Genomic DNA, 230,686 nt, shown 5'->3' with positions numbered 1-230,686 from the left:
GTCGTCGTCGGTGAGGCAGCGGCCGGCGCCGGTGAAGTTCGGGTCGAGGGGGGCGGGGTGCTGGTCGCGTTCGTGGGCGTAGCGGCCGGCGGCGTTGGCCTGCCAGAGCTCCACCAGCGTGCCGCGGACCGGTTTTCCGGCGGAGTCCAGGATGCGGCCCGTGACGGAGATGCGCTCACCGAGCGGCTCCCCGGCGTGCTGCCTGGTCAGGTCGGAGTCGAGCGAGCCGACCTCGTCGTGGCCGAAGACCGGGCCGGTCAGCTCGATCGCGTCGGGATCGCTCTTGAACGCCACCGGTGGCCGCGCGGGCGCGCGCAGGATCGTGCTGCGGTAGCCGGGGCTCAGGTAAGGAGGATGGGTCATGGCCGTCCTTCGGAGTTGATCATGGCAGTCCCACGTAGTTCTCCGCCAGCGTCGTCGCGGCCGACTCGGAGGAGGTCACGTAGTCCAGGTAGGACAGCTGCAGCCGCCGCCCGTAGTCGTCGTCGGAGTCGAACGTGTGCAGCAGGGTCGTCATCCACCACGAGAAGTGCTGGGCCCGCCAGACCCGCTTCAGGCAGGACTCGGAGTAGGCGTCGAGGAGGTCGGCCGAGCCGGTGGAGAAGAACCGGTCCAGGGCCTCGGTCAGGACGCGTACGTCGGCCACGGCGAGGTTCAGCCCCTTCGCGCCGGTGGGCGGCACGATGTGGGCGGCGTCGCCGGCGAGGTAGAGGCGGCCGTACTGCATGGGCTCGGCGACGAAGGCGCGCATCGGGGTGACGCCCTTGTCGAAGATCTCTCCGGTGTCGAGGGTGAAGCCGGGTACGGTCTCCAGCCGCGCCTTCAGCTCGGCCCAGATCCGCTCGTCCGGCCACTCCGCCACGGTGGCCTCGGGCGGGACCTGGAGGTAGAAGCGGCTGACCGTGGGCGAGCGCATGCTGTGCAAGGCGAAGCCGCGCTCGGTCCTGGCGTAGATGAGCTCCTCGGACGAGGGCGCCACCCGGGCCAGGATGCCGAGCCAGGCGAAGGGATACTCCCTCTCGAACAGCCGCAGAACGCCCGGCGGGATGGACGGCCTGGACACGCCGTGGAAGCCGTCGCAACCGGCGATCACGTCGCAGTCGAGCCGCTCGCCGCCGAACGTCAGGTACGGCTCGGCCGCCAGCGCGTGCACGGCCACGTCCTCGATCTCGAACCGCACGTCGCCGCCCGCCGCCAGCCTGGCGGCGATCAGGTCCTTGACCACCTCCTGCTGGCCGTACACGGTGATGGACCGGCCGGGCACCAGCTTCTCGAAGGCGATGCGGTGGCCCTGCCCCCCGTATCTGAGCTCGATGCCCCGGTGCGGCAGGCCCTCACGCAGCAGCCGCGCGCCGACGCCCGCCTCGACCAGCGTGTCCACCGTCCCTTGCTCCAGCACGCCGGCGCGCACGCGGCGCTCCACGTACTCGCGGCTCCGCTTCTCCAGCACCACGGAGGAGATGCCGCGTAGGTGGAGCAGGTGGGACAGCAGCAGACCGGCGGGCCCCGCCCCGATGATCCCTACCTGAGTACGCATGAGGGAAGCATCCTGCTTCGGCGGCCGATTGTTCGAGGCGCCTCTTCCACTGAGCGGAAGAATTGTGCAGGATTTACGATATGTCAGGCGGATCCCAGGGACGCACGGTGACCTCCAAGGTCCTCGCCATCCTGGGCGCGTTCGACTCCGGGCACCCGCAGCTCACGCTGAGCGACCTGACCAGGCGCAGCGGCGTGCCGCTGAGCACGGTGCACCGGCTGGTCGGCGAGCTGGAGGAGTGGCAGGCGCTGAGCCGCGCGCCCGACGGCCGGCTCCGCATCGGACTGCGCCTGTGGGAGCTCGGCCAGCTCGCGCCCGCCAAGCTCCAGGACCTGGCCCATCCGTGGCTGCAGGAGCTGTTCGCGAGCACCGGCGAGAACGTGCACCTGGCCGTCCGCGACGGCCTGGAGGTCCTGTACGTGGACAAGGTGGCCGGGCGGCGGGCCGTGCCGATCGTGTCCAGGACGGGCGGGCGGCTGCCCATGCACCCGACGGGCGTCGGCAAGGCCCTGCTCGCCTACGAGCCCGAGTGGTTCGTCCGGTCGTACCTGGACCGCGTTCTCGAACGGCCGACCCCGCACACGATCACCGAGCCGGGGCGGCTGGCCCGCGAGCTGGCCACCGTACGCGGCCAGGGGTACGCGCTGACGTACGAGGAGATGACGCTCGGCTCCTGCTCGGCCGCGGCCCCGGTCCTGGTCGACGGCCGGGCCATCGCCGCGCTCGGCATGGTGCTGTCCTCCAGGCGCGCCCGCGAGCTCCCCCGGCTGGTCGAGCCCCTGCTGAGCGCCGCGAACGGGATCGCCAGAGCGTGCGCCGCCGCGCCGTAGCCCTCGCCCAAGAACGCCCGCGGCCTGTGCCCAAGAGTGCCCACGGCCCTCGCCCCAGAGTGCCCCCTGCCCTTGCCCAAGAGTGCTCGCGCACCGTAACGTGCTCCGGTAAGCGCTTTCCAAAGGTCTCCAAAGGAGGTCGCCCGTGCCGTCCCCCCTGCGCGTCGCCGTCGTCGGCGGCGGCGCGATCGCGAGCTTCGCGCACATGCCCGCGTTCCAGGAGCTGCCTGACGACATCGAGGTGGTCGCCGTCGTGGACGCGACCACCGAGCTGGCCCAGGCGTTCGCCGACCGGTTCGGTGTGCCGTACGCCTCGGACGACCTCGAAGGCATGCTCGCCGAGGTCCGCCCCGACCTGGTCGACGTCTGCAGCCCGCCCTCGCTGCACGCGGTCCAGGTGGCGGCCGCGCTGCGCGCGGGCGCGTGGGTGTGGTGCGAGAAACCGCCGTGCCTGTCGCTGGCCGAGTACGACGCCATGGTCGCGGCCGAGCGGGAGGGCGGGCCGTACGCGGCGATCGTGTTCCAGCAGCGGTTCGGCTCCGGCGCGCAACACCTGCGGCGGCTGATCGAGAAGGGCGCGCTCGGCACGCCGTACGTCGCCCACTGCCAGACCACCTGGTACCGCGACGACGCCTACTACGCGGTGCCGTGGCGCGGGCGCTGGGAGAGCGAGGGCGGCGGCCCCGCGATGGGCCACGGCATCCACCAGCTCGACCTGCTGCTGGAGCTGCTCGGCGAGTGGAGCGAGGTACGCGCCATGGCGGCCAGGCTGGCGCGTGACGTCGAGACCGACGACGTCACGACCGCGCTGGTCCGCTTCGAATCCGGCGCCCTGGCCACGGTGGTCAACAGCGTGCTGTCGCCGCGGCAGGTCAGCCACCTGCGCATCGACCTCGCCGACGCCACGCTGGAGCTGACCCACCTGTACGGCTACGCCAACGACGACTGGACCTGCACCCCGGCCGAGCACGCCGGCCAGATCGACTGGCCGCCCGCCGAGGACGAGCCCACCTCCCACCTGAAGCAGCTGCGGGTCCTGGTGACGGACCTGCGCGCGGGCCGCCGGCCCCGGGCCAGCGGGCGGGACGGGCGCCGGTCGCTGGAGCTGATCACCGCCATGTACAAGGCCGCGCTGACCGGCGGCACGGTCCGCGCGGGCGAGGTGGGCCCCGGCGATCCCTTCTACCGCAGCCTGCACGGCGAAACCCCCGGATGGAGCCCCTCATGAGCGCGATCGTCTTCGAGGCGCACGGCGTGGAGCTGATGCGCTACGTCCACGAGCCCGACCCGCAGCCGTTCGAGGCGCCCAAGCCGTACGTCCACCCGCTGCGCACGCTGGCCGGTGACGTGGTGACCTCCTACCGGCCGCACGACCACCGCTGGCACAAGGGCCTGCAGCTGACCGCCTCGCACGTGTCCGGCCAGAACTTCTGGGGCGGCGGCACCTTCGTCCGCGAGGAGAAGCGCTACATCGACCTGGACAACAACGGCACGATGCGCCACGACACCCTCGACGTACGCGAGGACGGCCTGTCGGGGCAGCTGACCTGGCGCAACTCGCACGGCGAGCCCTGGGTGGAGGAGCGGCGCGAGCTCACCATCGAGGCGGTCGATCCGGCGAACGGCTCCTGGGAGCTGGTCTGGCACACGACGCTCACCGGCCTGCGCGAGGAGCCGCTGCGTTTCGGCAGCCCCACCACGCACGGCCGCCCGCTGGCCGGATACAGCGGCCTGTTCTGGCGCGGCCCGCGCTCGTTCACCGGCGGCGAGGTGCTCGGCCCCGACGGGCAGGGCGGCGAGGAGATGATGGGGCAGCGGGCCCGCTGGCTGGCCTTCCAGGGGCGGCACGACGAGGTGGACCGGTCGTCCACGCTGGTGTTCGTGCCCGAGCCGGGGCCGGAGTCGCACTGGTTCGTGCGCAGTGGCCCGTTCGCCGCCGTCAACCCCTCATGGGCCTTCCACCAGGAGTTCGAGCTGGCGCGCGGGCAGACGATCTCCCGCCGCTACCGGATCGTGCTGGCCACCGGCTGGTGGGGCACCGAGCGGATCGAGGAGCACCTGGCCAGTCGCCGAGCGGCCGACTAGTCGCCGAGCCGCTGGATCCGGTCCTTGAACAGGGTGGTGGCGATGGCGGCGCGGTGCGGCTGGCCCTTGATGAACGCCTGGGCGAAGCTCTTGGCCTGGTCGTAGGAGACCTTGGCGGGCAGGGGCGGCTCGTTCGGGTTCACCTCCACGTCCACCAGCGCGGGCCCGTCGTAGGCCAGCGCCTGCTGGACCGCGGACACCAGGTCGCCTGCCTTGGTGACCTTGACCCCGAACCCGCCGCAGCCCTGGGCCCACCCGGCGAAGTCGCCGGCCGGCTCGGGGAAGCGCACGCCGTGCTCGGGGTAGCCGAGGACCATCTGCTCCCACAGGATCTGGCCGAGCGAGCGGTTGTTGTTGATGACGACCTTGACCGGCAGCCGCTGCTGGGCGGCGGTGAGGAACTCGGCCATGAGCATGGCGAACCCGCCGTCGCCGACGTACGCGATCACCTGCCGGCCCGGGTAGGCGTGCTGCATGGCGTTCGCGTACGGCAGGCCGGGCGCCATCGAGGCCAGGTTGCCCGACAGGTAGAACGCGCGGCCGCCGCGGATCGTCCAGTGCCTGGCGGCCCAGGTGGCGATCGTGCCGCTGTCGCAGGTCATGATCGCGTCGTCGGCGGCCAGGTCGTCGAGGACCGACACCACGTACTGGGGCGCGATGGGGTCGCGGTCGGCGTTCTCCAGCGCGTCCATGTCCTCACGCCACTTGACCATTTTCTTGTGATATTTCGCCAGATGGGCGTTCCCGGCGCGGGCGGAGAGCAGCGGCAGGAGGGCGCGCAGGCCCTCCTTGGCGTCGCACACGACCGGCACGTCGGTGGCGATCCGCGCCCCGGCCCTGGCGGGGTCGGCCTCCAGCTGCACGACCCGCGTCCCTCCCGGCTCCGGCAGGAACTTGGAGTAGGGGAAGTTGGTGCCCACCATGAGCAGAACGTCGGCGTCCTCCATCAGGTCCTCGCTCGGCCGGGTGCCGAGCAGCCCGATCCCGCCCGTCGTGTACGGCGAGTCGTCGGGGACCACCGCCTTGCCGGGCAGCGTCTTGACCACTGGCGCGCCGAGCGCCTCGGCGACCGCCAGCACCTCGTCCCTGGCGTGCAACGCGCCCGCCCCGACCAGGATGGCGGGCCGTTCGGCCGTGTTGAGCACCTCGGCCGCCCACTCGATGTCCTCCTGGCGGGGAATCCCGGCGGGCTCCAGGTAGACGGGCGCCGTCTGCGGGGTCCTGGCCGGCGCGACGTGCTGCCACGGGTCGGCGTCCGCGTCGGCCACCTGCAGGTCGTTGGGCAGCGTGAGGTGGGCGACCCCGCGCCGCGCGTACGCGGTGCGGATCGCCACGTCCACCAGCGCCGGCAGCTGAGCCGGATTGGTGATCATCATGTTGTACTCGGCCACGTCCGCGTACAGCCGATCCAGCTGCACCTCCTGCTGGTAGGCGGTGCCCAGCACGGAGCTCTCCTGCATCCCGGTGATGGCCAGCACGGGAGCGTGGTCGAGCTTGGCGTCGTAGAGCCCGTTGAGCAGGTGGATGCCGCCGGGGCCCGAGGTGGCCAGGCAGACGCCGATCCTCCCCGTCGCCTTGGCGTAGCCCGTGGCCATGAACGCGGCGGCCTCCTCGTGGTGCACCAGGACGAAGCGCACCTTGTCGCGATGGCGTCGCAGGCCCTCCATGATGCCGTTGATGCCGTCGCCCGGCATGCCGAAGACGGTGTCGACGCCCCACTCGGCGAGCCGCTCTACCAGGGATTCCGCTGCTATGCGTGCCATGACAGCGGCCCTACCCCCGACTGGGGTAGACAGACCCTTTGACCAAGCATGCGCTGAATTTCGTTGTCATTTCGGGAGAATTCCCAGGCTGCGGGTAGGGGCGGGGAATGCACATTCTGGTCACGGGGGCAACCGGCACGCTGGGAAAGGCCGTGGTGCCCACACTCCTGAGGACGGGTCACACGGTGCGGGCGTTGAGCCGCCAGGCGCGCTCAGGCCGGGACGTCGAATGGGTATTGGGTGACCTGACCTGGGGCAAAGGCATCTACAGCGCCGTGCGGGACATCGATGCGATCATTCATCTCGCCACCTTCGCCCGCAAGGCGCACCGGGCCGGCTCCGTCGACGTCGCGGGCACCACGGTGCTGCTCGACGCGGCCAAGGAGGCCGGGGTGCCGCACCTGGTGTTCACCTCGATCGTCGGCGCCGACCAGGCCGCGACCGGGTATCTCGAGGACAAGCTCGAAGCCGAGCGGCTGATCAGGGAGAGCGGGATCGGCTGGACGATCCTCCGCTCCACCACCTTCCACCAGCACCTCGACCAGCTGCTCCGGGAGCTGGCCGCCGCCTCCCCCGCGATCCCGATGGACCGCACGCTCCCCTGGCAGCCGGTGGACCGCTCCGAGGTCGCCGTGTATCTGACCGACCTGGTCGCCGCCGGTCCCGAGCGGGGCGTGATCGAATATGGCGGGCCCGAGGTGATCGGCATGGACGAGGTGGTCAGACCCTGGCTGCAGGCCAGGCGGCTGCGCCGCCTGCTGCTGCCGGTGCGCTATCCGGGCGGCAGGTGGGCCGCCCAGCGGGCCGGCTGGCACACCACGGACGCCACGCCGCTGGGGCGGATCAGCTGGCGCGACTACCTCTTCCCCGCTCCGCCCGAGCCGTCGGACGACTTCGCCGTCGAGCACACCGCCTCGCCGACCAGCCCGGCCACCCAGCCGGACCTCGACCCGAACGCGCACGTCTACGGCGGAGACGAGGGCTACGAGCGCCCGACCCGCGCCTGACCGACCCGCGCCCGACCCGCGCCTGACCGACCCGCGGCCTGTCCCGCCGCAGGTCCAAGGGATCCCAGCCTCAGGTCCAGGGGTCGTAGTCGACCTCCAGCGGCTCCTGGGCCGGCCGCTGAGCCTCCGGGACGTGCTGAAGGTTGACCCGGATGCGGTACCACACACTGCTGCGCCCGCGCATGCCGTCGACCAGCACGTCGGCGGGCTGGAGGTGGCCGGCCACCTCGGAATGCCTGGCCTTCCATCGCTCGAACCCGGCCAGCGCCTCGTCCTTGTGCTGCGCCCTGGCGATCTCGACGACGGGAAGATCCTCGCGCTCGGGGGCGGGCCCCTGCGACTCGGCCAGCTCCAGCAGCGACTCCAGGCCGCCCGGGTGCAGGTCCATGTCCGCCCACGGGTCGCCCAGCTCGGCGAACCTCTTGGGGACCGTGTCGATCGTGTGGTCCCCCGGCCGGCAGCCCGGCACCTCGTCCCAGGTCAGCGGCGTGGAGACGCGGGCGTCGGCGACCGGCCTGACCGAGTAGGCGGAGGCGACCGTACGGTCATAGGCGTTCTGGTTGTAGTCGACGAACACGCCGTGCCGCTGCTCCTTCCACCATCGGCTGGTGGCCACCTCGGGGGCGCGCCGCTCGACCTCCCGGGCCACCGCCTCGGCCGCCCGGCGCACCTCGGCGAACGTCCAGCGCGGCTCGATGCGGGCGTACACATGAAAGCCCCGCGATCCCGACGTCTTCGGCCAGGCGGTCAGCCCGTGGTCGGCCAGCACCTCGCGGGAGACCTGCGCCGTGCGCAGCACGTCGCCCCAGCGCACGCCCGGCACCGGGTCGAGGTCGATGCGCAGCTCGTCGGGGTGGGCCAAATCGGCGGCCAGCACCGGATGCGGGTTGAGGTCGACGCACCCCAGGTTGACCGCCCACACGATGTGAGCCGTCTCCGTCGCCACGACCTCCTCGGCGCTGCGCCCGGAGCGGTAGCGGAGCTCGGCCACCTGGATCCAGTCGGGCCGCTTGGCGGGCGCCCGCTTCTGGAAGAACGCCTCCTCCTCGATGCCGTGCACGAACCGCTTGAGCACCATCGGCCGTCCCTGGACGCCGCGCAGCGCGCCCTCACCGACCGCCTGGTAGTAGCGGATCAGGTCGAGCTTGGTGTGCCCGCTGCCGGGGAACACCACCTTGTCGGGATTGGTGATGCGGACTTCGCGCCCTGCGACCTCGATGTCAGGCATGAGGGTCACGATACGTGGCGCCCCCGACAGATCAGGCTCGGCTCCTCTCTTCCCAAAAGGCGAGTCCGAGCCGCCGATACGTGGCGATCGCCACCCGCCGGTGCTCCTCCGCCTCCCCGGTACGGCCCAGCCGTACGGCCAGCGCCGCGAGGACGTCGCGGACCGAGCCCCAGGCGCCGCTGCCCATGCCCATGACGATGAACTGGTCTGCTACCGGCAGCAGCCGCTCGTACAGCTCTTCCGGGTCCGGCGTGCCGAGCCGGGCGGCGATGAGGCCCCAGATCGGGAACAGGAAACCCCCCGACCAGTCGTCCCGCAGCTCCGTGCCCCAGCGCGCGATCAGCGCCCTGGCCAGTTCCTCCTTGCCCACATCGAGGGCGGCCAGGATGGCGAGCGGCCGCATCGGGGTCATCTGCGGGAGGTCGCTCGCGGCGATGAGGTCGTCGACGATCTCGGCCACCCGGCCCTGGCCGCGTCTGCAGGTGTAGAGCGTGGCCAGTCGGCGGGCCTCCGCCCCCCATGGGCTGGCACCGTACTTGGGTTCGGGGAAGTCGGCGACCAGCGCCTCCGCCTCGGCCCAGCGGCCGTGGAGGGTGTGTCCGCCCGTCTGCGCGACCCGGATCATGGCTTCCAGCTCGGGGCGGCGTACCTCCTCCAGGACCTGCTCGCAGCGGGCGAGCTCGCGCTCCCACTCGGCCAGGTCGGCCGCGCGGAGCAGGCAGGACATCCGCAGGCCGCCGGCCACCAGCCGGGCCTCCCTGGTCAGCCCCGGAATGGCCAGCATCTCGTCGGCGGCGCGCAGCCGGGCGGGGTTGCTCCCCATGACGAACCCGGCGATCAGGTAGTTGTTCAGCGTCCTGGCCAGCAGCGCCGGATCGCCCAGCGCGCGGGCCAGCTCCACGGCGTCCGCGGCGAGCAGCTCGCCCTCGGCGCGGCGGGGGCCGTAGTGGAGCTCGACGCCGAGGGTGCCCAGCAGGGTGGCCCTGGCGTGGTCGTCGAGCGGGCCCGCCAGCAGGTCCTCCAGGACCGAGACCATCTGCTCATCCACCACGCCGTACGGCCGCCAGTTCCACACCGCCAGCCCGCCGAACGCCGACACCGCCGTCACCAGCGCGTCGCGGTCGCCGAGCCGCTTGGCCGCCGCGATCGCCTCCGTCAGGTCGTGCATGGCGCCGTCGGCGTCGCCCACGGTACGTCGGGCCTGACCGAGCTCGGTCAGCAGGTGGCAGCGGTCGGCCGAGTCGCCGGGCGGCAGGTGCGCGACCGCCAGCTCCCAGAACGTGACCGACTCGGTGTAGCCGTGACGGGCCACCGCCTCCCGAGCCGCGGCGACGGCATAGGCCACCGCCCGCTCCGCGCCGCCCAGCTTCGCGGCCGCGGCGAAGTGGCCGGCGAGCTGGGCGGGGTCGGCGCCGGGCAGGGTCTCCAGGTACGTACCGGCCCTCAAGTGCAGCCGGGCTCTGGCCAGCCGGGTGAGCCCCGCGTCCAGTGCCTGCCGTACCAGGGCGTGCGAGAAGCGGTAGTCGGCGGGCCGCGCGTCCTCGGTCAGCAGGCCGACGGCGAGGGCGGGCTCGGCGAGGGTCATGACCTCCTCGACCGGCCGCTCGGTGAGCGCGGCCAGCAGGTCGACGGTCACCTCCCGGCCGGCCACCGCGGCGGCTCTGAGCAGGTCCTGCGTGGCGGCGGGCAGCCGGACGAGCCGCCGGTCGATGACATCGCGGGCACCGGCCGGGACCAGGTCCCGCTCGCTCTCCGGCAGCAGGAGCAGCTCGGTCAGATAGAACGGGTTGCCGCCCGAGCGGTCGAGCATCGCCACCGGATCCGCGTCCACGTGGCGCAGGCGCAGGTAGTCGAGCACCTCGCCGGCGTCGAACGGGGCCAGCGGCACCCGGTGGCTCTCCCGCGCCAGCGCGCCCAGCGTCTCGCGCAGCTGCTCGGGGTGGTCGCCCGGCTCGGGCCTGAGCGTGACGACGACGAGTGTGGAGGTACGGGCGAGCTCACCGGCCACGTGGCCGAGCAACCTCAGCGACGAGACGTCGGCCCAGTGCACGTCCTCCAGCACCAGCAGGAGCGGCCCGCCGCGCAGCCGCGACACCACGCCGTCGTACAGGTCGAACAGCTCGGCCTGCGGTTGCGCGGGGATCAGCCCGGCCTGGGTCCAGGGCCAGAAGGGCGGGGCCGTCTCGCCGTCCAGGCAGCGTCCCCAGGCCGTCTGGAAGCCGCGCGCGGCGGCCACCTCGGCGGCGGCGCGCGCCAGGCTCGTCTTGCCGATGCCCGCCTCGCCGGTCACCAGCATCAGGCCGCCCCTCCCCCGCCGGGCCTCGGCCAGCAGCTCCTCGACCAGGTGCAGCTGGCCGTCCCGCGCCACCAGCCGCTGACCACCCGTGCCTCGACCGCTGACCGAGTCGTCCGCCGACGCACCGCTTCGAGCGGGGGTGTGGGTGGTGAAGGCGGTTGGGGCGGTGAAGGCGGTCGGGGCGGTGAGGCCGGGCGCGGTGAGGGTCATCAGGTCGGGCGACTGGTCGAACACCGCCTGCTCCAGCCGCTTCAGCTCCGGCCCCGGCTCGATGCCCAGCTCACCGTCCAGCAGCGACCGTACCCGGCGCAGCGCCCCGAGCGCGTCCGCCTGCCGGCCCGCCCGGTAGAGCGCCAGCACCAGCAGCGCCCACGCCCGCTCCCGGTAGGGATGGGCCTCGACCAGCGCCTCCAGATCCGGCAGCCCGGCCTCGCCGAGCGCCAGCCGCGCCTCGAACCGGTCCTCGGCCGCTCCCAGCCGCAGCTCCTCCAGCCGGTGTACGGCCCGCCGCGCGAACTCCAGGTCGGCGAACTCCCCCAGCAGCTCGCCCCGCCACAGCCCGAGCCCCCGGTCGAGCACCTCCAGCGCCTCGGCGTACCTGCCGCCCCGCAACACACGCCGCCCGTCCTCGGCCAGCGCGGTGAAGCGGCCCGCGTCGACCTGTCCCGGCGCGATGTCGAGCAGGTAGCCGGGCTCGCGGGTGAGCAGCAGCCGGGGCGGCGTGCGCGGCTTCCTGCCGGGTTCCAGCACCCGGCGCAGGTGGGAGACGTACGCCTGGAGGGTCGCCGTCGCCTTGGCCGGCGCCTCCCCGGCCCACAGCTCCTCGATCAGCCGATCGAGCGGCACCACACGCCCTGGTGAGAGGGCCAGCACGGCGAGCACGGCCCGCTGCTTGCGGGTGCCGAGATCAAGCCGAACACCATCGGCGGAGTCGACCTCAAGCCGGCCGAACAGACGAACTTCCACAAACCCCAAGTCAACCCCAAATCCCCCTCAAATGGTAAAACGCACACTTGGTCCCATGAATGACATCAAAGTGAACGGCAACCTTCTGCTCCCCGGCGACCCGGGATTCGACGAGGCCCGCAAGCCCTGGAACCTGGCGGTGGACCAGCCGGTGCGCGCGGTGGTCGAGGCGGCCGACGCCGACGACGTGGCCACCGTGGTGAGCTACGCGCGGCTCAACGGCCTGGCGGTCACCGCCCAGCCGAGCGGCCACGGCGCCTCCGGCGACACCGATGGGACGATCCTGCTCAAGACCACGCGTTTGGGCGGCGTACGCGTCGAGGACGGCGTCGCGCGGGTCGGCGCGGGCGTGAAGTGGGGCGAGGTGCTGGCGGCCGCGGGCCCGCTCGGTCTCACCGGCCTGGCGGGCAGCTCGCCGGTGGTGAGCGTGACCGGCTACACGCTCGGCGGTGGTTTGAGCTGGTTCGGACGCAAGTACGGCTTCGCGGCCGACAGCGTGCGCGCCTTCGAGGCGGTCGACGCCGCCGGGGACCACGTCAGGGTGACGGCGGAGTCGGATCCGGAGCTGTTCTGGGCGCTGCGGGGCGGCGGCGGCGACTTCGCCTTGGTCACCTCGCTGGAGTTCGGCCTGAACCCGGCCCCTGAGCTGTTCGGCGGGCGGATGATGTGGCCGGTCGAGCGGGCTTCGGAGGTGTTCAACGCCTTCGCCGAGACCACCGCCGAGGCGCCGGAGGAGCTGACGCTCTGGTTCGACCTGCTGAAGTTCCCCGGCGCTCCGGGATTCGTCGCCGTCGACGCCACCTTCCTCGGCGAGCACCCCGGCGCCCTGCTGCGCCGCTTCGACCGGATCGGCGGGCTGATCAGCGACACCCGGCGGCCGACGCCGGTGGCCGAGCTGGGGTCGATCTGCGCCGAACCCACGGACCCAAGCCCGGGGTCGGGCCGGTTCGAGCTGCTCACGGGGCTGGAGGGCGTGGCGGACGTGCTGCTCGGCGCGCCGATCGACCCACTGATCAGTGTGCAGGTCCGGCACCTGGGCGGGGCGCTGGCCCGGCCCGCCGAAGGTGGCGGCGCCGTGGGGCATCTGGCCGAGCCGTACTCCGTCTACATGTTCGGCCGGCCGACGCCGGACACGGCCGAGCGCATCACCGACCTGACGAAGGCGCTCGTGCCGCACACGAGCGGACGTAAGTCGTACACCATGCTGACTCAGGGCGAACGTGCCGCATCCGCCTTCCCCACGAACACGCTGGCCCGGCTGCGCGACCTCAAGCGGGCCCGCGACCCGCACGGCGTGATCCGCGCGAACTTCCCCGTACTGGGGTAGCGGCCGGGATTGCTAGAACGTGCCGTGGCGGCCCGCGCCCGCCGCGAAGCGGGCGGCGCCCCCGGCCGCGTCGGGTAGGGACACCAGCCCGTGGCGCAGCTCGTTCCTCATCGCCTCCCGCTCCGGCAGCCCGTCCTGCTCCAGCGCCGACAGCCGGTCGCCGCGCAGGCAGGTCTGCGGGAAGCCGGCGATCTCGCGGGCCAGCTCCTCCGCCTGACGCCTGGCCGTACCGGCCGGGACGACGCGGTTGGCCAGACCCATCTCGTACGCCTCGCGGGCGCCGACCGGACGCCCGGTGAGGATCAGGTCCATGGCCCGGGAGGCGCCGATGAGCCGCGGCAGCCGCACGGTGCCGCCGTCGATGAGCGGCACGCCGAAGCGGCGGCAGAACACCCCGAACACCGCGTCCTCCTCGGCCACCCGCAGGTCGCACCAGAGCGCCAGCTCCAGCCCGCCCGCGACGGCGTGCCCGGCGACGGCGGCGACGACCGGCTTGGACAGGCGCATCCTGGTCGGGCCCATCGGCCCGTCGCCGTCCTCGCCGACGTGGTTGTCGAGCGTCTTCAGGTCGGCGCCCGAGCAGAACGTGCCGCCCTCGCCCCAGAGCACGGCCACCGCGGCGTCGGACTCCTCGAACGCCCTGAACGCCTCCACCAACGCGTCGGCGGTCTTGCGGTCGACCGCGTTGCGGGCCTCCGGCCTGCTCAGTATTACGGTCGTGACCTGGCCTTCTCGCTCCATGCGTACGGTCATGGCTGCCTCCGTGATGGGTGGTCGCCGGAACGTGAGCGTACGGCGGCACCGGAAGTCACGCCAGAGCCCGGTCTCCTGCGGCATTCGCTCATTTATGCACTGCGAATATATCCTCAGTATATAGTCCATCCACATGATCGACTCCCCGAACCGGGCCACGCCGGACAACGGCCATGGCGAGCTGCGCGAACCCCGTAGGCGTGGCCGACTGGCCATCATCACCGGACTCGTCACCGTCCTGGCCGCCACCGGGCTCGTCCAGGCCCTGCCGGCCGCGGCGTCCCAGACGGTCACGCCGTTCCTGCCCGCACCGACCGGCTCCCAGCCGGTCGGCACCACATCCCTGTACATGAAGGACACGTCGCGTCCCGACCCCTGGGTTCCCACCGTCAAGTACCGCGAACTCATGGTCTCGCTGTGGTACCCGGCCAGGCCGCAAGCGGGCGCAGTACATGACGGCGAAGGAGTCCGAGCTGCTGCTCAAGGACGGAAAGATCACCACCGTCCCGGCCGACACGCTGAGCAAGACGCGTACCAACGCCTTCACCGACGCCCGTCCCGCCGGGCGCGGACACAGCCTGCCTCTCGTGGTGCTCTCTCCCGGGCACAGCAAGCCCCGCAGCGAGCTCACTGGCCTCGCCGAGGAACTGGCGAGCCGGGGGTACGTGGTGGCCGCCATCGACCACACCTACGAGAACGTCGCCACGACCTTCCCGGACGGACGGGTCACCACCTGTGTCACGTGCGAGATCACCAAGGGGAAGGGCTGGTGGGCGAAGCTGGAGAAGAGCCGGGCCGCGGATGTGTCCTTCGTGCTCGACCAGCTGACCGGCGCGCACCCGAAGTGGAAGGGCGCCGGCCTGATCGATACGTCGAAAATCGCCATGGCCGGTCAGTCGGCCGGCGGCGCGAGCACCGTCACGGCCATGCTGGAGGACTCCCGGCTGCGCGCCGGCATCGACGTCGACGGAACCGTGGAGAGCACGGTCCCCGCATCCGGGCTGTCCCGGCCGTTCCTCTTCCTGGGCAAACCCGCGACCTACACGCCGGGCAAGAGTGAGGCCGCCTCGTGGGAGCACGTCTGGACGGGACTGACCGGCTGGAAGCGCTGGCTGCTGATGACCGGCGCCGTGCACCTGTCCTTCACCGACCTGGGCGTGCTGGTCGACCAGGTCGGTATCGAGATCGGCGCCGACATAGCGGGCGCCCGCGCCATGGACATCACCCGCAGGTACGTCACGGCCTTCTTCGACCAGCACCTGCGCGGCAAGCCTCAGCCCCTGTTGAACAAGTCCTCAGCGAGCTACCCCGAGATCACCTTCTGCCGCCCGCCGGAGAAGACCTGCGCTTGACGTCCTCTCTGTACTCACAGATCACGAACTGATGCTGGAGTGGGTGCGACGGTCTGGGCGCCGGGGCCGGGTGTCGCATGGGTGGCCTGCGGGGTCAGGGCGTGATGGCCGTGCTCGCAGGCCAGAATGGCGCTGACCGCACCGCCGCAGTCGCGGTGTCGAACCTGGACGGGCGGACCGTCCGGACCGCTCGTCCAGCGATCGCCCCACTGCATGAGAGCGATGAGCGCGGGCTGCAACTCGAGACCCTTTTCGGTCAGTTGGTACTCGTAGCGGGCGCGTTGCCCGGGTTCCTGATAGGCGACGCGTTCGAGCACCCCATGCTCCACGAGCTTGGTCAACCGCTCGCTGAGCATATTTCGGGCGCATCCCAATGCCTGATGGAAGTCGCCGAACCGGCGGATCCCGAAGAACGCCTCACGCAACACGAGCAAGGACCACCGTTCGCCCACGATCTCGAGCGTGCCCTTGATGGAACAGTTCTCGGCGCTGTAGCGGAGCCGGGTCTCGGCGGAGTCCATACCCCCAGAATATCTGGGTTGACAAGCACAACTCAGACCTGGAAGCTGAGTATCGTTATTCAACTCAGCCTTGCGGAGGTCGAACGATGCCCCAGCTCGATGCCTACATCCCCGCCGGTGCTCTGACCCCCGACGCCGAACACGGCCTGATCGCCCGGCTCACCGATCTGCTCATCCGCCATGAGGGCGCCGACCCCGCCAACGAGGTCGTCCGCTCCATCGCCTGGGTGTTCGTGCACCGCCCCGAATCCGTCTACGTCGGAGGGCGGCCCTCGGCGGCGCCGCGCTACCGGTTCATCGCCTCCGTCCCCGAGGGGCAGTTCAACGCCGAGCGTCGCCAGGCGATCGTCGCCGCCATCACCGAGGCCGTGCTCGACGCCGAGCAGGGTGCCCATCCGCGCGACCCGATGCGCGTCTGGGTGTTCACCCCCGAGGTGCCCGACGGCACCTGGGGCGGCGCGGGAAGCGTTGTGACCTTGGCCGACATCGTCGGCCTGGCCCTCGGCGACACACAGAAGGGCCGCGAATATGCCGAGCGCGTATTCGCCGAACGGCGCGGTGAGCCGGTCACCGCCACCATCTGAGGGGCCGTGCGAAGCGCGTTCCTACGGCAGGCGCTGCCGGCCGATCAGCACGGCGACCCCGTCCAGCAGGAGCTGCAGACCGCTCTCGAAGAAACCGCCCAGGTCGAAGGCCGATTGATCACCCGCGGGTGCCACGTGCGCGGGAAGAGCGCTGGAGGGCAGGCCGGCACGGAACCTCGGCATGTGGGCGGAGTACCACTCCCCGGTGGACAGGCCCGTATGCCGCTCCGATTCGGTCTGCGGCTCCAGGTTGGTGGCCGTCCCCCGGACGTAGTTGGTCACCGCCCACCACACGAACCTGCCGGTATCCGGATCGAGCCCCAGCTCGCGCACGACGCCCATCCCCCAGTCCCCGTATCTGAGCATGTTGGGCGTGGGCTGCGGGTGGGTGAGCGAGACGAGCCGAGGCAGCCAGGGGTGTCGCAGGTAGAGTCGCCACTGCAGGCGGGCCGCGAGTTCCAGCCGCGTCCGCCAGCCCGCCGGGGGCGTCGCCGGAAGCTCCAGCTCGCCGAACGCGGTGTCGGCCATGAGCGCGGCCAGCTCCTCCTTGCCGCGCACGTGCCCGTACAGCGACATGGTGGGGATGCCGAGCGCGGTCGCGACGCTGCGGATGGACACCGCGTCGAACCCCTGGGCGTCCGCGATGGCGATCGCCGTACGGACCATCCGCTCCCGCTTGCCGTCGTGGGCGGCCGAAGGGGCGGGCTGTCGCCGTTCCTTCCGTGGCGGGGCACTGGGCGCGCCGGCAGGCGGGAACGAGCGGGGCACCGGCTCCGCCACGACGGTGCCGACGCGGGAGACGGCCACCACCACTCCCTCCTGCCGCAGCGTGTTCAGCGCCTTGGCGGCGGTCGCGCGAGCCACGCCCCACTGCTCGGCGACCTGCCTGGTGGAGGGAACGCGGTCGCCCGCACGCAGCTCGCCGGCCTCGACGCGCCGCTTGATCTCACTGACGATCCGCAGGTACGGCGGCGCGGTGCCGGACCGGTCCATGGTCGATCGTCTCCTCACGCCGGAAGCGGCCGCTGTCCTAGTACAGAGGGTACGGCTGTCCCCCCGCGAAGTACGCCACCACCTGCCTGGTGGCGACGGTGGAAGCGATGAATCGTGTCCTAGTACAGGATCGATTGCTGCTCGCTGAATCGCTGGTCACTCCGTATGTGCAGGGTACCGTTCCGGCCGTACGCCGTACCACGGGAGAAGAGGACCATGCAGAACGCCACCGACGACCGCCGCAGCCGCTACTTCGAAGGCCATTTCGCCCCGGTCAAGGAGGAAGTCACCGCCTACGACTTGCCCGTGACCGGCCGCCTGCCCGCAGACCTGGAAGGACGCTATCTCCGGATGGGCCCCAACCCGCTGGGCGTGGAGGATCCCGCCACCCACTTCTACGCCTTCGGCGCCGGCATGGTGCACGGCGTCCGCATCCGGGACGGCCGCGCCGAGTGGTACCGCAATCGCTGGGTCCGCTCGACGGAGGTCGCCGACGCCCTGGACCGGCTGCGGCGCGGAGAGGAGCCGCCCGCGTTCCTGCCTCCGTCCCCGAACGTCCACGTGATCGGCCACGCCGGCCGCACGCTCGCCCTCGTCGAGGCCGGCGGGCTCCCTCACGAACTCGGCTACGAGCTGGACACGGTCGGAGCGTGCCCGATGGCCGCCACACCTGAGGGCTCCAGCGCCAACGCGCACTCCAAGGTGGACCCGCGCACCGGCGACCTGCACTCCCTGGCCTATGTGCTCGGACGGCCGTTCGCGCAGTACATCGTCACCGACCCCGCCGGGACGGTGACCCGTGTAACGGACATCCCGCTGTCCGGTGACACCCCGTTCCTGCACGACTTCGCGCTGTCGGAGAACTACGTCATCGTGTTCGACATCCCGCTGACGTTCAGCATGACGAAGATGCTGTTCCAGTGGGATCCCGAGCACCAGGCGCGCGTCGGCGTGCTGCCCCGAACGGGCGGTGACATCCGCTGGCTGCCGGTCGAGTCCTTCTACGTCAGCCACGTACTCAACGCCTACGATGACGGCTCCACGATCACGGTCGACCTGATCAGATCCGAAGGGCCGGTCGACGTCGCCGATCCGGGCGCGATCGCGCCCACGCTCGACCGCTGGACCATCGATCCGGCGAGCGGCAAGGTGGATCAGCGCCGCATCGACGACCGGGCTCAGGACTTCCCCCGCGTGAACGACGCGTTCGCCTCGCGCCCGCACCGCTACGGCTACTCCGCGGTGAGCCCGGTGTACGGCGTGCCGTTCACACTCGACGGCCCGCACCCTGACGAGGCGTTCACCAACGCGCTCGTCAAGCACGACCTGCGGCGCGGCACGACGGAGGTGCACGGTTTCGCACGCGAGGCCGCCGTCGGGGAAGCGGCGTTCGTCGCCAACCCGTCCGGCGGCGGCGAGGAGGACGACGGCTACCTGATGGCCTACGTCGCCGATCCCGAGCGGGGCGCCTCCGACCTGGTGATCCTGTCGGCCCAGGACTTCACAGGACCGCCCGTGGCCCGCGTCCACCTGCCCGTGCGCGTCCCGCTCGGCTTCCACGGCAACTGGATTCCCGACGCCTGACGCCGCCGCCCCAGCAACCACAGTCGAGGATCACGACCAAGCCCTGTCATTTCGACCATGACACCATCTCGCCATGCCTAGCCGGATCTTGGCCTTGAGCGCCGTACTCACGTTGGCAGCGGCCGGGTGCGGAGTGCTGCCCGCCAGAAATTCGCCCCCGGCCAGACCCGCGAGTTCTGGAACCTCTTCGCCCTGACCGACACCACCGACACCCTCAACGTCACGAACGGCCCGTTCCGCGACCTCCAGGTCCCCATCCAGTGACACGTGAGGATCGCGACACGATGAGCTGGACTGGACACCGTCGCACCCATCGATCCACGAAGGTCTGCCAAGGACCGAGAGATGAGCGTGCGTCCGGTCGAGGAGGTCAGGGCGGCCCGAGCACGTCGTCGGTGACCAGGGCGCGGGCCGTGTCGGCGAAGTACTGTTCCGGAGCCGTGGGGGTCAGGCCGAGGATGACGCCTTGGCTGAGGCCGACCAGCAGGGCGCGCAGCGCCGTGGCCAGGCGGTGCGCCTGCTGAGCGGTGAGGGCCGCCCCGCCATGCGGTCTGCCGGTCAACGAGGCGGCCAGACGTTGTTCGTGCTCCCGTACGGAGGCGGCGAGCTTGGGCCGCAGTTCGGGGTCGCGTAGTGCCAGGTCCTGCAGGCTGATCTCGAACGACAGGTGGCGCAGCGCGTCCGGCTCGTCGCACAGGCGGTGGTAGTGGCGGGCGAAGACCTCCACGGCCTCGACCAGGTCAAGGCCGGGGGTGATGGCCTGTTCGATGCCGTCGTAGTGCGGGCCGAGGTAGTCGGCGACCAGGGCGATCAGCAGGCCGTTCTTGCTGCCGAACAGCGAGTAGACGGCGCCGGTGGTCAGCCCGGCCAGTTCGGCGATCTCCTCCAGCCTGGCCCGGTGACCGTCTTTGGCGACGATCCGGTGCGCGGCCTCCAGCAGGGCCCGCCGGTTGCGGGCCTTGGCCTCCGCCCTTGTCATTCTCATAATCCTATTATTATCGTAATCCCGTTATGAATGTTGCGACGTACATGAGCCGGGTGCCCGGCTACACCGCGTTCCCCACCGTCGATGCGCTGCAAGCCGAGCCGCTGATCGTCCTGCCGTTCAGCCCGAAGCGGTCGTCCCTACCGGCTCCACCCGCCTGAGGAGAAGGAACATCACCATGAACATCAGCACCGCCATCGCCGCCGAGCGCACAGAGCTGGCGGCGATGCTGGACGACCTGTCACCCGCCCAGTGGGACGCGCCGAGCCTGTGCGCCGGATGGCGGGTACGGGAGGTCGCGGCCCACATGTCGATGGGTTTCCGCTACCGGCTTCCCCATCTGGCGCTCGAGCTCCTCAAGGCCCGCGGCGACATCGACCGGATGGCCGACCGGCGCGCCCGCCAGGACGCCGCCATCCTGTCCACCGCCCAGCTGATCAGCGCGATCCGCGACAACGCCCGCCACCCCTGGAAGCCTCCGGTCGGCGGTTCCGCGGCGGCGCTGGGCCACGACGTGATCCATGGCCTGGACATCACCATCGCCCTCGGCATCGACCGCCGTATCCCCGACGACCGCGTACGCATCCTCCTGGACGCCATCAGCTCCAGAACGGCGCGCTTCTTCGGCGCCGACCTCAACGGCGTCCAGCTGCGCGCCGACGACCTCGACTGGTCCTTCGGCACCGGCACACCTTTGATCGGCTCCGCGCAGGACCTCCTCCTGGTCGCCTACGGTCGCAAGCTGCCGCCCGGACATCTGCGCGGGCAGACGAGCGACCGGTACGTGGCCGCGTGAGGAACAGCGCTGTCGCGACGGCGTCGGGGGGTCCGCAGATAGCAGGTGGCCGGCGTAGCACCGTCACTCCGAATGAGCGGGACGCAACATCCCGAACTCTTTTCGCAGTTCTTCCCAGGGGAAGGTCGCCGCTCCGGGCTCTCCGGAGTCGGGGGTCGGAAGACGATCCATATCGAGGATCACCTTCACCCCCCACTCGCGAAGCATCGCCACGCTGTTGGCGAAGGCTGGGTGGCGGGCGAGGGCGACGTTGGGCCAGGGGACGGCGATGAGCGGGAGGCCGAGGCCGAGGGCTTCGTTGAGGAGGCCGAGTCCCAGGGTGTCACTGATGCCCTGGGCCCATTTGTTGATCGTGTTGAAGGTGGCGGGGACCACAGCGATCGCGTCGGCGGGAGGGAGGACGTCGGGCTCTTCGGGACGCTTGTAGTCGCTGCGGACGGGAAAGCCGGTGAGCTCGGCGAGGCGGGTGCTGTCGGCGAATTTGGTCCCGGAGTACATCTGTGGGGCCTTCTCCTGCGCGGTCAGGCTGGTTGATCGAGGTCCCAGCAGGCCTTCGGCGGAACAGGGCAGCGAAGCCCCGTTCCATCAGAGTGTGAGAGCACCCGCGAGAAGGTCGTCAAAGCGGTCCAAGCCCTCTGCCGGACGGTCGATCCCCCGCAACGGACCGTGATCCGCGAGGTGCGCGTCGGCGTAGAGCCGGGCCACCAATGCCTTGCGGTCGGTGCCGAACTCCCGCGCCTCCCACTCTGCCTGCTCCAGCAGCAGTACCGCCGCGTAGACGTCCGCCATGTACGTGGCCAGCGCGAACAGCTGAGCCTCCGCCGCGACGGGGTCCAGGGAGGACCAAGCGGTGATCGCCTTTCGGAGGTCCTCGATCCGGCCGCGGACGAGAGCCACGGTCTCCGGATCCACGGACGAAGCCGGGTCGACGGACGAAGCCTGGTCGACGGATGAAGCCTGGTCGACGGCGGAGGTGAGCCGGTCGAGGAAAGGCTCGTGGGCGTTCTCGCGCAGCATCGCCCGCCGTACGTCGAGGCACAGGATGTTGTCGCCGCCCTCCCAGATCGGGTTGACCTGGGCGTCGCGCAGCAGCCTGGCCACCGGCCACTGCTCGATGTAGCCGTTGCCGCCGTGCACCTCGATCGCGTCACTGGCCGCCGTGACGCCGAGCCGGGCCGCCCGCAGTTTGATCAGGGCGGGCACGATGCGCAGGCGCGGTCCGACGAGGCCGTCGAAGACGAGCGCCTGGGCCGCCTCCACCTCGACGATCAGCTCGGCCAGCTTGCGGCGCATCAGCGGCTGCTCGATGAGCGGCCGGCCGAACGCCTCGCGGGCCCGCGCGTAGCAGAGCGACTCGACCAGGGCGCGCCTGGCCACGCCGACACCCATCATCGCCACGCCGAGCCGGGAGGCGTTGGTGAGCTTCATCATCGTGCCGAGCCCCGAGCCGGAGCCGCTCCCGGCCAGCAGGAACGCCTCCGCGTCGGCGAACTCCACCTCGGCCGACGCGACCGACCGGGTGCCGAGCTTGTCCTTCAGCCGCCTGATCCGCACCCCGTTGCGCGAGCCGTCACGGCGCTCCCACAGCACCAGGAACGGGGCCACGGCGCCGTCGGGGAGCCGGGCGAGGACGACGAAGGCGGAGCCGTTGGCGTTCGAGGCGAACCACTTGAACCCGGACACCACCCAGGAGTCGCCGTCGGGCACGGCCGTGGCCTCCAGGGCGGCCAGGTCGGAGCCGCCGGTCCGCTCTGTGAACATCTGAGCGGCCTCGCCGGAGTAGAAGCCGTTGGCGAAGATCGCCCGTACCCGGTCCCGTACGTCGTCGGGCGCGTGCCGCTCGGCCAGGGAGACCACCATGTCCCCGCCCGTGCCGAGCGCGCAGCCCATCCCGATGTCGGCCTGGTCGAGCAGGTACGTCCAGGCAGCGGCGAGCGCGGCGGGGTTCGCGCCGTTCGCCCGGGCCTCGTCGGCGAACGCCGGTGCGGTGAAGTTGTTGGCCATGAGGGCGTTCCTGGCCGTGTGGAAGGAGGGCGGCATCACGACCTCGCTGACGTCCCTGCCCCACTTGTCGTACTTCTCCAGCCGCGGCGGGTGCCGATCGGTCTCCTCCGCGCACTCGGCCACCGTGCCGCCCATCAGCGCGCCCAGCTTGTCCAGGTACGGCGTGGCCCAGGCGAAGCCGTCGCCCAGATGGCGCCGCATGAGCAGCTGCAGCGTCGGATCGCAGCTCCACCAGTTACGCCCCGCCGCACCTTGATAGCGCTCGGTCGCGTAACGGTCGCTGCTGTCGAACGATTCGATGAGATAGCGCCCCATACCCCGGACATTACATATACTCGACACGCGATGGAAGAGCGTAACAACGAGCGTAACAACCTCAGTGCTCGGTCGGCCGTGCTGAGCGCGCTGCTCGGCAGCCATCCGCCTCAGCTGGCCGCCCGCCATCTGGTGCGCATCGGCGCGCTGTTCGGCATCGCCGAGGGGACCGTGCGGGTGGCGCTGTCACGCATGGTGGCGGCGGGCGACCTGGTCCAGTCCAGCGGCCGCTACACGCTGTCCGACCGCCTCATCGAGCGTCAGGGCAGGCAGGACGAGAGCCGCGACCCGCACACCAGGCCGTGGGACGGCACCTGGGAGATCGCCGTCGTGACGGCCGAGCGCCGCGCCCCGGCCGACCGGGCCACGTTCCGGCACACGATGACCGCGCTGCGCCTGGCCGAGCTCCGTGAGGGCACCTGGCTGCGCCCGGCCAACCTGCTGCGGCAGTGGCCGGAGAGCGTCACCGCGCAGTGCACGCTGATCGACGGCCGCCCGCACGGCGACCCCACGCCGCTGCTGTGGGACCTCGACGGCTGGGCGGGCGAGGCGCGCCGGCTGGAGAGCGCGCTCGACCGGGCCGAGGGCCTGACCGAGGGGTTCCTGGTGTCGGCGGCGGTGGTGCGCCACCTGCTGGCCGACCCGCTGCTGCCCGGGGAACTACTGCCCGGCGATTGGCCAGGGTCCCGGCTGCGTGCCCGTTACGACGACTTCGACCGCCATTACCGCGAACTGCTGTACCGGCACCTCACAGATTGACGCCGAAGATCATCCGCTTGTTCCTGAACTCGGTGACGCTCCACAGCCTGCCGCCCTGCACGGTCAGGTCCTCCGGCCCGATGGGGTAGGGGCTGGTGATGAGTTTGCCCTCGGTGCTGACGTGCAGCTTGCCGTTGGTGTTGCCGTCGGCGGCCTGGCTCATGTACCACTTGCCGCCGCTGGAGAGCGCGCCCTGGATCTTCGGCAGGCCCATGACGTAGGCGTCCCTGGGCACGCCGCCGCTGAGCTCCAGGTCCCATCGGGCGACGCGGCCGTTGGGGTCGTTCTCATGGTATTCGCCGCAGATGAGGGTGTGCGGGGTGGTGCTGCGGTCGATGGAGGCGAACGAGAAGAGGGCGCCGGTCGTGGCGAGGTGCCAGGAGTCGCTCTGCGGGATGATGTAGCGGTAGCCGAACGCGTGGTACTTGCCGCCCTGACGGCCGACCCGCGACGCGTCGCCCAGGTCGTTCTGGGCGGTACGCAGGTCGAGCAGGTGGTTGAGGTCGAAGACCCGCAATCCCTTGGTCGTGTCGGCCACGTAGAGCAGGTCGCCGTGCCAGGCCACGCCGCCCGCGTGGATGTTGATCGCCCCGTACGACCCGTCGGGCTTGGCCTCGACGAGGAGGGCGTGCTGGTACTTCAGCGTCTGCGGGCTGAGGAAGGTCACCCTGATCCCGCGTTCGACCACGGGCGGCGACGGCTTGAAGTACCAGCTGGCCACGAACACCGGGACCCCCGCGGAGCCGGAGTCCTCGCCGCAGGTCAGGCCCTGCGGATACCAGTCGGTCGTGTCCTCGTCCTTGGTGTCGAAGGCGTACCAGTCGACCGGTTTGGGGTTCATCGAGCCCAGCGCCCCCGTCGCCCCCTTGCGCACGCCGGTGCGGTTGGCGTGGGCCAGCACCGCCGCCACGGAGACGGCGCCGATGCCGCTGGCCAGCTTGGCCGCCCCCTCGGCCAAGGTGCCCGTAGCCCTGCCTAAGGTGAAGGGCGTCTTGTCGATCGGAACCATCCCCGGTGCAGCCATATTTCCCTCGCCTTTCCGTCGATGTCTCGTGTATTCGACGGATCGGCGGGCGGGAAAGTTCAGCTAACTCCAGGTATGTACGGGTTGCCCGGAAAGGGCGAGCTCGTGATAACGCCGTACCAGCCGCTCGGTGTCACCACCGAACTCGGCCAGCGTTTCGCGCTGCCACGCCGCCCCGGTACGGCGCAGCCGGGTCCGCTGCCTGATGACGTCCAGCGCGCCGTCGGCGTCCGATGGCGTGACCCCGGCCGCGAGCAGTCCCTCCCTGGCCTCGGGCAGCAGCTCGAGCACCAGGTCGGCGGCCGCGAACTCGCCGTCCCGGCCGGGCCAGGACAACTTGGCGTCGAGCCCGTGCATGGCGGCCCGGTAGAAGTTCTGGTACGCCTCGGCGAACGCGAACTCGGTGAGATCCCGCTCCGCCTGCGCCATCGTCAGCCCGATGAGGAACGCGCTGTTGGCCGCCATGTCCGCGCACGACGGTCCTGCGGGCAGGGCGCGCATCTCGATCCGCAGGTGGCCGCCGTCGGACGGATCGTAGACGGGCCGGTTCCAGTGCCAGATCGTGCCCTGGTGCAGCCGCAGCTCGGGCACGTCCAGCGGGTCGGTGTTGTCCGTCAGGTCGGGCAGGACCGGGTCGTAGTCCCGTACGTACCGCTCGAACAGCTCATAGGCCCCCTCACGCACCCAATCAGACCCGAACGTGACCCGGCCGTCCTTCCGATAGCGCCGTTCCAGGTCCCGGTCGTCGGCCGCCTCCTCCATCAACGCGATCCTGGTCTCCTCCCGCAGCTGCCTGCCGAGGAAGAACGGCGAGTTGCCGCAGGCGGCCAGCACCGGTCCGGTGGCCAGCTGCGCCGCGTTGAACAGCCGGGCGAACCGGTCCGGCGGCGTGCGGATGTGCACCTGCCACGAGGTGTTGGCGCTCTCCAGGATGACGTCCTCGACCGCCAGCTCCAGGTCGTCGATCTTGACCAGGAACGGCTCCAGCCGCAGCCGCCGCAGCCCCCGGCTCATCGCCCGGTAGCGGTTCTGGTCGCTGATCGCCTCCTTGGTGAAGTCGTCGGCGCTCAAGGTGGGCAGGATGCCGATCGGCACCGCGCCGCCGCCCTCGACCGCCCGGTCCACGCTCGTCAGGCTCTCCTGCACCTCCGCGCCCAGCTGCTCGAACGGCCGTCCCGCCAGCGGCAGCGGAGTCAGGTTGACCTCCAGGTTGAACCGGCCGAGCTCCAGGACCACGCGGGGGTCGCCGAGCGCGTCGCGCACCTCGGCGTTGCGCGGCAGCGGGCGGCCCGCCTCGTCGATGAGGAACAGCTCCAGCTCCGCGCCGATGGTCGTCGGCCCCTCGCCGAAGCCCGGCCTGTCGAGCAGCTCGCGCAGCACGCCGAGCTGCTCGTGGAGACGCTCTCCGAAGCGGGTGTACTCCGCTTCGGAAAACCGCTCTTTGTCCAAATCTTGTCCCATGCCTCCTTACTGTCCGGACATCTCCCTTCCACACCTCACCAAGTCAGCGGGCCGTCTTCGTCCAGGAAGGCGCCGGTCGGGCCGTCGGCGTCGAGGGTGGCCATCCGTACGGCGATCGCCGCGCCCTGCTCGGGTGTGCGGTGGCCGGAGTGCCCGTTGAGGTCGGTGGCGCAGTAACCCGGGGTGACGGCGTTCACCTTGATCGAGGTGTCCCAGAGCTCCTTGGCATAGGAGACGGTGACCATGTTGAGCGCGGACTTTGAGGAGTTGTAGGCCATGAGGTTGCGCTCCCAGAGGCGGCTGTCCGGGTCCATCACCATGGACAGGGAGCCGAGCTCGCTCGACATGTTCACGATCCTGGCCGCCTCGGCCTGGCGCAGCAGGGGCAGCATCGCGTTGGTCACGGTGACCACGCCGAACACGTTCGTCTCGTACACCTGCCTGAGCTCGTCAGCGCTGCTGGCGCTGGGGCGCGGGTCCTCCGCCCAGACCATGACCCCAGCGTTGTTCACCAGGATGTCGAGCGTGCCGTACTCCTGCTCGATCCACTTGGCGGCGGCCTGCACGCTGTCGGCGTCGGTCACATCGAGCCGCACGTACGGCTGGCCGATCCGCTCGGCGGCGGCCCGGCCGCGCTCCTCGTCGCGCGCCCCCACGATGGCGGTGACGCCGCGCTCGCCGAGCAGCCGCGCGATCTCGAAGCCGATTCCCTTGTTGGCACCTGTGATGAGGGCAGTTGTCGTCATGGCTCAACGCTCGCGCGGATCGGGCCGCAGCGTGAGAGACCTCCTTAGGCTGGGATCAGCGGTACCACCCAAGAGGCCACGATCTGCCCGAAGATAGTGGGATGGACCGCACCAAACTCGCCGAGTTCCTCCGCAGCAGGCGCGCCCGCGTCACGCCCCGTGACGTGGCGCTGCCCGAGGCCGGGCGCCGTCGCACGCCGGGCCTGCGCAGGCAGGAGGTCGCGCAGCTCGCGGGCATGTCGATCGACTACTACATCCGGCTGGAGCAGGGCCGCGGGCCCCATCCGTCGCGCCAGGTGCTCAACGCGCTGGCCAGGGCGCTCATGCTCAGCCAGGACGAGCGCGGCCACCTGTTCAACCTGGCCGGCCAGGCGCTGGAGACACCGCGCATCAGGGCCGACGTGCCCGAGGCCATCCTGCACCTCATCTCCTTCCTGGAGGAGGTGCCCGCCTATGTGGTCGACGCCAAGTACGACATCCTCGCCTGGAACCCGCTCGCCGGCGTGGTCATGGGCGATCTCGACGCACGCTCGCCCGACGATCTCAACGTCATCCGCTGGGTGTTCCGCTCCTCCGACATCGGCGGGTACTTCGAGGACGAGGAGAGGAGCCGCTTCGCCCGCGGCTCCGTGGCCGACCTCCGCGTCGCGGCGGGTCGTTACCCGGATGACCAGGGCCTCCAGGCGCTGGTCGCGGAGCTGCTCGCGTTGAGTCCCGAGTTCGCCGAGATCTGGGCCAGGCACGAGGTGGCGGTCCGCCGGCACAACACCAAGCGCCTCGACCTCCCGGACCTCGGCGTCATCGACGTGACCTGCCAGGTCCTGGCCGTGCCGGACCGCGAGGACCTGCGCCTCGTCATCTACACGGCCGAACCAGGTTCACCCTCGCACCAAGCCTTGCGCAAGCTGCGGCAGTTGACCCTAAGCTCATGAGATGCGAGCCGTTGCGTTTGACCTGTTCGGTGGGGAGCTCGACCTGCGCGAGCTGCCCGACCCCTCCCCGGCGCCACACGGGGCGGTGATCAGGGTCGAGGCGACGGGCCTGTGCCGCAGCGACTGGCACGGCTGGCAGGGACACGACCCCGACATCCGCGTCCTGCCCCACGTGCCGGGGCACGAGCTCGCGGGCGTCGTGGAGGCGGTCGGCTCCGAGGTGCGCGGCTGGCTGCCCGGCGCCAGGATCACCGTCCCGTTCGTGTGCGCCTGCGGATCCTGTACGGCCTGCGCCGCCGGCCAGCAGCAGGTGTGCGAGCGGCAGACCCAGCCCGGCTTCACCCATTGGGGCTCCTACGCCGAATACGTGGCGATCGACCACGCCGACGTGAACCTGATCCCGGTCCCCGAGGAGATGGCCTACGTGACCGCGGCCGGGCTCGGCTGCCGTTTCGCCACCGCCTTCCGCGCCATCACGCAGGTGGGGGCGGTACGACCGGGCGAGTGGGTGGCCGTGCACGGCTGCGGCGGGGTCGGCCTGTCCGCGATCATGATCGCCACCGCGGCCGGGGCGCGCGTCGTGGCCGTCGACATCAACACCGACGCGCTCCAGCTCGCCGAGCAGGCGGGCGCCACGCACTTCGTCGACGGCTCGGCCGGTGACGCGGGCGCCCAGGTCAGGGAGCTGACCAGGGGCGGGGCGCACCTGTCGATCGACGCGCTGGGCAGCCCCCAGACCTGCGCGGCCTCCGTCGAGAGCCTGCGCCGCCGCGGCCGGCACGTACAGGTCGGGCTGCTGCCCGGCGCGGCGACCCCGGTGCCGATGGACCGGGTGATCGGGCACGAGCTGCGGCTGCTCGGCAGCCACGGCATGGCCGCGCACGCCTACGCGCCGATGATGGAGATGATCAGGGCCGGAATCCTGCACCCCGACCAGCTCGTCACCCGGACCATCGGGCTCGCCGACGCCGGCAAGGCCCTGTCCTCGATCGGCAGCGTGCCCGGCGTGACGATGATCACCCCGCGGTTTCCCCTGTAGGAGCCCGACCGGCCGCTTGGTACGCCGCTGACCGCTTTGCAGCGGATGCCGGATACGTCAGACTTGTAAGGTCACAGGCTTGCTGGCTGACCGTGAGGACAACAGTGATCCGAACCTTGCTCGCTGAGGACATGCATCTGGTGCGAGGAGCGATCGTGGCATTGCTGGCCTATGAGGAGGATATCGAGATCGTCGCGGAGGTCGACCGGGGTGACCGCATCCTCCACGTCGCCCAGATGGTCCGGCCCGACGTGGCCGTGCTCGACGTCGCGCTGCCCGGCAAGGACGGGCTGGAGGCCGCCGGCGAGCTGCACGACAAGCTGCCGGAGTGCGGCGTGCTCATCCTCACCGGCGTCGGCACTCCCGGGCTGCTGAAGCGGGCCCTGGACGTGCACGTGCGCGGGTTCATGGCCAAGGACGCGCCGCCCGGCCGGCTCGGGGACGCCATCCGGAGGGTGGCCGCCGGGGAACGGGTCATCGACTCCGAGCTGGCGATCGCCGCGATGAGCCCGCCGGATGCGCCGCTGACGGAGCGGGAGCTGGACGTGATCGGGGCCGCGGCCGAAGGGGCCACGGTGTCGGAGATCGCCGCGTCGCTGTTCCTCGCGGAAGGAACGGTCCGAAATTACCTCCACCGGAGTACGGCGAAGCTGGGGGCGCGCAGCCGGATCGACGCGATCCGCATTGCCCGCGAGTCCGGCTGGATCTGACCCTGCCCGGTTGCGGACCGGTGGAAGGGCTCAGGGCGTCGGTTCCAGGCCGGTGTGAGCGGAGAGGGCTCAGGGCATCGGTTCCAGGCCGGTGTGGGCGGCGGCGAAGGCGAGCACGTCGGCGGCCAGGCCGATCGATCTGCTGACCGCCCTGGCCCCGTGGCCGACGTCGCGCTCGTGGCGCAGCAGGATCGGCCGCTCTCCCGCCGTCGCCCACTGCAGGGCCGCGCACATCTTGCGCGCGTGCATCGGATCCACCCGCGAGTCGGCGCCGGAGACCGTGAACAGCGTCGCCGGGTAGTCGATCCCCTCGTGTACGTGGTGGTAGGGCGAATAGCCGAGCAGCCAGCCCAGCTGCTCGGGAAGGTCGGCGGAGCCGTACTCACCGGTCCAGGCCGCCCCGAGCCCCGACCGCTCGTACCGCACCATGTCCAGCAGCCCCGCGGAACACACGACGGCCGCGAACAGCTCCGGCCGCCGCGTCATCGCGGCCCCCACGAGCAGGCCGCCGTTCGACTCGCCCCAGACCGCCAGCTGACCGGGGGTCGTCCACCCGTCGGCGATCAGCTTCTCGGCGGCGGCGGTGAAGTCCTGGAAGACGTTCTGCTTGCGCTCCAGCATGCCGTCGCGGTGCCACGCCTCGCCTTCCTCCCCGCCGCCGCGCAGGTTGGCCACGGCCAGTACTCCGCCGGCCTCGACCCAGGCCAGGGAGTCGGCCGCGTACCCGGGGGTGAGCGACATCCCGAACCCGCCATAACCGGTCAGGATGGTCGGACGGGGGCCGCCGGAGTGCGGGCCCGCCACGACCACCATGCGCACCCGGGTCCCGTCGGCGGAGGCGTACTCGAGCTGGTGACTCTCCACCCGCGAGCCCGTCACCGCCGCGCCGCTCGCGGTCGGTGACCAGCGGGTCGTCGTCCCGTCGCGGGCGTCGTGGCGCCAGACCTCCGCCGGGGTGACCGCGTCCGTGTAGACGAACCACGCCTCGTGGCCGCCACCGGGGCGCGAGGTCAGCGAGGCGATGGAGCCGCTGCCGGGCAGCGGGACGGTACCGGTGCGCTCGCCCGTGGCGGCGTCGTGGACCGCGAGCTCGCCGACCGCGTGGCGGGTCCTGGCGATCAGCAGCCGGCCGCCGTCGAGCAGCGTGAACGTCCCGAGAACGGCCGCGGGGTCCTCGGGCACGAGCTCCTCCCACGCGGCGGGGGTGGCCGGGTCGGCGACGCAGAGCCGGCGGCGGGGCGCGTCCTGGTCGGTGAGGATGTACAGGCGGCCGTCCGGGCCCATCGCCGCCGCGGCGCGCGCCGCCACCCCTTCCTGGATCACCTTCAGGTCGAGGCGCTCGGGCGGGGCTGCGGACTCGGACGGACTCGCGGACTCGAGCGGGCCCGCGGAGAGGTCGGCGAGGTAGAGGTCGTTCCGGGCGGGGGTGCCCGCCGAGATCACCAGCCAGCGCCCGTCCGCGCTGATCTGCAGGCCGTACGAGAGCGCGCCCCGCGTGAAGACCTGGACGTCGCCGCCTGGCCTGTGCAGGTATACGCCCTGGTGGAAGCGGACGTAGAAGAACTCCCTGCCACCGGGCAGCCAGGCGACCGGTGAGTAGCGGCAGCCGCCGATCGGGCCGTCGACGATCTCGCCGGTGGCGACGTCCATGACGTACAGGTCCGCCCGCTCGTCCCCGCTCCTCGACAGCTGGTAGGCCAGCAGGCGCCCCTCCCAGTCGGGCTGCCAGTCGTCCAGCGTGGTGAGGCCGGTGGCGTCGAACTCCATGGGATCGAGGAGGGCCCGGTCGTCGCAGTACAGCACCGGATGCTCCTGACCCGCGGACTGGGACAGGTGGAAGCGCCGGTCGCCGCGCCACAGCGGCGGGGTGGTCATCCCGGTGACGCTGAGCTCGGTCAGGCGCTTCTGGAAGTGCTCGCGGAGGGGAAGGCCGGCGGCGTGGTGCCGCCAGAGCCGGTCCTGCTCGGCCTGCCAGCCGAGGGTGGCCGGATGGGCGGCTTCCTCCAGCCGGCGATAGGGGTCGGTGACGAGGTGGCCATGAAGCTCCTCGACGAGGGACAGACGCTCTGCGTCCGGATATTTCATGACACGGGCTCCGGTTGCCAGTGACCGGCCAGGTCAGCGTAGGTGGGTGAGAGGTGCACCAGCTCGTCATGCGTGCCGACCGTGGCCTGGCCGGCGTCCATGAGCAGGATGCGGCGGGCGCGCGTGGCCGAGGTGAGGCGGTGCGCGACGACGATCAGCGTGCCACCCCGCTCCGCGAACGCGGCCTCCACCCGCGCCTCGGCCGCGGGGTCGAGATGGCAGGTGGCCTCGTCCAGGATGATCAGGCGAGCCGGGGCCAGGTAGGCGCGTACGAGGGCGATCAGCTGACGCTGCCCGGCCGACAGGGAGCCGGGGTCGAGCTCCGGCTCCCCGTCCGCCATCAGGGCGGTGGCGCCGAGCGCGGCGACGGCGGCCTCGACCTGGTGAGGTGACGCGTCGCTCAGGTATGCGAGGTTCTCGTGCAGCGAGCCGCGGAAGACGTAGGCCTCCTGGGGGATCAGCACCCGCGCGGCGGGGGGCACGTCGGCGGCGGGCACTCCGCCGATCCGGACGTCGCCCGCGTCCGGCTGGAGAAGACCGCTGACCAGGGCCGCCAGGGTGGACTTACCGGCGCCGCTCGGGCCGACGACCGCCAGGTGGTCGCCTTCGGGGATGTCGAGATCGAGCCCGTCGATCACCGCCTCGGAGTGCGGCCCGTACGCGAACGTGACCCCCCTCAACCGCACACCGCCCGCGGGTGCCCGCCCCGGTCCTGCCGCCGGAGCCTCGGACGACCGCCCTGAGCCGGCCACCAGAGCCTCGGACGACCGCCCCAAGCCGGCCGCCAGAGCCTCGGACGACCGCCCCAAGCCGGCCTCAGGTGCCGATTCGAGGACCGCAGGCGGGGTCAGGGGCGGAGCCGAGGCAGCGGGGCCGGAGGCGGCGATGCGGCGGAGGGTGGCCACCAGGCTGACGCCGCTGACGCCGAGGCCGTGGACGAGGCCGTTCAGGGCGGGGGCCAGCGACTGGGTGACGTAGGCCAGGGCGCCCACGACGACCCCCGCGCCCATGCCGCCGCCGAGCAGCCAGGCCGTACCGGTCAGGAGGAGCACCACGGGCAGCCAGGCGCCGACGGCGAGCGCGATCGTGCGCGCGGCGGTGACGCGGGCCAGAGCGCGCGCCGCCGACGCCTGCGCCTCGACCCGGTCGGCCAGCGCCGCGCCCACGCGGCCCTCCGCCCCGCAGGCCACGATGTCGCGCAGCCCCCCGGCCATGCCGGTCATCGACTCGGCGAGCAGTTCGTCGGCCATCAGGAACGCCCGCTGCCGCCGCGCCAAAGCCGGCAGGGACACCAGGAACAGCCCCAGCCCGGCGGCGAACGGCGGCAGCACCAGCACCGCCGCCTGCGGAGCCAGCGTGAGCAGCCCCAGCACCACGCTGACCACGGTGAACGCGAACCCGCGCACGGTGGTGATCACCGCCGCGAAGGCGTCCCTGGCCAGCTCCACCTGGAGCCCGGCCCGGGTGACGGCGGCGGTGTCCGGGCGGGCGGTCACCGATTGGGCGGCCCGGCGCATGGCTCCGCCGACCACGTGAGCGAGCAGATCGTCCCGGAACGGCTCAGCGACCGCCGCCACGGCGAGAATGATCTGGCGGGCGGCGATCGCGGCGACCAGCCACGCACAACCGAGCGCCGCCAGCCAGACCAGCCCAAGAGCGGGACGGCCCACCGCGAAGCCGTCCTCGATGGCTCGGGCGACGGCATGCCCGATGAGGAACGCGGGCGCCGCCTCCAGCACCGACCACAGGCAGAGACGCAGCAGCGCGTACGGCTGCCGCCGCAACGCCTGCCAGAGCAGCGACTTCATGAGACTCCCTGGAAGACGGCCCGGTAGTGCGGGTTCGCCCAGAGTTCGTGGTGCGGCGCGTGGCCCAGCACCCTGCCGTCCTCCAGCCAGACGACCCGATCGGCGCGGGAGGCCGTGGTGAGCCGGTGGGCCACGATGAGCCGGGTACGTCCTCGGGGATCGGCGGTGAGGGCGTTGCCGACCTGGCGTTCGGTGACGGTGTCAAGGCTGGAGGTGGCGTCGTCGAGCACCAGCAGGCGCTCTCCTTGCGCGAACGCCCTGGCCAGGCCGATCCGCTGCCGTTCGCCGCCGGAGAGCGGGGTGTCGGCCATGGGGGTCGCGTACCCGCCGGGCAGGCGGCGGATGAACCCGTCGGCGCACGCCGCCGTCGCCGCCGCGGGTACGACCTCTTGGTCATCCGCCTCTTGGTCATCCGCGCCGAGCCCGATGGCCGCGCCGACGGTGTCGCCGACCAGGACCGGCCGTTCGAAGGCGTACCCGATGGCCCGTCTCAGCTCGGCGCGGTCCAGCTCCGGCAGCGGCACGCCGTCGAGCAGCACCGCTCCGCCGGCGGGGTCCGCCAGCCGCGCCGCCAGCGCGGCGAGCAGCGACTTGCCGGATCCCGAACGCCCCACCACGGCCGTGACCGACCCACCGGCGATCACCAGCTCGTCCACCGCCAGGCCCGGCATCGTGACCCCACGAAACTCGACGGTGCCGAGCCCGGCGGGGGCTCCGGAGGTGCTGGGCAGTTCGTGGGTGCCGTATCGGGTGGTGGGCAGGCCGAGGACCTCGGCGACCCGTTCGGCCGCCGCGCGTGCCCTGGCCAGGCCGCCGATGTGGCCGAGCGCGGTGCTCAGCGCCGCTCCCAGTACCGCGTACCTCGCCGCCGCGTACAGTTCGCCGATCGTGAGCTCGCCGGCGGCCAGCCGGAGTCCGCCCACGGCGAGTACGGCCACCTCCACCAGCGGCACGATGAGGCCCGCCTGGACGCCGGCCGTGGCGTTCGCCCGCCACAGCTCCATGCCGTGGGCCCGCAGCCGGTCCATGGGCGCCAGGACCCGGCGCGTCTCGCGGTCGGCGGTGCCGGCGGCGGCGATCGTCCGGGCGCCGCCGAGCGCGTCCACCAGCCGGGCGGCGATCTCGCCCTGTACCTCCTGGTAGCCGCCCGCGATCGTGGTCGTGGCCCGGAGGAAGGCCCGCAGGACGAGCAGGATGAGCGCGATCCCGGCGACCAGCGTCGCGGTCAGCACGGGGTCGATGAGCGTGAGCGCCACCAGGGCGCCGAGCGTGGGGACGAGCAGCGCCAGCGCGCCGGTCAGGGATTCGGGCGCCCGGCCGGCCTCCTCGGTGTTCAGGCCGGCGCGGGTGACCAGCTCGCCTTCGGGGAAACGGCGGGTCGCGGCGGGGCCGACGCCCAGGACGTGACGCAGCACCGACAGGCGCAGCCGGGCGGCCGCGTACGCGCTGCTCGCGCCGCGTGCCCAGACCCCGGCGCTCTCACAGAGCATGATCGCGGCCACGATCACCGCGCAGGCCGCCAGCCAGGACGCGGTCTCGGGCCGGGCGGAGACGAAGCCGTCGACGGTACGGCCGACCGCGTAGGGCAGTGCCAGCTCGGCGGCCGCGCCCGTGATCGCCGTGACCGCGAGGACGGCGGGCCATGGGCCGCTTCGCCGTACCGCGTCCATCACCAGCCGGTCTCCGGCCCGCACGACCGTCTCCTTCATCTGGCGCGACAGAGGAAATGCCAGTGACCAATCCCCGCGCCGCCGTAAGCGACGCGGGGATCGGCGCTAATGTGATCAGTGACAAAGTGCGACACTGAGGTTGCTCGGGTGGCCTGACTGACACGTCAGAGCGGTCAGAGTGCTGCCGCCACTGGCGACATCGCTGCCGGCCGGGGTCTCGAGACCCTGCAGGTCGAGAAGTACCATGGTTTACACCTCCTTCTGGGACTGGTTGGAGACAGGCCGCCGGTCGGCGGCGGCCTCGAGGAAGGGCAGGCGTCCCGGCTGTTCGCCCATCACTGTGCCGAGGGCGAACAGGACGCCTGCCGTTCCGGTCGCGAAATCCATGGAGAGGCGCAGCAGCTGGTCGCCGGGGAAGGCCAGGCCTCCGCCGTACGGCAACGCGTGCCAGCGCAGGCCCTGGACCTGGGCCTCGGACGTACCGTCAAAGGACTCGAGCCCGCAGCCGAGTGCCGCGACAATGCCCGCGCGCCCGGTGAACAACCCCGACTGGACGAAGAACCCCGACCGCGCGACCAGTCGCAGATCGCGCAGCGCGGTGGCGAACCTCTCGTCCTCCCGGTGCGTCAGGTAGCGGGCAAGCACCAGGCCGATCCCGACGGACCCCTCGTCCAGGTACGGCAGCAGCCGCCAGCCCTGGTTCACCTGGAGTGAGCCGTCCTCGGCCGCGCGGCAGCGGCGCAGGTCCTGCCGGATAGCGACGGCGGCCAGGTCGAGCAGCGCCGTGTCACCGGTGCGCTCGTAGGCGTGCAGGAACAGCAGGGCGGGTCCGCAGGAGCCGTACATGAGCCCGGCCCGCGGATTCGTGCCGCCGCTGAGCTCAGGGACGTCGTCGGCGCCGCCGAGCCGGTCCGCGCAGATGTCGACCGCTCGGAGCGCGCTGCGCTCCAGTTCGGGCTCGCCCAGGTGGAACAGGTTCAGCCCGATGCCGGACAGGCCGGAGAAGAGGGCCGATTCCAGACCGTCCCACTTCTCTCGCAGACTGATCTCGACCACGTCGAGCGCGTCCTGCCGGTGGCCGAGCAGGTCAAGGGTGTAGGCGATGCCGTGCAGGCCGTCGTAGAAGCCGAGGCCGGAGCCGGGCGCCGGGCGTTTGGCCCGCGCGAGCAGCCAGCTCTCATACTCGGGGAAGCGGCCGGCTCCGGTGGCGGCCAGGGCGTACAGGACGCCGGCGGCGCCGTAGGCGAGGTTCAGGCCGCCGCCCGGCTGGAACTGGGCCACGTCGCCGGGGAAGAGCCGGTCGTCGCGTCCGGGCGTCGCGGACGTCCTGATGGCCCGGCACAGCGCGGCGCGCAGTTCGGGCCAGGTGGCGCTCCCGGGCATCGGCAGGGCGCGCATCTCGCCCTCGTCGCGGCCGTCGCCCGCGATCGTGGACACGGCCGTCGCGATCTCGCGGGTGAAGGTGTCCGACACGATCTCGCCCAGGTGCGCGACCTTGGCCCGGTGCAACGGCAGCATGATGGTGCACTGCGGGGCGAACAGCCCGAGCCGCAGGCAGGCCATCGCGTACTTGTCGACGTCGGTGCCCCGCCGGTCGGCCGGCGCCGCGTACGCCGGGTGGGCCAGCGCGGCACGGCCGCCCTCCTCGGCGAGCGTGGCCACCTCGTAGTCGATGAGCACGACCCGGCCGCTCTCGGTCAGCAGGATGTTGTCGGGATGCAGGTCGCCGAAGACCACGCCGCGCTCGTGCAGCGACGCCAGCGCCAGGTCCACGCGGTCCAGGGTGTCGAGGGCCCAGTCGGTGTAGCCGGCGAGGTCGTCCGGCGTGCACGTCGCGCGGGTCAGCGGGTACCTGTGCACCAGGCGGCGTTGCAGCGTGGTCCCGTCGACGAACTCCTGCACCAGGAAGTGATGCTCACCGAGGGTGAAGTAGCCGAGCAGTTCCGGCGCCGCCGGCAGCCCGGCCAGGCGGGCCAGTATGTCGCGCTCGTGCGTCAGCCGCGCCACCGCGTCCCGTCCCGCGTTGTCGAGCCCGGCGTACGGCCTGGCCTCCTTCAGCACGACCCGGTCGCCCGTTCGCTGGTCACGGGCGAGGTAGACGCCGCCGCCGTTGGAGAAGTGCAGCACGTCCTCGATCTCGTACGGCAGGCCGGTGGTGGTCACGGCGTTGCGCGCGGCGAGATGGGGCTCGAGGAACTCGGGCAGCGTCGTCCATGGCGGCACCGAGAACGTGGCGCCCCGCACGTCGGGCACGAGCTGTCCGCCGCCGTCCTCGACGGCCAGCACCCGCTCGCCACCGGACAGGCAGTGCCGCTCGGCGAAGCCGCCGTAGCGGACGAACAGCGGTCCCTCGCCGTAGCGCAGGTCGCTCAGGATGTACGGGCCGCGCACGTCGCGCAGGAGTTCGTCCAGCTCTTTGAGAACGAGTTCGAACTGGCTCTCGTCCCTGGGATAAATGGTGACCAGTTTGCCGCTCGACGCCCTGGACGCGGCCTTGGAATTGAGCATGACCAGGACCGGGAGGCCGCGCAGGAACTTGAACGCGATCCCGCGGGGCAGGCAATAGTCCCAGACGGCGGCCAAGGCCCGTTCGGCGTCGTCCACACGGGCCGAAACGTGGATCTTCCAGCCCTGGGAGGGCAGGGGGGCCACTCCGCCCGGCGCGTAGTAGCACCAGGTCTCCGTCGCCTCGTGCAGCCATCCTTCGGGGACCGGCCGGTGCGCGATGGGAAAGTCGGCGTCCTCGGCGGTGCTGTGCTCGAGGGTGTCGTAGAAACGACCGTCCGCGAGGCAGTACAGCTCATACTGGTCCATCCGGTGCGACCTCCCGTGCGTTGTCAATAAGAGAATGGCAACGCACGGACAAGGCGTCTAGTAACACACGACATTACCGAGGTGTGCTTACCTCATAGCCATTTGTGAATTTCACACGTTTGTTTATCTGGGGCACATATACCGAGAAGGTGAATTGCCCGCTGCGGACCGCGGTGATCTCCAGCCAGCCGCCCACATCGGCCATCCGCTCCGTCAGGTTCATCAGCCCTTGGCCCGACTCTCCCGCCCTGCGTACTGGGCGGACGCCGTCGTTCTTGATCGACAACCGGACCAGTTCGTCGCGTTCGAGCAACTGGATGGCGCATTGTCGCGCTTCCGCGTGGCGCAGCACATTGGTCACGCCTTCGCGCAGGGCGTGCGTGAGCGCGTCAGCGACGTCGCCGGGCAGATCGGGGCAGGCCACCCGGATCTGGCACCGCACTCCCACCGACTCCAGCAGGGCGCGGGCCGAGCTCATCTCCCCTTCCAGCGAGGAGCGCCGCCCGCCGTGGGCGACGGCCCGTACGTCCCCCGCCAGGGTGCGCAGCAGTTCGAGGGTCTCGCCGACCTCCAGCTTCGCCTTCTCGTTCTCCTCGTCCACCAGACGATCGATGAGCTGCGTCTTCAGGACCAGGGCGGTGAGCCGATGGCCCACCAGGTCGTGCAGGTCCCTGCTGAAGCGGCGGCGTTCGAGCGCGACGGTCGTACGGATGGCGTCGGTCCTGGCGGAGGCCAGCCACTGCGCCCGCGCGGCCAGGCTCACCAGGGCGTACTCCATCAGGCCGAGCACCGGGGCGGCCAGCGCCCACCCCCGGTCGGCGAGCCCCTCGTGGGGCGCCGCGAGCAGGACCGGCCCGCAGGACACGGCCAGCGCCACCAGCGTGGCCGACCTGATGCGCCCGGCCACCAGCAGCAGCGCGCCGGCCAGCAGCCCGCACATCGGCGTCCACGCCGCCCCGAACACGGCCAGCGGCACGTACGTCAGCCAGGCCTGCACGCCGACCAGCCACCACCCCCCGGTCCTGCCGGCCAGAGTCCCCAGCACGAACTGGGCGTGGACGGCCAGCAGGAGGAGCAGGGTCACCGAGGCCGCCCGCGAGAATCCCGAGCCGGCGAGCTCCGCCTGCACCGGAACCGTCACGGTGAGGAGTCCCGCCATCAGGGTCAACCAGGCCATGTTCAGCGGAGACGAAGAAATGTCGCCGAGAAGGCGCAGCCGGGGAGCCGGCTCGCTTTCTAATCCACTCACTCGTCCCCCGTCGCGCTGCGTCACGAGCACCGAACCGTCCGTTGTCTCTCTCCAATCGACCCGATGTACCGCGTTCTGTAAAGCGCAATGCCGGCTTCGAGCAGAACTTTCTGCCCGCCCCCGCCTGACTTAGGCCGTGTGACGTGGTCATAGGGTTGCCGTTATGGATTACAGACGACTTGGTGACACCGGCCTGCGGGTCTCGCGCGTCTGCCTCGGCATGATGAGCTTCGGGGATCCGGCCAGGCAGGAGTGGGCGCTGCCCGAGGACCAGGCCGAACCGCTCGTCCGCCGGGCCGCCGACGGCGGGGTCACGTTCTTCGACACGGCCGACGTCTACAGCGCCGGCGAAAGCGAGGTCGTGACCGGGAACCTGCTGCGCAAGATCTTCCCCAGGCGCGAGGACTACGTACTGGCCACCAAGGTCTATTTCCCGATGGGCAAGGGGCTCAACGACCGGGGCCTGTCACGCAAGCACATCTTCGACGCGATCGACGCCTCGCTGCGCCGGCTGGGCACCGACTACGTGGACCTCTACCAGATCCACCGGTGGGACGACGAGACACCCATCGAGGAGACCATGGAGGCGCTGCACGACGTGGTCAAGGCGGGCAAGGTCCGCTACATCGGGGCCTCGACGATGTGGGCGTGGCAGTTCGCCAAGGCGCAGCACGTGGCGCAGGAGAACGGGTGGACCAGGTTCGTGTCCATGCAGAACCACTACAACCTGCTCTACCGGGAGGAGGAGCGGGAGATGCTCCCGCTCTGCGCGGACCAGGGCGTGGGCGTGATCCCGTGGAGCCCGCTGGCGCGCGGCCTGCTGGCCCGCGCGGGCGCGTCCCAGTCGACGACCAGGACCGGCTCCGACGCGCGCATCGACGCCCTCTACGACCCCGACAACGACCAGCTCATCCTTGACCGGGTCGCGGAGGTCGCGCGCGAGCACGAGCTGCCGGCGGCCCAGGTCGCCCTGGCCTGGCTGCTCCAGCAGCCGACCGTCACCGCCCCCATCGTGGGCGCCACCAAGCCGGGCCACGTGGACGACGCCCTCGCGGCGGTGTCCGTGTCGCTTTCGGACAAGGACCTGGCCTCCCTCGCTGAGCCTTACCGCCCGCGCGAAGTACGCATGTAGCCCCCGTGCCGCCCTCGCCCGCGCCGATTGTCGGAGGGGATCCCTAAGCTGGCTCCATGGCTAGGGCTAACGATGATGCGGCGGCGGCGCTCTCCGAATACGCGGAGCTGTTCGCGCTGACCGGTGGCGACGCGTTCCGGGTGCGGAGCTATCAGAAGGCCGCCAAGGCGATCGCCGGGTTCCCCGAGGACATCTCGGTGGCCGACGTACGCGGTGTGCCGGGCGTGGGCGAGGCGATCGCCAAGAAGATGGAGGAGTTCCTGCAGCGCGGGAGCTTCCGCCAGCTCGACGACCTGCGCGGCAGGGTGCCCGAAGGGGTCCGGCGGCTGACCCGCGTGCCGACGCTGGGGCCGAAGACGGCGATCATGCTTTTCGAGGACTACGGCATCGACTCGCCCGTGGCGCTCGGCGAGGCGATCACCTCCGGACGGCTCGACGGTGTCAAGGGGCTCGGCCCCAAGACCCTCGCCAACCTCCTCAAGGGCATCGAGCAGCTGGAGCAGTCGGGCCGCCGGGTGCACATCGGCGTCGCGATGTCCCTGGCCGAGCAGGTGATGACCTCGCTGAAGGCGGAGCGGATCGCCTACGCCGGGTCGCTGCGGCGGATGAAGGACACGATCGGCGACATCGACATCCTGGCCGTTGCGCCCGTGTCCATCATGGAGGACTTCCGCGCCCAGCCCTATGTCGCGGAGATCATCGCGGCGGGCGACAAGAAGACGTCGATACGCACGACGTCGGGCCTTCAGGTGGACCTGCGCGTGGTGCCCGCCCAGTCGTGGGGCGCGGCGATGCAATACTTCACCGGCTCGAAGGAGCACAACGTCGCCATCCGGGAGATGGCGGTGAAGAAGGGGTGGAAGCTCTCCGAATACGGACTGTTCGAGGGCGAGACGGTGATCGCCTCGGAGTCCGAGGAGGACATCTACGCCGCGCTCGGCATGCAGTTCGTACCCCCGCCCATGCGTGAGGACGGCGGCGAGGTGAAGGCCGCGCTCCGCCACGAGCTGCCGGATCTCCTCCAGCTCCCCGACCTCAAGGGCGACCTGCACACGCACACCAACCTGACGGACGGCATCGCCTCGCTGGCGGACATGGTGGCGGCGGGACACGCCCGTGGCTACCTCTACTACGCCATCACCGACCACGCCCCCGACCTGGCCATGCAGCGGATGACCCTGGACAAGGCGCTGGAGCAGCGGCAGCAGGTCGCGGACCTGCAACAGAAATATCCCGACATGCGGCTCCTGCACGGCACCGAGCTCAACATCGCCCCCGACGGCTCCGTCGACTGGCCCGGCGAGATCCTCCGCGCATTCGACGTGTGCGTCGCCTCGGTCCACTCGCACTTCGGCATGTCCCGCGACGAGATGACCCGCCGCTTCATCGCGGCCTGCGAAAACCCGTACGTGGACATCATCGGCCACCCGACCACCCGCAAGATCGGCAAGCGCCCACAGGTGGACGCCGACTGGGACGCCGTCTTCCGCGCGGCCGGCCGCACCGGAACGGCCATGGAGATCGACTCCTTCCCCGACCGCTCGGACCTGCCCGCGGACCTGGTCCGCCTGGCCAAGCACCACGGGGTGAAGTTCTCGATCGACAGCGACTCACACGCCATCCCCCATCTGGCCAACCAGCGCTTCGGCATCGGGATCGCCCAGCGCGCCTGGCTGACCACGGAGGACGTCATCAACACCTGGCCGCTGGAGCGCCTGCTCGCCTTCCTCGGCCGGTAGGCGCGGCCATCGCTCGATCGCCTGCGCGAAACCCCGCCCTCCCCGAGCCCCCGCCCAGGCCCCGGCTGCCCACGAGGGCGATCTCCTCGGCCGGCATGCCGCCATGATCAACCCGCGTACATGTCATCCCCGAGAATGACCACCCACAGGTGGATGTGGCCACCAGCGAATTACGCGAAAGTAATCCCCACCGTCACCCCCACGAAAGGACAGCGATCATGCCACCGGCGCCCAAGCGATCGAGAGCACGCAAGATCTGGACCCGGGCTCTCGCAGCGCTGGCCGTGCTGCTCGTCGCCGCCGTCGCCGGCGTGGCGGTGGCCTACCCCTCCGTGGCCGCCACCACGTGTCCCGGCTGCTACGGCCTGACAGAGCTCCGCCCCGGTGTCTACACCGAGCACGACCTATCGCCCCAGCAACGATCACAAGTCAGCCAGACGGTCGACGCCGCCACGAAGAGAGTCGACACCTTCTACGGTGGCAGAAAGAGCTCCCCCAGCCTGCTCATCTGCACCACCGAGGAGTGCTACCAGCACGTCGGCGGCCACAAGGAGCGGGGCATCGCCGTTCTGGACCGCTCCGTGATGTTGTCGCCCCGCGGCCTCGACACGGTGATCGCTTCACACGAGATGTCCCACGTCGAGCTCCACACCCGCCTCACCTCCGGGGCAGAGGTCCCGCAGTGGTTCGACGAGGGCCTCGCCGTAGTCGTCTCCGACGACCCCCGCTACCTCGCCCCGCGAACGAGCGGTGACCGCTGTCTGGTCCTGCCGACCGCGCCGCTGCCGGTCTCCTTGGACGAGTGGCTGACTACGGCCAGCAAGGAGCCGAACACGTATGCCAAGGCCGCCTGCCAAGTAGACCGCTGGCTCCGAACCAACGGGGACCGGCAGGGCTTGGAGTCCCTCATTCAGCGCCTCAACGCCGGCGAGACCTTCGACTCCCTCGTCCCCAACTGAGCCCCCGATCATTCACCCTGAGCTCGACCTCGCCCATCAGCGTCCCCGAACGGCGGACCCGGAGGGCCCGCGCAAGCAGCCCCATCAGCTCCGCCCTGCGGGACTCTCAGGCGCTCCGCGGGGATGAGTACAACCACGGGTCGCGCAGGTCGAAGTAGGTGGGCTCGCCCTCGAACAGGTCCTTCCACTGCTCGAAGAGCTCCCGCATCTCGGACGGGAGCTCCTTGCCCTCGCCTTCCCTGGCCGCCTGCTCGGAGGTGAAGTACGCGACCTCGGTGTATCCGCCGTCCCCGTGCAGCGCGGCGAACCCGCCGATGAGGTCGGGCCGGAATGCGGCCATGCCTCGCTCGCTCTGGGCGGTGATCTCCCGCATCCGCCGTGGGTCCCGGATCCGTCCCTGCATCACCTGGACGAACCCCGCCGCATCTGACCCGCCCTTCAGGTACGTGTACACCTCGGCGCAGTTGTGGAAGGTGACCTCGCCGCTGAAGAGTTTCTGGGTCTCGGCCCACCACTGACCCTGCTCCGGCCGCTCGCTGTTGCGCCGCGCCGCCTCCTGCGACTCGAAACGCGCCGTGTTCACGAACATGCCGTCGTCCGTCACGCCGGCGGTCGTGCCGAGCCAGCCGTCCACCCCTGGCGCGAGCTCGGTGTGCCACCGGTCCAACGCCGCCCGCATCTCGCCGGCGTCCCCGACCTGTCCCTGAATGACCTGGATGAACATCGCGGCCCCCTCGCTGTGTAGCTCAGATCCACGCTAGGAGCCCGCCCGTGAAGGTCGAGATGTCGAGGCCCCATGCCATGCCCAAAACTTGCCGTCGCTCCGTTGACCTCGGCGGATGGGACTCCACGAGGAGAGGTACTGCCAGTACACCCTTTGGCAGAACCTGTTTGCCCGGGCGCAAAGCCGGTTACCTGGAGGGCGAGGAACTCCTCGCCCAGGTCGACGCGTCCCGCGAGCTGGGCTCCGGCCTGGCCAACACCGACGCCGCCTGACGCACATCTCCTGGTAGGCCGCCGGCCCCAGCGGGCACGAGCCCTCCTTGAGCGGATCGCTACCTCCACAGCAGGCCTTCCGAGCCAATGCCTTCCGAGCGGACATCGCCGAGGTCCGATTAAATGGTTTACCTGTAGGAAATACATGCTGTGGAGGTAGCAGCCCATGGAGCAAGCTCTGGCGACGATCGTCAAACCGCTGCCGGCCCACCTGTTCACCGTGCACGACGGCAGCGCCGAGATGCGGTGGGAAGCCATGGCCGGGCAGGGATACCACACCCCTATAGACCGATTTTTCGTGCGAAATCATACGTACACGCCCAGCATCGACCCCACGACCTGGCGGCTGCGGCTCCACGGGCCCGGCCTGCGACGTCCGGGCGAGTACGACTACGACCAGCTCCGTGCCATGCCGTCACGCACCATCGAGGCCGCGATCGAGTGCGCTGGGAACGGCCGGCGGCTGTACGCGACGCAGCAGCTCAACCCGGCCCCGGGCACGCAGTGGGGGCTGGGCGCGATCGGGGTGGCGCGGTGGCGCGGGGTGCCGCTCAGTTACCTGCTCCGGCACGCGGGCCTGCGACCGGACGCCGTGGACGTGCTGCCGAGCGGTCTCGACGCGCCGTTCGAGGACCACGGGCACGTGCGCCGGCCGCTCCCGGTCGACAAGGCCATGCACGACGTGCTCGTCGCGTACGAGATGAACGACCGGCCCCTCCCGCCCGACCACGGATTTCCGGTACGCCTGGTGGTGCCGGACTGGGTGGGAATAGCGTCGATCAAATGGCTGGGCGATATCGAGGTGGCGACCCGGGGCCTCACTTCCCCGTGGAACACCGTCTTTTACCGTGACGTTACGACCCAGCCGGTGAAGAGCGCTTTCGAACTGGCGTGGAATGCGCGCCTGGCGGTCGGCCGGCCGTACATCCTGCACGGCAGGTCGTGGTCGGGACGGGGGCGGATCGTCCGGGTCGAGGTCAGCGTCGACGGCGGACTGAGCTGGCAGTGGGCCGCACACCATGGCCCGCACCTGGTCAGCGCCTGGTTGCCGTGGCACATCGGCTGGACGCCCCGGCGGCCGGGGGCGTACGAGCTGATGGCGAAGGCGACCGACGAGACGGGTGAGACGCAGCCGCTGACGACGCCGCACCACCCGTTCGGATATCACTTCGACGCTGTCGTGCGGCACCCCGTTTCCGTTGTCCACGGATAGGGAATTGTCCTCGATCAGGGGTGAGCTGCGCATTTACTAAATGATGGGACAGCGCACCCTAAATTCATCTGGAAGACTCTCGCGGAAACGTCGCGGCAATCCTCGCATGTGATGGTGGCCAGGTTCCGTGAGAAAGGGAGAGTAGATGCGCCAGCTCACCGCACTCGACGCCCAGTTCCTCAACGTCGAATCCGCGACCACCGCCGCCAACGTGGCGGGGCTGGCGATCCTCGACCCCGCCGAGGGCCGCGTCAGCCGCGACAACCTCGCGGCCCTGCTGCTGGAGCGGCTACACCTGTCTCCGGCGCTGAGCCTACGGCTGGCGGAGGTGCCGTTCGGGCTGGACCGGCCCTACTGGGTGCCCGACACCGAGTTCGACATCGACAACCACCTGTTCGAGACGATACTGCTCCCGCCCGGCGGCGAGCGGCAGCTGGCCGAGACGGTGGCGGCGCTCCACGCCCGGCGGCTCGACCGGGCCCACCCACTGTGGGAGATGCACCTGATCAACGGGCTGGCCGACGGACTGGCCGCCGTCTACACCAAGGTGCACCACGCGGCCATCGACGGCGTCTCGGGCGCGGAGACGCTCGCCACCCTGCTCGACCTCTCCCCCGACGCCCGCGAACCGCTGCCGCCCGACTGTGACTCAACCCGGAAACCGAACCAGCCGAACCAGGCGGACCAACCGGCGCCCGGTCTGGTGGGCATGCTGGCCGCCGCCGCCGTACGGACCGCGATCCACCCCATGCGCGCCGTCCGCTCGGCGGTCAAGGCCGCCGGTGACCTCGACGCGATCCCCGTGGCCTCCGCCCTCCCCGGCTCGCGGCTGATCGCCAGGACGGCCAGGTTCGTCACCGGCGACGACAAGCACCGCCCCGAGCTGCCCGGCCTGACCGTGCCGCGTACGCCGTTCAACGGGCCGATCAGCGGGCGGCGCCACCTGTCGTTCGGGTCGGTCTCGCTCAAGGACGTCAAGAGCGTGGCCAAGGCCAACGGGATGAGCGTCAACGACATCGTCATGGCGCTGTGCACGTCGGCGCTGCGGTCGTGGCTGGAGGAGCGGGACGCGCTGCCCGACGAGCCGCTGGTCGTCGCGGTCCCCGTCGCGGTCCGTACGGCCGGGGCCGGAGAGACGATGGGCAACCAGATCTCCGCCATGATCGCCCCGATGCCCACGAACGTCGCCGACCCGGTGCGACGCCTGCGGGCCGTCGGCGCCACCATGAGCGCGGCCAAACGGCGCTTCGCCCTGGCGCCGCCCGCCTGGCTGAACGAGCTCTGCTCGCTGCTGCCCGCGCCCATCACCAGCCTGGCCACACCGGCGATCTTCCGGCTGGCCTCGGTGACGTTCCCGCCGATCAACCTGATCATCAGCAACGTGCCCGGTCCGCAGTTCCCGCTGTACCTGTGCGGGGGACGGATCCTGTCGTACTACCCGCTGTCGGTGCTGACCGACATGAGCGGCGGCGTGAACATCACCTGCTTCTCCTACGACGGCATGCTCGACTTCGGCGTGGTGGCCTGCCCCGAGCGGATGGACGACGTGTGGGGGCTGCTCTCCCACCTGAAGACGGCCCTCGACGAGCTGTCAGACGAGCGAGTGGGCGATGAGTTCCGCGACCGCGTCGGGGTCGATCTGGTGGCCGGTTAGCTGGCAGAGGTTCTCCTGGTAGAGCAGTACGGCCGCGAACGTGGCCGCCGCCACCTCCAGCCGGGCCGCGTCGCCCCGGGCGCCCGGCAACGCCAGCTCCAGCGCGAACCTGGCCCGGCTGATCAGCTCGCCGTTGAGCCGGCCGAGCCGCTCCTTGACCGAACTGTGCGTGTCGGCCTCGCGGAACAGGATGCGGCGCATCGCCGGCGAGGCGCGCAGCGGCACCCTGCGAGCCAGCCGCGACAGCGTGCCCGCCGGGTCGCCGGGCACCGCGTCGGCCTCGTGCCCCTCCTCGACCAGCGTGCGCTCGTCGATGAGCGCCACCAGGACGTCGATCTTGCGCGGGAAGTAGTGGAAGATCAACCCCTTGGGGACCGCGGCCAGCCGGGCGATGACCGCGGTCGGCGTGGCCTCGTAACCACCACCGGCGAACAGCTCCTCCGCCGCGTCCAGAATGCGCGTCCGCGCGTCACCGACCTCCACAGCCGCACCCTAGCGTCACCCCATAGCCCCTGGTAAGGCCATGGAAGTCGACGACACCCTCACTGGGCGCCGATGGCCGGCTGAGCATGGGGTAGGCCCGGTGCAGCTCCCGCTGCCAGGATTCGTGGTTGTGCCCGCCGCGATAGAAGTGCGTCCGTACGGGAACACCCAGCCGATCGTGGTACCCGCCATGACGGCCTGCGGCACGCCGGGTTCGAGGATGTGTACGGCTCCGCTGAAGGAGGCCGCGGCCTTGAAGTACCCTTGGCGGCGTACAGCATCGCGCCCTGACCGCCCATCGAGTAGCCCGCGACGGCCCGCTGTCGCCCGGCGCGGTAGCGGGATTCGAGCAGCGGCAGCAGTTCCTTGAGGTGGTAGGTCGCCCAGCGCGGCGGGACGCCGTCGCCGCCGTTCCACCAGTCGGAGTAGCTGCCGCACTTGCCGCCGTCGGGCATGACGACCATCAGCCCGGAGGTGCGGGTGAGCGCGTCGACGTCGGGCTTGGCGGTCCAGGAGGCGTAGTCGTCGAGGCCGCCGTGCAGCAGCCAGAGCACCGGCCAGTCGCGCCGCGACTCCCATCCCGAGGGCAACAGCAGCCGGACCTTCGTGGTGCCGGCGAGCGCCGGCGACCTGATCGTCAGGCACCCTGCTGTGACAGAAAATTACCTCACGATTACCTTCCGTCGCGACCAAACTGTCGGAGAAATCCAACAACAGTTCTACCGGGCAACCACCGACTCGCATAGCGAGCGCCGGACCGGCGGCCCAATACCTGGAGACGGAGCGCGACCGGCGGACGCTCGAGGTCCTCGCCAAGGTCGCCGCCGAGCACGACGTCGAACCGGCGTCGGTGGCGCTGGCCTGGCTCGCCGCCCAGCCCACGATCACCGCGCCGATCTCCAGCGCCCGCGACGTCAGGCAGCTCCAGCCGCTCCTCACGGCGGCCACGCTCAGGCTGACCGCCGCCGAACTACGCCTCCTGGACGCAGCCTCCCGCCCCTGACCACGGGAAACCGCCCAGGATCCAGTGGGAGCTCCTACTCAGCTTCGATCTTGAATTCGTATCGAAGATCATGTGATACTCCACAAGAGTTCTAACTTTTGTCATGAAATGTCCGTCAGTTGAGGCGGGCAGTTGGAGGATCGCGTGGCGCCCGAGCTTCCAGCCGGCGAGCAGGAACCCCAGGTCCTTCCCTTTCACCAAACCATCCCCCGGCTGCTGAGAGACCCGGTCACCGAGCTGGCCAAGATGGGCACCGACGCCGGGGGGCGGATCGTCCGGCTGAACATCGGCCCGTTCCAGCCCTACCTGGTCTCCCATCCCGACCACGTCCAGCAGGTGCTCAAGACCGACTGGTCCAACTTCGTGCGCGAAGGCATGTTCTGGCGGCCGCTGCGTCGCGTGACCGGCCAGAGCATCCTGGGCGAGGGTGAGGGCTGGGAATCCAGCAGGAAGGTCCTCCAGCCGCTGTTCACCGCGAGGTACACGGCTTCGCTGGGCGAGGACCTCGCCGACATCATCGCCGGGCGCGTCGCCGAACTGGACGAGCACGCGCGGAGCGGACGGCCGATCGACGCCGGACACCAGATGACGGCGATCGTCAACGAGAGCGTCATCAAGGTGCTGTTCGGCGGGCGGATCCCCCGGGACGTCGCCGAGCGGCTCCTGCCCGAGTTCGCCACGTGCGCCACGTCGATCGGCTTCCGGTTGCTCTTCCCCTTCATGCCCTACTCCGTCAGAGTGCCGGGAGATCGGGCCTTCCTGGCGGCCACGAAGAAGATCGACGAGATCGTCTACCCCTTGATCGAACGGGCTCTCAGGGAGGGCACCCGCACCAACGAAGTGCTCTCGGCGCTGCTCAGGGTCAGGATGGAGGAGACGGGCGCGGCGGATCCGCGGCAGGTCCGCGACGACCTGGTCAGCGTCTACGGCGCGGCGTCGGAGACCACGGCGGTTTCGCTGACCTGGCTGTGGTCGGTGCTGCACGACCATCCCGACGTCTACGCCAGGCTGCGGGAGGAGGTCGGCCAGGTGGTCGGCGAGGGCCCGGTCCGGCCGGCCCACGTGGCCAGGCTCAGGTATCTCCGCATGGTCCTGCAAGAGGTGGTGCGCCTGTACCCACCGGGCTGGATCATCCCCCGCCAGGCCGTGGCGGACACGACGATCGGCGGGGTCCGGATCAAGGCCGGCTCGCAGGTGCTGGTCAGCCCGTACACGACCCATCGGCTGGCGGAGTTCTGGAAGCGGCCGCTGGCATTCGACCCGGAGCGCTGGGCGCCCGAGCAGGCCGAGCGCCGGCATCGCTACGCCTCGATCCCGTTCGGCGCCGGCCCGCACGTGTGCCTGGGCCAGCACCTGTTCTATCTCAAGGCACCGCTCGTGATCGCCAATCTGCTGAGCAGGTACCGGCCGGAGCTGACCAACCCGCAGCGGCTCACCCTGGTGCCGGGAGCGTCGGTGCGGCCGAAGGAGAAACTCATGCTGAAGCTGCTGCCGATCGAGCGGAGCCGTCAGGCGTGAGCGGCGGGGAGGCTGCGGAGTTGCTGACGGATCTCATGTTCCGGCCCTGGGGTCAGGTCTCCTCCTCGGTCTATGAGACCGGCCGGCTGGTCACGCTCGTTCCCTGGCTGGTCGGCCACCAGGAGCGCATCGATTACCTGGTCGCCGCCCAGCGGCAGGACGGCGCCTGGGGGGCGCCGGACGGATACGGGCTGGTGCCGACCCTGAGCGCGACTGAGGCGATCCTGTCCGCGCTGCTGCGCGGGGAGTCCGGCACGGACGGGCAGAACCTCGCGGAGGCGGCCGAGCGCGGGCTGCGCAGGCTGGCCGGCTGGCTGGACGGCCCCCTGCAACTGCCCGACATGCCGGCGATCGAGCACATCGTGCCCTCGCTGGTCGCCCTCATCAATCGGCACCTGGAGAGTCTGGCGGGCCACGGCCCGCTATCGCTGCCCGACGGAATGAGCTACGACACGCTCGACCTGGTCAGATCGTGGATCGAGTCGGGGGCCGAGGTGCCGGAGAAGTTGCTGCACGCTCTGGAGATCGGCGGCCCGGCGGCCATGGGGGCGCTCGTGGCCCGGCCGACGGCGATCGGCACCATCGGGGCCTCACCCGCGGCCACCGCCGCCTGGCTGGGCGAACGAGGCGCGCGCGACGTACACGACCCGGCCCGCGGGCACCTTGAGGCGGTAGCCAGGCGCCACGGTGGTCCGGTGCCCGTCGGACTGCCCATCACGGTGTTCGAGCGGGGCTGGGTGCTGAGCTGGTTGATCCGCGCGGGCGTGCCCGTCGAGGTGCCGCCGGAGATGGCGGCCGACCTCAGGGCGGCGATCGGTCCCGCCGGCGCCACCGCCGGTCCCGGGCTTCCCGCCGACGCCGACACGACCTCTGTGGCGCTGTACGCCCTGGCCCTGCTCGGCATGCCGTACGAGCCGGATTGCCTGGGGGCCTTCCGCTCCGGCACGCACTTCTCCACCTGGCAGGGAGAGCAGGGCACCTCGGTCAGCGTCAACGCGCACGTGCTCGACGCCCTCGGCCAGTACGTCACCTGCGTGCCCGCGGCCGCCATCCGCTATCGCGAGACCATCGCCGAGGTGGCGGCCTGGATCCGCGAACGGCAGGAGCCGGACGGGAGTTGGACCGACCGGTGGCATGCCTCGCGCTACTACGCCACGGCGGCCTGCGCGCTGGCGCTGGACGAATTCGGCGGCGACCTCTCGGCGGGCGCGGTGGACGCGGCCGTCGGCTGGGTGCTGGAGACCCAGCGGCCGGACGGATCGTGGGGCCGCTGGACGGGCACCGCGGAGGAGACCGCCTACGCGATGCAGATCTTGCTGCTGACCCGGTGGCGGGCGGACCCGCGATGCGAGCGGGCCGTAGACCGCGGTCACGCGTACCTGACACGGTCGTCAGGCGAGGAGCATCCTCCCCTCTGGCACGATAAGGACCTTTACACGCCGGTCGCCGTGGTCCGCGCCGCCGTCATCGCCTCGTCGCATCTCGCCCGCCGGGCCTAACCCTCATGGGACTCCAGATCTCCGGCCAGTTCCTTAACGGTGTACGCGTGCGTGTCCCTGGCCAGGTACCAGCGGCCGTTGAACGACACGCTCCTGCGCTGCCCCTCCGCGATCTCCGCCAGTTCGGCGGGCAGGTCGTCGAGCGCGGCTCTGAACTCCGCGTCGAGCTCGCCGATGTGCGCCGAGACCCGCGTGACCGCCCGCGCCGTTTCCGTGCCGGCGTTCTCCAGGATGCTGATGGAGTTGGGCTTGCCCTCGGCCTTCTCCCGCTCGAACGTCCTGATGTCGTTGGCCAGCCGCATACAGGCCGCGCCGAGATGGGTGGCCGGCTCGATCGACGCCCAGTGGGCGGCCTCGGCGGGGACAGGGCCGCGGATCGCCAGGGCGGCGGCCCACCAGGTGGGATAGAGGATCGTGAGCAGGCCGTTCGCCAGGTAGTCCACGTACTCCGGCCAGGGGGCCCGGCCCGATGCCCAGGCGCGCTCGCGGACCATGGCCGCGCCGGCGAGCTCCAGCCGCCGTCCCAGGTTCGGCGCGTGGACCGCCGCACCGGCGTGCCCGTGGAAGCGGGCACACCACACCTGCCACGCGCCCAGGACCTGCTCGATCGGCCCTTCGGCGGCCGGCTCGGGCGCCGCGGCGAAGGGCGTGCCGGTGGTCATGGCGCACAGCCGTGCGATGAAGGCGGTGAAGTCGCGGTCGGACCAGTCTCCGGCGATGCCGTCGGCGATGTCGTCGAGGCCGAACAGGATCGCGGTCAGCGCCCCGAGCTCGGCGATCTGGTCTCGGCGCGCGAGCGGGAACGTGGCCGCGGCCGACAGACAGCTGAAGGCCAGCCGGCTCGCCGAGCTCTCGCCGTCGGCGAACAGGACGGGAAAGGGGCGCAGCAGCCCGGCCGCCTCGGGGACGGCGTCGAGCGCGGCCCGCAGGACGGCGCCTCGGTCCCCCTCGGGCACGCCTGCCAACTGATGCGATCCTTTGAGCAACCGATCCGCGAGATCGTTGCGGATGCCGAAATACGCGCGATCCCCCGGGTCACTCACCCACGGAGGATATCCATTAATACCATCTTTGACTAATTGAGTCATAGAAACGGATATTTCACCGCAAATGAATACAGTCGGGTTGAGGCAAGATCGCCCTCTTTGCTAGGGTGCCCACGTCTTCAGCGCCGGTATGCCACTGCATGTCCTGGTGGTCAGCCATTTCAAATGACTTTCACAGGGTAGGTATGATGCGCTTCCGCAATTCACGACTGCGGACCAAGATCATTGCTCTACTGCTCTCCATGGCGGCGCTGTGGGTGTTCGCCGCCTGGGTGACCCTTCGCGAGGGCGTCAACCTGCTCTGGGTCTCGCAGCTCGACAACGCCGTGGTCGGGCCGAGCGAGCCGCTGCTCGTCGAGCTGCAACGGGAACGCCGGCTGTCGATCATCCGGCTCGGCGACGGGACGATCCGCGCCCGCAAGGACCTGGAGACCCAGCGTAAGCAGGCCGACCGGACGATCGCCACCTTCGAGGAGGCGGCGAGTTCGAGCGTGGTCGGCTGGGCGACGGACGGCGACGGGGCCAAACGGATCGCCGACGTCTTCCGGCGACTCGACACGCTCAAGGCCACCCGGCAGGCCGTCGACGCGGGCCGGATGAACCGGGTGCAGGCGACCGATGCCTACGCCGACGTCATCGACTCCATCTACCGGCTCTACGGCTCGGTGGCGACCCTCGACGACAAGATCGTCGCCAAGGACATCCGCACGCTCCTCGCACTGAGCAGGGCCCGCGAGGTTCTCGCCCGGGAGGACGCCCTGCTCGCCGGCGCCCTGGCCGAGGGGCGGCTGACCCCCGCAGAACACGCGCAATTCGCCGAGACCGTGGGCGCCTGGCGCATCCTCGCCGAGCAGGCGGCGGGCGAGCTGCCCGACTCCGAGAAGGCCGCCTACGACAAGCTGGCCGCGAGCGCCACGTTCAACAACCTGCGCGAGCTCGAAACCCGGGTCGTCGAGCAGGACGCCAGCATGGAGAGCGTCCCGTTCGGCGCCGGGCAGTGGAAGACCGCTTCCGAACGTGCGCTCGCCGACTTCAACACCTTGGTGCTCAGCGCGGGTGACCGCCTCGTGGACCGGGCGACGCCGGTCGCGATCGGCGTGGTCGTGCGACTGGTCCTGGCCGGCGGCCTCGGGCTCATCGCGGTCATCGCGTCGATCATCCTGTCCATCACCACGGCCCGTACGCTCCTCGCCCAGTTGCAGAAGCTGCGTGACGCCGCGCACGAGCTGTCCGACGAGCGGCTGCCCCGTCTGGTGGAGCGGATCGGGCACGGCGAGGAGGTGGACCTGGCGCGCGAGGCCCCGTCGCTGGACTTCGGCGAGGACGAGATCGGGCAGGTCGGCCAGGCGTTCAACACCATGCAGCGCACGGCGGTCAGCGTCGCCGCCGAGCAGGCCGAGCTGCGGCGCAGCATCCGCGACATCCTGCTCAGCCTGGCCCGCAGGACCCAGGGCCTGGTGCACCGGCAGCTGACCGTGCTCGACGTGATGGAGCGGCGCGAGACCGACCCCGAGGAGCTGAAGGAGCTCTTCCGGCTCGACCACCTGGCCATCCGGATGCGGCGCAACGCCGAGAACCTCATCGTGCTGTCCGGTTCCTCCCCAGCCCGTGTCTGGCGCCGCTCGGTGCCGATGGTCGACGTCGTACGCGGCGCGCTGGCCGAGGTGGAGGACTACACCCGGGTGACGCTCATGCCGATGGGCGACGTCGTGCTGCTGGGCCGCGCCGTGGGTGACGTCATCCACCTGCTGGCCGAGCTGATCGAGAACGCGGCCTCCTTCTCCCCGCCCTACACCACCGTCGAGGTCAAGGGGCAACTGGTGGCCAACGGCTACGTGGTCGAGATCGAGGACCGCGGGCTCGGCATGAAGCCGGAGGACCTGGAGTCCGCCAACGAGCGCATCGCGGACCCGCCGGAGTTCCGCATCACCGGCACCGCGCGCCTGGGGCTGTTCGTGGTCAGCCGCCTGGCCGGGCGTCACGGGATCCAGGTCGTGCTCAAGTCCTCACCGTACGGGGGGACCACGGTCGTGGTCCTGATCCCTCAGGAGCTCGTCCAGCTGGGAGAGGCGCCGGAGGAGGGCGATGAGCCGGCGCGGCTGCCCCGCAGGAAGGCGGTCGCCGCGGCGACGCGGACGACCGCTCCGGAGAACGTGCGCCGGCTGACGGTGGCTCCGCCCCGCGACCCCGCCGAACCGGAGCCCGCACGGGAGCGCGTCCGTCCGGAGTCTGAACGCGAGCGCTTCCGTCCGGAGCCGACGCGCGTCCGTCCGGAGCCTGAGCAGGAGCGCGTCCGTCCGGAGCCGAGGCGCGCGCGACCGGAGCCCGAGCAGGATGGGCCCGCCGCCGAGTTCACCCCTTCCGGCCTGCCCTTGCGGGTGCCACAGGCCAGCCTTGCCCCCGCCCTGCGTGACGAGGCGCCCGCCACGCGATCGAACCCCGAGGAGGACGATGACGAACGCTCGCCGGAAGAGATCCGCGCGATGATGGGATCTCTGCAGTCGGGCACCAGGCTGGGCAGGACCGAAGCGGCCAAGATCATGGACGGGCTCAAGGGCGAGCAACCGGGAGGCGAGACATGACACCTGGATCCGGCACGGATCTGGACTGGCTGCTCGACGATCTGATCGACCGGGTCAAGGAGGCCGAGCACGCCATCGTCCTGTCTTCTGACGGGCTGCTGATGGCGTCGTCCGCGGCGTTGCAGCGGCCCGACGGCGAGCACCTGTCGGCGGTGGCCTCCGGGCTGCAGAGCCTGGCCAAGGGGCTCTCCGAGCACGTGCGCGGCGGCGCGGTCAAGCAGACGGTGGTGGAATTGCGCTCGCGGTTCCTCATCGTGACCGTGGCGGGTGAGCGGGCGTGCCTGGCCGTCCTGTGCACGCAGAACGCCGACATCGGCCTGGTCGCCTACGAGATGGCCATGCTCGTCGCCCGGGTCGGCCAATACCTCACCTCGGGCACCCGTGCCGAGGCCGTGGCCAGGGGTGATCGGTGAACACCCCTGGCCACGGCCCCACGGACGGGCCCGAGGACGAGCACTGGGTCGATCCGGAGATCATCCGGCCCTACGTGGTGACGCGGGGGCGGACCCAGCCCACCCACGGCAAGTTCGACCTGATCTCCATGGCCCTGGCCATCGGCCCGCCGCCCGGCCCCGAGGCCGGGCTCGACCCCGAACATCTGTCGGTTCTGCGGCTCTGCCGCGAGCCCAAGTCCGTCGCCGAGATCGCCGCGCACCTGGACCTGCCCGCGGGCACGATCCGGGTGCTGCTCGGCGACCTGTTCGACAAGGAACTCGTCTCGGCCCAGGAACCGCAATCCGAGGTGGACATGCACGATATGAAGATGTACAGGGCGGTGCTCGATGGCCTTCGATCGCTCTGACCGCCCGCGCCTGCCGACCGCGATCAAGATCCTGGTCGCCGGTGGTTTCGGCGCGGGCAAGACCACGCTGGTCGGCGCGGTCTCCGAGACGCGCCCCCTGCGGACCGAGGAGATCCTGACCGACCGCGGCATCGGCATCGACGACATCTCATCCGTGGAGGCCAAACGGACGACGACCGTGGCGATGGACTTCGGCCGCATCACGCTCAGCCCCGACTACGTGCTTTACCTGTTCGGCACGCCAGGGCAGGAGCGGTTCTGGTTCGTCTGGGACGAGTTGGCCGAGGGCTCGCTGGGCGCGGTCATCCTGGCCGACACCCGCCGCCTGGCCGACTGCTTCCCCTCGATCGACTACTTCGAGCGCCGTGGCACGCCGTTCGTGGTGGCGGTCAACTGCTTCGAGGGCTCGCAGACGTTCGAGCTCGACGAGGTACGGCTGGCGCTCCAGCTGAACCCGTCAATCCCGATCATCATGTGCGACGCCAGGAAGCGCGACTCGAGCAGGGAGGTGCTGATCACCCTGGTAAAGCATTCCGCCAAACTCCGCGCGGAGCCCGTGGCTCCTTGACGCCGGTGGGAGCGCGGAGCCCGTGGCTCCTTGACGCCGGTCGGAGAGCGGCGGTCGTGGCTGCTTGACGCCGGTCGGAGAGCGGCGGTCGTGGCTGCTTGACGCCGGTCGGAGAGCGGCGGATCTTGGCAGGTAACCGCTGCTGAGGGGGCCGCCTCATGACGACGTCCGGCGACGACCTGCTGTCCGAGCGGGTGGCGGGCGGGATCCTGCCGAAGGTGCTCACCACGTTCGACATGGTCGCCATCTTCGTGGCGATCGTGCTGTTCATCACGAACGCCGCGGTGATCCAGAGCGCCGGTCCGGCCGCGTTCGGCTGGTGGATCATCGCGTTCGCGCTGTTCCTGATCCCGTGCGCGATCGTGACCGGGCAGCTCGGCGCCATGTTCCCCGGCGAGGGCTCGATCTACCTGTGGACCAGCAAGGCCTTCGGGCCGTTCTGGGGGTTCTTCGCCGGGTTCTGCGCGTGGTGGCCGGGCGTCCTGGTGATGGTGGCCACGGGCACGCTGACCATCTCGTTCCTCGGCTTCGTCTTCCCCGCCGTCGGCGCCCTGCCGGTGCAGGCGCAGGGCGGGCTGATCGTGGCGATCCTGGTGCTGGCGGCCGTGCTGGCCGTGCTGCGGTTCCGCCTGACGCAGAACGTGGTCAACATCGTCTTCCTCGCGTACGGCCTGGCCATCCTGCTGATCTTCGCGGCCGGGCTCGCCCACCTGCTGCGGGGCAACGCGGCGGCGACGAACCCGTGGGACTTCGCCGCCTGGAGCCCGTCGGCCGAGCACGGGATCAACCTCGGCAACTGGAGCTTCTTCGGCCTGGCAGTGCTCGCCCTGCTCGGCGTCGAGGTGCCGCTGAACATGGGCGTGGAGATCCGGCAGGACCGCGCGGTCACCCGCTATCTGCTGTGGGGCTCGCTCGCCGTGATGATCGCCTACCTCGCCGCCACCTGGGGCGTGATGGTCTCGGTCCCGGCGGACCGGTCGGCGCAGATCACCGCGGTGGCGGCCGCGGTCGGCATCGGACTGGGCGCCTGGGCGGGCAAGCTGGTGGCGCTCCTGCTGGCGGCGATGTTCTTCATCATCACCGTCGTCTACAACTACTCCTTCGCCCGCCTGATCTTCGTCTCCGGGCTCGACCAGCGGCTGCCCAAGGCCGTCTCGCACGTCAACGCGCAGAAGGTGCCGGACGTGGCGGTCTTGATCCAGACCGTGCTGGCCGCGCTGTTCACCGTGGCGGCGTTCATCGTGGTGCCGTTCGCGGCGGCGGCGCCGGCCGACGCGCAGACCGAGGTCTACAACGTCCTGCAGGCGGCGGTCACGGTCATCTGGTGCCTGTCGATCGTGGTGCTGTTCGTCGACGTGCTCATCATCGTGCGCCGCTACCGGACCCAGTTCGAGGCGCGGCGGCTGGCCTCGCCCGCCGTGTTCTGGCTGGCCTCGATCGTCGGCGCGCTGGCCTCGCTCGTGGGAGTCGTCTCCACGCTGTCGGGCTCGTGGACACCGTTGATCTCCAACGACGCCGGCTCGTTCGCCCTGTTCGGGGCGGAGATCTCCTACGGCACGTGGTTCTGGCTGGTGGGCGGCATCGCCCTGGCCTCGCTCGTGGTGGGTGCCCTGCTGTACCTGCTCGGCGCGGGCGGCAGGCGAAAGGGCCCGGCCTGAGCCGGGCCCTTCGACCAGCGGGTGTCAGTGCTCGGTAGCCTTCTCGGCGCCGACACCGGTGAGCGAGCGGACCTCGATCTCGGCGTACTTGGCCGCGTTGTACTCCTTGCTCAGGACCGTGCCGAGGTAGCCGAACAGGAAGCCCAGGGGAATCGAGATGATGCCCGGGTTGCTCAGCGGGAACCAGTTGAAGTGCGCCGTCTTGAACAGGGCCGTCTCCGAGCCGGACACCACCGGCGAGAAGATGACCAGCAGGAGGGCGGAGATCAGGCCGCCGTAGATGGCGCTGACCGCTCCCGCGGTGTTGAACCTCTTCCAGAACAGGCTGTAGAGGATCGCCGGCAGGTTGCCCGAGGCGGCCACCGCGAACGCCAGCGCCACCAGGAACGCGACGTTCTGTCCCTGGGCCAGGATGCCGAGGCCGATGGCGACCGCGCCGATGACGAACGCCGAGATGCGGGCCACCAGCACCTCTTCGCGCTCGGTGGCGTTGCCGCGGCGGAACACGTGCGCGTACAGGTCGTGCGAGAAACTGGAGGAGGAGGCCAGCGTGAGCCCGGCCACCACGGCCAGGATCGTGGCGAAGGCCACCGCGCCGATCAGCGCCAGCAGGATCGTGCCGCCCGCCGAGCCGAGGAACGTCTCGCCGATGGCCTTGGCCAGCAGCGGTGCGGCCGTGTTGCCCGCCTTGTCCGAGGCGGCGATCGCCTTGCTGCCGACCAGGGCCGCCGCGCCGAAGCCGAGGACCAGGGTGAGCAGGTAGAACACGCCGATGATGCCGATGCCCCAGAGCACCGACTTGCGGGCGTCCTTGGCGGTCGGGACCGTGTAGAAGCGGATCAGGATGTGCGGCAGGCCCGCCGTGCCGAGGACCAGGGCGAGACCGAGGCTGATCAGGTCGATCTTGCCCGCGAGGCCCTGCGCCTCGGTGCCGTACTTGAGGCCGGGGATGAGGAAGTTGCCGTTCTTGCCGCTCTGCGTCGCCGCGTCGCCCAGCAGGGACGACAGGTTGAAGCCGTAGTGCGCCAGGACCATGATCGTGATCAGGGCGGCGCCGGTCATCAGCAGCACGGCCTTGACGATCTGCACCCAGGTGGTGCCCTTCATGCCGCCGAACACCACGTACACGATCATCAGGGCGCCCACCCCGACGATCGTCCACGCCTTGCCCGAGGGGCTGGTGATGCCGAGCAGCAGGCCGACCAGCGCGCCCGCGCCCACCATCTGCGCCAGCAGGTAGAAGATGCTCACCGTGATCGTGGACACGCCCGCGGCGGTCCTGACCGGGCGCGGGCTCATCCGGAAGGCCAGCACGTCGGCCATGGTGAACTTGCCGGAGTTACGCATCAGCTCGGCGACCAGCAGCAGCGCGACCAGCCACGCCACCAGGAAGCCGATGGAGTAGAGGAATCCGTCGTAGCCGGACAGGGCGATGATGCCGGCGATGCCGAGGAAGGACGCGGCCGACATGTAGTCGCCGCCGATCGCCATGCCGTTCTGCACGCCGGTGAACGATCGGCCGCCGGCGTAGTAGTCGGCGGCCGTCTTGGTCTGCCTGCTGGCCCAGAACGTGATGACCAGCGTCAGCGCGACGAAGGTGAGGAAGAGAATGGTGGCCAGGGTCTCGGACTTCACTGGGTCTTCTCCTCGACCTGGTGGCGGAGCTTGTCGGCGATCGGGTCGAGCTTCTTCTCGGCGTGCCTGGAGTAGGCCCACGCGATCCAGAAGGTGGAGACGAACTGCAGCAGGCCGAAGATCAGCGCCACGTTGATGTTGCCGAACAGCTTGATCCCCATGAAGTCACGCGCCCACCCGGACAGCACCACGTAGAGCAGGTACCACACCAGGAACGCCGCGGTCATCGGGAACGTCCACCGCCGGAAGCGCCGCTTCAGGTCCTGGAATTCAGCGCTCTCCTGAATCTCTTCATAGACGGATGCGTCATGTTGTTTAGTCGTCACGAGTCCTCCACTGTGATGCGGATCACGCACAAGATAGGAGCGAAACCTATCCTTCGTGGAGGCCCCTGGGGAGGCTGTTCGGCGAGCCGCCGCAGCTCAGCGCCTAGTTGGGAGGGAGTTGCGGCGAAAGGTCGCATCCGCGCGATGAACGGTCACGGCGGTTCGCCCTCACCCCGCGGCAGTGAGGCCCGCCGCAGATGCGCCCGCCGGCGCGTACCAGGCCCGGAACCACGGCGTACTTACTCTGAGTAATGAAATGACTACCCTGTGGGGCGATTGTGGTGGGCCTTCCCGACGTGCTGATGTGATCGGCGTGATTCCATCGGAGGATCGGCTCTTCCGCGAGCTCAACGCGGCGATGGGGCAGGGCGCGAGCCCCGACGAGCTGGGTGAGGCGATCTCGCGCGCCGTCTCGCGGTGGGTGAGTCATGACGCGCTGCGGCTGGTCGGCACCAGCCCGGCGACCGGGCTGGGACTCGGGTCCTTCAGCTTCTGGCATCGCTACGAGCCGGCGCTCATTCGCGCGCTCGCGATGAGCCGCTACCTCGACGAGGATCCGTGCCGCCCGGCCGCGCTGGCCCGGCGGCCCGTGCCGGTGGGCCTGGTGGGCGCGGGATGCGGCGGCAGCCGCTGCAAGCAGCACGGCGAGGGGCCGTGCGACCTGCACGGCGACCGGCTGACGCGGGAGGTGCTGCTGGCGCACGGTGCGGGCTGCGAACTCCGGCTGCTGCTGCGCGACTCCCACGGCGTGTGGGGGTTGCTCGGGCTGATCCGCTCGGAGGGCGGCCGGCCGTTCGGCGCCGAGGACGCGGACAGGGCGGTACGGCTGGCCCCGGCGCTGCTGGCCGCGCTGCGCCGCTATGTGACCGTCGCGCCGCTGGCCCCGTCGTTCCCGGCGCTGCCCGCGGGCCTGATCGTGATAGGCGCCGACCACGCCGTTCGCGCGGTCACGCCGCAGGCCCGCGCGTGGCTGGCGCAGATGTGGACGCCCGGCCGGTGCGACCTGCCCGGCTGGCTGGCCGACACGTCGATGATCGGTCTGTCACTCGACACGCGGACGTACGCCCGCGACCCCGGCTCCTGGCGCCCGCTGATCTGCGCGCCGGCGGCCAGCTTCGGTCGCTGGACGGCGATCGAGGGCCAGCCCCTCTCCCCCGACGGCGACGGCGACGTGGCCATCATCATCCAGGCGGCCACCGGCTCGCTGCTGCTCCCGTCGTTCTGCGACTGGTACGGCATCACGCCGCGCGAACGGTGCGTCGTGGAGTGCCTGTACGACGGCGCGGCCCCCAAGCAGATCGCCCGCCGCCTCGACCTGTCGGTGCACACCGTCAACGACCACCTGAAGGCGGTGTTCCGCAAGACCGGCGCGAGCGGCAGAGACGAGCTCATGGCCGCGCTCACCGGCTGACGGTCGTCACCCCTTGACCGCGCCGGCCGTGAGCCCTTCGACGATGTAGCGGCGGATCGCGGCGAACAGCACCAGCGTCGGCAGCACCGAGACCACGGTGGCGGCGGCCATCGAGCCCCAGTCGATGTCGTACTGGGTGATGAAGGAGTTCATGGCGACGGGGATGGTCTTGGCGTCCTCGCTGTCGATGAATGTGATCGCCAGGAACAACTCGTTCCAGCACTGCACGAAGGCGAAGATGAACGTCGCGGCGATGCCCGGCAGCATGACCGGGATCACCACCCGGACCATGGCGACCAGCCGGGAGGCGCCGTCGACCTGCGCGGCCTCCTCCAGGGCCACGGGGATGCGCTCGTAGAAGCCGCGCATGATGATCGTGGAGAACGGCACCAGCATGGCGACGTACACGAGCATGAGCCCGGCCAGCCGGTTGAGCAGGTCGAGGTCGGACATCAGCAGATAGAGCGGGCCGAGCGCGATGAACAGCGGGAGCATCTGGGTGACCAGGAACGCCAGCATGAGAGCGCCCCGCCCGGGGAAGCTGAAGCGGGCCAGCGTGTAGCCGCCGAGCACGCCGATCACGGTCACCGCCCCGGCCGCCACCAGCGAGACGAGCAGGCTGTTGAGCAGGTAGGTGCCGAAGTCGGCGAAGGAGAACAGGTCCGCGTAGTGCTCGAACGTCACGTTGCCCGGCCAGTATTTGATCGGCATCGAGAAGATCTCGGCCTTGGGCTTGAGCGAGGTGACGACGATCCAGTAGAGGGGAAAGAGCGTGATCAGCAGCCAGACGCCGAGCACGATCCCTTTGGCCAGGCGTCTCATCCTTTCTTGAATCATCGGGCCTTCTCGAATCGGGTGGCGTTGAGGTAGAAGACACTGAAGGCGAGCAGCAGGCCGAGGACGAGCATGCCGACCGCGCCCCCTCGGCCGTAGTCGCCGCCGATCACCTGCTGGATGAGGAACGTGGTGATGATGTCGGTGCTCCCCGCGGGTCCGCCGCCGGTCATCGAGTAGATCAGGTCGGGGAAGTTCAGGATCCAGATGATGCGCAGCAGCACGATCAGCGCCAGCGTCGGCCGGATGTGCGGCAGCGTCACGTGCCAGAACTGCCTGAGCCGTGACGCCCCGTCCACGTCCGCCGCCTCGTAGAGCTCGCGGGGCACCGACTGCAGGGCCGCCATGATCATGATGGCGAAGAAGGTCACGCCGTACCAGACGTTGGCGACGATGACCGAGGTCATCGCCCACCCGGGCGTCGCGAGGAAGCCGATGCGGTGCTCGATGATCCCGCTCCTGAGCAGCAGGTCGTTGATCACCCCGAACTGCCCGTTGAACATCCACCGCCACAGCAGCCCGATCAGGAACCCGGACATCGCCCAGGGGAAGAACACCCACGCCTGGTAGAGCCCCCGGCCGCGGAAGTGCCGCCGCAGCAGCAGCGCCAGCCCGAAGCCGAGGAAGAACTGGAAGAACAGCGACACGACCACCCAGGTGCCGGTGTTGCGGAGCGCCGTCCAGAACCGGTCCTCGGCCAGCACCGCGCGGAAGTTCTCCAGGCCCACGAACGGCGTCGAGGTCAGGTCGAACAGGTTGTAGCGCTGGAAGGCGATGATCGCGCCGCGAATCACCGGGTAGTACGTGAAGAGCACCACGAAGACCACGCCGGGCAGCAGGCACAGGGCGATGAACCTGGCCTTGCGGGCGGTGAACGCGGGCCTGGCGGATCCCACGCTCACGAGACCTTCTTCGCCTGGTCCGTCCAGAACGCGTCCCACGACTTGAGCACCTCGGCCGTGCTCTTCTTGCCGGTGAGCAGCGCCTGCGCGTCACGGTCGGAGTCGACTTGGAACTGGCTCCAGCCCGGGTAGTCGACCGGCCGGATGGTGATCACCTGCTTGGGGTCCTGCTGCGCCTGGAGGTAGGCCTTCCAGGCGCCCTGCGAGAACTGCGGGTCGCTCTGGGCCTGCTTGGAGATCGGGATGAGCGAGTTGCCCTTGGCGAAGGCGACGCTCTGCTTGGCCTCCGACAGGAACTGCACCAGCTTGACCGCTTCCTTCGGGTGTTCGCTGAAGGACGTCACACCCCAGCCCGCGTAGCCGACCGGCTGGAAGGCGTAGCCCGAGGGGCCCTTGGGGATCGGGGCCGTGGACCAGGTCTTGACCGAGCTCTCCTGGACCGTCTTGATCACTTCGGGGTCCTGGATGAGCATGCCGGTGACGCCCGAGGTGAAGCCCTGGACCATCTCCGGATAGCCCCACGACACCGAGTCGGGCGGCGAGATCTCCTTGAAGATCTTCACGAACAGGTCCGTGGCCTGGACGGCCTCGGGGGTCGAGAAGATCGTCCGCTTGTCCTTGAGGAAGAAGGATTTCTCGGGATTCAGGGCCTCGCCGTTGTAGGCGCTGATCATCTGGACCACATAGTCGGCGCCGCCCTTGCCGCCCCGGAAGGAGTAGCCGAACCTGTCGCCCGAGGTCATCTTCTTGCCGGCCTCGTAGAGCTCCTGCCAGGTCGTGGGCGGCTGTGCCATGCCCCAGTCGGTCCGGTAGAACAGCGTGCGCTCGTAGAAGCCGTACGGGATGAGGTACGGCTTGCCGCCGACCTCGACCGCCTTCTTCTGGGCCAGCTCGGTCAGGTCCGACCAGCCCGCCCATTCCGTGGTCGGCAGTACGGCCAGCCAGCCGTTGTTGGAGAAGGACTTGGCCGTGTGGTCGCGGACCTCCAGGACGTCCAAGCCCTTCTTCGTCTGCAGGATCTGGGTGATCTTCTGGTCGGCGCTGTCGAGTGGCGGCGAGATCAGCTCCACCTTGACCTTCGGGTTCGCCTTCTCGAAGTCCGCGATCAAGGTCTTGATCAGCTTCGTCCGTTCGGGACTGGTCAGGCTCTCGATCATGCGCAGCCGTACCTCTCCCGAGGACGACGACCCGGAGCCGCAGCCCGCGAGCACCAGGGTTGCCGCGGCGAAGGACGCAAGGAGGGGGGTTCTCATCTGAGCCTCCAGAGAGGAAAGACAGCGCTGTCAATCACGCTAGGGGACTGGCACCCTCCAGCGCTAGACCGAGGTCCTTGATCAACGTGTCGGCGGGTTCCAGCCCGACCGACAGGCGGACCAGCCCGATCGGGATGCCCATGGTCGCTCGTACGCTCTCCTCGGTCGAGAGCGCGGGCGCGTTGACCAGGCTCTCAAAGCCTCCCCAAGACACCCCGATCCTGAAATGTCGCAACAAGTCGATGAATGCTGCGACCACCGGCCGGGAGTCGGTGTCCAGTTCCAGGCTGAACAGGCTGGAGAAGCCGGACATCTGGCGAAGTGCCTGCGCGTGACCGGGATGCGAGGGCAGCCCCGGATAGTTGACCCGCCGCACCGCCGGATGATCCGCCAGGAAGCCGGCCACCGCCAGCCCGCGCTCCTGGTGCGCCGCCATCCGTACCGGCAGCGTACGCAGCCCCTTGATCACCTTGGCCGCGTCGTGCGGCGACATGGCCGCCCCGTAGAGCTGGTACTCGGTCAGCGCCAGCGGCCTGATGAGCCGCGACGGCCCGATCACTACGCCGCCGACCAGGTCGCTGTGGCCGCCGATGTACTTCGACAGCGAGTGCACGACCAGGTCCACCCCGAGCGTCAGCGGCTTCTGGAACAGCGGCGTGGACCAGGTGTTGTCCATCACCGTCACCAGCCCCCGCTCCCGCGCCCACGCGGTCACCTCCGCGATGTCCACGACGGCGTAGGCCATGTAGGAGGGAGACTCGAAGTAGAGTAGGCGGGTGCTCGCCGTGATAGCGCTGTCACAGCCGTCAAGATCCTCGACGTGCGTATGCGTGACGCCGAACTTCTCCAGGTAACGCAGGAACTGGGTGGTGGGCCCATAGACCGCGCCCAGCACCAGCACATGGTCACCGGCCTTCACCAGCGAGGAGATGGTCGCGGCGATCGCGCCCATGCCGGAGCCGAAGCACTTGGCCCGCTCCCCCCGCTCCAGCGCGGCGAGCTTGCGCTGCACCAGGTCGACCGTCGGGTTGGTGCCCCGCCAGTAGACGTAGCGCTCGTCCTCGTTCCTGATCGCCTCACCCAGTTCGCCGACCGTCTCGAAGGTGAACAGGGAGTTCTCGAACACCGGCGGGTTGACCGCGCCCAGCATCCACGGTTCGTCCTCGCCCAGCCGTCCACAGATCCATTCATCATCCATGGGGGCACCATATGCCAGCCCGCGAGGCGCCAATGAACCCGCGTCTGCCGACGATGGCCGACGTGGCCAGGCACGCAGGCGTGAGCCTGAAGACCGTCTCGCGGGTGGTCAACCAGGAGCCGCACGTGAGCGCGCCGCTGCGGCAGCGGGTGCAGGAGGCCATCAGCGCGCTCGGCTTCCGTCGCAACGAGGCGGCCAGCCGGCTGGCCCGCCGCGCCACCATGCTGACGCTCGGCCTGGTCATGGAGAACATCTCCAACGAGTTCTACTCCCGCCTGGCCAAGGCGGTGGAAGCGGCGGCGGCCGAGCACGAGGCGCTGGTCATCTTCGGCTCGTACGAGGAACGGCCGGAGCGGGAGCGGATGCTCGTGGAGTCCATGTACGCCCGGGGGGTCGACTCGCTGATCATCGTGCCGTCGGCCGCCGACCACGGCTGGCTCGGCGAGCACGGCGGCCTGACCACCGTGTTCGTGGACCGGGTGCCGCACGGCCTGGAGCAGGCGGACGTGGTGCTGCTGGACGACGTCAGGGGCGGCCGGATGGCGACGGAGCACCTGCTGGGGCACGGACACCGGCGCATCGGACTGGTCTCCGACGACGACGGGCTGAGCTCGGTCCACGACCGCGCCTCCGGCTACCGCGCGGCGCTGCGGGAGGCGGGGGTGGCGGTGGACGAGTCGCTGGTGGTGCGGGGGGTGTTCGACCCGTGGCGGGCCGGGCAGGAGGTGACGCGGCTGCTGTCACTGGCCGACCCGCCGACGGCGTTCTTCGCCACCAACAACCGGGCCGCGATCGGCATCCTCCAGGCACTGCGCGAGCGGCCCGAACGCCCCGCGTTCGTGGGGTTCGACGACTTCGCGCTGGCGGAGGTGTTCAACCCGGGGGTGACGGTGGTGCGCTACGACGTGACACGGCTGGGCCGGAGCGCGGTGGACCTGCTCCTGGACCCCTCGGACCAGCCGCGACGGGTCAAAGTCCCGGTCGAGCTGATCACCCGCGGCTCCGGCGAGCTGCCCTCTTAGGACCAGCTCTCTCAGGACGAGCGGGGCCGCCAGTCGCCGCGGTCCAGGTCGAGGTCCTCTGGGGTGTGCAGGCGGACCATGGTCCGCGCCACCCCCGCCGGGACCCGGTGCGGTGTCAGAAACGACACCGCCACCATCACCGCGAACGCGATCGGCACCGTCCAGGCGGCCGGCTGGGCCAGCAGGGCGCCTGTGAGCCCGTCGGACGGCGCGCCGGTGATCGTGGCCAGCACCGCCGCGCTGGCCAGGCCGCCGCCCACGAACAGCCCGGCCAGCGCGCCCGTGGTGCTGAGCCGGCGCCACCAGATGCCGAGCACGAGCAACGGGCAGAACGACGAGGCCGCCACCGCGAACGCCAGCCCCACCACGTCGGCCACCGGCAGGGCCCGCGCCCACAGCGCCAGGGCCAGCGGCACCGCGACCGCCATGAGCGTCGCGGCCCTGAACGAGCGGACGCTGCCCTTCAGCAGGTCCTGGGCGATCACCCCGGCCACCGACACGGTCAGCCCCGACGACGTGGACAGGAACGCCGCGAACGCCCCCGCCGTGACCAGCGCGGTCAGCAGGTCGCCCAGGGTGCCGCCGACCATCCGCTCCGGCAGGGTCAGCACGACCGCGTCGGTCCCCACCAGGTCGGGCAGGTACATCCGGCCCAGCCAGCCGTACAGCGCGGGCAGCAGGTAGAACGCGCCGAGCAGGGACAGGACCACGAGCGTGGTGCGGCGGGCGGCCCGGCCGTCCGGGTTGGTGTAGAAGCGGACGAGCACGTGCGGCAGGCCCATCGTGCCCAGGAAGGTGGCCAGGATCAGCGAGTACGTCGAGTACAGGCCGTACTCCTTGCCGCCGGCGAGCGGCACCTGCCAGGTCGCCGCGTCGGCCGCGCTCACCGCGGGCGCCCCGTCCGCGTGCCACGCCATGAGCAGGAACACCAGCGGTACGGCCAGCGCCGTCAGCTTGAGCCAGTACTGGAACGCCTGCACGAACGTGATCGACCGCATGCCGCCCGACAGCACGTTGACCGCGACCACGGCCGCCACCAGCAGACCGCCCACCCACACCGGCGCCCCGGTGACCGTCCGCAGCACCAGGCCCGCGCTCTGGAACTGCGGCATCAGGTAGAGCCAGCCGATGAGCACGACGAGCACGCTGGCCGTGCGGCGCACGGTCATCGACTCCAGCCGGGCCTCGGCGAAGTCGGGCAGCGTGTACGCGCCAGAGCGGCGTAGCGGCGCGGAGACCAGCACGAGCAGCACGAGGTAGCCGCCGGTCCAGCCGACGGGCAGCCACAGCATGTCGGCGCCGAACGACAGGATCAGCCCCGCCACCCCGAGGAACGACGCCGCCGACAGGTACTCGCCGCCGATCGCCGAGGCGTTCCACAGTGGGCTGACCGAGCGGGAGGCGACATAGAAGTCGGAGGTCGTACGGGAGAACCGGATGCCGAACGCCCCGATGAGTACGGCCGCCACCACCACGACGACGACCGCGGTGAGGCTCATGGGCGTTCGACCAGGTCGGCGAAGTGGCGCTCGTTGCGTTCTGCCTGCCGTACGTAGAGCCAGGCGCCGACGACGAAGGCGGGGTAGATGAGGCCGGCCAGCACCGCCCACGGGAGCGGGATGCCCAGCAGGTCCACCTCGCGCAGCTCCGGGATGGCCAGGAACAGCAGCGGCAGACCGCACACCACGCACGCCAGCACCGTGCAGACGAACAGGGCCAGACGGAACTGGGTGCGCAGCAGCGAGCGCATGTACACCTCGCCGAGGTGCGTCTGCTCGTCGATCTCGCGGGTGGCCGGGTAGCGGGGGCGGCGCGCGGCGGCGGTCCGGGGACTCGTCACCGTGACCCGACGCGCGGTGTCGTGGCGGGCGAGCGGCACCCGGCGGGCGGGGCGGGGCTCCGGGCTCACTCCGGCCGTCCTCTCTTGGCCCTGCGGACGAGCATGTCGCGCAGTTCGCGGGTGTGGCGGCGGCTGACCGGGATCTCGGTGTCGCCGACCCGGACCGTGCACTTGCCCGAGTCGATGTGCAGCTCCTCGATGTGCTTGACCGCGACGAGGTGGCTGCGGTGCACCCGGACGAACCCGGACGAGGCCCAGCGCTCCTCCAGCGTGGCCAGCGGGATGCGCACCAGGTGGTTGCCCGCGGCGGTGTGCAGGCGGGCGTAGTCGCCGTGCGCCTCGACGTACACGACGTCGGCGCTGGAGACGAACCGGGTCACGCCGCCCAGTTCAACCGGGATGGTGTCGGACTCGCCGAGCTCGACCGGCACGTCGGCCGAGACGGCCACCCGCCTGATCGCCTCGGCCAGCCGTTCGGGGCGCACCGGTTTGAGCAGGTAGTCCTCGGCCTTGATCTCGAAGGCGTCGACCGCGTGCTCCTCGTACGCGGTGACGAACACGACCCGGGGCGGGTTGGCGAACTGCGACAGCAGCCGCCCGAGCACCACGCCGTCGAGCCCGCGCATCCTGATGTCGAGGAAGACGGCGTCGATCGGCCGGCCGTCGGCGATGGCACGGTCGAGCAGTTTCAGCGCCGCGGCGCCGTCCCTCGCCGTGGCCACCTCCCCGATGCGAGGGTCGGCGCGCAGTAAGTACGACAGGTCTTCCAGAGCGGGTAGCTCGTCGTCAACGGCGAGGACCCGGAGTTGTGCCATAGACAGTGATAAAACCGACAACAAAGATCGAGGTCAACGGGCCGAGACGCCGGGGTGATACTTCGGCAACCTGATGTTGACCTTCGTGCCCGCGCCGGGGCCCGTCTCGACGACCAGCCCGTACTCGTCTCCGTACACCTGGCGGAGCCGCTCGTCCACGTTGGCCAGCCCCACGCCGCCCGCGGGGGCTATCTCACCTGCGAGGATGCGGCGCAGCTTGTCGGGCTCCATGCCGAGACCGTCGTCCTCGACGCTGATGCGGCACTCGGCTCCGGCGTCCTCGGCGACGATCGTGATCCGGCCGACGCCGTTCTTGCTCTCCAGGCCGTGGCGGACGGCGTTCTCCACCAGCGGCTGCAAGCACAGGAACGGAACCGCGACTGGTAGCACCTCGGGGGCGATGCGGAGGGTCACCTGGAGCTGGTCGCCGAAGCGGGCGCGTTCCAGGATCAGATAGCGGTCGATCGAGCGCAGCTCCTCGGCCAGCGTGGTGAACTCGCCGTGCCTGCGGAAGGAGTAGCGGGTGAAGTCGGCGAACTCCAGCAGCAGCTCGCGGGCGCGTTCCGGGTCGGTGCGGACGAACGAGGCGATCGTGGTCAGCGAGTTGTAGATGAAGTGCGGCGAGATCTGCGCCCGCAGCGCCCGTACCTCGGCCTCCATCAGCAGGGTGCGGGAGCGGTCCAGCTCGGCCAGCTGCAGCTGCGAGTCCACCCAGCCGGCCACCTCCTGAGCGGCCCTGACCAGCCCCGCCGAGGCGTGCGGGCCGTAGGCCGCCAGTGCGCCGACGACCCGGTCGTCGGTGCTGAGCGGCACGACCACGGCGTGCCGGATCGGGCATTCGAGCAGCTCGCACTCGATGGCGAGCACCTGGGTTCGGCCGTCCTTCAGCGTCGCGCCCGCGTGCTCGAAGGCCTGACTCGCGTGGTGCTCCCCCGCGCCGTCGTAGACGAGCAGCCGCTTCCCGTCGGTGATCGCCAGCGCCGACGAGCCGAGCAGCGTACGCAGGTGCCGCGACGCCTTCTGAGCGCCCTCCTCGGTCAGCCCGGCGCGCAGCGGCGGCCCGGCCAGGGACGCGGTGTGCAGGGTCTCGAACGTGGCCCGCTCCGCCGGGCTGGTGCCCAGCTCGCGCCGCCCGCGCAGGACCCTCCAGAGCACGATCGCGGGCACGCCCACGAGCACGGTCACCACGGCGACTCCGACCAGGTACTCCACGCCGCCGGAGCCTAGTGCCCGCCTTGACGCTTTGACAGTCCCGATCTAGGTTCCGACAAAGGGCAAGGAGTTCTGTCATGGGCCTCGCCCGATCCGAAGCACACACCGGCGAGGTGGGTCGGATGAATCGCTGGTTACTCGCGGCAGCCGCGGTACTTTTCCAGCTCGCACTCGGCGCCGTCTACTCCTGGAGCGTGTTCTCCAAGGCGCTCCAGGCCAAGGCGAGCGACTTCGACCTCACCAAGGCGGAGGCCGCGCTGCCGTTCTCGGTGACGATCGGCATGATCTTCCTGGGCACCTTCATCGGCGGCCGGATCCAGGACACGCGCGGCCCGCGGCCGGTCGCCCTGGCGGGCGGCGTGCTCTACTCGCTCGGCATCCTGCTGGCCGGCTTCGCCGCCGATCACTCCCGGTTATGGCTGCTCATCCTCGGCTACGGCGTCATCGCGGGCTTCGGCCTCGGGCTCGGATACATCGTGCCGATCGCCATGCTGCAGAAGTGGTTCCCGGACAAGCGCGGGCTGATCACCGGGATCGCGGTGGGCGGCTTCGGCTTCGGCGCCGTGGTGACCTCGCCCGTCGCGCAACGGCTGGTGGAGTCCAACCCGGCGGTGCCGACCAGGGCGTTCCTCACGCTGGGCGTGGCGTACCTGGTGATGACGCTGGTGGGCGCGTTCTTCTTCCGCAACCCGCCGACCGGCTACCAGGTGGCCGCGACCGGGCGGATCGCCGCCGGCGGGCGCGAGTACACGCAGGGCGAGGCGCTGCGTACGCCGCAGTGGTACCTGCTGGCCGCCATCCTCTGCCTCAACGTGACGGCGGGCATCGCGCTCATCTCGGTGATCAGTTCGGCCGCCACGTCCATCGCCGGCTACACCGCGGCCGCCGCGGCCACGCTGACCGGTGTCATGGGGCTGTTCAACGGCGCCGGGCGGATCTTCTGGGGGTGGATCTCGGAGCGGACCGGGCGGATGTTCGCCTTCGCCGGGATGCTCGGCCTGCAAGGGATCTGCTTCCTGCTGCTCGGCCACGCCTCGCAGGTGGCCGTGTTCGCGATCCTGTCGGCGGTGGTCTACCTCTGCTACGGCGGCGGGTTCGGCACCATGCCCGCCACCGCGGGCGACTTCTTCGGCCTGCGCAACGCGGGGGGCGTCTACGGGCTGATGATCGTGGCCTGGAGCATCGGCGGGATCGTCGGGCCGCTGCTCGCGGCCGCGCTCATCTCGGGCGACAACTACACGACGGCGTTCACCGTGATCGGGATCATCGCGCTGGTGGCCCTCGTACTGCCGCTCGTCACCCGGCCGCCGAAGGCCGAGCGGGTCGTCACCGCGCAGGAAGCGCTTTAGCGATCAGCTCGGCGTGGGAAGCGCTTTAGCGATCAATTCGGCGTAGGACCGCGCCTCCTCCTCGGAGGCGTACTTGGTGCGGGGCCAGAAGAAGCCGCGCAACCCGTCCTTCGGGTTGCGCGGCACCACGTGGACGTGCAGGTGCGCCACGCTCTGGCTGATCCGGTTGTTCATCGCGACGAACGTGCCGGCCGCCTCCAGCCCCTCCTCGACCGCGCGGGTCACCAGCTGGACCCGCTCGAAGAACGGGCCGACGTCGCCGAGCTCGCCGAAGGTCTCGACATGAATCCTCGGTACGACCAGGACATGGCCCTTGAAGACCGGGCGGACGTCGAGGAAGGCGACGACGACCTCATCGGAGTGGACGATGTGGGCGGGCCGCTCGCCCGCGACGATCTCGCAGAACAGGTCGTTGCTCACCGGCCGACCCTACCGGGCCGCCTGCTCGGCTTCAGCCCCGAGCGGACTTGTCCGCGAAAGCCGTCCAGCTGGTCATGTTGGGCGCCGACCACTCCTCGGGCGCGTGCAGGAAGTGCTCGCCCACGTGCGCGCGGAGCCGTTCGGGCACCTCGGTCGTCTTGTGCCCGCGGCAGTGGTAGACCAGCCCGCCCTGGCGCTGCCCCATGGCCATCCACGGCAACCACGGCGAGACCCGGCACCACGAGAACACGCACGGCACGCTCGGCACCCCGGAGTCGAGATCCTTGGCCGAGGCGAAGAACTGGAACAGCTCCAGCGCCCGGTAGGTGTCACTGGCCGAGTTGTCGGGATAGTCGGCGACCTTGAGCGGCGACGGGTAGGCCAGCCGGATGTCGGCGTTGAAGACGATCTGGTCGCCGAGCCTGGTGGTGGGGACGGGGTAGGCGCCGAAGCGCTGGTTGACCGGGTCGTTGAAGACGTGCCGGACCTCGACGGACGCCCCGGTGAACGGGTTGTCCCAGGTGCCGAGGATCTCGCGGGACTTCGGGTCGAGGTAGACCGCGGCCTCCCTGGTCAGCATCTGCCAGCCGCCGTCGGTCTCGACCGCCCTGGCCACGTTGACGCCCTCGAAGCCGAACAGGTGGTGCGGGCCGTCGTCCTGCTGCCAGCCGTAGACGTCGCCGGTCCACCACGAGATCGTCTCCGTACCGTCGACCGAGGCACGCACTCGCATGAAATCCACAGGTCTCCCCCACGGATGCTCTATTTGACGACGACCGCGAAGATCGCCTCGCCCGACTGTGCCTTGCTCTGCTCGTCGACCGGGCCGGCACTGGCGCTGGGGCAGCGCCAGCAGTCGTACAGCCTGACCTCGGTGTTGCCCGGGTGCTTGCCGTTGAAGACGAAGTAGCTGGTGCCGCCCGAGCCCGTCCCGCCGCCGTCGCTCTCGTATTCCTTGCTGATGAACGAGGCCACCTTGGCGTCGGGCACCGCCACGAGGCGCCACTGGTCACCGATGGACGGGTTGTCGACCACGGCCAGCGAGAACCGCTGGCCCGTGCCGACCTCCACCGTGACGGTCGAGCCCTTGGCGCCTTTGATGATCTTGCCGTAGTCGTTGACGGCCGACCCCGCGCCACAGCCCGTGCCGGCCCCCAGCATGAGGAGGGCCAGCAGGGCGGTGGCGGCCGTTCGACGAATCACACAAGCAGGCTATCGGGATCGGGGGCTCACTTGCTCCTGTTACGCCTCACGATCCGGCGCAGGACCAGAGCCACGAGGGCACCGGCGGCGACGATGGCCAGCACGGGGCGCTTCCTGGCCTCCGTGGTGACCTTGTCGGCCGCGCCCTTGACCTGGTCGGGGGTAACATCTCGCACCTTGTCGGCCACCTCGGCGGCCTTGTCCTTGGCGACGTCCGCCACTTCGACGGCCTTGTCCTTCGCCAGCTCGGCCACTACGACCGCTTTGTCCTTGGCGACCTCGGCCACTACGGCGGCCTTGTCCTTGGCGACCCCGGCCACCTCGGTGACCTTGCCCTTCGCCGCCTCCGCCGCGTCGTTCGCCCGGCCCTTCACGTCCGCCTTGTCGGCCAGGGCCGCCACGGTGTTGCCGAGTTCCTGACGGGTGTCCTTGATGTTTTTGTGCACGTCGTCCTCTTCCTCATCGTCGTTCGCCGATTCCGCCCCAAGCGGCTCCGTCTTGCCTTCCCTGGCCCCCGCCGCCTCGGTCCGCTCGTCCGCCACGGGGGGTTCGGGGATGAAGATCTCGTGTTCCTGGCGGGCGGCCTCCGCCTTCATCGCGTTCTCCGCCGCGCCCGGCCTGGTCGGTGGCACGTTGACGGACTCGTGGTCCGTCGGCATGCCGACCGTCGTCCGGCGGGCGCCCACGTCCCCGGCGTGCTGCTCGCTATATCCCTGCTCGCCGTACTCGGGGTCCGTCTCACTCATCGCCGAGCCCTCTCCTTGACCACGTCGATATCGGCCTTGACGCTGGCGATCGTCTCTTGCGGCACCAGCGGCGCGGCCTGTTTCACCTGGTTCTTGCCGATGAGACCCAGCACGGCGGCGACGACGAACAAGGCGCCCGCCACGATCGCGGCAGCCGCCCAAGCGGGCATCACCAGAGCGAGCAGCAGAATGACGGCGGCCACCAGAGCGGCACCGCCGAAGAACGCGGTCATTCCCGCCGCCCCGAACAGGCCCGCGCCGAATCCCGCCCGCTTGCCCTTCCGCGTGAGCTCCAGCCGCGCCAGCCGCAATTCGTCTTTGACGAGCCGGGAGACCTGCTCGGACAGGTCGTTGACCAGCTTGTGGGTGTCGTTCACGTCGCCTCCTCTGCCGAGGAGGCGACTACCCAGCGAAGTGGCTTTCTATCACCGCTTGGCGGCTCGCAGCAGGAAGCCGACGACGGACAGAACCGGGGACTGGGGAACCTCGCACCAGTTGTCGGGCTTCTTGGGCTTGCTCCACGGGGAGGGCAGCTCACACGAAGGAGCCCACGGCTTGGGCCGTTCGCACCACGATCCGGGAGGATTCATATTTTCACTGTACAACTTCACCTGCGGGCGTCACGGGGATTCACCAGCCTGCGCGATGAAGGGGCACTTCATGTGCGGGCATCACCGGAATCGCCGGGCTACGCGATGAAGCGGAACTTCAGGTGCGGGCATCACCGGAATCGCCGGGCTGCGCGATGAAGTGGGTCAGCGGGGCCACCCGCCGGTAGGGGTCGCTCGCCCCGGCCCGCTCCTCGCACTCCAGCAGGAGGTCCAGGTCATCGGGGAGGGGCGCGTCGTCGGCCGCCAGGTCCGTGAGCACCCGCACGCCGTACCACTGCCGGACGCCCAGCCCTCGTACGGCCAGGCGCCGCGTCAGGTCGTCGAACCGATCGGCCCGAGCCCGGACGCCCAGGCGGTTGGTGTACGCGTCCGCGTCGAACGCCTCCCTGGCCGCCGCCCAGTCCCCCGTCATCCCGGGCCGCATGGCCAGCGCGTCGCCGTTGCGCACGAGCAGGGACAGCACCCCGCCGGGCGCGAGCACCTCCGCCATGTCGGCCAGCAGCGGGTCGGGGTCGTCGAAGTACATGAGCACGCCATGGCAGAGGACCACGTCGAAGCTCCCGGGCTCGAACAGCTCGCCCAGCCGCTCGGCGGGCGCGTGCACGACCTCGATGGCCATCCCCGGCTCGACCTGCTCTTCCAGCAGCCCGAGCAGATCGCTGGAGGCGTCGAGCGCGGTCACCCGATGCCCCTGGGCGGCGATCCTGAGCGCCTGGGTGCCCTGCCCGCAGCCGACGTCCAGCACTCCGGCGGGGGCGGGCGGGAGATGGGCCGCCAACTGGCGGCTCACCAGCTCCTGCCTGACCACGTCACGCAGGCTGCCCAGCCGCTCCCGCCACCTTTTCTCGCCTGCTGAGAACCCCATCATGAAGACCTTTCACAGAGTAAAACAACGGTCACGCAGTGTAGTATTTCCGATGACGCGAGCGAAAGGATGACCGCCATGGCCACCGGCACTACGCGCAGAAAGACACGCAGGCGTGCACCCGCGCCTGAGCCCGGCTGCGACTCCCGGCCTTCGCCCGCGTGGGGACCGGGCTGGGGACGGTCAGGACCGACCCAGACCGAGCTCAAGCGCGAACAGCTCTGGCAAACCCTCATCGGAGAGGGTTGGAGAGCCGAGATCATCCGTGGAAGGATCGTAGTGAGCCCCTGGACGAAGAGGCGCCATGCGCAGCTGGTCCACCGCGTTCAGATGCAGCTCTTCGAGCTCGCGCTCGACAAGGGCTGGGAGTTCTACCAGACCTGGGCCGTTCACATCCCGCCCCATCGAGGCGACAAACGGCTTCCCGATCTGCTGGTCGCACCACCGGACAGTCCCGAGTTCGACGAGAACCAGGCCTACGGCCATGGCACGCTCCTGGTCGTCGAGATCACCTCCTCCGACAATCGGACCGATGATCTGCAAGTCAAGCCCGCCGAATACGCCCGGGCAGGCATACCCATCATGCTGATCGTCGACGAATTCTCCGACCCTCGGTCGGTCACCCTGCTGTCGGACCCGCGTGATGGCGAATATCGCAGCATGGCCAAGGTGGATGAAGGCGAGCCGGTGAAGCTGCCGGAGCCGTTCGGGGTCGTGCTCGACACCGGCCTGATCTTCCGCTGAGCAAGACACCCTGCCGGGGCGCAGGTACGGGGTCGGAGCAGCTTGATGACGCGAGCGAAAGGATGACCGCATGGCCACCGGCAGCACGTGCGGAAAGGCACACGGGCACGACGCCGCCCTGGGTCCAGAGCGCCCGCCGATCGCCGCACCCGCATGGGGCCCTGGATGGGGCGCCTTGGGACCCACCGACGACGAGCTCCGCCGCGAACAGGTGTGGGAGAGGCTCGTCGGCCAAGGACTGAGGCCGGAAATCGTCGATGGAAGAATCTATGTGAGCCCGCGGGTCAAGAGACGGCATTGCGTGTTGGTCGATCGCCTGGCGGACCAGCTCCACGACGTCAAGCGGAAGAACGGCTGGGAGTTCTACCAGCACTGGGCGGTCCACATTCCGCCCGAGCGTGGTGACAAGCGGCTGCCCGACCTCCTGATCGCCCCGCCGGGGAGCGCCGAGTTCGACGACAGCCAAGCGTACGGACACGGCACGCTGATGGCCGTCGAAGTGGTGTCTCCCGGGGGCCGGGACGACGATCTGGAAGTCAAGCCCGTCGAGTACGCGCGAGCGGGCGTCCCGATGATGTTGATCCTCGACGACTTCTCCACCCCGCCGTCGGTCAGGTTGTTCTGTGGTCACTCCGAGGGCGAATACCGCATCTCGATCATCTGTCTTGCCGGGCAGCCGCTGCTCCTGCCGGAGCCGTTCGGGGTCACGCTCGAGACCGAGCTGATCTTCCGCTAGGCGAGGTACTCTGCCGAGATGCTGGTCGTACACGGAGTCTGGGCGGGAGACGCCCTCGCGTTCTGGGCAGAGGACTCCGACGGCACCTCGCAATCCGCCGGCACGCCCGCGGGAGTCGTCGTGCGGCCGCATCCGTTCGCCGCGACCGCTGCCGCGCTCGGCGATCTGCTCGGCCTCGCGCCTGCCCCGGCCGTCGCGTTCCGTGACCACGCCTCCTCCGCCGAGGGTCCGCGGGAGGCGCTCACAGAGCGGGGGCCGGCCGATCGGCTGCCTCCGGTCCCGCTGGACGGCCCTGTGCATGTGGACGGCCCCGTGCGCGTGGACAGCCGCGTGCGCGCTCTGCGGTTGCTCCTGCCCGGCTCCACCAAGGAGCCGTTGGCCTCGCCCGAAGCCGGGCGCCTGTCGGGGGTCGCCCGGCCGCGCCTGCATCTGTGGGAGGTGCCCGCCGTCGTCCCGGCCACCGATGACGCGCTGCGGCTGCTCGCCGAACACTCCGGCGCCGCCACCGTACGCCACTGGAGCGTGGTCGCCGAGTTCGCACGCGATCTCGTAGGGCGGGGCCGGGTCATCCCCCAGCTCATTCCGCACGCCCGGCAGCACCCGGAAGAGACCGGTGGCCGGGCGGTGTGGCGGCCGGTGCTGACCGGGGCCGACGCCGCCTACTTCCGGGACCTCGCCCTTGCCATGCCGCCCGCCTGCCGTACCTCCGAGATCGAGCGGCCCTCCGTGGAGGTGCTCGGGGCGGCGCTCGACGCGTTCGCCGACGCGCTCGTCAGGGCGGCGCTCACCGAGCCGCTCGTGACCGGCCCCCGTACGGACCAGGAGCGGTGGCTGGCGGCGCTGACCGGTGCCGACGACAGCTGCCCGGACAGCCCGCAGCGGCGCCGTGAGCTGGAGGAGTGGCGGGCGTCCGTGGCTGCCGCGGACGGGGCCGCCAAGGTGTGCTTCCGCCTGCTCGAACCCATCGGCGACCTCGACCGCACCGCCCCCGCCGACGACCTCGACCGCCTGGACGGCACCACCCCCACCGACGACCTCGACCGCCTGGACGGCACCACCCCCACCGACGACCTCGACCGCCTGGACGGCACCGCCCCCGCCGATGGCGCCGACCACGCTGGCGGCACCGCAAGCACCGGCGCTGACGAGGCCCGTGGCTGGCGGGTGGAGATCGCGTTGCAGGCCGCCGACGATCCCAGCCTCTACGTACGCGCCGAACGGGTGTGGAGTGGCGAACCGGTGCCCGGCCTGCCCAGGAGTCCGGAGCGCGAACTGCTGGCCGGGCTGGGCCGTGCCGTACGCCTCTACCCCGACCTCGACCGGGCCCTTCGGGTCGCCGAGCCGACCGGGCTGGAGCTGGACACGGCGGGCGCGTTCGAGTTCCTGCGGCAGGCGGCGCCGCTGTTGCAGGCCGCCGGGTTCGGGGTGCAGCTGCCGCGCTGGGCCGGTCGCACGAGGCTGGGGCTGAAGCTGACCACCCGCACCAAGAAGCAGAGCGCGGCCACCGCTCAGGGGTTCGGGCTGCGCGAGCTGGTGGACTTCCGGATCGACCTCGCGGTCGGCGGCGAGACGATCAGCGAGGCGGAGCTGGCCGAGCTGGCCAGACTGAAGGTGCCGCTGGTACGCGTCCGCGGGCAGTGGGTGGAGCTCGACGACCGTCAGCTCAAGGCCGCGCTGAAAGCCGTCGGCGGCGAGCGCGCCGGCGAGCTGCCCGCCGCCGACCTGCTGCGCCATGTGGTCCAGGGCGACGACGAGCTGCCACTGCTGGAGGTCGACGCCGACGGCGTGCTCGGCGATCTGCTGTCCGGCCAGGCCGAGCGGCGGCTCCAGCCGATGGCCACGCCCAGCGGCCTGGACGCGACGCTGCGGCCCTACCAGGAGCGCGGGCTGGCCTGGCTGAGCTTCCTGTCGGAGCTGGGGCTGGGCGGGGTCCTGGCCGACGACATGGGGCTGGGCAAAACGGTCACCACGCTGGCGTTGCTGGTCCACGAGCAGGCCGACACGCCGACGCTGCTGGTGTGCCCGATGTCGCTGGTGGGCAACTGGGAGCGGGAGGCGGCCAGGTTCGCGCCGGGGTTGCGGGTCTATGTGCACCACGGCAGCGGCCGGGACGCCGAGGCGATCAGCGACGCCGACCTGGTGATCACCACGTACGGCACGGCCCAGCGCGACCTGGAGACGCTGCGGCAGGTCGAGTGGCGGCGGGTGGTCTGTGACGAGGCCCAGGCGATCAAGAACAGCGGCACCCTGCAGTCCCAGGCGGTCCGGGCGATCCCCACCGGCACGCGGCTGGCCCTGACCGGGACGCCGGTCGAGAACCATCTCGCCGAGCTCTGGTCGATCATGGAGTTCGCCAATCCGGGGCTGCTCGGGCCGCGCTCGCGGTTCAGGACCCGGTTCCAGGAGCCGATCGAGGCGCGCCAGGACGAGCAGGCCATGCGGGCGCTCAAACGGGCGACCGGTCCGTTCGTGCTGCGCCGCGTCAAGACCGACAAGTCGATCATCTCCGACCTGCCGGAGAAGATGGAGGTCAAGGAATGGTGCCCGCTCACGCCCGAGCAGGCCAGCCTCTACCAGGCCGTCGTCGAGGACATGCTGGGCAGGATCGACGACAGCGAGGGCATCGAGCGCCGCGGCCTGGTGCTGACCGCCATGGCCCGGCTCAAGCAGGTCTGCAACCACCCTGCCCACCTGCTCAAGGACGGCTCTCTCCTGTCGGGCAGGTCGGGCAAGCTGGCCCGGCTGGAGCAGCTCGCGGAGGAGATCGTGGCCGAGGGCGAGAAGGCGCTGGTGTTCACCCAATACGCGGAGTTCGGGACGATGCTTCAGCCCTACCTCGCGCAGCGGCTCGAGCGGCCGGTGCTCTGGCTGCACGGCGGCCTGCCCAAGAAGACGCGCGACCGCCTGGTCGAGCGTTTCCAGCATGACGACGAGCCGATGCTGTTCCTGCTGTCGCTCAAGGCCGCGGGCGTCGGCCTCAACCTGACGGCGGCCAATCACGTGATCCACGTGGACCGCTGGTGGAACCCCGCGGTCGAGGACCAGGCCACCGACCGTGCCTTCCGGATCGGGCAGCGCAAGAACGTACAGGTGCGCAAGCTCATCTGCGCGGGCACCCTGGAGGAACGCGTGGACGAGATGATCGAGCGCAAGAAGGCCCTGGCCGAGAGCGTGGTCGGCACCGGCGAAGACTGGCTGACCGACCTGTCCACCGGCGAGTTGCGTGAGGTCTTCCGCCTGACCGCCGAGGCGGTGAGCTGAAATGGCATGGTTCGAGGCCGCCAAACCGATCAAAGTCGAGGGCGGCCTGCGGGCGCGCACACAGCGGGGTTCGATCGGCTCCACCTGGTGGTCGCGGCGCTTCATCGACATCCTGGAGCGCGTCTGCGACAAGGGCCGCCTGTCCCGGGGCCGCGCCTACGCCCGCGCGGGCCAGGTCCTGTCGATAGACCTCGCCCCCGGCCTGGTCACGGCGGCCGTCCAGGGCTCGCGGCGCAGGCCGTACGACATCAGGATCGAGATCGAGGCGTACGACGAGGCGCGCTGGACCGCCATCGAGGAGGCGATCGCGGCGCAGGCCGTCTACCGGGCGAAGCTGCTGGCCGGTGAGATGCCGACGGAGATCGAGGAGCTGTTCGCCGCGCTGGGCATCGACCTGTTCCCCCGGGACCTGGACATGGAGTGCTCGTGCCCCGACTGGGGTCTGCCGTGCAAGCACCTGTCGGCGGTGCTGTACCTACTGGCGGAGTCGTTCGACGACGATCCGTTCCTGGTGCTGGCCTGGCGCGGGCGCAGCCGCGAGCGGCTGCTGGGGTCGCTGGCCGATCCGGAGCCGGAGCCGATCGCGGTGCGGGACGTGCCGTTCGCCGACCGGCTGGCCGACTTCTACGCCCCGGGCGCCACCGCCCACCGGCCCGAACGCCGTCCGGCCGCGGCGGCGTCCGATCTCCTGCCCCGCGTCTTCCCACCGCCGCGCGATCTGGCGGACCCCTTGGCCGCCGCGTACCGCCGCCTCGGCGAGCCCCCCGCCTGACGCTACGAGCGCATGCTGAGAGCCAACGGGGGTATCGCCACCGGATGGCATGCCGTATCAGTGAATTGGTGATCGACTGTCGAGATCCCGAACGCCTGGCCGCGTTCTGGTGTGAGGTGCTCGGCTACGTCATTCTCGGTCGGGAGGAAGGCAGCATCGAGATCGGTCCTGAGGCCGAAGGCTTCGGCGGCCTCCAGCCGACGCTCGTCCTCAGCCCGGACGACCATCCGAAAACCGGAAAACTGCCGCTGCATATCGACGTGAACCCCACCGACCGCGACCAGGATGCCGAGCTTGAGCGCCTGCTGGCCGCCGGCGCCAAGCCCGCCGACGTCGGACAGACGGGCGAGGAGTCCTGGTACGTTCTGGCCGACCCCGAAGGCAACGAGTTCTGTCTCCTGCGCCGACGCTTGAACGACTAGTCGCCACGTCCTAGCGGTCGTCGAAGTCGGCGGGCACCATGACGCGCACCCCGTTGGGCACCACGCGGAGCCGGATCGGGGTGCGCAGGCGCACTTCGCCATCGACGTCGGCCGCCATCGGCGGGTCGGTCTCCAGCAGCATCTCCCTGCCCATCACGAACGGCCCGCCCGCCAGGCTGCGCCAGCGGCCGGTCGTGGCGCGCACCAGCGTCTCGCCGAGCAGCCGCAGCTTCTTGCCCGAGCCGAGCTGGTAGGCGACCAGCATGCCGTTGTCGATGCTGACGTCCTTGGCCAGCTGCCAGCCGCCGTGGAAGCGGCCGTTGGCGATGTTGAGCTGGTGGGTGAACAACTCGTGGCGCGTGCCGTCGACCGTGATGTACGCGCGGAACGGCCGGTGGCCGGGCAGGACCCGCAGCGCGGTCAGCGGGTAGGCCGGACGGCCGAGGATGCGCTTGAGCCACGGCTTGACCGTGCCCGCCACCTCGACGGACACGCCGAAGCTGGCCAGGTTGGCGAACGGCCGGTCACCCGCCATGCCGAGGTCGATGTCGGCCACCTTGCCGGTGGCGAACACCCCGACCGCCCCGGCCAGATCGAGCGGCAGGCCGAGGCTGCGGGCGAAGTTGTTGGTGGTGCCCAGCGGGAGCACGCCGAGCGCCACGTCACGGTGGGCCACGTGGCGGACCGCCGAGGACAGCGTGCCGTCGCCGCCACCGACGATCAACAGGTCGGGCCGGGTCTCGAGAGCCTGGTCGAGCAGGGCGCGCAGCCGCTTGGGGTTGGAGACCGACAGCTCTGCCTGCGGCTCGAAGCCGAGGGCGTGGATCTGGTCGATCACCTCGAAGTAGTGCCGGCGACCCCGGCGCGAGCGAGTGTTGACCACCACCGCCACCCGGCGGTCCTGGAGGATCGCCTCGGTGTGCTCGGTCTTGGTACGCAATTCGCTCATGGTCATCAATGGTAGGTGCGCGGAGCGCTACCTGTGGCCGACCGCTGAACGCGGCCGGCCGTGGGTGGGTGGGGCGTTCCCTGGGGCCAGCCGAAGGGGCCGCCGGATGTCCCGACGGCCCCTCGATTTGCTTCTTCAGCCGGATGGCTTGTTACTTCTTCGGCGGGATCACCTGGACGATGGCGCCCAGGTTGCCGGGCAGCGGCGAGACCAGCTTGAACTGGACGCCGAGCGCCTTGCCCTCGTCACCCGGGTTGCCGGTGCCGGCCACGTGGCCGCCCCCCAGGTCCGTGCCGTACAGCTCGGTGGCCGGGGTTCCGTCGACGTTCACGACGCGGGTGCTGTACGGCTGGTCGCCCTTGGACGGGACGACCACCGACGCGTCGAAGTCGCGGTAGAACAGGCTGCCGTTCTGCAGTTCCAGGCCCGGGTACCAGGTCTTGGCGTCGGTGAAGTTCGGCACGCCCTTCAACGCCGGGACGTCCGTGCAGTACTCGCTGAACGGCTCGTCCGCCGCCTCCAGGCACTCCTTGAGCGGATACGTCTTCCCGAAGGAGAACGCCGCGTTGGACGACTGGGTGCGGCCCTCGAGGTTCTTGTGCCGCGTCGGGTCCTTCTGCGCCGCGGTGCCGGTGCGGCGCAGCGGATCGAAGTGCGAGTCCACGACCAGCAGGCTGCCCTTCGACCCGATGCTCGGCTGGAGATCGAGGTTGTTGGACAGCGAGTTGTTGGTGTACGTCGAGTCGCGGTACCAGACCAGCAGGCCGGGGGCGTTGTACTTGACCTTCTCCACCTTCCACGCCCCGTCACGGGAGTAGTTGGTGTCGTAGGCGTACTGCAGGCCCTTGTCGAAGCCGTCGAAGTTGCGCCACTCCGCCAGGTAGAAGCGGGACACCTCGCGCGAGCCGTTGTTGATCGTCCAGCCCTGGCCGCTCGTGTTGGTGTGCGTGCCGCCGATGGCCTTCCAGCCGTTCTCGCCGCCTTCGACGTCGTCGCTCCACACGGCGGTGCCGCCGTTGGTGAGCTGGAAGTCGTCGGCGTGCCAGCCGCGCGGGGTGAAGGCCGCGTCGGTGTTGTACGCGAGGCGCAGCTTGATCGTCTTACCGGCGAACGCGGTCAGGTTGACGTAGTCGTGCCGCCAGCCGTCGGTGTTGCCGGTGAGCCCGTACTTCTTGTCGCCGAAGGTCTTGAGGTTCTTGTTCGGGTCCGGGTAGCCGTCGGGCGTGCTGACCTCGTTGCCCGCCTCGTCGTAGACCTTCTGCTGGGTCCAGGTCTCGCCGCCGTCGGTCGAGACCTCGATGAAGCCGAAGTCCCAGTCCTGCTCGATCTCGTAGTTGTTCCACATCCAGAACCGCAGGTCGGTCCCGGCGGGCACCGCCACGTCACGGGTCAGCTTGACGTCCGCCCATTCCTGGTCCAGCCCGGACCACCAGGCGTTGGCGCCGCTGTGCGGGTCGATCATCTTCAGCGGCGTGGAGGCCAGGTTCACCCGGACGCCGTCCTGGGTGAGCTTGGGCGTCCGCGACGACTGTCCGACGGTGACCAGCTTGGCGGCGTCGCCCGGGTTGAACGTCTTCGGGTTCGCCCAGCCGAGCACCCACTTGTCCCACAGACCCATGTGGGTCGGCATGGACTGGAAGATCGGGCCGGAGTGCGAGCCGCTGGACATCAGGTCCCAGAAGTCGACGGCGGAGCTGGCCTGGCCCGAGGTGTCGTACAGGTCGGGCAGACCGAGGTCGTGGCCGTACTCGTGGGCGAAGACGCCGACGCCGGAGTCCTCCGGCTGCACGATGTAGTTGGAGATCTTCTTGTCGGTGCCGGGGATCTTGTAGCCGCCGGCCACCGCGCTGGAGTGCGCCCAGATCGCATACGTGCCCTCGGCGCCGCCGTCGGACGACTTGTCCTTGCCCGCGTGCACCATGACCAGGTGGTCGATGACGCCGTCGGGCTCGCTGAAGTTGCCGTCACCGTCGACGTCGGAGACGTCCTCGACGTCGTAGTCGGCCCACGGGAAGTTCGGCTGGCTCTTGGCCAGCGCGTCCACCGTGTCGATCGCGAGCTGGCCCGCGCCGAGCGGGTTGTCCGGGTGGCCGGTCATGTCCTGGGGAACGCCGCCGCAGGCCGCCGCGCCGTACCAGGCCTCGGAGTGAGGCGCCTTGATCCAGCCGACCGCGGAGCCGGTGACCGAGTAGGCGCCCTTGGACATCTCCTCGTACATCTTCTTCATGGTGAAGCCGGAGATGTCGATGCCGGGGCGGCCGTCGCGCGGGTCCTTCAGGTCGGGACGTACGCGCTGGGTGATGCCCTGGTCGGTGTAGAGCATCGTGTTGAAGTGCGAGGTGCTGAAGTCCTTGACCCAGAAGCTGTTGTTGTCCTTGTGCGGCAACGTCGCGGGGTCGGGGATGTTGTTGTGCAGCGGGCCGTTCTTGACGGTGCCCGCGGGCTCGACCACGCAGTCGTCGGGCGCGCTGTCGACCGTGCGCAGGCGGTTGTAGCCGGAGAAGTCGTCGTTGGCCTGCTCGTTGAACTCGACCAGTACGGTCAGCAGCTTGGCGACGCGGGTCTGCTTGGACTTCTTGAAGATGAAGTCAGCGGGGTTGCGACCGGTCTTGATCGCCTCGTTCTCGCGGGCCGCGAGCACGCGGGCGGCGGCCGGGTTGCCGCTGGTGAACTTCCTGTCGGTCTTCTGCGCCGGGCTGAGCGAGCGGGCCTTCTGGTTGGGCAGGAGGGGCTCGTCGGGCGTCTCTTCGACGCGGGGCGGCGCATAGTTGATGTAGAAGTCAGACGCGCCCGGCTCGTACCTGGCAGCAGAGGCAGGGGCGGCGGGGACCGTCAGCGCGGCGCCGAGGAGGGCGACCGCGGGTAATGCGGCTAACAGACGCTTTGTGCTGGGCACTGATAACCCTCTCTGCCCGGGATCGCCGGGCGCATGGCCACAGGGTGTGCAATGCCGGAATTTAGAGGGTGAGTAAAGCAAAGGTAAAGAGCCCGGTCGAAATGTGATGAAACTAGAACAAAAGCAGCGCCCCAGTCACACCACCCACGATCGCCCCGCCGTAGCAGAGCACCGCGATCAGCAGGTCGTACCGGGCGATGCCGAACAGTTCCTCGCTGGTGAACCGGATCCGGTGCGCGGCGTGGAACAGGCACAGCACGATGACCACGAGCAGCGCGAGCCGTACCAGGACGTTGTCCAGGAGCGCGCGCAGGTGCGCGACGGTCGGCCAGTCGATCACACCGAGCGGCATGAGCACGCCGAACAGCAGGACCAGCACCGGCAGCAGCAGCGCCGCGGCCACTCCCCCGCCGCTGAAGAGCAGCCACAGGTACGGCTCTATCGTCCGCTTCACGGTGACCTCAGGATGAAGTAGGCGATCAGGACGGACAGCGCCAGCCACGCCGAATGGTTGCCGCCCTGGATCATCCAGGCGGGCACCCGCCAGCCGTCGAGCCGGACCACGGTGGCCTTCGGGGCCAGGTTCAGGAACGTGACGGCGTGGAAGACGGTCGCGACCAGGGCCACCACGTTGACGGCGATCATCCAGGGCTGGGCGGCCAGGGCGGTGAAGTCCTGGAAGGTGCCGCCCAGCAGGGCGCCGACCAGCAGGAGCAGGAAGACGATCGTCCACGCGACCAGCACACTGGTCAGCTCGCGCAGGACGAAGATCGTGTAGTTACGGGTACGGGCGAACCAGAACGCGTCCCGCGGCGGCCGGTACGCGCTCGTCATCGCTTGCTCCAGGGCAGTACCGAGCGCAGGGCGGCGGTCAGCTTGCCGCGCTGGATCGCCTCGGCCGGGTCCACGTGCTTGGGACAGACCCGCGTGCACTCTCCGACGAACGTGCAGCCCCAGACCGCCTCCTCCAGGTTGAGCACGTCGAAGCGATCACCCATGTCCCGGGAGTCGAGGTTGTAGCGCTGCGCCAGCGCGATCGCGGCCGGCCCGAGGAAGTCGGGATTGAGCACGTACACCGGGCAGGCCGAATAGCAGAGCATGCAGTTGATGCACATGCTGTACTGCTTGTAGGCGTCGAGCTGCTCGGGCGTCTGCGCGTACTCCGTGGTCAGCGGCAACTCCTCGCCCTCCCTGATGAGCCACGGCCGCACCGACGACAGCTTGGCCAGGAAGTCGTCGATGTCCACGATCAGGTCCCTGATCACCGGGAAGCCCTTGAGCGGCTCGATCCTGATCGGCCCGTCGCCGTACTCGGTGAGGAAGGTCCCGCAGGTCAGCCGGGGCTCGCCGTTGACGGTCATGCCGCACGAGCCGCAGATGCCCATCCGGCACGACCAGCGGAACGACAGGCTGCCGTCGAGCCGGTCCTTGACGTAGTTCAGGCCGTCGAGCACCGCCCAGTCGGCCGTCAGCGGCACGTCGTAGCCCTGGAACACCGGCTCGCTGTCCTGTCCCGGCCGGTAGCGGGCGATCTCCAGCCGGATCGTGCGGGTGGCCGCGGCCTGCCGTACGGACTCTTCGGTGTCAGTCACGTCCATAGACCCTTTCCCCCGGAGGCCAGCGGGTGATCGTCACGGGCAGCAGGCCGACCGACGGCGTCCCGTCGGGCGCGCGGTGCACCAGCGAGTGCGCGAGATAGGTGGTGTCGTCCCTGGCGGAGAAGTCGGTGCGCTGGTGCGCGCCGCGCGACTCCTTCCGGTTGAGCGCGCAGGCGACGATGGCCTGCGCGACGTCGAGCATGGTGTGCAGCTCCTGCAGGTTGATCAGCTCGGTGTTGAACGTCGTGCTGGAGTCGTCGACGCGCGCCTCTGCCGCGCGTTCGCGCAGCTCGGCGAGGGTGTCGACGGCTCTGGCGAGCACGCCGCCGGTCCGGTAGATCCCGGCCGCGCCCTCCAGCGTGTGCTGCATCTCCTCGCGCAGGTCGGCGATCCGCTCGCCCTTGCCCGACGCGTCTCGCGCGCGTTCCAGCCGCCGCCGCTCGTCGTCCCCCTGCGTCCGTACGGCCTGGTGCTCGCCCAGCTCTTTGTGCTCTTTCGCGAACCTGGCGGCGGCCAGGCCCGCCCTTCTGCCGAACACGAGGATCTCCGGCAGCGAGTTCGAGCCGAGCCGGTTGGCGCCGTTAATGCTGACGCACGCGGTCTCACCGGCCGCGAACAGCCCGGCGACCGGAGTGGCGCCGTCGAGGTCGGTGTGGACGCCGCCCATCATGTAGTGCACGACCGGACGGACCGGGATGAGGTCGGTGGCCGGGTCGAGGTTCTGGTAGCTCTTGCACAGCTCGCGGACGAACGGGATGCGGGCCTCGATCTTGCCCTCGCCGAGGTGGCGCAGGTCCAGGTAGACGACCGGCCCGTACGGAGTGTCGACCGTGCGGCCCAGCTGCTGCTCGTGCACGAACGCCTGGGACAGGCGGTCGCGCGGCCCCAGCTCCATACTGCGCAGCTTGGGTGTCGGCGTGGGCTTGCCCAGGTCGTAGTCCTGGAGGTAGCGGTAGCCGTCCTTGTTGATCAGCCAGCCGCCCTCCGCTCTGGCCGCCTCGGTGATGAGAATGCCGGTGAACGGCAGGCCGGTCGGGTGGTACTGGACGAACTCCATGTCCTTCAGCGGCGCGCCCGCCCGGTAGGCCAGGGCCATGCCGTCGCCGGTCTTGATCGCGGCGTTCGTGGTGAAGGGGAAGACCCGGCCGCAGCCGCCGGTGGCCAGGATGACGGTCCTGGCGGCGATGGTCTCGATGCGGCCGGTTCGCAGCTCGACGGCCACGACGCCGTGGACCCGGCCGTCGTCGACGACGAGCTTGGTGACGTACCACTCGTCGTACCGCACGATGTCCCGATATTTCAGTGTTGTTTGGAACAAGGTGTGGAGAAGGTGGAAACCGGTCTTGTCGGCGGCGTACCACGTGCGCATCCGCTTCATCCCGCCGAACGGACGGACGGCCACCCGGCCGTCCGGCTCGCGGCTCCACGGGCAGCCCCAGTGCTCCAGCTGGATCAGCTCGCGGGGCGCCTCCTCCACGAACGCCTCGACCGCGTCCTGGTCACAGAGCCAGTCGCCGCCGGAGATCGTGTCGTAGCAGTGCTCGTCGAGCGTGTCGCCGACGCCGATCACCGCGGCGGCGCCGCCTTCGGCGGAGACCGTGTGGCTGCGCATCGGGTAGACCTTCGACACGACCGCCACCGTGAGCGCGGGGGCCGTCTCGGCGACCGCGATGGCCGCGCGCAGACCCGCTCCGCCTCCTCCGACGATGAGCACGTCGATCATGTGCGATCAGCTCCCGTGGTCGGGTTGTGTCGGGTCCTTCACCCGCTTGCCGTCATGGCGGATGGCGGAGAGGTGGATGCTGCCGTCGTGGTACTCGTGGCGGATCCTGCGGCAGCCGCAGTCGAAGATCTGATCGCGGATCACCAGGCCGTAGCCGTCGTCGTCGACGAGGCGCTCGCCGGCGGACTTCTTGCCGCAGGGGGCCGTCTCGGGGGTGAAGGGAGTCTTCGTGCCTGTCATCGCCGATCTCCTTAGATGGGCGAAACGTCATCTCCACACAAGCACCCGGATCTGCTTCGGAGAAGGCCCGGCTTTGGGCCGGCTTTCGAAGCGGCTCTTCGGCACGTGCCGGTCAGTCGGGCTGCTTCTCGGTCTCTTTCGCACCCTCTTCCCCAGTCTCCTCTTCCCCGGCCCCCTCTTCGAGTTCGTCCTTCAGCAGGTGCGGATAGTGCAGATCGAACGCGGGCCGTTCGGACCGGATGGGCGGGAGGAAGGTGAAGTTGTGCCGGGGCGGCGGACACGAGGTGGCCCACTCCAGGCTGTTGCCGTAGCCCCACGGGTCGTCGAGCGTCACCTTCGGCGCCCGCCTGGCCGTCTTCCAGACGTTGTAGAGGAACGGCAACGTCGAAGCGCCGAGCAGGAATGCCCCGATGGAGGAGATCTCGTTCATTCCGGTGAAGCCGTCGGCCGGGCTGTAGTCGGCGTAGCGCCTGGGCATGCCCATCGCCCCGAGCCAGTGCTGGATCAGGAACGTGGTGTGGAACCCGATGAACAGGGTCCAGAAATGCACCTTCCCCAGCCGGTCGTCGAGCATCCGCCCGGTCATCTTCGGCCACCAGAAGTAGAACCCCGAGAACATGGCGAACACCACGGTCCCGAACACCACGTAATGGAAGTGCGCCACCACGAAATACGTGTCGCTGATGTGGAAGTCGAGCGGCGGCGAGGCCAGAATGACCCCGGTCAGGCCGCCCAGCAGGAACGTCACGAGAAACCCGACCGCGAACAGCATCGGCGTCTCGAAGGAGAGATGGCCCCGCCACATCGTGCCGATCCAGTTGAAGAACTTCACCCCTGTCGGCACCGCGATGAGGAACGTCATGAACGAGAAGAACGGCAGCAGCACCTGACCCGTGGCGAACATGTGGTGCGCCCACACGGTCATCGACAGTCCGGCGATCGCGATCGTCGCCCCGACCAGCCCGCCATATCCGAAAATAGGCTTACGGCTGAACACCGGGATCACCTCGGTGATGATCCCGAAGAACGGCAGCGCGATGATGTACACCTCGGGATGCCCGAAGAACCAGAACAGGTGCTGCCAGATCAACGGCCCGCCGTTGGCGGCCTCGAAGACGTGCGTGCCGAATTTGCGGTCCGATTCGAGCACGAGCAGCGCGGCGGCCAGCACGGGGAACGCCATGAGGACGAGCATGCTGGTCAGCAGGGTGTTCCAGGTGAACAGCGGCATCCGGAACATCGTCATGCCCGGCGCCCGCAGTCCGATGATCGTGGTGATGAAGTTGACGGAGCCGAGAATCGTCCCGAGGCCCGACAACGCGAGCCCCATGATCCACAGATCGCCGCCCATGTGCGGCGTGAAGGTGGCGGTGGAGAGCGGCGTATAGGCGAACCACCCGAATTCGGCGGCCCCGCCCGGCGTGACGAACCCGGCCAGCACGATCAGCCCGCCGAACAGGAACATCCAGTACGCGACCGCGTTGAGCCTGGGAAACGCGACGTCAGGAGCACCGATCTGCAAAGGCATGATCACATTGGCGAATCCCGCGAACAGCGGCGTGGCGAACAACAGCAACATGATCGTGCCGTGCATGGTGAACAGCTGGTTGTAGAGCTGCTGGCTCACGATCTGCATCCCGGGCTGCACCAATTCGGCCCTGATCACCATGGCCATAATGCCCGCGACGAGGAAGAACCCGAACGAGGTGATCAGATAGAGATAGCCGATGACCTTGTGATCGGTCGTCGACAGCCACGACACGATGATCTTACCGGTGCGCCGGCGTCTGACCTGCTCGATCGAGGTCTCGCGAACAGCTGTCACGAGTGCTCCCTCCTTTGCGGAGTGTGCTCTGCCCCCGATCCTCCAATTCCACGCCAACGATCGCCATACGGGAAGCAATTTTCAACATTCACCGCACACGTCTTTGCCTGGTGCCCCCTTTTCGGGCCGTACGGCATGCACGCGGCGCATGGATTCCATGCCAAATCGTCGCTGGTGGACCGACCTTGGCCCTCGTAACGTTTCCCAATATGTCCCCCACCCCACCCTCCACCGGACCTTCCGTGGGCCCCTCCGTGGGACCTTCCGTGGGACCTTCCACCGGCCCTTCCGTGGAAACCGCCACCGGGCCTTCCACCGGGCCTTCCATCGGCCTTCACATGCCGAACGGGTTCGCCGCCGCCGATCGCCTGGGCGCCGCCCGGGTGGCGAGGCTGGCCGAAAGCCTGGGCTACGAGTCGCTGTGGACCGCCGACCACATCGTTCTCCCCAGCCCCCGAGTGGACTCCGCCCCCCTCGAACCGGACGCGCCGCTCCTGGACGCCGTGGTCTCACTGGCCTTCCTGGCCGCCCACACCGAGCGAATCCGGCTGGCCACCGGCTGCGTCGTACTCCCCCAGCGCGACCCGCTGATCCTCGCCAAGCAACTGGCCAGCGTGGACGTCCTCAGCGGCGGCCGCCTGATCTTCGGCGTGGGCGCCGGCTACCTGGAGCCCGAACTCCGCGCCCTGGGCGTCCCGATGTCCGACCGCGGCTCCCGCCTGGAGGAGTACCTGCCGGCCATCCGCTCCCTCTGGCAGGACGAGAACCCCGCCTTCGACGGCCGGCACGTCTCCTTCAAGGACCTGGACGCCCACCCCCGCCCTATCCAGCGCCCGGTCCCCGTCGTCATCGGCGGCCACACCCCGGCCGCCCACCGCCGAGCCGCCACGCTGGCCGACGGCTGGTACGGCTGGATGCTGGGCCTACGCGCCACGGCCGCCCAACTGGAGTCGCTGAAGGCGATGTCGACCAAGCCCCTGCACATCTCGGTCACCCCGGCCCGCCACCTCGACCCCGCCACCGTGAGGTCGTACGCGGAACTGGGCGTGGACCGTCTCATCGTGGCCACCCCACCAGGCTTGTCCTTGCCCGAGCTGGAATCTTTCGTCACACGAAACGCCCCAGCCGAATTCCTCACATAAGTCCCGAACCTTTCCCCGCCCACCGGCATCCAACTCCGCATGAACATAAAGAAGATCACCTTGCTGACCGGCAGCGCCCTGGTTGCCGCCCTGCTGCTCCCGCCGGCGGCGGCCCTGGCCACCCCGTCGATCCCGAAGAACTTCCTCCTGTACGAAAAGGAGGCCCGCAAGGACACCAAGCAGGAGCACTGGCTCCTCTCCCAGAACGACAACCTGATCGAGGTGGAGAACATCCAGTGCTCGGGCGCCAAGCTGAAAAAGGACTGGATCGCCCGCCGCGACCTCACCTATGACCCGAACATGGGCGGCGGCGAGAAGACCAACGCCGAACGCGGCGAACAGGTCTTCCTCTTCGCGAAGGCAAGCGCCGCGGAAAAACTGATGACCGAGTTCCGCACGCGCCTGACCAAGTGCGGCAAACTCGTCAAGGCAATCGACCCGAAAATCGGCGACGACTCGGTGGGCGCCTCGAGGGCCACCAAGGGGACGAAGTCCAATCCCGTACCCCAGACCCAGCAGTTCGTCGCGGTACGCAAGGGCTCGGCCGTAGCCATTTACTGGGACCGGCACAACGACGCCCCGGCCATCAGAACCCTGGCCAAGCACCAGTCGGACGCCACGAAGATGGCCGCGAAACTCTGCAGCATCGGCGGCTGCTGAGCCGTGACCTCTGGAGGGCCTCCGCTTCGCTCCGGGCGTTCTTCCTGTCAAGATCCCGCCGTCACCCATTTGGGTGGTTAACCAGCCGATGCCCACCCCGGGCACAACGGGCTTCGCTTCATCGGCGCTTCGCGCTTTCGGGGCTCAGGCGCTTCTTCCAGTCGAGCCAACGGCTCGCCCCCTGTAGGGCCTCGCGTTGCTCGGGCTGCCTTCCTCGGGCGCGCCTCCGGCGCCAACCCCCACGACTGGCGCTTCGAGAGAGTGGGCAGTCTATTGTGGCTGCTCACGAAGTTTGCTGAGTCGGCCGCCTTCCATACGCCGCGCCTCCGGTCCTTGCTTCCAGCGCCACGCCGAGCCGATCACTCTCTCAGATCATCACGGCGGGCCTGACCATAGCCGAGTAAGGCCCGGCGTCCTTGGCTATGGCTCCTGCTTGCATCGATGGTGGTGTCTCACGAGTCCTTCCCAGACCGGCCGGGCGTCCGAGTAGCGGCCGCGGGCTGTCTCCTCGTAGTGCTTGCCGTTGAAGCGCAGGATGAGGAACTTGCCGCCCTCGCTGCACCACTCGCACTCCCCGCAGCAGGAGGTTTCGGTTACCCGGAGGGGGCCATGGGGACTGTGCGGTTCCCATTCGGACATCGCGATCTGGCTCCGTCCCACCTTAATCGCCAGTGGCGATCACGGTCGGCGGGCTGGCCTTGATCCGGCGCAAGCGCAGCAGGGTCCTGCCGTAGATGTAGGAGGGTTGCCGCGCGTGGCGGTCGAGACGCACCAGCCGGACCGTCCCTGTGGCACCAGGAGCCAACAAGCCGAGCGCCTCGGTCAACAGTGCGGCAGCCCGTTCGGACTCACCACTGACGCCGCACGCTCCCCGACCGGAGTAGTCGGTGGCCATCCATGAGAAGAAAGCATCGGTGTCGAAGTGCACGAATACATCAGAGCCGTGCGTGGTAGCACGTCAGAAGAGGACACTAGGAGGCGCTCCCAGATGTCCGCTCCCCGCGTCCGCCCTTCTGGAGGTGCGCTGGATGACCGATCACGTCCAGGCGGTTCCTGTCTGGGCCACCCGGCTGCTGGCCGCCCGTACCACCCGAGGTTGGTCGCAGCGCGAGCTGGCCCAACAGCTGATCAAAGCCTCTGCCAAGCCGTTCCCCGAGCCGGCGAACCTGATCCGGCGCATTCGCGGCCACGAGACCGGCGAGCACCGGCCCGACGCCTTCTACACCAAGCTCTACTGCACTGCGTTCAGCGTGACGGAAGATCAGTTGTTCGGCACCGTCATCAAGCCGGTCCCCGCACTCGCCCTTCCGTCACTGGCGCCCGACCCTGACCTGTACGAGCGCATCACCCGCGCCATCAAGAACCCGCCACGGGTCGATCTGGAAACCGTGCGATGGCTGGAACACTGCCTGGCCGAACACCGCCGCGTCGAGGACACCATCGGCAGCCGTCCGCTGCTACCACTCGTCCACGCTCAACTGTCCACCGTGGCAGACCTCGCAAGAGGCGCCAAAGGACCGCTGGCTGACCGCGCGGTCGCCGTCCTCGCCCAGTACGCCCAGTTCATCGCCTGGATGTGCCAGGACTCCCGTGACCATCCCGCCGCGCTGGCCTGGTACGACCGCTCCCACGCCTGGGCCCTCGAAGCCGGAGACGCCTGCCTCGCTTCAACCACCCTGAACATGCGCGCCCACCAGGCATGGAGCCTCGGCGACGCACACCGCTGCGTACGCCTCGCCGAGGCCTCCCGCTGGGAGGACGGCCGGACAACGCACGGCGTGCGAGGCATGGCCGCCCAAATGGCCGGCAGGGGGCATGCCCAGATGGGTGAGGCCAACCAGGCACGCACCAGACTCGCCGAAGCCGAAGAACTCATCAGAACCGCGGCCGAACACCCCGACGACGAACCGCCCTGGATGTACTTCTACGGCGAGGGCTGGTTCCTCATGCAGCGCGGTATGGCCGAACTGGAGCTGGGCGATGGCCGTCGCGCCGCCGACTTCGTCGAACGCGGACTGTCGACCCTGCCCGAGTCTTACCGGCGCGATCGAGCATGGTTCGGGGCCTGCCTGGCGCGAGCCCACATCATGCAGGGCGATGCCGAGGCCGCCACCGCCATCGCCTTGAACGTGGCTCCGGATGCTGCGGCGGTCAACGCCTCCGCCGTGGCCGAGCTCCGACGTGCCGCGCACGAACTGGCGGAGGCAGGCGCGTCCGGAGGACAGGCGATCAAAGACTCGCTTCTCGCCCCATAGCGTGGGATACGTCGGCTAAGCGGCGCCTGCTTGGACTACTCAGGCCGCGTTGTGCGGTGTCCGGCGAAGCTCACCTGGGTGTCGTCGTTGTCGAGGGCGATGTTAAGGGTGGCGTCAAGGGCCTCGGCCAGCTTGGCGAGAAGCGGCAGTGTGGGAATGGTGTCAGAGCCTTCGATCCGGGAGACCTTCGCCTGGGTGAGGCCAGCGCGGTCGGCCAATTCAGCCTGGGTGAGCCCGAGTTCGGTGCGCCGACCGTACACCGCCTTCGCCAGGGCCATGGACAGCCGGATCTCGCGACGAGCCTCGGCCACGTCCTCCGGCTCGGTGAAATCCGCGGCGAGCTTGCGTTCGCGCAAGGTCTTCCAACGGCTGTGGCTCATTGCTCCACCTCTCCTTCCTCAATGGTGCGGATGAACTCCTCGTGTGCTGGACCGTGTTCGGCCTCGCAGACCTTCTGAGCGAGCTTGGCGCGCCTGACTTCGGCGTCCTCCCGCATTCTCGTCTTGCGGAAGACGGTTAGCAGGACCGCGGTGCGGTTCGGCGTGAGCCAGTACGTAATGCGTATGGCAGCACCGTCGAGGGTGGGCCGCAGCTCGCGAACTCCGTCGCCCAGCTCATCTGGCGGAAGCAAGCCCTGCTTCCCAGACAACCGTGCCTCTCCCCGCAGCGGTCGGGCCCTCTGATCACCGGGCCTTGCCCCGCAGGATCTGCTCGAAGACATGCCTGGCGATCGCGGTCAGCGTCCATGGGGTTTCGCGGACGGTTTGCTCCGTGCGGTCGGTACGGCGGACGAAACTCTGACCGGCGGTGGCGCAAAGTTCGTACGTCGTTTCGCGGCATTCACAGGTGTGGAAGATCACCCGGATGCGTGACGCCCGGGGGGGTTGATGCCAGGTCAGCTTGACGTGCTCCGGCGTGGGTGGCGCGACGTGCGGGCCGTGAAATTCAGCAAGCTCGCCGGCCGGCATGTCAGCGGGTCCTTCCCTCCAAGATCTCGACGAGGTCCTTGAGAGCGAGGTTCACACGGGTCATGACCAGGTCGTGGATGTGATCGCCGCCTGGCGGCAGCCGGTAGCCGTGCTTCTCGAGAACGGCTTGGATCTCGGCCGTCAGGCGGGGTTCGAATCGTAGGTCCGTGACGGGGCTGGCCATAAGTCGGGCCTCCGGCATCCGATCAGGGTTCGCGGGCAACTCAAGATCTCGGCGGTGTTGAGCGCGCCGTTGCGGTCGTGTCGGGCAGGTGCGGTGTCTAGCCGTTGCGGTCGTGTCGGGCAGGTGCGGTGTCTAGCCGGTGCGTTGGTCCTCTGGCGCGATTTCGGCCCAGATGACTTTTCCACCGCATGGGACGGGATAGCTGTTCCAGCGGCGGGCCAGGGCGCCCACAGCGGTGATGTGCTGGTCGAGTGGCAGTGCGTCGGGTGCGGTGGGGTCGGTGTCCCACACGTCGATAATCAGTGCGTCGGCACGGCGGTGTACCCGGATGCTGACCACGGCGAGGGTTGTGGGGTCGATGTCGCTGTACCGGGAGTTCGGGTTGGGGTGGCCGGTGGTCTCGACCGCGCGGGCGATCAGATGCGCGGCGACCTGCTCGGCGACGTGTTCGAGGTATGGCAGGCCCCACAGCCGGGCCGCGATCCTCGCAACTTGTGCGCCGATGGTGATCGCGGTGTGCAGCGCCAACAAAGTGACCTCCGAGGCTGAGCCTACGGCGGGCGGCAGCGGCGTGAACCGGCCGCTCACGACACCCCCAGACCCTCGACCGGGCAGCGTTCCCAGATGCGTGACCGGACCGACCCCGACAATGGGGCGGCTGTCCGCCGCCGTGATCCTCCCGCCGGTCGCCGGCGATGGTTCCAGGTGTGTGGCCACTGTGCCTCCGTACTGGTCGGTGAATGTGCTCCCACAGTGACCAGCAGCCCGCCCATAGGGCCATGATCGATGGCGCATACCGGCATGTGCGCAGCGCATATCTGGATCCAGACAGTGAGCACGTGGTTACATTCGACGGGCAGGGATTCGCGGATCCGATGTGGCGGTGAACCCAGATGACGGACACGAACGCTCGACGCTGCCGCGCATGCGGCACAACAAGACTTGCGCGGGACAACACCAGCGGCCAGTGCGCGGCATGCACGACCGGCGCGCGCTACACCGCCGATGTTCCCGATGGGCCGCCGAGGGTTCCGCCGGAGTTTTGGGATCACCCTGACATGCGGGCGGCGCTGGGGCCATGGCATATGGGACGGGTGATCGCGGCCTACCGGACCCACCCGCACCACGGCCGCCCGCTACGACAGGAAACGGTGGCGGCGTGGGTGGGCATCACACAGTCCCAGCTCTCCCGGATCGAGAACGGCCCCGCCATGGTCGACTTGGGCAAGCTGACTCAGTGGGCGCGGCTGCTCGACATCCCGGCGAAGCTGTTGTGGTTTCAGGTGCCGGAGCAGCGCGCCCCCCGCCCGGCGCCGCACGTCCCTACTCTGGCACCGGCTGCGGTGGTGGAGGTGCAGCCTGGTGAGGGGCCGGCCGGAGATGACGCGGCGGCTATGCAAGGATGGCGGGTCATGGACGCCCAAATCGGGGGCGCGTATCTGTATGGCACCGTCACGGCGTACCTGCGTGACCAGGTGGCCCCCCGGTTGTTCGGCGGGGCTGGTGGCGCTGATGGTGTGGCAGTGTTCACCTCCGCCGCCGCGCTCACCGAAATGGCTGGGTGGATGGCGCATGAGGCCGGGCGCGATGAGGACGCCCGGCGGCACTTTCACCGGGCCTGGGATCTGTCCACGGTTGGGCGAGACCGGCATCTCGGCGTTCACGTGCTGAACAGCGTCGCGCACCTGGCCCACCACCAGACCCGCCCCGATGAGGCGATCAGCGTGGCTCAGGCGGCGGCGCGGGCATTGGCCGCCGGGCCACGTAACCCCGAACTTCAGGCGAAGCTATTGGCCACGCGGGCCCGATGCCATGCCAGCCTCGGCCAATCGCGGGAGGCACGGGCGCTGCTGCACGACGCTGAGGTAGCCCTTCAGGGCACTCACGATGAAGCCCCGTCGCCGTGGGTGTCCTCCTTCGACCAGGGAGCGCTGGCCTGCGACGCCGCGCGCTGCATGCGGCAGCTCGGCGACCTCCCAGCAGCCCAACGTCACGCTGAGCGCGTCCTGGAGCTTCGCCCCGCCGGTCGTATCCGCTCCCGTGCGTTCGGGAATCTCACCCGGGCCAGCGCCCTTATCGGACAGGGGGAGTTGGACCGGGCGTGCGCTGTCGCCAACGAAGTGATCGCCTCCACCCAGGCGCTCGGCTCATACCTGGTCGTCCAGCAACTTCGTGAACTTCGCACCCTACTGAAACCCCACACCGCCCCCATCGCGCGCACCGTCGTTGAGTCTCTGACCGAGACATTGCGGCAGCGCGTCTGGTGGTATCAATGGCTCACCGACACCCACCCCCGGCCTTACACACCAAAGGCACACCACCATGACCGATCCTGATCTCCGGCCGCTGTATGAGCGTGACCCCGCCGCATGGCACGCGCACCTCGCCGAAGGCAACGCCCGTCAGGCGCGTAAACGGGTAGCGGCTGACGCGCTGATCCGCGACCGCTACGGCCGCGTCCTGCTGGTCGACCCCACGTACAAACCGGACTGGGACACCCCCGGCGGCATGGCTGAAGCCAACGAACCACCTATAGACGCGCTGCGCCGCGAACTCGCCGAAGAACTCGACCTCCAGCTCCCCGAACGTATGACGCTGGTGTGTGTGGACTGGGTAGCCCCGCACGGACCGTGGGACGACCTATTGACATTCATTTTCGACGCCGGAACCCTCACAGCAGATGAAATCACCACGCTACGCATCACCGACGCCGAACTGGCGGCGTTCGATTTCTGCACCTCCGACCAAGCACAGAAACGGCTCCGCCCTTACGTGTGGGCGCGCCTGGCCGCTGCCATCACCGCCGCCGACACTGGCACCGTTGCCTATCTGCACAACGGCCACCCCACCCCATAGCTTCGCCCCGACCCTTCACCCCCTATCAACATAACACCCAATGATCCATCTGTCGCGATTGAGGAGAAAAAGCTTAACGCCCCATGCGCATACGGTTACATGGAAGCCTGCCCCGGTAGATTGTCATCGAAGGTGCGATCCAAATTTCCCTTATTGTTCATGAGAGGACAGCGAAGTTGACCTCGATTGGCTTGAATAAGAAAATCGAGAATACCTCCGCCATGCTTCCACATGAACGCTCCATCAGAAGAGACTAAAACTTTCCAGGAATCGGGATCACCGTCAGCCTCCCACAGACATAGTTGACCATTTTGCGTGGAACCCCATGGAATAATTCCACCAGGGGTGGGATAGTGGGAGAAATGGCGCCGTTCGACGATGTTCCCATCGTCGTCAACCACTTCTTGCTCTTCGTCGCCATCTGGTGCCACATCATCCAAGAGACCCAGAATGCTGTCATGCATCAATTCTCCTGGATAATCACCCGGATTTGGTATGAATAGACCCAGGAATGCATCGAGCGTCAGGCTGGCGTACCGGTCCATCAGCTCCTTGTAGTCGCTTGGAAGCCGCAAACCGAGGCCCGCTTCAACCATACCCCAGTCATTCACAGGTGCAGGCCTATTGGGAGAGCCAATGAGACTCTCCAGATCAGCAAGTGTAGCCATCTGTCACCGTTTTATTGAGATCATTGTGAATGCATTCGTCGGAGACAGTTTCCCCGTCGATCGACGTTACCATGCGGAACCTACTTGGAATCGTATTTCGGCCATCGTATCTGACCTCAACTCGGTAGTCTACAACCCCTCTTCCATTGACGTCCTGAACTGTTCTGCGTGCAGCATTTTCCACTCGCCTCATTGGGCCCCTATTGACGGTCGATATGCAGGGGACGAGGTTGTTAGGATCGCCTCCGGAGCCGCCAAGAAGAGTACCAGCGACTACGTGGCATCTATCGTAGAGTCGGATTTGTGGACGATGAGGGTGGGCCGGATTGGTGCTGGGCCAATACCTTGGATCGACGCTGGCGTCCGTACCTCCATCGAGATCGGTTGGTCTACAGTACCGCGCGGATCCGACGATGGGTCGTCCTACTGGGTCGGCATCGTACTTCTTGAATGGTTCGCAGTCAGGCTCTGGGCTGTCACCAGGAGGCGGATTCTCCGGTTCGGGCTCAGGATCAGGTGTCGGCGCTGGTTCTGTCGTTGGCCGGTCTTCCGGAAGCTCGACGAAATCGGCAGGATCCAATCCCACAGGCTGCGCGATAGAATCAATACCTACCACGATGATCGGGATCTCCTCGTCATCCTTCGCGGGATGGCCTTCGATCATGCATTTTTTACCACAGTTGTGCTTGTGTATTATCGGCCCGAATTCAAAGGCGGGGGACTTCGGACCGGGGTGCTTCGGGCCGGGCTGTTTCGGACCGGGGTGCTTAACGGGATCGCCGGTGGGTTTATAGTGCGTAGTCCGGGTCGTCGAATTTGATTGAGATGAGACACGACCTTTGGTTGCCTGCGACTTGACTTTCTCGGGTCTGGCGCCAGAGCTGCTGTCACTATGGGGCATACGGCAGCCATTGGCGAATTCTGCGCACTTGCCAGGCGGGTTGCAAGAGGTAGCCCTGCCGGCACCGTCCCTGCACACATCGTCAGAGGCAGTCCCCTTGGCATCCGAAACCACATCACATCCCACCGCCACCGGAACTCCGACAACAGGGATGCTGACTGCTCTGTAGCAGCGAGGGTCGGGCGAGTGCCCTGATGAATCTGAATAGACAGCGGGATTGCCGTTGCCGTAGGTATAGCGATTGGCCTGGATAGAGGGGCCTGAGGGCAGGGTCCAGGTGTCCCGGGAGGCGAAGGTGGCGGTGCCAGGCTGGTACCAGCGGGCGTGCATGTTGGTTTTGCCGGTGTCGGGGTCGGTGTATTCGCTCTGGTAGCCGAGCCTCGACTGAGTGCCGGTTTGGGCGGTGACTTCGCCGTAGGGATTGTAGGCCGTGGTGCTGGCCAGGGCGGTGCCGGAGAAGGTGCCGACTAAGTCGTCGTGGATGTCGGTCATGGCAGCGAGGGCAGGACCGTCGCCTTCTTGGGTGCTGACGAGCCCGCCAGAGGGGTCGCGGCCGTACTTGGCTTGGACGGCGCCGTTCTGGTCGGTGATGGCGATGATGTCGTTGTCGAGTCCGGCGTAGGCGAATTTCTGCAGGGCGCTGCCGGACTTTTGGCGGGTGGCCATGCGGTCGAAAGCGTCATAGGTGTAGGTGGCGTCGCCGTCGTTGATGAGCCGGTCGAACGCGTCGAAGGTGAGTTGTCTGGTGGCGCCGTTCTTGGTTTCACTCGCGAGGGTGCCGCGCGGGGTGTAGGTGTAATCGGTACCGTCGCCGCTGGTCAGGCGGTTGCGCTGGTCATAGGTGTAGGTCTTGTTGCCGGCTTTGGTGCGGTTGCCGGAGGCGTCCCATTCGTAGGCGGTGGTGGTGCCGTCGGGGCCGGTCCAGGAGGTGAGGCGGCCGGCGTGGTCGTAGCCGTAGGTGTTGTTGCCGGCGCCTGCCGTACCTGAGGTGATTTTGCTGGTGAGGTTGTCGTCTTTGTCCCAGCCGTAGGTGATCTGGGCGAGTTGGCCGCCGGTGCTGTTCTTGAGGGTGTGGGTTTTGAGGCGGTCGGCGGCGTCGTAGGTGTAGCTCTGAGTGTTGACCGGGTTGGCGGAAGTGATGCTGGTCAGGCGGTCGGCGTTGTCGTAGCCGTAGGTGTTGGTACGGCCGCTGACCGGGTCAGCAACCGTTTTGAGACGGTTGTCGTTGTCCCAGGTGTAGGTGGTGGTGCCGGTGGCATCGATGCGCTGGGTGGGGTTGCCCATGTTGTCGTAGGCGAACGAACTCGAACCTGACGGGCCGGTGACCTTGGTGAGCAAGCTGCGGTCGTTGTATTCGAGGGTCTGATCGGTGACCGTGGTGACGCGATCGGCCAGGTCGTAGCTGTAGGTCTTGTCGGCCGCCACGATGCCGGCGCCCGAGCCGCTGACCTGAGTGAGGCGGTTGAGCTGGTCGTACTGCCGGTCAAGGCGGACACCGCCGGGCTGGATGAGGGCGGTCTCGTTGCCTGCGGCGTCGTAGACGTGCGTCCAGGTGCGGTCGGCCAGGTCCGGGTGGGCGGTGGTGGCGGGCTCGGTCAGTGTCTCGATCAGGCCGAGGGTGTTGTAGCCGGTCCAGGTGGCGTTGCCGCGGCCGTCGGTCAAGCGGGTGCGGGCGCCGGTGGCGTCGTAGCCGAAGCTGCTGGTGATCGAGTCGGTGGCTGAGACCGGTTCGACGAGCTGGGTCAGCAGGTCGGTGGCGTCGAAGGTGCGCCGGGTGATGTGGCCCTCGCCGGAGGTGATCTGGGTGAGGTTGTCAGCGGCGTCGTAGCCGAACCCCTTGGACTTGACCGTCGCACCGGCGCTGTCCAGGTTCTTCAGGCTGGTCAGGCGGCCGGCTAGGTCGTAGTCGGCGGTGATGGCGTTGCCGAGCGCGTTGGTGGTCTTGGCGGGGCGGCCGACCAGGTCGTAGTCGTAGGTGGTGGTGTGGTTGAGCGGGTCGGTCTCGGTGAGAACCTGCCCGGCGGCGTTGACCGTGTAGCCGATGGTCTTGGTGGTGGGCAGGGTGACCTTGGTGGGGTCGCCCGCATCGTTGTATTCCAGCTTGGTGGTGTAGGCCGCGGTGGTCGGTTTGCGTTCGATGGCGGTTTGGGTGATCTGGCGGCCGAGGTCGTCGTAGGTGGCCTCGTTGCGCGCCCCGGTGGGGTCGATCGCGGCCAATTCCTCGCCCAGCAGGTCGTACTGCGACACCCACTGCCCGGCGGGCTGGCCTGCAGCGGGGGGCGGGTCAGTGCGGCGGACCGGGTTGCCGAGCGCGTCGTATTCGACGGTGGTGATCTGGCCACGCGGGTCGGTGGTCTTGATCAGCCGCCCCGCCGGGTCGTAGCCGTAGGCGGTCTTGGGGGTGAGCGCGCTTCCTCCGGGCGGGGTGTACGGCGCGCCGGTCACTGAGGTCAGGCGTCCGGCCCGGTCGAAGCCGGAGGTGGTGATGCGTCCTTCGCCGTCGACGCCGTGGGTCTGGCGGCCGGCGTTGTCATAACCGAAACGGGTGGTAACCCGCTGCTGCTGGGCGGTGCCCGCCTTGTCGATCTGTACAGGTGGTGACGTGGCTTCGACCAGTTGGCCGGCCAAGTCGTAGCGCATGGTGGTTGTGTAGGCGGCCGGGTCGGCACCGGACAGGTTGCCGCGTCCGTCGACCGCCTCCACCACCAGACCGCGGTCATCGACCTTCCATGTGGTGGTCAGGTCCTGGCTGCCGTTCTTGACCGTGCGGCGGGTGGGGTAGTTCTCCTTGTTGTAGGCGAACTCGCTGGTTTCGACCCTCGTCGTGCCGGTGGCGGTGCTCTTGGTGGTGATGACGTTGTCGTTGGCGTCGTAGCCGTACGTCGTCTTGCGTCCAAGCTCGTCCGGATCGAGAGTCTCCGAGGTCAGGCGGCTGGCGGCGTCATAGACGTAGTCGGTTCGGGTCGTCGTGCCGCCGAGTACTTGCTGGGTGAGGTTGCCCGCGTTGTCGTAGGTGTCGGCCTCGATGACCACGTCCGTGGTCGTGGTCGAGCCGTTCAGCTTGACGTCATCAGCGACCACCTGCGACAGCAGATCGTCGTTGAAGTAGTTGTAAGCGGTCTTGCGGCCCATCGCGTCCGCACGTCCGGCCAGCCGCCCAGCCGGGTCGTAGGAGAACGACTCGAGGGCGATCTCCTTGGCCGGGATGGGGGCGACGGGGCTGCCGGTCCAGTTCTTCAGCGTGCGTGTGGCCAGTTCGCCGCGTTTGGTGTAGGTGAGGCCGGTGATCGAGCCCAGTTCGTCGATGATCGTGGTGCGGGCACCGATCTCGTCCCACGTCGTCCGTGTCACGCCGCCTTCCGGTCCGGTGACCGTCTCCTCGCGGCCGTGACCGTCGTAGGTGTAGGAGATGGTCTGCTCCGGGTCGCCGCCGGTGAGGTCCTTGACGGTCTGGGACAGCACGTTGCCGTCCGGGTCGTAGGCGTAGACAGTCTGCGCCGTGTGGGTGACGTCGGTGACCTCGTTCTTGACCCCCGCGCCGGTCTTGGTGGCCAGCCGCCCGAGGTCGTCATAGGTGTAGGTGGACGTGACCCCGCCCGGCTGCGCCTTGGACACCTCCGTTCGGGTCTTCATCCGGCCCAGAACGTCGTAGGTCTGTGTGGAGACCAACCCTTCCGGCTGGGTTTGTTCGGCGAGATCACCCGCGGCGGTATAGCGGTTGATCCCTGTACTGCCCCGAGCGTCGGTCCACGACTTCACCAGCCCGGCCGGCATCACTCCCCCACCGATCGCGGGCTCGGTTCCATCGGTGTAGACGATCACTGTTGAGCGGCCGTTGGGGAAGTCCGTCGTGGCCGGGGTGGTCACTTTGAGCTGCTCACCGTACTGGTTGTACTCGTAGCTGGTGGCGTAGGTGTTGTCAGTGTCACTGGCCGAACGCGCGTCCCGGACCTTCAGGGGTCGGTCGTTACGCGCGTCGAACGGGTCGTCCTTGTTGAGATAGAACTCCGTATAGGCGGCCTGGCAACTGCTGTCCGTACGACACGTGCTGGTGGAGAGCGTGTTTCCGCGGTCGTCGTTGTACCAGGTGGTGGTGTTGTTGTTCGCGTCGGTCATTTCCGACAGGAAGCCGCCGGTGTCGTAGTCGTAACCGGTCTTGTTGCCGAGCTGGTCGGTCTTGGAGATCAGCCGGTAGCCGCGCCACGCGTCGTGAACGGCGGTCAGCTTCTCATTCTTCGGGTCGGTCACCACCACTGTGGAGGTGCCTGCCGTGCGATCCAAGGTCGGCTCGGCCAGCTGCCAGGTGCCGCCGTGCTGGTCGGTGTGGGTTTTGATCCGCTCAGTCGAGCTGTCGTAGGTGTTGGCGGCCCAGACCCGCCCGGACGGCAGAGTGATCTTGGCCAGCTCGTGCGGAGTCGCGACGCGTGCCGCGTAGTGGCGAGCCACTTCGACCGCCGACAGCGGCCGATCGTAAACCGCCACCTCGTCGATGGATCCGGACAGGCTGCCACCGCCGATGTCCAAAGACTCCAGGCCCTCGGGATCGGGGATGGTCGCGTTGAGCGTGCCGGCCAGCTGCCCGTCCAGATACAGCGTCTGCACATCGCCGCCGATGCTCAGGACGGCATGATGCCACAGGCCGTCCTTGACCGCGGCGCCGCTCACGATCGGCGTGGAGGTCTCGTTGAAGGCGGCCGACAGTTTCCCGGCGCTCGTCACCTGCACCACCGGGTACGGGTCTGCGACCGCTGAACCATCCGCGCTCAAGACCGCACCGTTGCCGGTGGTCTTGAACCAGGTCTCCACCGAGGCCCAGGTGCCCGTCCGAGGAAGGAGGTCGCCGGGCAGGTTGACGTTGGCGATATTCGAGGCGGTGATCTCAACAGCGGTGTCGGTGGTCCCCGCCAACGCGCCAGGCTTGGCGAGCGTGTAGTTGGTGTTGTAGTGGGCGCCCTCGCCCATCCAGCCGAGGTCCTTCGCCTCCGACCCGGAGCTTTCACCCAGCCGCCAATACCCCATCGGGTCGGAGTCCAGCACCGTACTGCGATACAGCGAACCCGTATTCAGCTGGTAGAGGGTGCACGCCTGACTAGGATCGCACACCTTCTCCAGCGCATCGCCGTTATAGGTGTACCCCCAGCTCAACGCCTTGCCGTCGACCTGGTCGGTGGAAATCGTGGTGACATGCGCGCCGGTCCAGGAGAAAGTCAGCGACCGGCCACCAGGCGCAGTCACTTTGGCCAGCTTGCCATCCGTCCCATAGGTCAACTCCTGGCTACGGCCCCGGCTGTCGGTCACCTTCAGCAAACGCCCGCCGCCATCGAACAGATACGACGTCGACGCCTTGTCCATCAACCGCCAACTGCCATCAGCGTTCTTGGCCAAAGTCGCGTACATGCCCGGCGGCGGCTGATACGCCCCGTCATCCTTCTTGGCGAAGCGGACCTGACGCCCATCCGGATAGGTCACCAGCACGGCCTCACGCCCGCGCACGTTCTCCGCCACCACCCGCATATCCCAGCGCGTCGACCACCCAGCACCAAACGCGCCGTCACCGCGCGGATCCATGCTGTTGTAGGAGCGCACCACCGACAACGGCGGCCCAGCCGCCGCCACCTGCGCATCAGTGAACGTCGTGGTGTAGTTGCCGGACTGCTGGTTGAACTCCTGCCCGTTCACCCCTCGCACCGACAACTGCGAAGTGATCGTCGGCTGACGAACCCCGATGACGAAAGTGCGCGTCGACGTATAGGCGCTCAGCCCGCCAATCGTCGAAGCATCGCTGACCCTCACCCGCCACCAATACTGACGGCCCCACCCCAACTTGCCCTCGGGGACCGCCCAGCTACCGGACAGAGCGCAGCAATCATCGTAGGAGACACATCCCGTCATCGACGGGTTACTGCACACCTCGAAGTAGAACCCGACCGAACCCCCCGGCCACGTCGTGGCCTCAGCCGTCAACGTCGGCTGCGTGGTTGTCAACTGGATGCCGTTGTCAGGGGACATCGACGTCACCGTGGGCGGCGGCGGCTTGGGACAATCCCCGATCAGCAACCAGTCGACCCCCTGCTCCTCAGGAGGATAGATATTGAGGTTGGCAGGAATGTTCTGAATGGCTTTCCAAATACGCAGACCCGACGCCACATACGTGCCGTACGCCACATACACAGATCGCTGCCACGGCGAATACGAACCACACGGCGGAACAGCGGCCGCGACCGCCACCGGCGCCGCCCCGCGGATCAACGACGTCGCCAGCGGGCCGGCCTGCTTGGAGCGGACTACCCCCTCCCGCGCCTCCCTCGGCAACGCCTTCCTCGGGGCCGCGATCTTCGCCTTCGACGTGCCCGGATCCGCTGTCGCCCTCGTCACGTCAGCAGACACCAGCGACGGCAAACCGGCAGCACTACCCGACATCTGCTTCGGCGTGTCAGGAACGTTCCCAGAGGCCGTGACAGCGTTCACGGAATCAGCCGCCACCGGCTGCGGCTGTAAAGCCAAAAGCCCCGGTAGCGTCGCCGCCAAGATGAAAAAGACAAGGCCGAACCTGAAGCGAGCAGAATGAGCCCATGCCAACAAGCGGCGCATACGCCGTCACACTCCGAACCACGCAGGGCGCCCCAAAAGCGCCGGACGAAGCCCCACCCCCACGACCCGAACCCGAAGGTTCCTGACTCGTGCGACTCGGAGCATGACTGCAAACGGACAAAGCGTAAGCTCGACATAAAGGGCATACAAGATCTATTTGAGTGATCAAACGTGACGGAGTGCTACTTACCGTTTCATTCGTCCGGATTCGTGGCAGTTTCCCGCAGCCGCGCCCTCCACGTGCGAGGAGCTTCCCGCGCGGCCGGCCATCCACATGGCGGACCGATTCCTGCTCAGGGCCGTGCGTCTTCTATCCTTCGTATCCGACCCGATCGGAGGAGTAGATCCAGTGAACGCTCAGCGCGACTACGCCGAACTCGTCCAGCGTGGCCTTTCGCTCGACCTGACCCGGGGGAAGCCGTCGCCGCGACAGCTGGATCTCGCCAATGACATGCTCAAACTGCCGACGTCCTACAAGGCAGCCGACGGCACCGACGGGCGTAACTACGGCAACCTCCAGGGGCTCAGCGAGCTGCGGGAGCTGTTCGGGCCGTTGCTGCAGGTGCCGGCCGAGCAGTTGGTCGTCGGTGGCAACTCCAGCCTTGCTGTGATGCACGACACGATCGTGCACGCGCTGCTCACCAAGGTGCCCGGGGCCGAGCGGCGGTGGGTGGAGGAGCCGGAGATCACGTTCCTGTGCCCGGTGCCGGGGTATGACCGGCATTTCACGATCTGTGAGCGGTTCGGGATCAAGATGGTGCCCGTGCCGATGAACGCCGAAGGGCCCGACATGGACGTCGTCGAGCGACTGGTCGCCGAGGACGCGAGTGTCAAGGGCATCTGGTGTGTGCCGAAGTACAGCAACCCGTCCGGCGTCACCTACAGCGACGAGACCGTGCGGCGGCTGGCCGCCATGTCCACGGCGGCGCCTGATTTCAGGATTTTCTGGGACAACGCCTATGCGGTCCACCACCTCACCGACACCCACGCCGAACTGGCTGACCTGCTGGCCCTGTGCGCGGAGTACGGCAACGCCGACCGGGCCTTCGTGTTCGGGTCCACGTCCAAGGTGACGATGGCGGGCAGCGGGGTGTCGTTCTTCGGGGCCTCGCCCGCGAACGTGAAGTGGTTCCTGGCCAACACCGCCAAGCAGTCCATCGGGCCCGACAAGCTCAACCAGCTCCGGCACGTCGAGTTCCTGAAGGACGCCGACGGGGTGGCCGCGCACATGCGCAAGCACGCCGAGCTGGTGTGGCCCAAGTTCGAGCTCGTCGACCGGGTGCTGGCCAAGGAGCTCGGCGACCTCGGCACCTGGACGAGCCCGCAGGGCGGCTACTTCATCAGCCTTGAGGTGTCGCATGCCGGTGAGGTCGTGGCCAGGGCCAAGGCGGCCGGGATCGCGCTGACCCCCGCCGGGGCCACGCACCCCTACGGCCAGGACCCCGACGACCGCACGATCCGGATCGCACCCACCTATCCCGATCTGGATGAGCTGGAGCAGGCCATCATCGGCCTGGCCGTCTGCGTCCGCGCGGTGGCCGAAGAGCGAGCCTGATCTCACACGGTCTCGACTTGACCCGCGCGCCTGAGCCTGCGGTTTCAGCTCAGCTCGCGCGCCTGACGCACCTGCGGCTTCCGGTACGGCCGACCCGTCGTACCGGAAGCGCGGGGCTAGCTACCAGTGGTGCGGGTCTGGCTCTGGCGGAAGCCGAAGATGTACTCGCGGGTCTCGCTGGGGTGAAACGACACCCCGACCCCTGGCTCGAACACCACGTTGTCCCGCGGGCAGTAACACAGCCTCTCCCACACGGTGAGCGCCTGTACCCGGGCCGGGGCCTCCGCCGTGTCCCGCTTGCGTGCCCCGTACGACCCCAGCACGAACAGCAGCCCGAACCCCCAGAACAACCCGGTCAGGCAGAACGGCGCGAGCAGCACCTCGGCCCAGTTCGCGTCCTTGCCCATCGCGATCACCAACGCGGTCACCAGGTGGACCAGGGCGGCGACGCCGAGCAGGATGTAGCCCTGGTTCCTGGTCCACGCCGTGTAGTGGCGGCTGGGGAACGACAGCCACACCGCCAGCTGCGTACGGCTCATGAGATGCTTCGAGGCGCCCAGCGAGGCCGCCGTCGGCAGATCCGCGATGTCGCGCGTGGCCGCCATCCGGGCGCGGCCGATCCGGTACGTGGTGCCCGCCGCCACCACTCCAGGGACTGCGGAGACCTGGTCAGATTGGCTGCATACCGGACACGTGACTTCCACCTGGGCAGTCTGGCCTTTAGCCGCGGTCGGCGCAAACCGTAAGGTTTCCCTTGTGAGACCCATTGATGCCTTGGTGAACGCCCTGCCTGAGGGCCACGTCCTGACCGATCCCGACGTGATCGACTCCTACGCACGCGACCGTACGTTCCTGGAGCCGGGCAAGCCGCTGGCCGCGGTGCTCGCGACGTCGCGTGACGACGTGGTGACGACACTCAAGTGGGCGACCGAGCACCGGGTCCCCGTGGTGCCGCGCGGCGGCGGTACTGGGCTGGCCGGCGCCGCCACCGCCGGCGACGGATCGGTGATCCTCTCCGTGGCCCGGATGACGGCGATCAAGGAACTCTCCCCCGCCGACGAGATCGCCGTGGTCGAGCCCGGGGTTATCACCGCCGACCTCGACCGGGCGGCCAGGGAGCACGGGCTGATGTACGCGCCCGACCCGTCGTCGTACGAGATCTCCACGATCGGCGGCAACCTGGCCACCAACGCGGGCGGGCTGCGGTGCGTGAAGTACGGCGTGACCCGCGACTCCGCGCTCGGCCTGGAGGTGGTGCTGGCCGACGGCCGGATCCTCGAGACGGGCCGCCGCACGATGAAGGGCGTCACCGGGTACGACCTGACCGGCCTGTTCGTCGGCTCGGAAGGCACGCTCGGCGTGATCACCTCGGCGACGGTACGGCTGCGCAGAGCGCCGGACAAGCCGCCGGCGACGTTCGCGGCGGAGTTCGGCTCGCTGCGCGACGCGGGTGCGGCCGTGTCGGCGATCATGGCCGCCGGGTGCCAGCCGTCTCTGATGGAGCTGCTCGACCGGGCGACGCTGGAGGCCATCGACGACTGGCGCAACATCGGCCTGGAATCGAGCACGATCGCCATGCTGATCGGCCAGTCCGACGCCTCGGACAGCGAGTCGGTCGTCAAGCGCATGGAGCAGCTGTGCGTCGACAACGGCGCGTCGTTCGTGGCGGTCTCCTCCAGCCCGCAGGAGACCGAGGAGCTGATCGGGCTGCGCAGAATGGCCTACGACGCCAAGGAGCGTATGGGCGCGTGCCTGGTGGAGGACGTGTGCGTGCCGCGTTCGGTGCTGCCCGACATGATCATGGCGATCGAGGCCGCAGCCGTACGGCATGGTGTGAAGATCGCCACAGTCGCGCACGCGGGTGACGGCAACCTGCACCCGGTCTTCATCTTCGAGCGCGGCATGGCCGAGCCGCCGCCCGAGGTGTGGGCCGCGGCGGACGAGGTGTTCAAGCACGCTCTGCGGCTCGGCGGCACGCTGACCGGCGAGCACGGTGTCGGCCTCCTCAAGCGGCGCTGGCTCGGGCTGGAGTTCGGACCGGTGGCGCAGGAGATGCAGCAGGGCATCAAAGCCGTCTTCGACCCGCTTGGCCTGCTCAACCCGGGCAAGGCGATCTGAGTTCACCAAGCCGTGACCTAGCCCGGCCAATGTGGACACGACCTGCCCCGAAAGGCTGACATTCCGCGTCAAAAGACGAAACATCTGACAGGTCCGGGCAACGCCCCAAGGGTCACGCTGGTAGCGTTTCGCACCATCTGTCGATTTGTTAGGCATGGTCTTGGGGGTACGGCGTGAATCAGCACCAGCCGCTGGCGGCGGACGACCCGCGGCGGCTGGGGGCCTACGACCTCGTCGCCCGGCTAGGTGAGGGCGGCCAGGGAGTCGTGTACCTCGGCCAGAGTGACACCGGCGAGCAGGCGGCGGTCAAGCTGCTGCACAACGCGCTGGTGGCCGACGCCGAGGCCAGGAGCAGGTTCCTGCGCGAGGTCGCGGTGGCGCAGCGGGTGGCCAGGTTCTGCACGGCTCCGGTGTTGCACGCCGACCTCGAGGGCAGCCGGCCGTACATCGTGAGCGAGTACGTACCAGGGCCGTCCCTCCGGCAGCTGGTGATCAACGAGGGCCCGCGCCGGGGAGCGGCGCTGGAGCGGCTCGCGATCAGTACGGCGACCGCGCTGGCGGCCATCCACCGGGCCGGGATCCTGCACCGCGACCTCAAGCCCGCGAACGTCCTCATGGGGCCCGAGGGCCCCGTCGTGATCGACTTCGGCATCGCCAGAGCGCTGGACTCCCCCGGGGCGACGGCCACGGGTATGGCCATGGGGACGCCGTCGTACCTGGCGCCCGAGCAGCTCAGCGGGGCGGCCGTGTCCGAGGCGGCGGACGTGTTCGCCTGGGGCGTCACGATGGTGTTCGCGGCGACGGGCAAGCCCGCCTTCGGCGCCGACTCGATTCCCGTGGTGATGAACCGGATCCTGAACGAGGAGCCGGAGCTGGGCGCGATGGAGGGGGCGCTCGGGGAACTGGTGGCAGCCTGCCTGTCCAAGGACCCGTCGCGGCGGCCGAGCGCGGACCAGTTGATCGTGCACCTCACGGGGCAGCCGGCGGCGCCCGCGTCCGTGGACCCCCTGACCACGAGCCCGAACCGCCAGGGCGCTGGGCCTCAGCCTGACATTCAAACGGGCGCCGTCATGGGCGCCCCGGCGGGTACGGGGCCACAGCCGGGCGGGAACCCGCAGGACTCCTACCCCGGCCCCTGGATGCGGCCCGGCGCCGCCTCCCAGACGGGTCCGACCGGCCAGACCGGTCAGACCGGTCACTTCGGCCTTCCCGGCGCGACCAAGGGCGGCGCCCCGGCTCCCATGGCCGCGGCGGCAGGTCCCTCGGCCGGTACACCCGGGATGCCCCAGGGCAACCCCCCGAGCGGTCAGAACATGCCGCACGGCAACGCGCCGACCGCCCCCGGGATGCCCGTCGGCGGCCAGGGAGCACCCGGCGGTCCGATGCAGCAGCAGGGCCCCATGGCTCAGGGGGCGGGCGCTCCCGGTCAGCCCATGGGCGGCGTACCGGGACAGCCTATGGGCGGCGTACCGGGGCAGAGCGGCCCTCCGAGGTTCGGCGCAGGCGGGCCGGGCGGCCCGGCATACGGTCCCGGCGGTCGTGGGCCTGGTGCGAGTGGGCCCGGTGCGAATGGGCCGGGGCAGGGGCCGCAGCCGGCTGACGCCGGGTCGGCGAAGCAGCGCCGTACCCTGACCTTCGCCCTGACCGGCGCGGCCGCGGCGGCCCTGCTGGTCGTGGGCGGCGCGGTGATCGTGCAGGCCAACAGCGGCGACATCCAGAAGGTGGTCGCCGTCGGCAACGCCTCCGAGGCCACCCCCACCGACGGCTCCGGGGCCGGACAGCCCGTCGAGCCGCCCCTGACGGAGGACAGCCCGGTCGTCTCGCAGCCGGTCCCGACGCTGAGCGAGCAGCCCGAGCCCACCAAGAGCAAGACCAGGGAGCAGGTGATCCAGGACCCGAGCACCCAGGTCCCGGTCACCGTCCCCACGGTCCCGCGGACGTCGAAGCCCACGACGCACAAGCCGGAGTCGGATCCCGCGCCCACCAAGACCAAGCGCACCGACATGGTGAACCCGGACCCCGGCCCTACGACGAAGCCCACCGAGGACAACACGGACGACCCGAACCCCCAGCCGAGCACCAAGCCCACGACGAAGCCGACCGTGAAGCCAACGGTGAAGCCAACGGTGAAGCCAACGGTGAAGCCGACCGTGAAGCCCAAGCCGAACACCTACAGCGCCACGGCGGTGTGCGGCTCCGGCTTCAAGGTGATCGACAGCCACTCGCTGGGCAGCTCCGCGACGATCTACCTGCTGTACGGCAACGGCAAGAACTGCGTCGTGACGATGTCCAAGCTGGTGTATCCCGGCAAGGTCTCGATGAACGCCACCCTTCAGGTACAGAACGGCGGCAGCGGCAGCAACCCGGGCAAGTTCACCGCCTATGCGGGCCCGGTGCGAGTGGCGGCCGTCAAGAAGTGCGTGATCTGGGGCGGCTCGTGGGGCACCGCGTCCTGGAAGTCCGGCTGGAGCCACTGCACCTGAGATAGCCGAGCCAAGCCCTCCACGACGGAAAGGATCGTCGTGGAGGGCTTTTCGCGTGCCGGACAAGCGGGTTACGCTAGTTGACGTGATCGTCAAGTCCGAGCTGACCGCCCGAGGACGGCGTACGAGGGACGCCCTCGTGCGAGCGGGCCGGGAGGCGTTCGACGAGCACGGCTACGAGGCGGTGCGCATCGACGACGTGTGCGCCCGCGCCGGCGTCTCCCACGGCACCTTCTACACCTACTTCGACGCCAAGGAAGCCCTGTTCCGCGAGGTGGCGGCGGCGGTGGTCGGGGAGATGTTCACGGCGAGCGTCGTGGGTCCCGGCATTCCCGGCGCCCCGTACGCGCGCATCGAGGCGGCCAACCGGCTCTATCTGCGGGCCTGGGCGGCGAACTCGCGGCTGGTCAGGATGCTCGAACAGGCCGCCACCGCCGAGGAGGGCCTGCGTGGCCTGCTGCTGGAGCTGCGCGAGGTGTTCGTCCGGCGCGGCGCCGAGGGGCTGCGGCGGTTGCAGGAGCAGGGGCTGGCCGACCCGGCCCTCGATCCCCGGCTGACAGCCGTCATGCTGGGCGGGATGGTGGAGCACTTCGCCCACGTCTGGCTTGACCTGGGCGAGCGGGCTGACGAGCGGACGGCCGTGGAGCTGCTCACCAAGCTCTGGGCCAGGGCCATCGGGTTGACATCGGCGTCAAGTTGGCAACAGGAGGGCGTGTGATCCGGAGCAGGCTCGATCCCAGCGGCGCCGACTATCAGGAGCGGCGCGCGGCGATGCTGGGCAAGCTGGAAGAGCTCGACGCCGAGCAGGCCAAGGCGGTCGCGGGCGGCGGCGACAAGTACGTGGAGCGGCACCGCAAACGCGGCAAGCTGCTGGCCCGCGAGCGGATCGAGCTGCTCGTCGATCCCGACTCCCCCTTCCTGGAGCTGTCGCCGCTGGCCGCGTGGGGCAGCGAGTTCCCGGTGGGCGCCAGCATGGTCACCGGGATCGGGGTGATCGAGGGCGTCGAGTGCGTGATCACCGCGAACGATCCGACGGTCAGGGGCGGCGCGTCGAACCCGTGGACGCTCAAGAAGTCCCTCAGGTCCGCCGATATCGCCCTGCGTAACCGCCTGCCGTACGTCAATCTGGTGGAGAGCGGCGGCGCGGACCTGCCGACGCAGAAGGAGATCTTCATCCCGGGTGGGCGGATATTTCGGGACCTGACGCGGCTGTCGGCGGCGGGGATTCCGACGATCGCGCTCGTGTTCGGCAACTCCACGGCCGGCGGGGCCTATGTGCCCGGGATGAGCGACTACGTGGTGATGGTGAAGGAGCGGGCCAAGGTGTTCCTCGGCGGGCCACCGCTGGTCAAGATGGCGACCGGCGAGGAGTCCGACGACGAGTCGCTCGGCGGGGCCGACATGCACGCGCGCACCAGCGGCCTGGCCGACTATCTGGCCCTCGACGAACATGACGCGCTGCGGATCGGGCGGCGGATCGTCCGGTCGCTCGACTGGCGCAAGCTGGGCACGCAGCCTCAGGGCGTACAAGAGCCGCGCTATCCGGTCGAAGAGCTCCTCGGGATCGTGCCGCAGGACCTGAAGGTGCCGTTCGATCCGCGCGAGGTGATCGCGCGGATCGTGGACGGCAGCGAGTTCGAGGAGTTCAAGCCGCTGTACGGGGCCTCGCTGGTGACGGGGTGGGCTCGGCTGCACGGCTATCCGGTCGGGATCCTGGCCAACGCGCGTGGCGTGCTGTTCAGTGCGGAATCGCAGAAGGCGACCCAGTTCATCCAGCTCGCGAACCAGTCGCGCACTCCGTTGCTGTTCCTCCAGAACACGACCGGTTACATGGTCGGCAAGGACTACGAGCAGGGCGGCATCATCAAGCACGGCGCGATGATGATCAACGCGGTGTCCAACTCGACGGTGCCGCACCTCACCGTGGTGATGGGCGCCTCCTACGGCGCCGGAAACTACGGGATGTGCGGCCGGGCCTACGATCCGCGGTTCCTGTTCGCGTGGCCGAGCGCGAAGTCGGCGGTGATGGGGCCCGCGCAGCTCGCCGGGGTGCTGTCGATCGTCGGGCGGGCGTCGGCCGAGGCGCGCGGTCAGGTGTACGACGAGGAGGGTGACGCGGCCATGCGGGCGATGGTGGAGGCGCAGATCGAGGCGGAGTCACTGCCGTACTTCCTGTCGGGGCGGCTCTACGACGACGGGGTGATCGACCCGCGCGACACCAGGACCGTGCTGGGGCTGTGCCTGTCGGCGATCAACAGTGCCGCGGTGCCCGAGGCGGCGGGATTCGGGGTGTTCCGGCCGTGATCACTCGTCTGCTCGTCGCGAACCGGGGCGAGATCGCCCGGCGCGTCTTCCGTACCTGCCGCTCGCTCGGCATCGAGACCGTGGCCGTCTTCTCCGACGCCGACGCCGGGTCGCCGCACGTGGCCGAGGCCGACTACGCGGTACGGCTGCGCGGCGCCAAGCCCGCGGAGACCTATCTGGACATCGAGCGGATCGTGGCGGCCGGCCAGGCGGCGGGCGCCGACGCCGTGCATCCGGGATATGGGTTCCTGTCGGAGAACGCGGATTTCGCCCAGGCTGTGCTGGATGCCGGGCTGGTGTGGGTGGGTCCGTCGCCGGAGTCGATCGCGGCCATGGGGTCGAAGATCGAGGCCAAGCGGCTGATGGGCGAAGCCGGGGTGCCGGTGCTGCCGTCGCTGCCGGCGGTCGTCACGGAGTTCCCAGTGACAGGGTTCCCCGTGCTGGTGAAGGCGTCCGCCGGTGGTGGCGGGCGGGGTATGCGGGTGGTGCGCGACCCCGCCGAGCTGGAGCGGGAGATCGCGTCGGCGCGGCGCGAGTCCGAGGCGGCGTTCGGCGACGGGACCGTGTTCGTCGAGCCGCTGCTCGAAGGGGCCAGGCACGTCGAGGTACAGATCCTGGCCGACCGGCACGGCACCGTGTGGGCGCTCGGTGAGCGGGAGTGCAGCATCCAGCGACGGCACCAGAAGGTCGTGGAGGAATGCCCCTCCCCCGGCATCACCCAGCGGGTCAGGGACGAGCTCTGCGAGGCGGCGGTCAGTGCGGCCAGGACCATCGGCTACGTCGGGGCCGGGACGGTGGAGTTCCTGGTCAAGGGTGATCAGGTGGCCTTTCTGGAGATGAACACCCGGCTCCAGGTCGAGCACCCGGTCACCGAGCTGGTCTACGGCGTGGACCTGGTGCGGTTGCAGATCGAGGTGGCCGAGGGGCTGGCGCTGCCGGGCTCGCCGCCGCCGCCTCAGGGGCACGCGATCGAAGTGCGGCTGTACGCGGAGGACGGGGACTATCTTCCACAGACCGGGGTCTTGCGGCGGTTCGAGGTGCCTGGGGACGTACGGGTTGATTCGGGGGTGGAGGCCGGGTCGGTCGTCTCCGCTCATTACGACGCGATGCTCGCCAAAGTGATCGCTCACGGCTCGTCCCGGGACGAGGCGGTACGGAAACTGACGACGGCGCTGCGACGCGCTCGGATCCACGGGCTCACCACCAACAAGGATTTGCTGCTTAGCATCCTGACAAATCGGGATTTCATGACCGGGGACACGCACACCGGCTTCCTCGACGAGCACGAGCGGGAGCCGGGGCACCTCGATGAGCTGGCCGTGCTGGCCGCCGCTATCGCGCAGGCCGCCGCCAACCGGGCCGCGGCACCGGTCCTGCGCAGCCTGCCCTCCGGCTGGCGCAACGTCCGGTCGCAGCCCTCGCGCGCCGTCTTCGACGAGGCCGAGGTCGTCTACGAGCCGCTCCCCGACGGCATCGAGCTGGTCCATGCGGACCCGTCCAGAATCGTGGTGGAACGCGGGGGCGTACGGCACACCTTCGAGATCGCCCACTACGACGGGAAGGTCTGCGTCGACTCCCCCAGCGGTTCCGTCGAGCTGACGCCCGCGCCCCGGCTGCCCGAGCCCGTCGAGCAGGTCGCGCCGGGCTCACTCCTCGCCCCCATGCCGGGTAGCGTGCTGCGGGTCGAGGTCGAGCCGGGTGACCGGGTGGCGAAGGGCCAGGCGGTGCTGGTGCTGGAGGCGATGAAGATGGAGCATCAGATCGCCGCGCCCGCCGACGGCGTCGTCTCCGGCGTACACGTCGAGAAGGGGCAGCAGGTCGAGGCGGGCGCCGTGCTGGCGATCATCCGGGAAGGGGACTCATGACGAGCCTGGTCCACAAAGAGCTGGACGGCGGCATCGCGACGATCACGCTGGACTCGCCGCCCAACAGGAACGCGCTGTCCGTGCGGCTGCTCGGCGACCTGGAACGCCGGCTGAACTGGGCGCTGACCGAGCCGGAGGTCCGGGTGATCGTGCTGACCGGCGCGGGCCCGGTGTTCTGCTCGGGCGCCGACCTGAAGGAGCAGCGCGTCGAACCCGCTTCCGGGGTCGGCGACGCGCCGGTGACGGCGTCGTTCCCGGAGATCCTCGCGTTGATCTGGGAGAGCCCGAAGCCGGTCATCTGCCGCCTGAACGGCACGGCCCGCGCGGGCGGGCTCGGCCTGGTGGCCGCGTGCGACTTCGCGATCGCGCCGGCGACCGCCTCCTTCGCCTTCACGGAGGTACGGCTCGGCGTCGTGCCCGCGATGATCTCCGTGCCGGTCCTGCGCCGGCTCGATCCCCGGGCGGCGGCCGAATACTTCCTGACCGGCGAGGTGTTCGACGCGGCCAGGGCGGTGGAGATCGGGCTGCTGACGCGGGCGGTGCCCGCTGAGGAGCTCGACGCGACAGTGCGGCACTACGCCGGGATGCTGCTCAAGGGCGGCCCCGAGGCGCTGGCCATCACGAAACGGCTGGTCAGGGAGCTGCCACAGGTGTCGTTCGAGGAGGGGCTGCGGCAGATGACCGCGCTGTCCGCCCAGCGCTTCACCTCCGAGGAGGGCCAGGAGGGCATCGCGGCCTTCATGGGCAAGCGCCCGGCCAAGTGGGTTCCCGGCACGACGTCATGACCCTGCGCATCGCGAACTGCAGCGGCTTCTACGGTGACCGGCTGTCGGCCGCGCGGGAGATGGTCGAGGGCGGGCCGATCGACGTGCTCACGGGCGACTGGCTGGCGGAGCTGACGATGCTCATCCTGGCCGGTAACCGCCTCAAGGGCCGCCCCGGCTACGCGCCGACGTTCCTGACCCAGCTCGAAGAGGTCCTCGGCACCTGCCTCGACAACGGCATAAAAATCGTGACGAACGCCGGCGGGCTGGACCCGGCCGGGTGCGCCGCCGCCGTACACGAGCTCGCCGCCCGCCTCGGCCTCTCCCCCAGGGTCGCCCACGTCACCGGCGACGACCTCACCGGCCGCGACCTGGACCTGACCAACGCCGACACCGGCGAGAAGCTCACCGCGACGCCCCTGACCGCCAACGCCTACCTGGGTGGCCGCCCGATCGCGGCGGCCCTGTCGGCCGGCGCCGACGTCGTGGTGACCGGCCGCGTCACGGACGCCGCCCTGGTGACGGGCCCCGGCATCTGGCGGTACGGCTGGGGACCCGGCGACCTCGATCCCCTGGCGGGCTCGGTGGTCGCGGGCCACATCATCGAATGCGGCTGCCAGGCCATGGGTGGCAACTACGCGTTCTTCCAGGACGTACCGGATCTGGCGCACTGCGGCTTCCCCATCGCCGAGCTGCACGCCGACGGCTCCTGCGTGATCACCAAGCACCCGGGGACAGGCGGCCTGGTCTCGATCGGCACGGTGACGGCCCAGCTCGTCTACGAGATCGCCGGTCCCCGCTACCTCGGGCCCGACGTGGTGGCCCGCTTCGACACCATCACGCTGTCGGACGACGGCCCCGACCGGGTCCGCGTCTCCGGCGTACGCGGCGAGCCGCCGCCCGGCACGCTCAAGGTCGCGGTCAACTACCTGGCCGGATACCGCAACACGATGACGCTGGTCCTGACGGGCCTGGACATCGAGGCCAAGGCCCGCCTGGCGGAGGAGACTCTCTGGGCCAGAATCCCCCGGGACTCGTTCGACGCGGTGGACGTCACACTCACGGACGGGGGGCTGCTGCGGATCACGGTCATGGACGCCGACCAGCGCCGGGCCGGCCGCGCCTTCTCCTCGGCCGTGGTCGAGACGGGGCTGGCCAGCTATCCCGGCTTCTACGGCCTCACCCCGCCGGGCAACGCGTCGCCGTACGGGGTGTACTGGCCGGTGCTGATACCGGCTGCGGAGGTGCGGGCCCAGGTCTTCCTGGACGGCAAGGAGGTCCCCGTGCCCCTGGACGCCTCGGCAGCGGCCGACCCGGAACCGGACGTTGTACGGCCTCCCTTGCCGCAGCTTCTGGCGGACCAGCCCACCGTCCGCCTCCCGCTGGGCCGCCTGGCGGGCGCCCGTTCGGGAGACAAGGGTGGCAACGCCAACCTGGGCGTCTGGGTCGAGACGGCGGAGCGGTACGACTGGCTGGCGGCGCACCTGACGACGGACCGCCTGACGGAGCTCCTCCCCGACCTGGCGCCCTACCGGATCACCCGTTACGAGCTCCCGAACCTCCACGCGCTCAACTTCGTCGTCCACGGGCTGCTGGGCAGGGGCGTGGCGGCCAGTCCTCGCATGGATCCCCAGGCCAAGGCCCTTGGCGAGCTGATACGCGCACAGCCGGTCGACGTGCCGGCGACGCTGCTGCTCTGAAAGCGGAATCCACTTGCCCGATCACAGTCCGTAGCCATATTGTTGCGGCGGGATGACTATGCGGAGTCGCTAACTAGGCGACGGAGATCGTCATGGGTAAGCACGAAGGCGGCCCCAAGAAGTACAAGCCGTACATTGCCCCCAAGCCCAAGGACGAAGACACCTTGTGCGGCAGAAACGGCAAGCACAGCGGCGGAAAGGGCGACAACAAGGACAACAAAGACAACGGGGACAAGAAGTGAACGCCCCCGGCCGAATCGAGCGGATGCTCGACGAGATCATGGCCGTTTCCCCACGCAGCAAGTGGGTGCTCAGCGCGCTGCGAGCCGTTCCCCGTCACCTGTTCATCCCGTCGATCGCACAGGCGTTCGTCGGGCTGGAGGAGCGTGAGAGCATCATCGACCGCAACGCCGACCCCGATACCTGGTGGGAGGTGGTCTACTCAGACAGTGCGCTCGTCACCCAGCTCGATGACGGCGCCACCGATATCCAGCTCGGCGCCAGAGGATCCACCTCGTCCAATTCCGCGCCCAGCACCGTAGCCGACCTGCTCCAATGGCTGGACCCCGAACCTGACCATCGGGTGCTCGAGGTGGGCACCGGCACCGGCTGGACCGCCGCCCTGCTCTCTCACGTGGTCGGCGCGACCAACGTCACCTCGATCGAGATCGACAGGGCTAACGCCGAGCAGGCGGCCAAGAACCTCGTCGCCGCCGGAGTACAGCCGCATCTTCTCGTCGGCGATGGCGCGTACGGCTTCCCCGGCCACGCCCCCTTCGATCGGGTGCATGTCACGTGCGGCATCCACACCGTGCCCTACGCCTGGATAGCACAGTCCCGGCCCGGCGCGGTGATCGTCGCCCCATACTGTCCCGGCTTCGGCCTCAACAATGCGCTGCGGCTCGTGGTCAGGCCGGACGGCACGGCGATCGGCCGCTTCCCCGGCTTCGCCTCGTACATGATGATGCGCTCCCAGCGGAGGACCGACGTCGGCGACTTCGACCCCGACCACGCGCGACTGTCCACCACCAGGATCGACCCGCGCACCCTCGCCTACGCCCCGGCCGGAGCCGACCTGGCGATCTCGACGCTGACCGGCCTGCAATCTCGCACCTACCGCGAGACTGATCTCTATCGCATGTGGGTCATCGGCGACAGCGACCGGTGGGCAGCGGCGACCTGGGAGCCGAAGCGGGACGACTACGAGGTCTTCCAGATCGGCGACCGGGATGTCTGGCAGGAGGCCGTGGACGCCTACTACCGGTGGGTGAGCTGGGGCGAGCCCGGCCGTGACCGGTTCGGCATGACGGTCACCCCCGAGGGCCAGCACATCTGGCTGGACACACCGGAGCGTGTCATCGGCTGATCGGTTGCCAGTGGGTCTCCTGGGCGCGCCAGCCCAGGAGGCCCGCGCCCAGGAGACCCGCGTGGACGCCGAGGGCCGAGACGCGCAGGGCCGGTGGACGGCGGAAGGTGAGCAGTGCCGTCAGCCGGTCGCGCAGGGGCGTGATCAGGGTGTCGCCCGCCAGCGAGAGGCCGCCGCCGATGACGACCAGGGCCGGGTCGAGCAGCAGGGTGTATGTGGCCAGGGCCAGGGACAGCGCCTCCACCGCCTCGTTCCAGACCGCCACGGCCTGAGCGTCGCCCGTCAGCACGCGGGCGACCACGTCGGCGGCGGAGTCCGCGCCGCAGCGGGCCGCGATGGCCGACGCCGAGGCGTACGCCGCCAGGCAGCCGCGCTGGCCACAAGCACACGGGACACCGTCGGGCCGTACCGGGATGTGGCCGATCTGGCCGGCCCAGCCGGCGGCTCCGCCGTACAGGCTGCCGGACAGGACCACCGCGCCCGCGATGCCGGTGCCGATGGGGAGGTACAGCACGTCGCCCGACCCGCCGCCGTACGCCAGTTCGGCCTCCCCCGCCGAGCGGACGTCGTGGCCGAGCGCGACCGGCAGATCGACGTCGGTGAATGTCTCAACGGGCACGTCGCGCCAGCCGATCGCGGCGGAGAACACCGCGTGCGTCGCCGTCACCAGCCCCGGCACGGCCAGCCCCACGGCGACCGGCTCCAGAACCTCACCACCGGAAGAGCGTGCGCGGGACAGGTCCGTGACGAAGGCCGAGATGGCGGCGATCACCCGCTCGGGGCCCTCGGCGCGTGGCGTGGCACGGCGCTCCACGTACAGCGGAGTCCCGTCGCGGCCGACGAGGCCGCCCTTCAGCGTCGTCCCACCCACATCGACCGCCACCACACACTCCACACTCCCAGTAAATCGTTTTGAACAGACTGCCGTGGCGGAGAAGGATGTCCGGCATGAATCCGCGCCTGTTGTCCCGAGCCGACCTCGACGCCTGCACCCGGCTGGCCCAGGACCGCGAGTGGCCGCCCGAGCGGCACAAGTGGGGGCTGCTGTTCGAGGTCGGCGAGGTGTACGGGATCGACGCGCCCGACGGCGACGGCCTCGCCGCGACGAACATCCTCACCCGCTACGGCCACGACCACGCCGTGATCAGCATGGTCCTCACCGCCTCCAGGTACGGCAGGCAGGGGCTCGCGGGCAAGCTGATGGAGCATGTGCTGCGGCAGGCGGGAGACCGCGTCGTCTGGCTGCACGCGACCGAGAACGGGCGCCCGCTCTACGAGCGGCTCGGCTTCCGTACCGTCGGCAGGGTCGCCATGCACACCGGTGTCTTCCAGGGCGAGCGTTCCGGCCGGACCCGGGCCGCCACGGAGGCGGACCTCGGCGCGATCCTGGCGCTGGACGCGGAGGTGTTCGGCACGGACAGGTCGCCGCTGCTGCGCCGCATGTTCGGTTTCGGGGAGCAGGTGCGAGTCGCCGAAGGCGGCTTCGGGCACGCGTGGCGCAACGACGGCAACGTGGTCATCGGCCCTGTGGTGGCGCGCGACCAGGCGACCGCCGAGGCGCTGATCGGCGACCTGGCCCTGGACGTGGGCGGCGTCGTGCGACTGGATATCGACCTGGCCAAGGAGGGCTTGGTCAAGTGGGCGGGTGCGCATGGCATCGGCAATCCGTGGCCGGTCTCGCTCATGGTGCTGGGCAGCGAGCTTCCTGGTGACCGGACCCGCCAGTTCCTGCCGTACATGCAGGCGCTCGGTTGACCGGCTGAACGTGCCTCTCATAGGGTACTAGAACTTCATTCTACAAGAGGGCGGCGATGACCTCCACCCACATCGACGTCGGCGCCATCGACTTCGGGGCGCTCGGCGCCTGGATGGACGCCCAGGGCCTGCCCGGCGGCGTCATCGGCGACGCCGTCCCGGTCCTCGGCGGCACGCAGAACGTCATGGTCCGCTTCGAACGCGGCGGCACCCCGTACATCCTGCGCAGGCCTCCCCTGCATGCGCGGCAGAAGAGCAACGAGGTGCTGCGCCGGGAGGCGCGGGTGCTCGCGGCGCTGCGCGACACCCCGGTGCCCGCGCCGAGGCTGGTGGCCGCGCAGACGGCGGACGAGCCGGTCTACTACCTGATGGAGCCGGTCGACGGCTTCAATCCATCGAACGGGCTGCCCGAGCCGCACGCCTCCGATCCGGCGATCCGGCACCGGATGGGGTTGGAGGCGGCGGCCGCGCTGGCCGAACTGGGGCGCGTCGATCCCGCCGCACTGCCGGGCTTCGGCCGGCCCGAAGGGTTCCTCGAACGGCAGGTGCCGCGCTGGCTCAAGGAGCTCGACTCGTACAGCCGGCTCGACGGCTACCCCGGCCCCGACATCCCGCGTCTCGCCGAGACGGCCGAGTGGCTGGAGCGGCACCGGCCCGCGACGTTCACGCCGGGGGTCATGCACGGCGACTACCACTTCGCGAACCTGATGTTCGCCCACGACGGCCCCCGGGTGGCGGCGATCGTCGACTGGGAGATGTCCACCATCGGCGACCCACTGCTCGACCTGGGCTGGCTGCTGGCCACCTGGCCGTCGAACAACGACCACGTCCCGGGCCTGCCACCGCCGGGAGAGCTCGTCGCCTACTACGCGGCGCTGTCCGAGCGCGACCTGTCGGCCATCGGCTGGTACGCCGTGCTGGCCTGCTTCAAGCTGGGCATCGTGCTGGAGGGCACTCATGCCAGGGCCTGCGCGGGCCAGGCCCCCAAGGACATCGGCGACCGGCTGCACGCCACCACGCTGGCTCTGTTCGCGAGGGCTCAGGAGTTCGTGGGAGGGCTGCTCTAAATACCGATTTTTCCCAAAACGATCATTTATGTCCGCCTGAGTCATACAATTGCGCGCAATTGCAGTTGATACTCGGGGAAGGATAGATATGCGGATGCGGTTCCTCGGATCCACATCAGAGGCGGGCGCCTGCCCCACCCTGTACGAGACCGATCGGGGCACGATCGTCGTCCAGGGCCTCGAACTCACCGACAAAGAAGCGCTCGCGGACCTCCGCGACATCCTCGATGGCGAGACGGCGGTGGAGGTCCCCCGCGAGCTCATCACCGAAATAGCCCGCCGAGTCCTGGCCGAAACTCCGGTAATCGCTTTCCCAAGCAGGGACGGGACACCCCCAGCGACCGATTGATCACAATTGCAGACCGGGTCTGGCATGATCCACGCAAACCGGTCTAGCCTCATGCGGTGACGTCGTTTCAGCAGGCGCGCGTCGACCTCGGCAGCCAGCTACGCCAGTTGCGCGAGGCCGCCCACCTTTCGGGCAAAGAGCTGGCCGAGAGGCTCCGGTGGCAGCCGTCGAAGGTGTCACGCCTGGAGAACGCCCGGCAGACCGCCACAGAGGACGACGTGGTCGTCTGGGCGGCTGCCGTACACGCGCCTTCGGAGACGGCCGACGACCTGATCCGGCAGTCCATCGCGCTGGTGGAACGGCACGACGACTGGAAGCAGCGGCACCGCAGCGGCCTGGCCGCGCTCCAGGAGGACATCCGCGACCTGGAGGCGCGCACCAAGCTCTTCCGGGTGTTCGAGCCGGCGATCGTCATCGGGCTGCTGCAGACCTCCGAGTACGCCAGGCACGTGTTCCGCAAGGTCAAGCGCCTCTATAGCGCCGCCGACCAGATCGACGCGGCGGTCCGCGTACGGATGCAGCGCCAGGAGATCCTCTACGACCGGAGCCGCACGTTCAGATTCGTCGTGACGGAGTCGGCGTTGCGCACCCGGATCGCCCCGCTCGACGTCATGCACGGCCAGCTCGACCGGCTGCTGGCGGTGAGCACGCTGCCGAACGTGGAGTTCGGGGTCATCCCGTTCAGCACCGAGGTCCCCTCCTCGCCGATCAACGGGTTCTGGATCTACAACGAGGCCATGATCGGCCTGGCCACCATGACGAAGGACCTGGTGCTGCGCGACCCCGACGACATCGCCTTCTATGTGCGGGCCTTCGAGGACTACGCGAAGTGCGCGGAGTTCGACGAGGCCGGCCGGGACGTCATCATCCGCATTCTTGACGACTATCGACGACAATCCTCACATTAACCATCGCAATTGCTTGCCTCCCACCACAAGATCGTGCAATTCTGTCGCGAGACGTTGCGGAGGTGACTCATGATGCTTGACACCGCGCTCAGCCTCGAGCGGTTTGCTTGGTATGCGAGACGACACGCCGACCTGGCGATTCAGAACCTCGCTCTTTCCAGCGACCCCGCTTACGTTGCCGTGCGTAACCGCTTCTCCGCCACTCTGGCCGAAACCGTCACTCTCTCCGAGAGTGGAAGTTTCATCACTTCGTGGGGATATCGGCTCGGCACGACGGACGACGTCGAGGGCGCGGCCGCCCGACTGGCCTTCCTCCTGGCCGCCTTGCCCGCGTAGCCCCTTTTTTTAGGCCCGTCGGGAAAGCGCCTTCCCTAGTCGAACGACGAAGGCTCGATCCCGGCCTCTCTGGCCGCTGCCGTGTGCGCGTGGTCCAGCAGGCGTGAGCGGGTCAGGACCGCCGGGTGGAGGGTGTAGCGGATGATCAGGCCGTCCAGCATGGCGTCGATGCGCTCGGCGGAGGCCGCCGGATCTTCGCAGCTGAACTCGCCTGACTCCGTACCGTCCGCGAGGACCTGAGTGAGGGCCCCCAGCCACGCCGATTCGAGCTCCAGCATGATCTCGCTGACCGCCGGCTCGCGGAGGGCGGTGTTCCAGGCGTCGATCCACAGCAGCCAGCTCTGGTCGGAACGGGACTCCGGGATGTAATAGCGCAGGACCCGGTCAAGGCGCTCGATCGCGGTGCCGGGGCCGGCCACCAGCTCCCCCAGGCGGGCGCCCTCGATGTCGAGGGTGGCCCGCAGCATGGCGGTGATCAGCTCGTCCTTGGTGGCGAAGTGATAGTGGATGAGGCCGCCGCTGACGTTGATCGACTTGGCGATGTCGGCGATCCGGGTGTGGGCCAGGCCACGCTCCAGGACCACCTTGCGGGTGGCCTCCAGGAGCTCGGCCCTGCGCTGGTCAGCCTGCTCGGCCCGGTTCGTACTCCGCACCGGGTCAGCCTATCGGCCCTCAGCAGCCTGCCTTGTAGAGGATCTTCTGGATCTCGGGGGTGTTCAGGTTCTGCTTGGTGACGATCGTGGCGTCAGTCGGGATCGAGGCGGTGACCGGCTGGCCCTTCACCGCGGCGACGGCCTGCTCGACGCCCTTGGCGCCGATCTCGCCGGGCAGCTGGGCGATCAGGGCGGACACGACGCCGTCCTGAAGCTGCTTGACCTGTGCGGGACCGGCGTCGAAGCCGACCATCTTCACCTTGTCCAGCTTGCCCGCCTGCTGGAGCGCGGAGCCCGCGCCGGTGGCCGAGTTGAGGTTCGTGGCGAAGATCCCGGCCAGGTCCGGGTCCTTGGCCAGCGCGGCGTTGACGATCTTGGAGGCTTCGCTGACGTCGTTGTGCGAGTACTGGACGCCGAGGTAGGAGATCCCCGGGTGGCTCGCCTTGATCTCCTGCTCGAAGCCCTTGATCCGGGCGTCCACCGAGCTGACGCCCGGGTCGGTGGAGATGACCAGCGCCTTGCCCTTGTCGCCGATCTGCTCGGCCAGCGCCTTCGCGGCCGCGGCACCGCCCTTGACGTTGTCGGTACTGATCCGGGACAGGCCGATGCTCGGGTCCTCGACCACCGTGTCCACCAGGATGATCTTGATGTCCTGCTGCTTGGCCTGGGTGAGCGGCGCGATCAGCGCCTTCACGTCGGTCGGCGCGATCAGCATGGCGCTGGGCTTACTGGCGATCACCGAGTTGACGATCGGCGTCTGCAGCGTCGGATCGAACTTCTGCGGCCCCTGTACGTCGAGCTGCACACCCAGCTCCTTGGCCTTGGCCTTCGCGCCACAGGCCATGGTCTCGTAGAACTCCTCGCCGGCCAGCCCCTGGATGAGCGTTATCCTGGTGGGCCCACTCTGGGTTGTCGTCCCACCACCACAGGCCGCGACGGTGAGCAACAGCGTCGCGAGTGCCAGAGCCTTACGCATGCCTGTCTCCTTACTGGTCGCGCCTGCCGCGCTGCCACTGGTCGACATAGACGGCGGCGACGAGCACGGCGCCCACCACCACCTGCTGCCAGAACGGCCGCACCCCGAGGATCTGGAACCCGTTCTGCAGCACCACCGGGATGAACACCCCGATGACGGTCCCGACCACGGTCCCCACGCCGCCGAACAGCGAGGTGCCGCCGATCACCACGGCCGCGATGGCTTGGAGGTTGTCGGTGGAGTGGGCGGAGACGCCGGTGATCCCGTACTTGGCGAGCGACAGGTACCCGGCCAGGCCCGCCAGCAACCCCGCCAGGCCGTACACCTTGATCAAATGCCTGTTCACGGCCACGCCGCCACGGCGGGCCGCCTTCGCGTTGGAACCGATCGCGTACGTGTGACGGCCGAAACGGGTGCGGGCCAGCGTGACACCGAGCACGGCGGTGATCGCGGCGCAGATCCACGCGATCTGCGGCACGCCGAGCCAGCGCGCCAGCCCCAGGCCGAGGTTGAGGTCGCCGGGCGCGCGCAGGTCCACGCCGCCGGTCAGCAGCAGCGCGCCGCCGAGCGACATGCCCAGCGTGCCGAGCGTCACGATCAGCGCCGGAATGCGGCCCTTGGCGATCAGAAAGCCGTTCAGCAGCCCCCAGGCCAGGCCGGTCAGTACGGCGGTCGCGGCGCCGAGCAGGAGTGAGCCGGTGGCGTCCATGAGCTTGGTGGCCGCGACCGCGCTGAACACCAGCACTCCCCCGACGGACAGGTCGATGCCCGCGGTGATGATCACGTAGGTCATGCCGGTGGCGAGCAGGAGCAGGATGGCGGCGTCGCTGACGAGGTTGAGGAGGTTGAAGGAGGTGGCGAAGCTGGTGGGGCGCAGGATCGAGAAGACGATCAGGAGGGCGGCCAGGACGGCGGCGATCCAGACGACTTGGCGGTCGCGCAGGCGGGTCTTCTCGGGGGCGCTCGCTTCGGGTGGCGCTTGAACCACGCTCACTTGGGTATCTCCGGTTGCTCGGCGGCATGGCCTTCGGCTTGCTCAGAGGCTTGGCCTTCGGCTTGCTCAATTGCTTGGCCGGAGGCTTCTTCAGCGCCTTGACCGGAGACTTGCTCAGCGCCTTGACCGGAGACCGCTTCCTCAGTGGCTTGTTCGATGGCGCCCGTCATGGCGCCGACCAGATCCTCCATCGAGACCCTCGCCGTCTCGAACCTGGCCACCCGCCGCCCCAGCCGCAGCACCTCAACCCGGTCGGACACCGCCTTGACGTCCTGCATGTTGTGACTGACCAGCACCACAGCCACCCCGGTGTCCCGCACCCTGCGGATGAGCTCGAGCACCCGCTGCGTCTGCACGACCCCGAGTGCGGCGGTCGGCTCGTCCATGAACACCACCCTGCGCGCCCACGTCACCGCCCGTGCGACCGCGACCCCCTGCCGTTGCCCGCCCGACAACGTGGAAACAGGCGCGCTCTGCGACTTGAGCCGCACCCCGAGCGTTTCGCACGCCTCTCTGGTACGGGCCCGCATGGCGGCGTTGTCGAGCAGCCCGAGCCGACCGCGCAGACCTTTTTGCAGCAGTTCCCTGCCGAGGAAGAAATTGGCCGCTGGGCTCAGATCAGCACAGAGCGCCAGATCCTGATAGACCGTCTCGATCCCGGCACCCCTGGCCTCCTCGACCGACCCGAACTCCACCGACTCGCCATCCACGACGATCTGGCCGGCGTCCGGCCCTTCGGAGCCGGAAAGGATGTTGACCAGCGTCGACTTCCCGGCGCCGTTGTCACCGATCAACGCGACGACCTCGCCGGGGAGCAGCGCGAAGTCCGCGCCGCGCAGCGCCTCCACGTGGCCGTAACTCTTGACGATCCCGCGGGCTTCCAGCAGCGGTGCGGACATAGAACTATCAAGTGCCGCGTATGACATCGTTGTCAACCCCGATCTTCACACGGCTTGGTATGGCCGTACGAAGCGCCCCGAACTCGTGGACGCTTACGCTGTTCGGGACTTGGCGTCACGAAGGACCCGGACGTGCACCGTACGTCCCCTTCCCGCACGCGGCCGGGCGGGCGATGACGAGCGACCTTCGAGAAGATCATCACCCGGGCGCTCATCTCGCAGCTCCGTCTGCCAGGATGCGAGCTGTCCCATCTATTCGATCTAGAAGGAGGGAGTCTTGACATGGCAGTGACCGACACCGGAATACGGCGATTACTCGCGGACTCGGGAGAGCAACGCGGCTGGGTGTCACCCAGGACGGACCTGGTCACCGCGCTGCTGGGCGTCTGGTTCGGCATCGGGCTGATGATCGACGCGTGGGCGCACTCGAACCTGACGCAGCTGGAGACGTTCTTCACGCCTTGGCATGCGGCGTTCTATTCGGGGTTCGCAGTGGTCTCCGGCTGGATCATCTGGCAGGTATGGCGTAACGTCCAGACCGGCCGCCAGGGGATCGCGGCGGTGCCCACGGGCTACCTGGCCGGGCTGCTCGCGATTCCCGGGTTCGCCGTCTTCGGGCTCGCGGACATGATGTGGCACACCTTCCTCGGCATCGAGACCACCCTCAACATCCTGTTCAGCCCTTCGCATCTCGGGCTGATCGTGACGATGCTCCTCATCATCACCACACCGCTCCGCTCCCTGTGGAACGCCCCCGGCCTGGGCCCGAGCCCTTCGCTGGGCCGGATGCTCCCGGCGCTGATCGGGCTCGCGTTCGCCACCACGCTGGTGTCGCTGTTCCTGGGGTACGCCGATGCCCTGCAGTGGAGCCCACAGGGCATCGTCAGGGCCTTCTCCGACATGCACGACCAAGGCGCCGACCGACTGGCCGCCGGCATGGTCATCAGCAACGTCGTCACGCTCGCCCCCGTACTGCTGCTGGCGCGTCGCTGGCGCCTGCCGTTCGGCAGCGTGACCATCCTGCACGCGGTGGGCATCCTGATGTCGGGCGCGCAGACCGCGTTCGGGAATCTGCCGGTCCTGCTGACGTTCGTGGCCGCAGGCCTTGCGAGCGACCTGCTGATCCTCTGGCTGAAGCCCTCGGGCGAGCGACGGGGCGCTTACTGGGCGTTCGCCGGGTTGTCGGGTTTCGTCACCTGGTCGCTTTACATGGGGGCCGCGTCGGTGACGGGCGGCGGGCTGCCCGCCGTCACCGAGCTGTGGACCGGCGCGCCGGTCGTGGCCGGACTGGTCGGGCTCGCGCTCGGGGCGCTGTTCCTGCCCAACGCGGTCACCGCCGAGCCGGTTCCGCCCAGCGCAGCCGCTGCCGGGCCGATTCCGTCCAGCGCGACCGCTGCCGAGCCGGTTCCGTCCAGCGCGACCGCTGCCGAGTCGGTTAAGCCCAGCGCGGCCGACGCCGACCGGGCATGATCCGAGTCCTCCGGGTCCTCTGTCTGGCCGCCGTCCTGATGCTGGCGGGCGCCGCTCCGGCCGCCGCGCACAATGTCACGGTCGGAGCGGATCTGCGGATCGCCCAGACGATCGCGGGCACGGAGGTCACCGTCGTCATCAAGGGGACGAAGCGGGTGCCCGGGCCTTTGCAGATCGGTGTCATCGCCTTCCAGCCCGTGACCGACGTGCCGGTCGCCCTGGAGCTGCGCTCGGTCGCGGACGGCCGTACGGTGACGGGCGTGGCGCGGGCCGCGTACGAACCTCAGTACACGCAGCTCAAGGTGGACCGGACCGGCCCGCACGAACTCACACTGCGGGCCGGGAACGAGACGGCCGTGGTGCCGTTCCGCGTCCTGGTGGACCGCGGGTCGGCGATAGAGCTGCTGATCTACGGCGGCCTGCTCGTAGCGGCCCTGCTGATGATCGGCGGCCTGCTCACCGGGGCACTGGCCCGCCGCAATCCGGCGATGCTGCTGACGGGCGGCGCCGCGATCGGTTTGACGGTCGCCGCCATGGTCGTCATCTTCGAGCCACTACTCCCCGCCGTCCCACCCGACGGCGCCGCACCAACGGTGGCGGCGACGGTAGGGGCGGGGGCGGCGGCGACCGGCGGGCGCCCGTTCGTGCAGGGCCGGGTGGCGACGCTCCCGGCCCGCCCGGCCTCCGGAGAGGAGTTCACGTTGCGGCTCGACCTCATCGACGGATCCACCGGCCGGCCCGTAGACGACCTCGTCCTGCACCACGAGGCCCTCGCCCACGTGATCGTGACGAGCGAGGACGGTCGCTACTTCCGCCACGTGCACCCGCTGCGCACGGCGCCGGGCCGGCTGGAGGTCAAGATGCGAGCCGACCGGCCGGGCCGGTATCTGGCGTACGCCGAACTGGAGCGCGAGGACTCCGGCGGCCAACTCATCACCGGCGAGTTCAGCGTTAACGGTGACGCCTCTGACGCTTCTGTTGGGACGGAGACGCCCGTTGAGGCCGTCACGCCGCTCCTGCAGCCCGCCGCTCCTGTCGCGGGCCGCCCGACGACGATCGAACTCGGCACGACCGGCACCGTACGCCCCTGGCTGGGCATGACCGGCCACCTGATCGTCCGCAGCCAGGACGGCACCTTCCTCGGCCACGTACACGAGATGGGTACCCCCGGCCCCCGGCTCCGCTTCACCTTCAGCTTCCCGTCGCCGGGCCGCTACCTCGCCTGGGCCCAGTACGCGACCGGCGACCACATCGTGACCGCGCCTCTCACCATCAACGTCACGGCATCGGGAGCCTCGCAGTGAAGCGGGCAGCCGTGGCCGTCGCCGTCCTCGCGGTGGCAGTGGTGACGTTCCTCATCGTAGGAAGGACCTCGACCCCCGACCCGCTCCAGGTGACCACCAGGGGAACGCACTACGCCGCCACCATCGCGATCGGCCGACCGACCACAGGACGCGTCGTCGTGGACGTGAGGCTGACTTCAGGCGAGGCGGACAGCGCGGCCCTGTCCGCCGTGATGCCCACCATGGGTCACGCCATGCCGGAGATCACCGCCCAGGAGCCAGAGCCGGGCCACTTCGTCGCCGAGGGCGAGTTCTTCCCCATGACCGGCGTCTGGGAGCTCTCTATCCGGCTGACCGGAGCCGCGGGTGAGGAGGTTCTGACCGTGAACGCGCCGATCACCGGCTGATCGGCGCGTGATCGGTCGGCAGGGCGCGAGATCCTGGTAGACGGCGTTCCAGATCTATCAGCTTGCACGGCCCACACCCGAACCCTCTCGCGAAAACGGTAGGAACGTCTTCCTACCGTGCGGTTACGGTGGATGCATGACCGCACGGAAGCTGTCGATCTCGGTGCCGCCCGAAGTCGAAGAAGCGATTAAGGCTGCGGCCGCCGAAGAAGGCAAACCGGTCTCCGCCTGCCTGGCAGAAGCTGCTGTCGAGAAGGCGCAAATCGCTCGCCTGCACGCCCAGGGCCGCGCCGCTGCGCGCGAACTGATGGCGGAGTACGAGAGCGAGCACGGCAAGCTCCCCGAGGAGTCGAGGCAGCGCGCCCGGCAGTTCCTCATGGAGACCGGGCTTCTCGACGACGAGCCGTGGTCGACGGTCGGGTAGTGCGCACGATCGTCTACAACACCGGCACCCTGCTGGCCGCCGAGCGCCGCAACCCGGACTTCCTCGCCCTGCACGACGAGCACACCGCCGCACACATCCGCCCCATCGTGCCTGTCGTCGTCCTCGCCCAAGCCTGGAGAGGCGGACCGCAACACCAGATCTCCAGGGTGCTCAAGGGCTGCGACCTCCTCCCCAGCGACCAGCGCACTGGCCGCGCCGCCGGCGTCGCCTGCGGCGCCTCGGGAACCTCCGACGTAGTCGACGCGATCGTCGTCGCCACCGCCGTCCAGCACCAAGCCTCCGTGGTCACCAGCGACCCCGACGACCTGACCCACCTCGCCGACTCCATCGGCGTCAAACTCCGCCTCTTCACCATCTGACCGCCATGGACTGTCAGCACCACGGAGGACGGTGGAGGGGGCTTTGGCCGGCGTCCTGCCCAGGTCAGGCATGACCAATGGGCCGTACGCTGGCTCCGGCGAAGGGACAGGTACTGCCTGCCCGCCATTCCGCACCGCAGCCCCCTGGACTTGCCCGACGCGGGCCCGCCGGTCCGGGTAGGTGAGTAGAGCGCGCTTCGCCGCTCGGCCCGCGCCCGAGCACCCAACTCAGCCATGGGGCGTCCACGCTGAGCCACTCTGCCTGGTGCGACCGTCGGCCTTCTTGGCACGGCCATGCCAACATGTCCCACGGGCGTGAGGAACGCGGAGGCGACGAAGTCGCCGCGACACGCCCATGTTGTTCACCTCTACGAGCCGGGAGAGCACCTCCTACGCCAAGGAGGACAGCAAATGCATGATGGTGGCGTCGGGAACCTACGGTTTACAAGTCCCTCGGGATATGTCCTCTTCTGCCATCAGACTCTTACGTAGAATTTTGTGGCGGGGATGCGGGTTTCAAACTGCGGCTGAACCAGATGGCCTTCCCTATACCGCAGGGAGCCGGTTGCTTCTCGGCTCGTTTGGCCCGCGCCGCCGGACCCTCCGAAGCCGGCGACATCGAGGAGTCGAAGGAATCCATCCCCGCCCGCCGCTTCAGCTGCTCAACCTCCGCCAGCAGCGCCCTGATCAGAGCATCCCGCTCCGCGATCGAGGCCCTCATCTCGTCCAGAGCAGCCGACAGCTCCTCACGGCTGAGCTCCTGAGGTCGGGACACGAGCTCAAATTACGACGACCCATCCCAAGATCCATTCATTGAGCAGAACCCGGAGCGTTCACCCCAAACCCTTTCTTTTGGTCCGAAAGGGCAAGGCAGATGATGCCAGGCTACGGCGCTCCTCAATCGCGGCACACCAACCTCCCCTACCCTCGGAAGAAACGAGGAAGAGCCCTCTCTACTGACGAACGAGCGAAAGCGCTAGAAGCGTATCAAGGGTGGCATGCGCAGGCGCCGTGAGAGTGGAGAAGAAGGCCCAAGCTGTCATGACCCGCCGGCACCGCATTGAGGTCGCCACCAAGGTGACGCGATGCGAGACTCTTGTAGCCTCTTTTCGTGAGCACACTTTGCTCAGCAATGGAGTCGCGCCCGCGCCTTGAACTCGCCGTCAGTCAGAAGGACATTCTTGTCGCGGTCGGACAGGTACTCCTGGATCAAAATTCTGTCGAGCGGAATATCCTTCTTCACCTTGGTCGTGAAATCAACAGGGCTGAGCATGGCATTAGTTTTCGAGGAATAGGCGGCAACTCTATACTTCACCCCGTCCTCGAACTTCAGGCTTCCTTCCCGGAGAGACCACCCGGCGGGTATCTCCTCCAAGTTCAGGGAGGCGCTGCCGCCGGTCAGCGACGGCGCCTTTATGTCCGCCTGGTCCTGCAGTTCGCCAGCAGTGTCGTAACGGTAGACCCGCACGCCGTCCGGGGCGCTCCCGCACCAGGACGCCACCATCGCGAGTTGCCCGTCGACAGTCACGGTGACCCCGGTCGCGCCCATCTGCGCCGGACTGCCGTAGCCACAGGCCACCAGCAGGAAGCTGAGCGTCAGAAAGGTTACGGTCCTCTTCATGCTATGGATCCTCGCGACAGCGTTACGGTATGTCAACAGACGTACCGGCCGTCCTTCAGGCCCGCTGCTATTTCAAAGCGGTTCTTGCACGCGTTGGATCCGGCGGCCGCATAGAGAATGGGGAAGGTGAACCAGTATCCGGTTTGATTGGCATAGTAGTACCACTGGTCGCGATGAATCTTCTCGTGCTTGGCAAGATTCTCGTCGATTTCCTTTGACCATAGCCTGGTGACGAATACACCGGCGATCGTATAACCGCTACGCTCCTTCGGGATATACTTATCCGGCATCCCCGTACACATCAACATCCCCCGATGTGTGCCGCAATTTCCCCCCACCAAATCAGCCCAGTCCATGACGGCGCGTTCTACGTCCCTGAGGTTGCTATTGGCGAACATGGCGGCAACTATGTTACTGGGTACGTAAGGGTAGAGCTTACGGAAGGCTTTTTCTCCGATCTCGATCGCCTTGGCACCAAGATCTTTGATGAATCCGACGGCAGCACCTACCCCCTTCTGCATGCTGTTGAATACACCCTCGAGCCATTCGGGGACTCCTGCCTTTTTCGCCGCCGAATAATTCCCCGCAGCCGGGCCGGACGCTATGTATTGGTCGAGGTCGCCAGCCGCCAGCATTGCCATTCCTGCAAGGATCTGATATTCCTCAGCCGACTTGAGGTAAGGCACGTAGAGCTCCAGGAAGTATTCTTGTGCTTCCTTCGACATCTTCCAATAAGGCACGCCCTTCTCGACTGGTCTGCCGTTATGCATGACCTTCCAGCCCAATCTCTTGAGCTCATCGTCGCCGAACCAGTATTTCTTCTCCGTCTCTAACTCGATGTACCGGGCCCAACTGGGGTCAACGATGGCAGCGGCGCAGCCCCAGATGTCGCAGGCGATGGCACCGCCTGAGTAGTTGCCGATGGAGCCGCAACTGCCGATGCACAGTCCGCTTCCTGGGCGTGTGGCCTGGACGATGCCGTGCTGGGCGTAGTAGTCGATGGCTGTTTGGTTGTCGATGCCTGGGGTGTAGGGGGAGTTCCAGGTGCCGCCGATGGCGTCGCCGGAGATGACGGTGGAGTGCCCGGTGGGGTCGGTGCCCGTGAGAGGTGAGGCGTTGGCGTAGGTGTAGCGGTTGGCTTGGACGGATGGGTTGGGGGTAAGGGTGGCGGTGTCTCGGCTGGTGAAGGCCCCGGTGCCGGGCTGGTACCAGCGGGCGTGCATGTTGACCTTGCCGGTGTCCGGGTCGGTGTATTCGCTCTGGTAGCCGAGGGTGGTCTTGACGCCGGTTTGGGCAGTGACGGTGCCGAACGGGTCGTACGCGGTGGTGGTGGCCAGCGCGCTGGTGCTGTAGGTGGCGACCAAGTCGCCGTGCAGGTCGGTCAGCGTGGCCAGGGCGGGGTTGGTGCCCTCTTGCTGGCCGAGGAGCGCGCCTCCTGCGTTGCGACCGTACTTGGCCTGGACCGCGCCGCCACTGTCAGTGATGGCGGCCATGTCGTTGCTCAGTCCTGCGTAGGCGAAATTCTGCTTGACCGCCCCCTTGATACGCGAGCTGACGCGGTCGAGGGCGTCGTAGCTGTAGAGGCTGTCGCCGTCGGCGATGAGCCGGTCGAAGGCGTCAAAGGTGAGCTGGGTGGTGACGCCGGCCTTGGTCTGGGTGGCCAAGGTGCCGCGTGGAGTGTAGGTGTAGTCGGTGCCGTCGCCTGACGTTAGGCGGTTGCGTTCGTCGTAGGTGTAGGTCTTGGTGCCGGCCTTGGTGCGGTTTCCGGACTTGTCCCACTCGTACGCGGTGGTGGCGCCGCCCGGGGCGGTCCAGGACGTTAAGCGTCCGGCGTGGTCGTAGCCGTAGGTGTTGGTGCCCGCCCCGGCCAATCCTGCGGTGGTTTTGGTGGTGAGGTTGTCGTCCTTGTCCCAGCCGTAGGTGATCTTCGCGAGCTGGGTGCCGGTGCTGGTGCCCTTGCGCAGGGTCTGGGTTTCCGGCCGGTTCAGCTTGTCGTAGGTGAAGATCTGGGTGTCGACGGTGGTGGTGCCGGTGGTGGCGGTCAGCGAGGCCAGGTTGTTCTTGTCGTAGCCGTAGGTGATCTTCCGGCCGGTGACTGGGTCGGTGGCGGTGGCCGGGCGGTTGTTCTTGTCCCAGGTGAACGTGGCCGTTCCGGCAGCGTCGACTCGTTGGGTGGGATTGCCGAGTTCGTCGTAGCTGTAGCCGGTCTGCTGGGTGGTGCCGCGCTTGATGGACAGGGGCAGGCTGCGGTCGTTGTAGTCGACGCCCAGGTCGCCTATCGCCGTCTGCCGACCGGCCAGGTCATAGCCGAAAATGCGCTCAGCGCTGGCCGCTCCTCCTCCGGCGCCTGCCTCTTTGGTGAGGCGGCCCAGGTGGTCGAAGGTGCGGTCGATGCGTACTCCGCCCGGCTGTAGTTCCGCGGCTGGGTTGCCTGCCTGGTCGTAGATGGCGGTCCAGGTACGGTCGGCGGCGTTCGGGTGGGCGGTGGTGGCGGGTTCGGTGACCGTTTCGGCCAGGGCGAGGGTGTTGTAGGTGGTCCAGGTGGTGTTGCCGCGGCCGTCGGTCAGGCGGGTGCGGGCGCCGGTGGCGTCGTAGCCGAAGCTGGTGGTTATCGAGTCGGTGGCCGAGATCGGCTCGATCAATGAGGTGACGCGGTTGAGCGCGTCGAAGGTCTGCTTGGTGGTGTGGCCTTCTCCGGAGGTGGAGCTGGTCTGGTTGCCGGCCGGGTCGTAGCCGGCGCTGGTGGTGCGCAGCACGGCATCGGGCGTAGTCGGGTCCAGGTCCTTCGCACCGGTCTGGCGGCCGGCCAGGTCGTATTCGGCGGTGGTGACGTTGCCGCGCGCGTCGGTGGTCTTGACCAGGCGGCCGGCCAGGTCGTAGTCCAGGGTGGTCTTGTTGGTCATCGGGTCGGTCTGGGTCTTGACCGAGCCGTCGGCGTTGACCGTGTAGTTGGTGGTCTTGCTGTTCGGCCCGGGCGCGACCGTCTTGATCAGGAAACCCGCTTCGTCATAGGCCAGCGTGGTGGTGTAGGCGGCCGTGGTGGGTTTGCGTTCGATCTGGGTCTGGGTGATCTGTCGGCCGAGGTCGTCGTAGGTGGCCTCGGTGCGGGCGCCGGTCGGGTCTACGGTCGCCTTCTTCGCGCCATCCATGTAGTACTCGATGATCGACCGGCCGGGCGTCTGTCCGTCGGGGGCCGGGTCGGTGATGCGGACCTGGCGGCCGAGCTTGTCGTACTCGAAGGTGGTGACGTAGCCGCGCGGGTCCGTTGTGGAGATCAACTGCCCGGCCAGGTCGTAGCCATGCGAGGTGGTCGGGGTGACTGCCGTGCCACCCGGCGGGGTGTAGCTAGGGGCGCTCTGGCTGGTCACCCGCCCGGCCTTGTCGAAGACCGAGGTGATGGTGCGGCCCTCGGCGTCAGTCTCGTGTGTCTTGGCGCCGAGCGTGTCATAGCCGATGTGTGCCGTGGGATGGGCGTCACTGGCCGTGCCGGCCTTGTCCACCTTCACCTGCGGGGCGGTCAACTCGATCAGGCGGTCCAGCGCGTCGTAGCGCATGGTGGAGGTGAAGTCCGCCGCGTTGGCGCCGGTCACGTTGCCGCGCGGGTCGGTGGTGGCGGTGGCCAGGCCGCGGTCGTCGTAGGCGGTGGTGGAGATCAGATCCTGGTCGCCGTTCTCGACCGTGGTCTTGGTGACCTGGTTGACCTTGTTGTACGCGTACTCGGTCACCTCGGCCCGGCTGGATCCGGCGCCGGTACGGGTGGTCTTGAGCACGTTGCCGTTGGCGTCATAAACGTACGCCGTCTTGCGGACCAGGTCGGCGGGATCGAAGGTCCGCGAGGTCAGCCGACCGGCGGCGTCATAGACAGATTCGGTGGTGATCGCCTTGGAGCCGCCAGTGACCAGCGCCACCTCATTGCCCGCGTCATCGTAGCTATGGTCTTCCAGCACCACATTCTGCCTAGCGGCGTTCGGATCGTTCAGCCTGACTTGGTCGGCGATCTTCTGGTCTAGCAGGTTGTCATTGAAGTATTTGAACGTAGTCTTGCGAAGCATCGCGCCGACCTGCGACTCCAGCCGGCCGCCAGCATCGTAGGTGAACGACTCCAGCACCTCATCCTTGGCAGGCTGCGGGTCGACCGGACTGCCAGTCCAACCCTTCAGCGTGCGCGAGGCCAGTTCACCGCGCTCGCTGTAGCCATAGTCGATCACAGCACCCCGGGCGTCGGTCACCGTAGCCAGTTTGCCGATGGTGTTCCAGGTCTGCCGGACTACGCCGCCGCCCGGGTCGGTGATTGTCTCCACACGACCCTGAGCGTCGTAGGTGTAGACGGTGGCCCGCTCGGCGTCACCGCCGGTCAGGTCGGCAATCGTCTCGCTCAGAGGGTTGCCGTCCGGGTTGTAGGCGTATGTGGTGCGCTTGGTGTGCGTAACCCCGGAGACCTCGTTCTTCACGCCGGGCTCGGTCTGCGTCAATGGACGGCCCAGCCCGTCGTACGTGAAGGTGGTCTTCACCCCGTCCGGGTTCGCCTGCGAGACCTTGGACTTCTCGCGTACGCGACCGGCAACGTCGTAGGTCAGCTTGGTCAGCAGGCCAGCGGGATCGGTCTGCTCGGCCAGGTCACCCGCCGCGGTGTAGCGATAGGTCCAGGTGTTTCCCCGCGCATCCGTTTGTGAGGCGATCAAGCCGGCCGGGGCGGTGCCGCCGCCGATGGCAGTCTCACTGCCATCGGTGTACGCGACGCTGGTCGAACGGCCGTTGGGGAAGTCCGGTGTAGCCGGGGACGTCTCCTTGAGCTGCTCACCGTACTGGTTGTACTCCAACTTGGTGGCGTAGGTGTTGCTGTCGGCATCGGCCGAACGCGCATCGCGGTAGACCAGCATCTGGTCATTGCGCGGGTCGAACTCGTCATTTTCGTTGAAGTAATAGCTGGCATAAGCGGTCTGGCAGCTGGACGTCGTACGGCAGGACTTACCCTCGATCGGGTTGCCGCGTTTGTCATTCGATCGCTGGAAGACATTGCCATTGCCGTCGGTCATCTTCGCCAGGAAGCCGCCGGTGTCGTATTCGTAGCTGGTCTTGGCACCGCGTTGATCTTGCACGTAGACCAGCCGATCACCACGACCGGCGTCATAGCTGTACTTCAGCGACCCATTGCGCGGGTCGGTCACCGCGATCGTGGTTTCGTCCTCCAGCCAGTCGATCTCGGACTCGCCGATCTGCCAGGTGCCGCCTTGCCGGTCCATATGCGTCTTGAGCCGGTCGGTGGCCTGGTCGTAGGTGTTCTTCGCCCAGATCCGGCCCGACGGCAGCGTGGTCTGCGTCAGCTTGTTGGCCGCCTTGGTCCGGGCCGCCCAGTGCGCGGAGATCTCCGCGTCGGTCAGCGGCTTGTCATAGACGGCGAACTCGTCGATCGACCCCTTGAACGCGAATGCGCCCGAGGCCGTCTGCCCGCCCGGGATGTCCGACCAGGAACTGCCACGATCACCACTACCGACATAGGCATACTCGCGATGCTCCTCATACATCTCGCCGCTCACCTGGCCGACGGCCTGCCCGTCCAGGTACAGCTTCTGCTGCTGGCCGGACACGGTCAGCACCGCGTGATGCCACTGGTTGTCGTTGACCGGCGCGGCGGAAGTGATCGGCGCGTACACGTAACTGCCGGAGCTGTTCCTGATCTCACCCAGTTGGCCGCGCAGCTTTCCGTCGACACCCACGTACAGGACCGGCATGGTGGCGCCGTACTCATAGCCGAACTGGCCGGCGGAGAAGATGATGCCGTTCTGCGAGGTCTTAAACCAACCCTCGACTGACACCTGATCACGCGCCCGCGACAGCGTGTTGAACGGCAGTTCCATCTTGGACTTGGTGAACCCGACCGCCGTGTCCGTGCTGCCCTCCAGCGCGCCCGGCTGCCCCACCGTCACGTCGTAGTACACGCCGGTCCCGCCGCTGCTCCCCAAATTCTCGGCGCCCTCATACTCGCCATCGCCCAGCCGCCAATACCCCACCGGCTCCGAATCCAGCACGATGCTGCGATAACGCGACCCGTCCGCATAGCTGTAGCTGGTGCAGTTCGGCGCCGCCACCGGCGCGCACACGGTGGACAGATTGTCACGGACATAGGTATACGACCATGTCAACGCCTGGCCGTCGACCGGATCGGTGGACACCGTCGCCACCCGCGGCCCGTTCCAGGTGAAATGCAGCGTCCGACCGCCCGCGCCGGTGATCTTGCTGAAGGTGCCATCGCTTCCGTACGTCAGCGTCTGACTGCGCCCCCGCCGATCGGCGATCTTCGTCAGCCGACCCGCCGCATCGAAGGTGTTGGTGTTCGAGGATGTGTCCATCAACCGCCAGCCGCCACCCGCCACATCGGCCAGCGCGTCATGCATCCCGGGCGGCGGCTGATAGGTGCCGTCGCCCCGGTTGGCGAACCGCACCCGCCGCCCGTTCGGATAGGTGACCAGCAGCCCGATCACCGTCGTACCCGACCGCTCCGCGACGACCTTCATGTCCCACTGCGTCGACCAGCCCGCACCGAAGATGCCGTCCGTACGCGCATCCAGGCTGTTGTAGGTGCGCACCACCGACAACGGCGGCCCTGCCACCGCCACCTTCGCGTCCACGAAACTGGAGGTGTAGTTGCCCACGATCGGCGCGAACTCCTGGCCTTCGCCTGCCCGTTCCCCCAGATGCGGGCTGGTCAACGGCTGCCGCGCCCCGGTCGTCACCAGCATCTCGTCGCTATTGGCCGTTCTGCCACTGTCCAGGTCGCGCACCCTCGCCGACCACTTGTACTCCTTACCCCACTCAAGCTTGCCCGCCGGAACCCGCCAGGAATGCACCCACCCCAAAGCACCGGACTCCACACACGTCGGCGTCGGAGCAGGCGGGAAGGGGGGAATCGGAGCGGGCTCCTCAGGAATGTCACAGATCTTGAACGAGACACTCAAACCCTTGTCGTTGACCGACCCCACACCGATCTTCGTGTACTCCAGCACCAGCAGCGGCGTCGCGCTCACCAGCGACCCGGTCTCCGGATAGGTGTCATCGATCAGCGGCCAGGTATCCCCCGACGTCTGCTGATCCGCCAGCTCCGCACGCCGCACGCCCGCTGGAAGATCCGATGTCACCGCGTCCCGCTGCGCCGTAGGACGCACCTCCAACGGCAAAGCACCCCGCACACCCTTGTCTTTCCCCCCGGGTGAAGCCCCGTCAGCGGCCTGGCGGACGGCAGACGAGGCCACCGAGCTCGGCACACGGCCTGCCGAACCCATCATCTGCTTGGGCGTTACCGGCATCGCCTGCGAATCCACTGTCTCGCTGATCACCTGCGCCTGTGCGGCAACCGGGACAGCGGTGAGAGATAACAGGCTCGGCAGCAAGGTGACAAGGACGACCGCAATCCCGATACGAACCCATGACAACAACCGGCGCATAGCCGTCACACTCCGAACCACGCGGGGCGCCTCGAGGCGCCGGACGAAGCTCCACCCACCCGGTACGAACCCGAAGGTTCGTGACCCATGCGGCTCGGAGCAAGATTGCCAAACGGGCAAAGCGTAAGCTGCTCATAAAACGGACACAAGATCGATTTTTGCGATCAAGAGTCACGGAATGCGACTTACCGCATGATCAGGCGTGTCTGATGACATGTATGAGCATGAAGGTCGAAGGAGTGATAGATCTCTCAGGTTCGCTGGGCAGAAAGGCGTTTAGGAGAGGCCAATGGCAAGTTCAGGCCATAATCGGCCTGCCGAACAACGCCCCTGGATCGCTCGCCTAGGTACGCCAGAGCTTCGGTCCCTCGGGAGCCCTCTCCGTCTCTTGAAGGCGCGCTGGGGCGCCGCGTCGCTGCGGATCGCGGCATCCCTTGGCATTGATCATGAGGAGCAGTCGTACAGGCCGTCCTGGCCGGTCACGGCCTCGCAGTTGGCCTGGACCCACGTGGTGACCTCGCTGTTGCCCCTGCCAGGGCCGCCTCGGTCGTCGCCGAACCGCTCGTTCGCCCGAACCGGCCGTCCGCGCCCTGCCCGTCCTGAGCCCGGACGTACTGGTTGTTCTAGCTCTGGCCGTCTTGGCGGTCCTGGCCGTTCGGTGGGGTCATAGGGGGCTGGCCGTTCTGGCCGGAGCACATCATGCCACGGAAGCCGCCTCGGGGTCCGAAGCCTGCGCCGCCCGACGGTCCTGCCGTCGAGTTCGAGCCGTTGACCTGGGGCTGGAGAGGCGTGACCGCGTACGCAGCCGGTCCGGCGAGCCCGGCGATCACTGCCGCCGCCAGCCCGATCGCGGCCAGCCGGACCGCGACCTCGCGACGGAACATCGCCAGGACCAGCCCCACCACCGCAACAACGGTCGCGGCGAGCACCACCCAGGCCAGCCACGGTACGAAGTCGGGCGTACGGCGCAGCACCGTGAACGACCACGCACTCGCGGGGGCTAGTCGGTGCCGAGGATGCGCAGACCGTGGTGGGCCTTGAAGTCCTCGTAGTCCTTGAGGTTGAGCGTGGCCAGCGGCAGGTCGTAGGTGAGGTAACAGGCGGCGATCCACATGTCGTTGATCGGGCGGGGGCGTCCACGCTGGATGCCGGCGGCCGACAGCCGGCCCCACATCGCCGCGACCGGCTCGTCACCGGGCAGGATCGGGATACCAGAGAACCAGTCGGCGAGCTCCTGGCGGCTGCGGGTGCCCCAGCGGCGGATCTCGGCCTACTTGGTCAGCTCGCCGAAGGTCACGAAAGTGATCAGCGGCTTACGGCCGATCAGGCGGGTGGCCAACGGGCCGGCGAGTTTGCGCTTGTGAATCGCGAGGCGACGTCGGTGTCGAAGATGACAGGTTGCACGGCGACGGTTCAGGCTACGTCGCGATGGCGCTCAGCGTAGGTGAAGGCCAGGAACTCCTCCAGTTCCTCGTCCGACTCGAAAGTGTCGGCGGCCAGGTCGTCCACGGAGCGGATCGGCTGGGTGTTCTTGGCCGCGAGCAACTCCTCGACTGACAAGCGGGGCCTGATCGGCGGATAGGCGGGGTGGTCCGCTTCGGGTGTGCTCATGAGGACCTCCTCCGGAGCGCCGCTAGCTGGCAGAACTCAGCATACGATGCCCAGCCCTCGTCGATACTGGGCTTTCACTCTTCGTTTCTTTTATCGCCGCCATGCTCGCATTCGGTCCGTTTGGCGTGCGACGCCGTATTGCTGTTCGAGCTCCGCTGTTTGAAGGCCGTTCTGGGGCGCCGCGTCGCCATTGATCGCGGCGCCCCTTGCCTCGGATCATGCGGTGCAGTCGTACAGTCCGTCCTGGCCGGTCACGGCCCTGCAGTTGGCCTGGACCCAGGTGGTGACCTCGTTGTTGCCCCTCCCAGGGCCACCCCGGTCGTCGCCGCCGGCCAGTACGTAGCGGAGCTTGCCGGACGCCACCAGTTCCTTGAGGCGGGTGACGGTCATGGCGGGGTCGCTGCCGGTGAAGCCGCCCATGGCCATGACCGGCTTGCCGGTGGACAGGATGATCGACGACGCCTGCATGGCGCTGCTTACCGCGACGAGCCACTCGGCCTTGCCCTGGTTGGCCTCCAGGTAGGAGATCATCGAGCTGCTGACACCGCCGCCTCCGCCGAAACCGCCCATTCGTCCGAACCGGCCGTCCGCGCCCTGCCCGTCCTGAGCCCGGCCGTACTGGCCGTTCTGTGCATCCTGCCCGTTCTGGCCCTGACCGTCCTGGCCGTTCGGTGGGGTCATGAAAGCCTGACCGTTCTCACCGGAGCGCATCATGCCGCGGAAGCCGCCTCCAGGGCCGAAGCCCATCCCGCCCGTGGACGGTCCCGCTGTCGGGTTCGAGCCGTTGACCTGCGACCCCAAAGGCGACACCGCGTACGCGGCCGGTCCGGCGAGCCCGGCGACCACTGCCGCCGCCAGCCCGATCGCGACCAGCCGGACCGCGATCTTGCGACGGAACTTGGCCAGGAGCAGCCCCACCACCGCCACAACGGTCGCGGCGAGCACCATCCAGGCCAGCCACGGCACGAAGTCCGGCGTACGGCGCAGCACCATAAACGACCAGGCGCCCGTGATGGCGATGCCTAGGGGCAGGACCCACGCCCACACCCGCGAGTGCCGGTACGCGTCCCACATGGCCAGTCCGCCGAAAGCGGTGACGGCGGCGACGGCGGGTGCCATGGCGGTCGTGTAGTACGGGTGGAAGGTGCCGCTGGCGAAGCTGAACACCATGAAGTGAACGACGAACCACCCACCCCAAACCAGCCACGCGGCGAGGCTCGCTCCGGGCTGAGCAGCAGTACCCGAAGCGCCGGCGAATATCGGCGAGGCACTGACCCCGGACGCGGCACCACCCTTAGGCGCGGCGCCAACTTCGGACACGGTGACAACTTCGGACACGGCGCCAACCTTGGGCGTGACCAGGCCGACCCAAGGCGTGGTCGTCTCAGGCTTGGCGACGCCGCTCGCGTCCGCAGCGCCCCCAGACCTAGCGGCGGCGCTGGTGTCCGTGCCGGCCCCAGGCAGGGCAGTGAGCTTGGCGCGCCGCCACCGAGCGGTCAGCGCGAAGATCAGGGCCAGCCCGCAGAACGGCAGCAGCCACGAGATCTGGCCTGCCATCGTCTCGTTGAACAGCCGGTCCGCCCCCGCAGCCCCACCGAACGAGGCGCCACCTCCACCGCCGCCCCCGGGACCGCCACCGCCCTGGCCGAAGATCCGGCCCAGGCCGTTGTAGCCGATGACCAGGTCCCAGACGGTGTTGTCGGTCGAGCCGCCGATGTACGGACGCGAGTCGGCGGGCCACAGGTCGACGATCACCATCCACCAGGCGCTCGACACCACCATCACGGCGCCCGCCGCCAGCAGATGCCCGACACGCTTCACCCACGAGACCCGCGCACAAAGCAGGTACGCCAGCGCGAGGGCGGGCACCACCAGATACGCCTGGAGCATCTTGACGTTGAACGCCAGCCCGACGAACAGCGAGCACACCAGCAGCGAGCCCAGCCGCCCGGTACGCAGCGACTCCAGGCAGAACCAGGCGGCCAGGACGAGCAGCAGCACCAGGATCGTGTCGGGGTTGTTGTCGCGGTTGATCGCCACGGTGATCGGGGTGAGTGTCATGACCACGGCCGCGATCAGGCCCGCCACGTGTGCCTGCCGTACCTCCGAGTGGGCAGACACGACGACGGGGTAGGCCCGTCTGACGGCGGAGAAGACGAGGCCGACGGAGGCCACGCCGGCCAGTGCCTGCGGGATCAGCATGCTCCAGGTCGAGAAGCCGAAGATGCGCGCTGACAGGCCCATCACCCACAGGGCCAGCGGCGGCTTGTCTACCGTGATGTACGAGCTGGAGTCGATCGCGCCGAAGAAGAACGCCTTCCAGCTCTTGGTGCCCGAGAGGATGGCGGCGGAGTAGTACTCGTTGGCGTTGCCGCTCAGTGCCCAGGTGTAGAGGACGAGGGCGACGGCCAGGACGGCCCAGAGGGCGGGCCGGGACCAGCGGGGGTCCTCCGGGGCGCCGCGCCAGATCTGGGCTGGACGGGACATGCGACGGTGACTCGGACGGTCGAGGGTCGTGGTCATGTCGTTCTCCGGCTCGGATGGAAGCCCCGGACGCGCATCGGTCATGACGTTCTCCGGCGCAGACGGAAGATCCGGACTCGCATCGGTCATGACGTGCTCCGGCGAGGGTTGAAGACCCAGACGCGTAGCAGCAGGAAGCGGACCAGCGTGGCCAGCGCGTTGGCCACGACGACCGCGACCAGTTCCGCCCCATGAGAGACGCCGTCCGGCAGCAGCGCCAGCCCGCCGCTGGTCAAGGCCAGCCCCACGAGGAACGCGATCAGGCCCTCGAACTGGTGCCGCATGGCCCCGGCCGACCCCGTCACGCCGAAGGTGAAGCGGCGGTTGGCGGCGGTGTTGGCCACGGCCGTCACCAGCAGCGCGATCGCGTTGGCCGCCAGTACCGGGATCGCCTGCCGCAGCCCCGAGAACAGCAGCAGGTAGGCCAGCGTGCTCACCACGCCCACGACCGCGAACCTGGGCAGCTGCGCCGCCATCCCGCGCGGCAGCCGCGCCTGGGAGACACGGGCGGGCACCGGGATGCGGGCCGCGCCGGACAGCGTCTTGCGGGTCACCCTGACCAGGCCGCGCAGGTCGTCCATGACGGTCTGGAAGACGTCCACCCGGCTGTCGGGGTCGTCCACCCAGTCGACGGGCACCTCGTGGATGCGCAGCCCGTGCCGCTCGGCCAGCAGCAGCAGCTCGGTGTCGAAGAACCACTGCTCGTCCTCGACGGCGGGCAGCAGCGCCTGCGCGATCTCGGTGCGTACGGCCTTGAAGCCGCACTGCGCGTCGGAGAACTTCGCGCCCATGACGGAGTGGAGCAGCAGGTTGTACGAACGGGAGATGAGCTCGCGCTTCGGCCCGCGCACCACCCGCGACGACCTGGCCAGCCGGGTGCCGATGGCCAGGTCGCTGTGGCCCGACAGCAGCGGGGCCACCAGCGGCAGGAACGCGTCGAGGTCGGTGGACAGATCGACGTCCATATAGCTGACGACGTCCGCGTCGCTGTCCGACCACACCTGGCGCAGCGCCCGCCCGCGTCCCTTGCCGTCCAGGTGTACGGCCCGTACGTGCGGCAGTTCGGCGGCCAGTTCCGTGGCCAGCTGCCAGGTGTTGTCCGTGCTGGCGTTGTCGGCGATCGTGATGCGGTAGTCGTAGGGGAAGGTGCCCGAGAGGTAGGCGTGCAGCCGGCCGATGCTGTCGCGCAGGGCCCGCTGCTCGTTGTAGACCGGGACGACCACCTCGACCAGCCGGGTCTTGACTGTTGTGTGCATGCCCCAGATCCCATCGTGGGGGTCTTTAACGGGACTTAGCCGATTATGAGTGAGGGGTGAGATTCCCGGGCAGTTCGACGATCGCGATCGCGCCGCCGCCGGAGGCGTTCTCCAGGCGTACCTTTCCGCCCGCCTCGGCCACGGCCTGCGCGACGATCGCCAGCCCGAGCCCGGAGCCGGGCAGGCCGCGCGCGGCCGGGGAGCGCCAGAAGCGCTCGAAGACGTGCGGCAGGTCCTCTTCGGGGATGCCGGGCCCGTGATCGCGTACGGCCAGCTCGCCCTGTCGCAGGGTCACCTGGACCTCGCCGTCCGGGCTGAACTTGGCGGCGTTGTCGATGAGGTTGAGTACGGCACGTTCCAAGGAGGCGGCGTTGCCGACGACGTACCAGGGCTGGAGGTCGATCGTGACGTCGGCGCCGCGCAGCCTGGCCCGTTCGACGGCGGCGGTGACCACCTGGTGCAGGCCCAGCTCGACGTGCGGTTCGTGGTCGGTGTCGCCTCTGGCCAGCTGGAGCAGGTCGCCGACGAGCGCGGTGAGCTCGGCGAACTGGGCCTTCACGTTGATCAGCAGGCGTTCCTTGGCACCGGGGTCCAGGCTGCGGCCGGTCTGCTCGCTGCGCAGCAGCAGGTCGATGTTGGTACGCAGGGTGGTCAGCGGGGTGCGCAGTTCGTGCCCGGCGTCGGCGACCAGTTGCTGCTGGCGCTCGCGCGAGCCGGCCAGAGCGGTGATCATGCCGTTGAACGCCAGGCTCAGCCGGGCGATCTCGTCGCTGCCCTTGACGGGAATGGGGGTGTCGAGATCCTCTGTCTGGGCGATGTGCTCAACGGCCTTGGTGAGGCGGCCGACGGGTGCCAGAGCCGTACGGGAGATGGCCAGGCCCGCCCATCCGGCACCGAGCACGCCCAGAGCGGCGACGGCCGCCAGCGCGAACGCGGTGTTGCGCAACGTGTCCTGAAGGTGGAACAGCGGCCTGGCCTCCAGGACGGCCACACCCGGCGCGAAGTTCACCGTCACGACACGCACCGGCATGCCGTCCTTGGTAACGCCATAACGGTAGATCGGCTTACCGGGGTGGGGGATGGCCGGCTTGTCCTCCTCAGTCACCACGATCGGCGAGCCCAGCGAGCAGGTGGTACCGGTCCCGTCCAGCAACGTCACCAGGCCGGCGGCGTATTCGGCGGGGGTTCCCTCCGTCGTGCAATGCTCCCTCAACCATCTCTGGTCGTTCTTGCCCTCGGGGTCCATGATCGTCTGGTCGAGCTGACGGACCATCTGCTCGCGCACGATGAACCACGACAGTCCGGCGCAGGCCGCGATGGCCAGGGCCACGGCGACCGTGACAAGAAGGGTGAGCCGGGAGCGCAGGCTGTAGCGCCTCACGGCGCGGCCCGTAGGGTGTAGCCGACGCCGCGGACGGTGTGGATCACCCGCGGCTCGCCGCCGGCCTCGGTCTTGCGCCGCAGGTACATCACGTACACGTCGAGCGAGTTGGATGTCGGCTCGAAGTCGAACCCCCACACCTCGCCCAGGATCTGCTCGCGGGTCAGCACCTGGCGCGGGTGCGTAAGGAACAGCTCCATCAGTAGGTATTCGGTCCTGGTCAGGTCCAGCCGCCGCTCGCCCCTGGTGACCTCGCGGGTGTCGGGGTCCATGCGCAGGTCGCCGTAGGTCAGCGTGGCCTCCGGGACGGCGGAGTTGAGCGCGCCCCGCCGCAGCAGGGCGCGGACCCTGGCCAGCAGTTCGTCCAGCTCGAACGGCTTGACCAGGTAGTCGTCGGCGCCCGCGTCGAGCCCGGAGACCCGGTCGCCGACCGCGTCGCGCGCGGTCAGCATGAGCACGGGGATGTGGTTGCCCGTGGCCCTGAGCCGGCGGCAGGCGGTCAGCCCGTCGAGGCGCGGCATCATGACGTCGAGCAGCACCGCGTCGTACGTCTCGCGCGCCACCTGGTCCAGCGCGGCCTGCCCGTCGTTGGCGGTGACGACCTTGTAGCCCTCGAACTCCAGGCTCGACTGCAGCGCCTCGCGCAACGCGGGCTCGTCGTCCACCACCAGCAACCGTGCGGGCTCACTCATAATCTTTACGCTAAGGCCCCATCATGAGAACGCCATGAACTGTTCCGGGGCTGTTTCATGAGTGCTAGAGCAGCTACCACGTGACGGGCATGGCGTTCGCCCCGAAGATGACCTGACTGTACTTGAACGACACCTCCTCCTCGTCCACCGCGAGTCGCAGCGACGGGATCCGCTCGAACAGCGTCCGGTAGGCGATCTCCAGCTCGGCCCTGGCCAGGTTCTGGCCCAGGCACTGGTGCACGCCGTAGCCGAAGGCGACGTGGTGGCGGGCGCCGCGGTCGATGTCGAACTCGTCCGGCCGCTCGAAGGCCCGCTCGTCCCGGTTCGCCGAGGCGCCGAGCACGAAGATGCCCTCGCCCTTCCTGACGAGCTGCCCGCCGATCTCCTGGTCCTCGACGGCCACCCGGTCGAAGGCCACCCAGTCGACGATCGACAGGTAGCGCAGCAGTTCCTCGACCGCCATCGGCCACAGTCCCGGGTCCTCGCGCAGCCTGGCCAGCTGGTCAGGGTGGCGCAGCAGGGTGAGGGCGCCGAGCGGGATCATGTTGGCGGTGGTCTCGTGGCCCGCGATGAGCAGCAGCGAGATCATGCCGACGATCTCGTCGTGGCTCACCTCTCCCGCCGCGATCAGCCGTCCGAGCAGGTCGTCCTTGGGCTGTTTCTCGGCCTCGGTGACGAGATCGTCGAGGTAGCTCTTGATCTCCAGGATCGCGGCGACGCTCGTCTGCGGGTCGTCGCTCGACACCATCGTGCGGGTACGCGACTGGAAGAACTCGTGGTCGGCGTACGGCACGCCGAGCAGCTGGCAGATGACCAGCGACGGCAGCGCCAGCCCGAAGTCGGCGACCAGCTCGGCCTCCGGCCCCTTGGCGAGCATGTCGTCGATGAGCAGGTCGGCGGTCCGCTGGATGCCGGGCCGCATCTCCTTGACGCGCCTGACGGTGAACTCGGGGATGAGCAGCCGCCTGTATCGGCCGTGCTCCGGTGGGTCCATGTCGATGAACTGGCCGACCCTGAAGCGTTCCAGGGCCTCGCGCTGCTCCGGAGTGGGCTCTTCGGCGGTGAAGGCGCTGTTCGGGTGGCCGGGGGTGGCCGGGCTGGTGCTGATGCCTTGGCCGTTCAGCACCTGCCTGGCTTCGGCGTACCTGGTGACCAGCCAGACGTCGCCGTTGGGCAGCGACGCTCGCATGAGCGGTGCCTCCTCGCGCATCCGCTCGTACTCGGGCGGCGGCGCGTACGGGCAGGTGCGCGGGACAGGGAAGGAGGGGGTGCGAACTATTGGCTGTTGAGCGTACATGAGGGCCTTTCTCCTTGCGTTTCGATCTTCGTGTGAACATGACGGGATGGGCGGTGGGTGACGGTTGTGTGTCGCTCACATGTTCCATCCGGCAGGCAAACTCCTGGTAGTCTTACGGTCGCATTCAGTGAAGGCATTGGATGAGTTGCGGGTGATCCGGGTGTGTCGGCGGGGTGGTGGCGTGGATGTGCCGCTCTCGTGGTGCGCCCGCCGCTGTTGTCGCCAGTCGGCGAACGTGTGCACCCGCACGGCGCGGAGGGAGGCTGCGTGTGACTGAGCCGTTGCGGCCGATCCGGGCGCCGTTCGTGACTGCTGGGCCGTGTGGGGTGGCGATCCGGGATCGGCTCAAGGGTTTGACTGTGCGAGATGAGCAGGTGCTGCGGCTGGTAGGCGCGCATCTGGGCGCGCTGGCCGGTGCCGATCTCAAGGCGCGGTGCGCCGATGGCCTGGGCCACTCGACCGAGAGGTGGGCGGCGCGTAAGCGGGAGCTGACGCCGCCGTCGTCGTCGCGGTGGGCGGGAGCGATCACGAAGGCCTCTCATGATCAGTGGGCGCTGGCCCGCCGCTGCCATGCGGCGCACATCCGCTCGCTTGAGGCGGGTATTACGGCGATCGCGCACCGGCTGTCTCAGCCGATCGGCGCGAAGGGTTCGAAGAAGGCGTCGGGCGGTTACCGCAGCAGGCGGGAGTGGCATACCAAGAAGCGTCGCCTGCACGTGCTGAGCGACCGACTGGAGCGGGAGCGGGCCGACTTCGAGGCTGGGCGGGTGCATATCGTGCGGGGTGGCAAGCGGCTGCTCAATACCCGCCACCATCTTCCAGCCGCTCAGCTCAGCCAAGCGCAGTGGCGCGAGCGGTGGCAGGCTGAGCGGTGGTTTCTGCAGGCCGATGGCGAGTCGGGCAAGCGCTACGGCAATGAGACCATCCGCCTGACACCCGACGGCGAGGTTTCGATCAAGCTGCCGGCCCCGCTGGCTCACTTGGCCAACGCCGCCCACGGCCGCTACGCCCTGTCGGCCAGGGTACGTTTCGCGCACCGCGGCCAGGAATGGGCTGACCGGGTGGAGGCCAACCGGGCCGTCGCCTACCGCATCCACCTGGACGTGACCCCGGGCCGCTGGTATCTGAGCGCCTCCTGGCAGCCTCAGCCGATCGCGATCATCCCACTCCAAGCGGCGCTGGCCGGCGGGGTGATCGGGGTTGACACCAACGCCGATCACCTGGCCGCCTGGCGCCTGGACGTGCACGGCAACCCAATCGGCAACCCACGCCAATTCAGCTACGACCTGACCGGCGCCGCCGGGCACCGCGACGCTCAAGTCCGGCACGCCCTGACCCGCCTGCTGCACTGGGCCCGAAGATGCCAGGTGAGGGCGATCGCCATCGAAGACCTCGACTTCGCGCAAGACAAGACCCGCGAGAAGCACGGCCGTAACAAGCGGTTCCGGCGGCTCATCTCCGGCATGCCTACCGGCAAGCTGAAAGCCCGGCTCACCAGCATGGCCCAGAGGGCCGGTATCCGTGTCATCGCGGTGGATCCCGCCTACACCTCCCGGTGGGGAGCCCAGCACTGGCAGCACCCTTTGACCAGCCAGAGGCGCCAGACCAGCCGCCACGACGCCGCCGCCATCGCCATCGCACGACGCGCCCAGCAGCACCCGATCCGGCGACGGACGCCACCGCCCCCACACGACCAGAGCGATCGTGCGGGGCATCGGAGCGCCCAGGCCGACCGACGTGCCGCCAGGCGTGAGGAAACCCGCCACCGCACACCGGACCACGCACACGATGCGCCGGGCCCGGATACGGCCAGAACGCGGGTAACCAGCGCGCTTAACACCGTTCGGGGCGCGCCAGTGCATCATGTCCACTGGTCAGGAACGGTCATAGTCTTGCTCCCTATGAAGCCGGAATCGCATTGCTTACTTACGCGAAAGTAAGCAATGGAGGGCCCGGCCGTCAAGCGAACGGAGCGGAATGGCAGGGCGGCGGACCGATACACGTGAGCGGATCCAGCGGGTCGCGATGGAGCTGTTCACCGAGCGGGGCTACGACAAGACCACGTTGCAGGAGGTCGCGGAGCGGCTGGAGATCACCCGGCCGGCGCTGTACTACCACTTCCGGACGAAGGAGGAGATCCTCTCCAGCATCGCCGACGGGTTCATCGCCTCACTCGACGAACTGGCGGAGTGGGCCCGTGCGCAGCCGGACACGTTCGACGCCCGGCAGGAGATTCTGCGGCGAATCTCCGAGTTGCTGGAGGACAAGTGGCGGCCGCTGATGCGCTTCGCGCAGATGAACCAGGGGGCGTTCGCCCAGTCGTCGGTGGGCGACCAGATGCAGGACCGCATCGTCACGCTGGTATCGGTGCTGAGCAGGCCGGAGGGCGACGCGGTCGTGCAGTTCGAGGCGCGGCTGGCGGTGTTCGCGCTGATCTTGGCCAGGGTGCCGGAGGTGTTCGGCATGGACCTGCCGCCGTCCGAGCTGGCCGCCGCCGCCATGACCGTGGCGGTGCGGCTGGTTTCGGATCACCAACCGGCTTCGGACCACCGACCGGTCTCGGACCACGAGCTGGTCTCGGACCACGAGCCCCCGGCTCAGTCCTCAGGTCAGTAGGGCCATCGCCGCGTTGTGGCCGCCGATGCCACTGACGCCGCCGCCCCGCCGGGCGCCCGCGCCGCACAGCAGGATCCGCTCGTGCCCGGTCTCCACCCCCCAGCCGCCTTCCTCCGCGTACGGCCAGCTCAGGTCCCGGTGGAAGATGTGCCCGCCGGGCAGGCCCGCCTCGTTCTCCAGGTCCACCGGCGTCTTGGCCTCGACACAGGGCGTGCCGTCGGGGGCCCGCAGGAGGCAGCTTTCGATGGGCTCGGCCAGCACGCTGTCGATGGAGGCAAGTGTGGCCTTGAGCGCCTCGTCCCGTGCCTTGTCCGGATCTTCGCGGAACAGCCGGGCGGGCATGTGCAGCCCGAACAGCGTCAGCGTCTCCGCCCGGCCCCGCAGCTCCGGGCCGAGGATCGACGGATCGGTCAGCGAGTGGCAGTAGACCTCGGCGGGCGGCAGGTCCGGGATCCGGCCCGCCACCGCCTGCGCGTGGGCGCGGGCCAGCTGGTCGCGGCTCTCGTTGATGTGGAACGTACCGCTGAAGGCCGCGCGCGGGTCCACCGAGTCGTCCTTGAGCCGCGGCAGCCTGCTGAGCACCATGTTGACCTTCAGCTGGGCACCCTCGGGCACCTCCGGCGTCGCGCCGAGCAGCCGGTCGAGCACCGTCGGCGGCAGGTTGGCCAGCACGTGCCCTCCCGTGACCGTGTGCTCGCCGTCGTCCGTGCGGAACGCCACCTCACCCGATGGGGAGATCCCGATGATCTCCGCACCGGTCCTGATCTCGGCGCCCGCCTGCCTGGCGGCCGCTTCGAGCGCTCCTGACACCGCACCCATCCCGCCGACCGGCACGTTCCAGTCGCCCGTCCCGTCGCCGATCACGTGGTAGAGGAAGCACCGGTTGGCCAGCAGGTCCGCGGCGGGGTCGGCGAACGTCCCGATCAGCGCGTCGGTCAGCACCACGCCGCGTACGGTGTCGTCACCGAACCGCTCGTCCACCGTCTGCCCGATCGGCCGCTGGAACAGCTCCCGCCACGCCTCGGCGCCCACCAAGCGCTCGATCTCGGCGGGGGTACGCAGGGGTTCGAGCAGCGTGGGCGCCAGGACCCGGGCCACCTCGGCGGTCAGCCCGTAGAACTCCCGCCACGCCCGGTGGTCGGCCTCGCCGCCGGTGATGGCCCTGAACGAGGCGGCGGTCGCGCCTTCGTCGCCGTCGTCCACGAGCAGGCCGGTGTCGCCGTGGGGCGTGTAGGAGGAGTAGCGCCGCCGGCGCAGATCCAGGCGGAGCCCCAGGTCGCGGACGATCTCCGTGGGCAGGAGGCTGACCAGGTAGGAGTAGCGCGACAGCCGTACGTCCACGCCGGGGAAGGGGCGCGCGGAGATCGCCAGGCCGCCCACGTACCCGAGCCGCTCCAGCACCAGCACCCGCCGCCCGGCCCGCGCCAGGTACGCGGCCGCCACCAGCCCGTTGTGCCCGCCACCCGCGACAACGACGTCATAGGACCCCATACCGGCACCATACATAGCGAAGCGGCAAGACCTCGGTTATGGGCGGCTGGCGATCGCCAGGAGGGTGGCGGCCGGGGCGGCGAGTGAGCGGCCGCGGCGCCACACCGCGCGCAGGCTCCTGACCAGGTTGATCCCGGCCAGCGGCACCTCCACCAACCGGCCCGTGGCCACCTCCGCCTCCACGGCGTACCCGCTGAGCACCGCAGGCGCCGCCCCGGCCTGGGCCGCGCCCTTGACGGCCGAGTTCGAGCCCAGCTCCAGGCGCGGGCTGGCCCGGTGCAGGCTCCTGAACGCCACGTCGAGCGTCTCCCGCGTGCCCGAGCCGGGTTCGCGGACGACGAGCGGCGTGGCGGCCAGTTCCGCCCCCATCAGCGCGGTACGACGCCGCGCCCAGGCGTGCCCCGGCGCCACCACGACCACCAGCCGGTCGGTGCCCACCACCCGGCTGGCCAGCCCCTCGGGCACGCTCGGCCCCTCGACGAAGCCCAGCTCCACCTCCTCGGCCAGGACCCGGGTGGCGACGTCGGCGGAGTTCACCACGTCGAGACCGACTTGAACGTCCGGCTCCCGGTTCTGCAGCTCACCCAGCCAGCGCGGCACCAGGTACTCGGCCACCGTCATGCTCGCCGCCACCCGCAGATGAGCCGCCTCGCTGCGCCGTACCGCCTGGGCGGCGCGCATCAGCTCCTGGGCGGCGGCCAGCACCTGCGCGGCCCAGCCCGCCACCATCTTGCCCTCGGCGGTCAGCGTGGACCCGCGCGGCGTACGCTCCAGCAGCGGCAGGCCCAGGCGGCGCTCCAGGTGCGCGATCCGCTTGCTGGCCGACGGCTGAGCGATGCCCGCGACCTTGGCAGCCTGCCCGAGGCTGCCCAGCTCGCCCACGTCGACCAGGAGCTTGAGCGAGTCGAGATCCGGCAGCGTACTCATAGCCCAAGGCTATGACCTACCAGGCAACGCGTGGCTACCGAGCCCTTCCGGCGCTGAGAACACTGGGATCATGTACTCCACCGCGCGCGTGCCGCACAATCGTCCGCCTGGTGATCGTCGGCGCGACGATCGTCTGCCTGGGATCGGCGCGGCGGCGCTGGCGGTGGTGTTCGCGCTGGTCGTGAATCGGTTCGTACCCGTGCTCAGCCCGGCGGCCATCGCCGTGGTGTCGGGCGCGGCGCTGGCGAACCTGGTGGGCGTCGGCGAGCGGCTCAAACCCGGTCTGCGGTTCGTCGCCAAGCGGGTGCTGCGCATCGCGATCGTGCTGCTCGGCCTGCAGATCGCGGTGCCGCAGGTGCTGGCGCTGGGCTGGCGGACGGTGGCCGTCGTGGTGGTGGCGACCGGCGTCACGTTCACCCTCACCCCGCTGATCGGCCGCCGCCTCGGCCTCACGCCGGGTGCGTCACTGCTGGTCGCCACCGGTGTCTCGATCTGCGGCGCCGCCGCGATCGCGGCCATGCGGGAAAGTACCGACGGCTCCTCCGACGAGGACGCGGCCGGTGCGCTCAGCGTGGTCGTTCTGTACGGCACCGCCGCCATCGCCGTGGTCCCGCTGGCGGCGTCCTGGCTCGGGCTGTCGGCGACGCAGCTGGGAGTGTGGGCCGGGGCGGCGGTGCACGAGGTGGCCCAGGTGGCCGCGATCGGGGCCGCCTCGGGCGTGCTGGCCACCGCGGTCACGGTCAAGCTGGGCCGCGTCATCCTGCTCGCCCCGATCGTCGCCCTGACCTCCTACCGTCACCGCTTTGACAGCGTCGGCCAGCACAAGCGCCCGCCGGTCATCCCGCTCTTCGTAGCCGGTTTCCTGGCCATGGTCGCGCTTCGCAGCAGCGGCCTGGTCCCCGCCGCCGTGACCACCGTGATCCCCCAGGTCACGAACGTGCTCATGGCCGCCGCCCTGTTCGGGCTCGGTACGGGGATCGACGCCCGTGCGCTGATCAAGGACGGGCGCACGCTGCTGCTCGGTGCCATGGCCACCGGCCTGATCGCGACCATCTCGCTCGCGGGTGTCATGCTTCTCGTGTGATCACCGGTGGACGTCCTCCTCCGTAGCGTGCTTATCCGGAACAAACTTCGTAAAATAGACCGTTCCACCAAGCCGTCCTACGAAGGAGTACGAAACCCACATGCGCAGCGCCGCCGACCCCATCCTCCGGCCGTCCGACGAGGTCGCCGAAGCCCTTGCCACCGGCGCTCCGGTCGTGGCCCTGGAGTCCACGATCATCTCGCACGGCCTGCCGCAGCCGCGCAATCTGGCGGTCGCCCGGGAGCTGGAGGACGTCGTCAGGGCGGCGGGTGCCGTACCGGCCACGATCGCGGTGCTCGACGGCGTCGCCCGCGTCGGCCTGGATGAGGTGGAGCTCGAACGCATCGCGACCGAGTCGGGCCTGCGCAAGCTGGGCCAGCGCGACCTGCCGGTGGCCGCGGCGCTGAAGGCGAGCGGCGCGACGACCGTGTCGGCGACGTCGTTCCTGGCCGCCCGCGCGGGCATCCGGATCTTCGCCACCGGTGGGCTCGGCGGCGTGCACCGGGGCTGGACCCAGGCGCAGGACGAGTCGGCCGACCTCGACACGCTCGCGCGTACCCGCATCACCGTCGTGTGCGCCGGGGTCAAGTCGATCCTGGACGTGCCCTCGACCCTGCAGCGCCTGGAGACTCGCGGCGTGACCGTGGCGGGATACCGTACGGACACCTTCCCGGGCTTCTACCTGCACTCCTCCGGCGCGCCGATCGACTGGCGGATCGAGTCGGCCGACGAGGCCGCGGCCATCATGCGCGGACAGGACGGGTTCGGCGGCCAGGAGACGGCGCTGATCGTCGCCAACCCCATCCCGGTGGACCAGCAGCTCGATCCGGCGCTGCACGACCGCGTGCTGAGCGAGGCGCTGGCCGCCGCCGACCGCGAGGGCGTGACCGGGCAGAAGATCACCCCGTTCCTCCTCGACTACCTGGTACGCGGCACCGGTGGCGCCTCCCTGGAGGCGAACCTGGCCGCGGTCCGCGGCAACGTCGCCCTGGCGGCCCAGATCGCGCTCGCCTGGTCACGAGCGTGAGCGGCGGCGGCCTCCTCGTCATCGGCGACGTCGTCACCGATGTGGTGGCCCTGCACGACACTCCAGTCATGTCGGGCACCGACACGGCCGCCGACATCGTGCTCCGTCCCGGCGGCTCGGGCGCGAACACCGCCTCCTGGGCCGCCCACCTGGGCGCCGACGTACGGCTGCTGGCCCGGCTCGGCTACGACAGCAGCGAGTGGCACACCGCCGAGCTGCGCAAGACCGGGGTGCGCCCGCACGTACGCGTCGATCCCCACCATCCCACGGCGATCGTGATCGCCATGGTGGACCGGACCGGCGAACGCTCGTTCCTCACCAACCGGGGCGCGGGCGGCCAGATCTCCGCCGAGGACTGGGACGGCTCACTGCTCGACGGCGTGGGCCGCCTGCACTTGTCCGGGTACACGCTCTTCGCGGAGGCGGGGCTGGCGCTGGCCAGGCTCGCCATGGCCGAGGCCCGGGCCGCCGGGGTGACCGTCAGCATGGATCCCGCCTCGACCGGCTTCCTGCGCGAGTTCGGCGTCGCTCGCTTCCTGCGCGAATCCGCCCCCGCCCACCTCATCATCCCCAACCGGGACGAAGCCCTCCTGCTCGCCGGAGCGCAGGCCCCCGAGCGGGCCGCCGAACTCCTCAGCGAGAGGTACGGCACCGCAATCGTCAAGCTGGGACCCCAGGGCGCTCTGGCGGCCTCGGAGGGCACGGTGACGGCGGCGGCAGCGGGGGTTCCAGCCGACGTCGTGGACTCGACGGGAGCGGGCGACGCGTTCGCTGCGGGATATCTCACAGCGAGGTTGAACGGCGCCGGTGAAGGGCAGTCTTTGGACGCCGGATGCCGGGCCGGAGCCGAGTGCGTGGCCCTGGTGGGCGGTCGGCCACGGTACGGTTTGGAGCTGAACCTTCTTTACCCTATTCACACCGATTGATAGCTTGCCGCGTAGGCTGCACCAAGAACCACATGCGTATTGAGTGGCATCACGCGGCTCACTGGGGAGGATAAGGTCCGCCGATGGAAGTCGAGTCATCGATCTGCCTGAGCGACCTGGTCCCTGCCTTGCGCTGGAGCCGTCCCCAGCAGGTCGCGGAGGCGCTGGGCGATCCGCGCCTGCCCGCCGGGTGGTGGTCGTCCGTCGCCCTGTCGAAGGCGCTCGGCACGACCGGACTCGACTGGATCTGCGACCGGCTCGCCCTGCTGGCCTCGGCCCGCTGGGACCACCTGGCCCTCTCCGACGTCCTGCCCGCGCTGACCGTGCACCCCATCGACCCGGCGCTGCCCGGCTGGCCGGAGGCCACCAGGACGGCGATCACCGGCCTGGGGGGCTGGCAGCGGTTGCGCCGCCTGTCGCCCGGCGACCTGAGCACGCCGTCGGCCACGCCTGAAGTGGTGATCGGCTCGGTGTTCCGCGAGGTGCTCAGCCGCATCCCGGTCCAACGCGAACCCGGCCAGCCCGCCACCCACCCCGCCCAGCCCGCGCAGCAGGGCCACCCGGCACAGACCCGGCCGGGTCAGCCCGCACATCCCGGGCAGGGCCAGCAGCCGGGCCATCCGGGACAGGGCCATCCGGGACAGGGCCATCCAGAGGTGACCCGCCCGCTTCAGCGCGGCACGGTCCCCGGCCAGCGCGACGGAGGCCCCGGCCAGCGTGACGGGGGTCCGGGCCAGAGCCCGGCGCACACCGGCCCGCTGCCCGCCGTGGCCCAGGACAACGGCGGCTCTCCCCGCCAGACCGGCTCCTTTCCCGTCCAGGGGGCCCCACAGCCGGCTTCCTACTCTGGTCAAGGTGGGCCGCAGACCGGCTCCTTCGCCGCTCTGGGCGGGGCCGCCCGCCAGACCGGCTCGTCCCCCGCCCCGGGGGGAGCCTCTCAGACCGGCTCGTTCCCGGCGCAGAACGAGGGCGCCCCGGCGCCCACAGCCGGCCGGCAGCCCCTGTCCGCTCCGCAACCTCAGTCCGGGCCCCAGGACACCAACCCCCCCGGCACCAATCCGCCCGGCACCAGCCAGCAGGGTGGCCTCTTCCCCGGCACCAATGCCCCGGGCGCCGGCCAGCAGGGCGGCAACCAGCAGGGCGGCGGCTTCCCGAACACCGGCCTCCCAGCCGCCAACGTTCCAGGCACCGGCCTTCCGAGCGCTTCGGGAACTGGGCTTCCGGGCGCCAACGTCCCCGGCAACGCGGACCCTGAGCGCACCGGCCCGCACACCGGTCCCCATCCCGCAGCCGGCCCGCACACGGGTCCGCACCCCACTGCCGCCGGCCCGCACACGGGTCCGCACTCGACCGTCGGCCCGCACACCGGTCCGCACCCCACCAGCGGCTCTCAGGTCGGTACGCCGCCCACCGGCGGCCAGCTGCCGCCCAGTGGCCCGCACACCGACCCCCGGTCCGGTGCCGACCGTCCTGGCGGGACAGCCCAGCCGGGCTCCCAGCCGGGCGCTCTCCCGGGCGCCGACCGCCTCCCCGGCGGAACGCCCCACACCGGAGCACGCCCCGCCATCGGACCACTCACGGGCAACGGAACGCCCGCGGGCAACGGGTCCGTCGGCGGCACCGGCTCCTTCCCAGCGGTCGGGTCCGTCACAGGCACCGGCTCGTTCCCCGCTGTCGGCCCACTGGCGGGCACCGGAACGCCCGCAGGCAACGGATCACCCGCCGGAGGCGCCTTCCCGGGTGACCTGGGCAGCACGCCCCGTACCCCGAACGCGGACACCCCCGGCGACGACTCTCTCCCGCCGACAACCGTTCCGGGCCTCGGCGGCGCCTACGACACACCGGCGCCGGTCGGCGGCGCCGCACCGGCGACGCCCGCGCCGTCCGAGACCGACCACGCCATGGTCCGGGTCGTCGACAGCCTGTTCCGCAGCCTGGACAAGCTGGCGCTCGCGGTGGCCGTACACCGCCTGTTCGCCGACGACCCCGTCAGCCTGCGTACGCTCGCCCACAAGATGCTGGTCGACCGGGACGCGCTCTCCCAGGCGCAGCGGACGGCCGAGGAACGCGTGCTGCACTGGCTGCGTTCGTCGGAGTCGGCGCCGGTCACCGGGCACATGTTCCGGCTGACGGAGTGGCTCGGCGCGGCCGCCACGCAGGACCAGCTCATCGGCGCCGACCCCGCGCACCCGGTGATGGTGCCGTCGCTGCGTACACCGCTCTGGCGGGTACTCGTGACGCTCATGCCCGACCGCCGCCTCCAGGACGGCTGGCTCGTGGTGGGCGACCTCCACGGCCTGCAGGCCCGTACCAGGCAACTGCTGGCCGGCCAGCCCGCCGACACGGACGTGGTGGAGTTGCTCAGCGAGCTGGGCATCCGCGCTCACTCGGCCAAGGCGTGGCTCGACGCGCTGCCGGACACGTCGGACCCCGTGGCGTCCGCCCCCTCACCGGCCCAGCCGCTCCCCCGCCGTACCCCCGGAGCCAACGGCCACCACCACCGGGGCGGCCAGCCCATCCCCTCGGCCGAGAGCAAGTCCATCGACCCTTCGGCAGCCCTCGCCACGCTGTCCGCCCTCTCGGGCGGCCGGTCCGGCATGCTGCCCCCCACGCTCGCGGGCACTCCCGCCACCCCGCCGCCGCCGCTGCCGAGCCCTTCCTCGGACCCGCGCCGCTGGCAGCGCATCGAGGTCACCAACGAACACCTCCGAGGCGGCCCGGTCCCGGTGCCTGAGGGGTACGCCACGCAGCTCGGCATGCGCCCCGGCACCCTCCTGTCGGTCACCGGCCCGGGCGACAACGCGATCGTCCTGGTCTGGCAGGGTCACCAGCCGGTCTTCGACTCGCTCCAACCGGTCCTCATGCGCCTCAACGCCCGCCCCGGCGACCAGGTCTACGTCACGGTCGACGGCTACCGCCTGGAAGCACAGCTCACCGGCTGACCACAACCGCCCGGACACCGCTTGACCCCAGAGGCCAAGCGGTGAGCCGATCACTCGTCGGCGAAGAGCCTGATCCGGTGGGCCACCGCGGATGCCTCGCCGCGGGAGGCGACGCCCAGTTTGGCCAGGATGTTGGAGACGTGCACGCTCACGGTCTTGACCGAGATGAACAGCTTCCCCGCGATATCCCGATTGCTGTGCCCCTCGGCCACATGCCGCAGCACCTCCAGCTCGCGCGCCGTCAGCCCCAACGGCAGCCCGTCGGGCGCCGGCTCGTCGGCCACGGCGACATGACCCCGCCGCGCGAACGCGTCCAGCCGCTCGACCAACGGCGCCGCACCGAGTTGCTCGGCCAGCTCACGGGCTCTCGCCAGTCTGACCCCCGCCCCCTGCCGATCACCGGCCTCCAGCGCCGCACGGGCGGCACCCTCCAGGGTCCAAGCTTCGGAGTAGGGCTCCCGCAGCCCCGCCCAAGCCGCCACCGCCGCGTCCCACATCTTGAGCCGCCGGGACGCGCCATCGAGGCCGGCCGCCGAACCAGCCCCGGATCCGACACCCGAGTCAGCACCAGACCTCGGCCCCAGCTCGGACTCGGAAAGCCCCGTCAAGGCCATGAACGTGAGCCGGTGCGCCTCCTGGCAGTCGCCCTCAGCTTCAAGGCGCCTCGCGACCGACCGCAACTCCGTCACCAGCTCCCCGCCCAGCTGCGCGAGCGTCACCAGCAGCGGCCAGGCGTAACGCGGGCTGGCCACCAGATCCTGCTCACGCAGCGTCCGGACGGCCGCCTCCCGCGCCTCCTCCAGACGCCCCCGCGCCACCAAGAGCTCGACCTCCCTGCAGGCGTGCGGCAGCACGCTCTGGTCGCGGAAGCGCCCGCGCGCCAGCACGCTGCGTGAGGCCGCGAACAGCTCCTCGGCTCGATCGACCCGCCCGCGCGCGAGCGCGATGTCGGAGGCCAGCCCCTGCAGGCTGGCCCGGTAGGGCGGCGGCGGCATGAGCTCCAGGGCGTGCTCGATCACCTTCAGCGCCTCGTCCCAACGGCCGAGCGACACCAGCGGCTCCGCCAGGTTGATCGACAGGAACGTGCCCGAGGTGCGCGCCACGCCGTAGCGTTCGGCCTCGGCGATGCCGTCGCGGGCGACCTGCGCGGCGCGTTCGTGGCGGCCGGCGCCCTCCAGCACGTCGGATTCGGAGATGGCGCCGCGCAGCATCGCGTTGTGGGCGTCGGCCGTGGCCGCGATGCGGCGTGCTTCGGCGAACCCGTCCAGGTAGGCGTCGATGTCGGAGAACTGGCAGCGCGCCCAGGTCAGGCTGATCAGCGCGTGCGCCTCGGTGTTGGCGTCGCCCACCTCGTGGCCGAGCTCCATGGCCAGCTGGGCCGTCGAGATCCTCTCCTGCCAGTCGTCGTAGAGCATGCGCGCCAGGCTCTCCAGCACCTGGGCCCGCAGCTTGCTGGGCTTGTCGGCGGGCACCAGCGACGCCGCCCGGCGCAGGTCGTCGACATGGCCGAGCCGGCTGAGGTCGTAGCCGGTGAGACCGCGCTGCCGCAGCAGCCTGGCGGCCCTGGCCGGCTCGGCCGTCTCGTCGATCTCGGCGAGCCCGGCGGTGGCCAGGGCGATCGCGCGTTCGTACTCGCCCGCGAGGTGGGCGACCGTGGCCGTCTGCCTGAGCACGTCGACGTGGTCGACGCCGATGCGCTCCGCGGCGTCGGGCACGTGATCCCACAGCTCCAGCACCCGGGACAGCATCCTGAGCTGCTCGTCGTAGGCGGCGGAGCGGCGGGCGGCGGCCGCGGCGTGCCAGGCGCTGATCAACGCCCAGGTGGTGTCGTGGGCGGCGTGCCAGTGGTGGGCCAGCTCGATCGCGCCGCGCGGGACGGGCAGGATCGACAGGTCGCGCTCCAGCGCCTCGGCGAAGCGCGTGTGCAGGCGGGTGTGCTCGCCCGGCAGAAGGTCGTCGTGGAGCGCCTCGCGGATCAACGCGTGCCTGAAGGAGTAGCCCTCGCCGTCCACGACCAGCACGTTGCCGGCCACGGCGGGCCGCAACGCGTTGGACAGCGCCACGTCGTCCCGCCCGGCGACGGCGGACAGCAGGTCGTGCTCGATGCGCTGGCCGCCCGCGCTGGCCACGCGGAGCAGCTCCTGGGTGTCGTCGGGCAGCCGCTCGACGCCGGCCAGCAGCAGGTCGCGCAGCGACTCAGGCAGCGCCTCACCGACGCCGGACTCGCTGAGCAGCGCCTCGACGAACAGCGGGTTGCCCTCGCTGCGCGCGTAGATCAGGTCCATGTCGGGGCCGGACGGATCACGCTCCAGAATGCTCGCCGCCTGCTCGACGACCTCCCTGCGGGTGAGCCTGCGCAGCTCCAGCCTGGCCACCCAGTCGACGCGGCCCAGCTCGGCCAGCAGCGGGCGCAGCGGATGGGTGCGGTGCAGCTCGTCGGCACGGTAGGTGACGACGATCAGCAGCCGTACGCCGGAGCGCTGGTAGCGGACCAGGAACGAGAGCAGGTCACGGGTGGAGCGGTCGGCCCAGTGGGCGTCCTCGATGACCAGGACGACCGGCCGGTCTTCCGCCAGCCGCTCCAGCAGGCCGAGCAGCTGCTCGAAGAGCCGGGCGCGGGCCTCGGAGCCGTCACCGTCGGGCTCGCCGAACTCGGGCAGCAGCCGGGCCAGCCCGCGCGTGGTGCCGCCGGGCACGAGCGCCGCGACGCCGTCGCGGCCGAGCTCGCGCACCAGGCCGCGCAGCACCGCGGTGAAGGGGGCGAACGGCAGGCCCTCGGTGCCGAGCTCCAGGCAGCCGCCGACGAGCACCATCGCCTCGCCCGCCCGGTCGGCGAACTCCCTGACCAGGCGCGTCTTGCCGACGCCCGCCTCGCCGCCGACCAGCACGGTGGACGCCGCGCCGGTCCGGGCACCGGCCAGCGCGCGCTCGAGCGCGCTCAGCTCGCCGGCGCGGCCGACGAAGAGCGGGCTCACCGCGTGGATGCTCACGCCCCAAGAATGCCATCCGGCGGTGACAGAAAACGCCGCCGGACGGCCCCGGCTCTGATCACCGGTTTCTGATCACCGGTACGGGACCGCCGACGACGCAAGGCGTGATCACCGGTACGCGACCGCCCGCGACAGAAGGCGTACTAGCGGAGGATCTTCCTGAACATCGTCGCCGACGCCTCGTAGCCCAGCGCGTGGTAGAACTCGGGCGCCCGCCGCGTGGCCATGGCCACGTAACCGGCCTGCCGCGAGCGGGCCCACGCCTCGAACTCCACCAGCAGCGCCCGGCCGATGCCCTGCCGGCGCGACCCGCTCTGCACCATCGCCTCCTCGACCCAGGCGACGGGCCCGTTGGCGAACAGCGTCAGGTGGACGAACCCCAGTAGGTAACCATGCACCCGGCCACCCACCACGGCCGCGATCAGCATGACGTCGTCATCACGCAGCAGCTGCGGCAGCGCCGCGTCGAAGGCCTCCCGCTCAGGCCTGAAGGTCAGCCCGAACTCCATCGCCAAGGCGAACAGCGCGTCCGCGTCGGCCTTCTCCGCTCTCCTGATGTGGAGATCGTCTGACGTCATGTCGTACGACCCTAAGTCGTGGCGTGGCCGCCGTCCAATCAGGTCAGCCCGTCAGCCCGGTCAGGTCGGCCCGTCAGCCCGATCGGACGGCCCGTCAGCCCGCTCAGGGCAGGAAGGCCTGCCCGGCCAGGTCAGCTCGTCAGCGCCTTGACGGCCTGCTCGGCGACCTCCTGGGCGCCCTTCATGAGGACGTCCTCGGCGACCGGCTCGGTGTCCTTGCCCTGAGCCAGGATGTCGCCGTTCTTGTTGTCGGTGCCGAAGTAGCGGACGTTGATCGTCGTGTTGCCCATCACGATGTAGGCCCAGACGTTCGTGGTGCCCTTGAGGTTCTGGGTGTACATGGCGTGGGTCTCGTCGCCGACGCCGTCGAAGTCCTTCATCTCCCCGTACGTGCTCAGGAACCGCAGCCCGGGGTTGTCCTCCTTGGTGCCCGCCATGTCCTTCATCGAGTCGAAGTTGAAGTCGGCGTCGTCCCTCGCGGCCTCGACACTGGGCCAGACATTGACGGCCAGGTGAACGGCACGCGATTCCAGGGTGCCGTTCTTGATGTTCTTGGACGTCTGTCTCCACTCACAGCCCTTGCGCAGCGCTCCGTACCCGTCCTTCTGGACGCCCGGCGCGGACTGCGACTTGGGCGCGAGCCGGCTGGTCAGGCTCGCGGGCAGCAGGTCGCACACCTCCGGCACCGCCTTCAGCGGCGGGAAGGTCGAGGTGGCCGCGGGCGTCTCGGCCGGACCCGACGAAGCCGCGTCCGAGGGCAGCCCGGACGACGAGGGCAGCGACGACGGCAGCGTAGACGGCAAGTGGGATGGCAGGGTGGATGGCAGGTCGAACGAGGGCGACGGCAGGGCGACCGGCGTCGCCTCCTGGCCGACATTGCGTACCGCGATGAGCGCCCCGCCCAGCACCGCCACCGCCGCGGCCCCCGCCAGCACGCCCTTGGCCCAGCCGGGCGCCTTCGACGAGACGGGCCGCTCGCCACCGCCGTCCGGCCAGTACGAGGCCGGCGGAACGGGCGGCGCCTGCGGTGCCTGTGGGCCCTGGATCATGGCCACCCCTCATCGCGATCATTACGAATGGGCTGCTGTTGACGCGTCCAGGACCGAAATATAGCGAACCGAAAGTCTTGCACACTATGGTCTCCAACGTGCCTGGTCTGGGGGATTCCAAAATCGCAGGCCGCTATCGGGTGCTCAGGGCGCTCGGTCAGGGTGGCATGGGCACCATCTGGCTGGCCCACGACGAGCTGCTCGACCGCCAGGTCGCCATCAAGGAAGTACTGCTTCCGCAGTCCCTCTCCCCGGCCGAGCGGGCGGAGGCGCTGCAGCGAGCCATGCGCGAGGCGATGGCGGCCGCCCAGCTGCGGCATCCGGGCATCATCACCATTCACGACGTGCTGTCCGAGGACGGGCGGCCGTGGATCGTCATGGAGCTGCTCAGAGGCCGTGACCTCAAGGACGCGGTGGCCGCCGAGGGCCCGTGGTCGCCGGAGCGGACGGCGGCGATCGGGTTACGGGTGCTGGAGGCGTTGTCCGTCGCCCACGCGCACGGCATTCAACATCGCGACGTCAAGCCCGCCAACGTGTTCCTGACCGACGACGGCCGAGTGGTGCTGACCGACTTCGGCATCGCCAGGCTGGAGGACCAGGCGACGATCACCGAGTCCGGGCTGCTGATCGGGTCGCCCGGGTTCATCGCCCCCGAGCGGCTGCGCGGCGAGCGCGGCGGGCCCGAGTCGGACCTGTGGTCGCTGGCCGCCACGCTCTACGCGGCCGTGGAGGGCCAGGCCCCCTACGTCGGCACCTCCCCCATGTCGGTGCTGCGTGACGCCCTGACCCTGCCGCCCCGGCCGCCCCAGCGCGCCGGGAACCTCGGGCCGGTGCTGATGCTGATGCTGGCCCGCGACCCGTACCAGCGACCGGCCCCGCAGGCGGCCGAGCAGTTACTACGGCGGGTCGCGGAGGGCGGCCCGGCGCCGGCGGTCACGCAGCCGATGGCCGGGCGCGCGAACCGGCTGCCGCTCATCGTCGGCGGCGTGGTGGTCGCGGCGGCGGTGGTGGCGGGTACGGTGGCGTTCGCGGTCCTGCGGCCCGCGGACACCCCCGCGACACCCGTGGCGGAGACCGTGAAGCAGCGGACGCGCACCACGTCCGCCGTCCCGGCCCCCACGCCCAGCACCCCCACCAGGGAACCCGAGCCGGCGAAGACCCCCAAGTTCACCGCCGCCGTGAACCTGTGCACGCTGCTCACCCCCGCGCAGGTCGCCAGGCTCGCGCCCGGCGCGGGCAAGGGCAAGCGCGACGGCGACATGTGCGAGTGGACCACCCGCGGCAAGGGACTGTCCGCCGAGGTGCTGGCCAGCATCGGCGGGCTCGACAGATGGAGCACGGTCCCGGAGGACGCCGAGGAGGAGTACGTCAACCGGCGCAACGGCGCCACCGAGGGAGCGGAGATCACGTGGACCTGGCCGGAGGTCGGCCTCACCAAGGGGATCAAACAGCAGCGCCGCCACGTCGAGGACATCGACGGCATCGGCGATGAGGCGTACGGCTACGAGTTCGTCAGCCCCAAGGGCAACGCCGAGAACGTCACCGTGGTCTTCCGGCTCAGCAACGTGAACGTCCAGATCGGCTACGTCAACGTCAACAAGATCGGCGACAACGCCGCCCTGCGCAAGGGAGCGCGCGACGCCGCGCGATGGCTGGCCGAGGCATTGAACCGCCAGGAGTGAGGCAATGAACCAACCGCGACTCGTGGGCGGCCGCTACCAGCTGCTCGAACAGCTCGGCCGCGGCGGCATGGGCATCGTCTGGCGCGCGCACGACACCATGATCGGGCGCGAGGTGGCGGTGAAGCAGGTGCTGCTCCCACCGAACCTCTCCCCCGCCGACGAGGCGGCGCTGCGCCACCGTACGCTGCACGAGGCCCGCGCGGCGGCCGGGATCCGGCACCCGGCCGTGGTGGGCATCCACGACGTGATCGACGACGGCGGCCAGCCGTGGATCGTCATGGAGCTGGTTCGCGGGCGCTCGCTCGACCAGGTCGTCAAGACCGGCGGCCCGATGGGGGCGCCGTGGGCGGCCTCGATCGGGCTGTTCGTGCTGTCGGCGCTGGCCTCGGCGCACACGCGCGGCCTGCTGCACCGCGACGTCAAGCCGGGCAACGTGCTGCTCGCCGACGACGGCCGCATCCTGCTGTCCGACTTCGGCATCGCCGCCCCGACGGGTGCTGCCCCTCAATCGGGCCGGCAGGGCGGCGGGCCGGTGGGCACGGCGGGGTTCACCGCGCCCGAATGCCTCACCGAGAGCGTCCCGCCGGGGCCGCCGTCCGACCTGTTCTCGCTCGGCGCGACGATCTACACGGCGGTGGAGGGCGTGCCGCCGTTCCAGCGCAACACCGCGATCGCCACGCTCGGCGCGGTGATGACCGAGCCGCCCAGGCCGGCGCAGCGGGCCGGCGCGCTCACCCCGCTCCTGCTCGGCCTGCTGGCCAAGGACCCCGCCCACCGGCCCGACGTACGCACGCTGCGGCGGGGACTGGAGCAGGTGGCGGGCCACGCGGTGCCCACCGTCAGGACGCCCGCGCCCGCGTGGGTGGTCTCGCGGATGGCCGCGTACGGCTCGGCGGCGGCCGTGGTCGTGGCGTTCGTCGTCGCGGTCACACTCATCCTGACCATGGGGTCGTCCGCCGCGCCGCCGCAGGCCACGCCGACGGCGGCGGCACGCACTACGAATCCGGCGCCGAGCAAGGCCCCGACGAGCGCGGCGCCCACGGCTTCGGCGAGTTCCTCGCCCACGGTCACGCTGCCGGCCGGCAAGTTCTCCAAGGTCCCCCGGCCCTGTCAGCTGCTCACCCGGGCGCAGGCCACCCAGCTCGTCGGCGCGTTCATCACGTCCTCGACCGACCCGACGTTCAGATGCGCGTGGTCCACCGCGGGCTTCCCCCCGGCGGGCAAGCAGCTGAGCGTCTTCCTGACGCTCTGGCTCTACGCGCCGCAGGGCGACGGCTACGAGACCACGCTCGCGCAGGAGCACGTCGCCGGGGCGCGGAAAGAGGCCGAGGACAAGGCGGGCAGGGGCGGCTCGGGCGAGAAGCAGGGCGAGGTCTTCGAGATCCCCGGCGCGGGCGAGGAGGCCATCGCGTACGAGATCTCCCGGGTGAAGTTCAACGACAAGGCGGAGGCCGAGGTGCACGTGCTCTTCCGCACCGGCAACATGGTGGGCGAGTTCCGCTTCGTGCACGACGTGGCCAAGGACGCCGCGCTGCGGGACAAGGCCGCGCGGGCGGCCAAGTTCCTGGCCGCGAACCTCGACGCCAAGGCCTCCTGACCATGCGCGTGATCGCCGGACGTTACCAGCTGCTCACCCCGCTCGGCGCGGGCGGCGCGGGCACGGTGTGGCGGGCGCGTGACGAGCTGCTGCACCGCGAGGTCGCGGTCAAGGAGGTACGGCTGCCGCCGGGCCAGGACCGGCAGCGGGCCCTGATCGACACGCTGCGCGAGGCCAGGGCGGCGGCGGCGCTCAACCACCCGTCGATCATCACCGTGCACGACGTGATCTCCGAGGGCGGCCAGCCCTGGATCATCATGGACCTGCTCGCGGGCACGTCACTGGGCGATCTGGTCAAGACGCGCGGCCCGCTGCCGCCCGGCCACGTCGCCACGATCGGCCTGCGCGTGCTCGACGCGCTGGAGGCCGCCCACCATCGCGGCATCCTGCACCGGGACGTGAAGCCCGGCAACGTGATGATCACCGATGTCGGCGAGGTCGTGCTGACCGACTTCGGCATCGCCGCGCACACGGGCGACGCCCCCGGCGCGGGTACGGCCGCCGCCGTGGCGCAGGCCGGCGACGTCGCGGGCTCCCCCGGCTACATCGCGCCCGAGCACCTGCGCGGCGAGCCCGCGGGCCCGATGGCCGACCTGTGGTCGCTCGGCGCCACCCTGTACCTGGCCGCGGAGGGCCGGGCGCCGTTCGAGCGCGACTCGGCGATGGCGATCGTCGCCGCCGTCCTCACGCTGCCACCACCGCCGCCGGTCAACGCGGGCCCGCTCGGCGGCCTGCTTCTGGCGATGCTCGACCGCAACCCCGCCGCCCGGCCGCACCCTCGGGCGATCAGGGCGCACCTGGAGTCGTTGGCGGTCCCGCTGCCCGTCCGGCCGCGCGAGACAGCGCCCGCCACGATCCCGGTCCGGGCCCGCCCGCGCCGCCGTACGCCGCTCGTGCTGGGCGGCCTGGCGGCGGGTACGGCCATCGCGGTCACGGTGGTCGTCCTCCTCAACGGCCGTCCCGGAGGCTCCCCCACCGTCACGGCCTCGGCCACCCCGCTCGCCCAGCCCGCCTCGACCACGGCCCCCGCCCCATCGCCGACCACGGCGCCCCCGACCGCACCGGCCAGAAGCGACGGCCAGTTCGGCCGGCCGCCGAAGGCGTGCTCTCTCCTCACCGACGACCAGGCGCAGACCGTCCTGCCCGGCTCCCGCTCCAAGCAGCCCGGCCTCTACGACGAGAGCGAATGCTACTGGTCGGTCGGCATGGTCGGGCTCCTCGACCGCCCGTCCATCAACCTCAAGGTCAAGTACTCCGGCACGGTCAAGGCCGCCGAACACGCCTTCACCCAGACCGTACAAGCCCGCGACACCAAGGCGGGCAGCCGGCAGACGGTGACGACCTCGCGCACCAGGACGGTACGCGCGGGCGACGAGGCGGCCGCCCAGGACAACGAGGCCGGCATCACCCACACCTCGACGACCACCATATGGATGCGGGTCAGCAATGTGATCATCCAGGTGGAGGCCAGCCATCCGAAGCGAACGAAGGTGACCCCCCAACTCCGGGACACCGCTCTCAAGACCGCCCGCGCGGTGGCCGACACCCTCCAGAAGGCACCACAATGAGCGACTACCAGCAGCAAGACTTCCCGACCGCGGCCGTGCCGCGCACCGCTCCCACCCAGCTGTCCCGCCCCGGGCTGCGGGTGACGCCGGCGATCCTGAGCGGGGCGTCGGCCGTGGTCGTGCTCATGCTGTTCACCGTCCTGTTCCTGCTCACCCGGCAGCCCGACAAGACGGAGGCCGTGGCCGTACCCGTCAAGACCACGCGGACGGCCGATCCCGCACCCAGCGAGCCTTCGCCCAGCGAGCAGGCCAGCACGAGCGAGCCCGCGCCGACCGGGGCCGCCACGTTCACCAAGACCGTCGACCCCTGCACGGTCACGGAGGAGGACCTGGTCAAGAAGCTGACGTTGTTCCCGGACAAGACGCAGATCAAGGCCGAGGAGTGCGAGTGGTCGACGCTCGCGCCCGGCTCGGGGATGCCGGGCAACATGCAGTTCCGGCTCCAGGTGTACGTGAAGGTCTTTCCGGGTGACGTGGCGGCGGCGCACGAGCAGTTCGTGGCGCAGCGCCAGGACGCCGTACTTCTGGCCAAGACCTCCGCCCCCGCCGAGCCGCCCGTCGGCGACGCCTCCTGGACCACCCTCTACACGCTGCCCGGCGACACGGGCAGGGGGCCGACCATCGCGACCGCCGGCGTCCGGGTCAGCAACGCGGTGATCCAGGTGACCTACCAGCGGCGCGTCACCGAGGACTCGGGGGGCAGGCTGGCCAAGGGCGCCCTGGACGTGGCCAGGTCGGTCGCCGAGAAGCTCGGCACCTCGAACTAGAGATCATCCGGGCTGAGCCGGCATCGCACCGGCCGCCCATTGCGACGCCGGCGCTCAGCGCACCGAGCGGATCGCGTCCTCGATCACCGATGTCACGGCGTCCGGGTGTGAGATCAAGGTGAGGTGGGAGCCGCCGGGAAACTCGGTGATCTTCGAGTGGGCCCGCTTGGCCATCGCCCGCTGCGAGGCCGGAACGATGATCCGGTCGCCCGTGGCGATGAAATACCAGGACGGGATCGTCTTCCACGCCGCGGCCTTCGACGGCGTCATGAACGCGGCCGTCGAGGCGGCCCTCTGGGAGGCCCAGAGCCGGTCGGCGGTGTCGCGGGGCAGATCTGAGGCGAAGGAGCGGACGAACACGTGCTGCTTCAGGTACAGGTCGACCGCCTTGCCCGGCGCCCCGGGGTAGGCCGAGCGGTCATAGAGGGTGGCCGGGTCACCGCCGAGGGCCGAGCCGGAGCCGCTGAGCTGTCCGGTGGTCTCGCCGACGTCAGGTGCCGCGGCGTCGACGTACACCAGGGCCTTGACGTCCGGGTCGCCCGCGGCGGCGTTGGTGATCACCGAACCTCCGTAGGAGTGCCCCACGAGCACGACCGGACCGGAGACGGTCCGCAGGAAGTCCCGAACCGTCTGGGCGTCGCTGGTCAGGTCGCGCAGGGGATTCGCCACCGCCCGCACGGTGTGGCCGGCTCGTTGCAGAGCCCGCACCTCCCCGCTCCAGCTGGAGGTGTCGGCCCACGCGCCGTGCACCAGCACGACCGTCGGTCTGGCCGCGCCCGGTGAGCGGCCCGGCGCCTGCCGATTCGCGGAGACCGGTGTGGAGGCCACCGCCATCGCATCGGGCGTCGGGGCGACGGCCGCGGATGTGATGAGCAGCACGAACGCCGCCACCGGCGCGGAGACCTTGAATCGGGCGAAGGACGGACGGGTGAGCGGCGCCACGGCGCGTGAATCGGTGATGCGCGCACCAGCGCCCAAGATCTTTTGTACGGACCTCATTCGTCCACGCTGCCCTCTGGCCCATCAAGTAGGGCCAGGAAAGCGGCAAATCGGAATTTCTATAAGACAAAGGACGCGCCGCCGACCCGCAAGCTGCTTTCGGATCGATCGTCTCGCGAACCGGATCTCGACGATCAGGGATGTTCGCCGGTCATAGGTCACCCAGACCGAGCTGGCGGGCGATGAGCATCCGCTGGACCTCGCTGGTGCCCTCGCCGATCTCCAGGATCTTGGCGTCGCGGTAGAAGCGGCCGACCGGGAACTCGTTCATGAACCCGTAACCGCCGAAGACCTGCGTCGCCTCTCGGGAGTTGTCCATGGCGGCGTTGGAGGAGACGAGCTTGGCGATCGCCGCCTCCTTCTTGAACGGCACGCCGGCCAGCATCTTCTCGGCCGCGTGGTAATAGGCCAGGCGGGCGGTGTGGGCGCGGGCCTCCATGTCGGCAATCTTGAACTGGATGGCCTGGTAGTGGCCGATCGGGTGACCGAACGCGCGTCTGTCCCTGACGTAGCGCAGGCATTCGTCCACGCAGCCCTGGGCCAGGCCGACGCCGACGGCGGCGATGGCGATGCGGCCCTCGTCGAGCGTCTGCAGGAACTGGGCGTAGCCGCGGCCGCGCTCGCCGAGCAGGTTCGCGGCGGGGACGCGGCAGTCGGAGAAGGACAGCTCCCTGGTGTCGGAGGCGTTCCAGCCGACCTTGGAGTACTTCTTCGAGACCGTGAAGCCGGGCGTCCCGGACGGCACGAGGATGGTGGAGATCTCCCGCTCGCCGGTCAGCGCGGCGACGCCGACCACGCCGGTGAGGTCGGTGCCCGAGTTGGTGATGAACGCCTTGGTGCCGTTGATCACCCATTCGGCACCGTCGAGCGTGGCCGTGGTGCGCATGCCGCCGGGCACGTCGGAGCCGCCGCCGGGCTCCGTCAGGCCGAACGCGCCGAGGGTCTCGCCCGCCGCCATCCCCGGAAGCCAGGTCGCCCGCTGCTCGGGCGTACCGAATCGGTAGATCGGCATGGCGCCCAGTGACACCGCGGCCTCCAGCGTGATCGCCACGCTGGAGTCGGCGCGCGCCAGCTCCTCCAGGGCCAGGCAGAGCGCGAAGTAGTCGCCGCCCATGCCGCCGTACTCCTCGGGGAAGGGCAGGCCGAACAGGCCCATGGCGCCCATCCGGCGCACGATGTCGTACGGGAACTCCTCCCGCTCGTAGTAGTCGCCGATCACCGGCGCCACCACGTCGCGGGCGAACGCCTCGACGGTCTTGCGCAGCTCTTCGTACTCGTCGGTCAGCATGGCGGATCAGCCTTTCGCGAGGGCCTGGACGACGCGGGAGGGGCTGGGGCGGCCGAGCCGCTCGGCCAGCCAGGTGCTCGTGGAGACGAGCTTGTCGAGATCGAGGCCGGTGTCGATGCCGAGCCCGTGCAGCATCCACACGAGGTCCTCGGTGGCGAGGTTGCCGGTGGCCGACTCGGCGTAGGGGCAGCCGCCGATGCCGCCGGTCGAGGCGTCGACGACGGTCACGCCCGAGCGGAGCGCGGCCAGCGTGTTGGCCAGAGCCTGGCCGTAGGTGTCGTGGAAGTGCACGGCCAGCCGGTCGGGATCGCGGAACGACTCGATCAGCGCGGTCACGTGGCCCGGGGTGCCGACGCCGATGGTGTCGCCGAGGGACAGTTCGTGGCAGCCCAGGCCGAGCAGCCGCTCGCCGACCGCGACGACCTGCGCGATCGGCGTCGGGCCCTCCCACGGATCGCCGAAGCACATCGAGACGTACGCGCGGACCTTGACGCCGTTGTCGATCGCCCTGGCCACGACCGGCTCGAACATGTCGAACTGGCTCTCCAGGCTCCGGTTCAGGTTCTTGGCGGCGAACGTCTCGGTGGCGCTGGCGAAGACGGCGATCTCCTCGACGTCGTGCGCCAGCGCCCGGTCCAGGCCGCGCGCGTTCGGGACGAGCACCGGGTAGCGCACGCCCGGCCGCCGGTCGAGCCGGGTGAGCAGCTCCTCCGCGTCGGCCAGCTGCGGCACCCAGGTGGGGTGGACGAAGCTGGTGGCCTCGATCACCCGGTGGCCCGCGTCGGCGAGCCGGTCGATGAACTCGGCCTTGACCTCGACCGGGACGATCGCGGACTCGTTCTGCAGGCCGTCGCGCGGGCCGACCTCGTAGACGGTCACCTGGTGCGGAAGGCCCTCCATCGGGTACGGCCTGCGCATCAGGACTCCCCTGCGGTGACGACGGCCAGGACGGCGTCCATGTCGACCGGCTGGCCCGCCTGCACGGGCAGCTCGGTGACCTGTCCGTCGCAGGGGGCGGTGACGGTGTGTTCCATCTTCATGGCCTCCACGATGAGGAGCGGCTGGCCCGCGCTCACCCGGTCGCCCGGCTGGGCCTTGACGACCAGGACGGTGCCGGGCATCGGGCTTCTGACCACGCCGTCGCCCGCGTGCGCGGCGCCGGGGCGGTCGCCGGGGTCGCCGATGCGGTGGCGGGTCAGGGCCCAGGACTGTCCGTCCCTGCCCAGCCAGAGGGTGTCGTCGTGGCGGGCGTGGGTGTAGTGGTCGGTACGGCCGGCCAGGGTGACGGTCAGCTTGGCGCCGTCGACCAGGAGCCTGGCCGGGACGACCACCCCGGGCCCGACGCCGACCGCTGGGACGGTGGCGGCGGTGGTGGCGGCGGTCTCCTGGGTTCCGGGCTCTGGGGGATTTATGCGGATTTCTGCGGACTTATCGGGCAGGCCGCGTACCTGGATCGTGTGGACGCCGTCCCGCGACTCCAGCCGCCAGGCCGTCCACGCGCGCTCGCCGACCCGCCAGCCGTCGGTGACCTCCCACGGATCCGTACCCTGAGGCACGGCGTGGAAGACCAGCGCGGCGGCGGCCAGTACCTCGTCGGGCGGCCGGGCGGCCGGGAGCAGCGCGGGCAGGACCCGCTCGACCAGCCCGGTGTCGAGCTCGCCCGCCCGCACCTCCGGGTGCGCCGCGAGCGCCCGCAGGAACGGCACGTTCGTGATCACCCCGAGCACGACCGTCTCGGCGAGCGCCTTGTCGAGCCGCCGGTAGGCCGCCTCTCGCGTGGGCGCCCACGCGACGACCTTGGCCAGCATCGGGTCGAACTCACTGCCCACGACACCGCCCTCGACCAGCCCCGAGTCGACCCGGACCCCGCTCGCGGCGAGCCCCGAGCCGACCCGCACGCCGCTCTCGGCGAGCCCCGACCCCATCCGGAAGCCGCCGGGCTCCGCCAGGCGCAGCACCCGGCCGCCGGTGGGCAGGAAGCCGCGCGCCGGGTCCTCGGCGTAGACGCGGGCCTCGACGGCGTGGCCGTGGAGGCGTACCCCGTCCTGGGTGAAGGGCAGCGGCTCGCCCGCCGCGACCCGGAGCTGGAGCTCCACCAGGTCGAGGTCCGTGACCAGCTCGGTGACCGGGTGCTCCACCTGGAGGCGGGTGTTCATCTCCATGAAGTGGTACTCGCCGGTCGTGCCGTCGACGATGAACTCGACCGTGCCCGCGCTCACGTAGCCCACCGCGCGGGCGGCCTCCACCGCCGCGGCGCCCATCCGCTCGCGCATCGCGGCGTCGACGAAGGGGGACGGGGCCTCCTCGATGATCTTCTGGTGGCGGCGTTGCAGGCTGCACTCGCGTTCGCCCAGGTGGACGACGTTGCCGTGGGTGTCGGCCAGCACCTGGATCTCGATGTGGCGGGGGTTCTCGACGTAGCGCTCGATCAGCAGGGTCTCGTCACCGAACGCGGAGCGGGCCGTACGGCGGGCGGACTCCAGCGCGTCGGGCAGCTCGGCGGCCGAACGGACCAGCACCATGCCCTTGCCGCCCCCGCCCGCCGACGGCTTGATCAGGGCGGGGAAGTCCGTCCAGGACAGCAGCGAGTCACCGGGCTCGGCGCCGCCCGGCACCACGGGGACCCCGGCGGCCGAGACGGTGGCCTTGGCGCGGATCTTGTCCCCCATGGCGTCGATGGCCTCGGGCGGCGGGCCGACGAAGGTCAGCCCCGCCTCGGCGCAGCGGCGGGCGAACTCGGCGTTCTCCGCGAGGAACCCGTATCCCGGATGTACGGCCTGCGCCCCGGACGCCTCGGCCGCCGCCACCATCGCCTCAATGTCCAGATATTTCGGTATCCGGAGAGCTGTGTCGGCCTCGCGGACGTGGCGGGCGTCCGCGTCGGAGGCCGTGTGCACGGCCACCGACGTGATGCCGAGCGCGCGCAACGTGCGGATGACCCGGACGGCGATCTCGCCCCGGTTGGCGATGAGAACCCGGGTGAACATGGGCAGCGTGGTCAACGTGGTCACATCCGGAAGACGCCGTAGCCGACGGGGTCGAGCGGGGCGTTGGCCGCCGCGGAGAGCGCCAGGCCGAGGACCGTGCGGGTGTCGAGCGGGTCGATCACGCCGTCGTCCCACAGCCGGGCCGTGGAGTAGTAGGGGTTGCCCTGGTGCTCGTACTGGGCCCTGATGGCCTCCGCGTCGGCGTTGCCGACGGTGGTGAGCACGTTCGCGGCCTGTTCGCCGCCCATGACCGAGATGCGGGCGTTCGGCCACATCCACAGGAACCTGGGAGAGTACGCCCGCCCGGCCATCGCGTAGTTGCCCGCGCCGAACGACCCGCCGATCACCACGGTGAACTTCGGCACCCTGGCGCAGGAGACCGCGGTGACCATCTTGGCGCCGTGCTTGGCGATGCCACCCGCCTCGTACGCCTTGCCGACCATGAACCCGCTGATGTTCTGCAGGAACACCAGCGGGATGCGCCTGCGGTCGCACAACTCGATGAAGTGCGCCCCCTTCAGCGCGGACTCGCTGAACAGGATGCCGTTGTTCGCGATGATCCCGACCGGGTGCCCGTGCAGGTGGGCGAAGCCGGTGACCAGCGTCGCGCCGTACTCGGCCTTGAACTCCAGGAACCGCGAGCCGTCGACGAGTCGCGCGATGATCTCCCGCACCTCGTACGGCCGGCGGGTGTCGGCGGGCACGATGCCGTAGAGCTCGCGCGGGTCGTGGCGGGGCTCCTCGGGCTCGACCCGGTCCCAGGGCCGCTCGGCTCTCGGGGCCAGCGTGGAGACGATGTCGCGGACGATGGCCAGCGCGTGCGCGTCGTCGTCGGCCAGGTGGTCGGTGACGCCGCTGACGCGGGCGTGCAGGTCGCCGCCGCCCAGTTCCTCGGCCGTGACCTCCTCGCCGGTGGCCGCCTTCACCAGCGGCGGGCCGCCGAGGAAGATGGTGCCCTGGTCGCGGACGATGACGGCCTCGTCGCTCATGGCCGGGACGTACGCGCCGCCCGCCGTGCACGATCCCAGCACGGCGGCGATCTGCGGGATGCCGCGCGCGGACATGGTGGCCTGGTTGTAGAAGATGCGGCCGAAGTGCTCCCGGTCGGGGAAGACCTCGTCCTGCTTGGGGAGGAACGCGCCACCCGAGTCGACCAGGTACACGCACGGCAGGTGGTTGTGCAGCGCCACCTCCTGCGCGCGCAGGTGCTTCTTGACGGTGATCGGGTAGTACGTGCCGCCCTTCACGGTGGCGTCGTTGGCCACGACCACGCACTCGCGCCCGGCGATCCGGCCGACTCCGGTGATGATCCCGGCGGCCGGCGCCTGGTCGTCGTAGAGGCCGTTGGCGGCCAGCGGCGACAGCTCCAGGAAGCGGGAGCCGGGGTCGAGCAGGCCGTCGACGCGGTCGCGCGGCAGCAGCTTGCCGCGTTCCACGTGGCGCTGCCGCGACCGTTCGGGACCGCCCGCGGCGGCTGCGGCGAGGCGCTCCAGCAGGTCGGCGGCGAGCCGCTCGTTGAGCTCGGCGTTGTGCTTGAACGCCTCACTTCCGGGATCCGCGGCCGAGTTCAGCACCGGCCAGTCGCTCATGTTTTCCCCTCCGTCATGAGGCCGATGTTAGTCATCATTAACGTAACCGTCTACTATGTGAGACGTGACGACGACGCGGAGCCGGGGCAGCCGGCGCCTGGAGATCCTCGGCGCGGCCGCGAACCTGTTCGCCGCACGCGGCTTCCACGGCGTCTCGATCGAGGACATCGGCGGCGCCGTCGGCGTTTCAGGCCCGGCGCTCTATCGCCACTTCAGCGGCAAGGAGGCGCTGCTCGCCGAGATGCTGCTGGGCATCAGCTCGCGGCTGCGCGAATCGGCCGCCGCGGCGGTGACCTCGCCCGGCGGGCCAGAGGAGACGCTCGACGCGCTCCTGAACGTGCAGATCACCTTCGCGCTCGAACAGCCCGCGCTGATCACCGTGCACGACAGGGAGCTGGGCAACGTGCCCGAGCCGGAGCGGCGGCAGATCAGGCGGCTACAGCGGCTGTACGTCGAGGAATGGGTCACCGTGCTGGCCGAGCTGCACCCCTCGTGCCCGCCCCCGCGGCTGCGGGCCGCCACGCACGCCGTCTTCGGGCTGCTCAACTCCACGCCGCACAGCGCCGGCGAGCTGCCCGCGCGGGCCATGCGCCTCCTCCTGCACGCGATGGCCCGGGCCGCCATCGCCGCCTCAGTTAACGCTCACTAACAAGCCGCCACTACGCCAAAAGTGGGCCTGTTCGCGCCAACTATCTAGATATATCGTCACGCTATCTCGATAGTTGGAGGCGTGATGCGTGATCCACACATGTGGGAAGGGCCGCCCGGCGCCCCAGCGCCACCGTTCCCCCCGGGCCCGCCGTTCGCTCCGGACCCACCTGGTCCGCCGGGACCGCCTGGTCCGCCTGGTCCGCCGCCGATGGGCTGGGAGGGCGGCGCTCCGCGCGTACGGCGAGGAGACGTCAGGGCCGCGCTGCTGAGCCTGCTCGCCGAAGGGCCGAAGAACGGCTACCAGATGATTCAGGACATCGAGGAGCGCAGCCGCGGAGTGTGGCGGCCCAGTCCCGGCTCGGTCTATCCAGCGCTCCAGCAACTGGAGGACGAGGGCCTGGTCACCGGCGACGACACCGGCGGCTCCCGGCTCCTCAGCCTGACGGAGCAGGGCCGTGAGCGGGCCGTCCGGCACCTCGACGGCGAGCCGCCCTGGGACGAGGTGGCGCGCTCCGTACCCGAGGACCGGCACGAGCTGCGGCTGCTGTGGGCGCAGCTCAACGAGGCGTTCGGCCACCTGGCGCGGACGGCCAACGACCAGCAGGTCGCCCGGGCCAAGAAGCTGCTCAGGCAGACGCGCAAGTCCGTTTTCCAGATCCTCGCGGAGGACTGAGCGATGACAGACGCGGCGGTGGCCGTACACGGCCTGAAGAAGGACTACGGGAAGATCGAGGCGGTCAAGGGCGTCGACTTCGACGTGGCCCCCGGCGAGGTCTTCGGCTTCCTCGGCCCGAACGGGGCAGGGAAGACCACCACGATCAGCATGCTCTGCACGCTCGTCAACCCGACCGGCGGCAGCGCGACGGTCGCCGGGTACGACGTGGTGCGCCGGCGCGACGAGGTACGCCGGAACATCGGCCTGGTCTTCCAGGACCCGACCCTTGACGGCTACCTGAGCGCCGAGCAGAACCTGCGCTTCCACGCCGAGCTGTACGGCGTGCCGAAGAGCGTCGTCGGCGACCGGATCCGGCAGGTCATGGAGATGGTCGCGCTCTGGGACCGCAAGGATGCCAAGGTCATGACGTTCTCCGGCGGCATGAAGCGGCGGCTGGAGATCGCCCGCGGGCTGCTGCACTCACCCCGGGTGCTGTTCCTGGACGAGCCCACGGTCGGCCTCGACCCGCAGACCCGCTCGGCCATCTGGGGCTACATCAACCAGCTCCGGCGCCTGGAGGACATCACCATCTTCATGACCACCCACTACATGGACGAGGCCGAGTACTGCGACCGGATCGCGATCATCGACCACGGCGAGGTCGTCGTCATCGACTCACCGGAGGCGCTGAAGGCCAGCATCGGCAAGGACCGGGTACAGATCCACACCGGTGACGACGCCGCCGCGATCCAGGCGCTGCGCGAGGTGTTCGGCCTGGAGGCGGCCGTGCACGAGGGCGCGGTGACGTTCGCCGTCGCGTCGGGCGAGGAGTTCGTGCCCCGGTTGTTCGCCGAGCTCGGCATGCCGATCAGGTCGGTGAGCGTCTCGCGGCCCTCACTCGACGACGTGTTCATGAACTACACGGGCTCCACGATCCGCGACGCCGAGGAAGGCGCCGAGTCGGGCGGCAGGGCGTGGATGAGAGCGATGGCGAGGCGATAGGCATGGCGCGAACCGAAGCGATGGCGCGAACCGATGCGATGGCGGGGACGAACGCGATGGCGGGGCGGTAGGCATGGCGACAGAGGCGATCGGCGTCCGGGTGCCGGTGCACGGCACCGGGCACGACCTCCGGGCGGTCAAGGTGGTGCTGCACCGGGAGCTGCTGCGGTTCGTCAACGACCGCACCCGCATGCTGTCGATGCTGCTGCAGCCGGTGCTGTGGCTGTTCGTGATGGGTACCGGACTCGGCTCACTGGTGCGGGGCGCCATCCCGGGCATCGACTACCGCACCTTCATGTATCCCGGCATGATCTCGATGACCGTGATCATGACCGGCATGTTCTCGGCCGGGTCCATCGTGTGGGACCGCGAGTTCGGTTTCCTGCGCGAGATGCTCGTCGCCCCGGTCTCGCGCGGGGCGATCGTGGTCGGCAAATGCCTGGGCGGGGCGATCGTGGCCACCGGGCAGGGCGTCATCATCCTGGCGATGGCCGGGCTGGTCGGCGTACCGGTACTCACCGGCCCTGATCGTGACGATGCTGGCGGAGATGTTCCTCGCGGCGTTCACGATCACGGCGTTCGGGGTGATGCTGGCGGCCCGGATGCGGAACATGCAGACCTTCTTCGGGCTGATGCAGATGGCGATCATGCCGATGCTGTTCCTGTCGGGGGCCATGTTCCCGCTGGCCAACCTGCCGTCGTGGCTGCACCTGCTGACGGTGATCAACCCGATGACGTACGCGGTGGACCCGATGCGGCACGCGGTGTTCTCCCACCTCGACGTGCCCGCGCAGGTGAACGCGGTGCTCAACCCGGGGGTTCGGTGGTTCGACTTCCAGGTGCCGGTGGGGCTGGAGCTCGGGGTGGTGGCCCTCCTGGGGGCCGTTCTGCTGGGGGTCGGGATCGCGCAGTTCAGGCGGACGGAGTAGGTCGCACAGGTTTTCGCATCTGGCTGCGACGGACTCCTTACGGAGGGTAACTTTCCCGATGCAAGCGCAATCCCCCCTTCAAAGGAGCGCCAGAGTTGGACTTGCATGCGGCAGTGATTGAGCTCGAGGGCCGGGTCTCCGTGCTCGAGGAACGTACAGTTAGCGGTGTGCCTGAGATGACGGTCGCCGAACGGTTCGAAGCCCACCATGGGCGCGCAGACGCCATGGGGAGGAACATCCTCGACAAGATCGACAAGCGCACCAAAGAGCTCAACCAGAAGATCGACAGCCGGGCGAACCAGCTCGACGAGAAGATCTACCTGCTCAAAATGGACACGATGGATGGCTTCGACCGGGTCAATCAAGACATCGCAAAGGTCAATCATCGCCTCGATCAGCAAGGCACCAGGCTCGACAGCCTTGAGTTGTCCGTGGCCCGTCGGTTCGAAAAGGTCGACAAGGACATAGCCGAGCTCAAGACCGATGTCAGTGAGCTCAAGACCGGAGTCGGCGAGCTCAAGACCGATGTCAGTGAGCTCAAGACCGATGTCAGTGAGCTCAAGACCGGAGTCGGCGAGCTCAAGACCGATGTCAGTGAGCTCAAGACCGGAGTCGGCGAGCTCAAGACCGATGTCGGTGAGCTCAAGACCGGGTTCGGTGAGCTCAAGTCGATGCTCATCAGTCTCGGCGCGAAGGCCCCCGAGTCGTAGCACCGACAGCTGAGGCCCGGGGCAACCGCGCCCCCGGGCCTCAACCCTGCCGTTCCGAACCGGTTACCGCTTCACGCGGACATAGTCGCTACGGCTGCTGTCACCGTAGAAATCGTCGTCCCCGCCGAACACGAACTTCCACGAGCCCGACTTCCACGCCTTGACCCTGACGTACAGCTTGCCGCTGTCACCGGACCGCGTGGTCTTCACGTACTGCCACTTGTGCGAGCCGACCGGCTTGAAGTACAGCGCGACCTTGCCCGCGTACCCCTCCCAGGATCCGCTGTCGTCGATCTGCAGCACACCCCTGGCCTTCAGGTACCTGCCGCGCTTGACCGGCTCCGGGTAGGCGTTGAACTTGATCACGCGGCTGGCCGACTTGTCCGCCGTCGGCGGCGGGGTGGGCTCGACGACCTTGACCCAGGCGGCGTCGGAGACCGAGCCCTTGACGCCTCTGGACCCCGCGAACGCGGCCCGCCACCAGCCCGAGGACTGCGCGGTCGCGGTGGCCCAGAAGCGGCCGTCGCGGCTCGTCACGTCACTGGTGACGTACTCCCAGCGGCGCGACCCGTCCTGCCTGAAGTAGATCGAGACCCGCTGGCCGGGCAGGGCCTGCCAGCGCTCGGCCTGCAGGGTGCCGGTGAAGTTCAGCCGGGCACCCTTGTCGACGGGCTCGGGGGTGGCGTCGAAGCCGACGATCCTGCTGTCGCGATCGTGCCTGATCCGGACGTCGACCCGGTCGCTGTCGCTGACCGATGCCCTGGCTTCCTTGTTCCCGCCGAACTCGGCCCGCCACCAGCCGGTGGCGTCGGCGCGCACCCTGGTGCTGAACCAGCCGTCGCGGCCGCTCGTGACCGTGGTGACCCGGCGATAGGCGTCGGCGCTCCGCTCACGGAAGGTGATCGCCACGACCCCGGCGTATCCCTTACCGTCGGCCTGGAGTCGGCCGGAGACTCTGATCATGTCGCCGCGGTGCACCCGGCCGGGGCTGGCGCCGAAGTCCACGATCTTGGTGGCGAGGGCCTTCTGGACCTCGAAGGTGCCGCTGGCGGACTTGTCGCCGTCACCGTGGGCGATGGCGAGGAAGCTCCACTTGCCGGCGTCCTTCGCCTCGAAGCTCTTGGTGCCGGTCCACTTCGTCCGCACGCCGAACGGCGCCGACTTGAGGTCGATGGGCGTGCCGACGCTCAGGCCGGGTGGCTTGAGCTGGAGTTCGGCCTTGCCGGCGTCCTTGGTGGTGAACGTGAACGTCACCGTGACCGGATTGTCGAAGGCCACGACCGGGGAGCCCGGGCTGAGGTCCACGTTGGAGATGGAGGGGGCCTTGGCCGCGGCCGACGCCGATGGCGCCAGAGCGAGAAGCCCGGCGGCCGTCGCGAGCGCGACGGCGGCGACACGGATGCGTTGTAACATGCGGGTTCCTTTCTGGATCCCCTGTGCTCAACGCGGCATTGAGGGTGCCACGCTTATCTTCTCCAGTAGACATTCAGGTTGGCCAGAAAGTTGCGAAATCTGACAATTTGTTATGGATCAGGGTCAAGCGGACCGGTCCACAACATGTCACTCCCGACGGGCAGACGAACCCGGGATCGGGGCGACATAATCGCCTTGTGGCGCGCGACACTGTTGAGACTCATTTCACCCAGGCCATTGCGACGCTGAAGGGGGGCGCGGCCCGTGATCCCGGGCGGCCCGTCCGCGAGGGCACGTCGCTGACCGGTGAGCAGTGCCGTACCCTCTTCCAGCGCCAGCTCGACAGCCGCCTGCTCGACATCGCGGCCCGCTGGCTGCGCGCGCAGGAGCAGTCCTTCTACACGATCGGCTCGGCCGGGCACGAGGGCAACGCGGCGGTCGCCGCCGCCCTGCGGCCCGGCGATCCCGCCCTGCTGCACTACCGCTCCGGCGCCTTCTACCTGACCAGGTCCGAGCAGGCCGGGCGGCTGCCCGAGCAGGGCATCCGCGACGTGCTCATGGGGCTGGCCGCCGCGGCCGACGACCCGATCGCGGGCGGCCGGCACAAGGTGTTCGGCCATCCCGACCTGGCGATCATCCCGCAGACCTCGACGATCGCCAGTCACCTTCCGCGCGCGGTGGGCGTCGCCTTCGCCATCGAGCGGGGCCGCGCGCTGGGGGTTCCCACGCCGTGGGCGGACGACGCGATCACCGTGTGCAGCTTCGGCGACGCCTCGGTCAACCACGCCACGGCGCTGACCGGGTTCAACACCGCCGCCTACGCCACGCATCAGGGGCAGGCGCTGCCGATCCTGTTCGTGTGCGAGGACAACGGCATCGGCATCAGCGTCCGCACGCCCAAGGGCTGGGTGGCGGCGAGCGCGCGGCGTCCGGGCATCGAATACTTCGCCGCCGACGGCTGTGACCTGGCCGACGCCTACGACACGGCCATCCGGGCGGTCCAGCACGTACGCGCCAACCGCTCCCCCGCGTTCCTGCACCTGAGCACGGTCCGGCTCATGGGCCACGCCGGGTCCGACGTCGAGTCCGCCTACCGCACCCAGCGGGAGATCCGCGCCGACATGGAGCGCGACCCGCTCCTGGCCACCGCCCGGCTGCTGGTCGAGGCGGGACTGGTCACGCCGGACGAGCTGCTCATGCAGTACGAGTCCTCACGCGAGCACGTGCTGCGGGTCGCCCTGGAGACCACCCGCAGCCCGCGCCTCGGCTCGGCCAAGGAGATCATGGAGCCGCTCGCGCCCCGCCGGCCCGAGCTGATCGCCAGGATCAGCCCGGTGGCGGCCGAGGCGTCGGTAAGAGAACGCGCCTTCGCCGGCTCCCTGCCCGAGACCGAGAAGCCGCTGACGCTCTCCCAGGCCATCAACCGCACGCTGACCGACGCGCTCGCCGTCTACCCGGAGATGATGGTCTTCGGTGAGGACGTCGCCAAGAAGGGCGGCGTCTACGGCGTCACCCGGGGGCTGCAGAAGCGCTTCGGCGGCGGGCGGGTGTTCGACACACACCTCGACGAGCAGTCCATCCTGGGGCTCGCGCTCGGGTCGGGGGTGTCGAAGCTGCTGCCGGTGCCGGAGATCCAGTATCTGGCGTACCTGCACAACGCGCTCGACCAGCTCAGGGGCGAGGCGTCGACGCTGTCGTTCTTCTCGCGGGGCGCCTATCTCAACCCGCTGGTGGTGCGGGTGGCGGGTTACGCCTACCAGAAGGGGTTCGGCGGCCACTTCCACAACGACAACGCGGTCGGGGCCCTGCGCGACATCCCCGGCTTGGTCATCGCCTCGCCGTCGCGTCCCGACGACGCGGCGGCGATGCTGCGCACCTGCCTGGCGGCGGCCCGCACGGAGGGTTCCGTGTGCGTGTTCCTGGAGCCGATCGCGCTCTATCACACGCGTGACCTGTTCGAGGAGGGTGACGCGGGCTGGCTGGCGCCCTACGCGCCACCGTCGCGCTGGCCGGAGACGCACGTCCCGATCGGGCGGGCGCGGTCCTATGGCGACGGGCGCGACCTCACGATCGTCACCTTCGGCAACGGGCTGCGGATGAGCCTGCGCGCCGCCGTACGCCTCACGCAGGAAGGTTACGGCTGCCGGGTGCTGGACCTGCGCTGGCTGGCGCCGCTGCCGGTGGAGGACCTGGTGCGGGCGGCGGAGCTGACGGGCAAGGTGCTGATCGCCGACGAGACCCGCCACACGGGCGGGGTGTCGGAGGGGATCGTGGCCGAGCTGATGGACGCGGGGTTCTCCGGGCAGGTGGGGCGGGTGACGTCGGCGGACAGCTTCATCCCGCTGGGCGAGGCGGCCTCTCACGTGCTGATGTCCGAGGAGGAGATCGAGCAGGCGGCGCGGAAATTGCTTGGGTGACTTCTAGCCTCAGTACGGCGAGGCGCCGCCGAATTCAAGGCTTTCGCACATGTGCTCATGGCGATTGGGACCGGCTATCCCTCTCCAGCGCCCCCACCTTTGGCTGATCTTTCGTGAAATTTCCCCAAATGCTGCTGTGGCCGGGAGTGTGTTTCGACGGCCCGTAATAATGCGCCAGAGCATAGGCGAAGAACGCCGCCCCCTGGGCACCCCGCCCGCGACCACTTCTCCGCGTCCTCCGGATGCCCGAACGCAACGACAGCGCGTCGATCCCGTTCCGCGCCGCCAGCTGGATCGTCTCGCGCCGCGAGCAGGCCAGCCACAGGGGCGGGTGCGGCTTCTGACGACATCGTCGGGTCCCGGGTCAGACCTCGCGCCGCAGTGGGCTGAGCCAGATCGGTATCCAGCTGAACGCCATGATCGACGCGCCTGCCCACATCGCCGTCCCCGTACCCCACACCTCGCCGAGCAGGCCCGCCAGCAGGCCGCCGACACCGACCGCGCCCATGAGGATCAGGCGCATGGTGGCGTTCATCCGGCCGAGCATCGAGTCGGGCGTGACCTGCTGCCGGAAGCTGACGAGCAGCACGTTGTTCAAGGCTGTCCGGAAGCACAGGACGCTCCACGCGGCCGCCGAGATCCAGACGCTCCAACCGACGAACGGCACCAGGAACGCCGGCGGCGCGGTGACCACACCGACGACCCACACGGCACGCCCACGGCCGAGCCGACGGCCGATCAGGTGAGCCGTGGCGGAACCGGCCAGCGCGCCCAGCCCGCCGATGGCGAGGTAGACCCCGAGTACCCAGGCGGGCTGTCCGAGCTCCTCGACGAGGAGCACGGGCAGCAGCGTCGAGCAGAGCGGGAGGCCGAGGTTCGACATACCGCCCTGTGCCGCGATGGCGACGAGGACCCGGTTGCCGAACAGGTACCGCACCCCCTCGCCGATCCGCCGGCCGAGCCGCTCGCCGGGGACCGGGGCCGGTGCGGGCTCGGGCTTGCTGATCCGGCGCAGCCACACGGCCGACCACACGTAGGTGAGCGCGTCGAGCAGGATCGCGACCGGGGCGCCCGCGAGGGTCACCAGCACTCCGGCGGTACTCCGGCCACCCACGTCCATCGCCGCGTTCGTGCCCACGAGCACCGAGTTGGCGGCGGTGAGCCGATCGCGGCCCACCAGGTGCGGGACCGTGCTCTGGGCGGCCACGTCGAAGAAGAGCGTGCCGACTCCCATCGCGATGGCGACGCCGTACAACTGGGTCATCGTGAGCGCGCCCAGCCACCACGCGACCGGCACCGACATCAGGAGCGCACCGCGGACGAAGTCCGTCGCGATCATCACCGGGCGGCGCCTGACCCGGTCCACCCATGCCCCGGCGGGCAGGCCCAGCACGAGCACGGTGATCGTGGCGAGGGCGCTGAGCAGTCCCACTTCGCCGGGCCCCGCGTCGAGAGCGGTCACCGCGAGCAGCGGCATCGCCACATAGCCGACCTGGGTGCCGAACTGGCTGACCGCCGACGCCACGAAGAGGTTTCTGAAGGAGGGATCACGCAGGAGGGGTGTCTCGGCAGCAGCTGTCATGCCCCCTAGATGATGGGATAGGGGGTCTGATCGCTATTGATTAAGCAGAGGATGAATCGAATGGCGCTTGAACTGACATTCACCGCGCAGGATGCGGCCCATGTCCGGTTCGCCGTTTCTCCTCTGTGGGAGGTCGTCGCCAGCGTCCGGGTGGTGAAGAACCCGGCCGCGCACGCCGTACTCAAGCCCTGGGCCGAGCGGGTACGCCGACGGCTCGCCAATGTCGACTGGCGGTTGCTGTCCGACCTGGTCCCGGTGCCCACGACCTCGATCGTCGGCTTCGTCAGCCCGCCGCCCTCGACCTCCGTACCTGACCTGGAGGTGGAGCTGGCCACGATGGTGGCGATGGCGCCCCTGGTCCGGGAGGGTCTCGACATCTGGGACGGTCCACCCACCAGAGCGCTCCAGGCGCTCCATGCCGACCCCGCGGGCGGCCTCGAACGGTTGGCCGAGGAGATCCGCGGCTACTGGGACGCGGCCATCGCGCCTTACTGGCCCCGGATCAGCAGCCTGCTCGACGGCGACGTGCTCTATCGTGCCAGGTCACTGGCCGAGGGTGGCCTGCGCCACATGCTCAGCGACCTCGACACGGCCGTGACGTGGGAGGGAGAGACCCTGCGCCTGCCGAAGACGGCCTGCGAAGGGGTGCGTCCGCTGGGCGGGCTGGGGCTGCTGCTCGTGCCGTCGGTGTTCACCTGGCCGCGGGTCTTCTCCATCACGACCCCGCCCTGGCAGCCCACGATCCGCTATCCGCCACGGGGCGTCGCGACGCTCTGGGAGCACCGCGAGAGCGACCCGCCACAGGCGCTGGCCGCCGTGCTCGGCCGGACCCGCGCCCGGCTGCTGGCCGAACTCGACCAGCCCGCCTCGACCAGGGAACTTGCCACCCGCCTCGACCTGTCGGAACCGGGCGCGAACCAGCACCTCACCGCGCTCCGCAAGGCGGGACTGACCAGCGCGCACCGTACCGGGAGATATGTGCTCTATGCCCGTACGGCTGTCGCCGAGGCACTTCTTGCCGGAGAAGCGACGTCCGCCGATAGCGTGCGTGAAAGCGATCGGGCGGATCGGGGGATAAGAGATATCCGCTGATCGTTCGAAGGGTGGCACATGACGGGGCAAGCATCGTGAAGGGGCGGCCGTGGTGACGGCACTGTCCTGGATCTCCGGCCACGCCGCCCAGGGCTCGGTCGACCGGAGTGAGGCCATGCGGGGGTCGCTCGTGGACGCCGAGGTGTTCGGGGCGGTGTTCGACGCCTGTTTCAGCGACATCCACGGCTATGTCGCCCAGCGCCTCGGCGCGGACCATGCCGAGGACGTCGTCTCCGACACCTTCCTCATCGCGTTCAGGAAGCGCGCGCAGTACGACCCGGCGCGCGCGACCGTGCGGGCCTGGCTGTTCGGCATCGCGACGAAGCTCATCGGCAAGCATCGCCGCCTGGAGGCGCGGACGCTGCGCGCACTGGGACGGTACGGCCCCGACCGCGACGCGCCGGGCCACGAGGACCGGGTGACCGCGCGGGTCAGCGCCCAGAGCCTGCAGCCGAGCCTGGCCTCCGCCTTGGCGGCGCTGGATCAGCGTGATCGCGACGTCATCCTGCTCGTCGCGCTGGCCGGGCTGAGTCATGAGGAGATCGCCACGGCGCTCGGCATCCCGTACGGCACGGTCGGCTCCCGGTTGAGCCGGGCCAGGAAGAAGCTGCGCGGCTCCCTGGGCGACACCAATCCGATGCTCCTCCCCGAGGAGGCCGACCATGGATGAGCTGTCGTCGATCCGCGAACTGTACGGCGAGCCGCCCACCGACCCGGCGCTCAAGGCCAGGATCCGCGAACGGCTGGACGCCGAGCGCTCCTCCCGTATGTCGTGGCTCTCCTGGAGAGGGGTAGTGGGCGGCCTCGCCGCGGCGGCGGTCGCCGTGGCGGCCGTGGTGGCGCTCGCTTCGCCCCGTACGCCCGACTCGACGGTCTCCGGGCGGTCGATCCTGCTGGCCGCGGCGACCACGGCGGCGTCGGGCCCCGCAGACAAGGGGACGTACTGGCACATCGAGAAGCTCCACAACGGCACGAAGGTCACCGACCTCTGGGCGACCTCCGACGGGAAGGCGTGGACGGGCGAACGGGTGACGGGCCGGCCCGCGAAGGTCGTCGCGGTCTCGGGCCGGGCGCCGTTCAGCATGGCGGGAAAGGATCTGACGGTCGAGCAGATCCAGCGGCTGCCGTCCGACCCGGCCGCGCTGAAGGAGTGGGTGATCGGGATGCTGCCCGCCGGGTCCGGCGACGATGTCCTGGCGGACGCGCTCAGCGGGCTGCTGTGGAGCAAGCCGTCCCCACCGGCCGTGCGGGCGGCGGCCTATCGACTGCTCGGTGACCTGCCGAACGTCCGGTATCTGGGCCGGAAGACGGATCAGCGGGGGCGTACCGGTGACGCGTTCACCTTCAGCCTGGCCGGCGATCCGCCGGTCCAGCGGACGCTGATCATCGATGTGACCAGTTCGCAGGTGCTGGCCAGCTCCAACACCACGGGGGCGAGCGGCCCGCAGACGTCCGAGGTGGTCCTGGGCGCCGGCTGGACCGACAAGGGTCCGGCGGAATCCGCGACCACACGTCCATGACCCCATAAATCGGGGCACGCCCGTGCCCTGACCTCACCACCGCGCGCCCTTCGCGCCGCGCGTGGGTTTCGCGCGCCCGAAATCAGGAGTCCCCACGTGTTCTGGCGTGCCCGTACGACGCCCGGCCGGGCCATCTGCCTGGCCGACCAGTTCCCCAAGATCAAGCTGCCGGAGGTGATGGCCGGGCGGGTGACCTTCGTCGGTCTGCCCCCGGTGGACCTCGGCCAGGACATCGACTGGCGGCTGAACCCGCACGGCAACCGCTCCTGGGCGCTGAACCTGCACACCCTGCGCTGGATGGGCCGCCTGGTCGCCGAGTACGAGCGTTCGGGCGAGCGGGCCTACCTCGACCGGGCCGAGACACTGGCCGACGACTGGATCCACAAGAACCCGCGCGACCATGCCGACATCAGCCCCTGGGCCTGGGCCGAGCACGCCGTCGCGCTGCGCGCCCCCGTGCTGGTGTGCCTCAGCGCCCACGTCGACAGCCGCCCCCTGCTGGACAGCCTCGCCGAGCACGGCGAGATCCTGTCCGACCCGACGCTCTACCGGCAGGGCCACAACCACGGCCTGGACCAGGACATCGCGTTGCTGGTGGTGGGCTGCCGCCTGGGCCGGAAGGGGTGGCGTGACCTGGCGATCCGCCGGATGCTCGCCTCGGCCGAACTCGCCATCGACGAGCAGGGCGTCCTGCACGAACAGGCGCCGAGATACGGGCTGTACGTCCACCGGCGACTCGGGGTGGCAGTACGGGCGATCGAGGAGAGCGGGGCCGAGATCCCGAACCGGCTGGCGGCGCGCCGGACCGCCCTCGAAGCGTACATTGCCCATGCCACGCAGCCCGACGGCTTCCTGGCGCCCCTCGGGGACAGCCCGGCGGACACGCGGGCGAACGGGTTCGCGCACGACGGGGCGACGGTGCGCATCTTCGACGGCGGGTACGTCTTCGGCCGGACCGCGTGGGACGACCCGGAGTCGGCGTTCTACTCGATCAGGTTCGGGCCGGGGCGGCGGCTGCACGGGCACGAGGACCATCTGGGCGTCACCTATCACGCGCAGGGTCGTCCGGTGCTGGTCGAGGCCGGTTTCCATTCCTACGAGAAGACGGACTACGTGGAGTGGACCAAGTCACCCGACGCGCACAACGTGCCCTCCGTGGTGGGCGCGGGCTTCCGAGCGGGTACGGCCACGTGCCTGGAGGCGTCGGACATCGGCCCGTCGCGGCAGTCGTACCGGCTCAGTGACCAGGCGTATGGCGTGCGCCGCACCCGCGAGGTCCTGGTCAGCCATGGAGCGGACCTGATGGCCGTACTGGACTCGGTGCCGGAGGGGCACACGGTGCGCGACCTGTGGCACTTCGACCCGTCACTGCGGCTGATCGGCCGGCGCGACGGCGTCGTGGTGCTGTGCGACGAGACCCGCCGCGTGACGCTCCTGCAGCTCACGGCCGACGGCAGGCCGGTGGGCGGTCAGACGGTGCGGCGGGGCACGGTCTCACCGGGCTACCTCCGGACGGCGGAGACCGTGACGGTGACGTCGCCGGAGGCTTCCCGGCTGCTCACCGTGATCGTGCCGGGCAGCGCGGACCCGGCGGTCTCGGTGGAAGGCGACCTGATCACGGTGCGTACACCCGGCGGGCCGGTGACTTTCCGGGGGTATCCAACTGTTCCTCTCTAGTGGGATTACGTTAAGGACTGACATCAAGGACGAGGCGCAGGAGATACCCCATGACCGACATCTCGGGCCAGGAGCTTTTAGGCAAGATAGACACCACGAGGCCGCATTCAGCGCGCGTGTGGAACTACCTCCTCGGGGGCAAGGACAATTACCTCGTTGACCGTGAGGCCGCCGACCAGTACAAGAAGACCTTCCCCGGGATCGTCGACATCGCCCGCACCGACCGCGCCTTTCTCGGCCGGGCCGTACGCTTCCTGGTCGGCGAGGGCGTCCGTCAGTTCCTGGACATCGGGACCGGCCTGCCGACGATGGACAACACTCACGAGGTCGCCCAGCGGGTCGCCCCGGAGTGCCGGATCGTCTACGTCGACAACGATCCGCTGGTTCTGGTGCACGCCGAGGCGTTGCTGAGAAGCTCCGAGGAGGGTGCCTGCGATTACGTCGACGCTGACCTGCGCGACCCGGACAAGATCTTGAAGCTGGCAGCGCGGACGCTGAACTTCGACGAGCCGGTCGCGATCATGCTGCTGGGAATCTTGCATCTCGTCCCGGACTTCGTCCAGGTGCATCAGATCGTGATGCGTCTGCTGGATGCCGTGGCCCCGGGCAGCTGCCTGGCGCTCACCCACGCCACCCTTGATTTCGACGGCGAGGCGACCGCCCAGGTCGAGGCTCAGCGGGAATGGAACAAGAAGGCCGACCCGATGACCCCCCGCACCCGCGCCGACATCAGCCGCTTCTTCGACGGCCTGCAGATGGTGGAACCTGGCCTGGTCTCGATGTCACGGTGGCGAGTCGAGGCCACTCCCTGGGGTGAACCCGCTGAAGTGTCCGGCTTCTGTGGAGTCGGCCGAAAGTCCTGAAGCCAGGCGCAGGTTGCCGGCCCCTGGTGACCATCGACCACGTGCTGACCGACAGCCGTCACAGTGGTGTGACCGGGCTGGCCCGCGGCACGTACACCAGGGCGTCGTAGGCCTGGGCGGGCACCGTCTTCACCGTGTACGTCCAGCTCAGAGAGCTGTAGATCGACCGGAAGCCGTCACCGATGTTCCCCATCGGGACCTCCGAGGTGAGCAGCTGACGGTTGCCGGGCTGGGATGAGGCCTGCGCGAGGTTCACGTAGCCCAACGGCTCGTCGCCGAACAGCTTGGCCAAAGGCGAGGTGTGACTCACGGTGAACTGCTTGCGTTCCCCGGAGCCGTCGTCCTTGCTGACGAAGGTGCTGGTGCCGAATTCGGTGCCGATCGTGAAGTAGTCCTTGCCGTACGCCTTGGCCAGCCGCCGCCCCATCGACTCGAAGGCGAACGCCGCACCGCTCTTGTCGATGTGGCCGTTGTGACCGCCCACCATGATCTTCTTCCGTCCCTGGACGGCCTCCGCGTCGGCGATCCATCCGACGTTCTCGGCCATCCAGGCGTCCCGCTTGCTGGCGTAGTCATTCCCGGAAGTCTGCAGCTGTGCGCCGCGCTGGATGGTCTCGGCGTGGTGCACCGCGAGAGCGAACGACTCCTGGGAGCTGAGGTTCACGTACTTCTCCCGATTCGCCGTCATCTGGTCGATGAGCCGCCCGGCGGCGGTGGCGGCGGCGGTGACCTTCTCCTTGTCCTGTCCGGACCTGGTGGCATCGGTGAGGTCGGCCAGTGACGCCTGGACCGAGCGGACTCGAGCAGGGTCGACCGTGGCGAGATAGCGCAGCAGCCGCTCCTTGTTCCGGTCGTAACGCTGCATGTCGAAGCCGTAGAGACGCACCTTGTCCGCCTCGGCGACGGCGGCGTTGTGGTCATGGATCCACTTGAGCAGATCCGCCATCTCGCGGGTCCGGTAGATGTCGAAGCCGAGCGCCGAAGCCGCGTCCTCCGCGCTGCCCTGGCCCTTCATGACGTAGTCGTTGGCCGTGGCCGCGCCGCCGAAGTCGGCCTCCAGGGCGACGGTGCGGAAGCCGTACTCTCGCACCAGCTTCTGGATGATCACTGTGCGGGTCTGGACGAACTCCTTGTTGCCATGCGTGGCCTCACCGATCCCTACCACCCGTTTGCCGGCGGCGTCGGCCAGCGGGGCCTGGCCGAGAGGGACCACGGCGTCGGGTGTCACTCGCGAGGTGTCCACACCCGCGCACCCGGTCGCCGCCAGGCCGAGCAGCGCGATGCTCAGGAGCGCTCGGACGAGTTCGCGCCTCATGTCAGTTCACTTCCTTGCGGAGCACGCGCACCACGCCGAGCGTCATCGGGATGGCGATCCAGAAGATCATTGACACGGCCAGTCGAGCGGCGTCGCCCCCTGTCATGTCGCCGGACATCAGAGGGGTGGCGGCGGTGCCCGGGTCGAGCCACTCGGTCAGGGCCTCTCCGGTGGCACCGAGCCGGGCGACGACGCTCCACAGCATCGGCGTCGCCAGGCAGATCACGATCGCGGCCGGCGCGTTCAGGAGCAGCATGCCGACGGCGAGCCCCATCGCGACCACGAGGACGTTCGTCGCGGTCCAGCCCAGCAGGGCGAGAGGGGCGACCTCCCAGTGGGCCGTAACGTCCTGGGCACTGGCGACGGCAGCCGTCACCGGCACCGCGACCAGCATCGCGAACAGGGAGGCCACCGTGGCGGTGATCAACGGAGGCAGGCACTTGGCCGCCAGCACCCGCGAGCGTCGAGGTTCGAGCGCGAAGGTGGTCAGGGCGGTGCGGTGGCTCCATTCGCTGGTCACCGTGAGAATGCCGATGACAGGGAGCAAGGTACTGAATCCGATTCCGGCGGTCCCGATCAAGGTGTGCAGCTGCGGACCGGAGACGACGCCGCGAGCCACGATGGACGCCAGAGTCAGAACGAGCAGAATCATCGTCATGATCTTGCCGCTGCGGGTGTCGAAGAGTTTGCGAGCCTCGACCGACAGCAGCCGGTGGAACGGGATCGCCGTCGCGGACCGGACGTCTCGCGTCGCGCTGATGTCGGTCATGCCGCACTCCGATCGGCGTTCGCCGTCAGTTCGAGGAAGGTCTGTTCGAGGTCCCGGCCCCGGCCGAGCTCGTCGACGGTCCCCTGAGCGAGGACGCGTCCGCGGCCGATCATCACGATGTGGTCGGCGACCCGCTCCACCTCGTGCAACAGGTGCGAGCTGAGCAGCACCGTACGACCCGAGTCGGCGAGGTTACGCAGCAGCCCGCGTATCCATTGAATGCCCTGGGGGTCGAGACCGTTGGCGGGCTCGTCCAGGATGAGCACCTTGGGCCGGCCGAGGAGCGCGTGAGCGATGCCGAGACGCTGCCGCATGCCGAGTGAGTAGCCACCGACCGTCCGCCTGCTCTCCCTGGCGGCCAGTCCGACCAGGTCGAGGACCTCGCCGACCCGCGACCTCGGCAGTCCGAGCAGCATCGCGCTCAGGGTCAGGATCTCCCGTCCGGTCCGGCCGGGATGCTGGGCGCCGGCGTCGAGAAGCACGCCCACCTGGGAGCCCGGGGAGCCCAACTCGGTGTACGGCCGGCCCAGCACGGTGGCCGAGCCCGAGGTGGGCCGGGACAGCCCTGCCAGGATGCGTAGGGCGGTGGACTTTCCGGCGCCGTTGGGCCCGAGGAACCCGGTGACGCTGCCCGCTTCGACGGTGAAGGACACGTCGTCCAGTGCCTTCACGTCCTTGTAGAACTTGCTGACGTGGTCAAACTCGATCATGGGTCAATTCCACCGGACGCGACGCCACCAGTCATCGAACCCAGGTCGAGGGCGACCTGTCCGGTTCTAGACCTTCGGCCACCTGGATATGGACCTGGGTAGCTACGGTATCGACCCGGGCTGTCTCTAGGCTGTGGGGCGTGCACGACCTTAAGGAGAGCCAGGCGCCCCCGGACCGGTGGGGCATCACACTGCGCTACATGTGTGCCCTGCTGCCGATGCTGTTCCATGGAGTCGTCTGGGGCGTGGTCGTTTCCCGGAACCCTGACCGGCTTCCGTCGGCACTGGTCGATGTGGGGCTCGGCGTGATCGGTCTGGTCCTGATGGGATGGCGGCGTCGCTGGCCGTGGCAGATCGCCCTGGCTACCGCCCTGCTGAGCGCGTTCTCCAGCACAGTGAGCGGCCCCACATATCTCACGTACGTCTCCTTGTGCATGCATCGTCGGTGGCGTCAGATCATCCCCGTCGCGATCGTGTCCTGGCTGGCTCTGGTGGCGTACGCCACCTTGCCCGCCATCACCGAGGCGACCTATACCTCCATCATGATCGGAACTGTCGTCCTCGGCGGGCTGACCGCTTTCGGTCTTTACTTTCGCGAGCGCCAAGAGCTGGCCACCTCACAGCAAGAGACGGCCCTGCTCGCCGAACGCCAGCAGCAGCAGCTGATCGAGCAGGCCAAGCTGGCGGAACGGCTCAAGATCGCCCACGAGATGCACGACGTCCTGGCTCATCGGATCTCCCTGCTGTCCATGCTCGCCGGCGGCCTGGCGTACCGGAAGGACCTCACCGCCGAGGAGACCCGCGAAGCCGCACTGGCCATCCAGGAGAACGCGCACCAGTCACTGAACGAGCTGCGCACCGTGCTCGGCACGCTCCGACGCGACGAATCCCTGGAAGCTCCGCAACCGAACCTGACCCATCTCGATGCCCTCTTCGACGAGGTGCGCACCGCCGGTCAGCAGGTCGAGGTGGACGACACCATCGGTGACCGGGAACTGCTGCCGACGCCGACCGGGCGGCACGCGTACCGGATCGTGCAGGAGGCTCTTACCAATGCGCGCAAGCACGCGCCGGGCAGCCGGGTGGTGGCCGAGCTCGGCGGGCGGCCGGGCGACGGCCTGCGCATCCGGGTGAGCAACCCGGCGCTGTTCGCGACGGCGGCGGGACCCGGCTCGAGGCTGGGGCTGGTCGGCTTGGCAGAACGCATCCGGATGGCCGGCGGCACTCTCAGCCACGCCGTACAGGACGGACGCTTCATCCTCGACGCCACGCTGCCATGGGAAGCTTCATAGCGTGACTCGACTGGTGATCGTGGATGACGACCCCATGGTACGCACCGGCCTGCGCCTCATTCTCGGCGGCGAGCCTGACCTGGACCTCGTCGGCGAGGCCGGGGACGGCCGGCAGGCCATGGGCGTGATCCGCGACCTGCGGCCCGATGTCGTGCTGATGGATATCCGGATGCCTCACCAGGACGGGCTGACCACCACCGAGCTGCTGCTGGCCCAGCCGGACCCGCCCCGGATCCTCGTACTCACCACCTTCGACGCCGACGACATGGTGCTGCGCGCTCTGCGGCTCGGCGCCGACGGCTTTCTGCTGAAGGACACGCCCCCACCGAAGATGATCGAGGCGGTCCGCACCGTGGCGAAGGGTGAGCCGGTGCTGTCGCCGAGCATCGCCCGACAGGTCATCGCCGCGGCCACCACAGGAGGCGAGCCGCCGCAGGCACCACGGGAGCTGGCGAAACTCACCGAACGCGAGCGAGAGGTCGCGATCGAGGTGGCCCGGGGCAAATCGAACGCCGAAATCGCCGGGCATCTCCACATGAGCGTCGCGACCGTGAAGGCGAACATCACCCGGATCTTCGCGAAGCTGGGGAGCGACAGCCGCGTCCAAGTCGCCATGAAGGTACGCGACGCCGGCCTCCTCTAGGGATCCGCCTATCTGGGAGGTAATCGACAGGCCGCGCCAGGCTCGGACAGGCTTGTGGCATGACCCGTAACGCCAATACCACCCGTGACATTGTGGAAGCACTGATGCGCCGTATCGCCGAGGGCGATCATGACCGTGTCGCCGAGTTGTTCGCCGAGCCGATCGACTGGCAGCTCGACTGGCCCGCCGAGGGGCATCCGGCGGTGCCGTGGATCCGGCCGCGATCGAGCCGAGCCGACGTGGCCGACCATTTCCGTACGCTGGAGGCCCATCACGTGCCCGAGCTGAACGGCACGTCGGTGGCGCGAATCCTGGTCGACGGGGCGGACGCCGTCGTCCTCGGGGAGATCGTGCAGACGGTACGGAGCAACGGCACCGCTTACACCTCACCGTTCGCGCTGCACCTCACCGTCGAGGACGGACTCATCACCCGCTACCACATTTACGAGGACAGCCTCACGGTCGCGCACGCCCTCAGCGCTCAGGCAACGGAGAGCCCGTTGCGCGCTCCGGCATCAGCGAACCGCTAAAGACAACCGCCCTTATCGGGCGATTTCATGCCATCACCGACCCTCAAGAGGCCGCCGCCCAGCCGGACCTTGCGGCCATGTCGGGTCATGATGCACGGCCTCAACCACAAGGTCATCAGGGCGTTCGCGGCTGCGCTGGCGGACGTGACCGACGAACACCACCGCCTGAAGTCCCAAGGAGGATGAAAGCAAGCGGACCGGGACGGAATCTATAGGCGTGGGTCTGTGTGGATCTTCGCCCACACCTTGTGGCCTACCTCATCGTCACCTTCGCACCCGACTTGGTCGGCGCGAGATCGTCTCGCTGGCAGTAGGAGCTGAGCGGTATGTGGTGGAACGGGCGTTCAGCGACCTGACGGCCTAATTGCACGGTTCAATCCGAAGGTGGAGGAAATCGGGGCTTACGTCGGCGGAACCTTGTGGTTATGATCGCTGATCATGGTGCGTAACTCGTCGCGCACCGCCCTTCGTTCTATCGGGGAGGCAACGTGGAGAAGTCAAGCCAGGTAACCGAGGACAAGAAGCCCACGAAGAAGATCGACCTCAAGATCAAGCGGCTGGAGAAGGTGGAGACCACCCAGCTCCGTCTGGTCGGCTGACCCCGACGAATACCTGGCCGGTCAGGCAGGACCTGGCCGGCCCTCCTGTGTTCTCGGCGTGATCTGGAAGGTTCTCGTGCACTTCCCTCGCATCAAGAGCGTCCATCAGCCCATGGCCTTGCCGGATGGTCGCATCGTCATAGGTCTCATGCAGCAGGGCATCTCCTCCGAGATCCAGGACGATGAGGACCGCGCGATCGCCCGGCTGATCGTCCTTATGGACGGCACCAAGACGATCGATCAGATTTGTGCCACCTTCGCCGAGACGCACCCAGATTTCGATGACCAGAGTGTCCGCGAGGTCATCGCGGGGCTGATCGACAACGGATTCGTCGAAGACGCCGGCGCGCCGCTTCCCGGCAACCTCACCCCGCGTGAGGCGGCACGCTATAGGCCGGCCAAAAACTTCTTCGCGTGGATCGACTCCACTCCGCGGAGCTCTCCGTACGACATTCAGTCCAAGATCAAAGATGCCAAGGTGTGCCTGCTCGGCATCGGCGGCACGGGCTCCGCCGTGGCGGCCGGACTGGTCTCCAGCGGTATCGGAGCTCTGCACATCGCCGACTTCGACACAGTCGAGGAACCGAACCTCACGCGCCAGCTCCTGTACACCGAACAGGACATCGACCGCCCAAAGGTCGACAGCGCCGTGGATCGGCTACGTGCCATGAACAGTCTGGTCACCGTGACCGGCAGCACCGTCAAGGCAGGCGCGTCCAATGACATCGCCGCCCTGATGGAAGACTGCGACGTGTTCGTCCTCTGCGCTGACAAGCCGCACCCGGACATCATGTTCTGGACCAACGAGGCGGCGCTGCGCACCGGCACACCATGGTTCGTCAGCTTCTACACGGGGCCGATGGCCGTCGTCGGATCCCTGATCCCACGCGAGACCGGGTGCTGGGCGTGCCTGCACCGTCAGGAAGACCGTCGCGAGCTCAACGCCCACGGCCGCTCACTCACCGAGGAGCGCCCGAACGCCGTGGTCGCGGCGAGCGCCAACATCAGCGGGCACCTCTGCGCGCTGGAAGTCCTGTATCACCTCGGCGGCCTGCCCACCCAGGTGCGCGGTCGGGTCTTCCACTGGAACTACGCCATGTGGGATCACTCCTACTACATCGACGTTCCGCACGACGACGACTGCCCCGCCTGCGGGCCCACAACGTCGTGAGTGCCGCACCACTCACTGCCGACAGCCACGTCGGCTTCCACTCGCTGATCGTCCGCCCGGACGACGACGACCCAGACGTCGTGGTCGTCGGCCGGTCAGAGATCGGGGAGTTCATAGAGCTGCCGGCGGCCTACGGCGACGCGATCACTCTCCTGGGCGCAGGGCTCTCCATAAGCGCCACCGAGGAGCGGATAGCAGCCGAGCAGGAGGTGGAGCTCGACGCCGCGGAGCTCGTGGAAGCCCTGGCGGATCTGGGATTCGTCCGTTCCGTCAACGGACAGCCGCTGCCGGATCCGGAGGCGAACACTCCGCGCAGCCATTTCAGCCGACTGACCGAGCTGCATGTGGCGTGGCTCTTCAGCCGGCCGATGAAACTCCTCTGGCTGCTGGTCATGGGCGCGGCACTGGTCACCCTCGCCATGCGGCCCGATCTGCTGCCGAACTACACGGACTTCTTCTGGGGCGACTACGTCGGCCTGACGGTGCTGGTCAACACGGTGATGATGTCGATCAGCATCAGCACGCACGAGCTCATGCATCTGACGGCGGCCCGGTCACTCGGCGTTCCCGGGCGGATCGGCTTCGGCACCCGCCTCCACAACCTGGTGGTGCAGACCGACGTCACGGCGGTGTGGGGCGTGCCGAGGCGATCCCGTTACCGGGTGTATCTGGCGGGGATGGCCTGGGATCTGTTTCTCATGGCGTCCCTGACCCTGCTGGTCGCCCACGTGGCCATGCCTCAGCCGATGAAGGCCGTCCTTCAGGCACTCGTCGTCTGCGTCCTCCTGAGCATTCCGTTCCAGCTCCAGGTCTACATGCGCACCGACCTGTACTACGTTCTTCGCGATCTGCTGCGGACCCGGAACCTTTTCGACGACGGGCTCGCCTACGCCAGGTATCTGCTCGCGAGAACCGTCGCGGGCCTGCGCCGCCGTCCCGCTCCTGTCGCGGACCCGACGATCGGGCTGGCCCCCCATGAGCGGCGGGCGACCCGCGTCTACTCCGTCTTCCTCGTACTCGGTGCCACCATCAGCCTCAGCTTCCTCGCCCTGTTCGGCGTTCCGATCGCGATCGCGGCGCTGGTGCACGCCCTCCTCGCCATCGCCGACGGCCTCAACGGCGGACCGGTGCTCCTAGCGCTGGACTCCGGGCTCCTGGTGCTCATCGAAGGCGGCATCCAGGTCCTCTTCGTAGTGACCTTCATTCGGGGCCACCGGCATTGGTTCCGTCGGCCCAGCACAGCCCCCGCCACCCGCTCCTCGTAGGGCGGCGTCACATGTCGATGCTCGATATGTCCCCGTACCGCCCCCAGCTGATCAGCGGCTTCACCGCCGTAACCTCAGCCTTTGAACCTCTCAAGTAAGCGACTTTGAGGTGAAGGGGATCGGATGTCCGGCGAGGGCTACCGGGTGCTGCTCCAGGCCCGCTCTTGGAGCAAGCGTCTCAGGGAGAAGGGCTTCACCTGGGATCAGATCGCTGACGTGCTCGCGCTCACCCACCAGGTGAGCCCGTTGTGGCTCTACCGGCTGGCACACGGCCGCACCGCGGCCGACGTGGTGGCCATGGTCAACGACGCCGACCCAGCGGGCACGGCTGCCCTGCGTGAGACACGGCTGTACGAGTTCGGGTCCTGGCCAGGAGGGGCTTGAGCTGGCGGAAGAATTCGGTCGCGTCCGCCAGCGAATCCCGGCCCGGTGCGCCCCTATAGCTGGTGAATGGCTAGGTATGCGCGGTTATTGCGGGTGAATGGCCTTAGAGCCAGTCGCGGCGCTTGAAGACCGTGTAGAGGATCAGGCAGACCAGGGCCATCAGCAGCATCGCGAACGGGTAGCCGAACGCCCAGTGCGTCTCGGGCATGAAGTCGAAGTTCATCCCGTAAATGGTGCCGACCAAGGTCGGGGCGAACAGGATGGCCGCCCAGGCGGAGATCTTCTTGACCTCCTCGCCCTGCCGGATGCTGGCCTCCGTCATCCGGGCGATCTCCTCGTTCTGCGCCTGGGTCACCAGCGTCGAGTTGACCAGCAGGATGTCCTGGAGCATCTGCCGGAAGGAGGCCACCCGTTCGTTGACCGTGATGGCGTGGTCGGCCACGTCACGCAGGTAGCTCTGCAGTTCCTCGTTGACGCCGTACTTGGTCGCCCCGACGATGAACCCGTCGATCATCCGTACCAGTGGCGTCGTGGCCCGCTGGAACTCGATGACCTCGCCCGACAGCTCGTAGACCCGCCGGGACACGGACGGGTCGCCGCCGAACACCTGCGCCTCGATCTCCTCGATGTCCTTCTGCAGCCCGGCGACCACCGGAGCGTAGCCGTCGACCACGCCGTCGAGGATGGCGTACAGCACCGCCTGCGGGCCCTGACGGAGCAGGTCCGGGTCCGACTCCATGCGCTTGCGTACGGCCTGCAGGTCGGGGGCCTCCGCGTGCCGTACGGTGATCACGAAGTTGGGCCCGACGAAGACGTGCAGCTCGCCGAACGCGACCTCCTCGACGTCGTCGAGGTAGCGGGCGGCGCGCAGGACGACGAACAGCATGTCGCCGTAGCGGTCGGCCTTGGGCCGCTGGGAGCCCACGATCGCGTCCTCGATGGCCAGCGGGTGCAGCTCGAACTCCTCGGCCAGCTTGGCCAGCTCCCAGTCCTTCGGCCGGTAGAGACCGATCCAGGCGAGGCTGTCCGGCACTTCCTTGAGACGTTCGAAGGCGTCGGCCAGCGAGCCGGGGTTGTCGACCCGCTTGCCGTCCTGGTAGATCGCGTTGTCGATGACGGTGGGCTGGTACGGGGCCTCTTCGCCGGCTCGCGGGTCCATCGAGTGCTCAGGCGCCGACTCGCGGGCGCTGCCGCCACCGCGTCCGAACCCCTTCATCCGTGCCATTGCCACCCCTTACTAGCCAAAGTCTCTATTCGCAAAAGGCTCTACTCGAGGTCGTCGAGTGCCCGCGTCGCCCGGTCCCTGATCGACTTGCGCCACATGGGCGTCCAGCCGAACAGCAGGCCGTGCGGCCTGCCCAGCGCCATCCGGGACCAGCGTTTGAAGTCGAAGTCGTCGTGGTGCCTGACGATCAGGCCGTCCTCGAACCTGAACAGCGCGTCGATGTCGTTGACCACTTCGCGACCCGTACCGGAGAAGGTGTAGCGGGAGGTCCAGCGCGCCGTGCCGGTGAAGTCGTCGGCCGTCACGCCGCTGAACTCCGACTTCAGCCCGTCGCTCACGCCCAACTGCAGCCGCCACATCGCCATCACCCGGCGCCGCCCCTCCACCTCTTGGAAGACCGGGTCGCCGAAGCTGACCTCCGGGTGGTAGCAACTCTCCATCGCCGCGTAGTCGGCGCGGCCGAGTGCCTCGTAGAAGGCGCGGATCAGCGCCACGTGCTGGTCGTTCACCTTGCCCATCAGATCATGCTTGTACCGTTATGCCAGCATACGGCCCCCGGTCAGTCGTCTCCCAGATCGAACGGGTGAAGAGCAGCCGGCCGGTGCGCGTACTAGTGGGGAATTGTCGGGAAATCTGTGCGGAGCACCATCTGCCCCACAGGAACCAGATCAAGCACCAACCTGTCGGAAAAGGCATGCGGTGCCAGCCTCGGCGGCAGAATCTTGTTCTATGAGCACGAGCGGGTCTTTACCTGGATAGGGTCATACCTCGATGGACAAGCTCTGGGCTCACCTGATCGAGGTTCAGCCTGCCCCCGACCCGTGGGTCGTGGTGGTCTCGGCACTCGTCGCGCTCGCGATCGTCAGTTTCGGCATGTCCTGGCAGCTGTCCAGGGGCCTGATCACGATCGCCCACGAAGGCGGCCACGCGCTGATGGCGCTGGTCACCCGGCGGAAGCTCGAAGGCATTCGCCTGCATTCCGACACCTCCGGCGTAACGCTGACCAGAGGTCGGCCCACCGGTCCCGGCATGGTGCTCACCGCGCTGGCGGGCTACCTGGCGCCGTCGCTGCTCGGGCTGGCCGCCGCGTGGTTGACCGAGCAGGGACGCATCACGTTGCTGATGTGGACCGTGCTGCTGTTCCTGGTCTGCATGCTGCTGCTGATCCGCAACCTGTACGGCGCGCTGATCCTGCTCGCGACGGGTGGCGCGGTGTTCGCCCTGTCGATGTACGCCCCGGACAAGGCTCAGCAGGTCGTGGCCCTGGTGGCGGTCTGGTTCCTGCTGTTCGGCGGGGTGCGGCCGATCATTGAGTTACAGCGCAAGCGGCGCAGGCGGCAGGCGCGTGACTCCGACGCCGACCAGCTCGCCAGGCTGACCATCCTGCCCGGCGGCTTCTATGTGCTCTTCTTCCTGCTCGTGGCGGGCGCGTCCGTGGTGGCCGGCGCCTATCTCATGAATCCGCTCTAGTCAGGAAAAATCACATTAAACTCGCCCGTGACAGGGGGGAGTACTGTGCTGCCAGTCGAGGACGCGCCCGGCTACCGGGTACTCGATCAGGCCGGCCAGGGCGGGTTCGCCATCGTCTACCGCGCCTACCAGGAGCGCCTCGATCGGATCGTGGCGCTGAAAGTCCTGTCCGTGGACCGGGTCGACCAGCGGACCATGCGCAGGTTCCAGCGCGAACTCCAGCTCACCGGCCGGCTCACCGGCCATCCGAACGTGGTCACCGTGTTCGACACCGGCGTGACGCGTTCCGGCAAGCCGTACATCGCCATGGACTTCTTCGAGAACGGTTCGCTGCGCGACAAGGTCCGCAAGGAGGGGCCGCTGCAGGTGCCCGACGTGCTGCGCGCGGGCGTGAAGCTGGCCGGGGCACTGGCCGCCGTACACGAGGCGGGGGTCCTGCACGGCGACATCAAACCGCAGAACATCCTCATCTCCCGGTACGGCGAGCCGGCAGTGGCCGACTTCGGCGTGGCCAGGGTCGTCGACTCGGCGGAGATCTCGGCCACGGCGCAGGCGTTCACGCCGTTGCACGCGGCGCCTGAGGTGCTGACCGGGCAGCCGCACTCCGCCTCCAGCGACATCTACTCGCTCGGCTCGACGCTCTACCACCTGCTCGCCGGGCAGCCCGCCTTCCACAGCCCGACGGACCCGTCGATCGCGCCGCTGATGTACCGGGTGCTGAGCGCGGATCCGCCGCCGATCGACCGCGCCGATGTGCCGCTGGTGGTGTTCGAGACGGTGCTGCGGGCGATGGCGAAGCAGCCGGAGGTACGGTACGGCTCGGCGCGCGAGTTCGCGCAGCGGCTGCGGCAGGTGCAGACGGAGCTGGGACTGCCGGTGACGGACCTGGTCGGGCAGGATCCCGGCCCGGTGCCTTCGACGGCTCCCCGGCCAGCGAACAACGCCGAGCCCCCGGCGCCCGGCCCCTCGACGGGCGCACACCTACCCGGGCCGGGTACCGGCGCGCACCTGCCCGGGCCGGGTACCGGCGCGCACTTGGCCGGGCCGAGTATCGGCGCGCACTTGGCCGGGCCGGTGACCGGTGCCTACGCGCCCAACCCGGCGGCCCAGGCGGGCGGCCCGCAGCCGACCGGTTACAGCCCTTTCGCCCCGCAGCCCTCGGGACCTCAACAGCCTGATCAGAGCCCATTCGCACCCCCGCCCTCGGGACCTCAGCAGCCTGGTCAGAGCCCTTTCGCGCCGCAACCGCCCGGCGCTCAGCAGTCCGGCTACCACCCCGCTGGGCTCCAGCCCTCGGGCCCGCAGTTCGGCGGGCCGCAAGCGACCGGTTCCCGGCTGAGTACGGACGGGTCGAGCACTCCCGCCACGGTCCCACCGGCGCACCCAGCGCAGACCGGCTCCTCATTCGGCGCCGCATACCCATCGCAACCGACGTATCCACCCAGCGCCTATCCCACCCCGCAGAGCCAGCCGGCAGAGGGCCATCCGGCACCGCAGGGTCCCCAGCCGGGCGGTCCCGCGCACGCGTCGAGGGGGCTTCCGTCTGGCGGTACGAGGACGTCTGGCAGTGCGAGGACCCGCGTGATGGTGATCGGAGCCGCCGCCACGATCGTGGCGCTCGCGGGCGCCGGGTTCGCCGTCTACCTCTCGAGGCAGAACGAAGCCCCCATGGCCGACCCACAACGGTCCCAGCCCCCGTCGACCACCGCCGAGCCGTCCGAGAACGTCGGCAAGGAAGCCCTGGCCGCGCTGGCCCCGCGCCGGGTACGCGTGGTGGCCGACCGCAGCACGCTGGTGGAGCTACGGTGGGCACTGCCCAAGGAGTCGGCCCGCTACCCGGTCGTGGTCCAGCGATCCCCGGCCAGGCAGGGCGAGCAGGCGATCACCGCCCTCCAGCCCGGCACCACCTCGACCCGCGTGACCGGCCTGGATCCGGACACCGGCTACTGCTTCCTGGTAGGCGTCCCGCTGCAGATCTCGAAGACGAGCAAGGTCGCCTGGTCCAAACCGACCTGCGTCAGGGGCGCGGTCGCCAAGAACGGCTAGATCGGGTGCCGATCGACACGCAGCACTGTGGCCTCGGTGTGCGCGCTCGACCTTCCCGGGCGTGCCAAGAACAGCCGCCCTCGACCCCAACCGCGAGGGCCGGATGAAGCTTTCATGGCATCCGCGCTGGTCGTCGGGGACAGACGGGAACGGATCTTGCGGCGGTGCGGTCGTTGGCGTCCAATTCACGGTGATCGCTCCTCGCGATTTCCGGCCCTTCATGAGGGGAGAACTGGTGCGTCGCCGAATCACCGCCTTGTCGCTTCTCGCGGTCACCGCTCTGACGCCGATCCTGGCCACGAGCACGCCAGCGCACGCCTCGTCCACACTCCAAGTCGTCTACAGCAACCTGCCCTATGACGTCTGCGTCAGCTTCGGCCGGTCGGGCCAGGAGACCGGACGCTGGCAGACCTGGTGGTGCAGCACCCACCAGCCCGAGAACCCGATGTTCTACACCTACGACATGTGGGCGTACGTGAACTGAGGCGTTCTCCCGACACGGGTGCTGCCGTCGCCCCATGGTGGGATCGAGCAGCACCCGCATCACCCACGCTTGCCAAAGAACACGCCCGTCTTGAAGAGATCTGACCGGGATGTAATGTTCTGCGCCCTTGCTCGCCAAGAAGGGGAAAGCCCCCGAGCAAGCGGAAGGCGCACTGGATGGCAGACAATTCATCGGACGGTCTCCTGCACACGATGCGGGATCCTGAGGCGTTCGAGGTCTTCTACCGAAGACACGCCGAACGCGTGAGCCGCTTCGTGGCCCGCCGGGTGACCGATCCGCACACGGTGGACGACCTCACCACCGAGATCTTCCTGGCCGCCATCGACACCGGGAGCACGTACAAGGCCGAGCGGGGCAGCGAGGCGGCGTGGTTGTTCGGCATCGCGCGCAACGTGGTGGCCTCCGAGCTGCGCAGAGCGGCCAGAGAGTTGCACAAGAGTGGCAGGGCGGCCGGACGGCGCACGCTGGACGCCGATGACATCGCCCGTTTAGAGGAGCGCGTCGACGCCGAACGGGCCGCCCGCCCGCTGCTGTCGGCCATCGCGGGGCTGCCCAAAAGCCTGAGGGCCGTGACCGAACTGGTGGACATCGACGGCCTGTCGGTCGCCGACGCCGCCATGGCGAGCGGGGTCACGGTCTCGTCCATGGGCGGGGCCGACAGCGCCTGTATTACGCGCCCAGGAACATCCCCGGCGACGACGGTGGCTCGGGCTGGCAGATGCAGATCAACACCAAGCTGTTCAAGCCCGGCCAGACCTTCGTCTGGACCCTTGCGGTCGATCCCATCGACGGAGGGAGCGAGACCAGCACGATTCTCATGCGGGACCCGGTGGCGCCCTGCGAGCTGGTCCCCGACGACGAAGAGCACTTCGTAGCGAAGATGCCCTTCACGGAGGACACCTCGCTGGGCCGGTACCGGGTGGAGGGCAAGACCGTGGGCGAGGTCCTGCCGGAGATCGAAAAGCGCGGCCTCAAGGTCACCTACCTGATCACCGAAGCCCCTCCCAAGCGCTATCCGGGCGACCCGTACCTGATGTACCCCACCAAGCAGAGCACTCCGGTGGGTGCGGACTGGTTCGTCTGGCAGGCGGACGAGCCGGAGAAGGGAGTGATCCGCCTGATGGTCACGCAGAAACTCCAAGAGCCTTAACCTCTGGCTTGGCTCATGTCGCGGGTTTCCGAGAGTCAACGTAGGAGCAGGCGCTTGCGGAGGCGGGTTTTGAGGGGCGTTCTGGCGCGTACGGCCTGGCGGACGGCGTCGCTGTGGCGCCAGGCCGCGTCGGCGGCCTCGTGGGCGACAGCGTCGGGGGCGTAGCGGACGAAGTTGGAAATATCGGCGAGTGGTCGGAGGTGGGTGGAAATGTCGGCTGGGTGCCGGGCTACCACGTCCTCGGCGGTCAGTGCCTGCTCCCCCTTCAGGCCGAGGTCGTCGCAGGTCTGCCACCAGGCACCGAGCACTCGCCGCTCCGCGCCCGCCACGTTCCTGCGGGCCCGCCTGCGCCACCATGGCAGCGCCATCGCCGCACCCGCGTACACCACCAGGATCCCCGCCCCCACCGCCGGGACGATCACCCACAGCGGCGGCCCGGCCGAGGGCTCGCGGCCGCCGCCCGCAGTGGGCTTCTGACCGGCCTTCGGCTTGTTCACGGTGCCCTGGGTGAACTCGCCCTCCAGTTCCTCGCTCTCCTTGAGAGCGGAGGACACCACGTCGTGGTCGTCCTTGGCGCCGCCGCGGCCGGGCGTGGGGTAGAACGGCCGCCAGCCGAGCTTGTCGAACTTGATCTCCGCCCACGCCATGACATGGCCAGATTTAACGTGGTAAATCCCGTCGGACGCCTGTCCCGGCCGGAACCCCACCACGACCCTCGACGGCAGCCCGAGCGTCCTGGCCATGAGCGCGAACGCCGACGCGAACTGCTCCGACGTCCCCCTGTGCGTGGTCTCCAGGAAGAACTCCAGGCCCTTGAGCGAATGCCCCGGCGGCGCGGTGACGTCATAGGTGGCGCTGGTGCGCAGGTAGCTCTGCAGCCGGTACGCCTGCTTGATCGGCACGTCCGCGCCCTTGGTGGCCTGCTGGGCGAGCCTGCGGAACATCGCCTCCTGAGGCCCGGCCGGGAACGCGGTCAGCGCCGGATCGTCGACCGGCGTGGCCGCGAGCAGGTCGGCCTTCGACGGCTCGGCCACCCGCGAGGTCACCTCGTACGTGAACCCCTTGGCCGGGCGGCTCGCGGCCAGCAGCGCCCCGCTTCCGGGATCGACGACCAGGCCGCGCACGCCGTCGACCTCGACGGGACGTTCCGCGCCGGGCAGCCAAGTGCCGGGCAGGCCGCCGAACGTGATCGTCTGGCGTACGGTCTGCGCCTTGCCCGTCCAGTCCCCCGCCGGCACCCGCCCGCCCGTCGGCTGGAAACGAGCGCCGGACGTCCAGCGGACGCCGTCATAGCGGTCGAGTACGGCCAGCCGCCAGTTGAGGGGCTTGGCCGCCTTGACGGTGAACAGGTCCCGGTCGGGGATCTGCAGCCAGGCGGACACGCGGTCGAGCGGGCTGACGCTGTCGACGCGTACCGGGGGCGGGAGTTCGGCGCCGTCGCGCGGGTTGTACGGCTCGGCGGCGATGGGCAGCAGCGGCCCGGCGACCAGGGCGACGGCGGCCAGCGCGGCGGCGGCCGGGATGCCCGCGAGCAGCCACAGCGCCGGCCGGTCGTCCCGGAGCAAGGCCAGGGCCGCGATGAGCACCACGAGGGCCGCGGCGACGGGCAGGTTCGAGCCCTCCCCGTCCACCCCGAACAGCAGCGCCACCCCGTACACCACGAGTCCGGGCACCGCGGCGGCCACGCGGGTCCTGGTGCGGGTCAACGTCTCGGCGCCGACCACGGCGGCGGCCCAGACGAGCGTGTGCACGAGGATCAGCAGCCGCGGCTCCGGCTGGGCGGGCAGGAGCGTGGTGAGCAGCGCCCGCCACGAGTCGGCCAGATCGCCGAACAGGCCGGGAGCGATGCCCTTGTAGAGCGGCACGGTCCCGGCGAACCACAGGACCAGATCGAGCACCAGCGCCAGCCAGAGGGGGCGCCGCCGGCAGAGCGCGGCCACCAGGGCGGGGACGGTCGCGGCGGGCACGACGGCCAGGAGCAGCTCGGTGCCGGGGAAGACACGATGGAACCCCCACCCACCGACCCCGGTGACGGCCGCCACCAGCGCCAATCCCCCCAGGCGCCGCCACGCGGGCTGCTTCATCGCCTGCCCCAGGCCAGCGGCAGCGCGGCCAGGTCCGCGATGGGGACGACCGTCACGCCGGGCGCGCTGAGCGGACCTGTCCCGATATATACGCAGATGATGCGGTCGAACCGCCGTCGTGCCCCCGCTGCTCGGGCGGTCTCGACCGAGTCGCCGGTGATGACGACCAGCGAGCCGCCGCGGGCCAGCCGCATCGCCTCGCCGACGCCGGACGTACCGGACCCGACCAGGGCGAGGCGGTCCAGCAGCAGCTCAGGGTCGGTCTTGGTCTCGGCGAGCGGCCCGTCGCCCGTGAGCACCCGCACGGGGAAGCCGGACCGGGCGGCGGCGACGGCGGCCGAGGCGGCGGCGTCCACGGCCAGTTCGGTGAGGTCGCGGGTGTCGAGGACGACCGTCGTGGTGGGCAGGCTGGCGTCGATGAGCTGGCGCACCATGAGCGTGCCGGTGCGCGCGCTGGACTTCCAGTGGACGTGGCGCAGGTCGTCGCCGACGACGTACTCGCGCAGGGTGTGGAAGGTGACCGTGCCGCTGGGGGCGTTGTCGCTGGTGGGACCCTCCAGGTGGTGGGCCTTGCCCGACGGGGGCACCGGCAGCGCGACCGTGCGGGGGCGGACCAGGAGCGTGGCCGTCTGGCCGTACCGCCTGATCCTGCGGGTCAGGCCGAACGGGTCGGCGCGGACGAGCAGGAGCGGGCCGACGGGGATCTCGCCGCGCACACCGGTGGGCAGCGGGTACGACACCGTCCTGGCGGCGTTCCGGGGCAGGCGGGGCAGGTCGACCGTGTGCTCGGCCGTGCCGATCCGGTCCTGCGCGCGCAGCCCCGACAGGCTCCGGCGGCCGAGATTGCGTACGTGAAGGACCGCGACGGCCGCCTCACCGCGCGGCACCTTGAGCGGAGTGACCTCGCGGTGCACCTCCAGCCTCGCTCTGGGGGCGGTCCAGACGAGGGCGGCGGCCAGCGCGAGCACCCCGCCGGTGGCCAGCACGACAGGCTCGGGGTAGCCGAGCGCGAACCCGGCCGCGTACAGGATCACGCAACCGGCGAGCGTCCCCCGGCCAAGCGGTGTCAGCACCTTAGGCCGCCTGCGGCACCGGCATCCCGGCGAGGAGCTCGCCGAGCACGTGCGCCGCGGTGACCTCGCGGAGTTCGGCCTCCGGGGTGAGGATCAGCCGGTGCGCGATGACCGGGACGGCCAGGGCCTTGACGTCCTCCGGCACGACGTAGTGGCGTCCGGCGGCGGCGGCCTTGACGCGGGCGGCCCGCAGCAGCGCGAGGCTGCCGCGCGGGGAGGCGCCGAGCCGCAGGTGCGGGTTGGTGCGCGTGGCGCCGCAAAGGGCGACGATGTAGTCGTAGACGGGGTCGGCGACGTGGATGCGGGTGGCGAACTCGATCATCCCTGCCACGTCCGCCGCGCGGGCCACCACGGGCAGCCGTTCGACCTGCGGCCCGGTGGGCATGCCCTTGAGCACCTCGACCTCCGACACGTGGTCGGGGTAGCCGACGGAGATCCGCATGAGGAACCGGTCGAGCTGGGCCTCCGGCAGCGGGTACGTGCCGTCCATGTCGACGGGGTTCTGTGTGGCGACCACCAGGAACGGCCTGGGTACGGGGTGCGGCTCGGCGTCGACGGTGACCCGGCGCTCCTCCATGACCTCCAGCAGCGCGGACTGGGTCTTCGGGGAGGCGCGGTTGATCTCGTCGGCGAGCACGATGTTGGCGAACACCGGCCCCTGGTGGAACTCGAACTTCTGGTGCGCCTGGTTGAAGATCGACACGCCGGTGATGTCGCTGGGCAGCAGGTCGGGCGTGAACTGGATGCGCCGCCACTCGGCGTCGACACTGGCGGCGATGGACCTGGCGAGCGTGGTCTTGCCGGTGCCGGGCACGTCCTCGATCAGCAGGTGTCCTTCGGAGAACAGGCAGATCAGGGCCAGCTCGATGGCTTCGTGCTTGCCGCGGATGATGCGCTCGATGTTCTGGGCCAGCAGCTGGAAGCGCTGGGCGAACTGTGCAGCGAGCTGCTGCGGTTGCTGCGTCTGCTCGTTGTACAACTGAGGTCCCCTATCTCAGTCGGTGCATTCGAAGAGCGGAGCCTCCGGGAAGCCGCCCCCGTCCGGTGTGGCCACCAGCGTGTCGTTGAGGTAGCCGTTGCCCGCCGACGACTCGATCCGGTTCCAGACGTCGCTGGACCTGCCGGTGGACTTGTCGGTGTAGGCCGCGCCCTTGACCTGGCAGATCACTGTCAGCGTGATGTACTGCCCCTTCGCGATCCTCCCCGTCTCAGTGCCGCCCGTCGACGGGCCGGGGCGGATGAGGGTGTTGTCGTCGTCGTTGCTGGCGTTCTGGTACTGCTGCTTCGGGTAGGCCAGGTCCACGTCCGCCGTGGCGGCGTCCTGGCTCTCGCCCGCGGCGTTCTTGGCCTTGAGCTTGAACTCGTGCTTCTGGTTGTTCTTGAGCCCGTCGGCGGTGAACGACGTGCCTTTGACGCTGTCGTTGCTCGCCGCGCCGGAGAGCACGTACGTGATGCCTTCGCCGCCGCTCTCCGGGGCGTCCCAGGTCAGCTCGGCGCCACGGTTCTTGGGCTTGGCCGCGAAGTTGGCCGGTTTACCCGGAGCCACGCAGGGCTTGACCCCGGCGCTGGGCTCCGACTCCACCTCGCCGCCCGACCAGTGGGCGACGACCGTGAAGGTGTACTCGCCGCCGCAGTTCCCCCCGGAGAACTCGAACTGGAACGGCCCGTCGGCGTCCACCGACTGCGGCGTGGTCTTGCCGTCGCCGCCGGACACCTTGAGCGTGTAGCGGTCGACCTTGCCGCCGCTGGACGGGCTGAAGTTCACGCTGACGTGGCCGGGGCCCGACTTGGCGCTGACGGCGCCCGGTTTGGTGGGCGCGCTGGGCGTGGGCGTGGGGGTCGGGCTGCGGGTGGCAGAGGAGGGAGTCGGGGTCGACGTCGGGGTTCTGCCGGGCTTGCGCGACGGCTCCGCGGCGTCCGTCTGGGTCGGCCGCGGTTCGTCCGTCCTGGTCGGGTCGGGTCTGGGGTCGGTGTTCGTCGGCTCAGGCCGTGGCGTCTGCTTGGGCTTGGGGGTATTGGTGGGTCCTGGTACGTCCGAGTCGTCCTTGTCGACGTCGTGCTTGCGGCCTTCGGTGTCGACGACCACGGCCTTGTCGCCGTTCTCGTCGTTCGCCCAGAGCAGGCCGTCCTTGACGAACACGTCGACCGGGCCGGGTCCCTGGGCCACCTGGAGCTTGGTGGGCTGACCGCCCGCCGCGCTGTCCCACACGATCAGGCCGCCCGTGCTGCGGTCCGGGACGTACACCTTCGAGCCGAGCACCTGCGGCACGCCGAGCGCGGCCGGATCCTTCACCGTGAACTTGGTGTTGAGCACCGAGTTCGACTCCGTGTCGACCACCACGAGCAGCCCGGAGTCGCCGGGCGTGAGCAGCGGCACCAGCGAGCCCTCGGTCGAGGCCGGGGCCAGCACGCCGCCCTTGGCCGCTTGGGCGACCTCCTTGGGCAGCGTGATCTCGCCCACGCCGCCGTCCTCGCCGACGATCGTGGCGGTCGCGGCGCGGGTGTTGACGATCACCGGCAGGCCGCCCGCGATCGTGACGGCCAGCTCCTCGCCCGGCTCGCCGACCTTGACGGCGCTCGCGGCGACGCCCTTGGTCACCGGTACGACCTCGCCCTTGGCGGTCACCGGCACCCACAGCCGCCCGCCACCGTCGATGCGGGCCGCGCCGAGCGGCCCCGGCAGCGACAGCGGCGCGCCGACCGAGTTGAGCGTGGCGGGGTCGATCTGCTGGACCTTGCCCTCCGGGTCCACCGCGTAGCCGACGGCGCCCGAGACGACGAGTTGCAGGCCGGCTGTGCCGAAGTTACGGGTCTGCGCGACGCTGAGCTGGCCGGGCTCGATCCGGCTGACGTAGCCGCTGCCGTCGTCGACGAGCAGGACGTTCGAGCCGTCCTGGACGACGCGCAGCCGCTGGGCCGACTTCTTGTCGAGGTAGCCGTCGACCTCGCCGGACAGGCCGTTGACGTGCACGATCTTGCCCCGGGCCTTGGTCCAGAGCCACGCGCCGACGTCGGCCAGTTTGGGCGTGGCGCTGGAGACGCCCACGCCGAAGACGGCCGCCAAGGCGACCAGGATCACGGCCACCGCGCCGGCGATCACAGCCGTGGCACGGTCTCCGCGCAGTACGCGGATACGCAAGGCGTCACTCACCCCGTACGTACGATTACTGAACGTTTGCCCCCGTATTACCCTGGATCACCCTAGCGTGCGGCGTGACTACTCGCAGGTAAGCACGTGAGGTTGGGCACTACTCGCAGGTAAGCGCGTGAGGTCGGCACTACTCGCAGGTAAGCAGCAGGTCAGGTCGGGCCGAGATTGTCGGTGCGAAGCCGTACCTTAGTGCCGTGTCCGAACAGCCCTTGACCCTCGACGCCGCCCTCTCGGAGGAGGCGGTGCTGTCGACCTACCGCCGGATGTTCGCGGCGCTGGCCCGCGACAGCGGCGCGGTCGTCGACGACCCGGCCCTGGTCGACATCGCCGAGACGCTGTTCGCGGCGTTCGCGGAGGCGGGCGAGGAGTGGCTGACACACGAGCAGATGCGCTTCGCCTGCCGCGCCTATCCCGGCGACCAGTTCGACAACCGGCTGCGCGTGCTCAAGGGGCTGGGCGCGATCCGCGAGGTGTTCCCCAAGCCCAACCAGCTGCGTTATCGGGCGTCGTTCACCAGCGTGGTCGGGCTGATGTTCATCAGGCGGATGATGGACGACGGCGGCCAGTCGGAGATGCACCGGCTGCTCGCGCTCGAAGACCTCAACGTCGCCGACCCGCGCACCACGATGGAGGAGGCCAGGCAGAGCGCCGCCAATCTGGCCAGGGCGTTCCGGCTGTGGGCGCTGGAGCTGATCACGCTCACCATGGGCACGATCGAGGAGCTGCGCGAGCAGGCGCCCAAGCTGTGGGGCACCGAGGAGATCGCGCGCCGGGCGCAGAGTCTGCACGGCACGATCCTGACGCGCTGGCCCGTGCTCGACCGCGTCTGCACCGACCTGCGGGCGGCCATCTACGCCTACAGCGACGCCTCCCGGCGGGCGGCGGGGCGCCTGGCCGACTCGGCGGGCACGACCCGCAACCTGACGCTGCTGCCCACCGAGACGTGGCGCACGTTCTCGCAGACCGCTTCGCGGGAGCGGCTCGCGGCGGTGCTCGACGGCTTCGTGTTCGATGCGCCGGCGCCCTGGCACGACCCGGCGGCGATCGCCCGCGCGGTCGACGAGGCACCTCGCCCGGCTCCGGCCCAGCCCACTCCGCCGCGCTCCACCCTCGCCGACACGGGCCCCGAAGGCTCGCTCGACTCCACGCCCAACGCGGCGATCGAGCGGCTGACCGAGGTGGCGGAGTCACTGCTGGGGGCGTCGTCGCGGGTGGCACTGGCCGACATACTCCGTTCCGACTGGCCCTCGGCCCGTCGCCTGCTGGCCGACCTGACGACGGTCGATCTGCGGCCTGAGCTGCCTTATCGGCTGGTGTGGGCCGACGACCTCACGATCTCGCCGGGAGGCGAGCCGGCCTGGCTGTCCCACGGCTACCTGGAGCGTTCCTCATGACTCGTTCGTCATCAAAGTCCGCCGCTCTGGGGGACGACGCGGTCGCTCACGTGCGGGCGCGGTCGGGCGGGCCGCTGCGGCTGGGGGCCGGTGTCGCCGCGCCTCCCGGGATGGTACGGCTCACGCGTCCCGACTCCACCGGCCAGGCTTTGCCGGTGTGGCCCGACGCGGCCACCCCGTCACTCCTCGACGAATACCAGGTGCCCCCGGTCCCGGTCGAACGCTCGGGCGAGACCCGGCGGGTGCTGGCGGCGACGCTCAAGTGCTGCTGGACCGATCTGTCCGTCGACCCATGGCCGGGCACTCCCGCGCCGGCGGAGCTGATCCTCGACACCTACCGGGCGCTGATCGGCCGGGCCGACGACCTGATGCGCAACTGGGCCATCGGGGCGCTACGCCGGCTGCACGACTCTGCGTGGATCGTCATGTCCGACGGCGTGGTCTCGCTGGGCCCACGCTGCGCCCTGTGGCCGGTCGAGTCGCACGCCCAGCTGAAGGAGCTGGTCCGGCGCATCCCCACCCCGGAGCAACGGGACCTCACGGTGGTCGCTGACGCCGACATCGTGGCGGCCGCCACGCAAGAACCCCACAGGCTGCAGGAACGACCCGCCGTGGAAGGACCACCCACCGCACAGCAACCACCCGCCGTGGAAGGACCACCCACCGCGCAGCAGCCGCCCGAGGCGCGGGTGCGGGCGCAGGCTCCCGCGACAGCGGTGGCGGGCCGGGTCGAGGGTGGTGCGGCGGAGTTCGACGAGCTGCTGAGCGGCTATGACGAGCGGCGGCGGGCCGAGCTGGTGGCGGCGTTCATGGCGGTGGAGCATGGCGCCGAGCCGGTGCTGGAGGCTCGGTTCGGCGGGCTCCGCGACCCCGCGCTCCGCCACACGCTGGGCGAGATGCTCGCCCGACGAGGCCGGACGCTGATCCAGCACCGCGAGCGATGGACCTCGGGCTACGACGACGCCTACCGCGCCGACCCGGCGCCCGCGACCACGTCAGCGGCGGCGGGGCTTGGTGAGAGTGAGCGGGCGGTGTTGACGCTGGTGCTGGTGCATTCGGTGGCGATCCCGCGGGCGGAGGGGTTGCTGCCCGACGACACCTGGCTGTCGCCGCACCCCACTCCCGTCGACGAGCTGCGCCGCCACACCCAGCTGCCGATCGGCGAGCTGGAGGCGGCGCTGCGGATGCTGCGACACGCCGGACTGCTGACCCAGGTCAAAGCAGGCGAGGAGGCCGGCGGCTACGCGCCGGGACCGCAGTTCCACCGGCTCACCCCGGCGGCGCGGCGACGGCTGCAGGAGGAGCTGATCCTGGCGGCCGGACCGCACAGCCCGCTGGCCGCGGCCGTACGCGCGCGGAGATCGGCGGGGTAGCCATCCGGACCTGTCGGCCGGATGGCTATCCCGGCCCGACAGACATCAAGCGCCGGCCCCGTCGCGGTAGCGCAGTGAACAAGCAGCAAGCGTCCGCGCTCACCGGGGGCGGCGCCCTGAACAGACAGCAAGCGTCAGTCCCGGCCGGGGCTGCGCGGTGAAACGGAAGGACTACGGGGGTCACAGGTGTCGCAGGTGGAGAACGTCGTCGGGGACCGGGTGCTGATCGCCATGCAGGCGGTCAACATCTCACGGCTCTCGACCCATCCGGTGCCGACCGTCCCCGGCACGCTCATCGTCGTCGCGGGGGCCGGGCCCAAGGACTCCAACGGCGCGGGCAAGTCGTCGTTCATCGCGTCGATCACGGCGCTGCTGGGTGACGAGCAGTGGCGCTTCGCCTCGGGCGCGAAGGCGGTGTCGGAGCTGCTGTTCAACGCCGAGCTGGCCAGTGGCGCGGGCGCCCGCCAGTGGGCCAGCGCCGATCACGGCTACATCGTCGGCGTGTTCGGGCGGCCCGGCGCGTCCTTCGACCTGCCCCTGCGAGCTACCGGACCGGTTCCCGGCGACCTCGCCTCAGAACAGACCGCCGAACCAGGGCATGGCACACCAAACGCGGACCAAGCCACCAGTCCGGGTCGTGGCGCCTCTGTCACGGACGATGTGGCTCCTGGCGAGGCGGCTCCTGCGTCCGCACCCTCAGCGTCTCGCCTGGCCGCGACGCTGGAGCCCTCGGAGGCGCTTACCCGCACCGGAGCCGGGTCTCAGCAGATCGGCGTGAGCGCGGAGCCAGACGGACCGGATGACGGTGAGCTGTTCTCCGTGCCCGACACATCCGGCGGGGCCGTCACCGTGTGGCTCAAGGTCAACCAGGAGGCTCCCCACCTGGAGATCCGCTGGCGCGACGGCGTGCACCTGGCCTCCGCCGCTTCCGAAGCCGAGCGCGTGGCGCGCGCCGACGAGATGTGGGCGACGCTGCCCAAGTCCGCCGGGCGCCGCGACGTGGTGGCCCGCGACCTGACCAAGGTGCTCTACGGCGACCGCATCCGCTGCGTGTCGTTCCTGTCGACCTCGGTCCGGAGCAAGGTCGCCACCAACCTGCTCTCCCAGCCGCTCAACGAGATCTCGCCGGAGCGCGTGTTCGAGGCCATCGCGGCCCTGACCGGTCTCGACGCCGAGCTCGAGCAGGAGCGCGAGGCTCGCCGGGACGAGCACGCCAAGCGCGTGCGGGCGGTGCAGGCGGCCGATCGGCTGGCCGAGTTCGAGGCGGAGTCGAGGGCGTTGCTGACCACGTTCGACCGGCGCGATCAGGCCCGGATCCGGCTGGCCGACGCGCTGCGGTGCTGGCGCGGGCGTCAGGCCCGCAAGCTGGACGACGCGGCGGCCAAGGACGAGTTGCTGGTCGCTGAGCTCGAACGGCACCGGACCGCGGGCGAGACGGCAGCCGAGGCGCTCTCCATGGTGAAGGCCGAGCTCACCACGCTGAAGGACGACACGCTCGATCGGCGGGTGGCGGAGGCGCGCAAGGAGCTGGCCGCGATGCAGGCGCGGGCCGCCAAGCTCGACGCCGACCGGGCCGTGGCGGAGAACTCCGCCGACGAGTTGCGCGGCCTGATCCCGGCGCTGGAGGAGACGCGCCGGTTCTCGGACGGCCGCGATGTGCCCACGGCCGAGCGGGAGCTGCGGGAGGCGCGGCTTCGGCTGAACGAGGCGCTGAAGGCGTTGGGCGTGGCCGATCGCGAGGTGGCCTCGGCCCAGGCGGCGCTGGACGACGCGGAGGGCGGCCCGGCCGCGGCCCAGCTCAACGCGCTCGCGGCGGCGGGTGTCGGAGCGACCGGCCTGCTGGACGCGCTGGACGTGGCCGAGCAGGCCCGCGGCTACGCCCGCACCCATGGCACCGAGGACGGATCCACCGGCGACGCGTCTCGCGGCGGTGCCCGGGGAGCGGTCGCTACGGCCGGACGTGGTGATGCGGTCGGCGGGCTTGGGTTGGAGGAGCTGCGGGGCTGGCCCCATGAGCATGCGGTGATCGTCGACGCCGACCGGCTTGAGGCTGCCGTCGCCGCGCTGGCCGGCCTGCCCGGATCGGTGCTGGTGAGTGCCGCCGGGGTGAGCGTGGTGGGGGCGTTCGACGGGGAGGCGACCGGCCGGGAGGCGCGGATCAAGGCCGCCGAGCACCGGCTCAACCGGGCCAAGGACACCCAGGAGACCGCGGCGCAGACCGTACGCGATGGGGAGGAAGGTGTCGCGGAGGGACAGCGGCGGCTGGAGGGGGCGCAAGCGGGGGTGCGGCTCGCCGAGTTGGAGGCGAAGCTGGCCGGGCGGCGGGCGCGGCTGGGCGAGCTGACGACGGCGCTGGAGGAGCTGACGCCCGCGGTGGCGGAGGCCGAGCGGCAGGCGGCCGCGCTCGACTTCCGGGCCCGCACGAAGGACATGGAGATCGAACGCCTGGAGGGACGGCGGCAGCGGCACGAGGGCGAACGGGCCCGGTCGCGCCAGGACGAGACGAGAGTGAGCGGCGAGCGGGAGGCGCTCAAGGTCGAGGCGCTGGCCGCCGACTGGGGCGGCACCGCCGAGGGAGCACGGGATTGGCTCAAGGCGCTGCCCGAGGGCGAACGATCGCGTACCGCCGAGGAATGGTGGCGCGTCGCCGAACGGCATTTCGACCAGGCATTGCGCGACACGTTCCCGGAGGAGGACGCGGAGATCCCGGAGGAACTGCGGTTCCTGCTGTCCGAGCGTGGGGGGAGCACGGCGCGGGAGCAGGCGACGTTCGCGGCGGTGTGCGGCTCGCTGGCCTCCTACCTGCGCGGGCAGGAAGAATACGAGAAGCACCAGCGGCGTCAGATCGAGGCGCAGGTCGTGTCGAGGCAGCGTGACCTGGCCGCGGCCGACAAGGGGGCGGAGGAGGCGGCCAGATCGACGGCCGTACACCGGGCGGCGCTGACGGCGGCGATCAAGTCCCGGCTCACGCGGGTCGCCGAGGAGTTCGAGCAGCTCGACACGTCCTACGGAGGTTACGGGGCGACGCTGGAGTTCCCGGTGCCACCGGCGCCCGCGGATCCGGAGCAGCGCTGGCAATGGCGCGTCACGCCCAAGTGGCGGCGCGGCGAGGGCCAGGGCTTCGTCCCGTACAACCGGCGGGCCAACACCGCGCTCATGGACGAGAAGGCGGTCAAGCTGGTGTGCGCGGCGGCGATCGCCTCGTCCGGAGGCGGGCATCTGTGCCTGGTGCTCGACGAGCTGGGCCGCAACCTGGGCAAGGAGCACCGGCGGGAGGCGGTGGCGCTGTTCCGGCGGATCGGCGAGACGTACGGGATCACAGTGATCGGGGCGCTCCAGGACGACATGGAGCCGTACGCGATCGACGCCTGCGGCCAGTACATCAAGCTCCGGCGCTCCTCGGACGCGATGCCGTACAACGAGCCACCGGTGATCGTCGGGCACGACGAGCATGCGGAGCGCGTGCGGGCATTGGCCGCCTACGTGGACAGAAGCGAGCACTCCCCCGTGGGTGTCACCTGATCAGCGGGCCGACGTAGGGAGGAAACACCGAGGAAACACCTCTCTCCCTAGAACTGGAGCTCCACATCGGAGTTTCGGACTTCCAGGAGAGCACTTCATGGTTTCGCCTCAATCGGCAGTCGCACGCGTCATCTCGGCGGCATGCGCGGCGTTGGCTCTGAGCGTGTCCGCGCCAGCCATCGCCACGGCGGATAACGCCCCCGTCAAGAAGGTAGGTGACGTGCAGGAGGCGATGGCGGCCTTGGTGAAGGCAGGCCACGTCGTGGGCGCCATCGGCGAGGTGTACGTGAACGGCAAGCGGGTCGGGAAGGGATCGGCCGGATCCCGGCTGCTCGACGGCAGGGGTGGCGCGGTCCCCTCCACCGCCCGCTACCGGATCGGCTCGCAGACCAAGAACATGACCGCCACCGTTGCCCTGCAACTTGTGCGGAGCGGCAAGCTGAAGCTGGACGACACGCTCAGCGAGGTGCTCCCCGAGATGGCGGAGAAGGATCTGGTGGAACGAGCCGGCGAGATCACGGTACGCAACCTGATCCAGCTCACTTCGGGCATCCCCGACTTCCTCGGTCCCGATATCCGCCCACTTGACCCCACGGTCACGTATCGCCCCGTCGACCTGGTGGCCGCCTCCCGCAAGCGGGAACGGCCGTCACAGATCGGAACCTTCAACTACTCCAACACCAACTACATCCTGCTCGGCATGATCATCGAAAAGCTGACCGGGCGTTCGCTGGCGACCGAGCTCAATCGAAGGATCTTCACCCCGCTGGGCATGCGGGACACCTACCTGCCGGTCAAGGCCGCCGCGGAGATCAAGGGCCCGCATGGGCACGGCTATATGCCGGATGAGACGGGCAAGCTGCTCGATGTCGACATGCTCAACGCCACCACCTTGCTGGGCGCCGGCGGCGTGATCTCCACCGCGCGCGACGTCAGCACCTTCCAGCGCGCGTTCAGTCAGGGCAAGCTGCTGCCGGACTCCCTGCGCGACGTGATTACGGATCCGGTGCCCGGTCAGCAGTCGCCGCCGCCGGGCGGTCCGTGCGCGGGCAACCCCGGTTTCCAGCCGCGCGGTGGTAGCGCCCCCGGCTTCGTCGCCGTAACCTACACCTCCCCGGACGGGAGGCTGCAGTTCGCGGTTTCCGTGACGGTAGCCATGGATGATGGCGAGCGCGCCGCTGCGGGGAAGCGCATCGACCAAGCCCTCAAGTCGGTGTTCTGCCCTACGTCTACGCCCAGCGGGACGCACGCTTCCGCCTCAGAGCAGCCCGGCGGGTAATCCTGGAGCCACTACGCAGGCTCTCGCTTCTGAGCCTGCTGACAAAGGCGAAGTGGACGGCCCCCCGTAGAGCCGTCACCTGATCAGCGGGCCGATGTACGAGGCGCGCAGGCGCAGCAGGGAGCCCTTGGCGTACTCCTCCATGGCATGGGCCAGCCATCCAGCGGTCCTGGCCACCGCGAAGATCGCCTCGCCGGACCCGGGCACCATCCCGGCGACGCCGATGAGGGCGGCGAGGGCGAAGTCGATGTTGCGTTCGGGCAGGCGTCGCCGGCGGACTTCGGCGAGTACGGCCCGCGCCGCGGCGAGGCGTTCGTGATCCGGCGCGGCCTCCGTCACCAGGTCGAGCAGGAGGCTGCCCCGGGCGTCGCCGTTCTTGTAGACGCTGTGGCCGAAGCCGGGGATGCGCTCGCCTCGCCGTACTCGCTCGGCGATCACGCGGGTGGCCTGGCCGGGTTCGTTCACCTCGGCCAGCAGCCGTTCGGCCGCGTGGGACGCGCCGCCGTGCAGGGGGCCGCCGAGCACCCCGAGGCCGGTCAGCACCACGGCGTACGGGTCGGCGCGAGCGGAGGCGGCCACCCGGGCGGCCAGCGTGGAGGCGGCCAGCTCGTGGTCGGCGAGCAGCACGAGCGCGGCCCGCAGCGCGGCCAGGAGGGCGGGGGTCGCGGGTTGCGGGCACAGACGGGACCAGAGCCGCTCGGCGATCGACTCGCCGTCGGGGGTACGGAGAGCTGGGAGGGCGTCGACCAGGCCGGAGATGAGGCGGCGGCCGGTGGCGGCGACGGAGGCGGGATCGAGCTGGTAGCGGAGGGAGTCTGAGGCGCCGAGGACCGTGGTGATCACCTGGAGGCGGTCCAGGAGCGGCAGCCCCTCGGGGAGGCCGCGCTGAGCCGCGATTGCGGCCTGTGACGTCTCCGGATCGTGTGCCCAACCCCGCGCCGCACCATCTGACGCCTCGGAATCACGCACGCCACCCCCCGCCGGGCCGCCCGACGCTTCGGAATCACGCACCCGACCCCGCACCCCACTGTCGGTGAGCTCTGGAGCATGTACCCGACTCCGCGCCACATGGTCCGAGGCGAAGGCGTCGGGGTCGCCTGTCCACAGCCATTCGGCCACCGTTTCGAAGTCGGCGGTTCGGGCCAGGGCGAGGGCGTCGCGGCCGCGGTAGTACGGGCGGTCGAGACCGAGCGCGGTGATGCCGGACTCGATGACCAGCTCCGGCGGCTGGCTGCGCGGCCGCCCGCGACGGACCAGCTGCTCGATCTCCGCCGCGTCGAACAGGCTGCGCCGGTCCTCGCTGTGACGTCGCTTGAGCACGCCCCGGCTCACGTACGCATAAAGGGTGGCGGGCTTCACGCCGAGCCGCTCGGCCGCCGTCGCCGCGTCGATCCACTCCACGCCCAAGCCTCCCATGTTGATGAAAATCAATATTGATACACATTGAGCAGGCATGTCAACGTGTGGTCATGCCCAAAGTTCACTTCCTTGACGTGACCAACCGAGACGGCGTGCAGACCGCGCGCACCGGCCTGTCGAAGTTCGGCAAGACCATGGTCAACTTCTATCTGGCCAAGCTCGGGGTGGCTCAGTCCGAGATCGGTTTCCCCTTCCTGTTCCATGAGGTGCCCTACGTACGGGCGCAGACGGCGCTGGCCGAGGCGGGCGCGTTCGGCGAGCTGCGACTGTCGGGCTGGTGCCGCGGTGTGCCGCAGGACGTGGAGAAGGCGGCGCCGCTCGGCCTGAGGCACTACAACCTGTCCATCTCCACCTCGGACTACATGATCCAGAACAAGTTCCGCGGCCGCCTCGACCGCGGCGCGATCATGCGGGAGATGACGGCGGCCGTGCGGGCGGCCAAGGCGGCGGGCGCGCTGAGCGTGGGCGTCAACGCGGAGGACGGGTCGCGGACGGATGACGGGTTCTTGCTGGAGTTCGCGCTGGCGGCCAAGGAGGCGGGCGCCGACCGGGTCCGCTACTGCGACACGATAGGCGGCGACACCCCCGACCGGATCCGCGAACGCTTCGCCAAACTGGCCTCGGCCACCGGGATGCCCGTCGAGACGCACTGCCACAACGACCTCGGCCTGGCCGTGGCCAACTCCATCTCGGGCGCGCTCGGCGACCTGGAGGCCGGGCAGGACGCGTGGATCAACACCTGCGTGAACGGCATCGGTGAGCGTTCCGGCAACGCCGACCTGCTGTCCACGATCCTCGCCTTCGAGCACGGCTTCGGGCTGGAGGCGGAGATCGGTGACGCCATCGACCTGTCATGGGCGCGCAGGTTCGGGCTGTGGGCGAGTTACGCGTTCGGGCAGCCTCTGCCGTACAACCAGGTGGGGGTGGGACGCAACGCGTTCGCGCACGAGTCGGGCATCCACGCCGACGGGGCGCTGAAGGACCACGGCAACTACGAGCTGTACGACGAGGCGACGCTCGGGCCGTTCCCCGAGGACTGGCACGCGCGCGGCGGGCGGGTCGTGCTCACCGGCGAGTACGGCGGGAAGGCCGGATTCTGGCACGTCATGGACGGGCTCGGCGTGAACGTACAGGAGGAGGACCTGGCGTTCCGGCTGGTGCAGCTCTGCAACGCGATGACCGGCCGACCGCTCACGGACGACGAACTCCGGCTGATCGCGGGGTATCCGCGGGAGCTGGCACTGCTGTTCCCGGAGTACGCGTGAAACCCCGGCCGATGTTCGCGGAGTACGAGTGAGTCCCCCGGCCGATGTTCCCGGAGTACGCGTGAATCCCCTGGCCGACGACCCCCAGATGGCCGAGGGATGTCGCCCTCGTCCGGATCCGGCAGGTGTGGCGGCTCATAGCATGAGCGCATGCAGATCGAGGAACGGACCGTTGCCGACGACGACCTGACCGCCCTGCTCGCCGCCGCCTTCGACGAGCTGGTGAAGCGCTACGGACCCGAGGGGCGTTCCGTCGTCAAGGCACAGGCCCGCTACCTCGTCGCCTACGCCGGGCAACACGCCGCCGGGTGCGGTGCCATCCAGCCGGCGGGTCCGGATATGGGGGAGCTCAAGCGGATGTACGTGGATCCCGCGTTCCGTGGGCAGGGGATCGCCAGGCAGCTCTTGGCGGCCTTGGAGGATCTGGCTCGGGGCATGGGCTACGAGACGGTGCGCTTGGCGACCGGGATCAGGCAGCCTGAGGCCATAGCTCTGTACGAAAGCAGCGGGTATGTGCTTGTCGAGTCGTACGGGATGTACGTGGACCAGCCGTTGACCCGCTGCTACCAGAAGGAGCTGGGCTCGGTCTGATCACGGCTCCGCGTCGGCGGCCGGACCTCGCGGACCTGCCCGGATCTCTCCTCCAGCGGCCGACGCGTGGACCCGGCCCCCGGGCGGGTAGGCCGTAGAAGCAGGCGGCACGAGCACCGGGAGAGACCACGATGCGGACCAACGCGGCACCGGTAGGCGGCCTCACGGCATGGACCCCGGCCACCCTGCGCGAACAGGACTGGCTGCTCCACATCGACCAACCGCTCACCGCGATGGCCACCCGGACCCAACCCGAGTTCCACCTCCCGGCACTGACGCTCCTGGCCGAGAGGGCCAAGGCCGCGCTCGAAGCGGGTCCCGGCCTGGTGGTGGTCCGGGGATGGCCGATCGCGGGCTGGGCCGAGGAGCAGATCGATCTTCTGTGCTACACGTTCGGCTCGCTCATCGGCACCCCGCGTACGCAGAAGGCCGGCCTGGTGACCACCGGCGAGAACGCGCGCAGAGGCATGGACGACCAGGAGCTGGCCTTCCACACCGACCGGGGCGGGCCGCCCGGACCGCCGCACCTGCTGGGCCTGCTCTGCCTCCGCGCCGCCATCCACGGCGGGGAATCCCTGCTGGTGAGTGGTCACGCCGTACACGATCGGCTGCTGGAAGAGCGGCCCGACCTACTGGCCGAGCTCTACGCGGACTTCCATTTCGGCGCGGGCACGGTCTCGAACTTCGACCGCGTCTACCCCGTCTTCGAGTGGCGCGCGGGGCGGCTCCGCGTCCAGTACAACCGCCACTGGATCGAACGCGGCCAGGAAGCCGCCGGGAAGCCGCTGGCATCCGGCGCCGTGGCCGCCCTGGACGCCTTCGACGGGATCCTCGCCGACCGTGACATGGTCCTGTGCTTCCCGCTGCGGTCAGGTGATCTTCTGCTCGTCAACAATGACGTGGTGCTGCACGGCCGCACGGCGTTCACCGAGGACCCGCGCGCCCGTCGCCGCCTGGCTCGGATGTGGCTGGACTGAGCATCCCCAAGAAAAGTTGACCATATTTCGTTTAACGGAGTATGGTCTCCCGCATGTTCAAGAGATCGACTCTTGCCCTGACCATGCTGTGCGCTGTCACGCTCGCCGGCTGCTCCTCCAGCCCTGAGGCGCAGCATGCCAAGGCGACGGCCGTAAGCGGCAAGTCAGACAAGCCGCAGAGGATTCAGTCGCTCATCGCCGATTGTATGAAGCAGAAGGGCTTTCGTTACGTCGCCTGGGTCCCGCAGCCCAAGCCGGAGACGGACAACGACAAGGCCGCCAATGGCGACTACGAGGCCATGAAGCGGGTGCGCTCGAAGCAGGGCTTCAACGTCTTCTACCCGGTCGCCAACCCCGCCTCCTTCAAAAAACAGGCCGCCTACACCCGCGACGACGACCCCAACACCCCGATCAGGGACTCGCTGTCGAAGGCGCAGTTGCGCAGCTACGGCAAGGTCCTCGACGGCTGCCACGTCAAGGCCCTCAAGGACGTGACCGGCAAGGTCGTCAAGAGCATGGACGACGAGTACGAGCAGTACGAGAATGCCTACAAGGCCGCCTACGAACGTGAGCTGAACGGCGACCCCAAGCTGGTCGAACTGGCCGCGACCATGGGTGACTGCGTCAAGGGCAAGGGCTACCGCGTGGACTCCGTCAGCCCGACGAGCATGAGCGAGCGCGGCTGGCGAGAGTTCTCGGCGCAGATGAACGCCATCGCCAAGAAGCAGGGCCAGGCCGAGGAAGACGCCGGCGAGAACACCGTCTACCAGGCACGGCTGTCGCAGGCGGCCGCGAATCAGTACCTCGCCAAGGAGATCAAGGCCGCGCTCGACGACCTCGAGTGCGGCAAGGACTTCTACGCCGACTTCTACCCCAAGGCCGGGCGCATCGGTGACCGCCTCAGCTCCGAGTTCGGACGCTGGAACCTCTGATCGACCTCCTCGGCTCCGGGCTCGGCTGTTGGCAGCTCTGATCGCCGAACGGAAAGGCCCGGTAAGGGGCTGAGCATGCGGACGCCACTGAATCTCTAGAGGGCCTGCTCCCCCGTTTCCGGCAGGCCGAGCAGACAGAGCAGGCTCAGTACGGCCATCGCCGACACGTACCCCCCGACGCCCAGCACGCCGGCACCGCTCGCCTGGAGGCCGGTCGCCACCAGCGGCGGCACCGCGCCGCCCAGCACCCCGCCGAGGCTGTAGGCGATCGAGGCGCCGCTGTAGCGGTATTCGGTTCGGAACAGTTCCGGCAGGAACGCCCCCATCGGCCCGAACACCAGCCCCATCAGGCCGAGCGCGCCGGCCAGGGCGACCCCCACGAGCGCCACCGACCGGGTCTCCATCAGCGGGAACATCACCAGCCCCCACACGACCGCCGCAGCGGTCCCGGTGAGCAGCGTGCGGCGGCGGCCGAAGCGGTCGGACACCATCGCCGACGCCACCGTCCCCGCCACCATGAACACGACGCCGATCATGGTCAGCGCGAGCATGGTGGTCTTCGGGATCTTCAGCGTCTGCGTGCCGTACGCCAAACAGTAAGTGGTCGCGGTGTAGAAGAGCGTGTACGCGATCGTCATCGCGCCGGCGCCGAGCAGCACGCGGCGCCACTGCTGCCGCATCAGGCCGGCGAACGGCACCTTGGCGATGCGGTGCTGGTCCATGGCGGCCTGGAAGACCGGGGTCTCGGCGATCTTCAGGCGTACGTACAGGCCGATGAGCACGAGCAGCAGGCTCGCCACGAACGGCAGGCGCCAGCCCCAGTTGCCGAACCGCTCGTCGCCGAGCACCTCCCCCAGCAGCAGAAACAGCCCGTTGGCCACGATGAACCCGACTGACGGACCGAGCTGCGGGAACATCGCGTACAGCCCGCGCTTGCCCGGCGGCGCGTGCTCGGTCGCGAGCAGCGCGGCGCCGCCCCACTCGCCGCCGAGTCCGATGCCCTGCGTGAAACGGAGCAGCACGAGCAGCACCGGCGCGGCGACGCCGATGGCCGCGTAGCCGGGCAGCAGGCCGATCGCGACCGTGGACAGGCCCATGACCAGGAGCGAGACGACGAGCATGGACTTGCGCCCGCTCCGGTCGCCCCAGTGGCCGAACACCGCCGAACCGAGCGGCCGGGAGATGAACGCCACCGCGAACGTCGAGAACGCGGCCAGGCTGCCCGCCACCGGATCCATCCCGGGGAAGAACGCGGTGTTGAGCACCAGCGCGGCGGCGGTGCCGTAGATGTAGAAGTCGTAGAACTCGATGGCCGTGCCGATGAGGCCGGCGGCCGCGACCCTCGATCGGCTGGGCGTCGTCCCGATTGTGGGGGAAAGCGACATTACGTCTCACTATGCGAATTCGCGTCTTGCGGAGTGATACGCAGACGCTATCAGCTGGGCTGCCAAGCGACCTCTTGACTCATTCTCGGTCTGAGTGAGAACGTTATCAACGTCTGACTGAGAACGTTCTCAAAAGGAGTCCCCTGTGACCGACCTGCTGCCGCTCAAACCGATCGAGTCCGACCTGGCCGACAAGATCCGCGCGACGCTCGATCAGCGCCCCCAGTTGGCGGAGCTCGTCTCGGACGCCATCGACAAGGGTCTGCGCAATGTGTTCTTCGTGGGCGCCGGCGGCTCGCTCATCGCCGCCTACCCGGCCCACTACCTGCTCGAACGCGAAGGCACCTGGCCCGTCTACAAGCTGCAGAGCGACGAGCTCAACACCGCCCGCCCCCGGCGCATGGGCGAGGGCTCCCTGGTCTTCCTGGCCTCATACACCGGCAAGACCAAGGAGACCGTCGCGGCCGCGCAGTACGCCAGGAGCACCGGCGCGACCGTGGTCGTGGTGACCCAGGAGGGCGGCCCGCTGGCCGAGGCGGCCGACGTGGCCTTCACCGGCAAGAGTGATCTGTTCATGCAGTTGGCGGCCTATGCCCTGCTGCGCAGGTCTGGGGTGGAACGCGACTGGGCACTGCTCGACCAGGCCCTCGACGCGCTCCCGGAGGCCCTGGTGACCGCCGCGCACGAGGGCGAGGAGCGGGCGCGGGTCATCGCCGAGACGCTGAAGGACGAGCCGATCACCTACGTGCTCGGCTCGGGCCCCAGCTACGCTTGGGCGTACGGGCTGGCCATGTGCTTCCTGCAGGAGATGCAGTGGAAGCACGCGGCGGGCTTCAACTCGGGCGAGTTCTTCCAGGGCGCGTTCGAGGTGGTCAACGACGACGTGGCGGTGATCAACCTGCTCGGCGAGGACCCGTCGCGGGCCATGGCCGAACGCGCAATGCGCTTCCTCGACACGTACGCGACCAAGAAGACCTTCCACATCGACACGGCGGACCTCACGCTGCCCGGCGTCCCGAAGGCGCTGCGCGGCGAGGTGTCTCCGCTGGCGATCGCCGTGCTCATGGACCGGCTGGCCCGCCACTACGAGGCCGTGCGCGGGCACGACCTCGACAAGCGCAACTACATGTTCCAGGTGGACTACTGATCCACACGTTCCAGGTGGACCGCTGATCGCGTCGCCGGGCGGCGCTCCGCCGCCCGGCGGCAGCGCGGGGAAAGGAGCTGGGTTTGCCGGTCGAACTCGTCATCTTCGACTGTGACGGGGTGCTCGTGGACAGCGAGCGCCTCTCAGTACGCGTCGGCACGGCGGCACTGCGCGAGCTGGGGTGGTCGATCGACGAAGCGGAGTACGCCGCCCGGTTCGTGGGCTGCAGTGACGAGGAGTGGGATCGGGCCGTCGGCGACGTTCCGGCGGGGTGGCGCGAGCGGCTGACGGCGGCGCACGAGGCGGCGCTGACGGCGGAGCTGGTTCCCGTGCCGGGGATCGTGGCGGCGCTGGACCTGCTGAGCGTGCCGGTGTGCGTGGCGTCCAACGGGAGCCACGCGAAGATCCGCCGCAG

199 protein-coding genes and 2 pseudogenes (2 of these 201 cut by a window edge) are annotated in these 230,686 nt (G+C 69.5%); 104 read left to right on the top strand and 97 right to left on the bottom strand.

Features of this window, described 5'->3' with window-relative positions:
- Both pcaH and AB0H88_RS10400 read right to left on the bottom strand, forming a co-directional pair.
- Positions 1–363: the 5' portion of a protocatechuate 3,4-dioxygenase subunit beta gene (gene pcaH, locus AB0H88_RS10405; RefSeq protein ID WP_357643004.1), read on the bottom strand. The gene continues 303 nt to the left of window position 1, outside the view; only the first 363 of its 666 coding nucleotides appear in the window; its start codon is at positions 361–363; its stop codon lies beyond the left edge, outside the window.
- A 19-nt stretch (positions 364–382) separates the two neighbouring features.
- A complete protein-coding gene (locus tag AB0H88_RS10400; protein WP_357643003.1) occupies positions 383–1,537 on the bottom strand; it encodes a 4-hydroxybenzoate 3-monooxygenase in 1,155 nt (384 codons plus the stop codon).
- 80 nt (positions 1,538–1,617) lie between these two features.
- Here AB0H88_RS10400 and AB0H88_RS10395 point away from each other — a divergent pair, with 80 nt between their 5' ends.
- The 3 genes from AB0H88_RS10395 to AB0H88_RS10385 all read left to right on the top strand — a co-directional run bounded on the left by AB0H88_RS10395 (position 1,618) and on the right by AB0H88_RS10385 (position 4,452).
- On the top strand, positions 1,618–2,367 hold the full coding sequence (locus tag AB0H88_RS10395; RefSeq protein WP_357643002.1) for an IclR family transcriptional regulator: 750 nt from the start codon (positions 1,618–1,620) through the stop codon (positions 2,365–2,367).
- A 145-nt stretch (positions 2,368–2,512) separates the two neighbouring features.
- Entirely contained in the window at positions 2,513–3,595 is a 1,083-nt protein-coding gene (locus tag AB0H88_RS10390; protein WP_357643001.1) for a Gfo/Idh/MocA family oxidoreductase, read from the top strand.
- On the top strand, positions 3,592–4,452 hold the full coding sequence (locus AB0H88_RS10385) for a PmoA family protein (protein ID WP_357643000.1): 861 nt from the start codon (positions 3,592–3,594) through the stop codon (positions 4,450–4,452). Before AB0H88_RS10390 ends, AB0H88_RS10385 begins: the two co-directional genes overlap by 4 nt.
- On the opposite strand, the gene AB0H88_RS10380 is transcribed toward AB0H88_RS10385, so the two are convergent.
- Positions 4,449–6,215, bottom strand: a complete 1,767-nt coding sequence (locus tag AB0H88_RS10380) for a thiamine pyrophosphate-binding protein (protein WP_357642999.1) — start codon at positions 6,213–6,215, stop codon at positions 4,449–4,451. The two genes, AB0H88_RS10385 and AB0H88_RS10380, sit on opposite strands and share 4 nt — an antisense overlap.
- A 107-nt stretch (positions 6,216–6,322) precedes the next feature.
- On the opposite strand from AB0H88_RS10380, the gene AB0H88_RS10375 reads away from it, so the two are divergent.
- Positions 6,323–7,222 carry an NAD(P)H-binding protein gene (locus AB0H88_RS10375; protein ID WP_357642998.1) on the top strand — a complete coding sequence of 300 codons (900 nt, stop codon included), beginning with the start codon at positions 6,323–6,325 and terminating at the stop codon, positions 7,220–7,222.
- Positions 7,223–7,292: 70 nt separating this feature from the next.
- Here AB0H88_RS10375 and ligD read toward each other — a convergent pair whose 3' ends face one another.
- Together ligD and AB0H88_RS10365 are read right to left on the bottom strand one after the other, a co-directional pair.
- A complete protein-coding gene (gene ligD / locus AB0H88_RS10370; RefSeq protein ID WP_357642997.1) occupies positions 7,293–8,450 on the bottom strand; it encodes a non-homologous end-joining DNA ligase in 1,158 nt (385 codons plus the stop codon).
- Between the two features lie 31 nt (positions 8,451–8,481).
- The gene (locus tag AB0H88_RS10365; protein ID WP_357642996.1) at positions 8,482–11,712 is read right to left on the bottom strand and encodes a BTAD domain-containing putative transcriptional regulator; all 3,231 of its coding nucleotides are present in this window, start codon (positions 11,710–11,712) and stop codon (positions 8,482–8,484) included.
- Between the two features lie 55 nt (positions 11,713–11,767).
- Between AB0H88_RS10365 and AB0H88_RS10360 the strand changes: the two genes are divergently transcribed.
- A complete protein-coding gene (locus AB0H88_RS10360) occupies positions 11,768–13,039 on the top strand; it encodes an FAD-binding oxidoreductase (RefSeq protein WP_357642995.1) in 1,272 nt (423 codons plus the stop codon).
- 12 nt (positions 13,040–13,051) lie between these two features.
- On the opposite strand, the gene AB0H88_RS10355 is transcribed toward AB0H88_RS10360, so the two are convergent.
- On the bottom strand, positions 13,052–13,792 hold the full coding sequence (locus AB0H88_RS10355; RefSeq protein WP_357642994.1) for a crotonase/enoyl-CoA hydratase family protein: 741 nt from the start codon (positions 13,790–13,792) through the stop codon (positions 13,052–13,054).
- Between the two features lie 452 nt (positions 13,793–14,244).
- Between AB0H88_RS10355 and AB0H88_RS10350 the strand changes: the two genes are divergently transcribed.
- A complete protein-coding gene (locus tag AB0H88_RS10350) occupies positions 14,245–15,144 on the top strand; it encodes an alpha/beta hydrolase (RefSeq protein ID WP_357642993.1) in 900 nt (299 codons plus the stop codon).
- Between the two features lie 14 nt (positions 15,145–15,158).
- Here the strand turns inward: AB0H88_RS10350 and AB0H88_RS10345 are convergent, their stop codons facing one another.
- Positions 15,159–15,665, bottom strand: a complete 507-nt coding sequence (locus tag AB0H88_RS10345; RefSeq protein ID WP_357642992.1) for a helix-turn-helix domain-containing protein — start codon at positions 15,663–15,665, stop codon at positions 15,159–15,161.
- Positions 15,666–15,751: 86 nt separating this feature from the next.
- On the opposite strand from AB0H88_RS10345, the gene AB0H88_RS10340 reads away from it, so the two are divergent.
- The gene (locus AB0H88_RS10340) at positions 15,752–16,249 is read left to right on the top strand and encodes a hypothetical protein (RefSeq protein WP_357642991.1); all 498 of its coding nucleotides are present in this window, start codon (positions 15,752–15,754) and stop codon (positions 16,247–16,249) included.
- Between the two features lie 21 nt (positions 16,250–16,270).
- Here AB0H88_RS10340 and AB0H88_RS10335 read toward each other — a convergent pair whose 3' ends face one another.
- Positions 16,271–17,242: a GntR family transcriptional regulator gene (locus AB0H88_RS10335; RefSeq protein WP_357642990.1), complete on the bottom strand. Its 972-nt coding sequence runs from the start codon at positions 17,240–17,242 to the stop codon at positions 16,271–16,273.
- Between the two features lie 216 nt (positions 17,243–17,458).
- Here AB0H88_RS10335 and AB0H88_RS10330 point away from each other — a divergent pair, with 216 nt between their 5' ends.
- Positions 17,459–18,826 carry a carotenoid oxygenase family protein gene (locus AB0H88_RS10330; RefSeq protein ID WP_357642989.1) on the top strand — a complete coding sequence of 456 codons (1,368 nt, stop codon included), beginning with the start codon at positions 17,459–17,461 and terminating at the stop codon, positions 18,824–18,826.
- Between the two features lie 126 nt (positions 18,827–18,952).
- The gene (locus AB0H88_RS10325; RefSeq protein WP_357642988.1) at positions 18,953–19,090 is read left to right on the top strand and encodes a hypothetical protein; all 138 of its coding nucleotides are present in this window, start codon (positions 18,953–18,955) and stop codon (positions 19,088–19,090) included.
- A 106-nt stretch (positions 19,091–19,196) separates the two neighbouring features.
- On the opposite strand, the gene AB0H88_RS10320 is transcribed toward AB0H88_RS10325, so the two are convergent.
- Positions 19,197–19,805, bottom strand: a complete 609-nt coding sequence (locus tag AB0H88_RS10320) for a TetR/AcrR family transcriptional regulator (protein ID WP_357642987.1) — start codon at positions 19,803–19,805, stop codon at positions 19,197–19,199.
- Positions 19,806–19,837: 32 nt separating this feature from the next.
- On the opposite strand from AB0H88_RS10320, the gene AB0H88_RS10315 reads away from it, so the two are divergent.
- Both AB0H88_RS10315 and AB0H88_RS10310 read left to right on the top strand, forming a co-directional pair.
- Complete coding sequence (locus AB0H88_RS10315) at positions 19,838–19,972, top strand: hypothetical protein (RefSeq protein ID WP_357642986.1); 135 nt, start codon at positions 19,838–19,840, stop codon at positions 19,970–19,972.
- A 17-nt stretch (positions 19,973–19,989) separates the two neighbouring features.
- Entirely contained in the window at positions 19,990–20,607 is a 618-nt protein-coding gene (locus AB0H88_RS10310; RefSeq protein ID WP_357642985.1) for a maleylpyruvate isomerase family mycothiol-dependent enzyme, read from the top strand.
- Positions 20,608–20,670: 63 nt separating this feature from the next.
- Here AB0H88_RS10310 and AB0H88_RS10305 read toward each other — a convergent pair whose 3' ends face one another.
- Both AB0H88_RS10305 and AB0H88_RS10300 read right to left on the bottom strand, forming a co-directional pair.
- Positions 20,671–21,105, bottom strand: a complete 435-nt coding sequence (locus AB0H88_RS10305; RefSeq protein ID WP_357642984.1) for a flavoprotein — start codon at positions 21,103–21,105, stop codon at positions 20,671–20,673.
- An 87-nt stretch (positions 21,106–21,192) separates the two neighbouring features.
- Positions 21,193–22,926 (bottom strand): acyl-CoA dehydrogenase family protein, encoded by a 1,734-nt coding sequence (locus AB0H88_RS10300; protein WP_357642983.1) that lies wholly within the window; start codon positions 22,924–22,926, stop codon positions 21,193–21,195.
- 30 nt (positions 22,927–22,956) lie between these two features.
- Between AB0H88_RS10300 and AB0H88_RS10295 the strand changes: the two genes are divergently transcribed.
- Positions 22,957–23,685, top strand: a complete 729-nt coding sequence (locus AB0H88_RS10295) for a PaaX family transcriptional regulator C-terminal domain-containing protein (RefSeq protein ID WP_357642982.1) — start codon at positions 22,957–22,959, stop codon at positions 23,683–23,685.
- Here the strand turns inward: AB0H88_RS10295 and AB0H88_RS10290 are convergent.
- From AB0H88_RS10290 to AB0H88_RS10280, 3 genes are all read right to left on the bottom strand, one after another.
- Complete coding sequence (locus AB0H88_RS10290; RefSeq protein ID WP_357642981.1) at positions 23,675–24,709, bottom strand: hypothetical protein; 1,035 nt, start codon at positions 24,707–24,709, stop codon at positions 23,675–23,677. The two genes, AB0H88_RS10295 and AB0H88_RS10290, sit on opposite strands and share 11 nt — an antisense overlap.
- Before the next feature lie 63 nt (positions 24,710–24,772).
- The gene (locus AB0H88_RS10285; RefSeq protein WP_357642980.1) at positions 24,773–26,170 is read right to left on the bottom strand and encodes a glutamate--cysteine ligase; all 1,398 of its coding nucleotides are present in this window, start codon (positions 26,168–26,170) and stop codon (positions 24,773–24,775) included.
- 35 nt (positions 26,171–26,205) lie between these two features.
- Positions 26,206–26,916, bottom strand: coding sequence for an SDR family oxidoreductase (locus AB0H88_RS10280; RefSeq protein WP_357642979.1), 711 nt, complete (start codon positions 26,914–26,916; stop codon positions 26,206–26,208).
- 101 nt (positions 26,917–27,017) lie between these two features.
- Here AB0H88_RS10280 and AB0H88_RS10275 point away from each other — a divergent pair, with 101 nt between their 5' ends.
- The 3 genes from AB0H88_RS10275 to AB0H88_RS10265 all read left to right on the top strand — a co-directional run bounded on the left by AB0H88_RS10275 (position 27,018) and on the right by AB0H88_RS10265 (position 29,597).
- Positions 27,018–27,848: a helix-turn-helix transcriptional regulator gene (locus tag AB0H88_RS10275; protein ID WP_357642978.1), complete on the top strand. Its 831-nt coding sequence runs from the start codon at positions 27,018–27,020 to the stop codon at positions 27,846–27,848.
- 1 nt (position 27,849) lies between these two features.
- The gene (locus AB0H88_RS10270) at positions 27,850–28,887 is read left to right on the top strand and encodes a zinc-dependent alcohol dehydrogenase family protein (protein ID WP_357642977.1); all 1,038 of its coding nucleotides are present in this window, start codon (positions 27,850–27,852) and stop codon (positions 28,885–28,887) included.
- 104 nt (positions 28,888–28,991) lie between these two features.
- A complete protein-coding gene (locus AB0H88_RS10265; RefSeq protein WP_357642976.1) occupies positions 28,992–29,597 on the top strand; it encodes a response regulator transcription factor in 606 nt (201 codons plus the stop codon).
- Between the two features lie 69 nt (positions 29,598–29,666).
- Here the strand turns inward: AB0H88_RS10265 and AB0H88_RS10260 are convergent, their stop codons facing one another.
- The 6 genes from AB0H88_RS10260 to AB0H88_RS10235 form a co-directional block, all read right to left on the bottom strand.
- Positions 29,667–31,682, bottom strand: coding sequence for a prolyl oligopeptidase family serine peptidase (locus AB0H88_RS10260; RefSeq protein WP_357642975.1), 2,016 nt, complete (start codon positions 31,680–31,682; stop codon positions 29,667–29,669).
- Entirely contained in the window at positions 31,679–33,490 is a 1,812-nt protein-coding gene (locus AB0H88_RS10255) for an ATP-binding cassette domain-containing protein (RefSeq protein ID WP_357642974.1), read from the bottom strand. Before AB0H88_RS10255 ends, AB0H88_RS10260 begins: the two co-directional genes overlap by 4 nt.
- On the bottom strand, positions 33,487–35,184 hold the full coding sequence (locus tag AB0H88_RS10250; RefSeq protein ID WP_357642973.1) for an ABC transporter ATP-binding protein: 1,698 nt from the start codon (positions 35,182–35,184) through the stop codon (positions 33,487–33,489). Before AB0H88_RS10250 ends, AB0H88_RS10255 begins: the two co-directional genes overlap by 4 nt.
- Before the next feature lie 90 nt (positions 35,185–35,274).
- Positions 35,275–35,406, bottom strand: a complete 132-nt coding sequence (locus AB0H88_RS10245) for a SapB/AmfS family lanthipeptide (RefSeq protein ID WP_357642972.1) — start codon at positions 35,404–35,406, stop codon at positions 35,275–35,277.
- 3 nt (positions 35,407–35,409) lie between these two features.
- Positions 35,410–37,974: a class III lanthionine synthetase LanKC gene (gene lanKC, locus AB0H88_RS10240; protein ID WP_357642971.1), complete on the bottom strand. Its 2,565-nt coding sequence runs from the start codon at positions 37,972–37,974 to the stop codon at positions 35,410–35,412.
- Between the two features lie 73 nt (positions 37,975–38,047).
- Entirely contained in the window at positions 38,048–39,151 is a 1,104-nt protein-coding gene (locus AB0H88_RS10235) for a histidine kinase (RefSeq protein WP_357642970.1), read from the bottom strand.
- Between the two features lie 235 nt (positions 39,152–39,386).
- On the opposite strand from AB0H88_RS10235, the gene AB0H88_RS10230 reads away from it, so the two are divergent.
- The 3 genes from AB0H88_RS10230 (at position 39,387) to AB0H88_RS10220 (ending at position 43,053) form a co-directional block, all read left to right on the top strand.
- Entirely contained in the window at positions 39,387–40,355 is a 969-nt protein-coding gene (locus tag AB0H88_RS10230) for an aldo/keto reductase (RefSeq protein WP_357642969.1), read from the top strand.
- A 56-nt stretch (positions 40,356–40,411) separates the two neighbouring features.
- The gene (gene polX, locus AB0H88_RS10225; RefSeq protein ID WP_357642968.1) at positions 40,412–42,094 is read left to right on the top strand and encodes a DNA polymerase/3'-5' exonuclease PolX; all 1,683 of its coding nucleotides are present in this window, start codon (positions 40,412–40,414) and stop codon (positions 42,092–42,094) included.
- 218 nt (positions 42,095–42,312) lie between these two features.
- Positions 42,313–43,053 (top strand): hypothetical protein, encoded by a 741-nt coding sequence (locus tag AB0H88_RS10220; RefSeq protein ID WP_357642967.1) that lies wholly within the window; start codon positions 42,313–42,315, stop codon positions 43,051–43,053.
- 106 nt (positions 43,054–43,159) lie between these two features.
- Here AB0H88_RS10220 and AB0H88_RS10215 read toward each other — a convergent pair whose 3' ends face one another.
- The gene (locus AB0H88_RS10215) at positions 43,160–43,777 is read right to left on the bottom strand and encodes a hypothetical protein (RefSeq protein WP_357642966.1); all 618 of its coding nucleotides are present in this window, start codon (positions 43,775–43,777) and stop codon (positions 43,160–43,162) included.
- 438 nt (positions 43,778–44,215) lie between these two features.
- On the opposite strand from AB0H88_RS10215, the gene AB0H88_RS10210 reads away from it, so the two are divergent.
- Together AB0H88_RS10210 and AB0H88_RS10205 are read left to right on the top strand one after the other, a co-directional pair.
- On the top strand, positions 44,216–45,262 hold the full coding sequence (locus AB0H88_RS10210; protein ID WP_357642965.1) for a sulfite oxidase: 1,047 nt from the start codon (positions 44,216–44,218) through the stop codon (positions 45,260–45,262).
- A 145-nt stretch (positions 45,263–45,407) separates the two neighbouring features.
- A complete protein-coding gene (locus AB0H88_RS10205) occupies positions 45,408–46,916 on the top strand; it encodes a wax ester/triacylglycerol synthase family O-acyltransferase (protein ID WP_357642964.1) in 1,509 nt (502 codons plus the stop codon).
- On the opposite strand, the gene AB0H88_RS10200 is transcribed toward AB0H88_RS10205, so the two are convergent.
- Positions 46,854–47,399: a helix-turn-helix domain-containing protein gene (locus tag AB0H88_RS10200; protein WP_357642963.1), complete on the bottom strand. Its 546-nt coding sequence runs from the start codon at positions 47,397–47,399 to the stop codon at positions 46,854–46,856. The genes AB0H88_RS10205 and AB0H88_RS10200 overlap by 63 nt on opposite strands.
- Positions 47,400–47,458: 59 nt before the next feature.
- A complete protein-coding gene (locus AB0H88_RS10195) occupies positions 47,459–47,989 on the bottom strand; it encodes an alpha/beta hydrolase-fold protein (RefSeq protein WP_357642962.1) in 531 nt (176 codons plus the stop codon).
- A gap of 71 nt (positions 47,990–48,060) precedes the next feature.
- Here AB0H88_RS10195 and AB0H88_RS10190 point away from each other — a divergent pair, with 71 nt between their 5' ends.
- The 3 genes from AB0H88_RS10190 (at position 48,061) to AB0H88_RS10180 (ending at position 51,419) form a co-directional block, all read left to right on the top strand.
- Positions 48,061–48,402 carry an aldo/keto reductase gene (locus AB0H88_RS10190; RefSeq protein ID WP_357643157.1) on the top strand — a complete coding sequence of 114 codons (342 nt, stop codon included), beginning with the start codon at positions 48,061–48,063 and terminating at the stop codon, positions 48,400–48,402.
- A gap of 144 nt (positions 48,403–48,546) precedes the next feature.
- The gene (locus AB0H88_RS10185) at positions 48,547–49,920 is read left to right on the top strand and encodes a cytochrome P450 (RefSeq protein WP_357642961.1); all 1,374 of its coding nucleotides are present in this window, start codon (positions 48,547–48,549) and stop codon (positions 49,918–49,920) included.
- Positions 49,917–51,419, top strand: a complete 1,503-nt coding sequence (locus AB0H88_RS10180) for a prenyltransferase/squalene oxidase repeat-containing protein (protein WP_357642960.1) — start codon at positions 49,917–49,919, stop codon at positions 51,417–51,419. Before AB0H88_RS10185 ends, AB0H88_RS10180 begins: the two co-directional genes overlap by 4 nt.
- Here AB0H88_RS10180 and AB0H88_RS10175 read toward each other — a convergent pair.
- Positions 51,416–52,462 (bottom strand): terpene synthase family protein, encoded by a 1,047-nt coding sequence (locus AB0H88_RS10175; protein WP_357642959.1) that lies wholly within the window; start codon positions 52,460–52,462, stop codon positions 51,416–51,418. The two genes, AB0H88_RS10180 and AB0H88_RS10175, sit on opposite strands and share 4 nt — an antisense overlap.
- A 245-nt stretch (positions 52,463–52,707) precedes the next feature.
- Here AB0H88_RS10175 and AB0H88_RS10170 point away from each other — a divergent pair, with 245 nt between their 5' ends.
- The 5 genes from AB0H88_RS10170 to AB0H88_RS10150 all read left to right on the top strand — a co-directional run bounded on the left by AB0H88_RS10170 (position 52,708) and on the right by AB0H88_RS10150 (position 58,075).
- Entirely contained in the window at positions 52,708–55,047 is a 2,340-nt protein-coding gene (locus AB0H88_RS10170; protein ID WP_357642958.1) for a nitrate- and nitrite sensing domain-containing protein, read from the top strand.
- A complete protein-coding gene (locus AB0H88_RS10165; protein ID WP_357642957.1) occupies positions 55,044–55,460 on the top strand; it encodes a roadblock/LC7 domain-containing protein in 417 nt (138 codons plus the stop codon). Before AB0H88_RS10170 ends, AB0H88_RS10165 begins: the two co-directional genes overlap by 4 nt.
- On the top strand, positions 55,457–55,849 hold the full coding sequence (locus AB0H88_RS10160; RefSeq protein ID WP_357642956.1) for a DUF742 domain-containing protein: 393 nt from the start codon (positions 55,457–55,459) through the stop codon (positions 55,847–55,849). The genes AB0H88_RS10165 and AB0H88_RS10160 overlap by 4 nt, the downstream gene beginning before the upstream one ends.
- Positions 55,830–56,417: an ATP/GTP-binding protein gene (locus AB0H88_RS10155; RefSeq protein WP_357642955.1), complete on the top strand. Its 588-nt coding sequence runs from the start codon at positions 55,830–55,832 to the stop codon at positions 56,415–56,417. The genes AB0H88_RS10160 and AB0H88_RS10155 overlap by 20 nt, the downstream gene beginning before the upstream one ends.
- A gap of 158 nt (positions 56,418–56,575) precedes the next feature.
- Positions 56,576–58,075, top strand: a complete 1,500-nt coding sequence (locus AB0H88_RS10150) for an APC family permease (protein WP_357642954.1) — start codon at positions 56,576–56,578, stop codon at positions 58,073–58,075.
- 24 nt (positions 58,076–58,099) lie between these two features.
- Here AB0H88_RS10150 and AB0H88_RS10145 read toward each other — a convergent pair whose 3' ends face one another.
- Positions 58,100–59,710, bottom strand: a complete 1,611-nt coding sequence (locus tag AB0H88_RS10145; RefSeq protein WP_357642953.1) for a cation acetate symporter — start codon at positions 59,708–59,710, stop codon at positions 58,100–58,102.
- Positions 59,707–60,036, bottom strand: coding sequence for a DUF485 domain-containing protein (locus AB0H88_RS10140; RefSeq protein WP_357642952.1), 330 nt, complete (start codon positions 60,034–60,036; stop codon positions 59,707–59,709). The genes AB0H88_RS10145 and AB0H88_RS10140 overlap by 4 nt, the downstream gene beginning before the upstream one ends.
- A gap of 313 nt (positions 60,037–60,349) precedes the next feature.
- Here AB0H88_RS10140 and AB0H88_RS10135 point away from each other — a divergent pair, with 313 nt between their 5' ends.
- Positions 60,350–61,447 (top strand): helix-turn-helix transcriptional regulator, encoded by a 1,098-nt coding sequence (locus tag AB0H88_RS10135; RefSeq protein ID WP_357642951.1) that lies wholly within the window; start codon positions 60,350–60,352, stop codon positions 61,445–61,447.
- 6 nt (positions 61,448–61,453) lie between these two features.
- Here AB0H88_RS10135 and AB0H88_RS10130 read toward each other — a convergent pair whose 3' ends face one another.
- From AB0H88_RS10130 to AB0H88_RS10115, 4 genes are read right to left on the bottom strand one after another with little or no spacing between them, the layout of a single operon-like run.
- On the bottom strand, positions 61,454–62,284 hold the full coding sequence (locus AB0H88_RS10130; protein ID WP_357642950.1) for a carbohydrate ABC transporter permease: 831 nt from the start codon (positions 62,282–62,284) through the stop codon (positions 61,454–61,456).
- Complete coding sequence (locus AB0H88_RS10125) at positions 62,281–63,183, bottom strand: sugar ABC transporter permease (RefSeq protein WP_357642949.1); 903 nt, start codon at positions 63,181–63,183, stop codon at positions 62,281–62,283. Before AB0H88_RS10125 ends, AB0H88_RS10130 begins: the two co-directional genes overlap by 4 nt.
- A complete protein-coding gene (locus AB0H88_RS10120; protein ID WP_357642948.1) occupies positions 63,180–64,436 on the bottom strand; it encodes a sugar ABC transporter substrate-binding protein in 1,257 nt (418 codons plus the stop codon). Before AB0H88_RS10120 ends, AB0H88_RS10125 begins: the two co-directional genes overlap by 4 nt.
- 34 nt (positions 64,437–64,470) lie before the next feature.
- On the bottom strand, positions 64,471–65,634 hold the full coding sequence (locus AB0H88_RS10115; protein WP_357642947.1) for a PLP-dependent aspartate aminotransferase family protein: 1,164 nt from the start codon (positions 65,632–65,634) through the stop codon (positions 64,471–64,473).
- Between the two features lie 32 nt (positions 65,635–65,666).
- Between AB0H88_RS10115 and AB0H88_RS10110 the strand changes: the two genes are divergently transcribed.
- A complete protein-coding gene (locus AB0H88_RS10110) occupies positions 65,667–66,656 on the top strand; it encodes a LacI family DNA-binding transcriptional regulator (protein WP_357642946.1) in 990 nt (329 codons plus the stop codon).
- Positions 66,657–66,667: 11 nt separating this feature from the next.
- Here the strand turns inward: AB0H88_RS10110 and AB0H88_RS10105 are convergent, their stop codons facing one another.
- The 4 genes from AB0H88_RS10105 to AB0H88_RS10090 are packed head-to-tail and all read right to left on the bottom strand — an operon-like array spanning position 66,668 to position 70,523.
- Complete coding sequence (locus tag AB0H88_RS10105; protein WP_357642945.1) at positions 66,668–68,155, bottom strand: cation acetate symporter; 1,488 nt, start codon at positions 68,153–68,155, stop codon at positions 66,668–66,670.
- Positions 68,152–68,565, bottom strand: a complete 414-nt coding sequence (locus tag AB0H88_RS10100; protein WP_357642944.1) for a hypothetical protein — start codon at positions 68,563–68,565, stop codon at positions 68,152–68,154. The genes AB0H88_RS10105 and AB0H88_RS10100 overlap by 4 nt, the downstream gene beginning before the upstream one ends.
- Positions 68,562–69,311 (bottom strand): LytTR family DNA-binding domain-containing protein, encoded by a 750-nt coding sequence (locus AB0H88_RS10095; protein WP_357642943.1) that lies wholly within the window; start codon positions 69,309–69,311, stop codon positions 68,562–68,564. The genes AB0H88_RS10100 and AB0H88_RS10095 overlap by 4 nt, the downstream gene beginning before the upstream one ends.
- Positions 69,312–69,344: 33 nt before the next feature.
- Entirely contained in the window at positions 69,345–70,523 is a 1,179-nt protein-coding gene (locus AB0H88_RS10090) for a histidine kinase (RefSeq protein ID WP_357642942.1), read from the bottom strand.
- A 122-nt stretch (positions 70,524–70,645) separates the two neighbouring features.
- On the opposite strand from AB0H88_RS10090, the gene AB0H88_RS10085 reads away from it, so the two are divergent.
- A complete protein-coding gene (locus tag AB0H88_RS10085) occupies positions 70,646–71,872 on the top strand; it encodes an OFA family MFS transporter (protein ID WP_357642941.1) in 1,227 nt (408 codons plus the stop codon).
- A gap of 3 nt (positions 71,873–71,875) precedes the next feature.
- Here AB0H88_RS10085 and AB0H88_RS10080 read toward each other — a convergent pair whose 3' ends face one another.
- From AB0H88_RS10080 to AB0H88_RS10050, 7 genes are all read right to left on the bottom strand, one after another.
- Positions 71,876–72,292, bottom strand: a complete 417-nt coding sequence (locus AB0H88_RS10080) for an HIT family protein (RefSeq protein ID WP_357642940.1) — start codon at positions 72,290–72,292, stop codon at positions 71,876–71,878.
- Between the two features lie 31 nt (positions 72,293–72,323).
- Positions 72,324–73,025, bottom strand: coding sequence for a DUF1838 family protein (locus AB0H88_RS10075; RefSeq protein ID WP_357642939.1), 702 nt, complete (start codon positions 73,023–73,025; stop codon positions 72,324–72,326).
- A gap of 29 nt (positions 73,026–73,054) precedes the next feature.
- On the bottom strand, positions 73,055–73,495 hold the full coding sequence (locus AB0H88_RS10070) for a protease inhibitor I42 family protein (RefSeq protein ID WP_357642938.1): 441 nt from the start codon (positions 73,493–73,495) through the stop codon (positions 73,055–73,057).
- A gap of 26 nt (positions 73,496–73,521) precedes the next feature.
- Positions 73,522–74,241 (bottom strand): DUF3618 domain-containing protein, encoded by a 720-nt coding sequence (locus tag AB0H88_RS10065; protein WP_357642937.1) that lies wholly within the window; start codon positions 74,239–74,241, stop codon positions 73,522–73,524.
- The gene (locus tag AB0H88_RS10060; RefSeq protein WP_357642936.1) at positions 74,238–74,618 is read right to left on the bottom strand and encodes a phage holin family protein; all 381 of its coding nucleotides are present in this window, start codon (positions 74,616–74,618) and stop codon (positions 74,238–74,240) included. Before AB0H88_RS10060 ends, AB0H88_RS10065 begins: the two co-directional genes overlap by 4 nt.
- Before the next feature lie 48 nt (positions 74,619–74,666).
- The gene (locus tag AB0H88_RS10055) at positions 74,667–74,831 is read right to left on the bottom strand and encodes a hypothetical protein (RefSeq protein WP_357642935.1); all 165 of its coding nucleotides are present in this window, start codon (positions 74,829–74,831) and stop codon (positions 74,667–74,669) included.
- A 118-nt stretch (positions 74,832–74,949) separates the two neighbouring features.
- Positions 74,950–75,720 (bottom strand): class I SAM-dependent methyltransferase, encoded by a 771-nt coding sequence (locus AB0H88_RS10050; protein ID WP_357642934.1) that lies wholly within the window; start codon positions 75,718–75,720, stop codon positions 74,950–74,952.
- Positions 75,721–75,795: 75 nt separating this feature from the next.
- Here AB0H88_RS10050 and AB0H88_RS10045 point away from each other — a divergent pair, with 75 nt between their 5' ends.
- The 5 genes from AB0H88_RS10045 to AB0H88_RS10025 all read left to right on the top strand — a co-directional run bounded on the left by AB0H88_RS10045 (position 75,796) and on the right by AB0H88_RS10025 (position 81,652).
- Positions 75,796–76,461, top strand: coding sequence for a Uma2 family endonuclease (locus AB0H88_RS10045; RefSeq protein ID WP_357642933.1), 666 nt, complete (start codon positions 75,796–75,798; stop codon positions 76,459–76,461).
- 70 nt (positions 76,462–76,531) lie between these two features.
- Positions 76,532–77,197 carry a Uma2 family endonuclease gene (locus AB0H88_RS10040; protein WP_357642932.1) on the top strand — a complete coding sequence of 222 codons (666 nt, stop codon included), beginning with the start codon at positions 76,532–76,534 and terminating at the stop codon, positions 77,195–77,197.
- Between the two features lie 18 nt (positions 77,198–77,215).
- Positions 77,216–80,458 (top strand): SNF2-related protein, encoded by a 3,243-nt coding sequence (locus AB0H88_RS10035; protein WP_357642931.1) that lies wholly within the window; start codon positions 77,216–77,218, stop codon positions 80,456–80,458.
- A 1-nt stretch (position 80,459) separates the two neighbouring features.
- On the top strand, positions 80,460–81,230 hold the full coding sequence (locus AB0H88_RS10030; RefSeq protein WP_357642930.1) for an SWIM zinc finger family protein: 771 nt from the start codon (positions 80,460–80,462) through the stop codon (positions 81,228–81,230).
- 44 nt (positions 81,231–81,274) lie between these two features.
- Complete coding sequence (locus AB0H88_RS10025; RefSeq protein WP_357642929.1) at positions 81,275–81,652, top strand: VOC family protein; 378 nt, start codon at positions 81,275–81,277, stop codon at positions 81,650–81,652.
- Positions 81,653–81,662: 10 nt separating this feature from the next.
- On the opposite strand, the gene AB0H88_RS10020 is transcribed toward AB0H88_RS10025, so the two are convergent.
- From AB0H88_RS10020 to ctaD, 8 genes are all read right to left on the bottom strand, one after another.
- Positions 81,663–82,601 (bottom strand): diacylglycerol kinase family protein, encoded by a 939-nt coding sequence (locus AB0H88_RS10020; RefSeq protein ID WP_357642928.1) that lies wholly within the window; start codon positions 82,599–82,601, stop codon positions 81,663–81,665.
- A gap of 151 nt (positions 82,602–82,752) precedes the next feature.
- On the bottom strand, positions 82,753–85,497 hold the full coding sequence (locus AB0H88_RS10015; protein WP_357642927.1) for an immune inhibitor A domain-containing protein: 2,745 nt from the start codon (positions 85,495–85,497) through the stop codon (positions 82,753–82,755).
- Between the two features lie 112 nt (positions 85,498–85,609).
- Positions 85,610–85,951 (bottom strand): fumarate reductase subunit FrdD, encoded by a 342-nt coding sequence (frdD, locus tag AB0H88_RS10010; RefSeq protein WP_357642926.1) that lies wholly within the window; start codon positions 85,949–85,951, stop codon positions 85,610–85,612.
- Positions 85,948–86,331 (bottom strand): hypothetical protein, encoded by a 384-nt coding sequence (locus AB0H88_RS10005; RefSeq protein WP_357642925.1) that lies wholly within the window; start codon positions 86,329–86,331, stop codon positions 85,948–85,950. Before AB0H88_RS10005 ends, frdD begins: the two co-directional genes overlap by 4 nt.
- Positions 86,328–87,089: a succinate dehydrogenase iron-sulfur subunit gene (gene sdhB / locus AB0H88_RS10000; protein ID WP_357642924.1), complete on the bottom strand. Its 762-nt coding sequence runs from the start codon at positions 87,087–87,089 to the stop codon at positions 86,328–86,330. The genes AB0H88_RS10005 and sdhB overlap by 4 nt, the downstream gene beginning before the upstream one ends.
- Positions 87,082–88,818 carry a fumarate reductase (quinol) flavoprotein subunit gene (gene frdA, locus AB0H88_RS09995; protein ID WP_357642923.1) on the bottom strand — a complete coding sequence of 579 codons (1,737 nt, stop codon included), beginning with the start codon at positions 88,816–88,818 and terminating at the stop codon, positions 87,082–87,084. Before frdA ends, sdhB begins: the two co-directional genes overlap by 8 nt.
- Positions 88,819–88,824: 6 nt before the next feature.
- Positions 88,825–89,058, bottom strand: coding sequence for a hypothetical protein (locus tag AB0H88_RS09990; protein WP_357642922.1), 234 nt, complete (start codon positions 89,056–89,058; stop codon positions 88,825–88,827).
- A gap of 112 nt (positions 89,059–89,170) precedes the next feature.
- Positions 89,171–90,883 (bottom strand): cytochrome c oxidase subunit I, encoded by a 1,713-nt coding sequence (gene ctaD, locus AB0H88_RS09985; protein ID WP_357642921.1) that lies wholly within the window; start codon positions 90,881–90,883, stop codon positions 89,171–89,173.
- Positions 90,884–91,221: 338 nt separating this feature from the next.
- Between ctaD and AB0H88_RS09980 the strand changes: the two genes are divergently transcribed.
- Together AB0H88_RS09980 and AB0H88_RS09975 are read left to right on the top strand one after the other, a co-directional pair.
- The gene (locus tag AB0H88_RS09980; protein WP_357642920.1) at positions 91,222–92,025 is read left to right on the top strand and encodes an LLM class F420-dependent oxidoreductase; all 804 of its coding nucleotides are present in this window, start codon (positions 91,222–91,224) and stop codon (positions 92,023–92,025) included.
- A gap of 39 nt (positions 92,026–92,064) precedes the next feature.
- Positions 92,065–92,685 carry a hypothetical protein gene (locus AB0H88_RS09975; RefSeq protein ID WP_357642919.1) on the top strand — a complete coding sequence of 207 codons (621 nt, stop codon included), beginning with the start codon at positions 92,065–92,067 and terminating at the stop codon, positions 92,683–92,685.
- Between the two features lie 661 nt (positions 92,686–93,346).
- Here the strand turns inward: AB0H88_RS09975 and AB0H88_RS09970 are convergent.
- On the bottom strand, positions 93,347–93,613 hold the full coding sequence (locus tag AB0H88_RS09970; protein ID WP_357642918.1) for a hypothetical protein: 267 nt from the start codon (positions 93,611–93,613) through the stop codon (positions 93,347–93,349).
- Positions 93,614–93,713: 100 nt separating this feature from the next.
- Here AB0H88_RS09970 and AB0H88_RS09965 point away from each other — a divergent pair, with 100 nt between their 5' ends.
- Positions 93,714–94,940, top strand: coding sequence for a helix-turn-helix transcriptional regulator (locus AB0H88_RS09965; protein WP_357642917.1), 1,227 nt, complete (start codon positions 93,714–93,716; stop codon positions 94,938–94,940).
- A gap of 35 nt (positions 94,941–94,975) precedes the next feature.
- Here the strand turns inward: AB0H88_RS09965 and AB0H88_RS09960 are convergent, their stop codons facing one another.
- From AB0H88_RS09960 to AB0H88_RS09940, 5 genes are all read right to left on the bottom strand, one after another.
- Complete coding sequence (locus AB0H88_RS09960) at positions 94,976–95,320, bottom strand: helix-turn-helix transcriptional regulator (protein WP_357642916.1); 345 nt, start codon at positions 95,318–95,320, stop codon at positions 94,976–94,978.
- Positions 95,317–95,571, bottom strand: a complete 255-nt coding sequence (locus AB0H88_RS09955) for a type II toxin-antitoxin system RelE/ParE family toxin (protein ID WP_357642915.1) — start codon at positions 95,569–95,571, stop codon at positions 95,317–95,319. Before AB0H88_RS09955 ends, AB0H88_RS09960 begins: the two co-directional genes overlap by 4 nt.
- A 52-nt stretch (positions 95,572–95,623) precedes the next feature.
- Positions 95,624–95,908, bottom strand: coding sequence for a hypothetical protein (locus tag AB0H88_RS09950; RefSeq protein ID WP_357642914.1), 285 nt, complete (start codon positions 95,906–95,908; stop codon positions 95,624–95,626).
- A 1-nt stretch (position 95,909) separates the two neighbouring features.
- Complete coding sequence (locus AB0H88_RS09945) at positions 95,910–96,110, bottom strand: hypothetical protein (protein WP_357642913.1); 201 nt, start codon at positions 96,108–96,110, stop codon at positions 95,910–95,912.
- A gap of 114 nt (positions 96,111–96,224) precedes the next feature.
- Positions 96,225–96,680 carry a hypothetical protein gene (locus AB0H88_RS09940; protein WP_357642912.1) on the bottom strand — a complete coding sequence of 152 codons (456 nt, stop codon included), beginning with the start codon at positions 96,678–96,680 and terminating at the stop codon, positions 96,225–96,227.
- Between the two features lie 305 nt (positions 96,681–96,985).
- On the opposite strand from AB0H88_RS09940, the gene AB0H88_RS09935 reads away from it, so the two are divergent.
- Both AB0H88_RS09935 and AB0H88_RS09930 read left to right on the top strand, forming a co-directional pair.
- Positions 96,986–98,428: a helix-turn-helix transcriptional regulator gene (locus AB0H88_RS09935; protein ID WP_357642911.1), complete on the top strand. Its 1,443-nt coding sequence runs from the start codon at positions 96,986–96,988 to the stop codon at positions 98,426–98,428.
- Entirely contained in the window at positions 98,415–98,948 is a 534-nt protein-coding gene (locus tag AB0H88_RS09930) for an NUDIX hydrolase (protein WP_357642910.1), read from the top strand. The genes AB0H88_RS09935 and AB0H88_RS09930 overlap by 14 nt, the downstream gene beginning before the upstream one ends.
- Before the next feature lie 95 nt (positions 98,949–99,043).
- On the opposite strand, the gene AB0H88_RS09925 is transcribed toward AB0H88_RS09930, so the two are convergent.
- Both AB0H88_RS09925 and AB0H88_RS09920 read right to left on the bottom strand, forming a co-directional pair.
- Entirely contained in the window at positions 99,044–99,559 is a 516-nt protein-coding gene (locus tag AB0H88_RS09925; protein ID WP_357642909.1) for an SMI1/KNR4 family protein, read from the bottom strand.
- Between the two features lie 40 nt (positions 99,560–99,599).
- A complete protein-coding gene (locus AB0H88_RS09920; RefSeq protein ID WP_357642908.1) occupies positions 99,600–107,108 on the bottom strand; it encodes a LamG-like jellyroll fold domain-containing protein in 7,509 nt (2,502 codons plus the stop codon).
- 349 nt (positions 107,109–107,457) lie between these two features.
- Here AB0H88_RS09920 and AB0H88_RS09915 point away from each other — a divergent pair, with 349 nt between their 5' ends.
- Positions 107,458–108,663 (top strand): aminotransferase class I/II-fold pyridoxal phosphate-dependent enzyme, encoded by a 1,206-nt coding sequence (locus AB0H88_RS09915; RefSeq protein ID WP_357642907.1) that lies wholly within the window; start codon positions 107,458–107,460, stop codon positions 108,661–108,663.
- Positions 108,664–108,779: 116 nt separating this feature from the next.
- Here the strand turns inward: AB0H88_RS09915 and AB0H88_RS09910 are convergent, their stop codons facing one another.
- Complete coding sequence (locus tag AB0H88_RS09910) at positions 108,780–109,307, bottom strand: hypothetical protein (RefSeq protein WP_357642906.1); 528 nt, start codon at positions 109,305–109,307, stop codon at positions 108,780–108,782.
- A 112-nt stretch (positions 109,308–109,419) separates the two neighbouring features.
- On the opposite strand from AB0H88_RS09910, the gene AB0H88_RS09905 reads away from it, so the two are divergent.
- From AB0H88_RS09905 to AB0H88_RS09865, 9 genes are all read left to right on the top strand, one after another.
- Complete coding sequence (locus AB0H88_RS09905) at positions 109,420–110,781, top strand: FAD-linked oxidase C-terminal domain-containing protein (RefSeq protein ID WP_357642905.1); 1,362 nt, start codon at positions 109,420–109,422, stop codon at positions 110,779–110,781.
- Positions 110,782–110,954: 173 nt separating this feature from the next.
- Entirely contained in the window at positions 110,955–113,264 is a 2,310-nt protein-coding gene (locus tag AB0H88_RS09900) for a protein kinase (RefSeq protein WP_357642904.1), read from the top strand.
- 85 nt (positions 113,265–113,349) lie between these two features.
- Entirely contained in the window at positions 113,350–113,982 is a 633-nt protein-coding gene (locus AB0H88_RS09895) for a TetR/AcrR family transcriptional regulator (protein ID WP_357642903.1), read from the top strand.
- Between the two features lie 53 nt (positions 113,983–114,035).
- Complete coding sequence (locus AB0H88_RS09890) at positions 114,036–115,568, top strand: carboxyl transferase domain-containing protein (protein WP_357643156.1); 1,533 nt, start codon at positions 114,036–114,038, stop codon at positions 115,566–115,568.
- Complete coding sequence (locus tag AB0H88_RS09885; protein ID WP_357642902.1) at positions 115,565–117,433, top strand: biotin carboxylase N-terminal domain-containing protein; 1,869 nt, start codon at positions 115,565–115,567, stop codon at positions 117,431–117,433. Before AB0H88_RS09890 ends, AB0H88_RS09885 begins: the two co-directional genes overlap by 4 nt.
- On the top strand, positions 117,430–118,218 hold the full coding sequence (locus AB0H88_RS09880; protein ID WP_357642901.1) for an enoyl-CoA hydratase-related protein: 789 nt from the start codon (positions 117,430–117,432) through the stop codon (positions 118,216–118,218). The genes AB0H88_RS09885 and AB0H88_RS09880 overlap by 4 nt, the downstream gene beginning before the upstream one ends.
- Positions 118,215–119,897 (top strand): acyclic terpene utilization AtuA family protein, encoded by a 1,683-nt coding sequence (locus AB0H88_RS09875; protein WP_357642900.1) that lies wholly within the window; start codon positions 118,215–118,217, stop codon positions 119,895–119,897. Before AB0H88_RS09880 ends, AB0H88_RS09875 begins: the two co-directional genes overlap by 4 nt.
- 92 nt (positions 119,898–119,989) lie before the next feature.
- Positions 119,990–120,139, top strand: coding sequence for a hypothetical protein (locus tag AB0H88_RS09870; RefSeq protein ID WP_357642899.1), 150 nt, complete (start codon positions 119,990–119,992; stop codon positions 120,137–120,139).
- Positions 120,136–121,263, top strand: a complete 1,128-nt coding sequence (locus AB0H88_RS09865) for a methyltransferase domain-containing protein (RefSeq protein WP_357642898.1) — start codon at positions 120,136–120,138, stop codon at positions 121,261–121,263. Before AB0H88_RS09870 ends, AB0H88_RS09865 begins: the two co-directional genes overlap by 4 nt.
- Here AB0H88_RS09865 and AB0H88_RS09860 read toward each other — a convergent pair.
- Positions 121,253–122,146: an ROK family protein gene (locus tag AB0H88_RS09860; RefSeq protein ID WP_357642897.1), complete on the bottom strand. Its 894-nt coding sequence runs from the start codon at positions 122,144–122,146 to the stop codon at positions 121,253–121,255. The genes AB0H88_RS09865 and AB0H88_RS09860 overlap by 11 nt on opposite strands.
- A gap of 65 nt (positions 122,147–122,211) precedes the next feature.
- On the opposite strand from AB0H88_RS09860, the gene AB0H88_RS09855 reads away from it, so the two are divergent.
- From AB0H88_RS09855 to AB0H88_RS09835, 5 genes are all read left to right on the top strand, one after another.
- The gene (locus AB0H88_RS09855) at positions 122,212–123,018 is read left to right on the top strand and encodes a GNAT family N-acetyltransferase (protein ID WP_357642896.1); all 807 of its coding nucleotides are present in this window, start codon (positions 122,212–122,214) and stop codon (positions 123,016–123,018) included.
- A 56-nt stretch (positions 123,019–123,074) separates the two neighbouring features.
- Positions 123,075–124,085 carry a phosphotransferase family protein gene (locus AB0H88_RS09850; RefSeq protein WP_357642895.1) on the top strand — a complete coding sequence of 337 codons (1,011 nt, stop codon included), beginning with the start codon at positions 123,075–123,077 and terminating at the stop codon, positions 124,083–124,085.
- Positions 124,086–124,173: 88 nt separating this feature from the next.
- A complete protein-coding gene (locus tag AB0H88_RS09845) occupies positions 124,174–124,434 on the top strand; it encodes a hypothetical protein (protein ID WP_357642894.1) in 261 nt (86 codons plus the stop codon).
- Positions 124,435–124,490: 56 nt separating this feature from the next.
- On the top strand, positions 124,491–125,342 hold the full coding sequence (locus AB0H88_RS09840; protein ID WP_357642893.1) for a helix-turn-helix transcriptional regulator: 852 nt from the start codon (positions 124,491–124,493) through the stop codon (positions 125,340–125,342).
- Between the two features lie 69 nt (positions 125,343–125,411).
- Positions 125,412–125,678 (top strand): hypothetical protein, encoded by a 267-nt coding sequence (locus AB0H88_RS09835; RefSeq protein WP_357642892.1) that lies wholly within the window; start codon positions 125,412–125,414, stop codon positions 125,676–125,678.
- 35 nt (positions 125,679–125,713) lie between these two features.
- Here AB0H88_RS09835 and AB0H88_RS09830 read toward each other — a convergent pair whose 3' ends face one another.
- Genes AB0H88_RS09830 through AB0H88_RS09815 form a run of 4 tightly spaced genes read right to left on the bottom strand, consistent with a single transcriptional unit; the run spans position 125,714 to position 129,200 of the window.
- Entirely contained in the window at positions 125,714–126,331 is a 618-nt protein-coding gene (locus tag AB0H88_RS09830) for a TetR/AcrR family transcriptional regulator (protein ID WP_357642891.1), read from the bottom strand.
- Positions 126,332–126,350: 19 nt separating this feature from the next.
- Positions 126,351–127,307, bottom strand: coding sequence for an ABC transporter substrate-binding protein (locus tag AB0H88_RS09825; protein ID WP_357642890.1), 957 nt, complete (start codon positions 127,305–127,307; stop codon positions 126,351–126,353).
- Positions 127,308–127,317: 10 nt separating this feature from the next.
- Positions 127,318–128,301, bottom strand: a complete 984-nt coding sequence (locus AB0H88_RS09820; protein ID WP_357642889.1) for an ABC transporter permease — start codon at positions 128,299–128,301, stop codon at positions 127,318–127,320.
- Positions 128,298–129,200, bottom strand: a complete 903-nt coding sequence (locus AB0H88_RS09815) for an ATP-binding cassette domain-containing protein (protein ID WP_357642888.1) — start codon at positions 129,198–129,200, stop codon at positions 128,298–128,300. The genes AB0H88_RS09820 and AB0H88_RS09815 overlap by 4 nt, the downstream gene beginning before the upstream one ends.
- A 282-nt stretch (positions 129,201–129,482) precedes the next feature.
- Between AB0H88_RS09815 and AB0H88_RS09810 the strand changes: the two genes are divergently transcribed.
- The 5 genes from AB0H88_RS09810 (at position 129,483) to AB0H88_RS09790 (ending at position 133,164) form a co-directional block, all read left to right on the top strand.
- Positions 129,483–130,670: a hypothetical protein gene (locus AB0H88_RS09810; RefSeq protein ID WP_357642887.1), complete on the top strand. Its 1,188-nt coding sequence runs from the start codon at positions 129,483–129,485 to the stop codon at positions 130,668–130,670.
- Positions 130,667–131,974, top strand: a complete 1,308-nt coding sequence (locus tag AB0H88_RS09805; protein ID WP_357642886.1) for a hypothetical protein — start codon at positions 130,667–130,669, stop codon at positions 131,972–131,974. Before AB0H88_RS09810 ends, AB0H88_RS09805 begins: the two co-directional genes overlap by 4 nt.
- The gene (locus tag AB0H88_RS09800; protein ID WP_357642885.1) at positions 131,971–132,360 is read left to right on the top strand and encodes a hypothetical protein; all 390 of its coding nucleotides are present in this window, start codon (positions 131,971–131,973) and stop codon (positions 132,358–132,360) included. Before AB0H88_RS09805 ends, AB0H88_RS09800 begins: the two co-directional genes overlap by 4 nt.
- 136 nt (positions 132,361–132,496) lie before the next feature.
- On the top strand, positions 132,497–132,784 hold the full coding sequence (locus tag AB0H88_RS09795) for a hypothetical protein (protein ID WP_357642884.1): 288 nt from the start codon (positions 132,497–132,499) through the stop codon (positions 132,782–132,784).
- Positions 132,784–133,164: a hypothetical protein gene (locus tag AB0H88_RS09790; RefSeq protein WP_357642883.1), complete on the top strand. Its 381-nt coding sequence runs from the start codon at positions 132,784–132,786 to the stop codon at positions 133,162–133,164. Before AB0H88_RS09795 ends, AB0H88_RS09790 begins: the two co-directional genes overlap by 1 nt.
- A 484-nt stretch (positions 133,165–133,648) precedes the next feature.
- Here the strand turns inward: AB0H88_RS09790 and AB0H88_RS09785 are convergent, their stop codons facing one another.
- The 11 genes from AB0H88_RS09785 to AB0H88_RS09735 form a co-directional block, all read right to left on the bottom strand.
- Positions 133,649–133,885 (bottom strand): DUF6444 domain-containing protein, encoded by a 237-nt coding sequence (locus AB0H88_RS09785; RefSeq protein ID WP_357643155.1) that lies wholly within the window; start codon positions 133,883–133,885, stop codon positions 133,649–133,651.
- A gap of 405 nt (positions 133,886–134,290) precedes the next feature.
- Entirely contained in the window at positions 134,291–134,785 is a 495-nt protein-coding gene (locus AB0H88_RS09780) for a hypothetical protein (protein WP_357642882.1), read from the bottom strand.
- Positions 134,786–134,817: 32 nt separating this feature from the next.
- On the bottom strand, positions 134,818–142,227 hold the full coding sequence (locus tag AB0H88_RS09775) for an RHS repeat-associated core domain-containing protein (RefSeq protein ID WP_357642881.1): 7,410 nt from the start codon (positions 142,225–142,227) through the stop codon (positions 134,818–134,820).
- A 623-nt stretch (positions 142,228–142,850) separates the two neighbouring features.
- Positions 142,851–143,201 (bottom strand): hypothetical protein, encoded by a 351-nt coding sequence (locus AB0H88_RS09770; RefSeq protein WP_357642880.1) that lies wholly within the window; start codon positions 143,199–143,201, stop codon positions 142,851–142,853.
- A 26-nt stretch (positions 143,202–143,227) separates the two neighbouring features.
- Complete coding sequence (locus AB0H88_RS09765; RefSeq protein WP_357642879.1) at positions 143,228–143,401, bottom strand: hypothetical protein; 174 nt, start codon at positions 143,399–143,401, stop codon at positions 143,228–143,230.
- A gap of 239 nt (positions 143,402–143,640) precedes the next feature.
- A complete protein-coding gene (locus AB0H88_RS09760; RefSeq protein ID WP_357642878.1) occupies positions 143,641–143,838 on the bottom strand; it encodes a hypothetical protein in 198 nt (65 codons plus the stop codon).
- A 216-nt stretch (positions 143,839–144,054) separates the two neighbouring features.
- The gene (locus tag AB0H88_RS09755; RefSeq protein WP_357642877.1) at positions 144,055–146,361 is read right to left on the bottom strand and encodes a glycosyltransferase family 39 protein; all 2,307 of its coding nucleotides are present in this window, start codon (positions 146,359–146,361) and stop codon (positions 144,055–144,057) included.
- Between the two features lie 86 nt (positions 146,362–146,447).
- Positions 146,448–147,617: a bifunctional glycosyltransferase family 2/GtrA family protein gene (locus tag AB0H88_RS09750; RefSeq protein WP_357642876.1), complete on the bottom strand. Its 1,170-nt coding sequence runs from the start codon at positions 147,615–147,617 to the stop codon at positions 146,448–146,450.
- Positions 147,618–147,660: 43 nt separating this feature from the next.
- On the bottom strand, positions 147,661–148,998 hold the full coding sequence (locus AB0H88_RS09745) for a HAMP domain-containing sensor histidine kinase (protein WP_357642875.1): 1,338 nt from the start codon (positions 148,996–148,998) through the stop codon (positions 147,661–147,663).
- Positions 148,995–149,690, bottom strand: a complete 696-nt coding sequence (locus AB0H88_RS09740) for a response regulator transcription factor (protein ID WP_357642874.1) — start codon at positions 149,688–149,690, stop codon at positions 148,995–148,997. Before AB0H88_RS09740 ends, AB0H88_RS09745 begins: the two co-directional genes overlap by 4 nt.
- Before the next feature lie 73 nt (positions 149,691–149,763).
- Complete coding sequence (locus AB0H88_RS09735; RefSeq protein WP_357642873.1) at positions 149,764–150,987, bottom strand: cytochrome P450; 1,224 nt, start codon at positions 150,985–150,987, stop codon at positions 149,764–149,766.
- A gap of 269 nt (positions 150,988–151,256) precedes the next feature.
- Here AB0H88_RS09735 and AB0H88_RS09730 point away from each other — a divergent pair, with 269 nt between their 5' ends.
- The gene (locus tag AB0H88_RS09730) at positions 151,257–152,927 is read left to right on the top strand and encodes an IS200/IS605 family accessory protein TnpB-related protein (RefSeq protein ID WP_357642872.1); all 1,671 of its coding nucleotides are present in this window, start codon (positions 151,257–151,259) and stop codon (positions 152,925–152,927) included.
- A 37-nt stretch (positions 152,928–152,964) separates the two neighbouring features.
- On the top strand, positions 152,965–153,603 hold the full coding sequence (locus AB0H88_RS09725) for a helix-turn-helix domain-containing protein (protein WP_357642871.1): 639 nt from the start codon (positions 152,965–152,967) through the stop codon (positions 153,601–153,603).
- On the opposite strand, the gene AB0H88_RS09720 is transcribed toward AB0H88_RS09725, so the two are convergent.
- Both AB0H88_RS09720 and AB0H88_RS09715 read right to left on the bottom strand, forming a co-directional pair.
- Entirely contained in the window at positions 153,592–155,094 is a 1,503-nt protein-coding gene (locus AB0H88_RS09720; protein WP_357642870.1) for an NAD(P)/FAD-dependent oxidoreductase, read from the bottom strand. The two genes, AB0H88_RS09725 and AB0H88_RS09720, sit on opposite strands and share 12 nt — an antisense overlap.
- 36 nt (positions 155,095–155,130) lie before the next feature.
- Complete coding sequence (locus AB0H88_RS09715) at positions 155,131–156,021, bottom strand: LysR substrate-binding domain-containing protein (protein ID WP_357642869.1); 891 nt, start codon at positions 156,019–156,021, stop codon at positions 155,131–155,133.
- A gap of 70 nt (positions 156,022–156,091) precedes the next feature.
- Between AB0H88_RS09715 and AB0H88_RS09710 the strand changes: the two genes are divergently transcribed.
- The 4 genes from AB0H88_RS09710 (at position 156,092) to AB0H88_RS09695 (ending at position 162,000) form a co-directional block, all read left to right on the top strand.
- Positions 156,092–157,105, top strand: a complete 1,014-nt coding sequence (locus AB0H88_RS09710; protein WP_357642868.1) for a putative sulfate exporter family transporter — start codon at positions 156,092–156,094, stop codon at positions 157,103–157,105.
- A gap of 100 nt (positions 157,106–157,205) precedes the next feature.
- Complete coding sequence (locus AB0H88_RS09705) at positions 157,206–158,132, top strand: pseudouridine-5'-phosphate glycosidase (RefSeq protein WP_357642867.1); 927 nt, start codon at positions 157,206–157,208, stop codon at positions 158,130–158,132.
- The gene (locus AB0H88_RS09700) at positions 158,129–159,058 is read left to right on the top strand and encodes a sugar kinase (RefSeq protein ID WP_357642866.1); all 930 of its coding nucleotides are present in this window, start codon (positions 158,129–158,131) and stop codon (positions 159,056–159,058) included. The genes AB0H88_RS09705 and AB0H88_RS09700 overlap by 4 nt, the downstream gene beginning before the upstream one ends.
- An 83-nt stretch (positions 159,059–159,141) precedes the next feature.
- Positions 159,142–162,000 (top strand): hypothetical protein, encoded by a 2,859-nt coding sequence (locus AB0H88_RS09695; RefSeq protein ID WP_357642865.1) that lies wholly within the window; start codon positions 159,142–159,144, stop codon positions 161,998–162,000.
- A gap of 50 nt (positions 162,001–162,050) precedes the next feature.
- On the opposite strand, the gene AB0H88_RS09690 is transcribed toward AB0H88_RS09695, so the two are convergent.
- The 3 genes from AB0H88_RS09690 to AB0H88_RS09680 form a co-directional block, all read right to left on the bottom strand.
- Positions 162,051–164,990: an AAA family ATPase gene (locus AB0H88_RS09690; protein ID WP_357642864.1), complete on the bottom strand. Its 2,940-nt coding sequence runs from the start codon at positions 164,988–164,990 to the stop codon at positions 162,051–162,053.
- Positions 164,991–165,133: 143 nt separating this feature from the next.
- Positions 165,134–165,568, bottom strand: coding sequence for a GNAT family N-acetyltransferase (locus tag AB0H88_RS09685; RefSeq protein WP_357642863.1), 435 nt, complete (start codon positions 165,566–165,568; stop codon positions 165,134–165,136).
- A 131-nt stretch (positions 165,569–165,699) separates the two neighbouring features.
- A complete protein-coding gene (locus AB0H88_RS09680; RefSeq protein ID WP_357642862.1) occupies positions 165,700–166,617 on the bottom strand; it encodes a hypothetical protein in 918 nt (305 codons plus the stop codon).
- 86 nt (positions 166,618–166,703) lie between these two features.
- Between AB0H88_RS09680 and AB0H88_RS09675 the strand changes: the two genes are divergently transcribed.
- Genes AB0H88_RS09675 through AB0H88_RS09660 form a run of 4 tightly spaced genes read left to right on the top strand, consistent with a single transcriptional unit; the run spans position 166,704 to position 172,231 of the window.
- Positions 166,704–168,299: a protein kinase gene (locus tag AB0H88_RS09675; protein ID WP_357642861.1), complete on the top strand. Its 1,596-nt coding sequence runs from the start codon at positions 166,704–166,706 to the stop codon at positions 168,297–168,299.
- Positions 168,300–168,303: 4 nt separating this feature from the next.
- Positions 168,304–169,896, top strand: coding sequence for a serine/threonine-protein kinase (locus AB0H88_RS09670; protein WP_357642860.1), 1,593 nt, complete (start codon positions 168,304–168,306; stop codon positions 169,894–169,896).
- A gap of 2 nt (positions 169,897–169,898) precedes the next feature.
- Entirely contained in the window at positions 169,899–171,464 is a 1,566-nt protein-coding gene (locus AB0H88_RS09665) for a serine/threonine-protein kinase (protein WP_357642859.1), read from the top strand.
- On the top strand, positions 171,461–172,231 hold the full coding sequence (locus AB0H88_RS09660) for a hypothetical protein (protein ID WP_357642858.1): 771 nt from the start codon (positions 171,461–171,463) through the stop codon (positions 172,229–172,231). The genes AB0H88_RS09665 and AB0H88_RS09660 overlap by 4 nt, the downstream gene beginning before the upstream one ends.
- Before the next feature lie 54 nt (positions 172,232–172,285).
- On the opposite strand, the gene AB0H88_RS09655 is transcribed toward AB0H88_RS09660, so the two are convergent.
- From AB0H88_RS09655 to AB0H88_RS09635, 5 genes are all read right to left on the bottom strand, one after another.
- Entirely contained in the window at positions 172,286–173,230 is a 945-nt protein-coding gene (locus tag AB0H88_RS09655; protein ID WP_357642857.1) for an alpha/beta hydrolase, read from the bottom strand.
- A 151-nt stretch (positions 173,231–173,381) separates the two neighbouring features.
- Positions 173,382–174,518, bottom strand: a complete 1,137-nt coding sequence (locus AB0H88_RS09650) for an acyl-CoA dehydrogenase family protein (protein ID WP_357642856.1) — start codon at positions 174,516–174,518, stop codon at positions 173,382–173,384.
- A gap of 6 nt (positions 174,519–174,524) precedes the next feature.
- Positions 174,525–175,436: a hydroxymethylglutaryl-CoA lyase gene (locus tag AB0H88_RS09645; protein WP_357642855.1), complete on the bottom strand. Its 912-nt coding sequence runs from the start codon at positions 175,434–175,436 to the stop codon at positions 174,525–174,527.
- Positions 175,436–177,505: a biotin carboxylase N-terminal domain-containing protein gene (locus tag AB0H88_RS09640; protein ID WP_357643154.1), complete on the bottom strand. Its 2,070-nt coding sequence runs from the start codon at positions 177,503–177,505 to the stop codon at positions 175,436–175,438. Before AB0H88_RS09640 ends, AB0H88_RS09645 begins: the two co-directional genes overlap by 1 nt.
- 20 nt (positions 177,506–177,525) lie before the next feature.
- Positions 177,526–179,094 carry a carboxyl transferase domain-containing protein gene (locus AB0H88_RS09635; RefSeq protein WP_357642854.1) on the bottom strand — a complete coding sequence of 523 codons (1,569 nt, stop codon included), beginning with the start codon at positions 179,092–179,094 and terminating at the stop codon, positions 177,526–177,528.
- A 64-nt stretch (positions 179,095–179,158) separates the two neighbouring features.
- Here AB0H88_RS09635 and AB0H88_RS09630 point away from each other — a divergent pair, with 64 nt between their 5' ends.
- From AB0H88_RS09630 to AB0H88_RS09605, 6 genes and pseudogenes are all read left to right on the top strand, one after another.
- Positions 179,159–179,743 (top strand): TetR/AcrR family transcriptional regulator, encoded by a 585-nt coding sequence (locus AB0H88_RS09630; protein WP_225289634.1) that lies wholly within the window; start codon positions 179,159–179,161, stop codon positions 179,741–179,743.
- A gap of 210 nt (positions 179,744–179,953) precedes the next feature.
- Positions 179,954–180,418 (top strand): PadR family transcriptional regulator, encoded by a 465-nt coding sequence (locus AB0H88_RS09625; RefSeq protein ID WP_357642853.1) that lies wholly within the window; start codon positions 179,954–179,956, stop codon positions 180,416–180,418.
- Positions 180,419–180,421: 3 nt separating this feature from the next.
- Positions 180,422–181,402, top strand: coding sequence for an ATP-binding cassette domain-containing protein (locus tag AB0H88_RS09620; RefSeq protein ID WP_357642852.1), 981 nt, complete (start codon positions 180,422–180,424; stop codon positions 181,400–181,402).
- 73 nt (positions 181,403–181,475) lie between these two features.
- Positions 181,476–181,856 (top strand): annotated as a pseudogene (locus AB0H88_RS09615) (ABC transporter permease); the annotation flags it as partial.
- Between the two features lie 82 nt (positions 181,857–181,938).
- On the top strand, positions 181,939–182,331 hold the full coding sequence (locus AB0H88_RS09610) for an ABC transporter permease (RefSeq protein ID WP_357643153.1): 393 nt from the start codon (positions 181,939–181,941) through the stop codon (positions 182,329–182,331).
- Between the two features lie 113 nt (positions 182,332–182,444).
- Positions 182,445–183,041, top strand: coding sequence for a hypothetical protein (locus AB0H88_RS09605; protein ID WP_357642851.1), 597 nt, complete (start codon positions 182,445–182,447; stop codon positions 183,039–183,041).
- Positions 183,042–183,104: 63 nt separating this feature from the next.
- On the opposite strand, the gene AB0H88_RS09600 is transcribed toward AB0H88_RS09605, so the two are convergent.
- Positions 183,105–184,454 (bottom strand): hypothetical protein, encoded by a 1,350-nt coding sequence (locus AB0H88_RS09600; RefSeq protein WP_357642850.1) that lies wholly within the window; start codon positions 184,452–184,454, stop codon positions 183,105–183,107.
- Positions 184,455–184,651: 197 nt separating this feature from the next.
- On the opposite strand from AB0H88_RS09600, the gene AB0H88_RS09595 reads away from it, so the two are divergent.
- Complete coding sequence (locus AB0H88_RS09595) at positions 184,652–186,871, top strand: thiamine pyrophosphate-dependent enzyme (RefSeq protein ID WP_357642849.1); 2,220 nt, start codon at positions 184,652–184,654, stop codon at positions 186,869–186,871.
- Between the two features lie 364 nt (positions 186,872–187,235).
- Here AB0H88_RS09595 and AB0H88_RS09590 read toward each other — a convergent pair whose 3' ends face one another.
- Positions 187,236–188,453: an MFS transporter gene (locus AB0H88_RS09590; protein ID WP_357642848.1), complete on the bottom strand. Its 1,218-nt coding sequence runs from the start codon at positions 188,451–188,453 to the stop codon at positions 187,236–187,238.
- Positions 188,454–188,513: 60 nt separating this feature from the next.
- Between AB0H88_RS09590 and AB0H88_RS09585 the strand changes: the two genes are divergently transcribed.
- The 5 genes from AB0H88_RS09585 (at position 188,514) to AB0H88_RS09565 (ending at position 193,605) form a co-directional block, all read left to right on the top strand.
- Positions 188,514–189,545 (top strand): DUF5937 family protein, encoded by a 1,032-nt coding sequence (locus AB0H88_RS09585; protein ID WP_357642847.1) that lies wholly within the window; start codon positions 188,514–188,516, stop codon positions 189,543–189,545.
- 49 nt (positions 189,546–189,594) lie between these two features.
- A complete protein-coding gene (locus AB0H88_RS09580; protein WP_357642846.1) occupies positions 189,595–190,215 on the top strand; it encodes an RNA polymerase sigma factor in 621 nt (206 codons plus the stop codon).
- Entirely contained in the window at positions 190,208–191,065 is an 858-nt protein-coding gene (locus tag AB0H88_RS09575; RefSeq protein WP_357642845.1) for a CU044_5270 family protein, read from the top strand. Before AB0H88_RS09580 ends, AB0H88_RS09575 begins: the two co-directional genes overlap by 8 nt.
- Positions 191,066–191,161: 96 nt before the next feature.
- Positions 191,162–192,742, top strand: coding sequence for a heparinase II/III family protein (locus tag AB0H88_RS09570; protein WP_357642844.1), 1,581 nt, complete (start codon positions 191,162–191,164; stop codon positions 192,740–192,742).
- Between the two features lie 50 nt (positions 192,743–192,792).
- Positions 192,793–193,605 (top strand): SAM-dependent methyltransferase, encoded by an 813-nt coding sequence (locus AB0H88_RS09565; protein ID WP_357642843.1) that lies wholly within the window; start codon positions 192,793–192,795, stop codon positions 193,603–193,605.
- A gap of 58 nt (positions 193,606–193,663) precedes the next feature.
- On the opposite strand, the gene AB0H88_RS09560 is transcribed toward AB0H88_RS09565, so the two are convergent.
- Genes AB0H88_RS09560 through AB0H88_RS09550 form a run of 3 tightly spaced genes read right to left on the bottom strand, consistent with a single transcriptional unit; the run spans position 193,664 to position 196,399 of the window.
- Entirely contained in the window at positions 193,664–194,920 is a 1,257-nt protein-coding gene (locus AB0H88_RS09560) for an erythromycin esterase family protein (RefSeq protein ID WP_357642842.1), read from the bottom strand.
- A 1-nt stretch (position 194,921) separates the two neighbouring features.
- Positions 194,922–195,689 carry a hypothetical protein gene (locus AB0H88_RS09555; RefSeq protein ID WP_357642841.1) on the bottom strand — a complete coding sequence of 256 codons (768 nt, stop codon included), beginning with the start codon at positions 195,687–195,689 and terminating at the stop codon, positions 194,922–194,924.
- Positions 195,686–196,399, bottom strand: coding sequence for an ABC transporter ATP-binding protein (locus AB0H88_RS09550; protein ID WP_357642840.1), 714 nt, complete (start codon positions 196,397–196,399; stop codon positions 195,686–195,688). Before AB0H88_RS09550 ends, AB0H88_RS09555 begins: the two co-directional genes overlap by 4 nt.
- A gap of 140 nt (positions 196,400–196,539) precedes the next feature.
- Between AB0H88_RS09550 and AB0H88_RS09545 the strand changes: the two genes are divergently transcribed.
- From AB0H88_RS09545 to AB0H88_RS09520, 6 genes are all read left to right on the top strand, one after another.
- Positions 196,540–197,691: a histidine kinase gene (locus AB0H88_RS09545; RefSeq protein ID WP_357642839.1), complete on the top strand. Its 1,152-nt coding sequence runs from the start codon at positions 196,540–196,542 to the stop codon at positions 197,689–197,691.
- Between the two features lies 1 nt (position 197,692).
- Entirely contained in the window at positions 197,693–198,334 is a 642-nt protein-coding gene (locus tag AB0H88_RS09540; RefSeq protein WP_357642838.1) for a response regulator transcription factor, read from the top strand.
- A gap of 59 nt (positions 198,335–198,393) precedes the next feature.
- Positions 198,394–198,864, top strand: coding sequence for a nuclear transport factor 2 family protein (locus tag AB0H88_RS09535; RefSeq protein WP_357642837.1), 471 nt, complete (start codon positions 198,394–198,396; stop codon positions 198,862–198,864).
- Between the two features lie 657 nt (positions 198,865–199,521).
- The gene (locus AB0H88_RS09530; RefSeq protein ID WP_357642836.1) at positions 199,522–200,634 is read left to right on the top strand and encodes a ThiF family adenylyltransferase; all 1,113 of its coding nucleotides are present in this window, start codon (positions 199,522–199,524) and stop codon (positions 200,632–200,634) included.
- Entirely contained in the window at positions 200,631–201,899 is a 1,269-nt protein-coding gene (locus AB0H88_RS09525) for a hypothetical protein (protein ID WP_357642835.1), read from the top strand. Before AB0H88_RS09530 ends, AB0H88_RS09525 begins: the two co-directional genes overlap by 4 nt.
- 123 nt (positions 201,900–202,022) lie before the next feature.
- A complete protein-coding gene (locus AB0H88_RS09520; RefSeq protein WP_357642834.1) occupies positions 202,023–202,283 on the top strand; it encodes a hypothetical protein in 261 nt (86 codons plus the stop codon).
- Positions 202,284–202,386: 103 nt separating this feature from the next.
- On the opposite strand, the gene corA is transcribed toward AB0H88_RS09520, so the two are convergent.
- Both corA and AB0H88_RS09510 read right to left on the bottom strand, forming a co-directional pair.
- On the bottom strand, positions 202,387–203,508 hold the full coding sequence (gene corA, locus AB0H88_RS09515) for a magnesium/cobalt transporter CorA (protein WP_357642833.1): 1,122 nt from the start codon (positions 203,506–203,508) through the stop codon (positions 202,387–202,389).
- 41 nt (positions 203,509–203,549) lie between these two features.
- Entirely contained in the window at positions 203,550–204,026 is a 477-nt protein-coding gene (locus AB0H88_RS09510; protein WP_357642832.1) for a nuclear transport factor 2 family protein, read from the bottom strand.
- A 253-nt stretch (positions 204,027–204,279) separates the two neighbouring features.
- On the opposite strand from AB0H88_RS09510, the gene AB0H88_RS09505 reads away from it, so the two are divergent.
- From AB0H88_RS09505 to AB0H88_RS09485, 5 genes and pseudogenes are all read left to right on the top strand, one after another.
- The gene (locus AB0H88_RS09505; RefSeq protein WP_357642831.1) at positions 204,280–204,978 is read left to right on the top strand and encodes a M50 family metallopeptidase; all 699 of its coding nucleotides are present in this window, start codon (positions 204,280–204,282) and stop codon (positions 204,976–204,978) included.
- Between the two features lie 45 nt (positions 204,979–205,023).
- Positions 205,024–207,024 carry a protein kinase gene (locus tag AB0H88_RS09500; RefSeq protein WP_357642830.1) on the top strand — a complete coding sequence of 667 codons (2,001 nt, stop codon included), beginning with the start codon at positions 205,024–205,026 and terminating at the stop codon, positions 207,022–207,024.
- Positions 207,025–207,259: 235 nt separating this feature from the next.
- Positions 207,260–207,508, top strand: a complete 249-nt coding sequence (locus AB0H88_RS09495) for a hypothetical protein (RefSeq protein WP_357642829.1) — start codon at positions 207,260–207,262, stop codon at positions 207,506–207,508.
- 176 nt (positions 207,509–207,684) lie between these two features.
- Positions 207,685–208,110, top strand: a pseudogene (locus AB0H88_RS09490) (sigma factor); the annotation flags it as partial.
- Between the two features lie 137 nt (positions 208,111–208,247).
- Positions 208,248–208,679: a hypothetical protein gene (locus AB0H88_RS09485; protein WP_357643160.1), complete on the top strand. Its 432-nt coding sequence runs from the start codon at positions 208,248–208,250 to the stop codon at positions 208,677–208,679.
- A 35-nt stretch (positions 208,680–208,714) separates the two neighbouring features.
- Here the strand turns inward: AB0H88_RS09485 and AB0H88_RS09480 are convergent, their stop codons facing one another.
- From AB0H88_RS09480 to AB0H88_RS09465, 4 genes are read right to left on the bottom strand one after another with little or no spacing between them, the layout of a single operon-like run.
- Entirely contained in the window at positions 208,715–210,763 is a 2,049-nt protein-coding gene (locus AB0H88_RS09480; protein WP_357642828.1) for a DUF3488 and transglutaminase-like domain-containing protein, read from the bottom strand.
- Positions 210,760–211,836 carry a DUF58 domain-containing protein gene (locus tag AB0H88_RS09475; protein ID WP_357642827.1) on the bottom strand — a complete coding sequence of 359 codons (1,077 nt, stop codon included), beginning with the start codon at positions 211,834–211,836 and terminating at the stop codon, positions 210,760–210,762. Before AB0H88_RS09475 ends, AB0H88_RS09480 begins: the two co-directional genes overlap by 4 nt.
- Before the next feature lies 1 nt (position 211,837).
- Positions 211,838–212,815 carry a MoxR family ATPase gene (locus AB0H88_RS09470; protein ID WP_357642826.1) on the bottom strand — a complete coding sequence of 326 codons (978 nt, stop codon included), beginning with the start codon at positions 212,813–212,815 and terminating at the stop codon, positions 211,838–211,840.
- A gap of 15 nt (positions 212,816–212,830) precedes the next feature.
- Positions 212,831–214,987 carry a hypothetical protein gene (locus AB0H88_RS09465; RefSeq protein WP_357642825.1) on the bottom strand — a complete coding sequence of 719 codons (2,157 nt, stop codon included), beginning with the start codon at positions 214,985–214,987 and terminating at the stop codon, positions 212,831–212,833.
- A gap of 194 nt (positions 214,988–215,181) precedes the next feature.
- Between AB0H88_RS09465 and AB0H88_RS09460 the strand changes: the two genes are divergently transcribed.
- The 4 genes from AB0H88_RS09460 (at position 215,182) to AB0H88_RS09445 (ending at position 222,555) form a co-directional block, all read left to right on the top strand.
- A complete protein-coding gene (locus AB0H88_RS09460; RefSeq protein WP_357642824.1) occupies positions 215,182–216,381 on the top strand; it encodes a hypothetical protein in 1,200 nt (399 codons plus the stop codon).
- Positions 216,378–217,754, top strand: a complete 1,377-nt coding sequence (locus AB0H88_RS09455; protein ID WP_357642823.1) for a hypothetical protein — start codon at positions 216,378–216,380, stop codon at positions 217,752–217,754. Before AB0H88_RS09460 ends, AB0H88_RS09455 begins: the two co-directional genes overlap by 4 nt.
- Positions 217,755–217,949: 195 nt before the next feature.
- A complete protein-coding gene (locus AB0H88_RS09450) occupies positions 217,950–221,276 on the top strand; it encodes a chromosome partitioning protein ParA (protein WP_357642822.1) in 3,327 nt (1,108 codons plus the stop codon).
- 163 nt (positions 221,277–221,439) lie between these two features.
- Positions 221,440–222,555: a serine hydrolase domain-containing protein gene (locus tag AB0H88_RS09445; RefSeq protein ID WP_357642821.1), complete on the top strand. Its 1,116-nt coding sequence runs from the start codon at positions 221,440–221,442 to the stop codon at positions 222,553–222,555.
- A gap of 75 nt (positions 222,556–222,630) precedes the next feature.
- On the opposite strand, the gene AB0H88_RS09440 is transcribed toward AB0H88_RS09445, so the two are convergent.
- On the bottom strand, positions 222,631–223,971 hold the full coding sequence (locus AB0H88_RS09440) for a citrate synthase (RefSeq protein ID WP_357642820.1): 1,341 nt from the start codon (positions 223,969–223,971) through the stop codon (positions 222,631–222,633).
- A 53-nt stretch (positions 223,972–224,024) separates the two neighbouring features.
- Here AB0H88_RS09440 and AB0H88_RS09435 point away from each other — a divergent pair, with 53 nt between their 5' ends.
- From AB0H88_RS09435 to AB0H88_RS09420, 4 genes are all read left to right on the top strand, one after another.
- Positions 224,025–225,239: a hypothetical protein gene (locus AB0H88_RS09435; protein WP_357642819.1), complete on the top strand. Its 1,215-nt coding sequence runs from the start codon at positions 224,025–224,027 to the stop codon at positions 225,237–225,239.
- 150 nt (positions 225,240–225,389) lie between these two features.
- Positions 225,390–225,830: a GNAT family N-acetyltransferase gene (locus AB0H88_RS09430; RefSeq protein ID WP_357642818.1), complete on the top strand. Its 441-nt coding sequence runs from the start codon at positions 225,390–225,392 to the stop codon at positions 225,828–225,830.
- A gap of 131 nt (positions 225,831–225,961) precedes the next feature.
- Positions 225,962–226,807, top strand: a complete 846-nt coding sequence (locus AB0H88_RS09425) for a TauD/TfdA family dioxygenase (protein WP_357642817.1) — start codon at positions 225,962–225,964, stop codon at positions 226,805–226,807.
- 53 nt (positions 226,808–226,860) lie between these two features.
- Positions 226,861–227,739, top strand: coding sequence for a hypothetical protein (locus AB0H88_RS09420; protein WP_357642816.1), 879 nt, complete (start codon positions 226,861–226,863; stop codon positions 227,737–227,739).
- Between the two features lie 95 nt (positions 227,740–227,834).
- Here the strand turns inward: AB0H88_RS09420 and AB0H88_RS09415 are convergent, their stop codons facing one another.
- Positions 227,835–229,124: an MFS transporter gene (locus tag AB0H88_RS09415; protein ID WP_357642815.1), complete on the bottom strand. Its 1,290-nt coding sequence runs from the start codon at positions 229,122–229,124 to the stop codon at positions 227,835–227,837.
- A 145-nt stretch (positions 229,125–229,269) separates the two neighbouring features.
- Between AB0H88_RS09415 and AB0H88_RS09410 the strand changes: the two genes are divergently transcribed.
- A complete protein-coding gene (locus tag AB0H88_RS09410; RefSeq protein ID WP_357642814.1) occupies positions 229,270–230,271 on the top strand; it encodes an SIS domain-containing protein in 1,002 nt (333 codons plus the stop codon).
- A gap of 83 nt (positions 230,272–230,354) precedes the next feature.
- On the top strand, positions 230,355–230,686 hold the 5' portion of the coding sequence (locus AB0H88_RS09405) for an HAD family hydrolase (protein ID WP_357642813.1). Its footprint extends 292 nt past the window's final position; 332 of the gene's 624 nt are visible here — the first part of the coding sequence; its start codon is at positions 230,355–230,357; the stop codon falls past the right edge of the window.

Origin of the sequence: Nonomuraea sp. NPDC050680, from assembly GCF_040654555.1 — a bacterium.
GTDB lineage: Bacteria > Actinomycetota > Actinomycetes > Streptosporangiales > Streptosporangiaceae > Nonomuraea.
The sequence above is the reverse complement of the archived record's forward strand: the minus strand, read 5'-3'. Positions and strand labels throughout refer to the sequence as shown.

Bases quoted from the DNA above. Each gene is read 5' to 3' on its own strand.
- AB0H88_RS09425 (WP_357642817.1), top strand. From the start codon at position 225,962: ATGCGGACCAACGCGGCACCGGTAGGCGGCCTCACGGCATGGACCCCG.
- AB0H88_RS10275 (WP_357642978.1), top strand. From the start codon at position 27,018: ATGGACCGCACCAAACTCGCCGAGTTCCTCCGCAGCAGGCGCGCCCGC.
- AB0H88_RS10315 (WP_357642986.1), top strand. From the start codon at position 19,838: ATGAATGTTGCGACGTACATGAGCCGGGTGCCCGGCTACACCGCGTTC.
- AB0H88_RS09845 (WP_357642894.1), top strand. From the start codon at position 124,174: ATGCGGATGCGGTTCCTCGGATCCACATCAGAGGCGGGCGCCTGCCCC.
- AB0H88_RS10005 (WP_357642925.1), bottom strand. From the start codon at position 86,331: ATGACGAGCGCGTACCGGCCGCCGCGGGACGCGTTCTGGTTCGCCCGT.
- AB0H88_RS09705 (WP_357642867.1), top strand. From the start codon at position 157,206: ATGCGCAGCGCCGCCGACCCCATCCTCCGGCCGTCCGACGAGGTCGCC.
- AB0H88_RS10305 (WP_357642984.1), bottom strand. From the start codon at position 21,105: ATGTACTCCGGGACCAAATTCGCCGACAGCACCCGCCTCGCCGAGCTC.
- AB0H88_RS09775 (WP_357642881.1), bottom strand. From the start codon at position 142,227: ATGCGCCGGTTGTTGTCATGGGTTCGTATCGGGATTGCGGTCGTCCTT.
- AB0H88_RS09740 (WP_357642874.1), bottom strand. From the start codon at position 149,690: ATGAGTGAGCCCGCACGGTTGCTGGTGGTGGACGACGAGCCCGCGTTG.
- AB0H88_RS10320 (WP_357642987.1), bottom strand. From the start codon at position 19,805: ATGACAAGGGCGGAGGCCAAGGCCCGCAACCGGCGGGCCCTGCTGGAG.
- AB0H88_RS09455 (WP_357642823.1), top strand. From the start codon at position 216,378: ATGACTCGTTCGTCATCAAAGTCCGCCGCTCTGGGGGACGACGCGGTC.
- AB0H88_RS09535 (WP_357642837.1), top strand. From the start codon at position 198,394: ATGACCCGTAACGCCAATACCACCCGTGACATTGTGGAAGCACTGATG.
- AB0H88_RS09735 (WP_357642873.1), bottom strand. From the start codon at position 150,987: ATGTACGCTCAACAGCCAATAGTTCGCACCCCCTCCTTCCCTGTCCCG.
- AB0H88_RS09835 (WP_357642892.1), top strand. From the start codon at position 125,412: ATGATGCTTGACACCGCGCTCAGCCTCGAGCGGTTTGCTTGGTATGCG.
- AB0H88_RS09945 (WP_357642913.1), bottom strand. From the start codon at position 96,110: ATGCCGGAGGCCCGACTTATGGCCAGCCCCGTCACGGACCTACGATTC.
- AB0H88_RS09645 (WP_357642855.1), bottom strand. From the start codon at position 175,436: ATGCGCAGGCCGTACCCGATGGAGGGCCTTCCGCACCAGGTGACCGTC.
- AB0H88_RS10095 (WP_357642943.1), bottom strand. From the start codon at position 69,311: ATGGCACAACTCCGGGTCCTCGCCGTTGACGACGAGCTACCCGCTCTG.
- AB0H88_RS09715 (WP_357642869.1), bottom strand. From the start codon at position 156,021: ATGAGTACGCTGCCGGATCTCGACTCGCTCAAGCTCCTGGTCGACGTG.
- AB0H88_RS09760 (WP_357642878.1), bottom strand. From the start codon at position 143,838: ATGAGCACACCCGAAGCGGACCACCCCGCCTATCCGCCGATCAGGCCC.
- AB0H88_RS10340 (WP_357642991.1), top strand. From the start codon at position 15,752: ATGCCCCAGCTCGATGCCTACATCCCCGCCGGTGCTCTGACCCCCGAC.
- AB0H88_RS10375 (WP_357642998.1), top strand. From the start codon at position 6,323: ATGCACATTCTGGTCACGGGGGCAACCGGCACGCTGGGAAAGGCCGTG.
- AB0H88_RS09785 (WP_357643155.1), bottom strand. From the start codon at position 133,885: ATGAGGGCCTCGATCGCGGAGCGGGATGCTCTGATCAGGGCGCTGCTG.
- AB0H88_RS10385 (WP_357643000.1), top strand. From the start codon at position 3,592: ATGAGCGCGATCGTCTTCGAGGCGCACGGCGTGGAGCTGATGCGCTAC.
- AB0H88_RS09815 (WP_357642888.1), bottom strand. From the start codon at position 129,200: ATGTCCGCACCGCTGCTGGAAGCCCGCGGGATCGTCAAGAGTTACGGC.
- AB0H88_RS10280 (WP_357642979.1), bottom strand. From the start codon at position 26,916: ATGACGACAACTGCCCTCATCACAGGTGCCAACAAGGGAATCGGCTTC.
- AB0H88_RS09935 (WP_357642911.1), top strand. From the start codon at position 96,986: ATGACGGACACGAACGCTCGACGCTGCCGCGCATGCGGCACAACAAGA.
- AB0H88_RS09660 (WP_357642858.1), top strand. From the start codon at position 171,461: ATGAGCGACTACCAGCAGCAAGACTTCCCGACCGCGGCCGTGCCGCGC.
- AB0H88_RS09640 (WP_357643154.1), bottom strand. From the start codon at position 177,505: ATGTTCACCCGGGTTCTCATCGCCAACCGGGGCGAGATCGCCGTCCGG.
- AB0H88_RS09670 (WP_357642860.1), top strand. From the start codon at position 168,304: ATGAACCAACCGCGACTCGTGGGCGGCCGCTACCAGCTGCTCGAACAG.
- AB0H88_RS09755 (WP_357642877.1), bottom strand. From the start codon at position 146,361: ATGACCACGACCCTCGACCGTCCGAGTCACCGTCGCATGTCCCGTCCA.
- AB0H88_RS09635 (WP_357642854.1), bottom strand. From the start codon at position 179,094: ATGAGCGACTGGCCGGTGCTGAACTCGGCCGCGGATCCCGGAAGTGAG.
- AB0H88_RS09655 (WP_357642857.1), bottom strand. From the start codon at position 173,230: ATGAGGTCCGTACAAAAGATCTTGGGCGCTGGTGCGCGCATCACCGAT.
- AB0H88_RS10045 (WP_357642933.1), top strand. From the start codon at position 75,796: ATGGCCACCGGCACTACGCGCAGAAAGACACGCAGGCGTGCACCCGCG.
- AB0H88_RS09965 (WP_357642917.1), top strand. From the start codon at position 93,714: ATGACCGATCACGTCCAGGCGGTTCCTGTCTGGGCCACCCGGCTGCTG.
- ligD (WP_357642997.1), bottom strand. From the start codon at position 8,450: ATGCCTGACATCGAGGTCGCAGGGCGCGAAGTCCGCATCACCAATCCC.
- AB0H88_RS09795 (WP_357642884.1), top strand. From the start codon at position 132,497: ATGACCGCACGGAAGCTGTCGATCTCGGTGCCGCCCGAAGTCGAAGAA.
- AB0H88_RS09560 (WP_357642842.1), bottom strand. From the start codon at position 194,920: ATGAGGCGCGAACTCGTCCGAGCGCTCCTGAGCATCGCGCTGCTCGGC.
- AB0H88_RS09950 (WP_357642914.1), bottom strand. From the start codon at position 95,908: ATGCCGGCCGGCGAGCTTGCTGAATTTCACGGCCCGCACGTCGCGCCA.
- AB0H88_RS09750 (WP_357642876.1), bottom strand. From the start codon at position 147,617: ATGCACACAACAGTCAAGACCCGGCTGGTCGAGGTGGTCGTCCCGGTC.
- AB0H88_RS10020 (WP_357642928.1), bottom strand. From the start codon at position 82,601: ATGAGCGAATTGCGTACCAAGACCGAGCACACCGAGGCGATCCTCCAG.
- AB0H88_RS10360 (WP_357642995.1), top strand. From the start codon at position 11,768: ATGAATGACATCAAAGTGAACGGCAACCTTCTGCTCCCCGGCGACCCG.
- AB0H88_RS09675 (WP_357642861.1), top strand. From the start codon at position 166,704: ATGGTCTCCAACGTGCCTGGTCTGGGGGATTCCAAAATCGCAGGCCGC.
- AB0H88_RS10330 (WP_357642989.1), top strand. From the start codon at position 17,459: ATGCAGAACGCCACCGACGACCGCCGCAGCCGCTACTTCGAAGGCCAT.
- AB0H88_RS10115 (WP_357642947.1), bottom strand. From the start codon at position 65,634: ATGGATGATGAATGGATCTGTGGACGGCTGGGCGAGGACGAACCGTGG.
- AB0H88_RS09710 (WP_357642868.1), top strand. From the start codon at position 156,092: ATGTACTCCACCGCGCGCGTGCCGCACAATCGTCCGCCTGGTGATCGT.
- AB0H88_RS10165 (WP_357642957.1), top strand. From the start codon at position 55,044: ATGACACCTGGATCCGGCACGGATCTGGACTGGCTGCTCGACGATCTG.
- AB0H88_RS10210 (WP_357642965.1), top strand. From the start codon at position 44,216: ATGGAGCAAGCTCTGGCGACGATCGTCAAACCGCTGCCGGCCCACCTG.
- AB0H88_RS09505 (WP_357642831.1), top strand. From the start codon at position 204,280: ATGGACAAGCTCTGGGCTCACCTGATCGAGGTTCAGCCTGCCCCCGAC.
- AB0H88_RS09720 (WP_357642870.1), bottom strand. From the start codon at position 155,094: ATGGGGTCCTATGACGTCGTTGTCGCGGGTGGCGGGCACAACGGGCTG.
- AB0H88_RS10170 (WP_357642958.1), top strand. From the start codon at position 52,708: ATGGCGGCGCTGTGGGTGTTCGCCGCCTGGGTGACCCTTCGCGAGGGC.
- AB0H88_RS10235 (WP_357642970.1), bottom strand. From the start codon at position 39,151: ATGGCCTGGTTGACCCTGATGGCGGGACTCCTCACCGTGACGGTTCCG.
- AB0H88_RS09485 (WP_357643160.1), top strand. From the start codon at position 208,248: ATGCAGATCAACACCAAGCTGTTCAAGCCCGGCCAGACCTTCGTCTGG.
- AB0H88_RS10355 (WP_357642994.1), bottom strand. From the start codon at position 13,792: ATGACCGTACGCATGGAGCGAGAAGGCCAGGTCACGACCGTAATACTG.
- AB0H88_RS09855 (WP_357642896.1), top strand. From the start codon at position 122,212: ATGAATCCGCGCCTGTTGTCCCGAGCCGACCTCGACGCCTGCACCCGG.
- AB0H88_RS10040 (WP_357642932.1), top strand. From the start codon at position 76,532: ATGGCCACCGGCAGCACGTGCGGAAAGGCACACGGGCACGACGCCGCC.
- AB0H88_RS09975 (WP_357642919.1), top strand. From the start codon at position 92,065: ATGAACATAAAGAAGATCACCTTGCTGACCGGCAGCGCCCTGGTTGCC.
- AB0H88_RS09625 (WP_357642853.1), top strand. From the start codon at position 179,954: ATGGGCTGGGAGGGCGGCGCTCCGCGCGTACGGCGAGGAGACGTCAGG.
- AB0H88_RS10260 (WP_357642975.1), bottom strand. From the start codon at position 31,682: ATGAAATATCCGGACGCAGAGCGTCTGTCCCTCGTCGAGGAGCTTCAT.
- AB0H88_RS09930 (WP_357642910.1), top strand. From the start codon at position 98,415: ATGACCGATCCTGATCTCCGGCCGCTGTATGAGCGTGACCCCGCCGCA.
- AB0H88_RS09585 (WP_357642847.1), top strand. From the start codon at position 188,514: ATGGCGCTTGAACTGACATTCACCGCGCAGGATGCGGCCCATGTCCGG.
- AB0H88_RS10050 (WP_357642934.1), bottom strand. From the start codon at position 75,720: ATGATGGGGTTCTCAGCAGGCGAGAAAAGGTGGCGGGAGCGGCTGGGC.
- lanKC (WP_357642971.1), bottom strand. From the start codon at position 37,974: ATGGACCAGTATGAGCTGTACTGCCTCGCGGACGGTCGTTTCTACGAC.
- AB0H88_RS10085 (WP_357642941.1), top strand. From the start codon at position 70,646: ATGAATCGCTGGTTACTCGCGGCAGCCGCGGTACTTTTCCAGCTCGCA.
- AB0H88_RS09880 (WP_357642901.1), top strand. From the start codon at position 117,430: ATGACGAGCCTGGTCCACAAAGAGCTGGACGGCGGCATCGCGACGATC.
- AB0H88_RS10395 (WP_357643002.1), top strand. From the start codon at position 1,618: ATGTCAGGCGGATCCCAGGGACGCACGGTGACCTCCAAGGTCCTCGCC.
- AB0H88_RS09665 (WP_357642859.1), top strand. From the start codon at position 169,899: ATGCGCGTGATCGCCGGACGTTACCAGCTGCTCACCCCGCTCGGCGCG.
- AB0H88_RS09620 (WP_357642852.1), top strand. From the start codon at position 180,422: ATGACAGACGCGGCGGTGGCCGTACACGGCCTGAAGAAGGACTACGGG.
- AB0H88_RS09550 (WP_357642840.1), bottom strand. From the start codon at position 196,399: ATGATCGAGTTTGACCACGTCAGCAAGTTCTACAAGGACGTGAAGGCA.
- AB0H88_RS10400 (WP_357643003.1), bottom strand. From the start codon at position 1,537: ATGCGTACTCAGGTAGGGATCATCGGGGCGGGGCCCGCCGGTCTGCTG.
- AB0H88_RS09590 (WP_357642848.1), bottom strand. From the start codon at position 188,453: ATGACAGCTGCTGCCGAGACACCCCTCCTGCGTGATCCCTCCTTCAGA.
- AB0H88_RS09440 (WP_357642820.1), bottom strand. From the start codon at position 223,971: ATGGGAGGCTTGGGCGTGGAGTGGATCGACGCGGCGACGGCGGCCGAG.
- AB0H88_RS10030 (WP_357642930.1), top strand. From the start codon at position 80,460: ATGGCATGGTTCGAGGCCGCCAAACCGATCAAAGTCGAGGGCGGCCTG.
- AB0H88_RS09805 (WP_357642886.1), top strand. From the start codon at position 130,667: ATGATCCGAGTCCTCCGGGTCCTCTGTCTGGCCGCCGTCCTGATGCTG.
- AB0H88_RS09610 (WP_357643153.1), top strand. From the start codon at position 181,939: ATGCTGGCGGAGATGTTCCTCGCGGCGTTCACGATCACGGCGTTCGGG.
- AB0H88_RS10075 (WP_357642939.1), bottom strand. From the start codon at position 73,025: ATGCGAGTGCGTGCCTCGGTCGACGGTACGGAGACGATCTCGTGGTGG.
- AB0H88_RS09920 (WP_357642908.1), bottom strand. From the start codon at position 107,108: ATGCGCCGCTTGTTGGCATGGGCTCATTCTGCTCGCTTCAGGTTCGGC.
- AB0H88_RS09850 (WP_357642895.1), top strand. From the start codon at position 123,075: ATGACCTCCACCCACATCGACGTCGGCGCCATCGACTTCGGGGCGCTC.
- AB0H88_RS10270 (WP_357642977.1), top strand. From the start codon at position 27,850: ATGCGAGCCGTTGCGTTTGACCTGTTCGGTGGGGAGCTCGACCTGCGC.
- AB0H88_RS09680 (WP_357642862.1), bottom strand. From the start codon at position 166,617: ATGATCCAGGGCCCACAGGCACCGCAGGCGCCGCCCGTTCCGCCGGCC.
- AB0H88_RS09765 (WP_357642879.1), bottom strand. From the start codon at position 143,401: ATGTGGGGCCGGCTGTCGGCCGCCGGCATCCAGCGTGGACGCCCCCGC.
- AB0H88_RS09825 (WP_357642890.1), bottom strand. From the start codon at position 127,307: ATGCGTAAGGCTCTGGCACTCGCGACGCTGTTGCTCACCGTCGCGGCC.
- AB0H88_RS09725 (WP_357642871.1), top strand. From the start codon at position 152,965: ATGGCAGGGCGGCGGACCGATACACGTGAGCGGATCCAGCGGGTCGCG.
- AB0H88_RS09685 (WP_357642863.1), bottom strand. From the start codon at position 165,568: ATGACGTCAGACGATCTCCACATCAGGAGAGCGGAGAAGGCCGACGCG.
- AB0H88_RS10215 (WP_357642966.1), bottom strand. From the start codon at position 43,777: ATGTTCATCCAGGTCATTCAGGGACAGGTCGGGGACGCCGGCGAGATG.
- AB0H88_RS10055 (WP_357642935.1), bottom strand. From the start codon at position 74,831: ATGAATCCTCCCGGATCGTGGTGCGAACGGCCCAAGCCGTGGGCTCCT.
- AB0H88_RS09565 (WP_357642843.1), top strand. From the start codon at position 192,793: ATGACCGACATCTCGGGCCAGGAGCTTTTAGGCAAGATAGACACCACG.
- AB0H88_RS09555 (WP_357642841.1), bottom strand. From the start codon at position 195,689: ATGACCGACATCAGCGCGACGCGAGACGTCCGGTCCGCGACGGCGATC.
- AB0H88_RS09600 (WP_357642850.1), bottom strand. From the start codon at position 184,454: ATGTTACAACGCATCCGTGTCGCCGCCGTCGCGCTCGCGACGGCCGCC.
- AB0H88_RS10350 (WP_357642993.1), top strand. From the start codon at position 14,245: ATGACGGCGAAGGAGTCCGAGCTGCTGCTCAAGGACGGAAAGATCACC.
- AB0H88_RS10335 (WP_357642990.1), bottom strand. From the start codon at position 17,242: ATGGACCGGTCCGGCACCGCGCCGCCGTACCTGCGGATCGTCAGTGAG.
- frdA (WP_357642923.1), bottom strand. From the start codon at position 88,818: ATGATCGACGTGCTCATCGTCGGAGGAGGCGGAGCGGGTCTGCGCGCG.
- AB0H88_RS09415 (WP_357642815.1), bottom strand. From the start codon at position 229,124: ATGTCGCTTTCCCCCACAATCGGGACGACGCCCAGCCGATCGAGGGTC.
- AB0H88_RS09695 (WP_357642865.1), top strand. From the start codon at position 159,142: ATGGAAGTCGAGTCATCGATCTGCCTGAGCGACCTGGTCCCTGCCTTG.
- AB0H88_RS09510 (WP_357642832.1), bottom strand. From the start codon at position 204,026: ATGGGCAAGGTGAACGACCAGCACGTGGCGCTGATCCGCGCCTTCTAC.
- AB0H88_RS10290 (WP_357642981.1), bottom strand. From the start codon at position 24,709: ATGGCTGCACCGGGGATGGTTCCGATCGACAAGACGCCCTTCACCTTA.
- AB0H88_RS10245 (WP_357642972.1), bottom strand. From the start codon at position 35,406: ATGGTACTTCTCGACCTGCAGGGTCTCGAGACCCCGGCCGGCAGCGAT.
- AB0H88_RS10300 (WP_357642983.1), bottom strand. From the start codon at position 22,926: ATGGGGCGCTATCTCATCGAATCGTTCGACAGCAGCGACCGTTACGCG.
- AB0H88_RS09420 (WP_357642816.1), top strand. From the start codon at position 226,861: ATGTTCAAGAGATCGACTCTTGCCCTGACCATGCTGTGCGCTGTCACG.
- AB0H88_RS09435 (WP_357642819.1), top strand. From the start codon at position 224,025: ATGCCCAAAGTTCACTTCCTTGACGTGACCAACCGAGACGGCGTGCAG.
- AB0H88_RS10065 (WP_357642937.1), bottom strand. From the start codon at position 74,241: ATGAGTGAGACGGACCCCGAGTACGGCGAGCAGGGATATAGCGAGCAG.
- AB0H88_RS09870 (WP_357642899.1), top strand. From the start codon at position 119,990: ATGGGTAAGCACGAAGGCGGCCCCAAGAAGTACAAGCCGTACATTGCC.
- AB0H88_RS10035 (WP_357642931.1), top strand. From the start codon at position 77,216: ATGCTGGTCGTACACGGAGTCTGGGCGGGAGACGCCCTCGCGTTCTGG.
- AB0H88_RS10255 (WP_357642974.1), bottom strand. From the start codon at position 33,490: ATGAAGTCGCTGCTCTGGCAGGCGTTGCGGCGGCAGCCGTACGCGCTG.
- AB0H88_RS10230 (WP_357642969.1), top strand. From the start codon at position 39,387: ATGGATTACAGACGACTTGGTGACACCGGCCTGCGGGTCTCGCGCGTC.
- AB0H88_RS10130 (WP_357642950.1), bottom strand. From the start codon at position 62,284: ATGATTCAAGAAAGGATGAGACGCCTGGCCAAAGGGATCGTGCTCGGC.
- AB0H88_RS10120 (WP_357642948.1), bottom strand. From the start codon at position 64,436: ATGAGAACCCCCCTCCTTGCGTCCTTCGCCGCGGCAACCCTGGTGCTC.
- AB0H88_RS09575 (WP_357642845.1), top strand. From the start codon at position 190,208: ATGGATGAGCTGTCGTCGATCCGCGAACTGTACGGCGAGCCGCCCACC.
- AB0H88_RS10155 (WP_357642955.1), top strand. From the start codon at position 55,830: ATGGCCTTCGATCGCTCTGACCGCCCGCGCCTGCCGACCGCGATCAAG.
- AB0H88_RS09875 (WP_357642900.1), top strand. From the start codon at position 118,215: ATGACCCTGCGCATCGCGAACTGCAGCGGCTTCTACGGTGACCGGCTG.
- AB0H88_RS09990 (WP_357642922.1), bottom strand. From the start codon at position 89,058: ATGACAGGCACGAAGACTCCCTTCACCCCCGAGACGGCCCCCTGCGGC.
- AB0H88_RS10110 (WP_357642946.1), top strand. From the start codon at position 65,667: ATGAACCCGCGTCTGCCGACGATGGCCGACGTGGCCAGGCACGCAGGC.
- polX (WP_357642968.1), top strand. From the start codon at position 40,412: ATGGCTAGGGCTAACGATGATGCGGCGGCGGCGCTCTCCGAATACGCG.
- AB0H88_RS09890 (WP_357643156.1), top strand. From the start codon at position 114,036: ATGCTGGGCAAGCTGGAAGAGCTCGACGCCGAGCAGGCCAAGGCGGTC.
- AB0H88_RS10345 (WP_357642992.1), bottom strand. From the start codon at position 15,665: ATGGACTCCGCCGAGACCCGGCTCCGCTACAGCGCCGAGAACTGTTCC.
- AB0H88_RS09430 (WP_357642818.1), top strand. From the start codon at position 225,390: ATGCAGATCGAGGAACGGACCGTTGCCGACGACGACCTGACCGCCCTG.
- AB0H88_RS09960 (WP_357642916.1), bottom strand. From the start codon at position 95,320: ATGAGCCACAGCCGTTGGAAGACCTTGCGCGAACGCAAGCTCGCCGCG.
- AB0H88_RS09810 (WP_357642887.1), top strand. From the start codon at position 129,483: ATGGCAGTGACCGACACCGGAATACGGCGATTACTCGCGGACTCGGGA.
- AB0H88_RS10310 (WP_357642985.1), top strand. From the start codon at position 19,990: ATGAACATCAGCACCGCCATCGCCGCCGAGCGCACAGAGCTGGCGGCG.
- AB0H88_RS10380 (WP_357642999.1), bottom strand. From the start codon at position 6,215: ATGGCACGCATAGCAGCGGAATCCCTGGTAGAGCGGCTCGCCGAGTGG.
- AB0H88_RS10150 (WP_357642954.1), top strand. From the start codon at position 56,576: ATGACGACGTCCGGCGACGACCTGCTGTCCGAGCGGGTGGCGGGCGGG.
- AB0H88_RS10295 (WP_357642982.1), top strand. From the start codon at position 22,957: ATGGAAGAGCGTAACAACGAGCGTAACAACCTCAGTGCTCGGTCGGCC.
- AB0H88_RS10220 (WP_357642967.1), top strand. From the start codon at position 42,313: ATGCCACCGGCGCCCAAGCGATCGAGAGCACGCAAGATCTGGACCCGG.
- corA (WP_357642833.1), bottom strand. From the start codon at position 203,508: ATGGCACGGATGAAGGGGTTCGGACGCGGTGGCGGCAGCGCCCGCGAG.
- AB0H88_RS09480 (WP_357642828.1), bottom strand. From the start codon at position 210,763: ATGAAGCAGCCCGCGTGGCGGCGCCTGGGGGGATTGGCGCTGGTGGCG.
- AB0H88_RS10105 (WP_357642945.1), bottom strand. From the start codon at position 68,155: ATGAGCCTCACCGCGGTCGTCGTCGTGGTGGTGGCGGCCGTACTCATC.
- AB0H88_RS10205 (WP_357642964.1), top strand. From the start codon at position 45,408: ATGCGCCAGCTCACCGCACTCGACGCCCAGTTCCTCAACGTCGAATCC.
- AB0H88_RS09650 (WP_357642856.1), bottom strand. From the start codon at position 174,518: ATGCTGACCGACGAGTACGAAGAGCTGCGCAAGACCGTCGAGGCGTTC.
- AB0H88_RS10285 (WP_357642980.1), bottom strand. From the start codon at position 26,170: ATGGGACAAGATTTGGACAAAGAGCGGTTTTCCGAAGCGGAGTACACC.
- AB0H88_RS09980 (WP_357642920.1), top strand. From the start codon at position 91,222: ATGCCGAACGGGTTCGCCGCCGCCGATCGCCTGGGCGCCGCCCGGGTG.
- AB0H88_RS10025 (WP_357642929.1), top strand. From the start codon at position 81,275: ATGGCATGCCGTATCAGTGAATTGGTGATCGACTGTCGAGATCCCGAA.
- AB0H88_RS09520 (WP_357642834.1), top strand. From the start codon at position 202,023: ATGTCCGGCGAGGGCTACCGGGTGCTGCTCCAGGCCCGCTCTTGGAGC.
- AB0H88_RS09780 (WP_357642882.1), bottom strand. From the start codon at position 134,785: ATGAAGAGGACCGTAACCTTTCTGACGCTCAGCTTCCTGCTGGTGGCC.